This window comes from Candidatus Blochmanniella pennsylvanica str. BPEN (assembly GCF_000011745.1).
In the GTDB taxonomy this organism is placed as follows: Bacteria; Pseudomonadota; Gammaproteobacteria; order Enterobacterales; family Enterobacteriaceae; genus Blochmanniella; species Blochmanniella pennsylvanica.
In genome coordinates, this window is sequence record NC_007292.1 from 403,699 (window position 1) to 634,384 (window position 230,686).

Annotated in this window: 173 protein-coding genes, 13 tRNA genes and 5 pseudogenes (2 of these 191 running past the window's edge); 99 read left to right on the forward strand and 92 right to left on the reverse strand. The window is 29.4% G+C overall.

From position 1 onward, the window contains the following. The 10 genes from BPEN_RS01675 to ybgF form a co-directional block, all read left to right on the forward strand. Window positions 1–2,001 carry the 3' portion of a 2-oxoglutarate dehydrogenase E1 component gene (locus tag BPEN_RS01675; protein WP_011282875.1) on the forward strand. Its footprint begins 861 nt before the window's first position, so only the last 2,001 of its 2,862 coding nucleotides appear in the window; its start codon lies beyond the left edge, outside the window; its stop codon occupies window positions 1,999–2,001. 20 nt (window positions 2,002–2,021) lie between these two features. Beyond that, the gene (gene odhB / locus BPEN_RS01680) at window positions 2,022–3,266 is read left to right on the forward strand and encodes a 2-oxoglutarate dehydrogenase complex dihydrolipoyllysine-residue succinyltransferase (RefSeq protein ID WP_011282876.1); all 1,245 of its coding nucleotides are present in this window, start codon (window positions 2,022–2,024) and stop codon (window positions 3,264–3,266) included. Window positions 3,267–3,382: 116 nt separating this feature from the next. Then, on the forward strand, window positions 3,383–4,558 hold the full coding sequence (gene sucC, locus BPEN_RS01685) for an ADP-forming succinate--CoA ligase subunit beta (protein ID WP_011282877.1): 1,176 nt from the start codon (window positions 3,383–3,385) through the stop codon (window positions 4,556–4,558). Next, window positions 4,542–5,423 (forward strand): succinate--CoA ligase subunit alpha, encoded by an 882-nt coding sequence (gene sucD / locus BPEN_RS01690; protein WP_011282878.1) that lies wholly within the window; start codon window positions 4,542–4,544, stop codon window positions 5,421–5,423. The genes sucC and sucD overlap by 17 nt, the downstream gene beginning before the upstream one ends. Window positions 5,424–5,800: 377 nt before the next feature. Further along, window positions 5,801–6,550: a protein TolQ gene (tolQ, locus tag BPEN_RS01695; protein WP_011282879.1), complete on the forward strand. Its 750-nt coding sequence runs from the start codon at window positions 5,801–5,803 to the stop codon at window positions 6,548–6,550. Then, complete coding sequence (locus tag BPEN_RS01700; protein ID WP_011282880.1) at window positions 6,519–6,944, forward strand: biopolymer transporter ExbD; 426 nt, start codon at window positions 6,519–6,521, stop codon at window positions 6,942–6,944. Before tolQ ends, BPEN_RS01700 begins: the two co-directional genes overlap by 32 nt. Before the next feature lie 84 nt (window positions 6,945–7,028). Next, window positions 7,029–8,174 (forward strand): cell envelope integrity protein TolA, encoded by a 1,146-nt coding sequence (gene tolA / locus BPEN_RS01705; protein ID WP_238374049.1) that lies wholly within the window; start codon window positions 7,029–7,031, stop codon window positions 8,172–8,174. Window positions 8,175–8,317: 143 nt separating this feature from the next. Next, window positions 8,318–9,613: a Tol-Pal system beta propeller repeat protein TolB gene (gene tolB / locus BPEN_RS01710; protein WP_041567563.1), complete on the forward strand. Its 1,296-nt coding sequence runs from the start codon at window positions 8,318–8,320 to the stop codon at window positions 9,611–9,613. 59 nt (window positions 9,614–9,672) lie between these two features. Then, window positions 9,673–10,200 carry a peptidoglycan-associated lipoprotein Pal gene (gene pal, locus BPEN_RS01715; protein WP_011282883.1) on the forward strand — a complete coding sequence of 176 codons (528 nt, stop codon included), beginning with the start codon at window positions 9,673–9,675 and terminating at the stop codon, window positions 10,198–10,200. Between the two features lie 7 nt (window positions 10,201–10,207). Next, window positions 10,208–10,993, forward strand: a complete 786-nt coding sequence (ybgF, locus tag BPEN_RS01720; protein ID WP_011282884.1) for a tol-pal system protein YbgF — start codon at window positions 10,208–10,210, stop codon at window positions 10,991–10,993. Between the two features lie 1,054 nt (window positions 10,994–12,047). On the opposite strand, the gene pgl is transcribed toward ybgF, so the two are convergent. Continuing rightward, window positions 12,048–13,061: a 6-phosphogluconolactonase gene (gene pgl / locus BPEN_RS01725; protein ID WP_011282885.1), complete on the reverse strand. Its 1,014-nt coding sequence runs from the start codon at window positions 13,059–13,061 to the stop codon at window positions 12,048–12,050. 287 nt (window positions 13,062–13,348) lie between these two features. On the opposite strand from pgl, the gene gpmA reads away from it, so the two are divergent. Further along, the gene (gpmA, locus tag BPEN_RS01730; protein WP_011282886.1) at window positions 13,349–14,047 is read left to right on the forward strand and encodes a 2,3-diphosphoglycerate-dependent phosphoglycerate mutase; all 699 of its coding nucleotides are present in this window, start codon (window positions 13,349–13,351) and stop codon (window positions 14,045–14,047) included. Between the two features lie 188 nt (window positions 14,048–14,235). Further along, window positions 14,236–14,946 carry a Bax inhibitor-1/YccA family protein gene (locus tag BPEN_RS01735; RefSeq protein WP_011282887.1) on the forward strand — a complete coding sequence of 237 codons (711 nt, stop codon included), beginning with the start codon at window positions 14,236–14,238 and terminating at the stop codon, window positions 14,944–14,946. Window positions 14,947–15,055: 109 nt separating this feature from the next. Here BPEN_RS01735 and ychF read toward each other — a convergent pair whose 3' ends face one another. The 5 genes from ychF to lolB all read right to left on the reverse strand — a co-directional run bounded on the left by ychF (window position 15,056) and on the right by lolB (window position 19,589). Then, complete coding sequence (gene ychF / locus BPEN_RS01740) at window positions 15,056–16,132, reverse strand: redox-regulated ATPase YchF (RefSeq protein WP_011282888.1); 1,077 nt, start codon at window positions 16,130–16,132, stop codon at window positions 15,056–15,058. 93 nt (window positions 16,133–16,225) lie between these two features. Continuing rightward, window positions 16,226–16,819, reverse strand: coding sequence for an aminoacyl-tRNA hydrolase (pth, locus tag BPEN_RS01745; RefSeq protein WP_011282889.1), 594 nt, complete (start codon window positions 16,817–16,819; stop codon window positions 16,226–16,228). A gap of 244 nt (window positions 16,820–17,063) precedes the next feature. Continuing rightward, a complete protein-coding gene (locus BPEN_RS01750) occupies window positions 17,064–18,014 on the reverse strand; it encodes a ribose-phosphate pyrophosphokinase (protein ID WP_187145667.1) in 951 nt (316 codons plus the stop codon). Between the two features lie 73 nt (window positions 18,015–18,087). Further along, a complete protein-coding gene (gene ispE / locus BPEN_RS01755; RefSeq protein ID WP_011282891.1) occupies window positions 18,088–18,975 on the reverse strand; it encodes a 4-(cytidine 5'-diphospho)-2-C-methyl-D-erythritol kinase in 888 nt (295 codons plus the stop codon). Continuing rightward, complete coding sequence (gene lolB, locus BPEN_RS01760) at window positions 18,972–19,589, reverse strand: lipoprotein insertase outer membrane protein LolB (protein WP_011282892.1); 618 nt, start codon at window positions 19,587–19,589, stop codon at window positions 18,972–18,974. Before lolB ends, ispE begins: the two co-directional genes overlap by 4 nt. A 679-nt stretch (window positions 19,590–20,268) precedes the next feature. On the opposite strand from lolB, the gene prfA reads away from it, so the two are divergent. From prfA to BPEN_RS01840, 16 genes are all read left to right on the forward strand, one after another. Continuing rightward, the gene (prfA, locus tag BPEN_RS01765) at window positions 20,269–21,351 is read left to right on the forward strand and encodes a peptide chain release factor 1 (RefSeq protein ID WP_011282893.1); all 1,083 of its coding nucleotides are present in this window, start codon (window positions 20,269–20,271) and stop codon (window positions 21,349–21,351) included. Continuing rightward, window positions 21,351–22,187 (forward strand): peptide chain release factor N(5)-glutamine methyltransferase, encoded by an 837-nt coding sequence (gene prmC, locus BPEN_RS01770; protein ID WP_011282894.1) that lies wholly within the window; start codon window positions 21,351–21,353, stop codon window positions 22,185–22,187. Before prfA ends, prmC begins: the two co-directional genes overlap by 1 nt. 326 nt (window positions 22,188–22,513) lie before the next feature. Then, a complete protein-coding gene (kdsA, locus tag BPEN_RS01775; RefSeq protein WP_011282895.1) occupies window positions 22,514–23,347 on the forward strand; it encodes a 3-deoxy-8-phosphooctulonate synthase in 834 nt (277 codons plus the stop codon). Window positions 23,348–25,533: 2,186 nt separating this feature from the next. Then, entirely contained in the window at window positions 25,534–26,760 is a 1,227-nt protein-coding gene (gene thrS / locus BPEN_RS01780) for a threonine--tRNA ligase (RefSeq protein ID WP_011282896.1), read from the forward strand. Between the two features lie 6 nt (window positions 26,761–26,766). Continuing rightward, window positions 26,767–27,306 carry a translation initiation factor IF-3 gene (infC, locus tag BPEN_RS03290; protein ID WP_011282897.1) on the forward strand — a complete coding sequence of 180 codons (540 nt, stop codon included), beginning with the start codon at window positions 26,767–26,769 and terminating at the stop codon, window positions 27,304–27,306. A gap of 62 nt (window positions 27,307–27,368) precedes the next feature. Beyond that, window positions 27,369–27,566 carry a 50S ribosomal protein L35 gene (rpmI, locus tag BPEN_RS01790; protein ID WP_011282898.1) on the forward strand — a complete coding sequence of 66 codons (198 nt, stop codon included), beginning with the start codon at window positions 27,369–27,371 and terminating at the stop codon, window positions 27,564–27,566. A 73-nt stretch (window positions 27,567–27,639) separates the two neighbouring features. Then, entirely contained in the window at window positions 27,640–28,002 is a 363-nt protein-coding gene (rplT, locus tag BPEN_RS01795; protein ID WP_011282899.1) for a 50S ribosomal protein L20, read from the forward strand. A gap of 184 nt (window positions 28,003–28,186) precedes the next feature. Then, window positions 28,187–29,182 (forward strand): phenylalanine--tRNA ligase subunit alpha, encoded by a 996-nt coding sequence (gene pheS, locus BPEN_RS01800; RefSeq protein ID WP_011282900.1) that lies wholly within the window; start codon window positions 28,187–28,189, stop codon window positions 29,180–29,182. A gap of 13 nt (window positions 29,183–29,195) precedes the next feature. Further along, on the forward strand, window positions 29,196–31,589 hold the full coding sequence (pheT, locus tag BPEN_RS01805) for a phenylalanine--tRNA ligase subunit beta (RefSeq protein WP_011282901.1): 2,394 nt from the start codon (window positions 29,196–29,198) through the stop codon (window positions 31,587–31,589). A gap of 585 nt (window positions 31,590–32,174) precedes the next feature. Further along, a complete protein-coding gene (locus BPEN_RS01810; RefSeq protein ID WP_011282902.1) occupies window positions 32,175–33,194 on the forward strand; it encodes a lipoate--protein ligase in 1,020 nt (339 codons plus the stop codon). A gap of 483 nt (window positions 33,195–33,677) precedes the next feature. Next, window positions 33,678–34,058, forward strand: a complete 381-nt coding sequence (sufA, locus tag BPEN_RS01815) for a Fe-S cluster assembly scaffold SufA (RefSeq protein WP_011282903.1) — start codon at window positions 33,678–33,680, stop codon at window positions 34,056–34,058. 14 nt (window positions 34,059–34,072) lie between these two features. Beyond that, complete coding sequence (sufB, locus tag BPEN_RS01820; protein ID WP_011282904.1) at window positions 34,073–35,569, forward strand: Fe-S cluster assembly protein SufB; 1,497 nt, start codon at window positions 34,073–34,075, stop codon at window positions 35,567–35,569. A gap of 56 nt (window positions 35,570–35,625) precedes the next feature. After that, entirely contained in the window at window positions 35,626–36,366 is a 741-nt protein-coding gene (gene sufC, locus BPEN_RS01825; protein ID WP_011282905.1) for a Fe-S cluster assembly ATPase SufC, read from the forward strand. Then, window positions 36,347–37,636 carry a Fe-S cluster assembly protein SufD gene (gene sufD / locus BPEN_RS01830; RefSeq protein WP_011282906.1) on the forward strand — a complete coding sequence of 430 codons (1,290 nt, stop codon included), beginning with the start codon at window positions 36,347–36,349 and terminating at the stop codon, window positions 37,634–37,636. The genes sufC and sufD overlap by 20 nt, the downstream gene beginning before the upstream one ends. Beyond that, a complete protein-coding gene (locus BPEN_RS01835; protein WP_011282907.1) occupies window positions 37,633–38,859 on the forward strand; it encodes a SufS family cysteine desulfurase in 1,227 nt (408 codons plus the stop codon). Before sufD ends, BPEN_RS01835 begins: the two co-directional genes overlap by 4 nt. An 18-nt stretch (window positions 38,860–38,877) precedes the next feature. Next, complete coding sequence (locus BPEN_RS01840; RefSeq protein WP_011282908.1) at window positions 38,878–39,306, forward strand: SufE family protein; 429 nt, start codon at window positions 38,878–38,880, stop codon at window positions 39,304–39,306. Between the two features lie 118 nt (window positions 39,307–39,424). Here BPEN_RS01840 and BPEN_RS01845 read toward each other — a convergent pair whose 3' ends face one another. Together BPEN_RS01845 and BPEN_RS01850 are read right to left on the reverse strand one after the other, a co-directional pair. Then, the gene (locus tag BPEN_RS01845) at window positions 39,425–39,661 is read right to left on the reverse strand and encodes an LPP leucine zipper domain-containing protein (RefSeq protein ID WP_011282909.1); all 237 of its coding nucleotides are present in this window, start codon (window positions 39,659–39,661) and stop codon (window positions 39,425–39,427) included. Window positions 39,662–39,925: 264 nt separating this feature from the next. After that, window positions 39,926–39,999 (reverse strand) — tRNA-Val (locus BPEN_RS01850). A gap of 302 nt (window positions 40,000–40,301) precedes the next feature. On the opposite strand from BPEN_RS01850, the gene BPEN_RS01855 reads away from it, so the two are divergent. Both BPEN_RS01855 and grxD read left to right on the forward strand, forming a co-directional pair. Next, window positions 40,302–40,925, forward strand: a complete 624-nt coding sequence (locus BPEN_RS01855; RefSeq protein ID WP_011282910.1) for a riboflavin synthase — start codon at window positions 40,302–40,304, stop codon at window positions 40,923–40,925. Between the two features lie 164 nt (window positions 40,926–41,089). Then, on the forward strand, window positions 41,090–41,422 hold the full coding sequence (grxD, locus tag BPEN_RS01860) for a Grx4 family monothiol glutaredoxin (RefSeq protein ID WP_011282911.1): 333 nt from the start codon (window positions 41,090–41,092) through the stop codon (window positions 41,420–41,422). Window positions 41,423–41,594: 172 nt separating this feature from the next. Here grxD and rnt read toward each other — a convergent pair whose 3' ends face one another. Further along, complete coding sequence (gene rnt, locus BPEN_RS01865; RefSeq protein ID WP_011282912.1) at window positions 41,595–42,248, reverse strand: ribonuclease T; 654 nt, start codon at window positions 42,246–42,248, stop codon at window positions 41,595–41,597. A 773-nt stretch (window positions 42,249–43,021) separates the two neighbouring features. Here rnt and slyA point away from each other — a divergent pair. From slyA to tyrS, 3 genes are all read left to right on the forward strand, one after another. Continuing rightward, complete coding sequence (gene slyA / locus BPEN_RS01870; RefSeq protein ID WP_011282913.1) at window positions 43,022–43,456, forward strand: transcriptional regulator SlyA; 435 nt, start codon at window positions 43,022–43,024, stop codon at window positions 43,454–43,456. 325 nt (window positions 43,457–43,781) lie between these two features. Continuing rightward, window positions 43,782–44,432: a pyridoxamine 5'-phosphate oxidase gene (gene pdxH, locus BPEN_RS01875; RefSeq protein ID WP_011282914.1), complete on the forward strand. Its 651-nt coding sequence runs from the start codon at window positions 43,782–43,784 to the stop codon at window positions 44,430–44,432. Window positions 44,433–44,561: 129 nt separating this feature from the next. Then, complete coding sequence (gene tyrS / locus BPEN_RS01880) at window positions 44,562–45,845, forward strand: tyrosine--tRNA ligase (protein WP_011282915.1); 1,284 nt, start codon at window positions 44,562–44,564, stop codon at window positions 45,843–45,845. A gap of 120 nt (window positions 45,846–45,965) precedes the next feature. On the opposite strand, the gene nth is transcribed toward tyrS, so the two are convergent. Together nth and fumC are read right to left on the reverse strand one after the other, a co-directional pair. Next, window positions 45,966–46,607, reverse strand: a complete 642-nt coding sequence (nth, locus tag BPEN_RS01885; protein ID WP_011282916.1) for an endonuclease III — start codon at window positions 46,605–46,607, stop codon at window positions 45,966–45,968. A 96-nt stretch (window positions 46,608–46,703) separates the two neighbouring features. After that, window positions 46,704–48,104 (reverse strand): class II fumarate hydratase, encoded by a 1,401-nt coding sequence (gene fumC, locus BPEN_RS01890; protein ID WP_011282917.1) that lies wholly within the window; start codon window positions 48,102–48,104, stop codon window positions 46,704–46,706. Between the two features lie 242 nt (window positions 48,105–48,346). Here fumC and BPEN_RS01895 point away from each other — a divergent pair, with 242 nt between their 5' ends. Then, the gene (locus BPEN_RS01895; protein ID WP_011282918.1) at window positions 48,347–50,356 is read left to right on the forward strand and encodes an inverse autotransporter beta domain-containing protein; all 2,010 of its coding nucleotides are present in this window, start codon (window positions 48,347–48,349) and stop codon (window positions 50,354–50,356) included. A gap of 119 nt (window positions 50,357–50,475) precedes the next feature. Here BPEN_RS01895 and BPEN_RS01900 read toward each other — a convergent pair whose 3' ends face one another. From BPEN_RS01900 to BPEN_RS03410, 13 genes and pseudogenes are all read right to left on the reverse strand, one after another. Next, window positions 50,476–51,123 carry a UbiX family flavin prenyltransferase gene (locus BPEN_RS01900; RefSeq protein WP_238374051.1) on the reverse strand — a complete coding sequence of 216 codons (648 nt, stop codon included), beginning with the start codon at window positions 51,121–51,123 and terminating at the stop codon, window positions 50,476–50,478. 296 nt (window positions 51,124–51,419) lie between these two features. After that, complete coding sequence (gene kdsB, locus BPEN_RS01905) at window positions 51,420–52,208, reverse strand: 3-deoxy-manno-octulosonate cytidylyltransferase (protein ID WP_011282920.1); 789 nt, start codon at window positions 52,206–52,208, stop codon at window positions 51,420–51,422. An 11-nt stretch (window positions 52,209–52,219) separates the two neighbouring features. After that, entirely contained in the window at window positions 52,220–52,387 is a 168-nt protein-coding gene (locus tag BPEN_RS03295) for a Trm112 family protein (RefSeq protein WP_011282921.1), read from the reverse strand. Window positions 52,388–52,597: 210 nt separating this feature from the next. Further along, entirely contained in the window at window positions 52,598–53,611 is a 1,014-nt protein-coding gene (lpxK, locus tag BPEN_RS01910) for a tetraacyldisaccharide 4'-kinase (protein ID WP_011282922.1), read from the reverse strand. Then, window positions 53,611–55,365, reverse strand: a complete 1,755-nt coding sequence (gene msbA / locus BPEN_RS01915) for a lipid A ABC transporter ATP-binding protein/permease MsbA (protein WP_011282923.1) — start codon at window positions 55,363–55,365, stop codon at window positions 53,611–53,613. The genes lpxK and msbA overlap by 1 nt, the downstream gene beginning before the upstream one ends. Window positions 55,366–56,069: 704 nt before the next feature. Then, on the reverse strand, window positions 56,070–57,764 hold the full coding sequence (gene rpsA, locus BPEN_RS01920; RefSeq protein WP_011282924.1) for a 30S ribosomal protein S1: 1,695 nt from the start codon (window positions 57,762–57,764) through the stop codon (window positions 56,070–56,072). A gap of 74 nt (window positions 57,765–57,838) precedes the next feature. After that, the gene (cmk, locus tag BPEN_RS01925; RefSeq protein ID WP_011282925.1) at window positions 57,839–58,558 is read right to left on the reverse strand and encodes a (d)CMP kinase; all 720 of its coding nucleotides are present in this window, start codon (window positions 58,556–58,558) and stop codon (window positions 57,839–57,841) included. 128 nt (window positions 58,559–58,686) lie between these two features. Next, window positions 58,687–59,985 carry a 3-phosphoshikimate 1-carboxyvinyltransferase gene (aroA, locus tag BPEN_RS01930; protein WP_011282926.1) on the reverse strand — a complete coding sequence of 433 codons (1,299 nt, stop codon included), beginning with the start codon at window positions 59,983–59,985 and terminating at the stop codon, window positions 58,687–58,689. A gap of 131 nt (window positions 59,986–60,116) precedes the next feature. Beyond that, window positions 60,117–61,205 (reverse strand): 3-phosphoserine/phosphohydroxythreonine transaminase, encoded by a 1,089-nt coding sequence (gene serC / locus BPEN_RS01935; RefSeq protein ID WP_011282927.1) that lies wholly within the window; start codon window positions 61,203–61,205, stop codon window positions 60,117–60,119. Between the two features lie 337 nt (window positions 61,206–61,542). After that, window positions 61,543–62,829: a serine--tRNA ligase gene (gene serS, locus BPEN_RS01940; protein WP_011282928.1), complete on the reverse strand. Its 1,287-nt coding sequence runs from the start codon at window positions 62,827–62,829 to the stop codon at window positions 61,543–61,545. Between the two features lie 784 nt (window positions 62,830–63,613). Next, window positions 63,614–64,231: an outer membrane lipoprotein chaperone LolA gene (lolA, locus tag BPEN_RS01945; protein WP_011282929.1), complete on the reverse strand. Its 618-nt coding sequence runs from the start codon at window positions 64,229–64,231 to the stop codon at window positions 63,614–63,616. 138 nt (window positions 64,232–64,369) lie between these two features. Continuing rightward, window positions 64,370–66,244 (reverse strand): annotated as a pseudogene (locus tag BPEN_RS03390) (DNA translocase FtsK); the annotation flags it as partial. A gap of 27 nt (window positions 66,245–66,271) precedes the next feature. Next, window positions 66,272–66,730, reverse strand: a pseudogene (locus tag BPEN_RS03410) (DNA translocase FtsK 4TM domain-containing protein); the annotation flags it as partial. A gap of 635 nt (window positions 66,731–67,365) precedes the next feature. On the opposite strand from BPEN_RS03410, the gene trxB reads away from it, so the two are divergent. Further along, window positions 67,366–68,322 carry a thioredoxin-disulfide reductase gene (gene trxB, locus BPEN_RS01955; RefSeq protein WP_011282931.1) on the forward strand — a complete coding sequence of 319 codons (957 nt, stop codon included), beginning with the start codon at window positions 67,366–67,368 and terminating at the stop codon, window positions 68,320–68,322. Window positions 68,323–68,812: 490 nt separating this feature from the next. Then, window positions 68,813–69,031: a translation initiation factor IF-1 gene (gene infA, locus BPEN_RS01960; RefSeq protein ID WP_011282932.1), complete on the forward strand. Its 219-nt coding sequence runs from the start codon at window positions 68,813–68,815 to the stop codon at window positions 69,029–69,031. A gap of 155 nt (window positions 69,032–69,186) precedes the next feature. Here the strand turns inward: infA and BPEN_RS01965 are convergent, their stop codons facing one another. Beyond that, the gene (locus BPEN_RS01965; RefSeq protein ID WP_238374052.1) at window positions 69,187–71,262 is read right to left on the reverse strand and encodes a TonB-dependent copper receptor; all 2,076 of its coding nucleotides are present in this window, start codon (window positions 71,260–71,262) and stop codon (window positions 69,187–69,189) included. 651 nt (window positions 71,263–71,913) lie between these two features. Here BPEN_RS01965 and BPEN_RS01970 point away from each other — a divergent pair. After that, window positions 71,914–72,552: a winged helix-turn-helix domain-containing protein gene (locus BPEN_RS01970; RefSeq protein WP_011282934.1), complete on the forward strand. Its 639-nt coding sequence runs from the start codon at window positions 71,914–71,916 to the stop codon at window positions 72,550–72,552. A gap of 924 nt (window positions 72,553–73,476) precedes the next feature. On the opposite strand, the gene BPEN_RS01975 is transcribed toward BPEN_RS01970, so the two are convergent. Both BPEN_RS01975 and mntR read right to left on the reverse strand, forming a co-directional pair. Further along, window positions 73,477–74,121, reverse strand: a complete 645-nt coding sequence (locus BPEN_RS01975; RefSeq protein WP_011282935.1) for a transglycosylase SLT domain-containing protein — start codon at window positions 74,119–74,121, stop codon at window positions 73,477–73,479. Between the two features lie 460 nt (window positions 74,122–74,581). Continuing rightward, window positions 74,582–75,043: a manganese-binding transcriptional regulator MntR gene (gene mntR, locus BPEN_RS01980; protein WP_011282936.1), complete on the reverse strand. Its 462-nt coding sequence runs from the start codon at window positions 75,041–75,043 to the stop codon at window positions 74,582–74,584. A 724-nt stretch (window positions 75,044–75,767) separates the two neighbouring features. Between mntR and mnmA the strand changes: the two genes are divergently transcribed. Next, window positions 75,768–76,871, forward strand: a complete 1,104-nt coding sequence (mnmA, locus tag BPEN_RS01985; protein ID WP_011282937.1) for a tRNA 2-thiouridine(34) synthase MnmA — start codon at window positions 75,768–75,770, stop codon at window positions 76,869–76,871. 419 nt (window positions 76,872–77,290) lie between these two features. Beyond that, the gene (gene purB / locus BPEN_RS01990) at window positions 77,291–78,670 is read left to right on the forward strand and encodes an adenylosuccinate lyase (RefSeq protein WP_041567565.1); all 1,380 of its coding nucleotides are present in this window, start codon (window positions 77,291–77,293) and stop codon (window positions 78,668–78,670) included. A 232-nt stretch (window positions 78,671–78,902) separates the two neighbouring features. Here the strand turns inward: purB and lolE are convergent, their stop codons facing one another. The 16 genes from lolE to rluC form a co-directional block, all read right to left on the reverse strand. Next, a complete protein-coding gene (lolE, locus tag BPEN_RS01995; RefSeq protein ID WP_238374053.1) occupies window positions 78,903–80,135 on the reverse strand; it encodes a lipoprotein-releasing ABC transporter permease subunit LolE in 1,233 nt (410 codons plus the stop codon). A gap of 13 nt (window positions 80,136–80,148) precedes the next feature. Further along, entirely contained in the window at window positions 80,149–80,850 is a 702-nt protein-coding gene (gene lolD / locus BPEN_RS02000) for a lipoprotein-releasing ABC transporter ATP-binding protein LolD (protein WP_011282940.1), read from the reverse strand. Further along, on the reverse strand, window positions 80,843–82,048 hold the full coding sequence (gene lolC, locus BPEN_RS02005) for a lipoprotein-releasing ABC transporter permease subunit LolC (RefSeq protein WP_011282941.1): 1,206 nt from the start codon (window positions 82,046–82,048) through the stop codon (window positions 80,843–80,845). Before lolC ends, lolD begins: the two co-directional genes overlap by 8 nt. 242 nt (window positions 82,049–82,290) lie before the next feature. Next, the gene (locus BPEN_RS02010) at window positions 82,291–82,788 is read right to left on the reverse strand and encodes a penicillin-binding protein activator LpoB (protein WP_238374054.1); all 498 of its coding nucleotides are present in this window, start codon (window positions 82,786–82,788) and stop codon (window positions 82,291–82,293) included. Between the two features lie 228 nt (window positions 82,789–83,016). Next, window positions 83,017–83,367, reverse strand: coding sequence for an HIT domain-containing protein (locus tag BPEN_RS02015; protein ID WP_011282943.1), 351 nt, complete (start codon window positions 83,365–83,367; stop codon window positions 83,017–83,019). Window positions 83,368–83,640: 273 nt separating this feature from the next. Further along, window positions 83,641–84,426, reverse strand: coding sequence for a YchF/TatD family DNA exonuclease (locus BPEN_RS02020; RefSeq protein ID WP_011282944.1), 786 nt, complete (start codon window positions 84,424–84,426; stop codon window positions 83,641–83,643). A 16-nt stretch (window positions 84,427–84,442) separates the two neighbouring features. Then, window positions 84,443–85,444 (reverse strand): DNA polymerase III subunit delta' C-terminal domain-containing protein, encoded by a 1,002-nt coding sequence (locus BPEN_RS02025; protein WP_011282945.1) that lies wholly within the window; start codon window positions 85,442–85,444, stop codon window positions 84,443–84,445. A gap of 6 nt (window positions 85,445–85,450) precedes the next feature. Continuing rightward, window positions 85,451–86,089: a dTMP kinase gene (gene tmk / locus BPEN_RS02030; RefSeq protein WP_011282946.1), complete on the reverse strand. Its 639-nt coding sequence runs from the start codon at window positions 86,087–86,089 to the stop codon at window positions 85,451–85,453. A gap of 371 nt (window positions 86,090–86,460) precedes the next feature. Continuing rightward, complete coding sequence (gene pabC / locus BPEN_RS02035) at window positions 86,461–87,282, reverse strand: aminodeoxychorismate lyase (protein WP_011282947.1); 822 nt, start codon at window positions 87,280–87,282, stop codon at window positions 86,461–86,463. 619 nt (window positions 87,283–87,901) lie between these two features. Continuing rightward, entirely contained in the window at window positions 87,902–88,153 is a 252-nt protein-coding gene (acpP, locus tag BPEN_RS02040) for an acyl carrier protein (RefSeq protein WP_011282948.1), read from the reverse strand. 128 nt (window positions 88,154–88,281) lie between these two features. After that, complete coding sequence (gene fabG / locus BPEN_RS02045; RefSeq protein WP_011282949.1) at window positions 88,282–89,016, reverse strand: 3-oxoacyl-ACP reductase FabG; 735 nt, start codon at window positions 89,014–89,016, stop codon at window positions 88,282–88,284. A 29-nt stretch (window positions 89,017–89,045) separates the two neighbouring features. Then, window positions 89,046–89,987, reverse strand: coding sequence for an ACP S-malonyltransferase (gene fabD, locus BPEN_RS02050; protein ID WP_011282950.1), 942 nt, complete (start codon window positions 89,985–89,987; stop codon window positions 89,046–89,048). A 23-nt stretch (window positions 89,988–90,010) separates the two neighbouring features. Continuing rightward, window positions 90,011–90,964: a beta-ketoacyl-ACP synthase III gene (locus BPEN_RS02055; RefSeq protein WP_011282951.1), complete on the reverse strand. Its 954-nt coding sequence runs from the start codon at window positions 90,962–90,964 to the stop codon at window positions 90,011–90,013. 5 nt (window positions 90,965–90,969) lie between these two features. Further along, window positions 90,970–91,977: a phosphate acyltransferase PlsX gene (plsX, locus tag BPEN_RS02060; protein ID WP_238374076.1), complete on the reverse strand. Its 1,008-nt coding sequence runs from the start codon at window positions 91,975–91,977 to the stop codon at window positions 90,970–90,972. A 51-nt stretch (window positions 91,978–92,028) separates the two neighbouring features. Then, entirely contained in the window at window positions 92,029–92,199 is a 171-nt protein-coding gene (gene rpmF / locus BPEN_RS02065) for a 50S ribosomal protein L32 (protein WP_011282953.1), read from the reverse strand. Window positions 92,200–93,095: 896 nt separating this feature from the next. After that, the gene (gene rluC, locus BPEN_RS02070) at window positions 93,096–94,112 is read right to left on the reverse strand and encodes a 23S rRNA pseudouridine(955/2504/2580) synthase RluC (RefSeq protein ID WP_011282954.1); all 1,017 of its coding nucleotides are present in this window, start codon (window positions 94,110–94,112) and stop codon (window positions 93,096–93,098) included. Window positions 94,113–94,628: 516 nt separating this feature from the next. On the opposite strand from rluC, the gene rne reads away from it, so the two are divergent. The 3 genes and pseudogenes from rne to BPEN_RS03415 all read left to right on the forward strand — a co-directional run bounded on the left by rne (window position 94,629) and on the right by BPEN_RS03415 (window position 99,881). Then, window positions 94,629–97,229 carry a ribonuclease E gene (rne, locus tag BPEN_RS02075; RefSeq protein WP_011282955.1) on the forward strand — a complete coding sequence of 867 codons (2,601 nt, stop codon included), beginning with the start codon at window positions 94,629–94,631 and terminating at the stop codon, window positions 97,227–97,229. A gap of 405 nt (window positions 97,230–97,634) precedes the next feature. After that, window positions 97,635–98,558 carry an LpxL/LpxP family Kdo(2)-lipid IV(A) lauroyl/palmitoleoyl acyltransferase gene (gene lpxL, locus BPEN_RS02080; RefSeq protein ID WP_011282956.1) on the forward strand — a complete coding sequence of 308 codons (924 nt, stop codon included), beginning with the start codon at window positions 97,635–97,637 and terminating at the stop codon, window positions 98,556–98,558. Between the two features lie 374 nt (window positions 98,559–98,932). Continuing rightward, window positions 98,933–99,881: pseudogene (locus tag BPEN_RS03415) on the forward strand (L,D-transpeptidase family protein). Window positions 99,882–100,022: 141 nt separating this feature from the next. On the opposite strand, the gene BPEN_RS02090 reads toward BPEN_RS03415, so the two are convergent. The 3 genes from BPEN_RS02090 to pgsA all read right to left on the reverse strand — a co-directional run bounded on the left by BPEN_RS02090 (window position 100,023) and on the right by pgsA (window position 101,168). Continuing rightward, window positions 100,023–100,104 (reverse strand) — tRNA-Leu (locus BPEN_RS02090). Window positions 100,105–100,118: 14 nt separating this feature from the next. Beyond that, window positions 100,119–100,189 (reverse strand) — tRNA-Cys (locus tag BPEN_RS02095). A gap of 427 nt (window positions 100,190–100,616) precedes the next feature. Continuing rightward, window positions 100,617–101,168, reverse strand: a complete 552-nt coding sequence (gene pgsA, locus BPEN_RS02100; protein WP_011282958.1) for a CDP-diacylglycerol--glycerol-3-phosphate 3-phosphatidyltransferase — start codon at window positions 101,166–101,168, stop codon at window positions 100,617–100,619. Window positions 101,169–101,655: 487 nt separating this feature from the next. On the opposite strand from pgsA, the gene BPEN_RS02105 reads away from it, so the two are divergent. Then, window positions 101,656–101,729, forward strand: a tRNA-Lys gene (locus BPEN_RS02105). Between the two features lie 295 nt (window positions 101,730–102,024). Here BPEN_RS02105 and BPEN_RS02110 read toward each other — a convergent pair. Continuing rightward, a tRNA-Ser gene (locus tag BPEN_RS02110) sits at window positions 102,025–102,108 on the reverse strand. 337 nt (window positions 102,109–102,445) lie between these two features. On the opposite strand from BPEN_RS02110, the gene BPEN_RS02115 reads away from it, so the two are divergent. The 5 genes from BPEN_RS02115 to BPEN_RS02135 all read left to right on the forward strand — a co-directional run bounded on the left by BPEN_RS02115 (window position 102,446) and on the right by BPEN_RS02135 (window position 107,835). Continuing rightward, window positions 102,446–102,775, forward strand: a complete 330-nt coding sequence (locus BPEN_RS02115; protein ID WP_011282959.1) for a TusE/DsrC/DsvC family sulfur relay protein — start codon at window positions 102,446–102,448, stop codon at window positions 102,773–102,775. A 207-nt stretch (window positions 102,776–102,982) separates the two neighbouring features. Then, a complete protein-coding gene (gene hspQ, locus BPEN_RS02120; RefSeq protein ID WP_011282960.1) occupies window positions 102,983–103,300 on the forward strand; it encodes a heat shock protein HspQ in 318 nt (105 codons plus the stop codon). Window positions 103,301–104,134: 834 nt separating this feature from the next. After that, entirely contained in the window at window positions 104,135–104,653 is a 519-nt protein-coding gene (fabA, locus tag BPEN_RS02125) for a bifunctional 3-hydroxydecanoyl-ACP dehydratase/trans-2-decenoyl-ACP isomerase (RefSeq protein ID WP_011282961.1), read from the forward strand. Window positions 104,654–104,998: 345 nt separating this feature from the next. Then, window positions 104,999–106,411 (forward strand): asparagine--tRNA ligase, encoded by a 1,413-nt coding sequence (gene asnS / locus BPEN_RS02130; protein WP_011282962.1) that lies wholly within the window; start codon window positions 104,999–105,001, stop codon window positions 106,409–106,411. Window positions 106,412–106,629: 218 nt separating this feature from the next. Continuing rightward, window positions 106,630–107,835, forward strand: a complete 1,206-nt coding sequence (locus BPEN_RS02135) for an amino acid aminotransferase (protein ID WP_011282963.1) — start codon at window positions 106,630–106,632, stop codon at window positions 107,833–107,835. Window positions 107,836–108,002: 167 nt separating this feature from the next. Here the strand turns inward: BPEN_RS02135 and BPEN_RS02140 are convergent, their stop codons facing one another. Together BPEN_RS02140 and BPEN_RS02145 are read right to left on the reverse strand one after the other, a co-directional pair. Further along, complete coding sequence (locus BPEN_RS02140) at window positions 108,003–108,656, reverse strand: MBL fold metallo-hydrolase (RefSeq protein ID WP_011282964.1); 654 nt, start codon at window positions 108,654–108,656, stop codon at window positions 108,003–108,005. Between the two features lie 255 nt (window positions 108,657–108,911). Continuing rightward, a complete protein-coding gene (locus tag BPEN_RS02145) occupies window positions 108,912–109,700 on the reverse strand; it encodes an enoyl-ACP reductase FabI (RefSeq protein ID WP_011282965.1) in 789 nt (262 codons plus the stop codon). Window positions 109,701–111,503: 1,803 nt separating this feature from the next. Between BPEN_RS02145 and ribA the strand changes: the two genes are divergently transcribed. From ribA to BPEN_RS02185, 8 genes are all read left to right on the forward strand, one after another. Next, on the forward strand, window positions 111,504–112,103 hold the full coding sequence (gene ribA / locus BPEN_RS02150) for a GTP cyclohydrolase II (protein ID WP_011282966.1): 600 nt from the start codon (window positions 111,504–111,506) through the stop codon (window positions 112,101–112,103). A 3,039-nt stretch (window positions 112,104–115,142) separates the two neighbouring features. After that, window positions 115,143–116,705 carry an anthranilate synthase component 1 gene (locus BPEN_RS02155; protein WP_011282967.1) on the forward strand — a complete coding sequence of 521 codons (1,563 nt, stop codon included), beginning with the start codon at window positions 115,143–115,145 and terminating at the stop codon, window positions 116,703–116,705. Between the two features lie 2 nt (window positions 116,706–116,707). Beyond that, window positions 116,708–117,304, forward strand: a complete 597-nt coding sequence (locus BPEN_RS02160; RefSeq protein ID WP_011282968.1) for a glutamine amidotransferase-related protein — start codon at window positions 116,708–116,710, stop codon at window positions 117,302–117,304. A 1-nt stretch (window position 117,305) separates the two neighbouring features. Continuing rightward, window positions 117,306–118,331, forward strand: coding sequence for an anthranilate phosphoribosyltransferase (gene trpD / locus BPEN_RS02165; RefSeq protein WP_011282969.1), 1,026 nt, complete (start codon window positions 117,306–117,308; stop codon window positions 118,329–118,331). Then, window positions 118,309–119,682, forward strand: a complete 1,374-nt coding sequence (trpCF, locus tag BPEN_RS02170) for a bifunctional indole-3-glycerol-phosphate synthase TrpC/phosphoribosylanthranilate isomerase TrpF (RefSeq protein ID WP_011282970.1) — start codon at window positions 118,309–118,311, stop codon at window positions 119,680–119,682. Before trpD ends, trpCF begins: the two co-directional genes overlap by 23 nt. Before the next feature lie 42 nt (window positions 119,683–119,724). After that, on the forward strand, window positions 119,725–120,915 hold the full coding sequence (gene trpB / locus BPEN_RS02175) for a tryptophan synthase subunit beta (RefSeq protein WP_011282971.1): 1,191 nt from the start codon (window positions 119,725–119,727) through the stop codon (window positions 120,913–120,915). 2 nt (window positions 120,916–120,917) lie between these two features. Next, entirely contained in the window at window positions 120,918–121,748 is an 831-nt protein-coding gene (gene trpA, locus BPEN_RS02180) for a tryptophan synthase subunit alpha (protein ID WP_011282972.1), read from the forward strand. 454 nt (window positions 121,749–122,202) lie between these two features. Continuing rightward, window positions 122,203–122,940, forward strand: a complete 738-nt coding sequence (locus BPEN_RS02185) for a YciC family protein (RefSeq protein ID WP_011282973.1) — start codon at window positions 122,203–122,205, stop codon at window positions 122,938–122,940. 165 nt (window positions 122,941–123,105) lie between these two features. On the opposite strand, the gene BPEN_RS03265 is transcribed toward BPEN_RS02185, so the two are convergent. Continuing rightward, window positions 123,106–123,711: a TonB family protein gene (locus tag BPEN_RS03265; RefSeq protein ID WP_238374057.1), complete on the reverse strand. Its 606-nt coding sequence runs from the start codon at window positions 123,709–123,711 to the stop codon at window positions 123,106–123,108. A gap of 635 nt (window positions 123,712–124,346) precedes the next feature. Here BPEN_RS03265 and cls point away from each other — a divergent pair. Further along, window positions 124,347–125,816: a cardiolipin synthase gene (gene cls / locus BPEN_RS02195; protein WP_011282975.1), complete on the forward strand. Its 1,470-nt coding sequence runs from the start codon at window positions 124,347–124,349 to the stop codon at window positions 125,814–125,816. A 445-nt stretch (window positions 125,817–126,261) separates the two neighbouring features. Here cls and BPEN_RS02200 read toward each other — a convergent pair whose 3' ends face one another. Beyond that, window positions 126,262–126,879: a thymidine kinase gene (locus BPEN_RS02200; RefSeq protein ID WP_011282976.1), complete on the reverse strand. Its 618-nt coding sequence runs from the start codon at window positions 126,877–126,879 to the stop codon at window positions 126,262–126,264. Between the two features lie 627 nt (window positions 126,880–127,506). Here BPEN_RS02200 and hns point away from each other — a divergent pair. The 8 genes from hns (at window position 127,507) to minE (ending at window position 137,676) form a co-directional block, all read left to right on the forward strand. After that, entirely contained in the window at window positions 127,507–127,917 is a 411-nt protein-coding gene (gene hns, locus BPEN_RS02205; protein ID WP_011282977.1) for a histone-like nucleoid-structuring protein H-NS, read from the forward strand. Window positions 127,918–129,875: 1,958 nt separating this feature from the next. After that, a complete protein-coding gene (xthA, locus tag BPEN_RS02210; protein ID WP_011282978.1) occupies window positions 129,876–130,682 on the forward strand; it encodes an exodeoxyribonuclease III in 807 nt (268 codons plus the stop codon). A 213-nt stretch (window positions 130,683–130,895) separates the two neighbouring features. Continuing rightward, window positions 130,896–132,764, forward strand: coding sequence for a signal peptide peptidase SppA (sppA, locus tag BPEN_RS02215; protein WP_049749223.1), 1,869 nt, complete (start codon window positions 130,896–130,898; stop codon window positions 132,762–132,764). Window positions 132,765–133,141: 377 nt separating this feature from the next. Beyond that, the gene (gene gap / locus BPEN_RS02220; RefSeq protein ID WP_011282980.1) at window positions 133,142–134,140 is read left to right on the forward strand and encodes a type I glyceraldehyde-3-phosphate dehydrogenase; all 999 of its coding nucleotides are present in this window, start codon (window positions 133,142–133,144) and stop codon (window positions 134,138–134,140) included. 518 nt (window positions 134,141–134,658) lie between these two features. Next, a complete protein-coding gene (gene dsbB / locus BPEN_RS02225) occupies window positions 134,659–135,183 on the forward strand; it encodes a disulfide bond formation protein DsbB (protein WP_011282981.1) in 525 nt (174 codons plus the stop codon). Window positions 135,184–135,886: 703 nt separating this feature from the next. Then, window positions 135,887–136,567, forward strand: coding sequence for a septum site-determining protein MinC (gene minC, locus BPEN_RS02230; RefSeq protein WP_011282982.1), 681 nt, complete (start codon window positions 135,887–135,889; stop codon window positions 136,565–136,567). A 25-nt stretch (window positions 136,568–136,592) separates the two neighbouring features. Further along, window positions 136,593–137,405 (forward strand): septum site-determining protein MinD, encoded by an 813-nt coding sequence (minD, locus tag BPEN_RS02235; RefSeq protein ID WP_011282983.1) that lies wholly within the window; start codon window positions 136,593–136,595, stop codon window positions 137,403–137,405. 7 nt (window positions 137,406–137,412) lie between these two features. Beyond that, on the forward strand, window positions 137,413–137,676 hold the full coding sequence (gene minE, locus BPEN_RS02240; protein ID WP_011282984.1) for a cell division topological specificity factor MinE: 264 nt from the start codon (window positions 137,413–137,415) through the stop codon (window positions 137,674–137,676). A 354-nt stretch (window positions 137,677–138,030) separates the two neighbouring features. Here minE and tsaB read toward each other — a convergent pair whose 3' ends face one another. Next, window positions 138,031–138,750 (reverse strand): tRNA (adenosine(37)-N6)-threonylcarbamoyltransferase complex dimerization subunit type 1 TsaB, encoded by a 720-nt coding sequence (gene tsaB / locus BPEN_RS02245; RefSeq protein ID WP_011282985.1) that lies wholly within the window; start codon window positions 138,748–138,750, stop codon window positions 138,031–138,033. Between the two features lie 366 nt (window positions 138,751–139,116). On the opposite strand from tsaB, the gene pabB reads away from it, so the two are divergent. Beyond that, a complete protein-coding gene (gene pabB / locus BPEN_RS02250; RefSeq protein WP_011282986.1) occupies window positions 139,117–140,505 on the forward strand; it encodes an aminodeoxychorismate synthase component I in 1,389 nt (462 codons plus the stop codon). A 64-nt stretch (window positions 140,506–140,569) separates the two neighbouring features. Here the strand turns inward: pabB and BPEN_RS02255 are convergent, their stop codons facing one another. Next, window positions 140,570–142,126 carry a TerC family protein gene (locus BPEN_RS02255; RefSeq protein ID WP_011282987.1) on the reverse strand — a complete coding sequence of 519 codons (1,557 nt, stop codon included), beginning with the start codon at window positions 142,124–142,126 and terminating at the stop codon, window positions 140,570–140,572. Window positions 142,127–142,660: 534 nt separating this feature from the next. Between BPEN_RS02255 and manX the strand changes: the two genes are divergently transcribed. The 3 genes from manX to BPEN_RS02270 all read left to right on the forward strand — a co-directional run bounded on the left by manX (window position 142,661) and on the right by BPEN_RS02270 (window position 145,422). Beyond that, window positions 142,661–143,644, forward strand: a complete 984-nt coding sequence (manX, locus tag BPEN_RS02260; protein WP_011282988.1) for a PTS mannose transporter subunit IIAB — start codon at window positions 142,661–142,663, stop codon at window positions 143,642–143,644. Window positions 143,645–143,719: 75 nt separating this feature from the next. Beyond that, on the forward strand, window positions 143,720–144,529 hold the full coding sequence (locus BPEN_RS02265; protein WP_011282989.1) for a PTS mannose/fructose/sorbose transporter subunit IIC: 810 nt from the start codon (window positions 143,720–143,722) through the stop codon (window positions 144,527–144,529). A 26-nt stretch (window positions 144,530–144,555) separates the two neighbouring features. Continuing rightward, window positions 144,556–145,422 carry a PTS mannose transporter subunit IID gene (locus tag BPEN_RS02270; RefSeq protein ID WP_011282990.1) on the forward strand — a complete coding sequence of 289 codons (867 nt, stop codon included), beginning with the start codon at window positions 144,556–144,558 and terminating at the stop codon, window positions 145,420–145,422. A gap of 331 nt (window positions 145,423–145,753) precedes the next feature. Here the strand turns inward: BPEN_RS02270 and cspE are convergent, their stop codons facing one another. The 3 genes from cspE to zwf form a co-directional block, all read right to left on the reverse strand. Next, window positions 145,754–145,963, reverse strand: coding sequence for a transcription antiterminator/RNA stability regulator CspE (cspE, locus tag BPEN_RS02275; protein WP_011282991.1), 210 nt, complete (start codon window positions 145,961–145,963; stop codon window positions 145,754–145,756). 608 nt (window positions 145,964–146,571) lie between these two features. Then, a complete protein-coding gene (htpX, locus tag BPEN_RS02280; RefSeq protein ID WP_011282992.1) occupies window positions 146,572–147,507 on the reverse strand; it encodes a protease HtpX in 936 nt (311 codons plus the stop codon). Between the two features lie 231 nt (window positions 147,508–147,738). Continuing rightward, window positions 147,739–149,223: a glucose-6-phosphate dehydrogenase gene (zwf, locus tag BPEN_RS02285; protein WP_011282993.1), complete on the reverse strand. Its 1,485-nt coding sequence runs from the start codon at window positions 149,221–149,223 to the stop codon at window positions 147,739–147,741. A gap of 665 nt (window positions 149,224–149,888) precedes the next feature. On the opposite strand from zwf, the gene pyk reads away from it, so the two are divergent. Then, window positions 149,889–151,337, forward strand: a complete 1,449-nt coding sequence (pyk, locus tag BPEN_RS02290; RefSeq protein ID WP_011282994.1) for a pyruvate kinase — start codon at window positions 149,889–149,891, stop codon at window positions 151,335–151,337. A 168-nt stretch (window positions 151,338–151,505) separates the two neighbouring features. On the opposite strand, the gene mepM is transcribed toward pyk, so the two are convergent. After that, complete coding sequence (gene mepM, locus BPEN_RS02295; protein WP_011282995.1) at window positions 151,506–152,864, reverse strand: murein DD-endopeptidase MepM; 1,359 nt, start codon at window positions 152,862–152,864, stop codon at window positions 151,506–151,508. A gap of 290 nt (window positions 152,865–153,154) precedes the next feature. Then, window positions 153,155–154,897: an aspartate--tRNA ligase gene (gene aspS / locus BPEN_RS02300; RefSeq protein WP_238374058.1), complete on the reverse strand. Its 1,743-nt coding sequence runs from the start codon at window positions 154,895–154,897 to the stop codon at window positions 153,155–153,157. A 613-nt stretch (window positions 154,898–155,510) separates the two neighbouring features. Between aspS and argS the strand changes: the two genes are divergently transcribed. After that, entirely contained in the window at window positions 155,511–157,256 is a 1,746-nt protein-coding gene (gene argS / locus BPEN_RS02305; protein ID WP_011282997.1) for an arginine--tRNA ligase, read from the forward strand. Between the two features lie 23 nt (window positions 157,257–157,279). On the opposite strand, the gene murJ is transcribed toward argS, so the two are convergent. Then, a complete protein-coding gene (gene murJ, locus BPEN_RS02310; protein ID WP_011282998.1) occupies window positions 157,280–158,827 on the reverse strand; it encodes a murein biosynthesis integral membrane protein MurJ in 1,548 nt (515 codons plus the stop codon). Window positions 158,828–159,441: 614 nt separating this feature from the next. On the opposite strand from murJ, the gene mdtH reads away from it, so the two are divergent. Both mdtH and BPEN_RS02320 read left to right on the forward strand, forming a co-directional pair. Then, complete coding sequence (mdtH, locus tag BPEN_RS02315; protein ID WP_011282999.1) at window positions 159,442–160,665, forward strand: multidrug efflux MFS transporter MdtH; 1,224 nt, start codon at window positions 159,442–159,444, stop codon at window positions 160,663–160,665. Between the two features lie 207 nt (window positions 160,666–160,872). Further along, window positions 160,873–160,964, forward strand: a tRNA-Ser gene (locus BPEN_RS02320). Window positions 160,965–161,414: 450 nt separating this feature from the next. On the opposite strand, the gene BPEN_RS02325 is transcribed toward BPEN_RS02320, so the two are convergent. Next, window positions 161,415–161,504: transfer RNA gene (locus BPEN_RS02325), tRNA-Ser, on the reverse strand. A gap of 281 nt (window positions 161,505–161,785) precedes the next feature. On the opposite strand from BPEN_RS02325, the gene BPEN_RS02330 reads away from it, so the two are divergent. Continuing rightward, window positions 161,786–161,861: transfer RNA gene (locus tag BPEN_RS02330), tRNA-Asn, on the forward strand. A 78-nt stretch (window positions 161,862–161,939) separates the two neighbouring features. On the opposite strand, the gene gutQ is transcribed toward BPEN_RS02330, so the two are convergent. Both gutQ and tmaR read right to left on the reverse strand, forming a co-directional pair. Beyond that, window positions 161,940–162,917 (reverse strand): arabinose-5-phosphate isomerase GutQ, encoded by a 978-nt coding sequence (gutQ, locus tag BPEN_RS02335; RefSeq protein WP_011283000.1) that lies wholly within the window; start codon window positions 162,915–162,917, stop codon window positions 161,940–161,942. A 493-nt stretch (window positions 162,918–163,410) separates the two neighbouring features. Beyond that, entirely contained in the window at window positions 163,411–163,734 is a 324-nt protein-coding gene (gene tmaR, locus BPEN_RS02345) for a PTS system regulator TmaR (protein ID WP_011283001.1), read from the reverse strand. A 270-nt stretch (window positions 163,735–164,004) separates the two neighbouring features. Between tmaR and sbcB the strand changes: the two genes are divergently transcribed. The 9 genes and pseudogenes from sbcB (at window position 164,005) to hisIE (ending at window position 173,126) form a co-directional block, all read left to right on the forward strand. Next, complete coding sequence (gene sbcB, locus BPEN_RS02350; RefSeq protein WP_011283002.1) at window positions 164,005–165,507, forward strand: exodeoxyribonuclease I; 1,503 nt, start codon at window positions 164,005–164,007, stop codon at window positions 165,505–165,507. Between the two features lie 519 nt (window positions 165,508–166,026). Continuing rightward, the gene (gene hisG, locus BPEN_RS02355) at window positions 166,027–166,926 is read left to right on the forward strand and encodes an ATP phosphoribosyltransferase (RefSeq protein WP_011283003.1); all 900 of its coding nucleotides are present in this window, start codon (window positions 166,027–166,029) and stop codon (window positions 166,924–166,926) included. Window positions 166,927–166,930: 4 nt separating this feature from the next. Beyond that, entirely contained in the window at window positions 166,931–168,262 is a 1,332-nt protein-coding gene (hisD, locus tag BPEN_RS02360; RefSeq protein ID WP_011283004.1) for a histidinol dehydrogenase, read from the forward strand. Then, window positions 168,240–169,316, forward strand: a complete 1,077-nt coding sequence (gene hisC / locus BPEN_RS02365) for a histidinol-phosphate transaminase (protein WP_011283005.1) — start codon at window positions 168,240–168,242, stop codon at window positions 169,314–169,316. The genes hisD and hisC overlap by 23 nt, the downstream gene beginning before the upstream one ends. A gap of 16 nt (window positions 169,317–169,332) precedes the next feature. Then, complete coding sequence (gene hisB, locus BPEN_RS02370; RefSeq protein WP_011283006.1) at window positions 169,333–170,403, forward strand: bifunctional histidinol-phosphatase/imidazoleglycerol-phosphate dehydratase HisB; 1,071 nt, start codon at window positions 169,333–169,335, stop codon at window positions 170,401–170,403. Next, window positions 170,400–170,989 (forward strand): annotated as a pseudogene (gene hisH, locus BPEN_RS02375) (imidazole glycerol phosphate synthase subunit HisH). Before hisB ends, hisH begins: the two are co-directional and overlap by 4 nt. A gap of 3 nt (window positions 170,990–170,992) precedes the next feature. Beyond that, window positions 170,993–171,733, forward strand: coding sequence for a 1-(5-phosphoribosyl)-5-[(5-phosphoribosylamino)methylideneamino]imidazole-4-carboxamide isomerase (gene hisA / locus BPEN_RS02380; RefSeq protein ID WP_011283008.1), 741 nt, complete (start codon window positions 170,993–170,995; stop codon window positions 171,731–171,733). After that, window positions 171,715–172,491, forward strand: coding sequence for an imidazole glycerol phosphate synthase subunit HisF (hisF, locus tag BPEN_RS02385; protein WP_011283009.1), 777 nt, complete (start codon window positions 171,715–171,717; stop codon window positions 172,489–172,491). The genes hisA and hisF overlap by 19 nt, the downstream gene beginning before the upstream one ends. Then, window positions 172,485–173,126: a bifunctional phosphoribosyl-AMP cyclohydrolase/phosphoribosyl-ATP diphosphatase HisIE gene (gene hisIE / locus BPEN_RS02390; RefSeq protein WP_011283010.1), complete on the forward strand. Its 642-nt coding sequence runs from the start codon at window positions 172,485–172,487 to the stop codon at window positions 173,124–173,126. Before hisF ends, hisIE begins: the two co-directional genes overlap by 7 nt. Before the next feature lie 253 nt (window positions 173,127–173,379). On the opposite strand, the gene gndA is transcribed toward hisIE, so the two are convergent. After that, complete coding sequence (gene gndA / locus BPEN_RS02395) at window positions 173,380–174,789, reverse strand: NADP-dependent phosphogluconate dehydrogenase (RefSeq protein ID WP_011283011.1); 1,410 nt, start codon at window positions 174,787–174,789, stop codon at window positions 173,380–173,382. Window positions 174,790–175,340: 551 nt separating this feature from the next. On the opposite strand from gndA, the pseudogene metG reads away from it, so the two are divergent. Then, a pseudogene (gene metG / locus BPEN_RS02400) lies at window positions 175,341–176,975 on the forward strand (methionine--tRNA ligase); the annotation flags it as partial. A 983-nt stretch (window positions 176,976–177,958) separates the two neighbouring features. Here the strand turns inward: metG and folE are convergent. After that, window positions 177,959–178,624, reverse strand: a complete 666-nt coding sequence (folE, locus tag BPEN_RS02405; protein ID WP_011283013.1) for a GTP cyclohydrolase I FolE — start codon at window positions 178,622–178,624, stop codon at window positions 177,959–177,961. A 904-nt stretch (window positions 178,625–179,528) separates the two neighbouring features. On the opposite strand from folE, the gene rplY reads away from it, so the two are divergent. Together rplY and BPEN_RS02415 are read left to right on the forward strand one after the other, a co-directional pair. Beyond that, on the forward strand, window positions 179,529–179,822 hold the full coding sequence (gene rplY, locus BPEN_RS02410; protein WP_011283014.1) for a 50S ribosomal protein L25: 294 nt from the start codon (window positions 179,529–179,531) through the stop codon (window positions 179,820–179,822). Window positions 179,823–180,143: 321 nt separating this feature from the next. Then, window positions 180,144–180,217 (forward strand) — tRNA-Pro (locus BPEN_RS02415). Here BPEN_RS02415 and BPEN_RS03300 read toward each other — a convergent pair. The 3 genes from BPEN_RS03300 to gyrA all read right to left on the reverse strand — a co-directional run bounded on the left by BPEN_RS03300 (window position 180,199) and on the right by gyrA (window position 185,750). After that, window positions 180,199–181,305, reverse strand: a complete 1,107-nt coding sequence (locus tag BPEN_RS03300) for a D-alanine--D-alanine ligase family protein (RefSeq protein WP_011283015.1) — start codon at window positions 181,303–181,305, stop codon at window positions 180,199–180,201. The two genes, BPEN_RS02415 and BPEN_RS03300, sit on opposite strands and share 19 nt — an antisense overlap. A gap of 88 nt (window positions 181,306–181,393) precedes the next feature. Beyond that, the gene (locus BPEN_RS02420; protein ID WP_011283016.1) at window positions 181,394–182,515 is read right to left on the reverse strand and encodes a porin OmpC; all 1,122 of its coding nucleotides are present in this window, start codon (window positions 182,513–182,515) and stop codon (window positions 181,394–181,396) included. A 703-nt stretch (window positions 182,516–183,218) separates the two neighbouring features. After that, entirely contained in the window at window positions 183,219–185,750 is a 2,532-nt protein-coding gene (gene gyrA / locus BPEN_RS02425; protein ID WP_011283017.1) for a DNA gyrase subunit A, read from the reverse strand. Between the two features lie 256 nt (window positions 185,751–186,006). Here gyrA and ubiG point away from each other — a divergent pair, with 256 nt between their 5' ends. The 4 genes from ubiG to yfaE all read left to right on the forward strand — a co-directional run bounded on the left by ubiG (window position 186,007) and on the right by yfaE (window position 190,850). Beyond that, window positions 186,007–186,732 (forward strand): bifunctional 2-polyprenyl-6-hydroxyphenol methylase/3-demethylubiquinol 3-O-methyltransferase UbiG, encoded by a 726-nt coding sequence (gene ubiG / locus BPEN_RS02430; RefSeq protein ID WP_420021772.1) that lies wholly within the window; start codon window positions 186,007–186,009, stop codon window positions 186,730–186,732. Between the two features lie 383 nt (window positions 186,733–187,115). Beyond that, window positions 187,116–189,398, forward strand: a complete 2,283-nt coding sequence (nrdA, locus tag BPEN_RS02440; protein WP_011283019.1) for a class 1a ribonucleoside-diphosphate reductase subunit alpha — start codon at window positions 187,116–187,118, stop codon at window positions 189,396–189,398. Window positions 189,399–189,454: 56 nt separating this feature from the next. After that, window positions 189,455–190,585: a class Ia ribonucleoside-diphosphate reductase subunit beta gene (nrdB, locus tag BPEN_RS02445; protein WP_011283020.1), complete on the forward strand. Its 1,131-nt coding sequence runs from the start codon at window positions 189,455–189,457 to the stop codon at window positions 190,583–190,585. Beyond that, complete coding sequence (yfaE, locus tag BPEN_RS02450) at window positions 190,560–190,850, forward strand: class I ribonucleotide reductase maintenance protein YfaE (protein ID WP_011283021.1); 291 nt, start codon at window positions 190,560–190,562, stop codon at window positions 190,848–190,850. Before nrdB ends, yfaE begins: the two co-directional genes overlap by 26 nt. A 99-nt stretch (window positions 190,851–190,949) precedes the next feature. Here the strand turns inward: yfaE and nuoN are convergent, their stop codons facing one another. From nuoN to fabB, 18 genes are all read right to left on the reverse strand, one after another. Then, window positions 190,950–192,443 (reverse strand): NADH-quinone oxidoreductase subunit NuoN, encoded by a 1,494-nt coding sequence (gene nuoN, locus BPEN_RS02455; protein ID WP_011283022.1) that lies wholly within the window; start codon window positions 192,441–192,443, stop codon window positions 190,950–190,952. A 33-nt stretch (window positions 192,444–192,476) separates the two neighbouring features. Beyond that, entirely contained in the window at window positions 192,477–194,018 is a 1,542-nt protein-coding gene (gene nuoM, locus BPEN_RS02460) for an NADH-quinone oxidoreductase subunit M (protein WP_011283023.1), read from the reverse strand. A gap of 83 nt (window positions 194,019–194,101) precedes the next feature. Further along, window positions 194,102–195,988: an NADH-quinone oxidoreductase subunit L gene (gene nuoL, locus BPEN_RS02465; RefSeq protein WP_011283024.1), complete on the reverse strand. Its 1,887-nt coding sequence runs from the start codon at window positions 195,986–195,988 to the stop codon at window positions 194,102–194,104. After that, the gene (gene nuoK / locus BPEN_RS02470) at window positions 195,985–196,287 is read right to left on the reverse strand and encodes an NADH-quinone oxidoreductase subunit NuoK (RefSeq protein ID WP_011283025.1); all 303 of its coding nucleotides are present in this window, start codon (window positions 196,285–196,287) and stop codon (window positions 195,985–195,987) included. The genes nuoL and nuoK overlap by 4 nt, the downstream gene beginning before the upstream one ends. Further along, complete coding sequence (gene nuoJ / locus BPEN_RS02475; protein ID WP_011283026.1) at window positions 196,284–196,835, reverse strand: NADH-quinone oxidoreductase subunit J; 552 nt, start codon at window positions 196,833–196,835, stop codon at window positions 196,284–196,286. Before nuoJ ends, nuoK begins: the two co-directional genes overlap by 4 nt. 33 nt (window positions 196,836–196,868) lie before the next feature. Next, window positions 196,869–197,411: an NADH-quinone oxidoreductase subunit NuoI gene (gene nuoI / locus BPEN_RS02480; protein ID WP_015344732.1), complete on the reverse strand. Its 543-nt coding sequence runs from the start codon at window positions 197,409–197,411 to the stop codon at window positions 196,869–196,871. Window positions 197,412–197,438: 27 nt separating this feature from the next. Beyond that, window positions 197,439–198,410 (reverse strand): NADH-quinone oxidoreductase subunit NuoH, encoded by a 972-nt coding sequence (gene nuoH / locus BPEN_RS02485; protein WP_011283028.1) that lies wholly within the window; start codon window positions 198,408–198,410, stop codon window positions 197,439–197,441. Further along, entirely contained in the window at window positions 198,410–201,169 is a 2,760-nt protein-coding gene (nuoG, locus tag BPEN_RS02490; protein ID WP_011283029.1) for an NADH-quinone oxidoreductase subunit NuoG, read from the reverse strand. Before nuoG ends, nuoH begins: the two co-directional genes overlap by 1 nt. A gap of 116 nt (window positions 201,170–201,285) precedes the next feature. Then, the gene (nuoF, locus tag BPEN_RS02495; protein ID WP_011283030.1) at window positions 201,286–202,617 is read right to left on the reverse strand and encodes an NADH-quinone oxidoreductase subunit NuoF; all 1,332 of its coding nucleotides are present in this window, start codon (window positions 202,615–202,617) and stop codon (window positions 201,286–201,288) included. Beyond that, window positions 202,614–203,135, reverse strand: a complete 522-nt coding sequence (gene nuoE, locus BPEN_RS02500; protein WP_011283031.1) for an NADH-quinone oxidoreductase subunit NuoE — start codon at window positions 203,133–203,135, stop codon at window positions 202,614–202,616. Before nuoE ends, nuoF begins: the two co-directional genes overlap by 4 nt. A 13-nt stretch (window positions 203,136–203,148) precedes the next feature. Continuing rightward, window positions 203,149–204,939: an NADH-quinone oxidoreductase subunit C/D gene (nuoC, locus tag BPEN_RS02505; RefSeq protein WP_011283032.1), complete on the reverse strand. Its 1,791-nt coding sequence runs from the start codon at window positions 204,937–204,939 to the stop codon at window positions 203,149–203,151. Window positions 204,940–204,976: 37 nt separating this feature from the next. Then, complete coding sequence (locus BPEN_RS02510) at window positions 204,977–205,687, reverse strand: NuoB/complex I 20 kDa subunit family protein (protein ID WP_011283033.1); 711 nt, start codon at window positions 205,685–205,687, stop codon at window positions 204,977–204,979. Window positions 205,688–205,692: 5 nt separating this feature from the next. Beyond that, window positions 205,693–206,067, reverse strand: coding sequence for an NADH-quinone oxidoreductase subunit A (gene ndhC / locus BPEN_RS02515; protein WP_320408525.1), 375 nt, complete (start codon window positions 206,065–206,067; stop codon window positions 205,693–205,695). 730 nt (window positions 206,068–206,797) lie between these two features. Next, entirely contained in the window at window positions 206,798–208,072 is a 1,275-nt protein-coding gene (gene folC, locus BPEN_RS02520) for a bifunctional tetrahydrofolate synthase/dihydrofolate synthase (RefSeq protein WP_011283035.1), read from the reverse strand. 66 nt (window positions 208,073–208,138) lie between these two features. Beyond that, on the reverse strand, window positions 208,139–209,023 hold the full coding sequence (gene accD, locus BPEN_RS02525; protein ID WP_011283036.1) for an acetyl-CoA carboxylase, carboxyltransferase subunit beta: 885 nt from the start codon (window positions 209,021–209,023) through the stop codon (window positions 208,139–208,141). A 350-nt stretch (window positions 209,024–209,373) separates the two neighbouring features. Further along, the gene (gene truA, locus BPEN_RS02530) at window positions 209,374–210,159 is read right to left on the reverse strand and encodes a tRNA pseudouridine(38-40) synthase TruA (protein WP_011283037.1); all 786 of its coding nucleotides are present in this window, start codon (window positions 210,157–210,159) and stop codon (window positions 209,374–209,376) included. 516 nt (window positions 210,160–210,675) lie between these two features. Further along, window positions 210,676–211,800, reverse strand: coding sequence for a 4-phosphoerythronate dehydrogenase (locus tag BPEN_RS02535; RefSeq protein ID WP_011283038.1), 1,125 nt, complete (start codon window positions 211,798–211,800; stop codon window positions 210,676–210,678). A 222-nt stretch (window positions 211,801–212,022) separates the two neighbouring features. Further along, window positions 212,023–213,237, reverse strand: coding sequence for a beta-ketoacyl-ACP synthase I (gene fabB / locus BPEN_RS02540; RefSeq protein WP_011283039.1), 1,215 nt, complete (start codon window positions 213,235–213,237; stop codon window positions 212,023–212,025). A gap of 804 nt (window positions 213,238–214,041) precedes the next feature. Here fabB and prmB point away from each other — a divergent pair. The 3 genes from prmB to BPEN_RS02555 all read left to right on the forward strand — a co-directional run bounded on the left by prmB (window position 214,042) and on the right by BPEN_RS02555 (window position 216,425). Further along, window positions 214,042–214,956 carry a 50S ribosomal protein L3 N(5)-glutamine methyltransferase gene (gene prmB / locus BPEN_RS02545; RefSeq protein WP_011283040.1) on the forward strand — a complete coding sequence of 305 codons (915 nt, stop codon included), beginning with the start codon at window positions 214,042–214,044 and terminating at the stop codon, window positions 214,954–214,956. 24 nt (window positions 214,957–214,980) lie between these two features. Then, complete coding sequence (gene aroC / locus BPEN_RS02550; protein ID WP_011283041.1) at window positions 214,981–216,045, forward strand: chorismate synthase; 1,065 nt, start codon at window positions 214,981–214,983, stop codon at window positions 216,043–216,045. Between the two features lie 308 nt (window positions 216,046–216,353). Then, window positions 216,354–216,425: transfer RNA gene (locus BPEN_RS02555), tRNA-Arg, on the forward strand. A 419-nt stretch (window positions 216,426–216,844) separates the two neighbouring features. Here BPEN_RS02555 and BPEN_RS02560 read toward each other — a convergent pair. Continuing rightward, window positions 216,845–218,080 (reverse strand): Nramp family divalent metal transporter, encoded by a 1,236-nt coding sequence (locus BPEN_RS02560; protein WP_011283042.1) that lies wholly within the window; start codon window positions 218,078–218,080, stop codon window positions 216,845–216,847. A 335-nt stretch (window positions 218,081–218,415) separates the two neighbouring features. Between BPEN_RS02560 and BPEN_RS02565 the strand changes: the two genes are divergently transcribed. Next, the gene (locus BPEN_RS02565; RefSeq protein WP_011283043.1) at window positions 218,416–219,606 is read left to right on the forward strand and encodes a NupC/NupG family nucleoside CNT transporter; all 1,191 of its coding nucleotides are present in this window, start codon (window positions 218,416–218,418) and stop codon (window positions 219,604–219,606) included. A gap of 207 nt (window positions 219,607–219,813) precedes the next feature. Here BPEN_RS02565 and BPEN_RS02570 read toward each other — a convergent pair. Next, window positions 219,814–219,886: transfer RNA gene (locus tag BPEN_RS02570), tRNA-Ala, on the reverse strand. Window positions 219,887–220,066: 180 nt separating this feature from the next. After that, on the reverse strand, window positions 220,067–221,473 hold the full coding sequence (gene gltX, locus BPEN_RS02575) for a glutamate--tRNA ligase (RefSeq protein ID WP_011283044.1): 1,407 nt from the start codon (window positions 221,471–221,473) through the stop codon (window positions 220,067–220,069). 163 nt (window positions 221,474–221,636) lie between these two features. Between gltX and BPEN_RS02580 the strand changes: the two genes are divergently transcribed. Further along, window positions 221,637–221,710, forward strand: a tRNA-Val gene (locus BPEN_RS02580). 24 nt (window positions 221,711–221,734) lie between these two features. After that, window positions 221,735–221,807 (forward strand) — tRNA-Lys (locus tag BPEN_RS02585). A gap of 278 nt (window positions 221,808–222,085) precedes the next feature. Here the strand turns inward: BPEN_RS02585 and ligA are convergent. Further along, entirely contained in the window at window positions 222,086–223,873 is a 1,788-nt protein-coding gene (gene ligA / locus BPEN_RS02590) for an NAD-dependent DNA ligase LigA (protein ID WP_011283045.1), read from the reverse strand. Between the two features lie 362 nt (window positions 223,874–224,235). Here ligA and cysK point away from each other — a divergent pair, with 362 nt between their 5' ends. The 3 genes from cysK (at window position 224,236) to ptsI (ending at window position 227,625) form a co-directional block, all read left to right on the forward strand. After that, the gene (gene cysK, locus BPEN_RS02595; protein WP_011283046.1) at window positions 224,236–225,183 is read left to right on the forward strand and encodes a cysteine synthase A; all 948 of its coding nucleotides are present in this window, start codon (window positions 224,236–224,238) and stop codon (window positions 225,181–225,183) included. 385 nt (window positions 225,184–225,568) lie between these two features. After that, complete coding sequence (locus BPEN_RS02600) at window positions 225,569–225,826, forward strand: HPr family phosphocarrier protein (RefSeq protein WP_011283047.1); 258 nt, start codon at window positions 225,569–225,571, stop codon at window positions 225,824–225,826. Between the two features lie 65 nt (window positions 225,827–225,891). Beyond that, window positions 225,892–227,625, forward strand: a complete 1,734-nt coding sequence (gene ptsI, locus BPEN_RS02605) for a phosphoenolpyruvate-protein phosphotransferase PtsI (RefSeq protein WP_011283048.1) — start codon at window positions 225,892–225,894, stop codon at window positions 227,623–227,625. Between the two features lie 448 nt (window positions 227,626–228,073). On the opposite strand, the gene cysA is transcribed toward ptsI, so the two are convergent. The 3 genes in view from cysA to cysT are tightly spaced (at most 21 nt apart) and all read right to left on the reverse strand, a layout consistent with a single transcriptional unit that may run on beyond the window. Further along, the gene (cysA, locus tag BPEN_RS02610) at window positions 228,074–229,141 is read right to left on the reverse strand and encodes a sulfate/thiosulfate ABC transporter ATP-binding protein CysA (RefSeq protein WP_011283049.1); all 1,068 of its coding nucleotides are present in this window, start codon (window positions 229,139–229,141) and stop codon (window positions 228,074–228,076) included. Window positions 229,142–229,162: 21 nt separating this feature from the next. Further along, window positions 229,163–230,023 carry a sulfate ABC transporter permease gene (locus BPEN_RS02615; RefSeq protein WP_011283050.1) on the reverse strand — a complete coding sequence of 287 codons (861 nt, stop codon included), beginning with the start codon at window positions 230,021–230,023 and terminating at the stop codon, window positions 229,163–229,165. Further along, on the reverse strand, window positions 230,023–230,686 hold the 3' portion of the coding sequence (gene cysT / locus BPEN_RS02620) for a sulfate/thiosulfate ABC transporter permease CysT (protein ID WP_011283051.1). The gene runs 170 nt beyond the window's last position; the window shows 664 of its 834 coding nt (coding positions 171–834); the start codon falls outside the window, past its right edge; the stop codon is at window positions 230,023–230,025. The genes BPEN_RS02615 and cysT overlap by 1 nt, the downstream gene beginning before the upstream one ends.

Genomic DNA, 230,686 nt, shown 5'->3' on the forward strand with positions numbered 1-230,686 from the left:
TTTTCTAATAAACACCGTACTCCTTGCGGTAGTGGCGATGTAAAATATCATCAAGGATTTTATTCGGATATTACAGTGAATGGAGAGATCATACATTTATCTCTACTGTGTAATCCTTCTCATTTAGAAATTGTTAGCCCAGTAGTCATGGGATGCACACGAGCGCGGATTGATCAGTTGCTTAAAGAATCGATTCATCATGATGAAAAAAAATGTAATATCGTGCTCCCAATTACAATTCATGGGGACGCAGCAATCAGCGCTCAAGGCATCGTTCAAGAAACTTTTAACATGTCTAAAACTCGTGCTTATGATGTAGGCGGCACGGTACATATTATTATTAATAATCAAGTGGGATTTACAACATCAAATATCCACGACATTCGTTCTACTCAACATTGTACAGATATCGCAAAAATGATACAAGCCCCTATATTCCATGTTAACGCAGATAATGTAGATGCAGTCGTTTATGTTACTCGCGCCGCATTAAATTTTCGCAGTGTGTTTAAACGTGATGTAATAATTGATCTAGTATGTTACCGCAGGCATGGACACAATGAAGCTGACGAACCAAGTGTTACTCAACCTCTGATGTATAAAAAAATTCGTAATCATCCAACATTACTTAATATTTATTCTGATTTTTTAAATAAAACTGGAATTATAAATACAAATGAAATTTCTCAAATGATTAATACATATCGTGAAACATTGGAAAAAAAATGTTGTGTTCTGAATAAATGGAAACCGATACATATTCGCGCTTCTTTACATACAAATAGCTTACATAAAAATAAAAACGTTCTACATTCTAACAAAATAAACATCCAATACTTAAAAAATTTAGCCTATCGTATCAGTGATATTCCATCAAGTATCGCTATGCACTCTAGAGTAAAAAACATTTATCATGAAAGAATAGAGATGGCTTTAGGTAATAGACTGTTTGATTGGGGAGCGGCAGAAATGCTAGCGTACGCTACTTTATTAGATCAAGGAATTTCTATTCGTTTATCTGGAGAAGACGCTGCTCGAGGAACTTTTTTTCATAGACATGCTGTAATACATGATCAAAATAATGGTACGAAATATATCCCTTTAATGCACCTTATTAATACAAAAGAAAATAAAAAAGGATCTCTTTTTATCTGGGATTCAGTGTTATCCGAAGAAGCAGCTTTAGCATTTGAATATGGCTACGCCAGTTTGGCAAATAATATGCTAATTATTTGGGAAGCACAATTTGGAGATTTTTCTAATGGAGCGCAAATTGTTATCGATCAATTCATTAGTTCCAGTGAGCAAAAATGGGGCCAATTATGCGGTTTAGTAATGCTTTTACCTCATGGATATGAAGGACAAGGACCGGAACATTCTTCTTCTCGTATGGAACGATATTTACAATTGTGTGCTGAACATAACATACACGTTTGTGTGCCTTCCACCCCAGACCAAATGTACCATATATTACGTCAACAAGCAACATGTGATATGAATTGTAAAAAACCACTAATTATTATATCACCAAAGTCTCTATTAAGACATCCCGTAGTAACTACTTCATTAGAAAATTTAGCATACGGATCATTTAAAACGGTCTTGAATGAAATAGACGATAATATCGTTTCAAATAAAATCAAACGTGTGATAATATGCTCTGGAAAGGTATATTATGATTTATTAATTCAACGACGTAAAAACGAACAATATAACATAGCTATTATTCGCATTGAACAACTATATCCTTTCCCTTATACAAATATACAGGTTATTTTAGCTTCTTATTCGAATGTACAGGATTTTACTTGGTGTCAAGAAGAACCTAAAAATCAAGGAGCTTGGTATTACATACAACATTGTTTTCATAACATAATATCTAAAAATGTTACGTTAAATTATATAGGACGTCCTGATGCTGCTGCACCTGCAGTAGGATATTTTTCAGTGCATCAACAACAACAAAAAAAATTAATTGACGATGCATTAAATCTAAATTAATTTTTTAAAAAGGATAGAAAATGAGTAGTATTGACATTGTGGTTCCGAATTTACCAGAATCGGTTGCAGACGCTACTGTTGCTGTTTGGCATAAAAAATCAGGAGATACAGTTAAACAAGATGATATTTTACTGGAAATAGAAACAGACAAAATTATGTTAGAAATTCCCGCTCCAAACACAGGAATTTTAGAATCAATTTCAGAACAAGAGGGATCAACAGTAGTATCCGGCCAAATTTTAGGCCGTCTAAATATTGATCATATCGTTTCCCAAAAAGATACAAAAAAAATATTTCAAGATCAAAAATCTATTACATCAGTAGCATCTCAAGAACATATTCTTACCCGAGATAACAAAAATCATAACATTTTAACTCCATCTATTCGCAAATTAATGACAGAGCATAATTTACAGCTAACAAATATTCAAGGCAGTGGAATAAAAGGACGTCTAACTCGTCAAGATATAGAGTCACATATTCATTCCGAAAAAAAATTACATTATACTAATCAACAAAATAATGAAAATGTAGCGCATCATCACATACAAAATACAAAAAACGATCGCAAAGAAACACGTATTGTAATGAATCGATTACGAAAAAAAATCTCAGAACGCCTATTAGCTGTTACTAAAACTACAGCTATGTTAACTACTTTTAATGAAGTAAACATGCAACCCATCATAAAACTGCGAAAAAAATATGGAGAATTATTTGAAAAACGTTATGGAATTACATTAGGAATCATGTCTTTTTATGTAAAAGCAGTTTTAGAAGGATTGAGACATTTTCCTGAAATTAATGCATCTATTGATGGAGAAGAAATTGTATATTATCATTATTTTGATATAAGTATTGCAGTATCTACAGTACGTGGTTTAATTACTCCAGTGTTACGAGATATCGATACATTAAGCATGTCTGACATAGAAAAAAATATAAAATCTTTGGCTGAAAAAGGAAGAGACGGTAAACTAACAATTGAAGAATTAAGCGGAGGTAATTTTACCATTACTAACGGTGGAGTTTTTGGGTCATTAATGTCTACTCCTATCATTAATCCTCCACAAAGCGCAATTCTTGGTATGCATGCAATAAAGGACCGACCCATAGCTCAAGATGGGCAGATAGTAATATTACCTATGATGTATTTAGCATTATCATATGATCATAGATTAATAGATGGAAAAGATTCGGTAAGATTTCTAGTATATATCAAAGAGTTGTTAGAAGACCCAACACGCTTGTTTTTAGAAATATAATAACACAATATATATAAATATTTTTTATATTCTTATATTTTTAATAAATTAATACATTATATTAACTAAATTATTATCTTAATCTTAAGCAATCACAATACGTACGATCACATATTATGAACTTATATGAATATCAAGCAAAAAAATTAATGGAAAAATACAATTTACCTGTTTTGAAAGGTTTTGTATGTGCTACTATAAATGATATAGAGCATTGTATTGTATCAAATAGCATAGGTTATGGCCCATGGGTAGTAAAATGTCAAGTGCGAGCAGGAGGGCGCGGGAAATCAGGAGGAGTATGTCTTGTACATTCCACGAAAAATATATTATCTTTTGCTAATAAATGGCTTGGTAATAGATTGATAACATATCAAACTACCGATACCGGGGAATTAGTGACTTCTATTTTAATAGAACCAGCTGTAAAAATTATTCAAGAATTTTATTTAAGCATATCAATTGATAGAGATGAATCCCAAATAATATGTATGGCTTCTACGCAAGGTGGTATGAACATTGAAATTACAGAACAAAAAACACCTAATTTTATTCACAAAATTGTCATAAATCCTTCAGTAGGAATATATCCGTATCAAGGACGGATATTAGCATGTAAATTAGGCTTATCTGGAGCCAAAATAAATCAATTTTCCAGAATTATTGTTAGCATAACACGTATGTTGCTGGAACATGACCTAACGTTAATTGAAATTAATCCATTAGCTATTACTGATGATGATTATTTTTATTGTTTAGATGCCAAAATGATTGTAGATCGTAATGCTATATTTAGACAATCAGAATTGTTAAATATATGCGCTATAAATAAACCAATCGATATGCTGAATTTTATCAATTACATTCCCTTGGAGGGAAATATTGGCTGTATGGTCAATGGTGCTGGGTTAGCAATGGCTACTATGGATGTAATTAAATCATTAGGAGGGATTCCTGCTAATTTTTTAGACATCGGGGGAGGTGCTAATAAAGAATGCATAATATCAGCTTTTAATATGATTTTAAAAAATGCTAAAGTGCAAGCGATACTTGTAAATATTTTTGGGGGAATTGTATGCTGTGATTTAGTCGCTGAGTGTATCATAACTGCATTGGCCAGATATACCACAAAACATATTCCTATTGTGGCTCGGTTAGAAGGAAATAATTCTACATTAGGTTCTAATCGATTAATTAATAGCAAACTTAATATTATTGTTACCGATAATTTAATTTATGCAATTCAACAAAGTGTAACTGCGGTGAACTTAAAAAATGTCAATTTTAGTTAACAAAGATACAAAAATAATTTGTCAAGGATTTACTGGTAAACACGCCAGTTTTCATTCTCAACAAGCATTAAATTATGGTACTAAAATAGTAGGCGGAGTTACCCCTGGAAAAGGAGGAAGTATCCATCTTGGATTGCCAATATTTAACACTGTTGGTGAGGCAATAAATAACACCAGTGCGACGACTTCTATTATTTATGTACCCGCTCCTTTCTGTAAGGACGCAATTTTAGAATCAATTCATGCCGGTATTAAATTAATTGTTTGTATTACCGAAGGAATTCCAATATTGGATATGTTATTAATAAAACAACAATTAAAAAAACATAACACATGTATGATTGGACCAAATTGTCCAGGAATCATTACTCCAGGCCAGTGTAAACTTGGAATTATGCCAAGTGATATCCATAACCCAGGTTGCGTAGGAATTATATCCAGATCAGGTACCTTAACATATGAAGTAGTAAAACAAACAACTGACCTTGGATTGGGTCAGTCCACATGCGTCGGCATTGGAGGTGACCCGATACTTGGTTCTGATTTTATTGATATATTATCATTATTTGAACAAGATCCTCAAACATCATTAATGGTAATGATTGGTGAAATAGGAGGTAGATCTGAAGAAAAAGCAGCAAAATATATTAATAAATATATTAAGAAACCAGTGATTGCATATATTGCTGGAACTACCGCTCCTAAAGGGAAACGTATGGGGCACGCAGGTGCTATTATTTCTGGCATTGGCAGTACTGCTCATGAAAAATACGAGATTTTATCGCAATCAGGAGTACATATCGTAAATAATTTTATTAACATTGGCCAATTTATTAAATCTATTGATAAACAACAATACACATAATATATGTAAATAACATATACGCATATGCCATGTACATTACTAATAATATTAGTAGCTATATTACCTATATTATGGTAATAGTAAGTGAGACATGATTAATATTGTTTTTATTATATCCAAAATGGATAATGTAATCGCTTCTTACTTTTATCTTATTTCACTTTTTAGATAAAATTAAGTAATATTTTATTATAATATATTTTTTAAAAACTACATGTTATTAAAAGATTATTTTGTAAGAACTACCTTTTATAACTGTTATGTGTGTACGATTATGTTATCTTAGGAATTGAATTACTTTCGTAATAATAAAGATTATCTATGATAACAACACATTGTTATGCCCTTTATACAATATTTAATTTGAATTAATTAGTATGAATATTTTTGACTTATTTTTGGAAACTAATATTTTAGTACAAATTAGCATATTCATATTAATTGGATTTTCTGTTTTATCTTGGAGTATTATCTTCCATCGTATCTTCGTACTAAGTTCAGCACAGAGAAAATTAAAAGTATTTGAAAACGAATTTTGGTCTGGAATAGATTTATCTAGTTTATATCAAAAAGCTGCAGCTCATCGTAATAAATTAAATGGAGCTGAACAAATTTTTTATGTAGGTTTTAAGGAATTTTCTAAGTTATATCAAACAAAACATTGTTCACCTGAAACAATGATGTCTAGAACACTGGATAGTATGCATACTGCAATAAATACAGAATTAAAATCGTTAGAAGATTATATTCCATTAATAGGTACAATCGGATCCATTAGTCCATATCTTGGCTTATTTGGAACCGTATTGGGGATTATACACGTTTTTATAGAATTAGGTAAAACAACGGCGACTAACAATGTCGCCACTCAGATGATTCATATGCAAATTGTTGCACCAGGTATTGCTGAATCATTAATTTCTACAGCAATTGGTTTGTTTGTAGCGATTCCAGCGGTTATAGCATTTAATTACTTAACTACACAAATAAACAATATGGATCAAGATTATCACAACTTTATAGAAGAATTTATTACGATTCTATATCATCAAATTTTTTTTAATATTGATTCTGCGCTAAACAAGGAAAATCAATATGAAGAGAAAGCGTATCAGAAACACGATTAAGTCTGATATTAATATCATACCGTTTTTAGATATATTATTAGTTCTTTTAATGATCTTTATGTTGATACCATCTAAATGGATACAAAGCTTTGAAGTAAATTTGCCAAATAGCCCAGTAACACCAAACATTATCAACAATGAAAAACTTATAATTACTATTGAAATTTTAGGAATGGGATTCTATAATCTCATTATTAATACTAAACATGTAGAGAAAGTGCGTTTAGACCAAATTTCATCAGAAATAAGTCATCAAACACACATCGCTCCTAATATAACGTGCTTGATCGCTGCTTCAAAAACTGTAGAATACGACGAAATAATTAAAGTATTGAATTTGTTAAATAAGATCGGTATAAATTCAATTGGAATGATAACAAATCCTTCCGTTTGAATACGGAACGATATTCTTACACAACTTGGATGATAATTATTAAATTTGTTTAATAGATATTACAAAAAATTTAGATCTGCTGTTATGATATCAATCATTGTACATGTGATCGTCTCTTTATTGCTATATAAACATATAATAAAAAAACAACAACAATACACTGCTAAAATAGCTAATAACAAAAATTCAATTAATACCTTCATTCACAACTCTAACCCGAAAAAAGAAAAAAACAACAACATAAAAGATCAATCAAATCGATTCAAAATAACAGAAGCACAGCCTCCATTGGCAGGACCAACAGCGCCCAACACCCCTAAAAAGAAAAGTCAAGATCAATCAAATCGATTCAAAATAACAGAAGCACAGCCTCCATTGGCAGGACCAACAGCGCCCAACACCCCTAAAAAGAAAAGTCAAGATCAATCAAATCGATTCAAAATAACAGAAGCACAGCCTCCATTGGCAGGACCAACAGCGCCCAACACCCCTAAAAAGAAAAGTCAAGATCAATCAAATCGATTCAAAATAACAGAAGCACAGCCTCCATTGGCAGGACCAACAGCGCCCAACACCCCTAAAAAGAAAAGTCAAGATCAATCAAATCGATTCAAAATAACAGAAGCACAGCCTCCATTGGCAGGACCAACAGCGCCCAACACCCCTAAAAAGAAAAGTCAAGATCAATCAAATCGATTCAAAATAACAGAAGCACAGCCTCCATTGGCAGGACCAACAGCGCCCAACACCCCTAAAAAGAAAAGTCAGAATACTATAGAAAAAAATATACTAATACATGATAAATTAAATTATCAATCCCATGACTCTAACGAACTCAATAATTTACTGAATACATTAATTAACAAAAAAAAATCTATAGAAAATAACAAAAAATCTAAATTAGACTTGACAACAAAAAAAAATGATAATGAAAATAATATTTCAAACGAAATGATTAAAAGTAATGAAATTAATATATATAAGCGTATGATCAGCGAATCAATACAACAAAAATTTTATAACTTTTCGTATTATGTTGGTAAACAATGCAATCTACGCATCAAATTAGCACCTGACGGCACGTTATTATCAGTAACCGCTATATCTGGAGATTACGATTTATGCCAAGCAGCAATTATCGCCGCCAAATTAGCAAAAATTCCTAAACCACCAAATTCAGATATTTACGAAATATTTAAAAACACAATATTAAATTTTTCTCCTCAATAAACAAAATATTTACACATTTATAAAATAATAATAATATATTGGTCCATTAAATAATCTATTTTCATTATAAAATTTTCATGTATTTAATAATTAAAAAAACTCATAAACTACCACACTGGTTGCAAAAAGTATCTTTATCAATAATGTTAATTATATTTTTATGGAAACCTGCGTTACTTGCAGATATGCATATCGAAATTACATGTGGAGTAAATGCTGCGCACCCCATTGCTGTAATACCTTTTACATGTGTTAGTAATCAGTATAACAAATCAATATCAATTGAAGATATAGCATCAATAATAGCCGCGGACTTACGCAATAGCAGCAAATTCAATACTATTCCCGTAGAATATTTACCACATAAACCCACTAAAGTATCCGATGTTATCCCAACTTTTTGGGAGAAACTGGGTATTAATATTATTGTATTAGGAACAGTACATATAAACTACGATGAAAGTTACATTATCTCATATCATTTAATAGATACTTCCAGCAACCCTGCATTAATAATATCAGAAAATCAATATTCAGTAGAAAAAAAATGGCTACGCTATGTAGCCCATGCTATAAGCAATGAAATTTTTGAAAAGTTAACCGGTATAAAAGGTGCATTTTGTACACGTATTGCTTATGTTTTGCGCATTCATAATGATCACTATCCCTATGAGTTATATATTTCTGATTACGATGGTCATAATCAAATTTCAATTTGCCGCTCGACAGAACCATTAATGTCTCCGGCTTGGTCTCCAGATGGAAAAAAAATTGCTTATGTTACCTTTGCCTCCGGCCATTCAGAACTTGTTATTCAAGCATTAAACACTGGGTTAGTTAATAATATTGTTAGTTTCCCGGGCCATAATGGCGCCCCTTCTTTTTCTCCCGACTGCAAAAAACTAGCTTTTTCTTTATCCAAAACAGGTAGTTTAAATTTATATATTATGGATTTAGAATCTGGAGAAATTACACAATTAACTAAAAATAGGAACAATAATACCGAACCTAGTTGGTTTCCGGATAATCAAAATATAGCCTATACTTCAGACCAAGGAGGCAGTCCACAAATATATAAAATTAATGTTAAAACTACTGAAATTCAAAGATTATCTTGGCTACATACTAGTAATCAAAATCCAAATGTTAGTTCAGATGGGACATTTATAATAATGGTTAATAGACATCAAGGAAAACAAAATATTGCTAAATTAAATTTATTAACTGGACAAGAAGAAATATTAACAGATACACTGTTAGCTGATTCTCCTAGTATAGCGCCCAACAATACTATGGTATTATACAGTAATATTAATAAGGATTTAACAACAAAATCCAATTTAGAATTAATCTCTATTGATGGTCATTTTAAAGCTCATATACAAGGAGATCAAGGAGATATAAGATTTCCAACTTGGTCTCCATTACATTTAGAATAAGATAATAACTATTTTCATTACGATTAACAATTTAAAAATAATGAACAATGGATATATAAATGAAACCAAACAATTTTTTTAAACAACTAATATCCGCGATAAGTGTGAGCATAGTAATAACTGCATGTTCTTCGTTATCTCAGTACGATACTGTTACTCCTAATCAAAAAAAAGTTGAATTAAATCATTTTAATCATACTAATATAAAAAATAGTAGAGTAATCGATGAACAAATACAATTAAAAACACAAGAATTAAAATCCAATAATGTTATTTATTTTCCTTTAGACCAATATGATATTCCTTCTAATTTTTTTTACTCATTAAACATCCATGCCAATTTTTTATATAATAATCCATTACAACATATTAAAATTGAAGGCCATGCTGATGAACGTGGTACTCCAGAATACAATATTGCATTGGGTGAACGTCGAGCTAACTCTGTAAAATCATACCTCCAAAGTAAAGGTGTATTATCTGAACAAATGTTAACTATATCTTATGGTAAAGAAAAACCAGCTGTATTAGGACAAAACGAAGAAGCTTACTCTAAAAATAGACGCGTTGTATTAATATATAAATAATATTCATATGCTTAAGTATATACTATTTCTATGTAAATTAAATATAATCATCATAATGATGATATATTTTAATATTACAAATAATAATATTGTATATGCTAAAGATGTAAATCATAAGATAGATACCAATCAACGTATTAATCAATTACATCAGATATATGACGCACATAGTCAATGCTTAATTCAAATGCAACAGCAATTAGCTGAAAATCAACGAGATATTGATATCTTGCGTGGACATATTCAAGATATGCAACATCATATATCAGAAATTATAAATAACCAATCAGCATCACCTCAACATACTAATAATATTTCAAATAAACGTAACATACACTATTCTAACAATATTCCTGATAAATTATCTAGTCACTCAAACATTCAAAGACCAAAAAAAACAAATAATGCAATGATAATAGATGTAGATACTGCGTATAAACAAGCAGTATCATTAGTATTAGAAAAAAAACAATATAATCAAGCAATAGAAGCTTTCCAGAATTTCATAAGAAACCATCCAGAATCAATTTACCAATCAAATTCGCATTATTGGCTAGGACAGCTTTACTACAACAAAGGCAACAAACATGACGCTGCTCGGCATTTTGCATTAGTCGTAAAGAATTATCCTAAATCATTAAAAGCATCAGATGCATTATTAAAAATCGGTATTATCATGCAAGAAACAGAACAAAAAGACAAAGCCAAAACAATATATAAAAAAGTAGGCAAATTATATCCTAACAGCAATGCAGCAAAACAAGCTCAAAAACGTCTAATACACCTATCATAATAATGAATTATTGTTCAAAATAAATCTTTTATCTTTCATACATTAAAGAATACAAAACAAATAAAATTTACTAGAATTTTTAATTCTAGTAAACATAAAGTTTTTCTTCCAAAATAACAAAAACAACAACCTTATACACTGCAATCCCAATTATTTATCAAGTTGCAGCGATTCAATCTACCATTATAATTATAATGGTGTTATTTTATTTATTATTGATGAATATTCTTATTGTATTCTATACAAAATGAAATATCTGGAGATAAAAGATATTTTTAATAGAAACAATACAATCTAAATATAATTCTATGTATGTAGATATCACAATTTAATATATATATTATCACATATACAATTAATCAAACTAATTCATTATATTAAATGTCATATTTAATATTTAAAAAAAATCAACTAATTTATGTACTAAACAAAACATATACTCATATGATATATGAGTACACTCATTTTACTCACAAAAAAATCAACAAAAATGTTTAGAATAAGTAAATGTTCTTTTGTTTAAAAAATATTTAATATATCTAAAATGTTTCTAAAATCTGTAGATTTAATTACTCAAGATGAATATTCATGACACTTACATAATGCAAAAATAATCACAAACAATCATAACAAATTTAAAAACAAAGATCCTATCTTTCGCATTATTCGCCTCCAGAGTTCCCTATTATACAATTTACTTAAAAAGTAAATTATAAATTTTGAAGATTATCAGTTAAAAAATCTGATAGAACAAACATAGTAAAATAACAAAATAAAACAAAAGTTTTTGTGTTTTTATTACACTTATAATAAGACAAAATCCAATATCTTATCATTGTATAATGATAAACCTTGTTTTATACTTTACCAATAACATACTTAAACGGTAGTTTTATCCGATTATGGCTTCTATATTCTTAACACGAATATATAAAATACAAATATATTCACATAAATTTACTATTAATTTATAAGTACATAAAAAATCATACTTATAAAAAATTATGCTTTACATGACCATCATCGTGTAAGAATGAATGATTTTGTTGTATACTCATTTGCAATTCAACGTAATAATACTAACCCACATAGGACCCTTTCCTGATGAATAACGAGACAACATAGTTAATGTTCCATTATCTGAATCAATCTTATATAAAGAGATACAATTTGATTTTTGACCTGCGACCACTAAAAATTTTCCCTGATAATCAATTGCAAAACCACGCGGCTGTTCTTCAGTGAGTTGATAACCAACAAATTTTAATTTTTTTGTCTTTTTAGAGATCTCCAAACAACTAATAATATTAATAGATCTATCAGTACAATATAACCAACGCCCATTAGGAGTGATATGTATATCAGCTGCCCAACATCGGTTAATGCTGATATTTTTAGGAATTATACTTACTGTTTGAACGATACTTGGAATTTTTTGAAAATTATTATATTTTATAACATCAACAGTACTCGTTAATTCATTAATGACATATGCGTAACAATCGAAATCACAGAAAATCATATGACGCGGACCAGAACCAACATTAATTTTAATAATAGATGGATCGTATGATGTCAACATTCCAAACGAATTTATGTTAAATAACCTAATAGCATTTTCCTTCAAACAAGGAACCCAAAGTAATTTTTTGAATTTATCTATATTTGCGGAATGACACCCTAACAGGCCTTCTATAATTTGTATAGGGCTATCAAGAAGCATTCCTGACATACTTATAGGAATCACACTCACCGTGTTATTTCTATAAGATGTGCAATACAAAAACGCACCCTTTTTGTCGCTAATCAAATGAGTGGGGCTACTGAAGATCCCAATTGTCCCATGATCCGCTAACAAACCTATCTGATCGATACGATAAGTAGTAATTCCAAAATTGGGACGTATTCCAACATACAAAAATCGCTTATTAGGATGCACAGCCATAGGTTGTGCCTGTCCGTGAGTATATATCACCTGTATTAATTCTAGTAGCCCATAAATACTATCTAATTTCCAAACGTGAATTTGCTGACTTTCCGGGCTCGCTACATAAATAATTTGTATCATATATTTATTCGTTTTATAACAATGTAATTAAATATAAATAAAAAATCATACTGTATGTGACCGTATTTCAGTATGGGACTACAAACCTATTTTAATTTTTTGTTTAATTCATAAAAATTATCACTTTTAAACTGCATTAGAGTACGAAATATTATTCGTATATGCACGTATTAAAAATTTAAGTTTATTTCGATATTACGCATCATACAATTAAAATAGCCAATCTAAAACAAGCAGTATATAATCACTTCACATGTTCGTAAACAAAAAAAATAAGAGAACAAATTATGCATATAACTAAATTAGTTTTAATAAGACACGGAGAAAGTCAATGGAACAAAGAAAATAGATTCACTGGATGGGTTGATGTAGACTTATCAGAAAAAGGACGTTCTGAAGCGCAATGCGCTGGTAGAATATTAAAAAAAAATGGATTTTTTTTTAATTATGGATATACTTCAGTATTAAAACGAGCAATTCATACTTTATGGATCATATTAGATCAATTAGATCAAGCATGGCTACCAATAGAAAAATCTTGGCGACTCAATGAACGTCATTATGGGGCACTGCAAGGATTAAATAAAGATGAAGCCATAAAAGAATATGGATACAAAACAATTCAAAAATGGCGTCGTAGTTTCAATGTTATTCCTCCAAATATTTGTGGTGGAAATAATCAGTTTATTGCAACAAATGACAATCGTTATGCTAACATCAGTACTGATGAATTACCTAGTAGTGAAAGTTTAGAACTAACCTTAAAAAGAGTAATCCCTTATTGGAACCAATCCATAATACCTCATATCAAAAAAGGTCAAACAATTATTATCGTTGCCCATGGAAATTCTATACGCGCTATAATAAAGTTTCTCAATCACTTAAATGAATCAGAAATATTTCAAATTAATGTGCCAACAGGTGTTCCGCTAATATATGAATTTGACAAAAAAGCAAATACTGTTCAACATTATTATTTAAAATAATTATTTAAATAATAATTTATTTTCAGTTATTACTTTTGATAAAGTAATATATACGATTATTTAATATTCATTTGAACTTCACATTCATTTTTAAAATGATGTTATGAAACATTTTGTTGATCACATGATTTGCTTGCGATATAATGCACATAAATTTTTTATTTCAATCATTTTTGAAGGTGATAAGTATGGATCAATTTCCCCGTTTTCAAAATACAGCGTCAGAACAGGTCAATAACGCAATACAGCCATATATCTTGCAAGTATTTGGGTGGATGTCTTGCGGGTTATTGTTGACAGCCTTTGTTGCTTGGTACGCTTCTCGAACTCCGGCAATACTTCAATTATTATTTTCCAATCAAATAATATTTTTTAGCCTGATTATTGGTCAACTAGCATTAGTATTTGTTCTTTCTGGTATGGTAACACGATTAAGTGGTTCTTTAGCAACTACCTTATTTATGTTATATTCAATGTTAACAGGTTTAACCTTATCCAGTGTATTTATACTGTATACTACGTCATCCATATCTAGCGCGTTTGTCGTGACGTCAGGTATGTTCGGAGCAATGACATTATATGGGTATACTACTAAACGAGATTTAAGCAGTTTTGGTAATTTATTATTTATGGCGCTAATTGGTATAGTACTAGCCTCAATGGTTAATTTATGGTTAAAAAATACAGCTTTAATGTGGCTCATTACATATATTGGCGTTATTATATTCGTCGGGTTAACTGCGTATGATACTCAAAAACTCAAATCTATAGGAGCATCTTTATCTATAGACAATCAAGATCAATTTCGTAAATACTCGATTATAGGAGCATTAACTTTATATTTAGATTTCATTAACTTATTTTTAATGATAGTTCGTATCTTTGGAAATCGCCGTTAATAATAATAGCCGCATATAACAACAATAGCCCGGTCTATTGTTTCTATAGAAACAATAGACCGGGCTATTGTTGTTAACTACCCCAAAAATTTTTAAGATAATAAATACACTAAATTTGAAATAAAAACTTCAATATATCCCCATCCTTTACACAATAATCTTTACCTGCATAACATATCTTACCAGCTTTCTTTGCACCTAATTCCCCACGATAAAAAATAAAATCATCGAACTTAATAATTTGAACACGAATAAAACCCTTTTTAAAATCACTATGTACTTTTTTAGCTGCTTCTAATGCAGTCATCCCGACTACATATATCCAAGCACGTGTCATATGTGAATTAATAGTAAAAAAAGTACGTAAATTTAACACAGAAAAAATAACACTAACTATATCACACAATATATCTTTTTGCTGTTTCATAGCTGTTTTAAAACGATCATCTCTATTTTTTGATGAAGATAACATTGCACAACATGAGATCAATGGTATACTATTATTAAATGCAAATGCGTGCAATTTATTTAAATAAGTATTATTCGTAACAGATTTTTCATCAATATTAGCAAAATAAATAATTGGTTTGTTAGTTAAAAAATTAAATTTTTCAATATTCGTTCTTTCTATATTAGAAAAATGTACCTTCCTTAAAAGAACTCCATCATATAAATAATCCAAACATTTTTTCAATACGAATAGCTGTTGTTCAATATTTTCGTTAATAAGTTTATGTTTTTTTTGTAAAGAACAAATACTTTTTTCGCACTGAGAAATATCAAATAATATAAGTTCGGTATTAACAATGTCCGCATCTCTACAGGGATCTATATTATTAAAAACATGAACAGTTTGATTATCATCAAAACAACGTACCACATGACACAATACTTTTGTTGTTTGAATATGATTTAAAATTTTGCTACCTAGACCAATACCTTGAGCAGCCCCTTTTATTAAACCGGCAATATCTACAAATTTAATCTTACCATGTACTGTTTCACGTGACGCAACAATACCTGCTAATTGATATACACGCGGATCAGGTATCCGAACCACAGATATATTGGGATGAATAGTACAAAAAGGGAAGTTAGATATTTTAACAGGTGCATTAGTCAATACGCTAAATACAGTAGATTTACCCACATTCGGTAATCCGATAATACCACAATCAATTTGCATAAATTTTTTTAACAATCAAAAAATAAATATTAAAATCCATTGTTGCAACCAATATTTTTATAATTAAAATTAAACATTTTTAAATCAACATTTCTATAAAAAATCAGGATTATAGGAATGTAGTTGATTCATAACTTCAATAAATTTTTTATTAACTATACTTTCAGTATGTAGTATTGCTTCATTAATTACACGGTTAATCTTATATTTCTCATAAATAGTTGGTTTATTTAACACAAAACCAATGACTTTACTTTTGTTACCAGGATGACCTATCCCAATACGTAAACGATAAAAATCATATTTATTATGAAGTTTAACGATAACATCCTTGACGCCACGATGACTATTATTAATGTTTTTACCTAATTTAATACGCATTACGCCAGGCGGTAGATCAAGATCATCATGTGCAATCAATATTTCCTGTGGACATAATTGATAAAAATCAACACATTTAGATATTGAAAGTCCATTATTGTTCATATTCGAATCTGGTATTAATAAATGCACAATATTAGTTGCTAATTTTAACCTCCCAACATATCCACATAATATAGTATTTTTACTTAGTATTACTTTATATCTTGTTGCTAAAGATTTAACATATCTGGCACCAAAATTATGTCTGGTATTAAAATAACTCGTTTCAGAATTTCCTAATCCAGCAATAAGCTTAATAGTCATTATTATATACACCACTACACAATTTTATAAATTTAAAATTTAATTAATCCCAATATTTATGTTATAAAAATATATTTTTACTTGAACACATATACATATATTAAAAATCGTTTGATATTTTCATGATATATATTTTAGTATAATACTAGATCTTCTATCATTAAAATGATAATAAAACAATTAACATGAAGAAAAATACAATATTTACATAAATTAATATTTTTATATATACAACATAATCTTATTAATGATCAAACATAGCAGAAATTGATTCCTCATTGCTAATACGCCGAATTGTTTCAGCAAGCATACCAGATAAGGTTAACACACGTACGTTAGATAAAGATTTTATTTTTGGTTTTAATGGAATAGTGTCACAAACAATAATTTCATCTATCATAGAATTTTGAATATTCTCATAAGCATCTCCAGAAAAAATTGGGTGGGTAGTGTACGCAAATACACGGCGCGCTCCTCTTTCTTTCAAAACATCTGCGGCTTTACACAATGTTCCCCCCGTATCAATCATGTCATCTACCAATATACAATCACGATTACATATATCCCCAATAATATGCATAACTTGAGAAATATTAGCGCGAGACCTTCGTTTGTCTATAATTGCCATATCAGTATCGTTAAGTAATTTTGCAATAGCACGAGCACGTACTACCCCTCCAATATCTGGGGATACTATAATAGGATTATTAAAATTCTGTTGCGTCATATCTTCCAATAAGATTGGACTCCCGAAAACATTATCTACTGGCACATCAAAAAATCCTTGTATTTGTTCAGCATGTAAATCTACCGTTAAAATTCGATCCACTCCCACACTAGATAAAAAATTTGCTACAACTCTAGAAGTAATAGGTACTCTAGCAGATCGCACTCTTCGATCTTGACGAGCGTATCCAAAATAAGGAATTACAGCGGTAATTCTAGCGGCTGACGCGCGTTTTAATGCATCAACCATAACAATTAATTCCATTAAATTATCATTTGTTGGAGCACAAGTCGATTGAATAATAAACACATCTCCACCGCGCACGTTTTCATTAATTTGAACACTTACTTCTCCATCACTAAAACGACCAACAGAAGCTTTACCGAGATTAATGTATAATCTATTAGCAATACGCTGGGCTAATTCTGGAATAGCATTTCCAGTAAACAGTTTCATATTTAGAAGCATCTCTTAATTTTATATTTGCTAATACTATTAAGTATTTATATAATTAATAATGACGATGATAGTAAGACATTTATTAAGATAAAAAAATTATACTACTATATGCGGTACATTTTAATAATTTTTGATGCAATGGAGATAGATTTATTCCGCGTGTTATAATACTGCTGACCCATGATGGCAAGTAACTTTGAACTTGATAAGCAAGTTGTTCAGTCTTAAATTCAGCAAAAATACAAGACCCTGTTCCTGTTAGTCGTGCTAATGCGAATTGCGACAAACACGCAAAAAAAATTTTTATTTCAGGAGATATTTTTTTTATAATTTCTTCGAAATCATTATGAAATGAAACAGACAATAACTCTCTCATCGAACGAAATGGAGAATAACAATGATTCTCTAATTCATACATTTGAAAACCCCAGAAAGTACTAATTCGAACCGGTGGAATGAGAATGAGGTACCATTTTTTAGGAACAAAAACCGGTATTAATATATTTCCAATACCTTCAGCAAATGCTGAACGTCCATACAGAAAAAATGGCACATCAGCTCCTAGCATCAAACCTAAATGCATTAAAACGTGTTTGTTCAAATAACATCGCCATTGTTGATTAAGTACCATCAATACAGTTGCCGCATTAGAAGAAGCGCCTCCTAAACCAGATCCGATAGGCAATATTTTATCAAGAAAAATATCTGCACCGAATACCGGCTTTTTATTTGGCCAACAATAATATTGCAATAATTTTGCCGCTCGTATAATTAAATTATCACGACATACCAAATCATTCATAATAGTAAATAATCTAATTCTACCATTATTTGTTACAAATATTTTGATCGTATCGCCATACTCAATCAACTGAAACAATGTCTGTAAGTAATGGTAACCGTCTGCACGACATCCAGTTACGTATAAAAATAAATTAAGTTTTCCTGGAGAGGGCCATTGATAATTCATCGTACATTCCAATTATTAATTATTAGCTTAATATGATGTTGATCATAATGCGCATCCAAGACTTTAGGCAAAATTGGTATACTATTAGTATAGTAATGACGATAATATATAGATATATTTTTATTGCCATAGCAACAATTTACATGAGATAAGCAGCCTATAGCATTCAGATTATATTCTGCATTACTACCAGGTAATCCAAGTATCCATTGTTGTAATTGTTTTAAAAAATAGTTGAAATCCACAATCCATTTTTGTATTTCATTTTTAAAATCATTATTTTGATAAATTATACCATTTAAAATACAAACAACTCCATTTTCTACAGATATAGAAATTATAGTTAATCCTAAAATATTAAATAATTTCATGCAATAATTATTATCATTATTATGAATCCAAATAAACCTAAAATGCATCTTCTTTTGGTGATTAACTGAATAAATAATAGTACCTTGTGTTTGATAATAAAATATCCGGGATATTGATTTCTTATGATTATTCCACATATATACCAATTTATCTTCATACAAACCAAAATTATGATGATAAACGCAGGAAACACAGATCAACATCACTATACCAAACACTCTAAAACACCTATGTTGACACATTTAAATATTAAAATTTAAAAAACTATCTTCTAAAAAATAAATTTTATTTATTTTATTCATATTAAAATTCACATCTTAAATGTAATCATCTATCTGCTAATCAAAAGAAATAATGTTTTGAATTATCTAAATATTTATTAAATTTGTTATTTAATATTTTTAAACAAAAACACATAATTGTTTCTATTTAATTCTTTGAATCCCAATACTTTAATTTTCACTATTCATTCATATATTCATATATATATATTACTTTTATTAAATAAATAATCATAATAATTAGGTATCATTTAAATTAATAAAAAATTTAAACACTGTTTTGATAATCTTAATTATATACACAAATACAATACTTAATGACTGTTAAAAATCTATTTAATAATAAATATTCATTACTCACGAGGTATATATGTTTTAAAAAATAAAAATTAAATTATTTTATAAATAAAAAATATATGATACCATTCTGGTATGTTGATACTTTAATATTATTTGTAAAAAGACGTGTATAATTCTATTAATATTCACGTGTAAATGTGGTTTAAATATAATTAATGGTATATAAAAAAGATCAATAATATCTTCATATATACAATATATATTTAAATTATATTGATAATTATTGATGTTATCCATTTTTATCTAAACAAAAATCCACCTCTCCTTAAGATAAAGATATATGAATTCTATCATTGTCAATAAACTAATAGCTTTACAGGAACGTTTTAATGTATTAGAAAAATTACTCAGTAAACCCAATGCTATTGATGACAAAAAACATTTTTGTACATTAGCTAAGGAACACGCTCGACTATCTGAAATAGTTGTTTGTTTTGAACGTTGGTTGGATATAAAACAAGAAATAATTAATACAAAAAAATTGCTTGAAGATGTAGATATGCATGATATTGCTCAAGATGAGCTAAAAACATTCTATTTAAATCGGAATAATATTGAAAAAAACTTAAAAATACTACTATTACCCACTGATTCTAATGATAAGCTAGGTTGTTTTATTGAACTACGGGCTGGCACTGGAGGAAAAGAAGCAGCAATTTTTACGGGAGAATTATTTCGAATGTATGTTCGTTATTCAGAGGTTCGTCGATGGAAAATGGAAATTATCAATGCTACTTATGGAGAATGCGGTGGTTATAAAGAAATTATTGCTAAAATTCCTTATAGAGGTGCATATAGTCTCTTAAAATTCGAATCTGGAGGACACCGCGTTCAAAGAATACCGCATACTGAATCTCAAGGTCGCATTCATACTTCCACTTGCACAATCGCTGTAATTCCAGAGATACCAGATATCGAATTGCCTAGTATTGATCCTCATGATTTAAGAATCGATACCTTTCGGTCATCAGGTGCAGGAGGACAACATGTAAATACTACCGATTCAGCAATCCGTATTACCCATGTACCAAGTGGATTGGTTGTGGAATGCCAAGACGAACGCTCACAACATAAAAATAAAGCCAAAGCATTATCAGTACTTGGTTCGCGATTACATGCTATCGAAATGAAACGTCGACAACAAGAAGTATCTTGCACCCGACGTAACTTACTAGGTACTGGGGATCGATCTGATCGAATTCGTACATATAATTTTCAACAAGGCCGAATTACTGATCATCGTATTTCTTTTACATCATATAAATTAAATGAAATAATGAACGGAGAATTAGATCTCTTGATACAACCCATCATTCATCAACATCAATCCGATCAACTTAATAAATTATTAGAATTAGAATAATGACATGGGATCAATGGTTACATTGGGCCAATTTAAAACTAAAAAAATCCATCAGCCCAAAAAGAGATGCAGAGATTATTTTAGGTCAGGTTACCAAAAAATCTCGCGCTCAATTGTTAGCATTTGGAGAATCATTATTAGAATATGACACTATTATCCAGTTAAAATCTTTAATCTATCGAAGAAAAAAAGGAGAGCCTATAGCTTATCTCGTTGGTTCAAAGGAATTTTGGTCCTTAGATCTTAAAGTTTCGCCAGGTACATTCATTCCTAGACCAGATACTGAATGCTTAGTAAAGCATGTATTCGATTTATTAAAGGTATCTCATTTAAATGTTTTAGACTTAGGGACCGGAGTAGGTACTATAGCTTTAGCTCTTGCATCAGAACGACCAAACTGGAATATTACAGGAATAGACTGTCAAAAAAAAGCATTATTTCTTGCTCATAAAAATAAGCTGTTACTTAATTTTAAAAATGTAAAATTTATATATGGAGATTGGTTTAAATATCTAAGAAATAAAAAATTTAATCTCATTGTTAGCAATCCACCATATATCGATAAAAATGATTCATGTTTACAATTCAGAGATATGATTTTTGAACCTAAAAATGCATTAGTATCAAAACAAAAAGGTTTAGAAGATTTAACAGTAATTTGCAAATATTCCACTCAACATTTGCGTCAGAATGGATGGCTGGTGTTGGAACATGGATGGAATCAAGGAAATTATATGCGCGCGTTATTTTTTAAATTTGGATTTACTCATATCCATACAATACGTGATTATCATCATTATGAACGCGTAACATACGGAAAATGGAAATCCCATTAAAATATTATATTAATAAACGCAAATAAATAGTACAATATTTAATTGACAGAATAATGTAAGTTAAATAAATAAATTAAAAACCAATAAACATTACAACTTGAATGACCGTAAAAACAAGATATTTATATAAATCATATTTTTTTGTTGTATAAGTATTAAATTTAACTAATATTTAATATTATAATGGATTTACTTGATTAAATTATAGGTAATTAATGATCATTACGTAACTGATACACTATGGTTGTCTTTAATAAATATTAAAGCTATTACTAATAAATTTACAGTTTTATAATATTAAAATTAAAAATATTGGATGTATATGCATGCAACAATTAATAGTCAATATCTCTGACATAAAAGTATCCAACAATTTACCGTTCGTATTATTTGGAGGAATGAATGTTTTGGAGTCACGAGACATAACCATGAAAGTTTGCGAACATTATGCAAAAATAACTCATAAACTCAATATACCTCATATATTCAAAGCATCTTTCGACAAAGCAAATCGTTCATCAATTGACTCATATCGTGGACCAGGATTAGAAGAAGGGTTGCGTTTATTTCAAGAATTACAGGAAATATTTGGAGTTAAACTTATGACTGATGTACATGAAATTTACCAAGTAAAAACTGTATCGGAAGTAGTAGACGTACTACAGATTCCTGCGTTTTTAGCTCGTCAAACTGATTTAATTGCATCCATTGCGCAGACTGGTATGCCAATTAATATAAAAAAACCACAATATATGAGTCCTACACAAATCATACATATTGTTAAGAAATGTCGCTCATTTAGCAATAAAAACATTATTTTATGTGAACGAGGCACTGTATTTGGTTATGATAACTTGGTAGTGGATATGCTAGGATTCAACGTAATGAATCACGTTTCCAAAGGTTGTCCAATAATAGTAGATGTCACGCATGCTTTGCAAAAACGTAATCCATTAAGTCCTATTTCTGGAGGAAGAAACAGACAAATTTATGATATGGCTAGAGCCAGCACAGCAGTAGGCATAGCCGGATTATTTCTTGAGGCGCACCCTAATCCTCATCGTGCTAAATGTGATGGATCTTCTGCATTACCTTTAAATCAATTAGAAAATTTTTTAACACAAATAAAATCTATTGATGAACTAGTCAAATCTTTTTAAAATCTTACACTAGACTAAAATTTTAAATTAATAATAAAAAATTTTCTGATTGAAAATCATTTTTTTAAAAAACCTGAATTTTTTATATTTCATATAAATATCTTGAATTCATTTTATTTTTCATGCAATTAGGAATGTTTACAACTTTTAAAATCACTATAATCATGATGATATCTGTTTAAAAAATTTTTACTTAAAATATAAATATATAAATTCAATAACACAATATATACTAATTATAGTAAAAAAATATCATAAATTCAGTATAGATAAATCAAACATTTAATATTTTAACAATTAAGTTTTACTGAGCTCAGTATCAATAACAAATAAGAATATGATCCGAAATAACTTATAATATAATATTAACTCAAAAATCATAAAAAAATGATACTTATTGATTTTCTAAACTTTGTTGGATATCCATCATTTTTATTATCATTTATAAATTTTATTATTATTATATAGATTTTAAATTTTTATTAATATTCATCAATATTATTACATTAATGACAAATGTTGACAGATTATATCTGTATCAAGTATAATAACGACTTGTTATGATTAGTGTGTTTTTTACAAAAACCCATATCAATAATGTTGCAAATATTATATCATTGAATACATCAAGAATTATAATGATGAAATATGATTATTTAAACAAAAATACAACGCGATACAGTATATTAAAGACTATAACAATGGTGCCTTGTGTCTTTATATAGTAAATAAAAAATAGATATATATATATTAGTTGTCTATAAACATTTTTTAAAAAATTCTGGGGTGTTTTATTTTAAATAGACTTAAATTAAATTATATTTATTATATTTTTTAATACATATTAATAAAAAATTTTAATACAGAATTAACTTGATTTTAAGGATTAAATGTATTGAAAAATTAATTAATAAATTATTATTTATTTTAAAAAATCATAATCTTCATAAAATCAAGATAAAAAGACTTATCAATTTATTACAAACATAATGATTAAACCAAAAGATGACAGGCACTACTAATCATAAGTTCCGCATTTGGTAAAACACAAAAAAAGAATCAACTTCTAAAAATGAACCTCCGTACACTTCTTATAAAATATATATTTATTAATTAAAAATTAATATTGTTATTAACAGTTTAAAAAAACATCAGTTAAATTCAACATAGTTTTTAGTATTTTATGTTCTTCACGCACAATAATATTATGATAGAATGAAATAAGCGTTACTACGTGAAGAAAACATTTCATGTGTATCCAATAAATTTAAAATCTTTACAAGTACTTTATTATTTTCTTCAAAATAAATTATTATCCCTATAATGTAATTTATAGGGATAATAATTGAATATATAAATGATATATTTAATATTTCTACATAATGGATATAGCATCCAATGAAAATTAAAAATAAACTTAAAGCATTCAATCCTATTATAACAAATGACTATATGAAATATTTATAGTATGAATGAATCATAAATTTTTTTTGTAACTTTACGAAACGAAAAATCAATATAATTATATTGTATCTCTTTTATGAGTTTATCGAGATACGTATTTAAATTTGCGTAAAAAAACATTTATTTAAGCAGACAATGGTTAAGTTTATTGATATTGTCGAATTAATACATCATAATTTAAACATTAGGTTTATGTTTATTATACAGACTATGATGTAAGATGACATGTAATTGCTTTCTTGCGCATATTTATTAGAACACGCAGTGAAAAAATTAGTCTGTTATAATGCAGACCAAATAGTATTCAGTCCAATAACAAACATAGGATTTTATTATGACATAGATCTCTCTATTATTGTCTTGTTCAAGATAACCTAGTAATTATAGGAAACACAGCTAATGATTGTTAATAAAAATACAAATATTATAACCAACGTTATCTGCAGGAAAACTAAATAAACTTTATCTATCATTTGCTGAAAATATATAAAATATCAATTATAAATGAAAAAATATTTACCCTATTGAACATACCAGGTTATATTATCATGAAAAATATATAAATATATATCATGGACTACATACTCAACATTAATTTTATCATAATTTTAAATTATCTAAAATTTCTAAGTTTTACTGGATTAAAAACAGTAAAATTAAAAATTGCACATACTTGTAGTCTCTACAGAACAAAAAATAAATAATGTATAACTCACAAAAATATGTCACAAGTACCTAAAAAAAATGATCATCGCAACCTTGCGAAACAACTACACTTATACCATACACAAAAAGATGCTCCCGGTATGGTATTTTGGCATCAAAATGGATGGATTTTATTACAAGAATTAAAAAAAATTATAAGAACGCAACTTAAAGAATATAAATATCAAGAAGTGAAAAGTCCTACCATGATTAATCATACATTATGGAAAAAAACAGGCCATTGGGATAATTATCATGAACATATATTTACTACTTCTTCAGAAAGTCATGAATATTGTATTAAACCGATGAATTGCCCAGGACATATTCAAATTTTTAATCAAGGTATTAAGTCTTATAAAGATTTGCCTTATCGTATAGCTGAATTTGGAAATTGTCATAGAAACGAACCATCTGGGTCTTTACATGGACTCATGAGAACACGCGAATTTACCCAAGATGATGGTCATATTTTTTGTACAAAAACACAAATATTCGACGAATTAAACCACTGTATCAAAATGATGTATGATATATATAATACATTCGGTTTTAAAACGATTTTGGTAAAATTATCTACTCGTCCTGCAAAGCGAATTGGTACAGATTCGATATGGGATACGGCAGAACAACATTTATCTACTGTACTTCAGCATAATAATATCTCATTTCAATATCAACCTAATGATGGTGCATTTTATGGTCCTAAAATAGAATTTGCTTTACTTGATTCTTTAGATAGAACTTGGCAATGTGGTACAATACAATTGGATTTTTCTTTACCAAATCTATTAAACGCACGGTATATTGATCGTCATAATAGTCGCGTAGTCCCCGTAATGATTCACAGAGCAATTCTTGGTTCCATGGAACGATTTATTGGTTTAATAACAGAAGAATACGCAGGATTTTTCCCGACGTGGTTAGCCCCGACACAGGTTGTGCTCATGAATGTCACTGATCAACAATCTGAATATGTTTCTGTTATAGAAAAAAAGCTAATAAATAAAAAAATAAGAACGAAAGTAGACTTGAGAAATGAGAAAATAGGATTTAAAATTCGTTATTATACCTTGCAACGCATACCTTATATGTTGATTTGCGGAAATAAAGAAATGAATCAAAATACAGTAGCTATACGTACATATCGAGGTCAAACATTAAAAAACTGTAATATTGATATATTTATAAAAAAATTACTTTGTGAAATTAACAGTTACAGTCTTTATCAAATGGAGGAATAACATATTATTAAATTCGCAAAAAAAATACAATCAATACGACTAAATCGTATTAACAGAGAAATTAGTGCTGTAAAAGTCCGACTAACCGGAGTAGACGGAAAACAAATTGGTGTAGTCAGTTTACATGAAGCGCTGAAGCAATCCGAAGACATCGGTCTTGATTTAGTTGAAGTTAGCCCTAATTCCGATCCACCTGTGTGTAGAATTATGAACTACGGTAAATTTTTATACGAAAAGAACAAATCTACAAAAGAACAAAAGAAAAAACAAAAGGTGATTCACGTCAAAGAAATAAAATTTAGACCAAGTACTGATGAAGGAGATTATCAAGTCAAATTGCGTAATTTAATTAAATTCCTTAATGAAGGAGATAAAGTCAAAATCACCTTACGTTTTAGAGGAGGGGAATTGGTGCACCACCAACTTGGAGCAAAAATATTATACCGAATACGTCACGAATTGCATGAATTAACAACAGTAGAATTTTTTTCTAATAAAATTGAAGGGCGCCAAATGACTATGATTTTAGCGCCAAAAAAGAAATAATAATTCACATTATCTATACATCAGCGTCAACGCATATAATGAAAAATTATAGGGGTTAATTTATGCCTAAAATTAAAACACTTCAAGCAGCTAGTAAACGATTTAAAATAACAGCTTTAGGGAAATATAAGTATAAACATGCCAATATGCGACATATTTTAACAAAGAAATCTACAAAACATAAACGTCATTTACGTCAAAAATCTATACTTCCTAAAATTTATTTAACTACAATTATGAAGTATTTACCATATATATAGATTAATGCTGTTTTAATGATTAGGGCAAACTTCAATATATGCCATCGCTTACATTATTAGGAGAGCAGTACATATGACACGCGTAAAAAATAGTGTAGTAGCCCGTGCTCGCCATAAAAAAATTTTAAAACAAGCAGCAGGTTACTATGGCGCAAGATCACGTACTTATCGTGTTGCCTATCAATCAGTTATAAAATCTGGACAATATTCGTATCGCGATCGTCGTCAGAAGAAACGTTTATTTCGTCGATTGTGGATTAACCGCATCAACGCCGCATCGCGTAAATATGGTATGTCTTATAATCATTTAATAAATGGATTACAAAAATGTAATGTGTGTATTAACAGAAAAATGCTTGCTGATATAGCTATTTTTGATAGAGAGACTTTCTCTGCTTTAATCGATAAAGCAAAGATTAATTGTGAACATACATAAATCTACTCAATCAAAAATACATGTTCATGAAATATTAAACTCATAATGATAATACAAAAAACTCGTATTAATAATATTTAATAATTAACACAGTTAGTCAAATTGACATATCATACAATTATTAATTATATATATTAAATTAATCAAGACAGCACTATATGAATATAGTGACACGAGGATATTTATGTCATTAGATCCGGTAAAAAAATTAGTTATACTAGCAAAATCAAATATAATGCAATCTAATAATATGGATGCATTGGAAGCAATACGTATTAAATTTTTAGGTAAAAAAGGATACCTAAACCAACATATTAAAAATCTTAATGATACCTCATTAGATATTAAACCTAAATTAGGAGCAGCTATTAATCAAGCTAAAGAAGACATATACACATTACTTATTGAACGAAAAAATATTTTACAATCAAAAAATATAAAAAATACCCTGATCACTGATACATTAGATGTTACTTTACCAGGACGGTTATCAGATATAGGGACACATCATCCAATAACAAGCACTATAAAACGCATGAAGATTTTTTTTAACACTTTAGGTTTCTCCGTAATACATGGTCCAGAAATTGAAGATGATTATTTTAATTTCGACGCCTTAAACATTCCCAAGTATCATCCTTCCAGAGATGAACATGATACCTTTTGGTTTGACGAAAAACGCCTACTTCGTACGCACACTTCCGGCGTTCAAATACGTGCTATGATTAATAAAACTCCCCCAATTCGTATCATTTCTTTTGGACGAGTATATCGCAAAGATTACGATCAACATCATACACCTATGTTTCATCAAATGGAAGGATTAATAGTAGATTCTAATGTTAACTTCAGTTATCTAAAAAAAATATTATATGATTTTTTGTATAATTTTTTTGAAACAGATATTATTTTGCGTTTTAGACCGTCTTATTTTCCATTTACAGAACCATCGGCAGAAATAGATGTAATGAAAAAACAAGAAACTGGAAATTGGTTAGAACTTTTAGGATGCGGTATGGTACATCCCAAAATATTACATCATGTTGATATTGATACAGAAAAATTTTCAGGATTTGCCTTTGGAATAGGAATAGAACGATTAACAATGCTACAATACAATATTGACGATATACGAGTTTTTTTCAAAAATGATTTACAATTTCTTGATCAATTTAAATAATATAAGGATTTAAATGAAATTTAGTGAAATGTGGATACGCGAATGGATAAATCCACCTATTAGTAGCATTGAATTAGCTGATCAATTAACCATGGCTGGATTTAAAGTTAATGAATTAAAACCTGTTACTAATATTTTCTATGGAGTAGTTATTGGTGAAATTGTAGAATGCAAAATGCATCCTAATTTACATAATGTATGGATAACAAAAGTCAATAACGGGGATAATAAATTATTAAATATTGTTTGTAATGCTCCTAATTGTCGTAAAAATATTCGAGTAGCTGTTGCTCAAATAGGAGCAATGCTACCAGATGGACGTAAAATCAAATTAAAAACGATACAAGGTAAACAATCAGAAGGAATATTATGTACTTTTTCAGCATTAGGAATCACTAGTCACACGGTAGGTATAATTGAATTACCTATAAATGCGCCTATTGGAGAAAATTTTTATAACTATTTACGTCTTAATGATAATATTATTGAAATCAACATTACTCCTAATAGAGGAGATTGTCTTAGTGTAATCGGAATTTCTAGAGAAATAGCAGCTATAAATCATTTAAAATTAAAAAAAATAAAAATAGAATCAATTATTCCGACAATTAATGATATTATTCCCATTTCTATTGAAGTTCCGGATACATGCCCGCAGTTCTTTGGAAGAATTTTAAAAAACATTCATATTACTTCCCCCACTCCCTTATGGATAGCAGAGAAATTACGTCGCTGCGGAATCTGTTCAGTTAACATAGTTATAGATATTGTTAACTATGTATTATTAGAACTGGGGCATCCAATTCATGTTTTTGATTATAAAAAAATTGACGGTAACATAATACGTATACGTTTTTCCAAAATCGGAGAAATTCTAACATTATCTGATAATAACAGTTTAAAACTATTGCCAAATACAATAGTCATCTCTGATTGTAAAAAACCATTATCAATTGCTGGAACAATCACTCCAAATAAATATTCTATTTGTTCCGAAACTCGTCATATAATATTACAATCTGCTTTTTTTACTCCGTCTGTTATCGCGAGTCAATCCACATTATATCATATGCATGATCTTTATTCCTTTCATTATGCGCGAGGAGTAGATCCAAGTATATCTAAATTAGCTTTAGATCGTGTCACCTCGTTATTAATAAGAAGCTGCGGTGGTTATCCTGGTCCAATAATAAACATGACTAACAAAAGTATGTTGCCAAAACCTACCAATATTATATTACATCGAACTAAATTAGACAAAATTATTGGATTTCATATCTTAGATTCAGAAATAACACATATTTTAAAACGGCTTGGTTTTCAAACAGAATTTTCAGACAACATCTGGAAAATACTCCCTCCAACTTGGCGTTTTGATATCTCTATAGAAGAAAATTTAATAGCAGAAATAACACGTATTCATGGATATAACAATATCCCTTGTGTTTCTCTTTGCACAAACTTCATAACAGATCGATCCCACGCATCAACCATACCGTTATCAAGAATAAAAAATTTATTAATAGATCGTGGTTATCAAGAAATAATGACATATAGTTTCGTAAATTATAATATTCAAAAATTATTACACCCACAAAAAATACCATTAATTTTAAAAAATCCAATTACTTCAGAAATGTCTACTATGAGGTTGTCTTTATGGTCTGGATTAATCAAAACAGTAATATATAATCAAAATAGACAACAAAAACAAATGAAATTATTTGAAAGCGGTATATGTTTTATTCCACAAAAAAATGCTGAAAATCAAGTAAATCAAGATTTGATGATAGCTGGTATACGATCCGGACTCAGATTTAATGAACACTGGGATCTGACAAAAGTATGTCCAGTAGATTTTTACGATATAAAAGGAGATGTAGAAGCGTTGTTAAACATAACTAATAAGTTACATTGTATTAGATTTAAAAAATATACACATCCCGCATTACATTCCGGTCAAAGCGCAGCAATTTATTTGAAAAATATATGTATTGGATATATTGGAATGATTCATCCTACTATACAAATGAAATTAAATTTACGTTCACAGGTACTAGTCTTCGAATTATCGTGGAATATGATTTCTCAATTTACATTACCTAAAATTACTACCATTTCTAAATTTCCTAAAAATTTCCGTGATATTTCTATAATAGTACCAAATAAAGTGGCTTCAGAATCGGTTATTATTGAATGTAAAAAAATTGCTAACGAAGATCAATTAATTGACATCAAGTTATCTGATGTTTACACAGGTCAAAACATTGCAAAAGGTTTTAAAAGTTTTACCATTAGATTATTTTTTCAAAGTAAAACCCATACTTTAAAAGAAGAAGAAATTTCTGATATTGTTAACAAATGTTCGATAATTTTGAAAAAACGTTTCCACGGAACTTTGCGATGATGATACTCGTATTGTTATTATCATTATTTTTTTAAACCCTATTTCATATTATTCTAAAAAGAATGGTCAATAAATAAGTTGTAAATAAATAATCATCTATATATGCATGCTCTTTAATTCTTGTAATTGCTTAATCTTTCAAAAATAAAAACTCATATACCCACATAGTAAGCATACATATGAAGAATAAACACCATATATAATTATATAACAATTAATTATTTAAAAAATAAAAAATGCCCGCATCTTTTTTTTAAAATTCATTGAATAAAATCTCAAACTTATCTAAAGATTAAAATGTTTAAAGATTGTACATATATATAATTTCTCTATCACAATGAGAAATGAAAATATATTATTGCAATAATATATAAAATAATAAAGAAAATTATATTCATTGCCATTAATGAAGCTATTTGTACTAATTATATATAATTTTAAATTAAAAAATATATAAAAATTTGCTTCCAATACTAATATTTTTAATAAAAAATAATTAAAAAATGATTATTATTAATGATAATATAATTATATTTTACATATAAGATTTACCTTTCGATATTAAATATCGAAAAAGGAGGAACTATGTGTTCTTTGCGGTTATTATTATCTGACTCTTACGATCCCTGGTTTAATTTGTCACTTGAAGAATATATTTATAAAAATATACCTAAAAAGCAATCTATACTGTTTTTGTGGAGAAATCAAAATACAGTAGTTATAGGACGTGCTCAAAATGCATGGAAAGAATGTAATACTCGCCGTATGGAACGAGATGGAATTAAATTAGCTAGAAGAAATAGCGGAGGCGGCGCTGTGTTTCATGATTTAGGCAACACTTGTTTTACTTTTATTTCTACTCAAGAGCATTATGATAAAAGCATATCCTCTAATATAGTTTTGAATGGATTGAGTTATATTGGGATTAAGGCTATCATTTCTGGACGAAATGACATTGTCATACGTACAGAAAATGGAGAACATCGTAAAATTAGCGGATCTGCATATCGTGAAACATCTGGACGTAAATTTCATCACGGCACATTACTTTTACACGTTGACATTGATAAACTTGATTATTATCTTAATCCAGATTTTAAAAAACTAGAGACTAAAGGGATTACCTCTATTCGATCAAGAGTTGCTAATTTAAATGAATTAAAACCTGGTATTAATCACCAAGAAGTATGTCTAGGATTAACAGAAGCATTTTTCCAACATTATGGAATGAAAGTAAAACCAGAAATATTATCTACAGATAATTTCTGCAAAATTCCAGAATTTTTTAAACAATTCAACAAACAAAGTGACTGGAACTGGAATTTTGGCAGCGCTCCTGCATTTACGCATCAATTGGATACCCGTTTTGATTGGGGCAGTGTAACGTTACATTGCGACATAGAACGTGGAATCATTCATCGTAGCCACATTTTCACTGACAGTTTAGACCCGAGTCCTTTAGAAATATTAGCAAAAAAATTAGTAGGTATCCCTTATAACAATAAAAGTATCCTATGTTGCTGTAAAGAATGGATGCAAAGCTGGCCTCAATACAAAAAAGAATTATCAGAGGTTTCTCATTGGTTAATCAAAACAATATCCTAATTCACTGTTAGCTTTTACTGGGCCCTAATTTTTATTAATTTTTGAGATTTTTAACATAATTACATACATGTAAATTATGCATATTGATTACAACTAGATTCATATGAAATATTTTCGATTAATTTAAAAAAACAAATCAATGATATGTGCTTTTATAATACACTATATTGATAGGAATCTCTAAATGAGTTACATTTTACCATTTAAAAAAGGCAAATCAATTTTAGAAGAATACTATAAAAAACTGTCTTTAATGCACTATTATTAAAATAGATACTACACTAAATTTTAATAAGCATTATATATGCATGCGAATTTATAAAAATTAATATATGATGATAAACTATAACTTCTAACATAATTAGATATGTAGGATCATATCCTGGCGTACACATTTTATACTTTTATAAATATTTATACAATCAAAACAATTGAGCATTTACTATGATAAAATGTTTCATAACAAATTTAAAGGAATTTATCATGAAAAATGATATCACAAAAAATATACACTACATATCTACAAAACATGTTTCTTGGAATGGTCTAACACTAACTGATGCGGCAGCGCAACAAATTCTTCACTTAAAAAATAAAGACCCTAATATATTAGGATTAAAAGTAACCATAAAAAAATCAGGATGTGCAGGATTTACATATCTCATGGATAAAGTTATATCACTAGATGATAATATCCTAATGTATGAACACAACGGCGCTAAATTATTCGTGCCATTGTATGCCATGCCATTTATCGATGGAACCGAATTAGATTATGTGCGAGAAGGATTAAATCATATGTTTAAATTTAATAATCCTCAGGCTCAACATTCCTGTGGATGCGGTGAAAGTTTTAGCATTTAAAAACAGGTATTATTATGATACGCAATAACTCTAACATATATGATGTTAATAGAAATTTATCTAAAAATAATGATTCGTATTATAAGGAAGGTTTTTTTACTAAATTAAATAATGAAGAGCTCAAAAAAGGTATTAATAAAGATATAATATATGCTATTTCACAAAAAAGATTAGAACCAAAATGGATGCTAGAATTTAGGCTTGCAGGTTATAATGCTTGGTGTAATATGAAAGAACCGCATTGGTTAAAAGGAAATTATCAAAAACTCAACTATAATTCCTATAGCTATTTTTCTGCTCCAGCATGTGCAACTACACAAAAAACCCACAAAGTGCAAAAAAATACAAATACTCTCTTAAATAAATCAAAATACTTAACCACAGAAGTAGAACAAACCTTTAACAAATTAGGCATCCCAGTTCATGAAAAAGGAAACGTAGCGGTTGATGCAATATTTGATTCAGTTTCTGTATCTACTACATTCCGTAATACCTTACTAAAAAAAGGTATCATTTTTTGTTCATTTCACGATGCTATTCAAGATTACCCAGATTTGGTACGCCAATATTTAGGAACTGTAGTATCTTTTAAAGATAATTTTTTTGCCGCACTTAATGCTGCAGTTGTATCTGATGGTACATTTGTATACATTCCTAAAAATGTACGCTGTCCTATGGAATTATCAACTTACTTTCGTATGAATTCTAAAAAAACCGGACAATTTGAACGTACTATTTTAATTGCAGATACAGGTAGTTATGTGAGCTATATTGAAGGATGTTCAGCTCCAATGCACAATAATTATCAACTTCACGCAGCAGTCGTAGAAGTTATCGTACTAAAAGATGCTCAAGTAAAATATTCAACGGTACAAAATTGGTTTTCTGGTAATCAAAACTCTCAAGGTGGCATTTTAAACTTCGTTACTAAGCGAGCGCTATGTTCTGGAGAAAATGCTAAAATGTCGTGGACTCAATCTGAATCTGGATCTGCTATCACTTGGAAATATCCTAGTGTAATTTTAAAAGGAAAAAACTCTATTGGAGAATTTTTTTCAGTAGCTGTTACCAACGGTACACAACAAGCAGATACTGGAACAAAAATGATTCATATAGGAGAAAATACACGTTCAACCATTATTTCAAAAGGCATTGCTCTTGGAAACAGCCAAAATACTTATCGAGGATTAGTTAAAATTATGAAAACTGCTTCAAATTCACGCAATTTTACACAGTGTGATTCTATGTTGATAGGTAAAAAATGTAGTTCTCATACCTTTCCTGTCATTGAATCACATAATAATCATTCACAGTTAGAACATGAAGCTACAACTTCACGTATCAGCGATAATCAACTGTTTTATTGTCGGCAACGCGGAATTAATGAAGATGATGCTATTTCTATGATTGTAAATGGATTTTGCAAGGATATATTTTCTAAATTACCTTTAGAATTTTCTGTAGAAGCACAAAAATTACTAGAAATTACTTTAGAGCACAGCGTTGGATAAAATTTATAATATAAGTACTTGCAATAATCATAGCATTCAAAACAGGAGAAGTCATGATGCTATTAGTAAAAAATTTGAATGTCAGCGTAAAAAATATATCTATTCTGAAAAAACTAAATTTGGAAATTAATCCCGGTGAAATACACATCATCATGGGACCTAACGGATCGGGAAAAAGTACATTATCCGCTACATTATCTGGTCAACAAAATTATACTGTTACTAATGGAGAAATATTATTTAAAAATAAAAATTTATTACTCCTGAAGCCAGAAGAACGTGCAGGGGAAGGTATTTTTGTAGCATTTCAGCATCCGGTAGATATTCCAGGAATCAGTAATCAATCATTTTTACACCACGCTGTTAATGCTGTACGTAAATATAGACACCAACCTCTTATGGATCGGTTTCATTTTATCCAACTCGTTCAAAAAAATATGGCGTTATTAAAAATGCCTAATGACCTTTTGAATCGATCAGTAAACGTTGGATTTTCTGGAGGAGAAAAAAAACGTAATGATATTCTTCAAATGATGATGTTAGAACCATTACTATGTATTCTTGATGAAACAGATTCTGGTTTAGATATTGATGCAATAAAAATTGTTTATAATGGTCTTAATATATTAAATGATAAAATACGTTCATTTGTGATTATCACGCATTATCAAAGAATTTTAGAGTATATTAAACCGAATTATGTTCATGTGCTACATAAAGGTCATATTGTAAAATCTGGTGATATCTCTTTAGTCAAACAGCTTGAGGAAAAAGGCTATGGTTGGTTGTCTGGATAACAAAAATCGAGTATTAAACGAATGGTACGGATTATTTAAACAAAAAAATAATATTAATCCAAATTTAGCACACAAATATTGGGAACGTATTAAAATACTTGGATTACCAAATATTAAAAAAGATAGCTGGAAATATACTGCATTTGAAGAGTTTTTAACATATAATTTTGAATTTTCTAAAAATTTTGAATTAAATACTCCGCAACATGAAAAATTAAGTTTTCCAATAGATGCTTATCGCTTAACATTTATTAACGGTCTATTTTCACCTGAATTAAGTGATAAAAATATCGATCCATGGATCCTCAAAATCAATCGTGACCCCAATCGTCATAATATGACTAATCCCATTCAACCAGACATGTTTTTATATTTAACTGAATGCTTAAGTGATGCAACAATACACATAAATTTACCTACGAAAAAAATCACAAAAAAACCATTATATTTACTATATATTAATGAAGGATCTGACATAAAAAATAAATTAGTTACATCTCATTATCATCACCATCTTCAAATCGGGAACGACTCTAACACATGCGTCATAGAACATTTTATTAGTATAAATAAAAACGGACATTTCAGTGGCGCGCGTATGTCTATGACAACAGGAAACCGATCTAAATTAGACCATGTCAAATTAATATTTGAAAACAATGCAAGTTATCATATAGCACATAATGATATTAATGTAGGACAATCTTCAAATGTAAACAGTAGTATCTTTGTTATTCTTGGTCCTAAATTTATATCCCATCGAACCAGCGCTCAAATCAATCACTCAGGATCATCTTTATCATTAAATAGTTTACTTTTTCTATCAGAACAAGATATCGGAAACATATGTACTTATTTAGAACACAATAATCGAGAATACGCTTCAAGCAGGCAATTACATAAAATAATAGCATGTAATTACAGCGCCGGTGTGTTCAATGGGCTAATAAAAGTAAATCCAGATTCTATAAAAACTGATGGAATAATGATAAACAATAATTTGTTGTTGAACCAAGATGCAACTATTCATAGTATACCTAAACTTGAAATTTACTCAGACGATGTAAAATGTAGTCATGGAGCAACAATAGGCCACATTGATACTAATCAGCTATTTTATCTAAGTACACGTGGTATTCCAAAAAAAGATGCTTTAAAAATGCTTATTTATGCTTTTGCTATTGAAATTATAGGATCAATTGAAAATACTATACTACAGGATCTTGTATTAAAAAGATTTAATAAAGCTTTAGCAAGGATCATAATATGATAATCTATCCTATAGAAAAAATTAGATCAGATTTTCCTATATTAAACCGAATGATAAATAAATACCCTCTTACTTATCTTGATAGCGCCGCATCTGCTCAAAAACCTAATATTGTCATAGACTCACAAACTCATTACTATCGCAATGAATACGCTGCCGTGCATCGAGGTATTCACACGTTAAGTACTGAATCAACTAATCAAATGGAAACAGTACGCTTACGTATTGCTAATTTTATCAATGCATCTAAAGAAGAAATTGTTTTTGTCAAAAGTACTACTGAAGCTATTAACCTAATTGCTAATAGTTGGGGACACAACTTTATAAATTATGGGGATAATATTATTATTAGCGAAATGGAACACCACGCCAATATTGTTCCATGGCAAGTATTATCAAAACATAAAAAAATTGTATTACATTACATACCATTAACTCCTAACGGTACATTAGATATATCCAGATTATCCAAACTTATAAATCATCGTACTCGACTCTTATCTATATCACATATCTCTAATGTTTTAGGAACAATTAATCCATTAACAGAAATAATCAGTATAGCACGAAAAAAAAGTGATACTCTTATTTTAATAGATGGCGCACAAGGAATCGTCCATCAATTAGTAGACGTACAAAAATTAGATTGTGATTTTTATGTATTTTCTGGGCATAAAATATACGGACCTTCTGGTACTGGCATTATGTATGGAAAAAAAGAATTACTTCAAAAAATGCCCCCATGGATAGTAGGAGGCGGAATAGTAAGAAATGTAAGTTTAATTCAAGATGCAACATTTATAGATTCTCCTTGGAAATTTGAGTCAGGATCTCCTAATATTAGTGGTATCATAGGATTAGGTAATGCTATTGAATACATCAATACAATAGGTATCGACAAAATTTACAATTACGAAGATCAATTAATGCGTTACGCTGTAGATACATTAAAAAAAATTCCAAATATAGTATTATACGGACCAAGTACACGAGTTGGTATTATTGCTTTTAATTTGGGGATACATCATTCATATGATATTGGAATGTTGTTAAACCAATATGGCGTTGCTATACGCACAGGACATCATTGCGCAATACCTATTATGAACTATTTTAAAGTACCAGGTATGTGTCGTGCATCTTTAGCTATGTATACAAACAAGGAAGATATTGATCGTTTAGCACATGGACTAATTAAAGTGGAACATTTACTGAACCAATGAACAATTACTCTAATAACGATGATAAATTTTCCAACAAAAAACCAATTATTACAAAATTTCTTAAGTTGTATTAATTGGGAAGAAAAATATATATATATAATTGATCTTGGAAAGTTATTACCTGCATTTCCAGAAAATATGCGCACACAAGAATATTTAATTTCTGGGTGTCAAAGCCAAACATGGATTGCTTTAACTACCTCTGCAAGACCTCATGATAAGCCGATCAAATTACACGGATACAGCGATTCTTCTATCGTTAAAGGAATTATCACAATAATATTCAGTTTATATCAAGGATTAAGTTTACAAGAAGTCGCCAACGTTGATGTTAAACCCTTTCTAATAAATCAATTAGAATTAAGACAAAACCTAAGCCTGTCCCGATCCCAAGGAATACACTTGATACTAGATTCTATACAAACTCAAGCTAAATTCGCTCTTTAAACTATAGCCATCCTAGATTAAATCTAATTATATTTATCTAATTATAATGAGATTGTACATCATTTTTTTATTTTTAAAGAATTCTTAAACATATATACTTTTTCCACATCTTTTCCCATTACTTATGATAAGAAGTAATTTGATTGTCAATGCGTTGATTAGCTCGCGCTGCTTCATTTTTTGTTTTCTCTATTTCAGGGCGCAAAACATCTATGTCGCTACTTATTTGATCAATTCTTTCGTTTAAGTCATGCACTTCAGAAGATAATTCTTTTATTTTATTTGTGCTCGCACAATTAGCCAATACAAAAGAACTTAAAATAATTGCAGAACATATTAATCGATTACGATTCATCTTTAATACTCTCCCATATTAAACATACTTTAATAATTTAACTTATATAAAAATATAATTAGCAAATAATTATTTATTAGTTTTTAACAAACACTCTATTGTCGTATAATATTGATTGCGTTGAATTGATCATCTGATCGTTAAAAAATAAAATCAATTTGATCCAATAAAATATTCAGTAACAATCTTTTTATTGAATTTCTTGCTCTACATATAAAAAAGATTGTACTATCTTCTTAATTCAATATGGTTGTCAATAACTAATGCGTTCTAATGGACTTGAACCATCGACCTCTACCATGTCAAGGTAGTGCTCTAACCGACTGAGCTAAGAACGCACAACAATACAATTTTAATAATCCATCATCAAATAGACTGACTGTATTACTAATTTACATTATCTATTTCTTACCGTCCTACAACTTAACCGCAATGTTTTATTAAAAACCACACTTATATGTGGTAAAATACATGTAATTTTATCATACGTCAAATGTTTTAAGAATATCTTATATTACGAAAGTACATTTTTATCACATAGATTTAAAATCATTTCAAAGTGATGTTTAACAAAAAAGAGATACATGCTATAATAGCATTATATATAATTTAAAATGATATTAAATAGTATTTGAAAAATATGTTTTCAGGTATTATACAAGCTGTTGTTCCAATACATGCAATTTATGAAGTAACCAATTTTAAAACATATACAGTTATATTACCCACATATCTACTCTCAAATTTAAAAATTGGTTGCTCTATATCAAATAATGGATGCTGTTTGACTGTTATTGCCATGAAATATAATTTGGTTAGTTTTAATGTAATACATGAAACACTAAAACTAACTAATATAGGTATGTTAAAATTAGGAGATTTAACCAATATAGAAAGATCGATCGGTTATCATTCTGAAATTGGTGGGCATTTAATGAGCGGACATATTGACTGCACTGGAAAAATTATAAAAATAATTACTTCAAAAAACAACAAAATAATATGGTTTAGTATAAAAAAAAAATATCTTAAAAAATATATTTTACAGCAAGGATCAATTGGCGTAGATGGAGTAAGTCTTACAGTAAGTAAAATAGTCAATAATTACATACGTATTTGTTTAACTCCATACACTGCAATACAAACAACGCTTGGTGGAAAAAAAATAGGCAATATAGTAAATATTGAAGTTGACATTATTATAAAATCTGCTATAAACAGCTTTGAAAGGACATGGTCTATTATTAATTTGCAAAAAAAATAATTAATGTTTATCGACATACGGATTTTATAAACACAAAATAATTATGAGAAATTAAGAAGGATTTACGTTAAATCGTTAAATGCCCCATCTACATTAATAAAAATAATATTTACATAATTAAGCTTCATTAAAAGTATAATTTTAACTTTCAATACAAATAAAACATGAACAATGCAATAGAAAAAATTAAAAATCAAATAAAAGAAAATCCTATCGTTTTATATATGAAAGGCACTCCTAGCGCTCCTAAGTGTGGCTTTTCATCAAAAGCCGCACAAATATTATCTACTTATACTCAATCATTTTTTTACATTGACGTATTGATTCATGTAGATGTTAGAAACGCTCTGCCAATATTTTCTAATTGGCCTACTTTTCCTCAATTATGGATAGAAGGCAAATTAATAGGTGGGTCTGATATCATACTCAACATGAGTCACAGCGGTACACTAAAAACTCTAATTGATCAGGTAAAACTAAGACATAATTTAAATTGAATATTTTAACTCTCTTTTAAAGAGAGTTAAACCTTGTGTGTCTGTATAGTAGCTACTATACAGACACACAAAACCTAGATAAGTGTAATATGAAAACATATTTTTATTCAAATTTATAACTCTTCTTTATAACACAAGAAAGCCGTAACTAAATATCGAACATTTAACGGCATTAAGACTCGATACAACAAGGAGTTAATGGCCAACCGCCAAGTCTTTTCCATTTATTTACCAGTTCACAAAATAACATTGCGGTGCGCTCAGTGTCATATAATGCGGAATGCGCTTTGTTTTTATCAAAAAAAACACCCGCACATGCACACGCTTTAGCTAATACAGTTTGCCCAAATACTAATCCACTTAAAGTAGCTGTATCGAACATAACAAAAGGGTGAAATGGATTTTTTTCCATAAAACTTACACGTTCTACTGCTGCCATTAAAAAACTGTGATCAAAAAAAGCATTGTGTGCTACGATAATAGCACGACTACATCCTTGAGTTTTGATGCCTTGGCGCACCATTTCGAAAATTTCATGTAATGCTTCTTGTTCCGTCACTGCCGCTCTTAAAGGACTATTTAAATCAATTCCATTAAACGCCAATGATTCTGGCTGAATAATAGCTCCAGGAAATGATTTAATATGAAAATTAAGAGAACCATCTACACACAACCAACCATATTCGTCCATTTTAAATGTAGCAACAGCAATTTCTAATAAAGCATTAATATTAGCGTCAAGACCTGCTGTCTCTACATCAACTACAACTGGATAAAACCCACGAAATCTTGCTCGAAGAGTACTGTGATCGTCCTTACAAATCATATTTATTATGAGATATATCACATTATATAAACAGTTAATACTACCATAAATTCTAATTATATTTTTATATTTATCGTGTAAAAATGATTGTTTGAACACTTTATGCAAAGTAGCAAATAACTATTTTGTTAAAACAACACATTTTTTATCTAAAATAAAATTTTGTATGAATGTATCTTAAATTAAAATATTCATTAATTTTTAAGATAATCACGTATGTTGATGCTCATTATTTAATCATTACAAGATATTAAAATTTACAGAAAAAACTATAATTTATTTATATAATAACAGATGCTTAATAAAGATATACATAACTCAGAAAAAATAATGAATAACACCAAGTTGATTTATAAAAACACACTTCTTTTAGTAATTTAATTGTTCGCAATCGAACCTCAAAGGCTTGTATTGTAACATAAATAACTAAACAAACAATTTTTTTAAATAATTATTATATTATAATCATAATTTTTATTTATTTTATATAAGTAAATTCCATTCAATAAATTATTTTTAATACTTGTATTAAAAATAATTTACACCCAACAATAAATGTATGTTATACTTTAATGAATTAAATTATACATAATAACGTATCTAATTGATAAACTACGATAACGTTTGTTGTACAATAAATTTATTAAATCATATTAGAGTCATATTATGGATATGATTATCGCTATAATCACACGTGTGTATATTATTATCCAATTGTCTAAAACAAATAAAATTCTAAAGTAGAGTAGACTCAATTATAAGGAAGGAAAAAATTGGAATCACCATTAGGATCAGATTTAGCACGCCTCGTAAGAATATGGCGTGCTTTAATTGATCATCGTTTAAAACCTTTAAAACTTACACAAACACATTGGATTACATTGCATAATATTTGTCAATTACCTCCGGAACAATCTCAAATACAATTAGCAAAAGCCATAGGAATAGAACAACCATCTCTAGTACGAACACTCGATCAACTTGAAGAAAAATCATTAATTATAAGACATACTTGTCTGAATGATCGACGAGCTAAACGAATTAAATTAACTGATAACGCTAGACCTGTTATTAATGAAGTAAATCGTGTCATTTCTATCACTAGAAATGAAATTTTTAACGGAATTAGTAATGAGGAAACAATTTTTCTAAATAAAATTATTTCTAAATTAGAAAAAAACATTATAAATTTACATAATAAGAATTAGAAAATATCATATAATTAAAGCATATATACCTGTTAATAACATTAAATAAATTTTATATCTTATTTTCCAGATATCGTACAAACATCTGAGGATGTGTATCGTATAGTATACTGAAATATATCATTATTCGTCAATTAAATAAATAATGACTCTTTTTTAACTTACATAAATATGTGCTTGAATATTTATCAATCAATTAAACTTTATCGTAAGAGTTTTAAAACCAAAACTACTATTATATCTCTTGTAGTACTTCTTGTTTATTTTAGATACAAACAAAAATGTGTTATTATACTTTATAACAATCAACATAATACCATCTATTATGCTAATAGACAAAACTAACATTTCTAACATCAGACGAGAATATATATCTGGCCAATTGCGTCATACAGATTTAACTAATCAGCCTATTCAGTTATTTTCAGTATGGTTGCATCAGGCGTATTTTTCAAAAATACCTGATCCTACTGCAATGTGTTTAGCTACAGTAGATCACACTGGTCAACCCTATCAACGTGTGGTGTTATTAAAGAATTTTACTAATAAAGAAATGATATTCTATACTAATCTTAGTAGCCGTAAGGCTATGCATTTAGCCAATAACCCAAAAGTTAGTTTATGTTTTCTTTGGAATGTTATAGATAGGCAAGTAATAATAACAGGCAGTGTAGATAAACTTCCAGAAAAAGAAGTATTAAAATATTTTTATACACGCCCAAAAAATAATCAAATTAGTACATGGGTATCTAATCAATCTAAAGTTATTTCCTCTAAAGATTTACTAGAAAATAAATTTTTAGAATTTAAAAAAAATCATCTCCATAAAAAAGTACCATTTCCCGAATTTTGGGGCGGATATAAAATTAATATAAATAGCATGGAGTTCTGGCAAGGCGGAACACATCGATTACATGATCGATTCATATATCAACGATATAAACATACATGGCGTATTTACCGTTTATCTCCATAATTACAATTACAATTTAATTTCGGTGAATTTTATGATATATAAAAAATATAACTAAACTTAATAAAGTAGTATTGACTTTTATAAAAGTCATATAAATACTCTTGATCGCTGTACTAAAACTATATTTGTATGAATAATAAAAATATTGATATAATACAACTTTTATACGAACGTGATTTAATAGCACAAATTACAAACCAAGAAGCATTAATTAAAATATTAAAATCAAAATCCATTACTTTATATTGCGGATTTGATCCGACATCTGACAGCTTACATATAGGACACTTAGTTCCACTGTTATGCTTAAGACAATTCCAAATATTTGGACATCGTCCTATAATTTTGCTAGGAGGGGGTACTGGATTGATTGGAGACCCAAGTTTTAAAGATTCCGAACGAAAACTCAATTTAATTGAAACAGTACAAAAATGGATAGAAAAAATCAAATACCAAGTATCTTTATTCGTAGATTTTTCTCATAGTCAATATTCGCAAGCCTGTATCGTTAACAATTACGATTGGCTATCTTCTATATCACTCTTAACATTTTTAAGAGATATTGGTAAATTTTTTTCTGTAAATAAAATGATAAATAAGGATGCTATAAAAAAACGGTTACAAAAAAATAATTATGGAATTTCTTATACTGAATTTTCCTATAATTTATTACAAAGTTATGATTTTACCTATTTACATAAAAATTATAACGCAATACTGCAAATCGGTGGTTCTGATCAATGGGGCAATATTATATCAGGTATTGATCTGATACATCGCATATATAAAAGAACTACTTACGGGCTCACTATGCCTTTACTGACCAAATCTGATAACACTAAATTTGGAAAAACAGAAAAACATACTATATGGTTAGATGCAAAAAAAACCAGCCCTTATACATTCTATCAATATTGGATCAATACTTCTGATGAAGAAGTATATCGTTTTCTTAAATTTTTTACCAACATCGATGTAGATGCGATCAATACCTTAAAAAAAGAAGATAAAATGAAGAATACAAAACCACAAGCTCAAATTATATTAGCAGAGGAAATTACTCGATTAGTTCATGGAAAATCAGGATTAAAAACAGCTCAAAAAATTACCAGAAATCTTTTTACAGGACAAATACATAAACTTACCTTAGATGATTTCGAACAGCTATTTCAAGATGGCATACCGACCGTACCACTGAAAGCAGGTATTACATTACAACAAGCGTTGGTAGAATCTAAATTAGTAGTGTCTCGTGCACAAGCACGAGAATTAATTTCATCTAATAGCATCACTGTAAACTCAAAAAAACAATTGAAAACAGAATATATTTTTTGTGCCACCGACAGATTATACAATCGATTTACACTATTAAGACGCGGAAAAAAACACCACTGCTTAATCACATGGGAATGATCTAGTTTAGATAATATATTGTTTTATGTATATAACTATTTATATTGTTTGAAAATATAAATACAATTTCCCGCAATACCTTACTACGCCATGCGTAGTATTTTATTTATGTAACTTCTACTATAATATAAATCGTTTTTTTTCCTTAAATTCACACAAATCTTTAATCACACAAACACGACAATTTGGTTGTCTAGCTCGACAAACATGCCTACCATGTAATACTAACCACTGATGACAGTTTCTTTGAAATTCTTTTGGTACTACCGACAATAATTTCTTTTCTACAGACAAAACAGTATTTCCTAACGCAAAACGACTACGATTACAAAATCTAAATACGTGTGTATCTACTGCAATTGTAGGCCAATCGAAAACTACATTTAAAATAATATTAGCAGTTTTACGTCCAACTCCAGGTAAAGATTCCAAACCAACACGATTTGACGGTAATATACCGTTATATTTGTCTATCAACAAACGACAAGTTTCAATAATATTTTTAGATTTAATATTTGATAAACCAATAGATTTAATATAATTTTTAACCCCATCTACGCCCAAACGTAACATATCTTGGGGTGTATTAACTACTTTAAACAAACTCGTTGTTACTTTATTAACTTGTACATCACTTGTTTGAGCCGACAATAATACTGCAATCAACAACTCAAATTCTGACCGATAAACTAGTTCAATAACTGGACGAATATTATTATCCCGTAATTTGCATAAAATCTGATAACGTTTAACGCGATTCATTAATAACACTTAATTATTTCATAACGTTTTATTAAAAATACTTATAATACTTTTACTATTATTCAATCTACTTATATTATTCAGTTTTAGCAATAATTAAAATACTTCTGAAGAATTAATCATATTTTCTGGGCAAACCCACAAATCAAATTGTTGCTCATCAACATAACCCAATTGTAACGCAGCTTCCTTTAAACTTAACCCTTCCGAATGCGCCTTCTTAGCAATTTCTGCTGATTTATCATATCCAATATACGGACTCAACGCAGTAACCAACATAAGTGATCTATTAAGTAATTCTTTAATTCGTTCATGATTCGGTTGAATCCCTACAATACAGTATTTATGAAAACTTTCTATACCATCTGACAGTAAACGTACCGATTGTAAGAAATTATATATAATCAATGGCCTATATACATTTAATTCAAAATGTCCAGATGCACCTCCAATATTTATACTAACATCATTTCCCATAATTTGAGAACACAACATAGTCATAGCTTCACATTGCGTTGGGTTAACTTTTCCAGGCATAATCGAGCTACCTGGTTCATTTTCAGGAATACTTAATTCGCCTATACCACATCTAGGGCCAGAAGATAATAAACGTACATCATTAGCAATTTTCATCATAGAAACGGCTAAACCCTTCAAGGAACCATGACTGTGCACCAATGCATCACATGTCGATAACGACTCAAACTTATTTGGTGCACTAACAAAATTATGTTTAGTAAGGAATGATAATACGTCAACAACACGTCCGGCGTATTCTGGATGAGTGTTTAGACCTGTCCCTACTGCTGTTCCACCTAACGCTAATTCATATAAATGAGGTATAGTAACTTCTATATGATCTATGTTATGTTCTAGCATAGATACCCAAGCAGAAATCTCTTGCCCCAAAGTCAATGGAGTAGCATCTTGAAGATGAGTACGACCAATTTTAATAATGTTATTAAATTTAACAGATTTATCAAATAAAGTTTTTTTTAACATCTTAACTTTAGGTATTAATTGCTCATTTAAAGTAACTACCGCTGCAACATGCATTGCGCTAGAGAAAACATCGTTGGAACTTTGACTTTTATTGACATGATCATTTGGATGAATAAATTTCTCGTTCGCATTGTGTTCACTGCTTAATAATTTATTAGCTCGATTAGCTAAAACTTCATTCATATTCATATTGCTTTGAGTTCCAGATCCAGTTTGCCAAACTGATATTGGAAATTCGTCCTTATGTATTCCAGATAGTACTTCACCTGCTGATTGAATAATTGCTTGAGCCCGTTCACAATCTATCAGTTTCAAATCATAATTTACTTGTGCTGCCGCCAGCTTGATTTGGGCCAATGCTTTAATTAACGAAAAAGGAATTTTTTCATTAGAAATATTAAAATATTTTAATGCGCGTTGTGTTTGCGCTCCCCATAATCGATCGGTCGGTACTAAAATTGCACCCATAGTATCCTTTTCAACACGCATTGCCATAATAATACCACCTTACTTAATTATAAAATATTAATTGATTTTATTAATTACATTAATATGATCATTTGTTTGTATCATATATACAAAATCAATGATATCATTTTAAAATTGAATTTCTATTCAAAAAATTAATTATTTAATTTATAATTTTGTATATGTTAATTACTTATATATAATAATAAAACAAAAATATAAATATACTGTATATGCACAATATACGATACGTTAATTAAAATTAAAACATGCCGACATTTATTATATTAGGAATAATATTTCAAATATTTACATATAACAAAATTGCTTGGTGTAACACCCTCACAGAGGGTATTAAATCCAACGTTAGTAATAATATATTTCAAGATGATTTATATCAAAAAGAGATGAAATTACACACTCACGACCATATACATCATACTCTTAATTTTTATCCCTATACAACGAATAAACTACGTGTCCATGCATATAATTATCGACCTCCCTTTTCTTCTACTTACAAATCTAAAATGCAATTGCAAAACGATTCAATCGATATGTTTCATTCGTTTTACACGCAACGTAACAAACACAAAAAAAACTTATCCTTTATGCAATTAGGGATACACAATCTTTTATCAGAACAAATTTTTAATTTTGGAGGAGGAAAAAGACATCTAACTAACGACAAATACGCTATTGGATATAATACTTTTTATCATTGTCCTATTTCTAAACAAAGCAGTCAACCATACTCAATTAATGTTGGGGTAGAATATTGGTTACATAATACATTATTCATGTTAAATAATTATTATAATCTAGATAACATCTTTAACCCTGAAACATCATTACAAAAATGTAACATACATTATCCAAGAAGTGGTCACCAATTATATATACAAACTAAATTTCCACGCTTTTTCGAATTTACCGGAAAAATAAAATTGGAACAATTTATTTATGAAAAAAAATATAAAAAAATTTTCAATAAAAAAAATAGTGACTATTATTTATCGTTAGATCTGAATTATCAACCCATTCCTATGCTAGGTTTTAGCATAAATAATATTTTCGTAAATAAGCAATACAATAGTACAATTTGTCGAGTATTAATAGCTTACCAATTTGGTACTCCTATTATAGAACAAATTCATTATACTAATAACGAAAATAAATCAATACTAAATAACCTTGATACTATAATACAACCGTTTATACCTACGATAATTCCTCATCACGATTATATTTCCATTAACGATCATAATCATCTTCCATCCTTACAGCGTACTCAAAAAATAACAGGTTATCCTGGAGAAATTAAAATAATTAAAATCAATGATAATAATAATAAATATGTACGATGGGATTTGGAGTCATTAGAAAATCACGGAGGTAATATTGTTGCAATAACAAATAATACTTATGCGCTCTATTTCCCTAACTATCCTATTATACAAGAAAACAATATTGTTGTTGCATACATTACTAATAACACAACACAATCCCATCAAGAACAAAAAAAACAAAATATACATATTGTAGTAAAAGATTTTGTACAAAAAAAATTATTGAATACGAATACACAAAAAAAATATGCATCCATTGTTAACATGAATAATGATTCTGGAATTAACGTTACAGAAAATACGGCTGAACATACATTAATTCACCATGACTATGATCAGCGTAGTAGCATAAAGAGTAATAATACATCGATCTCAAATATCTTCTTTGCCCAGCAGTCACAGAATGATGTATGTAACACTACTACAACAGAAAACGATCAGAATACTATAACAGAAGATAATCGCATATTTTTAGCTCCTCCTCCTCCTCCCATTCCTTTTCCTTTTTTAGAAAAAGATTCATCAGGATTTATAGCATCATCAACACTGAACGATACATCGCTATTGAACCAATCTGTATCTCATGAGGATCAACAAACTCATTCTGAAAAAAATGCAGATAGTGAAGGAATGCATGATTCTTTTTTTAAATCTTCTAAAATTGAATTCAATCAAAGTGATGACTTATCGTATCGCTTATTTGCGCATAGGAAGTCTAAGTTTGCTTCAGTGGGTACTACAGAACATATAAATAAACTTGAAAATACCATAAGAGAACGAAAAAAAACTAAACACCTCAGTGATATGGAACAAATATTTGTCAAACTAAATCTTGCGCAATCTTCTTCATCCATTAGCGAAGAAGATTGCGCAACAGACGATAGTAGCGATAGTTTTAATTCCACAAATAAAGAAGTGCGCTATCATTAGATATATTTTTAATTTAAATTATTAAATTAATTATCTTTTAAAATTTAAAAGAATAAATACTCATTTAGTAACGTATTAAAATATCTATCAATATAAAAATTAAATAGTTAGCAATAATTTCAATTTAGTTTCATGATATTATCATGAGTTCGATCCCGTATTCCTAACCAAGTAGGAGAAATATCGGTATCAATTCCAAATAAACTTAGAGCTCTTGCCACAGTATAACAAATAACGTCATCTATAGTTTTTGGGTGTGTATAATACGCAGGAACAGGCGGCATAATTACTGCTCCAAATTCTGTTAATTTAACCATTGTACGTAAATGCCCAAGATGCAATGGAGTTTCTCTGATCATTAACACTAGCCTACGTCTTTCTTTCAACATTACATCTGCAACACGACTAATCAATGATGATGTCATTCCTGAACTAATTTCTGACATAGTTCTAATGGAACATGGAGCAATTAACATACCTAAAGTTGGATATGATCCACTAGCAACTGATGCTCCAATGTCCTGAGGAAAATGTACAACATCCGCTAATTCATATACAGATTGTTTGCTCATCTTTAATTCTTGCTGTAATGTAATCAAAGCATTTCTAGTAACGATAAGATGAGATTCTATATTCATAGAACATTTTTTTAAAATAGTTAATGCACGGATTCCATAAATTCCACCAGATGCCCCTGATATTCCTACTACTAGACGTAATTGTTGTTGCTCCATAATTATTTTTACACTCCAACTCCACGTTAACATAAACAAATACACTTATGATTTTTAATAATTATCACTATATAACATTAAAAAATAATTTTTAATATGCTATGATGAATTAAAAATATTATACATACATTAAAAATTTTAATACTCACATTATAAGAAGACACAATAATATCATGATTAACATAGTAATCAAAAAAATCCTTAAATTACATATTTAGTAATATATATTTAATATAAATCGCTTAAAATTCTTCTATGTATTTATTTTTAATGATAATTAAATTCATTCGTATTGTAATTAATAAGAAAGTTTATCCACATTGCCATAATCAGTTATGTACAGTAGCATATTTATTTTTTTTAAATACAGTATTAACACGGCTTAATGACTCTGGAGTATCCACACTAATATTAAATACATCATCAATTACAGAAACATGTATTGCCTCTCCATGCCATAGTACTCGAAGCTGTTCAAGGTGTTCAATCTGTTCCAGTGGACTTTTAGTCCATGCAATATAACGACGCAAGAACTTAACTCGATATGCATAAATACCAATATGACGTAATAATGTCTTAGAGAATTTACTATCTAGATGATTTACAAAATCTCCTGTATTCCATGGAATCATAGAACGAGAAAAATAAAGAGCATTGCTATTCATATTTATAACAACTTTGACTACATTATCATCGCGTGCTTCTTTGAAAGAACTCAATGGTGTTGCTAACGTAGCCATAGAAATAGTACTACTCATTGAACACAAAATACTTGCTACTTGACGAATCATAGTAGAAGAAAGCAAGGGTTCATCGCCTTGCAGATGTACGATAATTTGATCATCTGAAAATTTATAATTGATAGCTACTTCTGCAAGACGTTCAGTACCTGACTGATGAGTAGATCGTGTTAAACATACCTCACTTTCGGATTGCTCTGATTCAATGACTCTCGCTATACAAGAACTATCTGTAGCAATGATTACTTTATTAGCTCCAGAATCTAAAGCATTTTCCATAACACGAACAATCATAGGTTTACCATTAATATCTGCTAAAGCTTTCCCTGGAAAACGCGTCGAAAAAAATCGAACAGGTATAATTACTACAAAATTCATATTTTTACCTACTATAATATAAAATTACGAGCGTCTCTTTTTAAGAGAACCGGGATTCCTTTTCTTATTGGGAAAGCCAAATTATCAACATTACAAATTAACTCTTTTTTTTCTAAATCGAAAGATAATTTCGAATGACACACAGGACACACAATAATCTTCAATAACTGATATTTCATCATAATATTACTAAATTGATTAAATGTTTAACTTATACATATTGTATATAACAAAACTATTATATATATTCTATAGTTTATAATAATAATTTTATCATTTAAATAATTTATTTTTTTTATATATGACAATGTCATATATAAAAACCACACTTAAAATATTATTTTCTAATCTTTCTCCTAAATGGTTATCATATTGTTGTGAAAATATAATTACTGTACATTGTATCTTGAACCCTTATAATATCTGATCTTATTTTCTACCATGCTCAATAAATTATGCGTATCTATCTTATTGATTTTTACTTCTGTATGCACGTACCACCAATTATCGTGAGCAAAATCTATACATTTAACTGCATCTTTTTCGGTCATTAGTAATATCTCATCTTTTTTAGTAAGAGATGTTAACATTTTTTCAGAATACACGTGATGATCAGAAAATGAAATTGATCTGATCGGAATGATCCCATAACTTCGTAAAGTATCAAAAAATTGTGTAGGATACCCAATCCCTGCTATAGCTACAACATTATTTAAAAAATAAAGAGGTTTACGCTCTCCCGTCAATATATTGACTACAGCGATAGGAAATAACTGCATTAATACTTCTCCAGATTGTATTCCTACTTCTGATCCATTTGCAATAATCGCTTGTACTGTATGAAGTCTATTAATGCGTTCGCGCATGGGACCTGCTGGTAACCAACAACCATTTCCAAATCGAAGCACACTATTAACTATTACCCATTCTATATCCCTAAAAAGTGCATAATGTTGTAATCCATCATCACTTATTATGATGTCCAATTCTTGTTTTCTCAATAATGCAGCAACTGCATCAGCACGTTTTGGAGAAACAGCGACCGATACTCCAGTTCGTTTCCAAATTAACATAGGCTCATCACCACATTCCTCACTATGGCTATTCATATTAATAATTATTGGATAATTATTCGATTTACCTTTATATCCTCTTGAAATTACCCCAACCTTCCAACCACGACGTTTCAAGTGCTCTACTAACCATAATACCATCGGAGTTTTCCCGTTGCCTCCAATTGTTAAATTACCAATAATTATTATTGGTACCGAAAATCGATATACTTTTCGCCATCCATACTGATAACTAATACGATTCAGTGTACTGATTACACCGTATAACCAAGAAAATGGCAATAAAAATAAATAAAAAAACGATGATTTAAACCAAATACGATCAAACATTAAGAAGAAAATTGCAATTTATATAATTGAGCATAAATCCCTTGGCGACGTATCAAAACCTTATGCACACCACGTTCCATAATATAACCATTTTCAATTACCAATATTTCATCCGCATTTTCAACGGTAGATAAACGATGAGCTATAATCAAGGATGTTCTATTTTTTTTTAATGTATCAAGAGATTTGTGAATAATGTGCTCTGAGGCAGAATCTAAAGCAGAAGTAGCTTCATCGAAAATTAAAATAGGACAATCCCGTAACAAAGCACGTGCAATTGCAATACGTTGCCGTTGGCCACTAGATAATAATATCCCATTTTCTCCTATAATAGTATCTAATCCGTTTTTCATTTGAGAAATAAAATCCATAGCACATGCCATACGCGCTGCAGTTTCAATAGATTCTCTAGAATAAAAATTTCTGCGAGCGTACGCAATATTGTTTGCGATAGTATCATTAAATAAATGAACGTTTTGGGATACCATAGCTATTTGATTACGCAACGAAGCAAGTTTATAATCATTTAAATTAAAACCATCAAGCAATATACGTCCTTTATCTATATCATAAAAACGAGTTAATAAATTTACGATAGTAGATTTTCCAGAACCAGATCGACCTACCAAAGCAACAGTTTTTCCTGATTCAATAGAAAAATTGATTTTATAAAGCGATGGTGTATTTTTTTCAGGATAAAAAAAAGTAACATCATCAAAAATAATATGTCCCTGTACCCGTGTGATATCGAGTATGCCTTGATCTTTTTCTGTTTCTAAATCTAATATGGAAAATAAAGTTTGACAAGCTGCCATTCCACGTTGAAATTGAGCGCTGACATTAGTCAAAGACTTTAATGGTTTCATCAAAACTATCATAGATGAAAAAATAACAGTAATAGTTCCAGCAGTAAGCATTTCCATAACACTTGGAATGCTAGCAGCGTACAACACAAATGCTAATGCTAATGATGCGACACATTGAATCAATGGATCAAAAATAGATGAAGTTTGCACCATCTTCATACTTTGTTGTCTCATACGATTACTGACGCAGTTAAATCTATCTTTTTCTGTGTGTTGCCCTCCAAATATTAATACTTCTTTGTGTCCTTGCAGCATTTGTTCGGCGCTGCTGGTTAATTGGCCCATGGCGCTCTGCATCTTCTTACTGATTGTTCTAAATCTATGAGAAACAAGCTTAATAGTGATGGATACTATTGGTGCAATTAACACTAAAATTAATGATAATTGCCAACTATAATAAAACATCATTATACATAAACCAATAATAGATGCTCCTTCTCGAATAACAGTAACCAAAGCTCCAGAAGAAGAAGAAGCAACTTGATCGGAATCATAAGTAATTCTAGATACTAATGTACCAGTAGATTGTTTTACAAAAAATGAAACCGGCATATTCATAATATGTTTAAACAATGCACGCCTCATTTGCATTACTACTTTTCCGGATACCCATGATATGCAATAAGTAGATGCAAAACCACTAAAACCGCGAATACCCATTAATCCTACTAAAGCCAACGGCATCCACACAAATACATCTCTATTAGCTTTTCCAAATCCATCATCAAGTAAAGGTTTTAATAAAGCTAACATTAAAGCATCACTTGTTGCATTCAAAATCAGAGTAATAGAAGCAACAACTAATCCTACTCTAAAAGGAAAAATTATTGGCCAGAGACGACGAAAAGTTTGCCAAGTAGAAGAATGATTTTTATTGTACTGCAACATTTATGTCCCTGCAGTCATAATTTATTTCGTACGAAACATACGAATACATCGCAATCAACATATTAGAAATATCAAATACTTCAAATATACTAAGGTTCGTGAAAAATCTTACAACATAAATACGCATAAAAATACAAACTACTATATCTATTATATATAAATATTATTTTTGAATAATATACAAACGTATTCCTAATCTTTTGTATATCTAATAGTCTATGTGATTAAATGTGATTTTAACGATGAAAAAGAATTTAATGCTCATTCATATATATTAACTATTTTATTGTAAAACCTTACTATCAACATCAATGATACGACAACATTAAATTAAGAGAACTTGAATAAATAAACAAAATTTGCTTGTACATATTATTCTATTTTTAATATTAAATCAAATTTTTATCGCTTTCACTAATCAACAACAACTAGGACAACTTATTTCAAAATAAAATAAGTACACAACATTAAAATTTAATTCTTTTTATCTACTCAAATAGTAACCTCATTATATCTAATATATAATCCTCAATTATAACCACGACTAATTTAACTACCCCACAACTATATTAAAATTCTATATATATAGATATCATATATAAATATTAAAATATTTATTCACTTTTTTATTTCTTTTTACCTATAACTGACCCAGTTTAACATATTAATAGATTATATATAAAAATTATTTAATAAAAAAATAATTACTCATTCTTAGTTGCCGCTTTAAATGCTTCAACCATGACACTAGAAAAATTCTTATCTTTCTCTTTGATATGATTGTCAATAATGTTGACTTCTGATTTTTGAATTGAATCACATATATTACATGCAGATAAATTGATGATTCTATTTTTACGATCTACCCCATCTAGTGTTGCTAATATATCATTGCCTATGTGTAATGACATATATGTTTTTTTATGAGTAGATTTATTATTTGATACGGCAGGAATAGATAAATAACCAATTACCATATTCTCATCCAATGTGACAGTAACCCCCCCCTTTTCATCTATAGAAAGAATCTTTCCAGATACTATACTTCCTTTTTTATGAGCAGATAAATACACATTTAAAGGATCCTCTGTTAACTGTTTTATACCTAAAGAAATACGTTCGCGTTCTGCATCTACTTGAAGGACTACAGCAATTATTTCGTCACCCTTTTTGTACTTATTTACAGCCTCTTCATTAGATAAATACCAAGAAATATCAGAAAGATGCACCAAACCGTCAATTCCTCCTTCTAATCCTATAAAAATACCAAAATCGGTAATCGATTTTATCCTGCCCATAACCCGATCACCTCGATTATACATATCTGAAAACTTCTGCCATGGATTAATTTTACATTGTTTTAATCCTAAAGAAATTCTTCGTCGTTCTTTGTCAATATCTAATACCATTACTTCAACAGATTCTCCTACCGCCACTACTTTAGAAGGATGAATATTTTTATTAGTCCAATCCATCTCGGATACATGTACTAATCCTTCTACTCCATCTTCAATTTCAATAAAACATCCATAATCAGTTAAATTAGTTACTTGTCCTATCAATTTACTTCCTTCCTTGTGGCGTTGAACAATAGCCGCCCATGGATCTTCTCCTAATTGCTTTAGACCCAAAGATACGCGAATACGCTCTCGGTCGAATCTTAATACTTTAACAATAATTTCATCTCCAACATTTACTATATCACTAGGATGTTTGACGCGTTTCCATGCCATGTCAGTAATGTGTAACAGCCCATCTACGCCTCCTAAGTCAATAAAAGCGCCATAATCAGTTAAATTTTTAACTACCCCTCTAATTTCTATTCCTTCATGTAATTGATTTAACAATTGATCACGTTCAACACTATTTTCAGATTCAATCACTGCGCGACGCGACACTACAACATTGTTGCGTTTATGATCTAATTTAATTACTTTAAATTCAAATGCTTGCCCTTCTAAAAATGAAGTGTCACGTATTGGTTTAACATCTACCAAAGAACCAGGTAAAAAAGCGCGTACGCCATTTAGTTCAACAGTAAATCCTCCTTTTACTTTTCCGTTAATAATACCTGTAACAGTGGTCATATTTTGGTGTGCCTGTTCTAATGATACCCAAGATTCGTAACGTTTTGCTTTTTCACGAGACAAAACAGTCTCCCCAAACCCATCTTCTACCGCATCTAATGTAACATCAACATAATCACCCATTGAAATCTCTAATTCTCCCTGAGCATTATAAAATTGCTCAATAGGAATAGCAGATTCTGATTTTAATCCTGCGTCGACCAACACAATATCTTTAAAAATAGCAACAACAACTCCACGAACAATGGATCCAGGACAAGTTTCTACTTTTTTTAAAGATTCTTCAAATAGCTGAGCAAACGATTCTGTCATTTTTATAATCTTCAATTTTCAATTAACGTCCACCACACTCCATGTTTGATGGAGTTATAACAAATATATCATAACTATCCTTGATTATGCGTAGTATTATATAGTACTCTCGATGAGAATACTAGACTCTCTCTAATATACATAAGTACTTTCGATTTTACTTCTTCAGCAGATAAATGAGTAGAATCTAATATTAATGAATCAATTGCAGGAGTTAACGGTGCTGATTGTCGGTTATAATCACGCACATCTCGTTCTCTTATTTGTGAGAATAAAAACTTAAAATTAACACCAAAGTTTTTTTTCTGCAACTGATGTAATCTACGGCGCTCTCTTTCCTCAAAAGAAGCATAAAGAAAAATTTTCAATTCCGCATTAGGAAATACTACTGTTCCCATATCCCGCCCATCAGCAACAAGTCCCGGACATTGACAAAACGTACGTTGATATGTCAACAAATTTTTACGTACCTTCGAAAAAACAGCAATTTTAGATGCATAATTTCCTATAGTTTCCGTATAAATATCCTTTTTAATTTCTTTACCATTGAAGGATACAAAAAAATTATTTTTTCTATTTATAAAACTTATCTGTATCTCTTCCGCAAGTACTGCTACTTTTTCTTCACGATTAATATCAATTTTATTTTCTAAAGCTGCTAATGCTAACACTCGATAAATCACTCCTGAATCCAATAAATTCCATCCAAGAATTTTTGCTAATCTCCTAGATAAAGTCCCTTTCCCTACTCCACTTGGGCCATCAATAGTAATAACTGGAAATATATTGTTCACAATTATCCCCTTGTAGCGCAAAAAATTCACTATATAATGATTATTTTTAATATCTTAATAAAATTTAATGATCATGATTTCATATGTACAATTTAGATTATATATGAATATCACACTGTATAGAATACTTATTGCAATACACTAATACTAGATAATTGTGTAAAAAAATCTGGAAAAGTTTTATCGGTACACTTAGGATTATTAATTATAATAGAAACATCCGATAATGCCACCAAAGAAAAACACATCGCTATGCGATGATCATCGTAAGTATTAATGTAAGCTGATTCTATTTTAAATGGAGGAGTAATTTGTAAATAATCATAACCTTCCACAATCTCCGCCCCTATTTTACGTAACTCGGTAGCCATTGCCGCTAGTCGATCGCTTTCTTTAACTCTCCAATTGTAAATATTACGTAATATTGTAGGGCCATTAATAGAAAATAATGCAGTAATAGCAAGAGTCATTGCTGCATCTGGAATATTATTAACATCTAAATCAACAGCATTCAGATCAGCTCCACGAGTACACTCTATATAATTATCACCCCACGCAATCTTTGCTCCCATACTTTCTAATATATTCGCAAAATAAATATCTCCTTGTTTACTATTACGACCGACTCCTATAACTCGAACAGTACCCCCTCGAATAGCTGATGCTGCTAAAAAATAAGAAGCACTCGAGGCATCTCCTTCCACTAAATAATCTCCAGGTGATTGATATGCCATATTTCCTTTACAATAAAAAACACGATAATTATCATGTTGTATGTTGATTCCAAAAATTTTCATAAGAGACAAAGTTATATCAATATATGGTCTGGATACTAATGCTCCGTCCACTTTAATGAGAGTATCTCGATACGCTAATGGCGTCATCATGAGCACAGATGACAAAAATTGACTAGAAATACTCCCTTTAATAAAAATTTCGCCTCCATAATACCCTCCATACAATCGTATGGGAGGGTAACCATTACGTTCCATATACTCAATACGCGCACCTCCTTGTCTTAAGGCATCTACTAAATGTGCAATCGGTCTATCTTTCATACGAGGATGACCTGTGAGCACGATATTTTGAGTCTGTACAGACAATGCCGCAATAAGAGGTCTCATAACAGTCCCGGCATTTCCCAAAGACAAAATTAGTTGATTGTTATTTTTTGATTGAATCGGGCCACCAATACCATTAATTTCGCAAGTTTTTCTATTATTTGAAAGACAATATGATACTCCTAGATTACGTAAAGCATCCAACATACAACGCACATCATCACTATCCAACAAATTAGTTAACTGAGTAGTACCTGTAGCTTGAGCTGCTAATAACAATGCTCGATTTGATATACTCTTAGAACCAGGAAGATGGATGGTTCCCTGTATTTTTTTTATAGGAGCTAATTTGATAAAATCATTCACTTTTCACCAACTTTTTATATAAAAATATTTGATTTTTGAAATTAATAGCCCATAATATACCATTTACAATAAAAATATGTGATTGTATTTAACTATTTAACATATGAACATATGTAATCGATTGAATATAATTAGCGATATTTTTCAGAAAATAATTTCATAAATCTAATTAATTTTTTTACACCTTCTAATGTCATGGCATTATATAAAGATGCGCGCATACCCCCCACTACTTTATGTCCTTTCAAACCATGCAATCCGAAAGATATTGATTCTTTTAAAAAAAGATCATTTAATTTACTGTTTTTTAAAAAAAAGGGGATGTTCATGTATGAACGATTAGATAGACTAATATTGTTATAATAGAAATTACTAGAATCAATAGCGTCATATAAAAGAGCTGATTTTTCTTGATTACGTTTATTAATTTCCTTTAAGCCTCCTTGTTTTTTCAACCATTTAAAAATTAAACTAGCAACGTACCAGGACATAGTGACAGGCGTATTAAACATTGAGAAATTATCAGCTAAAATTTTATAATTTAAAATAGACGGGACTACTAGACAAGGTTCTTTCAATAAATCTTTTCTGATAATTATCACAGTCAAACCAGATATGCCAATGTTTTTTTGAGCCGTAGCATAAATTATACCAAAACGGTTTATATTCAGTGGGCCCGAAAATAAAGTTGAAGAACAATCCGCTACCACTATTTTATCAGAAAAATTTGGAGTTTCATATACAGCGATTCCATCAATAGTTTCATTAGGACAATAATGAATATACAGACTATTTTCAGAAACATCCCATTTAGATATAGGTTGAATATTATGTAGTCCATTTTTTTCGCCGACCACATTAATTATACGTGGATCACAATATTTTTTTGCTTCTATTGCTGCGTTGTATGCCCAATACCCAGTTATTATATAATCAACTCTTTCTGAAGATGTTTTTAATAAATTCATAGGAATCGCAGAAAATTGTGCACGCGCTCCACCATGACAAAATAAAACTTCATAATTTTCTGTAATATCAAGAAGATCACGCATGTCTTGTTTCGCTTCTTGCATTAATTGCAAAAATTCTTTACTACGATGACTTATCTCTATGACGGAGACGCCCATATTATTCCAACTATATAATTCTTCTTTAACTTGCCTTAAAACTTGTTTCGGCAACATTGCTGGACCCGCGCTAAAATTGAATACTTCATTCATATAATGATCGATCATAAATAATTAAATTAATTAAAACAGTATCCTTCATAATGAACTATTATTGAAAACAACAATTAAAAATATAAAATCATTTTAAGTAACATACTGTATTGAAATTTTCATTTAATATAACAAAATGAAAACTATTATTTTAGCATAAGCAACATTGTTAAGTGCAATAAACAAAACAAAATTTTTTATCAAAATAATGAATTTTCTTATTATTATCTTTAATTCAATGATCTAGTTACTCATAATAAATATACAATACATTTATTTATTTAATAAAATAAATAACAATTAATTAAATCCAAAACCTATATTTAAAGATTAACATTCAATTAATATGTGTTATATCACTCATATAAGGAGATAGTACCGAAGGAATCGCCACACGTCCATCTTCTAATTGATAATTTTCAAGCACCGCTGCCAATGCTCGACCTATTGCTACTCCGGAAGCATTTAAAGTATGCAATAATCTCGCTTTTCTATTCATTCTTCCTTTATATCGCGCTCTTATACGACGCGCCTGAAAATCTCCAACATTTGAACAAGAAGAAACCTCGCAATAAGCATTATATGCTGGAAGCCATACTTCCAAATCATATGTTTTGCAAGAAGAAAATCCAATATTTCCTGTGCATAATAATATTTTCCTATATGGTAATTTAAGTAGTTGCAATACTTGTTCCGCGTGACTAGTTATTTCTTCTAAGATCTGCATGGATTTATCTGGATGTACTACTTGAACCATTTCAACTTTATCAAATTGATGCATCCTAATTAATCCACGAGTATGATGACCATATGATCCTGCTTCATAACGGAAACATGGAGTATGAGCAACCATCTTAATAGGTAATTCTTCTTCATCAAGAATTACATCACGAACTAAATTTATTAAAGGTACTTCAGCGGTAGGTATTAATGCGTATGGATTAGTTCCAGATTGTAAGTGTTGAATATGAAACAAGTCTTCATAAAATTTTGGTAATTGACCTGCACCATATAAAGAGTCTTGATTTACTAAATATGGTAAATAATACTCTTCATATCCATGACGTTTAACATGCAAATCTATCATAAATTGAGACAAAGCGCGATGCAAATGCGCTATTTGTCCTTTCATTACGATAAAACGTGATCCAGTTAATTTTGTTGCATTAGAAAAATCTAAACCATTAGTTAATGCGCCCAACGCTACATGATCCCGTATTGGAAAATTATATTGACCCGGCTTACCCCAACGCATAATTTCTAAATTATCTTGATCTCTAAATCCATAAGGCACTTGATCATCTGGAATATTCGGCAAAGATAACTCAAATTGTTTAATCCTGTTTTTTAATTCTTTATTTTCAAGTTTAAGAGAAGTTAATTTTTTTCCTAAAACATATGCTTCTTGACATAAAAACTCTACATTTTCTCCACGAGACTTAGCTACTCCTATAATTTTAGCCTTAGCTTTACGTTCAGTCTGTAAACTTTCAGTTTTCTTTTGTAAAATTTTCCGCAAACTCTCTTGCTGACGAAATTTATTAATATTTAGTATAAACTTTCTGCGAGCAAGCTTTTTAGCAACTAAATCAAGATTACTGCGCAATAAATTGGGATCAATCATATCTAACCTATACTATTCTATTCGTTTTATCATATGCTAGTTATTACTAATAATATATTTTTTTACAACTACAACAAATTTACACTATTATAACAAATTCATACCATATTATTATTTATTACAATCCACAATATCATATAATTTCACTATACCAAATGTAAAATCTCACGATTTATTATTTTAATGATATTTCAAGTGCATATATGCGCTTTTCTAGCCTATCTAATTTGACTCTTGCAAAATATCTAAAAACAATTGGTGTTTGTACACAAAATACACTTGTATACTATACATACAGTAGCGCTACTTTATAGTATTTTCGATTCTTTTTTAAAAACAATACCTCCCTCATATATAAACACACCTATATAATATATAGGTGATCACGTGAAAACAATTCTAATGAATTTACTGCATCTTTATTAAAGAACAAAGATATATGTCACATATATATGACTGTTAAAATCATATATATATTCTCATAATAACACTCCCATTATTTTTCAATGATACAAAATACGCACTCTGTTAATATTTCGTGAAAACTAATATAGAACCAATACAATAATAATCAAATACGTTTTATTATTATGGAATGTCTAGACTATAACATTTTCTAAATTTCTTTTATTATATAGATATCACGATACACGTCAAACTCCTTACAACATATCAATAAAAATTAACTGAACAGTGTCTTATATGATTTTTGATATATATCTCACATAAAAAACAATTTTTCTTATTTATTTAACAGAAATTTAAATTAATTATCTAATAGATATTATTTTCTTTGATCATCTAGTTCAATGTCCTTAGAAGGAGCGAAATAAAACTTACTTATATCAATGTCATTATTATTTTGATCTAATAAACAATAATCTACACGTTGTCCTTTTTCTTCGAAAATACTAAATTTCTCGATTGTACCCTGATCAGTAATTTTAATTCTACATTCTTTTAAAGTAAAATTGTTACTTATTGGTATTAAATGAAAAAAATCCCCTTTTTGAGATACAGTATATTCATTCCATTCATATATATTGTTACTAGAAAACAACATAAAAAAAATATTATCAGAAAAGTTTTGCAACCGATACGCGGTAACTTGTTTGATAGAAGGAATATAAAACCAAAGTGTTTTCCCATCAGATATTAAAAAATTTTCTTCAGGAGATATCATGTGCCAATTAAATAAATTAGGACGTTTTATCCATAATTCTCCATGATATTCTAACACCACATTGTTATCAGAGTTAACAACTTTCTGAATAAAATGTACATAAAAATTATTTATTTTTTTAAGGCGATTTTGTAAAACAAAAAAAGATTTATCATCAGCTACTACTGTAATAGCTATAATAACGTTTAAAAAAACAGCATATATTGTCTGTTTCATCATTCTGAATTCATTATCTCCTCCATTATCGTTATATATTTGTTTAAATAAACAACAACATTATATATCTGTATATATATTCCTATATGAGATACAATAATGCTGATTATTCAGAAAGGATCATGAACTAATCGTTTGATTTTTCCAAAAATTAACTACTGCATCTATTTCTTGATCTTCTATGAAGGCTCCATGTACCCGAGTAGCCATGGAAGAGTGAGGCCCTAAATATAACATATCGCCCATACCTAATAAGGATTCTGCTCCGGATTGATCAAGAATAGTACGAGAATCTATTTTACTTGATACAGTAAAAGCTATACGGGCTGGAATATTTGCTTTAATTACTCCAGTAATTACATCCACTGACGGTCTTTGGGTTGCTAATATTACATGAATCCCAGCAGCGCGAGCCTTTTGTGTTAAACGAATAACTAATTCTTCCACTTTTTTTGTTGTAGTCATCATCAAATCTGAAAATTCATCTACAATAATTACAATATAAGGTAATTTGTCTAATGTATTAGAACAAGATGCAGTATTATTATTCACGTATTTACTGATAATATTGTTTGTTACATATTCTTTAGAATAAAATTGCGTTATATGGCTGTTATAATTTTCTAAATTCCGGACACTGAGCATAGCCATCAGTTTATAACGACGCTCCATTTCTTTTACACACCATTGTAATACTTCATAAACTTCTTGTGTATTGGTAATAATTTGTTTTAAAAGGTGAGGAATACCTGAATATATTGATAATTCTAAAATTTTAGGATCAATCATAATAAAACGCACTTCTTCTGGCGTAGCCTTATATAAAAGACTAATAATCATAGCATTAATGCCAACAGATTTACCTGATCCAGTAGTGCCAGCAACTAATAAATGAGGCAGAGATTTAAGATCTACAATTAACGGCTGTCCAGCTGTATCCTGTCCCAGAACCAACGCTAATGGAGTGTTGATATTCCTAAACTGATCTGAACCAATAATATCTCCTAGATATACTGTTCTGCGCTGTTTATTAGGAATTTCTAATCCAACATATGGAGTACCCGGAATTACATCTATCACTTTAACAGAATTTGTGTATAAAATACGAGCTAAATCGCGTGATAAATTAGAAATTCTTGACGATTTTATACCCGGTGATAAATTCAACTCAAATCTAGTAATTACCGGACCAGGAACAATATTAGCCACATTTGCTATAATATGATATTCTAGTAACTTCGATTCTAGCACTTGAGAAATTCTTTTTAATTCCAAGAAATCTGTCGTTGTTTTTTCTGAAGAAGATGTAGTCAATAAGTCAATATCTGGGAAAGTAGCAACGCGATTATCATAATATAAAGTAGGATGCCCTATAGGAACTTTTTTACATTTAAACAAGGGTACATATTTTTTTATATTTTTTTTAACAAAAATGGGAATTTTTTGATCAATATTATTTCTATCAGTACGTATTACATTTAAATCTTGTATCAAGGATACATTATTTTTTTGTTCTCTTTTGTCAACACAATGTATATTGTTATTGCTACTACAAATTGTTTTGTCAAATTTATTAATTTTTACAAAACAATTTTTTCCTTTAGAAACAACATCAGTCACATATTTTTTTTGATAATAATTGTAACCTGCCTTGCTCATCCGTAATTTAGAACAAAATAAAAAGCGCTCAATAAAATTGGGGCCCCGACTAAATATCTTTATTGCTGAAATGCATTTCATTTTAAAAAAATTATTTTTTAAAATAGGATTAAATTGCTTAGTAGATCTGCTAATATTTTTAGATACATCAGGGATGATTTGTATGTTTAATAAATCATTTTTAAAATTTTTAAAAAAATTAGGATCCTGTGTAGAAAAAACCAATGGATACATGAGTCGTTTAGTACACGATTTTTGATGAATAAATTGATATCGATATTTTTTTTTACAAAAAAATAATGCGCTTAAATAACGTAAATAATTAAATAATTGATTCTTAATAGTTTTGAAAATCATCCAAAAAAATTTATTAAAAAACACTATAATATCAATAATTCCAATTAAAAAAAATAAAATTATACTGACATGATGAGTCATTTTTTCATAAGATGAAATAATATCATACGATATGCTTCCTACTATGCCACCAGAAGAAAAATAAAAAAAATTATCGATTGTTATATGAGCTAATCCACAACACGCGAATAATAATATCAATATACCTATTAATTTAAATATAAAAATAAAAACAGTAATACGCATACCCTGCACACAAATCTTCCAAAGATAAAAGAACAGAAATAACGGAATTATATAAACTGGAATACCAAAAATAAAAAATAAGAAATCAGAAATTTTCGCTCCTAACATACCTCCAACATTATGAATAGATCCATCCCAAATAGTCTGTAGCCAGCCAGGATCTGCAGGATTAAAACTAATTAAAGAGATAATTAAATATAATAAAGTTATACTTACACCAATCAATATAACATTAATCACTGAAGATATCTCTTGCTTAAATATTGATAATCATTTTTTATGTAATAATCGTTTTATTTATATCAAGTATTGCATTTATATTTGAATAATAATAATACTGTTAATTCATATAAATAATTACACACAATATCATTGTGTCATAGATTCAATATACATGCTATGTATATACTCTAATTTATAAAAATTATAAACAAATAATGTTTTAAATATATTACTTCAACACATATATCTTTAACAAAAATCAAAATCCTAATAAAATTAAAAAATACTTTTAATTTTGTATAAAACGCTTGATGCATATCACAAACATATCTCGCGAATACATACAATTTTTTGTATGAGTTAGTATTAATTACAGTAATTTTATTATATAATAACAAATTTGTAGTTTTGACTGAGATCCTTATTTTCAACTACATAGGAATTATGTATCCAATCCAACATTGATATCGTTAAAAATATATTTCTATGCATAGAAATAACATATAAAAATATAATTTATAAGAATAATCTAAACTAAGTAATAATTTATTTTAAATTACAATATTGCATCTGTTTTCTATTAATATTACATACCAAAAAATATAATGCTTACTACAATATACTTAATCAGCATATAAGGAGATACAATTATTATGATGATAAAAAAATATTGCAAACTACTCATATTAGGAGCAGGACCCGCCGGATATACCGCAGCTATTTATGCTGCACGAGCTAATTTAAATCCTGTATTAGTCACTGGATTAGAAATAGGAGGTCAATTAAATACTACTACAGATATAGAGAATTGGCCTGGAGATCCAAAAAATCTTACTGGACCTACATTAATGAATCGTATGAATACGCACGCTGTTTCTTTACACACAGAAATTATCTCTGATCACATATTTAAAGTAAATTTTAAACAATACCCTTTTTGTTTATATGGTAATACACATGAATATACATGTCACGCTTTAATCATAAGTACAGGAGGATATGCTCGCAGTCTTGGTATACCTTCTGAAGAAAAATATAAAGGAAAGGGAGTATCTTCGTGTGCTACTTGTGATGGATTTTTTTTTAATAAACAAATTGTTGCAGTTATTGGAGGCGGTAATACAGCGATAGAAGAAAGTTTATATTTATCTAATATTGCTTCTAAGGTTCATTTGATTCACCGTCGTTCTACATTTAGCGCAGAAAAAATATTAATTAATAGACTTATGAATAAAGTACACAGCGGTAATGTTGTTTTGCATACTAATCATATCGTTAAAGAAATATTAGGTAATGGTACAGATGTTACCGGTTTATGTATGACAGACCTAAAACAACACAAGGAACACATAATAAATCTTCAAGGTATATTTATTGCCATTGGATATAATCCAAACACTTCTATATTTAATGATCAACTTGTATTAAACAATGGATACATTTGTGTGCATTCCGGTATGAATGGCAACGCAACTGCCACCTCTATTCCAGGTATATTTGCAGCAGGAGACGTTATGGATCACAGCTATCGTCAAGCAATTACTGCAGCTGGATCAGGTTGTATGGCTGCAATAGACGCTGAACGTTATTTATCTACTATTATGTATTAATACAACAAAAAATAAAACAAAATTCAAATAAAACTATCTATTAATTTTTAAATAAAATATATAATTATTCGTACTTACAAAATCTAAAAATAAAAATTAATATTTAACAAGTAAAAACTAATGTTTAATGCTATTCAGCATGTTAGCAACAACGTTGAATAAACATATGAAGTTAACTACACAAAATATATAGTGAACATACTACAATCTGAATACATAAAATACAAAACAAAAATAGGATTTGTCCCGAAGTAGTAGTATATATGTCTAAAGTAAATAAAAAAGTAACCAAATTCTAACAATATAGATCCCATTATAGTCCATTATTATAGTTATAATTTAGTGATTGTATTCAACAAAAAATAAACTTTTATAATAAATTTATTAAAATTGGGAATTTTAAATTATCATACGAATCAAATCAACACTTGATTAGCTTCTAATCTTGTGAGAGAATTCCGAATCGTTTATTTAATTTTTAGAGATCATAATGACAAAAGAAGATAGTTTCGAAATGCACGGTACAGTATTGGATACCTTGCCTAATACGATGTTTCGTGTAAAATTAGAAAACGGACACGTCATTGTAGCACATATTTCTGGAAAAATAAGAAAAAACTACATTAGAATATTAACGGGAGACAAAGTCACTGTTGAACTGACACCATATGATTTAAGTAAAGGAAGGATTATTTTCCGTAGCCGATAACAATAAAAATCTAATTTAAACTTTTATATATATGCACCGTTAAATCCACTGTGAACACAAGTCTATCTATTAAGTTTATTTCAAGAAATCATGGTAAATTCATGCATACTCGTTGCATCAATCACATTAATATAAATAAAGATTTTTTATCTTTTTTATAACTCCATACCTAATTTAATCCACCAGGTACGTCCTGGTTCATAAATCAGAGTACCAGAAGGATATCCAAGCCGTTTATGAACACATGAATTCAGATATTCTCTATAACTATGATTTAGCAAATTATCTACACCAATGCTAAATTTATAAAATTGAGAACTTTTCCATGCAAAATTCATAGATAATATTCCAAATCCTGAAGTATTACAATTTACATCTGTATGAGGCAACATATTTCTAGAAACAAAAGACCCTGGTGACATCAACGAATCATTAATAGATTGCGCCAATGCCAATCTCCACTTAGCAGTTATACTATAACTTCCTCGTATCCATTGACATGTAATCTTACCCTCCAATGGAGGAGTTCTAAATAAAGTGCAACCATCATCAATATTCATGCCCCAAACCCATGAGATATTAGTCGCAGTGTGCCAATGCTCATTAAATTGATAATTTAATCCTACTTCAGTTCCGCATATTTTAGCATGAATGTTCTCCGCGTAACTAATAGCATCTTGTATAGCATCATCGTTGCGATAATCGCATACAATAAAATCTTTAACATATCCAGCATAAGATGATATCCATCCATTTATTTGTAGATGTTGAAAAGACGCTCCGATATCTACCTGAACAGTTTTTTCAGGTTTTAATTTTAAAATATCATCTATATTAATATTTTCACCGAATTTAGTATAAAATAACTCCCAATAATCAGGCAAACGAAAACTTGTTCCTACACCAATATAATATGACAACAACGGATTGATATTATTCTCGTAGCGTATAAAACCAGCGGGATATACTATACCATGTCGTTTATATTTAGAAGAATTATTAAAATTAATCACACTGTATTCCAGTCGTGTCCCTCCAGTAAATCTTCTGTTTGACAATGAATCAAAGATCAATTCGGTAAATATGCCAGTGTCTCGAGAAACAATATCCGTTTTCCAATTAGAATTAGATTTCATATGTTCTCTATGTGTATTAATTTGAACATCTGCTCCACTATGACATTTGATATTGTCCCACTGAGATACAGTAATACCTCGTGCACCCCATATTAATCGATCAACATTATTATTAATATTACCACTAAACCCACAACATTTTTCAGTAGATAGTTCTGTATTATGAGACACAGTATCAGCCATAATATGGTTTACATAATTATGCCAAGCTTGTAATTCAATTTTATCTAATGTTTTGCTGATATCTAAAGTTTCTATTTTCATTCCATAACTTTCTCTAGCAAAACATAATCCATCCATAGATCGAGCAGCATAATTTGCAGTACCATTTCCCTGTCCTAGGCTGACTTCTAAATATGTATCTGCACTCAAATTAAATGACAAAATCGCATCAGCGTTCCATTTATACCACGCAGAATGTACCTGGTCTTTATTGCCATCATGATAATCGTCTGAACGAGAAACATTGCCTATTAATCTAATATAGCCATATTTACTCCCCATAATACTATCTATATTTTTATCTATTTTATTATTTGCACCGATTGTTACATTGCTACGTAATTGAATTTTTGATTTATCAAATTGAGGATGATATCGTTCAAATTGCAACGTACCTGCAGATGTTACAGGACCCCATAGTACTGTTTGAGGGCCTTTAATGATATTTAAAATATCAAAAGTCTCTGGAAAAATATAAGCACTAACAGGATCCATATGAGAAAAACAAGCACCAAGTATTTCTCCATTATCCATTAAAATACGTATTCGAGATCCAAACATTCCCCTAAACACTGGTTCGTTATTCACTCCTCCATTACGAATAGCAGAAAATCCAGTAATACCTTTTAAATAATCAGAAACATCAATTACATACAACGACTGCAAAGATTTTGCAGGAGAATCACTAAAAATCAATGGGGAATTTTTTGGCGAAATAACAGTTATGACGTCATCATGCATTTTTCCTTGGAATAATATAGGTAGTGTTTGTATGTCACTAAATATTGATTTCGAAATATCTTTGGGTCTACTACTAACAGATACATCATTTGAATTAGCTTGAGAATTATTAACAGTAAATATGATTAACATAAAACATATTAAAAATGATATCATATGAATTAATATTTCATTATTATAAAAAAATTTATCATGTACCATATGTATACTCATAACTGTTACATTCTTTTCAAGATACTAATATCATTATTACAATATATATTAAAAACTTAATTTCTTCTAATATAAAATCAGATAAATAGATAATATTAACAATCTCGATTAAAACCAAACGTTTCTGACTAAAAACCTAATCTTGAAATTATTTACAAATATCATAATACTTAAAAAAAATTGTAATCTATATAACATTGAATTTACAATATTATTACTAACACTGAAAAAGTCAAAGGAGTTGCTATTCTATATCTTCACCTGAATTTTAGTTAACACGTCTTATTTGATTTATCAAAAGAATCAACTTATCAAAACGATATCGATTTGATCAGTACACCTACTAATATGCTAGATTTTTACAAAATGTTGTTATACTATCAAAAAATAAATTGTAAACGCCATAATCTAAATAACACAGATTATAATCATGTTAATGTATTTTTATAATGAAATACTTCTTATAGCATCTATATATATTTTAATTAAAAAAATATATTATCTGAACCTTATGTAAAAAGCTAACGTAAATGTTAATTTACCCATGTACAGTTCATATAGAGTAATTAAATGAAATATGTCATTCAATCGACTATAATATTTGACACTACAGAATATACTCTGACATTATTAACTGATTCCAACACATCAGTAAAATTATCTAATTCTGCCGGACGAGTATTAGAAGAGCTTATTAAACGACACAATATTGATATTTGTGCACCAGTCACTCGAGAGCACTTGTTTTCAATCGTTTGGAGAGCTTATGGACTGGAACCATCTAACGGCAACTTAAATCAACAAATTAGTTTAATACGAAAAACTTTAACGTCTTTTGGATTAGATTCCTCGTCCATTATAACTATTCCTAAACGAGGGCTAAAGCTAAACAATCAATTGATTGTAGAAAAAATACACGAAGATCAACCATGCGTATCTTCCCTTCTACATAAAACCACAGATCAAAACAATAATTTACTATCATCTTCTATCTTACTAAATATCAAAGCTCATATAAAATATATGATTACTCTGACGATAATGGCCGTAATATTACTCAGCATTGGTTTTGTGTTTTTATACACTAAAAAAGATCATATTAAACTATATTGTTGCAAAGAAATAAACTCATGTAATATTTGCGCTTTCCATTCAGAATTAGGATTTGAATGTAATGACTGCATTATGCAGTGCACCGAAATTACATAGCACCATCAAATAAATAATAATGTAATTCATATTATCTTGCCTTTTAACTCTAAAATTTTAATTGTTATACAACATGCACGTAATAACAGTGTGTGCTTTCAATAAATTACATGGATTGTACACGTTATTCACTAATAATTACTAAAAACATATAAAAAATAAAATGCATTCATTTATATATTCTTCCAATCAAAAAGCACTTCTTCGATTAAGCACCCATTTATAAATTTGTTAAATAAACCAATTAAATTCAACGCACTTCCCTTTTGTTAAAATTCAACAATCATTATAGTTGATGTCTATCAACTATTTATTAAAAAATAATATTATTTTTTTCTAAAGCATTATCGTATTGTCTGTAATTCTTATATTTTTACTAAAAATAACCACATTATAAAATAAATAGCATAAAAATTAAAAAATTATTAAGAGAGCTCCCCAGAATAGAGAGCTCTCTAACAAAATATAAATCAATCATACATATCTAAATCATTAAAATAAATTGACATTTGTATCTACTCAACAATAATGAAATGTATATCACTGTATATAAATACATACGTTATCTATCAAATAGATAGACACAAGTTATTCTATTATTCTATGCGTGAAATAAAGTTTTTTTAATTAAATAATGAGAACAAGAAAACATTATTATATTTTTAATATCGTTATAGCTAATTTAACTGAGTCAGAACAACTGTTTATTATCATTCAAAAGTTATCAATATCCTGTATTGATTTATTTCAATAACAACCGAAACTAAATATACCATTTACTTATTTAAAGTACATAAAATGAACCTGCTATAAACAAATTATACTAATAATATGTTCCACCAAATCACAATAGCTATAACGTATACCTCATAAAATTTATCAAAAATAAAATATTTTTATAAAAATAAAAAACTATTATTACAACTAATTTTGTGTAACATAAACAGAATTAACTTTAAATAAATAGCGTTGCGCTTGCTTAGATGGATGATGAGATTGTATATGTTGGTAAAATTGTTCCGGATTAAGTTTGTTTATTTTTTCAAGGGCGTAATTACGGTCAATAGAAAATGTTTTCAACAACGCACTTAAACCATTCACGTAAGCAACAATTATGGCGTATCGTCTAGTTTTTACATCAATAATTCCCTCTAATTGTTTTTGCAATATAGACAAATAAGCAGTACCAAGATCAATATTAACAGCAGCATTTTTTAATTCATGAATACTAGGTTCTCCTCTCCATCCTTTCAAACGATAAGCATCTCTTCCTGCAGTATCCGCTTTAAGCTGCATTAATCCAACAGCATTAGATTTACTAATTACAGTAGGATTATAATTAGATTCTACTTGAATAATGGCTTTCACTAAAGATGCATCTACTCCATAATTCATAGCACAATAATGAATGTAATCATTATACATAGACGGTGTAATTCGTTTAGAAAAATAAATTATCTTGTACTTTGAATTAGTATATAATGTCCATGTAGTATTTTTTTCAATATTTTTTTGAGCACAAGTTGTTAGTAACAAAATTACAACTAAATGTATTATGTATATCTTCATAATTTCATGATTTTTATGATCAAAATATGTATTTCTTCATAAAATTATTATATAAAAGTGATGCTCTCATACTTTAAAAAAGTAATTTTTCCACAATTTTAATAATTAAAATATATAAGAACATTTATTTATACATATATGCAGACATAGACACACGAATAATGATTCATGTTATATTTGTTACCGAGCGAATAATTATACTTAAAGTTTATACTAAAAATATTAAAAAATTGACTGTTCTGTATAGAACAGAACATTTATTTCTTTAACAAATAAGGATAACATAGGTTTTATACGTTTTTTACTAAAATTAAATAGTAATTACTTAAATGAATTTAAACAAAAAATTATTAAAATAAAAACTCAAAATTAAATATTTATAATTATAATACACAACATTAAAACTTACTTTTTACCATCTATGTATTACATACATAGATAAAATCACGTACATAGATAATTATTTATTGAAGCGCTTAGAGAATTGAATAAATGCCAACAATGTTTCATTGCTAACATGATGCTCGATACCTTCTGCATCTCTTTGAGCAATTTTTTTATTGATGCCTAAATCTATTAAAAAAGTTTTTACAATTTTGTGTCGTATATGATTTTCATAAGCCAATTGCCTTCCTTGTTTTGTCAACGACACCCCACAATAACGTTTATGCTTAATTAATGAAGAGGCTATCAACTTTTTTAACATTTTTGCTACTGTTGGTTGCGTTACTCCAAGTCTTAATGCTAAATCTACTTGACGTGCTTCCCCGCGTTCTTGAATTAAATCTGCAATTAATTCAATATAATCATCAATAAGCTCACGTCGATGTGCTGCTCTAACCTGGATAAATCCTTGTAAATTATTTGTTTTTTTTTTAAAACACGCTAAATTACTGGACAACACTTCTTCATTTTTAGTCATAATAAAATCTCATGTTACATTATAAATAATAATACTTTTTTGTCGATTTGCATAAGTAGATATTGTATTTATTAAATAATAAGCGTTATATACTTGTCTACAAGTGTGAATATAAAGTTCACAATCTACATGCTATACTTCATATTAGTAAATACGATATATCAAATAATTTATGTATGTTAAATAAAAATAATAAACACTACATATACATATATAACATAGAAACAAATTAAATATTTGACTATCGCGCTGATCTCTTAAATAGAAAGAACAATTATCTAAATATTAGATAATTTTTTTAATATATCTTTTAATAATTAATTACATAAAAAATCATCTTGATCTATCGTAATTTATCCATACATACTAATATGTAATAATAGTAATCAACGTATGTTTGATAGAATAAATAATTAATTGACAAAATATTTAGCAAAATATGATATTTATATATCAAATTGCCTTAAGTGATGATAATATTATTTGATACACTATATCATTATATTTATAGATCAAATAAATATCTTTTAATTCCATTCTTCATATGAGTTATAAATATTTAATTTTTTTAAAATGTATATTGTGGAAATTAAAAAATAAATCGTATAAATTATTTTATATACTATTATTATCCGCATACATTTATGTAAATAAATACTTAAAATACAAAACTTCTATATTAGATACTATATGAATCATTTTATATTTTATTTTATTATAAATAATGTCATTTAATCACATAAAAAAAGTAATTGTTGGAATGTCTGGTGGTGTAGATTCTTCTGTATCTGCATGGTTGCTACAACAACAAGGATATAAAGTAGAAGGATTATTTATGAAAAATTGGGAAGATGACGACAGCACAGAACAGTGCGCATCAGCATCTGACTTATCGGATACTCATTCTGTTTGCGATAATTTGGGCATATATCTACATACCATAAATTTTTCTAAAGAATATTGGGAAAATGTATTTCAAGTATTTTTGCAAGAATATAGCGTGGGTCGAACTCCCAATCCTGATATACTTTGTAACAAAGAAATTAAATTTAAGTATTTTTTAGAATTTGCATTGCAAGATCTAGACGCGGATCTTATTGCAACCGGACATTATGTACGCCGTGTTGATATGAATAAAAAAACTTATCTGATACGTGGTGTAGACCGAAATAAAGATCAAAGTTATTTTTTGTATACACTAAGCTATAAACAACTTAAACAATGTTTATTCCCTGTAGGAACATTAAATAAATTCCAAGTTAGAAATATTGCTAAAAAATTAAACTTAATTACAGCAAACAAAAAAGACTCAACTGGTATCTGTTTTATTGGTAAACGTAAATTTAAAGACTTTATTAGTAAATATATACCAATACGACCAGGAGTTATAATCGATATAAATGGAAATACAATCGGCGCCCACCAAGGAGTATCATTTTATACCTTAGGGCAAAGAAAAGGCCTAAAAATAGGTGGAGTGAAACAAGGAAATGGACAACCATGGTACGTAATAGATAAAGATACATCAAATAATACATTAATTGCAGCGCAAGGACGTAATCATCCGCGTCTCATGTCTATCGCGTTCATTACTGAACAAACCCAATGGGTAAAACGAGACGCACTTACATCCCCTTTACATTGCACAGTTAAAACCAGATATAGACATCCCGATATTCAATGTCAAATATATCCTCTTTTAAACAACAATCTTAAAGTTATTTTAAAAATTCCGGTTTTAGCAATTACACCAGGACAATCAGCAGTATTTTATTTAAAAGAACGTTGTTTGGGGGGAGGGATTATTACAAAAATATACCATTGTTAGATTCTTAAACATTAAGAAATTGTCTTAACAATTATCAAAAATATCAATTGTTAAAATCAAATATAACTAATAGTTATTGCATATAATTTACATTTCCATTATAAATAAATAAATGTTATAGTTTCATGAGCTTAGTTAGAATCAAAATCACCTAAATAAATATCAATAAATCAATTATATGAATATTCTACAAAATCATGTCTATCATTGTGATGAATTATCATTGATTATCATCATCCTATATGTTTTTAAACATTAACGCTAATATCATATAATCACCTATATTTATGAAATAAAACTTTCTTAAAAAAATATAAAAATATTCAATAAGATACACATATTTTATCTTGGATAAACTTGTAATTTTTAAATATCATATAAAATATGAGCATCTAGTTAATTATGAAGAGGAAAAAGTGATAACATTATCGCCCTTAACTGTAATATCTCCTATTGATGGCCGTTACTACAAACAAACTGATTCTTTACGTAATATTTTTAGTGAATTTAGTTTTCTGAAATTTCGTGTACAAATAGAGATTTATTGGTTGAAAAAACTAGCTAACACAATTGCTATTACGGAAATACCACCTTTTACACAAATCGAATCTGATTTTTTAAATAAACTGACAATCAACTTTAATATTAAAGACGCAGAACGTATTAAAGAAATAGAAAAAATTACCAATCATGATCTCAAAGCAATAGAATATTTTTTAAAAGAAAAAATAAACATATTACCTAATTTAAAAAAAATCAGTGAATTTATTCATTTTGCTTGTACTTCAGACGATATTAACAATCTTGCGTATGGATTGATGCTGACTAACACTAAAAAAACTGTTTTTTTGCCCATTTGGAAACAAATTATTAATGAAATAAAAAAAATGAGTATTAATTATAAAGATATTCCTGTGTTATCTAGAACCCATGGACAACCCGCTACCCCTTCTACTATCGGAAAGGAAATGGCTAATATTGCATACCGTTTGATACGTCAATATCATCAATTAAAATCAATTAAGATTTTAGGTAAAATGAATGGTGCCGTAGGAAACTATAATGCTCACGTAATAGCATATCCAGAAATAAATTGGCGCAAATTCAGTGAAGAGTTTGTTATATCTTTAGGCATGAAATGGAACCCTTATACAACACAAATAGAACCACACGATTATATTGCCGAACTATCCGACTGCATTGCACGATTTAATACCATATTAATAAATTTTAATAGAGATATATGGGGATATATTGCTCTTAATTATTTTAAACAAAATCATAGCAATACTACAATCGGATCTTCTACTATGCCATATAAAGTAAATCCTATAAACTTTGAAAATTCTGAAGGAAATTTAGGGTTAGCAAACGCCATGTTTAACCATTTTTCCGCTAAACTTCCAATATCGCGTTGGCAACGTGATTTAAGCGATTCTACTGTTTTAAGAAATCTAGGTATGGCCATGGGATATGCCTTAATTGCCTACCATAGCATATTAAAAGGTATAAAAACACTGACAGTTAATAAAGAACATGTATTAACCGAGTTAAATAAAAACTGGATAGTGTTAAGCGAAGCTATTCAAACAGTAATGCGACGACACAATATTCATGAATCTTATGAATGCACAAAACAATTCATCAATAATACAGAAATTAATCCTGAAAAAATAAAAATTTTTATTGAATCACTGCCATTACCAGCAACAGAAAAAATACGATTACAAAAAATCACACCACTTGATTACATAGGATTGGCGGCAGTCATGGCAAATGATATCACTGATATAATATAATAATAAAACTATAAATAAATTTCTATAAAGCACATGAAATGGACCGAACGATTCACGTTATATTGTATTTATAATACATAACAATCACATTCATTTTGAAACTATAACATAGTATATCATCTCATTATATTTGTATTAATTTGATATTTTATTAAAAAATCCGATTATGTGATTTAACCAATTTATCTACTCAAAGCACCATTATAATACTCTAATAAAAATCATAATCATGCTATTTTAAGATTTTAGATAAATTAACCTGCCTTATTTTTGACGCTGCATACCAACTAGTTAATGAACCTAGTAATAATGTTGTGCTTAATACCAACAATATGTCCCATTCGTTTAGCTTAACGGGTAAAAAATTAATAAAATAAGTTCCTTCTGATAAAATTTTACTTTCCAATAAATCATTACATATCGTAATTAAACTCGTTAAATTAAAAGCTATAAAAATACCCAGTCCAGTTCCTATAATACTAGAAATTATATAAATAATTAACCCATACCAAAAAAATATATATTGAATTAAAATATTTTTAGCCCCCAATGCACGAATTATCGCAATATCATAATTTTTGTCTTTTATGGATAAAATCAATGCAGCAACTACATTAAAACAAGAAATACCTATAATTAATATCATTGATAAATATATAATTATGCGAACCATTTGAATATCTTGATAAATATACCCATAAGTATCCATCCAACTTCGCGCAAAAACCTGATGATTAAACATTCTTTGAATTTTATATAGTGTTTTATTAACAGAAAAAATATTGTTAACCTTAATAGCTATTCCTGAAACATCTGACGTTTCATCATAATAATGTTGCGCGTCTGATAAAGACATTATAGCAATATTGCAGTCTAATTGACTATTTAAATTTAATATTCCAGCTACTTGTAAACGAATTTTTTTGGATGACAATAATTTATTGTTCGAACGAAAATCATGAGCAGTCAAAACGGTAATCCAATCACCCACTTTAATTCCTAAATCTTCTGATATGCCTTTCCCTAAAATAATTTTTTCTACATTTTCGCAAAAATATTTCCAAGAATCTTTTTCTATAAAATTCATTAATGCGTTTTCATTTATTTTTTCCTTTAAATCTACACTTCTGACATAAACTACATGCCATTTATTATTATATTCAACAACGCCATAAAAATTAATATAAGGATTCACATAACTAATATCTGGTATTTTACGAATACACTCTAAAACTGTTTGCCAATTAATGAATGGCGCTCTTATTGGTTCAATTTCTCCATGCGGAATAACTGATAAAATACGATTACTTAATTCATATTTAAAACCATTCATTGTGCTTAATGCAATTATAGATATAGATATGCCTATAGTAATACCAATAACAGAAATCAAAGACATTAAGGACATTAAAATATTACTACTCGAACCTCGATGAAATTTTAATGCAATTTTCAAAGACAACATCATTTATAAACAATTACCTAAACGAATCATTCTGACTCAATTTTATTTTACCATTAGATATCATTAATATTTTATGGCATTTTTTAGCAAAATCTAAATCATGCGTTGCTATTAAAAAAGTTGTGCCATAATATGTATTTAACTTTTTTAATAATTGAAAAATACTATCTGAATTCTTTTGATCTAAATTACCAGTTGGTTCATCAGCTAATATTAAAGATGGATTATTTACTATAGCCCGAGCTACAGTAACTCGTTGACTTTCTCCTCCAGATAATTCGTGCGGAAAAGAATTAATATGATTTTTTAATCCAACTAACTCTAATACACATTGCGCTCTACTTTTTGCTTGATTAAACGCAATACCTCCAATCAACAAAGGCATTGCTACATTCTCTAAAACATCAAAATCTGACAATAAATGATGAAATTGATAAACAAACCCTAACCGTTTATTGCGTATCACAGAACGTTCATTGTCAGTTAACTTATGTAGCGCATGACCCTCAAAAAATATCTCTCCTTCAGTTGGCTTATCTAATCCTCCAAGCAAATGCAACAATGTACTTTTACCAGATCCAGATGCGCCTACCACAGCAATCATTTCGTTAGATTGTATACTTAGAGTAATGCAATTCAACACTTTAATTAAGAAATTAGCACGTTGATAATATTTTGTTAACTGAATACATTGCAACAATGGAATATTAGCCATAACGTAAAATTTTTGCAGGATGAAAGGAAGCTGCTCGCCACGATGGGTAGAATGTAGCCAATAAAATCATAATAAACGTCATGAATATGATACTTAATATTTGAGAATATTTTATTTCTATAGGTAAAAATATAGTATCTGGAAATATTTTTAAAAATAATAATATTTTATTTAACTTATGAGATAACAATACTCCCAATATCGTTCCCAATATAATACCAAAAAAACCATTAGTAACTCCTTGAACCATAAAAAGTAAAATAATCTGTCGGCGAGTGAAACCATATGTTTTGAGTATTGCAATTTCTATTTGTTTTTCCAATATTAATAATACTAAAAAAGAAACAATGTTAAAACCTGCTGCTATTATAATTAAACCTAACAACAAAGACATTATATTTTTTTCTATTTTCATCGCTTGAAATAAAGACCCTTTGTATTCTCTCCAATCCTTCCAAATCCAATCTGTATGTAATCGCAATTGTTGAGTATAGTTGCTGAGCAAAAATGGTTCATGTAACCATAAACGCCACCCAGTAACGCATTGTAATGGATAATGCATTAACGCAGCAGCATCTGATTGATGAACCAATACTTGATAAGAATCAACTTCACTGTTAGTAATAAAAATATCTAATACCGTAAACAATCGTTGGCTGGGGATATAGCCAATAGGAGTGATCTGCATAACAGAAGGAATAATCAAACGAATTTGATCATTTATATGTGCTTCAAGTTTTTTTGCTAATTCTGAACCAAGAATTATATAATATTTTCCTAAAACCAATTGATTTTCATGTTTATTTACCAAATAATCACACAACGGTTCAAAACAATCTGGATTGATCCCTAACATTACTCCAAACGAAATTTTATTGGAACTTTGTAATATTACATCGGATATGACCAATGGTTCCTCGTGTGTTATATTATGTAGTTGATCTAATACTAAATTTGGTTTATCTCTAACATGTACGTATCCTTTGGAGGTAGTGAGTAACGCATGAGGTATGAAATTAAGAAGATTTTGTTTTAACTCACGCTCAAAACCGTTCATGACTGATAACACAGTTATCGTAGACATCACACCTATCATAATAGCAAAACTAGAAAACCAATAAATATATCGACCAAATTGATCTATCGATTTTCCTGAAATATAACGTAGCGCAATAAACAATATAGTTGATCGATGCATCAATATTTGTTTAAGTTACCTCATAAATATAAAAAAATAATACACAATCATATATTTTATATTATATGAAATATATAATTATATGCACATATGCATACGAATACAAAATTTATTGAAATAATAAATATAATTATTTTAATTAAATCTTAATAACTGAATTATTTCTCAATATGATATTTATCAGTCTCTTAAAAGAGTTGTTAAATTACCAACATCTCAATATTATTAGAACTGTTTATACCCTATACAGAACTATTAACAACACGTAAAATCTCACCGGTTTTAACGGATATTAATTGCAATTCTAAACTTGGTTTAGATGCATCTCCATAAGCAATGCCATACAAAATATAATTCGCTTTTAAATAATTTGCAATTTTCATAGAAAAACTATAAGAATTTCTATTATCTTCTGGCAACATACCTAATTCCCTATACACAGAATACAGCACTCCCATATCGATAACATTATATTTTCTGGTATTCTCTACAATATAATTAATCAAAATATTCGTAATTTTGCTGGCCTGCAAAATACCATCAGTTTTATTCTTTACCATATTTACTAATAATACGCTATCACGTTCAATATTATCAAAAAAAAATACACTCTGCAGCATTCTTAATAAAACCGGTTGCCAATTAATTAAATTAATTTTTTGTGGTATTAATAAAGTAGGTTCTGTCGTCAAAATAGGCACATTATTGCCACACCAACCAATATGATCTAAAAAAATCATACTAAGAAATAGATACACTATTTTTTTATTTACAATCATAATATATACAATTCTATTGTCGACAATAAAATTTAATATTACTTTTTTTAAATTTTTTATTTAATTATATGCATTTGATATAAAAAGCACCACACTTCATTATCTATGTATCCTGTATATATATATGCACACTATTTTATTGAAATAAACACACAATTAATTTAAAAATTCATTTTTAATTAAACTATGTTACTTCTGTAACAAAGGACCCAAAGGCTTTCCGCCCAATAAATGCATATGAAGATGATAAATTTCTTGGCCAGAATGATCATTACAATTAACTATTAAACGATAACCTGAAGAATGTATATTCTTTTGTTCAGCAATTTTTGCGGCTACTATAAATAATCTACCTAATATTATTTCATCATGAGTTTTAGCATGATTAACGGTAGGAATCAAAATATTAGGAACAATTAATACATGAACAGGCGCCTGAGGCTTTAAATCATAAAATGCAGTAACTAACTCATCCTGATATAATATATCGGTTTTGACTTTTTTGTGAATAATATTCATAAAAATATTGTCTTTTTTCATAACTTATTCTATTCCTAAAAATCATATGAATTCTACAATAATTTTTTTTAAATACATCAAACAACATTATACTCTTAAAATAACAAATACAGATACTACATTATTTAAAAATACTATCCCTTATATTTTGTTCTATAATTACTACATAAATGAATCTCACATTAACTGAAGCATAATCCAGCACCAGTATAATTACCATGCTCTAAAAATTAATAATAATACGAACAATAATTTACTTATACATACAAATTAATACATAATATTATTATAATTTTATTCCAAATGAAACAAGGTACGAAAATTAGATGTAGTGATAACCGCTAATTCATCTATATTTATATTTTTTATAGACGCTACATATTTGGCAATTTCATATATGTAAGCAGGTTGATTCTCTTGTCCTCTATAAGGAACTGGGGTGAGGTAAGGAGAATCAGTTTCTAACAAAATACGGTCGGAAGGTATATATTTAATTACTTCTTGCATCATATAAGATTTAGTAAATGTTATCATTCCAGAAAAAGATATATAAAAATTAAGATCTAACAATAATCTTGCAGTATCTATATCTTCACTAAAACAATGCAATATACCACCGCACTCCTCCGCTTCTTCTGATCGTAAAAGCGTGACAGTATCCTTGCAAGAATCGCGACTATGTACAATAATTGGCTTTTTTGCTGCTTTAGCAACACGAATATGTTCTCTAAATGCTTTTTTTTGCTTTTTTTTACTATCTGATTCTAATCGATGATAATAATCTAATCCAGTTTCACCGATAGCTACTACATTCCTTTTAGAAGACAAAACATACAATTTTTCGCTGTCAAAATTATTAATATTATATACATATGTAGGATGCACTCCACAAGAAAACAGAACATCACTTCTATATCCAATTAATTTTACCATATCTTCATAATCTGACATAGTAAGGCTGACCGACAAGACTAATTGAACCCCCTTTTGTTTAGCTTTGTTCAACACATCTGAAACATTTTTGTGAACATCTTGATAATTCAGTTGATTTAAATGACAATGGGAATCCACCAAAAACATAACATTATACACTCCATTAATGCAAACAAGATTCAACAATATCTTGTTGCCAATTTAATAATCGATAAGTCAATAATAATTCGCGATCAATATTAGTAAATTCTTGAAAATAACGTAACAGCACCAACCATTGTTGTAACTGACGACTTAAAGATACAATACCCCAATGAACTGTAATAACAGTAATCAAGTCTACTTGATCTAAATTTATTAAAAATCTTTTTTTTATCCCTTGCTTCCATTTTAATGCATCTACAAGTACAGTTATAAACCAATACAAATATATATCATTCTTACAAATATTTAAAAATGGCACAAGTTTTAAAAAATCCCCGTTTGCAATGACATAATTTATACATTTGCACAATTCTAATCGTTGTTTCCATAAACCTAATTTAAACATATCTTCAGCTTCTATAGGAGATCCATCACACAAACGTAATGCACACTGCGCCAACAAAATATCATTTATCTCTTCTCTATTTTTCATTAACCACTGTAATCCAATCGATTCTTTAGGAGATATAATAGGCCATCGCATACACCGACTCAACAACGTTAATGATATTCTCATATAATCTCGAGTTTTAAAAAAAAAATAAGTATTTGTTGGTGGTTCATCAAGTGTTTTTAACAATACATTAACAGCCTGATCCGTTAAACATTCCACATATTCTATATATATAATTTTTACTTTACTTTGGTATGCATATTTGTGTAGAGAATTAATACAAGCACGGATAGTATCAACACCTATAGTTTGAGTATTATTTTCAGGACTTATTTCGTAATAATCTGGATGATGTCCTACGTTCATTAATCTACAATCATAACAAATATTGCAACATTGATTTGCGTCAGGATGAGAACAAATTAACCAACGTGCAATAGCATAAATTAAAGTATTTTCACCATTGTTTCGTTTACTATTTAAAAGTAAAGCATGATGTCCTCTATCTTGTCGATAAGCATTTAATATTTGATTATAAGTACTATCTAGCCAAGGATACCATCTCATTATAGATTATTCCTGCGGACGCAAGAACCACCAATCTAAATGTCTATAAATAGACATGGAAACTTCTTCTAAACTCTGAGTAGCATCAATCGTGATAATATTTTTTCTTTCAGAAGCTAATTTTTTGTAACAAGAACGTACACGATCAAAAAAACTTAGAGGCTCCTGTTCAATACGATCTAATTTCTGTCTATGATTTATACGAGATATGCTTAATTCTGGAGAAATATCAAGATAAAATGTCAAATCTGGAGATAAGGTATTTGTGATCTTATTTGATAAAGCATGTAACAATAATATATCAATTCCTCTTCCTCCTCCTTGATACGCCTGAGAAGACAAATCAAATCTATCCCCAATTACCCAATAACCTTTAGATAAAGCTGGTTTAATAACATTTTCTATTAATTGTAATCGCGCAGCATATATCATTAATAATTCTGATATACTATTAATAGGTTCATTCATAGGGCCACCATATTTAATCAATACACGTAAAAAATCCGAAACCGGCGTCCCTCCGGGTTCATGAGTGGTCAAAATATCGGTTACACCATATTGATTTAAGTATTTACTTACTCTATGAGTGATAGTAGTTTTTCCAGCACCATCTAACCCTTCAATCGTAATAAACCTATTGTCCATTGAATCCTGATATACGGTTGTGTAATCGTTTTATTTAATTATTTATTACAATCTATAAAATTTTACATATTTATGAAAATAAACAATAATTAAAATATATAATCTTATATATGCTCTAATCGTATCTTTTCAAATATATAACCATAAAATCCCAAAACAATAAAATCTAATAAATCCTACAAAGATTTCCAATCATGATTTATATCGTACAGATGCAAATATCATTTTTTACGCTACATAGCAACATCTTAAATAACAATTATGATTGCAATCATTAGTTACTTTTAAATAAATCAATACAATACATAATTATAACTAACAGAGAGCATAAATATTTTATATATATTATGTTAAACAACACTGTAAATATTTTAAATTTTATTATGTATAATATGAAAACGTAGCAAATGAAATAATGTCCTATCCGAATACACAAAATCATCAATTGAATTAACTGACGCTAACGGTAATAAAGCATTTGTAATAAAAACTTCATTTGCATTTTTTAAATGTTCAGGTCCAACCGTCACTTCTCGTATACAGTACCCTAATTTTGGTAATAATTTTAATACCAGTTGACGCATAATTCCATTAACACCAGAATAATATAAAGACGGAGTAAATACCTGATATTTATATCTCCAAAAAATGTTGGCACTACAACATTCTACCACGTTTCCATCAGTGTCTAAAACTAATGCTTCATCAGTTTCGCTTTTGCTTACCCAAATGGCAATCATAACTTGTTCTAATCTATTAAGATGCTTTATTCCTGCCAAGCAAGCATTACGTGCTAACCGAACAATACTCGTTCTTAAACGAATCCCAGAATGAATCCAGCGCGTGTAATATTTTGGCAATCGACTAACATGAATTATACGTAATGGTTCAATATCATTACTGCATCGATATCCATATAGTCTGTGGCTATTACTCCTACTTATTATTACTTTAATCACACTATATATATCACTATATGCAGCTGCTTGCTGCATTTCTTTATACAGAAGATTAAAATTAAAATTTTTAAATATTAACCTTTTCGCTGAAATAACCAATCTATCCATATGCCAATCTAAAAAATCAATTTTTCCATTCTGTACTTTAGCAGTCGTAAAAAATCCATCTCCAAAATGCAAAGCACGATTATTTAATGATATTGTTCTTTTTGAAATTCCATTCACCCAATACATTTTAATCTCAATCAGTCAGTGTTTAATTATGTTAATAATTATTTAATATAATTAATACTAAAACAATTTTTAATGATCATATGTAATAAAAGAATTTATATGCATTGCACGTTATTCATATTAAAATAAACGTAATCACACATTAATACATACAATATCAATACGCATACAATTAATATCTATCTCGCCCTATGTCTTCTATGTGCACAAATTTTGTTCTAACCTGAATACCATATAGCTCTTATGATATCTTCAATTTTATAGTAAAAAACGATTTATATTAATATTCATAATATTTATTCTCTATAGAACTAAATTCTTTGAAACTACTATCTTTTAATGTTCATACACTATCATTACTATTTTTCATACTATAATTCGATTTATTCATAAGAAATAATTCGTAAATTTATTAATTAATAATGTACGCTTATAGTTAAGCAGTGTATTAAATTATTAAACTAGATAAAAATAATACTCGCACATTTAATCAAATGTATATATACATAACAAGAACTACCTCCAATAGAATTCAATTCATATTATGATTATGAATATAATGCGCTAAAAATCATTTATATATTACTCAATACAACAAGATAAAGATATCAGTTTATAATTAATTACTCTTATTTTGTTGATGACTATTACTAATAAAATCTATTGCCGCCTGAACAGTTGTAATTTTCTCAGCTTCTTCGTCTGGAATTTCAGTATCAAACTCTTCCTCTAACGCCATAACCAACTCAACAGTATCAAGAGAATCAGCTCCAAGATCCTCGACAAATGAAGCATGATTTACTACTTCCTCTTGTTTAACCCCTAATTGTTCAGAAATAATTGTTTTTACTTTTTCTTCTATAGTACTCATATTTTTATTTTCCTATCAACGTGCGTTTATATAATAGTATCCAAACATATAAAACACACACTGCAAACGCTGAATAAAATACATTTTATTTTCTTATATTTTTATTAAAATAAATCACATAGAATAAATTAACCCATATACATTCCTCCATTAACATGTATCGTTTGTCCAGTAATATAGTTTGAATGATCAGAGGCAAAAAATATTACCGCATAAGCCACATCTTTTGGATCTCCAAAACGATTAACTGGTATTTGTAATAAAATATCATTTTTTTGTTTATCAGTTAATTTTTTAACCATATCTGTACAAATAAATCCTGGTGTCACCAGATTAACCGTAATACCTCTCGAAGCAACTTCACGAGCTAAAGACTTTGTGAACCCAATCAATCCTGATTTAGCAGCCGAATAATTTGATTGCCCGGGATTACCCACAACACCAACTACAGAACCAATATTAATAACTCTACCATAATGTTTTTTTATCATCGATTTTATTACCGCTTTGGACATACGGTACACAGCAGTTAAATTTACGTCAATAACAGATTGCCATACATCATCTTTCATGTATAACAAAATATTATCTTGGACGATACCAGCGTTGTTCACTAATATATCAACGCTATCAAATTCTTGGCGCATTTTTTCAAAAAAAAGATTGATAGAACATTTATCTGCAACATTTAATTGCATCCCTTTTCCTTTATTTCCTAAATACCTATTGATGTCTTTGACGCCTAATTCACTAGTTGCAGTTCCTATTACAGTAGCTCCATATATTGCAAACATTTCGATAATAGCACGACCAATACCGCGACGAGCACCAGTTACTAAAACAATTTTTCCATTAAAATTCATCCTACATGTACTCCTCTTATACAAATATATTAACTCTTATTCATTCTAATTGCTTCTGATAAAGAAACAGGATCATTTACTGATAAACTAAACACATCACTAACAGTACTACGTATCAGTCCAGTTAATATTTTTCCAGGTCCCATTTCTAAAAATCTCTTAATTTTTTGATGAATGCAATATTGCACGATTTCATGCCAACGCACCGGAGTATATAATTGCCGTATTAATGCATTACGAATATCTTTAGATTCCCACTTAACACACGCATCAACATTATTTACTACTGGTATACTAGGAGTAGTGATGACGATTTTTTCTAATTCTTTTCTGAATTTTACAACTGCTGGTTTCATTAATGAGCAATGTGATGGAACACTAATCGGCAGCATAAGTATATGTTTTGCGCCTGCATTTTTACAACACAAATTGACACGATTTACTGCTTCTTTATGTCCGGAAATAACCACGTGTCCAGGCCCATTAAAACTAGCAGGAGAAACAATTTGATCTTGTTGTGCTGCTTTGTTACATAATTCAAAAACAACGTCATTACTTAGCCCGATAATTACAGACATAGCTCCACGTCCATACGGTACTACTTCTTGCATTAACATACCACGTATCATTACTAATTTAACTGCAGAATACAAATCCATACCTTCCGCACATACTAAAGCAGAATACTCTCCTAAGCTATGACCAGCCATTATCTTTGGTGTACAACCTCCCTGCTGTTTCCATATTCTCCAAACAGCTACTGAAGCTGTTAAAATAGCCGGCTGCGCTCGATAAGTTTTATTTAATTCTGTAACAGGTCCACGCTGTACCAATTTCCATATATCATAACCTAGAACTTCCGATACTTCAGAAAAAGTCTCTTTTACTAGCGGATAATGTTCCGCAAGAGTTCTTAGCATCCCTACTTTTTGAGCTGCCTGTCCTGGAAATACCACAGCTAATGTATTCATAATAATTAATATTCCTTTCGTAATTAAAATCGTAACAACGCTGAACCCCAGGTAAATCCAGCCCCAAACGCTTCTAATAATACTAGTTGACCTGACTTAATACGACCATCACGTACAGCTTCATCTAGCGCTAAAGGAACAGAAGCTGCAGATGTATTCCCATGTCTGTCAAGCGTAATTACTACTTTTCTCATATCCATATCTAATCGTTTAGCAGTAGCAGAAATAATTCTTAAATTAGCCTGATGAGGGACTAACCAATCTAATTCATCTCGATGTAAATTATTAACATTCAAAGTCTCATCGATAACGCGTGCTAAAACAGAAACAGCTATTTTAAATACTTTGTTGCCAGACATGGTTAAATAATTAGATATAGCAGGACTCTTTCTATTACAATTAGGAAGAGTCAATAAATCCCCATGATCTCCATCTGCATGTAAGTGAATAGAAATAATACCCGGTGTTTTCGAGCGACCAAGTACTACTGCACCTGCTCCATCCCCAAATAAAATCAATGTTCCACGGTCTCTAGGATTTAGAGCATGACTTAAAGTATCTGACCCTACAACCAAAGCATAATCTACGCTTCCATTTTTAACATATTGATCCGCTACACCTAGTGCATAAACAAATCCAGAACAAGCTGCTGATAAGTCGAAGGCAATAGTATCTCGTATATGTAGGTCACGTTGAATTTGACATGCTGAACTAGGAAATGCATGACTGGAAGATGTAGTTGCAACAATAATAATCCCTACTTTATCAGAGTGCACACAAGACATATCTAAAGCTCTTTTAGCAGCAAAATAACCCATTTTGGCAACAGTTTCATCAGAAGTAGAAATACGCCGTTCTTGAATACCAGTACGGGCAACAATCCATTCATGCGATGTATCTACCATTTTTTCTAAAACAATATTAGATCTAATGTTTTTAGGTAAGTAACTCCCTGTTCCAAGAATTCTAGTAAACATGTATATTAATGATTATTTTTAGATAACACTGTACTTAATTGATGAGAAATTTTTTCTGGAACCTCCCGTTCCACGGAATGCATTGCTTGTGTAATAGCGGCAATAAATGCGTGTTGATTAGCTGCTCCATGACTTTTTATTACCGTACTACGTAAACCTACCAAGTGAGCACCATTATACCAATCAGGATTAAATTGATTAAATTGCTTAAACAGATACTTTCTGATCCAAGAATTAATAATTTGCATAAACCAGTTCAACTTATTTTTTTTCTCTGAAGATTGTAACGTTGATAAAATAACTCTTATAACTCCTTCCATAGTCTTTAAAGTAATATTGCCAATAAATCCATCACAAACCAAAACATCTGTTTTCCCCATTAATAAATCATTCGCCTCAACATAACCAACATAATGAATTGATGAAATAGTATGTAATATCCTAGAAGCGTGACGAATATTATCTAATCCTTTAGTTTCTTCCGATCCGATATTTAATAATGCTACTCTTGGATTACTTACTCCTAAAATTTGCTTTGATAATACTGAACCCATAATGGCAAACTGTACCAGCATTGCGCCATCACATGAAATATTCGCACCTAAATCTAAAATGACAGTTTTTCCTTGCTTTTGGTGCGGCAGCAACGTTGTTAGAGCAGGGCGTTCAATACCGTGTACAGACTTGAGCACTAACTTAGATAAACCCATGAGAGCCCCTGTATTTCCCGCGCTAACACAAGCGTGAGCGCGACCTGACTTGATAAGCTCTAAAGCTACGCGCATCGAAGTATCTTTGCTCACTCTGATAGCCTGAGAAGGCCTCGCATCTCCGCTTATTACCGATCTTGCCGGAATAACAGTTAATCTATCAAGGCCTATAGATTTTGATGTTGCTAATATAGGTAAAATCGCATCAGGATTTCCAACAAGTAACAATCTAAGTTTTGGATATAAAGATAACGCTTGTAAAGAAGCAGGCACCGTTACCACAGGACCAAAATCGCCACCCATTGCATCTAATGCAATAACCAAATTTTGTAGCTGTATATCGTTTTTCAAAAATTATTTCTCAATCATTTTCCGCCCACGATAAAATCCATCAAAAGTAACACAATGACGGCGATGTGTTTCTCCAGATGTCCGATCTACTGATATAGTAACCGAGCGCAGCGCATGATGAGAACGACGCATTCCTCTTTTAGAACGAGTAGATTTATTTTGTTGTACGGCCATGCTATACTCTCCTTTTGATGTATTTCAATATTATTTTTCATTAAAAAACCGATCTAATCTTAATGAAATTGACTAATAATTAAAATATTCACTTATTTAATCACACATACATGTAGTTTTTTTAAGATAGAAACATTGTTCATTTTCAATATAAAAATAATTATTTAGCAGAAAATATATTATGATTAATTATCTATCGTTCCGCAAATATAATTTCTTATTTATTCAACCTACTTTTTGACATTATCACAAAACATGCTTCTAACTGTTTAAGAAAATAGTGACCACATACAATCACTACATTTACACACATAATTATATATGAACTGTATAAAAAATAAGTTGATATAAAATATGCCAATATATCATAATGCTTTATTTTTACAGTTTCATTTTATGAACTTACTGCTTTTTAAAATAAAAAATATCATTTAAGAGATATTAACAATAGATCTTTTAACATCGATCACTAATACATTAATCCAACTAATAAAATTTCATGATATATTTCAACAAAATTCCATTCACTTAAATATATACAATCCTTAATTTATGATATTATATAGCTCGTCCTAAATATTACATTCTTACTCATCATCAACATTACTAAATATACATGCACTTCATAACTCATCAAAACAATTGATTAATTTTTTACTCTTTAAGATAAGGTTTCTAAATATTTGTAACTAAAATTAACCACATAGTTCATAATTAAATTTGCGGTTACTTCAAAAATTCATTGTTTCGTAAAATATTTTTATTAAAAATAAGTAATTAAATCAATGTTTAACTTACTTATATTTTTTATTAAAAAAATAAATAGGCACAATTATTTTAAAATAAAATTACGCATATCATCCTTCTAATAAAAAGTTAACAACAATAAATTTTAATTATTTTAAATTATCTATATTTTTACTAATATTTTCCAATAAACAATCATAATTTTTTATAGATAAATTTCTTAAAAAAAATAAGCAATTATGAAATGATTGACCTAATGGCGCATGTATATGGAATTTTTTTTTTGTTTTTGGATGTATAAAACGCAATATAGAAGCATGTAAGAATAATCGATTAAATCCAAATCGTTTAAATCGAGTATTAGATTGATAATCGCCATACCGGTTATCCCCTACAATAGGATGACTCGCGTATTGAGTATGTACTCTAATCTGATGTGTGCGTCCAGTAATAGGTTTAATTGCCAGAAAGGTCGCTACATTATCAAAATATTCTTTAATTTGAAAATGAGTTGTAGAAAATTTTCCATTTTCCGAGTCTATGTAAACAACTCTGCTACTGTTAAGTAAAGTGTTTTTTTTAAACAATGGCACGGATACTATTTGTAGATTTACATTCCATCTTCCATGTACTAAAGCTAAATATTCCTTTTTCATATTTTGTAAACGTAACTGTTCATGTAAATATACTAAAGCAGTACGTCTTTTAGCCACTAATAACACACCAGAAGTTTCTCGATCTAAACGATGAACTAACTCTAAAAACTGTGCTTTAGGACGTAATGCTCGTAATCCTTCAATAACACCAAATTTAAGCCCACTTCCTCCATGTGCAGCAACGCCAGTAGGCTTGTTCAGTGCTAATAAATAATCATCTTCATAAATTATAATATTCTGTAAAAATGCAACTTCTTCCATATATTTCATATTAAATCTATTGATTTTTATTCCTCTTATTGGAGGAATTCTTAATAAATCTCCTATTTGCAACTTATACTGAAATTTAATTCTTTTTTTGTTAATACGTATTGCACCAGTTCGTATAATTTTATAAATCATAGATTTAGGTGCTACTTTTAAATAAGTATATAAAAAGTTATCAATTCTTTGACCAGAAGAATTTGAAGAAATTCTAATAAAATGTACATTTATATCATGTTCTTTCATAAGAACCCATGGCAATTACATAATTGTTTTAATATAATAATAAAGATAATGAAAAGATCATAATTTTAGCAAGCTAATATAAGTTTGCATGATAAATACTGTAAAATTGATATATTTAATATTCGCAATTGATAATTTTAAATTAAAACATTTAATTTCACACATATACTATTTTTATAGTGTTATTTTTTCATCTAATATCAAGTACAATTATTAGTTCATTTGGTTACAATAAGATTACTTATAGCTGATATATTCTAAAAAATAACAACAATAATAAATATCATTCGCAATAACGTTATGTACTATACAATAGTCTATCGATAACTAATATTATGATTTGCATAAATATATGGTTATTAACAATTCCATGAACCTTCTAGGCAAAAAATAATTATACATTTAAGTTGTAAATGCAAATCTATTAAACATCAAACTATAAAAACACTGAAAATAATTAGATATTTAAATCAAAATATCTACATTTCAATATATCAACATTGAGCAAAAATTATAATGAAAAGAATGTTAATTAACGCTACTCAACAAGAAGAATTACGGGTAGCATTAGTAGATGGGCAACGATTATATGATCTAGATATTGAAACAGTAGGTCATGAACAAAAGAAATCAAATATTTATAAAGGAAAAATTATCCGAATTGAACCTAGTTTAGAAGCAGTATTTGTAGATTATGGAGTCGAACGACACGGATTTCTTCCTATAAAAGAAATCTCACACGAATATTTTCTTTCTTCGCCATCTTCCTATAATAAGTTCAATATTAAGGAAATTTTATGTGAAGGACAAGAACTAATTGTACAAATAGATAAAGAAGAAAGAGGAAATAAAGGCGCTGCATTAACTACTTTTATCAGTCTAGCAGGTAGCTATTTAGTGCTCATGCCAAATAATCCCAAATCCAGTGGAATCTCAAGACGAATTGAGGGAAACGATCGTATCGGATTAAAAGAAATTCTATCTACTTTAGAATTACCTGAAGGAATGAGTTTAATTATTCGTACCGCTGGGCTGGGAAAATCTATCGAGGCATTAGAATGGGATTTAACTTCTCGTTTGCAACATTGGAAAACCATCAAAAATACCGCAGCAAAGCACTTGGCTCCTTTTTTAATTCATCAGGATAGTAATGTTATTGTACGTGCATTTCGAGATTATTTACGCCCAGATATAGGAGAAATTTTAATTGATAATCCCAAAATTATGCATTTAGCTAAAGAACATATAACTTCTTTAGGTCGCCCAGATTTCACTAAAAAAATAAAATTTTATAATGGCGATATTCCTTTATTTAGTCACTACCAGATAGAATCTCAAATAGAATCAGCGTTTCAACGAGAAGTAAGATTACCATCTGGAGGCTCCATTGTTATAGACACTACCGAAGCTCTAACAGCAATCGATATTAATTCCGCACGCTCTACTAAAGGAACAGACATTGAAGATACAGCTTTTCATACCAATTTAGAAGCAACTGATGAAATAGCGCGTCAGTTACGTCTTCGTGATGTGGGTGGATTAATTGTTATAGATTTCATAGACATGACTCCAATTCGGCATCAACGAGAAATTGAAAATAGCTTAAAAATAGCGGTGCATCAGGATCGCGCCCGCATTCAGATAGGACATATTTCTAAATTTGGTCTATTAGAGCTATCTAGACAAAGATTAAGTACGTCGCTTGGAGAATCAAGTCATCATATTTGCCCACGTTGCAGCGGAACAGGCAGCATTCGTGACAATGAATCTCTTTCTCTATCAATTTTACGTTTAATTGAAGAAGAAGCACTAAAGGATAATACTTATGAAGTACATGCTATCGTTCCTGTAGCTATCGCCTCATATTTACTCAATGAAAAACGAAAAGCCATTAGCGATATAGAACAACGACAAAAAGGAGTACGTGCCATTATAGTACCTTATGAACAAATGAAAACTCCAAATTACGAAATACGACGTATACGTAAAGGAGAAACATACAATAAACCAAGCTATTTGTTAGCAACAAATCAAGACTATGAAATAACCCAATCATCAGGAGAAATGATTTCTTCAAATTATACTTATACTACAGAAAAACTACAGTCAACAGCACGCACCTCATCAAATTTAGTACCTGATTATAATAAAATTTTTTATTATGCAAATCTCAAATTACAATTTAAATCAAAAAGAGAAATATCATGGTTTGATAAAATTAAAAATCGTTGCCATAAAATACTCAGTTTATGTATCACAAGTTATAATAATTTAAAACAAATATTGTCAAAAATAATCACCAAAAACATTCATTGGATATACACTAAAATTATATATCAACACAAACCATCTCAGAACGTAAATCATTTTTTCAAGTCATATCCGAATTTTTATTCTAAATATAATAGCAATAATAATAAAAAAAATTATACCCATAATACAAAAAACAAAACTAATTTAAATAATCATAAAAAAATAACAGATTTTTTTAATAAAAATAATAGTAACAATACTAAGTCTCTATCGAAATTTAATGACAATATTTACAAGTCCATACCTACTCCCTACTACATTAATCCAACACAGTCTATTGAAAAAATAACGAAAAAACCACCTATACAGAAATATAAAAAAAGATATACGCACAACGTTAAACATCAGCACTTAAATAAGGCACATCACTCAGAATATTGGATATGGCGAAAACTTTACCAATCTGAACACACCTTGCATATGAAAGTAAATAAAGAACCAGTAGTACCTATAAATATCAATTCCTACAGAACATATAATGCAGCAGATTCCCGCATTTTTGACAAAAAAACCACCATTGCTGAAGTAAACTCCAATACTATTGATAATTCTACAAATATTCATACCTCTGATTTGACATCAAACACTCTATATATTCCAAAAAGTACCAATACTATCATCCATTATCCACATCTTAACCATAATAGCATTGCTAAACAGCACAACAACATATCTCAACAAGACAACAATAACCATACACAACTAATTCGGCGTATACGTCGATCTTCTCGTCATTTTCGTATAAATTTTAAATATCGGTTACAACAACGTCGAGAAAAAATTACCTCAAAGAAAATGCAGTAAAATATTACTCAATAAATGTAACATAGCACTAAAATAACTCTCGAAAGTTCGTTACATACACATACCGTTCATATATCCAAATATAATTCAAAATAAAAACTAGTTCTTCGTTTTTTAATAAAATGAATTTATAATTATATTTTGCTTTTTAAGATTTACAATCTCTAAAGAAATAACTAATTCAAATAAATACATTTTCTAGATGCATGCGCATATATACTTAATTTTAAAAAATTTTATTCGCTGCAAAATTACATAAACAATTTAATATGTGCTACACTCAAATATGTCTGCATGCAATTTTATGAAAACAGATTTCTAAAAATATAGATGATCGTAACAATTAATATTGCAAATATACGCTAATATATTTTTATTATGCCGTTTATATGATGTCAACTACATATGAGAAAACTTCCGGTTTTTAATTACTCTTTCTTAAGCCCACGATTTTGGTTAATCTGGATAGGTATAGGAACATTATATATTTTAGTATTGCTTCCTTATCCTGTCATACATTATCTTGGTACTAGAATTGGTCGTATTACAAAATATTTTATGACAAACCGCATGCGCATTATTCGTAGAAACTTAGAACTCTGTTTTCCTAATTTACCAAGTCAAGAACAAAAAAATTTGTTCAACAAAAATTGTGAATCGATAGGTATGGGGGTTTTTGAAACTGGCATGGCTTGGTTTTGGTCAGAACATAGAATTAAACGCTGGTTTAAAATTAATGGACTAGACAATATAACCAAAGCACGAAAAAAAAATCAAGGCATATTACTAATTGGGATGCATTTTTTTACTTTAGAATTAGGTGCACGAATTTTAGGTATGCTAAATCCAGGCATTGGTGTCTACCGTCCTAATAATAATCCATTATTAAACTGGTTACAAACCAAGGGACGATTAAGATCGAATAAAACCATGTTGGACCGTACTAATATTAAAGGCATGATCAAAGCTTTGCAACACGGTGAAATTGTCTGGTATGCACCAGATCATGATTATGGATATAAAAACAGTGTATTTACCCCCTTATTCGCAGTGTCAAATGCAGCGAGTACTATCGGTACTTATATACTCACAAAAATAACCAAACCTGCAATTGTTCCTTTTGTGGCACGCAGATTACCTAATCTTCTCGGATATGAACTACTAATTTTGCCAAATCAACAAGATGAAATACCTTTAGACACAAATATCAACATGATCAAACACATTAATAAAGTAATCGAACAAGTAATTTTACTAGCCCCTGACCAATATATGTGGTTGCATCGTCGATTTAAAACCCGTCCTCCTGGAGAATCTCCTTTATATTAATTAAACAAAAAATCAAACAACTTATTACAGGCCGATAAAATTACTCATATTATATAAATTATTATTGGTATACATGCAGATACTAAAAATATGCGTAATTTATCCATCTCATTTCATAATTAAATATTATTTAAATCACATTATATAACAAAATATTTCTATTTAACTAAATAATCATTTTTTTGAAATTAATAAAAATTATATTATTATATACCGCTGCAATTTCATGCAATTTTTGATACAATGAGAGGTTACATGGATTGATTATAAATTACAATTAAACGTTCCTAAAAATTTTTTCAATAATTTCTACAACGCTATTAATCATAATATATAAATAACAAAACACATATTTTTAAACAATGTAAATAAATATGAATACAACAATATATTTTTATAATATAATATTTTTTATTATTGGTTTACATCAGTATTTAGCTACTGCTACTGTTTATACATTACCTGATCACAATAACAGACTAATAGGCGAAAATATTGAAATTATCACACCTAAAAACAATACATATTCTCTTGAATATTTTTCTGCACAATTTCAAGTAGGAATGAGTAACATGTTAGAAGCTAATCCTGACGTCGATGTATATCTTCCAGATTCAGAAAAAAAATTAATAATTCCACATCAATTAATTTTACCAAATACGCCTCATTCAGGCATTGTTATTAACAACGCTGAAATGCGGTTATACTATTATCCTGAAAAAAAAAATACTGTAATTGTGTTACCGATAGCTATCGGGACCATTAAAAATGCAACACCATCACATTGGATAACCTCAATAACACATAAAAAAAAATCCAATTTGGATCCCTACCAAAAGTATGCGTGATGAATACATTAAACATGGAGAAATCCTACCTACCATATTTCCGGCTGGCTCTAGTAATCCTATGGGGCTGTATGCTTTATACTTAGAAAAAAATTACGCAATCCACGGCACCAATAGGAATTTCGGAATCGGCCTTAGAATAACTCGAGGCTGCATAAGATTACGCCCTGAAGATATTGAATACTTATTCAACATTGTCCCCGTCGGTACTAAAGTACAATTTATAAATGAACCTGTGAAAAGTACTGTTGAAAAAAATGGTATGCGGTATTTAGAGATTCATAATCCGTTATCTTGTAACAAAGACAAAAAAAGATCAGAAGCATCGATAATAGCGCATTTAGAACAACAAATACGATCTATATTAATAAACGATTCCAACGTAGATTATGAAATAATTAACAAAGCATTAAAAGATCGTTCCGGTATACCGATAAACATTACACGTAAACTTACCAACAATGAAAACAAATAATTATTATAAATAACTATCCATATTAAACATAATGGCATTGCACTTCAAACACATACTAGCAATTATCAAATCAATTTATTTTTGAATAAAAACCATTTTTTTATTTAAAAAATTTTTATCACACATAGTACTACAGCAAACTACCCGGGACGAGATTTGAACTCGTACAGTCAAAGCCGAGGGATTTTAAGTCCCTTGTGTCTACCAATTCCACCACCCGGGCTGTTCAGAATAAAAAGACGCGTCTCGGAATTGAACCGAGATATACGGATTTGCAATCCGATGCATGACCACTCTGCCAACGCGCCTCACAAACAATATTAACCAGACATACAACAAAATACAAACCCTATCAACATAACCACATTTTAATCTCATATATTCTTCAGTAACAATTTAAATTGTTACTGATCAACTTAACAATAACAGACCTATAGCAATTTCAAACCATCCTTTTATTTAAAAAAGATATAATCTTTTACATGATATAGATTCGATTATCAACATGATCTTCATCGTATTGGCATCAATGATCAAATTCAAATTGTATTTTTATCTTTAAATAAGTGTACGTTTTCTATATAAGTAATATACATACGTAATGCTTGAATATAATGTAAGTTTACATAAATAACCCTATATATATTAATATAGATAGCGGTCAATGCCATTCCAATTTTTCAAATAAATACAATTACATGCTCACCTTAAAATTATAATCTATATAAATAAAAATCAATAATTAAACAAGTCATAACGCACAATATATAAATAAAGGCACATAGACCAAAATGTCAACAACACTGAAACATACAACGCAACAATGCCTATAATTACTATCCATTCATCAGAGCTCCATAGTAATGCAGTTAAAGCCAACATTTGTACAAATGTTTTGATTTTGCTAATCCATAAAACCCCAATTCCGTTACGACTACCAATTGCAGCTACCCATTCACGCAATGCTAATATAATCACTTCACGAATAATTATAATGGACGCTGGTAATGTGACCCACCACGTATGAAAATGCTCAGCTATTAAAACAAGTGCCGCAACTATCATAACTTTATCTGCTACTGGATCTAAAAATTTACCAAAGCTAGTAGTTTGTTTCCAACGCCGAGCCAAAAACCCATCAAACCAATCTGTAACAGCCGCAACAAAAAACATAATAGTACATATCATCGGCGCCCACCTTACAGGTAAATAAAACATTACCGTAAAAAACGGCACCATGACAACACGTAATAAAGTAAGATACGTAGGTATATTAATAATATCCATAATAACAAAAAACAATTAATTTAACAAAATTAAAATGTTAGCTCTTAAAAGAGCTATAACTTTATAAATACATACTCCATCCTTTATATTTATAAAGAATTTTACATAATAACATTATTCGTTATCAATATAACTGATACACTGAATTAGATAAAGAACTACTCATTTAACCTATAACCAATATTCTTATAACATACAATTGAAATGTAGTATCCATTTATTTAATAAACTACATCGTTGCAGCCTTACATCATAAAATATTTATAAAATACATAATCATCAATTTTCTCTATTATTATGTGATATAATAGAATATTAAGACCACAGTTTTCTACTGCTGTAGATACAATACCTGTGAGCTACTGTAATTAATTAAGCTGTCTTTAACCCATTAAATAACCAATTACACATAATAATATATAAAGAATAAATAATCAAAATTCAATTTAGTTACTAACATAGTATCATATATTTTAAAAATATAATTGGGTCGTTAGCTCAATATGGCAGAGCAGTTGACTCTTAATCAATTGGTTGTAGGTTCAAATCCTACACGACCCAATCAATGAGACACTGCAATATCTGCTAACATTTTCAGTAAGTTAGAAAAACCTTTTAATGTTTTCAACATAAATATATATCTACGAAATAACTAAAATATTAGAACAAAAACTTTAATAATTACTTCTGAATGCATGCTCTTAAAATAGTACAAATGAAAAACCACATATTAATCATCAAAATAACTACTTTTAAAGAAGTATATTTACTTATACAAATTCTTAAAAAATAACAAAAATATTGGTTCTATCACATTCCATTAGTACAAAAAAATAATCATTATACTTTAAATCTCCGGAGGAGTAGAGATTCGAACTCTAGAATGTTTTACATTACCGATTTTCAAGACCGGCGCCTTAAACCACTCGGCCACTCCTCCATAAAATTTGAAACAATACAATTATTTTATCATTTTTTTTTATACATACAATAAATACATTATACTTCTACGTATAGCAAAAAAATTAAATGGTTTAAATTATTAATTTAATACTGAAATCAATACTGAATTATAAAAAATAATTCCTATAAACAAAAAGACCATATTTAACAACATTATTATTAACCTATATCAAGTATAAATTATATTACTATGAATATATATACTCATAATTAATACAATTTTGATTATATCTAAATTTAAACACTATTTAAGTCTCCGCGCATTATTATTGAATATTAATAATAAATTTATTAAGTAATTAAGGAATAACTCTATGAAATATAATAAAATTAATGCTAATATTGACACACAAGGATATTTAATTCACCTTGAAGATTGGAATGAAGAAATTGCAATTAATATTGCTAAATTAGAAGGCATTACACTAAATACAATACATTGGGAAATTATATATTTTGTACGAAAATTTTATATGGAATTTAATTCGCTACCAAAAATTCGAATACTAATCAATGCTATAGCGCTTAAACATGGTAAAGAAAAAGGAAATAGCCGATACCTTGCTCGTTTATTTCGGCAAGGATCTGCAGTTCAAAAAATTGCAAAAATTTCTGGCCTTCCTAAACCTGTTAAATGCTTATAATACAATAAGCACAATTTTAATTTATAATAAATTGTTTTATTAAATATTTTTGACATTAAAATAGAGGGCTGTTAAATTTATTTAACATAAAAAATAAATTGTTTATTTATATTAAATCTACTTAATAATAATTTACCCTTGATTTTATCATCTTATCCCATATCTATCCTATTATTTCCGGTAGATGATATTTAATAGGGGAGGGTTATGATAGCTAGCAAATTTGGAATAGGACAACAAGTACGACATAAACTATTAGGATATTTAGGAGTAATAATAGATATAGATCCAGAATATTCTCTTGAAAAACCTACATTAGATGAAATTACAAAAAATGACACCCTACGTAAATCTCCCTGGTATCATGTTGTTATGGAAGATGAAGAAGGAAAACCCATGCATACCTACTTAGCAGAAGTACAACTAGGGTATGAGAACATACTAACACATCCAGAACAAACAACTTTAGATGAGCTTTCTGAATCTATTCGTTTGCAACTACAAACACCAAGATTAAGAAATTAATCTTCATATCCAAGAAACTTTTTATGTATATATGAAAAAATTATCAAAAATATTATATTTCCTATACAAAATAGGATTATATTAAACACTTTTTTCAAATGGTTATATTTATAATATAATATAGCCATTTGAATTCAAAAATATCTTAAATATTAAACATATCTATTATTTGATATCAAATTCAAATAATAATTTAATCGTAATAATTAATTTCTAATCATACCTATATACAACATAACTCTTCTCTTCATAGCCTATAAGAGATTCACACTCGAACATATCAATTGATGCTTAAAGCATTAAATTACCACATATTAATTATAATAATAAATATTAATTGATATATCTTGTCAGAATTTAGATTCACATTCTATCTAATATAGAACTATATTTTTAATAAAACATAATATATATATTAATTATCTTTAATAAAAATATATTTTTCAAGAAATACATATTTATAAAATCACACACCATTAAATCATGTTTGATATCAAAAATAATCATTATTATATTAAAGTAATATATATTAAATATAATTACGCGCACTTGAATAGATTCATATATATTTAATAAACAATAATATTTTCAGACTAAAATAAATATAATAGAATAATTCAGAAAATGAACATACAATTTCAAATCTTATTAAAATATAATGACTTAAACTTTTTATCAAAAAAAATTTAATCATTTGATAAAATCACTAAATATATAGTGTAATAAATATTATTCATCATATACATATACACACGCGGAATATAATCAGATTTAACAATTTGATATTTTATATTGTACGAAATGAGCAAATATATTCATAAGATGAGATGTACTATGCTTAATAAACGTGAATACTATACAAAAGAAGATTTATTAGCTTCCAGCAGGGGTGAATTATTTGGAAAAAACGGACCTACACTACCCGCTCCTAACATGCTGATGATGGATCGAGTAATAAAAATGACTAAAAATGGAGGAAATTATAATAAAGGATTTATAGAAGCAGAATTAGATATTCAATCAGATATGTGGTTTTTTAATTGTCATTTTATAAAAGATCCGGTTATGCCGGGATGTTTAGGATTGGATGCTATGTGGCAATTAGTAGGATTTTACCTCGGTTGGCTCGGAGGAGAAGGTAAAGGACGCGCTTTAGGAGTAAAAGAGGTTAAATTTACTGGCCAAATCTTACCTACATCTAAAAAAGTTACTTATTTTATTCATTTTCGAAGAATCATCAACAGAAAACTAATTATGGGAATGGCTGATGGTGAAGTATCATGTGATGGAAAAATAATTTATACTGCAACTGATTTAAAAGTTGGATTATTTAAGAATTCTACAGTATTCTAAAATATTTAGATATAAAATATAAAAATATTTTTACGTATTAATGTACCTCTATTAACTAACTCCATCAAAATTTAACTTATTTCATATAAAAGACGCAACTATTATATATTACAACAACTAACAATATATATTATTATTATAATAATAAGCATATCTCTGATTAATAATTTATTAAGTTGTAACAATTATCTATATCTGATTACGAGTGTACTCAAAGAAATAAAAAATTGTGAGCTATATATACTATATACTATTTCAAATACAATTATCAGTATATGATGTTTAATATTTACAATATAACTAAAAATTAAAATATTATTAGTCTAAAAATCAGGAGACTATAAAATGAATGTAGTATCAGTAGTAGATATACTAAGCGGTCATGTATCAAAAAATACTGAAATTACTATACAAGGTTGGATTCGAACCCGACGAGATTCTAAAGCTAAAATCTCCTTCCTAGATTTATACGATGGTTCATGTATCAACTCGTTACAAATAATTGCGTATGATAAGTTACATAACTATAAAAATGAGATATTGCGTTTAACTAGCGGTTGCTCAGTTATAATTGTGGGAATAATAGTTAAATCCATTGGTATAAAACAACATGTTGAAGTAATTGCAAAAAACATTAAAATATTAGGATGGATAGAAGATCCTAGTACTTACCCAATAACTGCCAAAAAACATACTATGGAATATCTGCGTGAAGTTTCTCATCTGAGACCACGTACTAATACAATTGGTGCTGTTGCTCGCATCAGAGACACATTATCACAAGCTATTCATAACTTTTTGCATAAACAAGGATTTATATGGATTCCTACTCCTATAATTACTGCATGTGACACTGAAGGAAGTAGCAAAATGTTCTGCGTATCTACCTCAGAAACTCAAAAAATTTTAAATAATCCAAACGAAAAATTACATCATACTCACGACACCACCTATGACTTTTTCAGTAAAAAAGCTTTTTTAACAGTATCAGGTCAATTAAATGCAGAAGCTTATGCTTGTGCGCTATCAAAAGTATATACTTTTGGTCCAACTTTTAGAGCAGAATATTCCAATACTAATCGACATTTAGCTGAATTTTGGATGATAGAACCAGAAGCTGCATTTATGACCTTAGATGATATTATTATTTTAGCAGAATCTTTACTTAAAAACATCATCAGAATACTCCTTGAAAAACGTTCCGACGATATAAAATACTTAGTTGATAAAATAAACAAAAATATTATTACTATCCTGGAAAATTTCTCTGAGATTAAATTCAATCATATAGAATATACTGAAGCAATAAAATTACTAGAAATATGCAACAGAAAATTTAATAATCCAATCCACTGGGGAACAGATTTGTTCTCTGAACATGAAAAATATCTGTCGGAAGAATATTTTAAATCCCCAGTAATAATAAAAAACTTTCCAAAAAACATCAAAGCTTTCTACATGCGTTTAAACGATGATAATAAAACTGTGGCATCTATGGATATTTTAGTTCCCGGGATTGGTGAAATAATTGGAGGTTCTCAGAGAGAAGAAAGATTATCAAAATTAGATCAAAGATTACAAGAAAACTGTTTAACACAAGAAAATTATTGGTGGTATCGTGATCTACGACGCTACGGAACAGTGCCTCATTCAGGGTTCGGATTAGGTTTTGAAAGATTAATGATATATGTAACAGGAATAAAAAATATTAGAGATGTCATTCCATTTCCCAGAACCTCAAAAAACATTAATTTTTGACAAAATCTATAGGCATAGACATAAATACATAAACAAAATAAATCTAATTATATAATGCTTAAAAATAATTCATATATACATATATTATATGCATGATTATATATTTACATTCTTATATTATTAAAATTGAAAATTTCAATATAAATAATTGGAAAAACATAATAGTTTTTGATATAAATAAAATATTCTGCATATTATAATAAATACGGATGCATGTTATGTTTAAATCTATTAAAATGGCACCTGATGATCCAATTCTTGGTTTATCAGAAATTTATGATGCTGATGAACGAAAAAATAAAATTAATCTAGGAATAGGAGTATATATCGATAAACTGAAAAATACTCCTGTTTTAACTAGCGTCAAACAAGCTGAGGAATGGTTATTAAAACATGAAATCAGTAAAAATTATCTTAGCATAGAGGGTTTACATTCCTTTAATACTGCAACTCAATATTTATTATTTGGAACAGATGATAATTCTATCATTTCAAAAAAACGTATGCGAACTGTTCAAGCTCCTGGAGGGACTGGTGCGTTACGTATTGCAGCTGAATTTATAGTAAAAAATACTAATTCTAAACGCATATGGATTAGTTCTCCTACTTGGATTAATCATAGAAATATTTTCCTTGCTGCAGGATTAAAAGTATATACTTATCCTTATTATAATAGTGTAACTAATTCACTAAATTTTAATGAACTATATTCAAGTTTGAAAGACGTTAATCCTAATGATGTCGTATTATTCCATTGTTGCTGTCATAATCCTACAGGAATTGACCCTAACGCTGAACAATGGGATATACTATCGGAATTATCAGCTAAAAAACAATGGCTACCTTTATTTGATCTAGCTTATCAAGGATTTTCGCGTGGTTTACAAGAAGATCTTGAAGGTTTATATATTTTCTGTAAAAAAAATTCAGAGTTGATAGTATGTAATTCTTATTCAAAAAACTTCGGTTTATATAATGAACGGATAGGGGCGTGCACTGTAATCACTAATAATAATAAAGATGCTGAACACGCATTAAGTCAATTACGCGTTATTATTCGCGGCAATTATTCTAATCCACCAGCTCATGGAGCATCCGTTGTATCTTTGATATTAAATAACAAAACTTTGCGATCTACATGGGAAACAGAACTCAAAAACATGCGAGAAAGCATCAATCATATGAGAAAATTATTTGCAGACACTTTGCAAACTAATGACAAAAATAGAGATTTCAGTTTTATTGAGCGACAATGTGGTATGTTTTCTTTTATGGGTTTAAATGAAAATCAAGTGATAAGATTAAGAAATCAATTTGGTATTTACCTAGTAGGAGCGGGTAGAATTAATTTATCTGGGTTATCAGACGACAACATCAATTATGTCAGCAATTCTATAATTAAAACTTTACATACAACAGCATAACCATCTTATCACCAAGATGGTTGGTGGATATTTAATGCATTTATTTTAATTAAAATAAATGCATTAAATATTTATAAAACACAAACAATAAATCGACGTACACGCATCGGCCTTTTTTAGATTTAAAGAATTTCTCTCATTGAAGAGAATCATAAATTTTTACTATTCTATGATATAGCATGTGTTATGTAAATATTATTTAAACGCTCATAACCCAACGTAGAGCTGCTACCATGTCCCGGTAAAAAAAGAATATCATCTCCCAATGGAAACAATTTAGTCTTAATAGAATTTATTAAGACTGCAATATTCCCTCCGGGCAAATCCGTGCGACCAATACTTCTTTTAAATAATACATCTCCCATCACCATAAATTTTCGTATTTTATTCCAAAATACTATGTGTCCCGGAGAATGTCCTGGACAATGTAATATATCAAAAACTTCACGACCCACTTGTACTGTATCACCATCTTCTAGCCAAACATCTGGGATGACCGCAGTAGTACTATTGTTAGGAAGATCTATATCTAATATTCTGCATTGAACAGACAAATTATCTAATAACGATTGATCAGCTTTATTTGGGCCTATTATTGGAATTTTATAATATTCTCGTAACTCCATAGCGCTACCAACATGATCAAAGTGACCATGAGTCAATAAAATTTTATTTACCTTTACTCCTAATTTATCTATTTCTGACCGTAATTTATCACTTTCTCCTCCAGGATCTACTAAAACTGCTTCATGCGTTACTTCGCACCAAATTATTGAACAATTTTGATGAAAAGGAGTAACTGGTATAATATTATATTGCATATCCATTCCATTATCGTGTACATCTATTTCTAAAAACTAATAATTATTCTAATATTATTCTTACAACACGAATCTAACCATCACAAATCATATTTATAACACAATCACATTGTAAAAATTAAATATTAAATTCTACAATAAAAAATAAATTATAAAGAAATCACATATTCACTATAACCAAAAATTTTTAAAAACACGAACGATCTCAAACATTCAAATATAATAACTATATCCCGCATTACTAATTTATATTAATCATTCTACATCATCTATATTAGATGCGATATTAAATCCTCCATCAACATAAATTATTTCACCAGTAATACCAGATGATAAATCAGAACATAAAAATACAGCAACATTTCCAATTTCGTCAATAGAAATATTACGACGCATCGGTGATTGCCTTTGATAACACAACAACATCTTTTTAAAATTCTTAATACCAGAGGACGCCAAAGTGCGAACAGGCCCGCAAGAAATCGCATTAACGCGAATACCTTTTTTTGGTCCCATGGTATTGGCCATATAACGAGTATTCGCTTCCAATGAAGCCTTAGCTAATCCCATTACATTATAATAAGGAGTAGCACGCATAGCACCTAAATAAGTCAATGTAACTAAGGATGCGCTATTGTTAAGCATTTTTTCGCATGCTTTAGCTATTCCTACAAAGCTATAAGAACTAATAACATGAGATAATGTAAACCCTTCACGAGTAACAGTATCTACATAATCACCTTTCAATTGATCAGTAGGAGCAAACGCTATCGCATGTATAAAACCATCGAAAGTCGACCACTTTTTTCTCAACTCAACAAATAATTTATCTATATAAGAATCTTCGGATACATCACACGGTAATACAATATTAGAATCAAAATTTTTAGACAGATTTTGTACTCTCAATTTTAATTTATCGGTATGGTAAGTAAAAGCTAATTCAGCGCCTTCTCTATGTAAGGCCTGAGCTATACCGTAAGCTATAGATTTATTGTTAGCTACACCGGTAACTAAAATTCGCTTATTACTAAGCAATGCCATGTTTGTATCTCCAAAATATAAGGTTTTTTATAACCAATATTTAAAAAATATAATCAATACATCAATCATTTAAAATTAATTGTAACAAATATTATTGCATTTTTATAAACTTGTCTATTATTACAGCAACATCGTTTTCAATCTTAATTGAAAGTTACTATTAAAAAATTCATAAAATATTATTACTACTGTCATAATAATCATATCTACAAACTGTATGTTTCATTACCATTGAAATCTACATTTGCCATATCGCAAACATCAATATAAATTTCAACCATAATAAACTATTCTCGTGTCATGCCCCAACTCTATTTTGCGATAATTAATTAATGATCATTAATTAAAATATTCTAATATATTTTAATTAAAAACATACACCATCTGCTTCTATGCAACCACCACAACTATCAAAAAATTTATTAAAAAATTATATTTGTAAACAATCTATCAAATCATTATTACTCATCATTCATCTTAAAAATTTTTAAATACTCTGTTTTATATCTGTCGCGATATATTTACCAAAATTTTATTAATTATATTGTTATAAAGTCTTAAATTAAATTTAACTTACTTATTAGTATATCTCAAAAATATTAATTTTGAGATAAATCCAGATCTGTCTAATCACTTTAGACACTCTAAATTATAAAATATAGATATATGTAAAAAATAATTGTTACATTTATAATTACATAATCACTATTAATTGTGAATAATATTCATAATCATTGTTATCTTAAGACGCAATTTAAATCTGAGTATATATCAAATGGATCATGCACGGATTCTTTTTTCATTTCTATATAAAATTAGAATAAATTATCTAAAAAAATCAATCACATTTTAATACTTCTATTATTCGTTTCTATTATTTAACATGAGTTAATATCACATATCAATTTTTTTATTTTTACCTAAAAACAGAATTTATCATTCTATTAGTTTATACTTTTATATTTTTATAGTTTATATGTTAATGTAAAAAATAGAAAATAAAATCTTATACAATTAGGATTGTATTAGTTCCTTAAACCTATTACGTTCATAACAAACAATATAAAAATTTTACTAAAATCATTTTATTTATTTATATTAATAATATATACGCTCAAACCTGCAATACCATCATCTTTTAACAATAAATATCCAATAAGATCTCTGCATACAGATATTAACTAATTTTATTAACTGTTATACTAATTTCATATCGAAAAAATTACAAACATATAATATTTTCTCTATCCGCAATCATTTATTCTTTTTTATAATAGGTACAATTAAATATCAAAGTATTTATTTTCTCTGTAATTACAAACATATATGAAAATAAATACCAATTACGTATATCATTCCTATTTGTTTTAAAAAATTTTAATCAAATTAATAATCTGCAATAGATATTCATAAATGTTATTAAATACATTATACTAATATAACTTAAAAATTCAAAAAGATATCAATATTTAAAATTGTAGATACAAGTTGTAATTGTCTGATTTAATATCATCTTTTCATATAGTTTTTAATAAAACTCACTAAAAAGAACAAAACTAACAAATATTATTTGTAATATAAATAACACATATAATATATGTTATTAAAAAATTAAACAATTATATGTATAGCAATGATATTCAATATCGAAATTATTAATTAACAAAGTTATCGCACTATAACAAACATAATACAGATATTTGTATATATAACATATTTTGTACTTCAATACTATTATTGAGAAACTATCAATGCTTTAATAAAAATAAACATTCTTGATGACATCTTGAGAGAGGCAATAACATGCGACTTAGGCGGGTGACAGAAGCAAGATTACCAACACTTTGGGGAAATTTTTTAATAGTAGGATTTGAAGAAAATTTCACTGGCCATAATCATATTGCATTAATATATGGAAATATCACTGGATCAGATCCAGTATTAACACGAATACATTCTGAATGTTTAACAGGAGATGCTTTATTTAGTTCACGTTGTGATTGTGGATTTCAATTAAAAACCGCATTACATTGCATTACAGAAGAAAAACGCGGTATTCTAATTTATCATCGGCAAGAAGGACGTAATATCGGATTATTGAATAAAATTCGTGCTTATGCATTGCAAGATAACGGAGCTGATACAGTAGAGGCAAACCAATGTTTAGGTTTTGCTCCCGACGAAAGAGACTTTACTATTTGCGCAGATATTTTAAAATTACTGCGCGTAAAAAAAATACGTATTTTAACTAATAACCCAAAAAAAGTAGAAATCTTAAATAAATCATGTATTAATATTACAGAAAGAGTTCCGTTAATTGTAGGAAGAAACCCAGAAAACTCTAGATATTTAGATACCAAAGCATCTAAATTAGGACATTTATTTTATAGTTATCATAAATAAAAATTATAAACGTGATAACGAAAAAAACAAAAATGTTTTTATGTAACAAATTTATTAGTTACTTCTGTATATACAAAATAATAATACGCGCATGCTCTGTTTACTTGAGCAAATCTTCTTTTCTTCAATCAAGAAAATTATAATTTTAAATATCAGTATTTAATTTAAATTATATATACAAAATTAAATCCATTTAATTCACATAATAAAATCTATCCAAACTTTTTTATAAGTTGTATCTTTAAAAAATCATTTTTTATTTATTCTTTTATAGAAAAAACCCCGACTTTAATTATAAGTCTATTCTAAATAAAAATAACTAAAAAATAATAATCTATTGATAAACAATATTTAAATTTAATTAATTTTAATATACACTAATTTATCATAAATTACACATACTTTCAAAGTATGAAAAATATCTACAAACATAATATCTTTCTTTTATTCAAAAAACTATTACCTTTCAAATTCGTTAAATAATACATACACCACAATTAAAGTCTTATTTATTGCATTAAATACAACCCCTTTATTAACATATTAATTCATTCCAATTTAACTATACCAAATTTAAAAAATCATATACTCCTGTGTATAAAAAAATGTTATCCTTTTATTCAGAACTTATTCGTATCATATGCGTAATCTATATATATTCTAATTATGACTCCCTATTATCTAAAATAAATTACATACCCGAATATCCATCCATATTCAAACATTTATTTTAATTTCAAATACCCAACAAAAATATATTCAAAAAAATAATTCTTGATCCAAATAATCGATCATCTACAAACAAAAGCAACTTTAAATTATTATTATAATAAGCAATCAATTCTATCCTACTCCACACATAAATTCTTTAATAATATTACCATTACATAAATTTTCCAATTTTTTCTCTATAGAACACAACTAATATTTAGTTGTTAACTAACCTTAATTAAAACCACTTCACATATCTCCGATGTGTATATACAATAAAATTGATGCTATACAACTCTGAAATTTCAAATAATTTACTTACTACTAATATTTTCTGTTTTAAAATACATAAAACCACAATTTAAAAAAATAACTCTATCAATATAAATTCATTAACAAACAACTATTGCTATAATAACATAGTTACTAGCATTTTTTGTTTCACAATTAATAATAAAACATATCAAAATATAAGTTAAAATATTTCATTCATATATAAAAATAATAATTCTAGACTTAATTTAAAGTTTATTATATAATATTATTTTGGAGTATCATCTATCATCAATTTATTTTAAAACTCCTCTAAAAATAATACATTCAACTATATAGCCACGTTGACTATATAACAATAATTATTGTAATGAATATTACATATTAAATTCGGTTAATAAAAATATATCTAATCACTAATGTCACATACATATAAATTCATATACCCACAGATGTATATATGCATACTAATTCAATACTGCAATTCCCATTGCAAAAAATTTATACATTAGTATAATATACTATCAACAAACAATATTAGTATTTATATTATAATATAAATACTAATTTAATAACATTTTATCCATAAAAAATTATTAAACTTAATTATTTTTTATTATTATATCTAGTTTTTTATTCATATCATTCCAATGCACATAAATCATTATTTGATCCATAATTCATTAGAATCTTGTCAATTAAAATTTCTATAGACACTAAAAATTAAAAATAATTTATTTATATGTAATATTAAATATATATATGATATCATTACGACTAAATACATTTAAACCAACTTACTGACATGCATACTTATACTTAACCTATCATGAATTAAATGAGATGTAACCAACAAACGATAATGGTTTCTATAACAATATTTATTTTGAATAATTTAAATAAAAATCCTTGTAAGTTTCCATTAATCACTGTTTTATAAACTCAATTAAAAATGAATTCATACCATTAATATAAATAAACTATATCTTGCACATATCTTGATATATTTAAAATAATCCTTTTCCAAATACTGTAAAAATTTTTATTTTTAATAAAAAGTAGCTTACTAGTTATTAAATTAATTAATTACATTCGCGTAAATAAAAACATAATGAACATAACTGTTTCATCTTCTTTAAGATAAACAAAGTTTCTCAATAAGCTGTCTTTATATGTACATTATATACACATATATTAATAACATAAATAGTTAACTATTTATGTTATTAAACACAATCTTAATCTTTATATCATTAATTAAAATAATAAAAAATTCATATACATCCCATGTAATAAACCTTCATAGCTATTAATCAAAACATTTATATAAATATTTTTATTAATTATTTTTACACCATTAAATAGCATAAAATTATACAAATATATTATCCTAATGTTAGCCTAAAATTACCATTAAATTAACACAGCAAACCAAATGTAACAACTAAATAATTTCATGTCCCAACATGACAAGAAAAGTCACATATCTAAAAAATATATTCATAATATATTTCACGTGCGTATAAACATATGTTTTTAATAGTATTATTTAAGTACATTTATTAAGTTATATTATAGCTGCTTATACAATAACATCTGTCCAAATAAAACCACCAAGACCTATAAAAACTAATAAAATATATATATTAATTATAATTTAGTATGATTTTATATTTTTCACAATAATTATACTTTAAATAAAAAATCATACATTTGATATTTATAGAAATAATAGACAGATTATTCATTAATAAGCTGTCTATTAAAAAATAGATATAAATTAGTGCATTTAATTAAAAAATGTTTTTTACTATCCTTCAATTACTGCTATTTGACATTTTAAAAAAAAAATAGTATTACTAATATCATTAGCATTCGTGCATCTATAAAATATATATAATCACATCGCAATAAAAATGAGTATTCTCTCATTGAAATCATTTCTAGTAATTAAGCAATTATTTAGAATATTACTATGATTGAAAATATTGCAATTAGATCCTTAAATATAAATGAGGTTTTTGATAAATAAATCACTGGGAAATTTAAAAAATAATGAAATATCAAAAAAATCAGATGAAATGTCTAAATATTCAAGTGCGCTATCATTCTAATCCAGCAGCCGTTTTTAATCAATTATGTAATAAACGTAATTCGACATTATTATTAGAATCAGCAGAAATTAATAAAAAACACAACATAGAAAGTATGATGATTGTTGATAGCGCATTGCGTATTACCGCTTATGGATCAACTGTTACTGTACAAGCTTTAACTAAAAATGGTGCAAGTTTACTTCCATTACTAGTACAAACATTACCCACAAAAATACAAATTCATAAAACTTCTAACAGCATCAAATTTATGTTTCCTACAACACAGACCATGACTGACGAAGATACACGTCTACGATCGATTTCAATATTTGATTGTCTACGCTCATTGTTAAAAATAATACAACCTCTTCATGATACCCCCAAAGCTACATTTTTAGGAGGTTTATTTTCCTACGATTTAATATCTTGTTTTGAATATTTTCCTCGGTTAATCAATACTTATACATGCCCAGACTACTGTTTCTATTTAGCCGAAACATTATTAGTATTTGATCATCAACAATATACTGCTTCGTTACAAATTACCTTGTTTAGTCCAAATATCTTAGAAAAAGATCGATTACAAACTAGGATGAATCAATTAAAAACCCAAATTAACCAAACACCGCAATCTATTCCTTATAAAAAAATACATAATATGACATTACGCTGTGATCCAAATGACGAAAAATACAAACGAGTTATACGTAAAATACAAAGATCTATACGTCAAGGAGAAATATTACAAGCTGTCCCTTCACGACGATTTTTCCTTCCCTGTCCTTCACCATTAGCAGCATACCATGTATTAAAAACTAATAATCCTAGTCCCTACATGTTTTTTATGCAAGACATAGCATTTACACTTTTCGGAGCTTCTCCTGAAAGTTCTTTAAAATACAATGCAGATACTCGACAAATTGAAATTTACCCCATCGCTGGTACACGAGCTAGAACTTATCGTACTGACGGATCATTGGATACAGATGCAGATAACCGTATAGAATTAGAAATGCGCTTAAATCATAAAGAATTATCAGAACATCTCATGTTAGTAGACTTAGCAAGAAATGATTTAGCACGTGTCTGTAAAACGGGTAGCCGTTATGTCGCTGATTTATTAAAAGTAGATAGATACTCTTTTGTTATGCATTTAGTGTCTAGAGTGGTGGGAGAATTGCGTCATGATCTTGATATACTACATGCCTATCGTGCATGTATGAATATGGGCACATTAACTGGAGCTCCAAAAATTAGAGCCATGGAACTGATTTATGAAGTAGAAGGTACACGTCGTAACACTTACGGAGGCGCTATTGGATACCTAACTGGTGCTGGAAATTTAGACACATGTATCATCATTCGATCAGCCTACGTCACAAATCAAATAGCTACAATACAAGCAGGAGCCGGTGTGGTAATAGATTCCATACCTCAATCAGAAGCTGATGAAAGCCGTAGCAAAGCGCGCGCTGTTTTACATGCCATTTCTACAGCACATGGTTCTAAGGAGTTATTTTAACAATGGTTAATGTAATATTACTAGATAACATTGACTCATTTACGTATAATTTAGTAGATCAGTTACGCAATCACGGCCATCAAGTACTAATATATACTAATCAACTACCTGCATCGATCATTATTGATACCATATCGAATATGGTAAACCCAATTTTAATGTTATCGCCAGGTCCTGGATCCCCTAGTAAAGCTGGATGCATGACAAAATTGATAGCACAATTACATAGAAAAATTCCAATCATTGGGATCTGTCTGGGATATCAAGCCATTGTAGAATTTTATGGAGGGAACATATCGCGATCAAAAGAAATTTTTCATGGAAAATCTTCTTTGATACATCACGACAATTCAGCTATGTTTTCTAATATACCAAACCCTTTTTTAGTAGGACGATACCATTCATTAATAGGTAGTTCTATACCAAATAATTTAAAAATTAATGCTTATTACAATAAACACACAGCAATGGCAGTACGTAATGACTCTGATCGGATTTGCGGGTTTCAATTTCATCCCGAATCTATCTTAACTGCTCATGGAACACGACTTATTCAGCAAACTATCGCATGGGCAATATGCTTAGACAAGGAACAATAACATGCAAAAAATCTTAGACACCTTATATCAAGGTAAAAATATTAACCAAAAACAAAGTGAAGCATTATTACATTCCATAATAAAAGAAAAATTATCCGCAATACAAATTGCATCGGCACTTATTAGTATGAAAATACGTGGAGAGACCTTTGAAGAAATTATAGGTGCTGTGAATATATTATTAACTCACGCTAAACCTTTTCCTCGTCCAAATAGCTTGTTTGCAGACATTACAGGCACCGGAGGAGACAATAGTAATACTATCAATATTTCTACAACCAGCGCTATTGTAGCTGCAACTTGCGGCGCAAAAATTATTAAACATGGCAACCGTAGTATATCTAGTCTAACGGGATCAATGGACTTACTAAAACAACATTGTTTAATACTCAACAGTCCGCAACAAGCACGTAAAAATTTTGATGAATTGGGTATATGCTTTTTATATGCCCCGCAATACTATACAGTGCTACATCGCATTATGCCCATACGTAAGCAATTAAAAATTCCTACATTATTTAATATAGTAGGTCCATTGATTAATCCATCCAAACCACCATTAACACTTATTGGTGTATACAAAAAAGAATTATTATCGCCTATAATCCGAATATTACAATTACTTAAATATAATCACGCTATAGTAGTACATTGCGGGGGAATTGATGAAGTGGGATTACACTCCCCTACTCATATAGCGGAACTACACAATAGCATCATAAATAATTATATTTTGACAGCATCAGATTTTGGGCTGGACTCTTATCCAATAGAAATATTACGTTGTTATTCGAGAAAACAAGCCCGCGAATACATGATCAATATATTAAAAGGAAGAGGAAAACCTGCGCATTCAGCTGTAATAGCAGCCAATGTAGCATTATTATTAAAATTATTTGGGTATACCGATCTACGCGCTAATGCACAACTAGCTTTAGAAAAAATACATTATGGCATACCTTACACTCTTTTGAGTTCTTTATCAGAAACTAAGATACAAAACCATGCAACACACAATACTCGATAAAATTTTATCATATAAAAAAATGTGGATAGCTGATCAAAAAAAACAACATTCATTACATTTTTTAAAAAGTAAAATACAAGCAAGCAATCGTGATTTTTATAGCGCTGTGTCTCGCAATAAATATCAAAAAACAATATTTATATTAGAATGTAAGAAAGCGTCTCCTTCTAAAGGTATTATTTGTAATGATTTTGATCCTATCAAAATAGCACAGACTTATAAAAATTACTCCTCAGTGATATCAGTATTAACTGATAATAAATACTTTCATGGGAATTTTAATATTTTACACCAAGTGAGCAACATCGTAAAACAACCAATATTATGTAAAGATTTCTTTATTTCAGAATGGCAAATTTATTTTGCGCGCTTACATAAAGCTGATGCTATTTTACTAATGCTATCAATTCTAGATGATGCATCCTATCAAAAATTGGTCAAAATAGCTCATACATTATGTATGGGGGTACTAACAGAAATCGCAAACGAAGATGAATTAAAGCGCGCTAAATATTTAGGAGCTAAAGTTATCGGTATAAATAATCGTAATCTGAATGATTTGTCCGTTGATTTAAATCGCACTATTACTCTAAGTAAAGATATACCTAATACAATCACTGTAATCAGCGAGTCTGGTATTAGCAATTATTGTCATATAAGAAAACTTAGACGATATGTTAATGGATTTTTAATAGGTACAATATTAATGTCTCAACCAAAGCTTAATGCAGCCATTAAAAAATTAATTTTAGGAGAAAATAAAATATGTGGACTAACTCGAGTGAGAGACGCTGATATTGCATACAAATCAGGCGCAATATATGGAGGGCTAATTTTTGTTCCCACTTCACCTCGCTACATAAATATCACAATTGCGCAACGTATTGTTTCTTGTGTAAAATATTTAAGTTATGTTGGTGTATTTTGTAATGCTCCAATTTCTTATATTGTTACCATAGTTAACATATTAGGACTAGCAGCAGTTCAACTTCATGGCGTAGAAGATCAAGATTATATTAATATTTTACGGACACGATTACCCATAACATGTCATATATGGAAAAGTATTAATATGAATCACAGACCATTGTCGAAATGTAATATACTGAACGTAGACCGCTATTTAGCAGACAGTGGAGGGGGTAGTGGAAAAACTTTTGATTGGTCACTGCTTTCTAGCATGCAATTAGATAAAGTAATTTTAGCCGGAGGATTGACAATAAACAATTGTAATAAAGCGGCGGGCATAGGTTGTTTAGGTTTAGATTTTAATTCTGGAGTTGAAATTAAACCAGGTATTAAAAATCACCAGAAACTCATCAAAGTCTTCCAAATAATCAGGTCTTATTAAAGGAATATATATTTCAAATAATTAAAAAATAAAATAATCAATATGATAAAATTAAAATCCTATTTTGGAGAATTTGGAGGTATGTATGTACCGCAAATTCTAATACCAGCCCTAACTCAATTAGAAGAAGCATTTATATCAGCTCAAGATGATGCTATTTTCCAAAAAGAACTCAAATATCTTTTAAACAACTATGCCGGTCGTCCTACTCCTTTGACATTATGTAGAAATTTAACAAAAGGAACTCGCGCTAAACTGTATTTAAAACGTGAAGACTTATTGCATGGAGGATCTCATAAAACCAACCAAGTATTAGGACAAGCTTTATTAGCAAAACGTATGTCTAAAACAGAAATAATCGCTGAAACTGGTGCCGGACAACATGGAGTGGCTGTCTCCATTGCAGCCTCTCTTTTAGGATTAAAATGTCGTATTTATATGGGATCTAAAGATATAAAACGTCAAAAACTCAACGTTTTGAGAATGCAATTAATGGGCACACAAGTTATTCCAGTACATCGTGGATCTGAAACTTTAAAAGATGCTTGTAACGAAGCCATGCGCGAATGGTCGAAAACTTATGAATACACCCATTACATGCTTGGTACAGCTGCTGGACCTCATCCTTTTCCCACAATCGTTAGAGAATTTCAACGTATTATTGGAAAAGAAACATACAAACAAATACAAAAATATGAGCAATGCTTACCAGATGCAATTATTGCTTGCGTAGGAGGAGGATCTAATGCTATTGGCATATTTTCTGATTTTGTTGACATACCATCAGTGCAGTTATTAGGTGTAGAAGCTGGAGGATTAGGTATAAATACTGAATATCATGGTGCCGCTCTACAACATGGAAGTATAGGAATTTATTTTGGTATGAAAACTTCAATCTTACAATCTTCGGAAGGACAAGTAAAAAACTCTTATTCTGTTTCCGCTGGTCTCGATTTTCCGTCTGTCGGTCCAGAGCATGTTTATCTAAAAAATACTGGCCGGGTACAGTATGTATCTATTAATGATATAGAAGCCATAACAGCTTTTAAGAAATTATCTATTCATGAAGGAATTATTCCAGCTCTAGAATCCGCTCATGCTTTAGCTCATGCACTAAAAATAATTCAGAAACAACCAGATAAAGCACAAATTTTAGTAGTTAATTTGTCTGGACGTGGAGATAAAGACATTTCTACCGTTCATAATGCATTACAAAAAGAAAGAGATAAATAACAATGAATCGTTACAAAAAATTATTTACACATTTAAAGAAAAAAAAAATAGGCGCATTTGTTCCTTTTATTGCTGTAGGATATCCCGATCCTATTTCTTTTATGCATATCATCGATACATTAGTGTCTTCAGGTTCCGATGCACTAGAATTAGGAATACCATTTTCTGATCCTATATCAGATGGACCTATAATACAAAAAAGTATGGAACGTGCTTTCAAATCAGGTATAAATTTTTCACGTTGTGTGACAATACTACACAATATTCGCAACAAATATCCAAATTTGCCCATCGGATTACTAATTTATGCAAATTTAGTCTTTAAAAATGGAATAGATAATTTCTATTCATGTTGCTCAAAACTAGATATAGATTCTATATTAATTCCTGATCTCCCTGTAGAAGAAAGTCTACCGTTTTATAATGCTGCTATACAACATAAAATAGCCCACATCTTCATTTGTCCACCTAATGCTACCGAAGAATTAATCCATAATATTACTACTCTCGGACATGGATACATCTATTTATTATCCCGACCCGGAGTAACTGGCATTGATATTAATGCAAAAAAAATTTATAATGCTGTATTACATAGTATAATTATGTGTATCCAAAAACAAAAAAAAAAATTACCTATACTACAAGGTTTTGGAATACACACACCGCTTCAAGCTCAAGAATCGTTATTGTTAGGAACTTCTGGGATCATTACCGGTTCTAAAATTGCAAGCATTATAGAAGAAAATATATCTAACACAAAACTAGCATTTAAGAAAATAGAAAAATTAGTACGTCTTATGAAGACATCCATGAGTTCTAATACTCATTAGAATTAATAATAATAGGTATTTTTCTATTCTTATTTTTAATAAAAAACCGAACGATTATATATTATAATCATCAAAATTAGCACGCACATCCTTACAAAAAGCCACAAAATACATTATATTAAATTTAATATTACTTTGATATACAAAATTATTATAATAATACTTATTAAGATCCGTATGCAGACGCCTTAAACTTATAAACATATCTACACGTACAATAGATCGACAATACGTTAAAGAAAAAATTTTTAGTTTATTATATATAAACTATATATTATCGAAAAATTTCCAAATACAAGTATTCCCTAAACAATATGTTGAATATAATTATTTATAGAATCATATTATATTTAAATTGAAATTAAATAATTTGATCATATTTCCCGAATTCAATTTTGAAGAAATATGACCTCTCTACTTTCAAAAAATATTTTTTGGAAAAATTATAAAAATTATGATGATCAGAATATCTCAAGACGTATTATGTTTTATTCGTAATTATTACATTAATATTACAACATTAATATTAGCTACAACATTAATTCAAGCTAGCTTAGATTATATTTTATTACCAAAAAAAGAAGATTTCATATTTATGAATAACTTTATTAATGAGAGCTTACAGAACATGATCAAAGAATTATCGTCAGATCAACAGTATATTTTATTAAAATTATCTGCTGCTAATAGTATTTCTAAGCTTCTAAGTAATACTTTTTTATGCGGAAATATACTAACCATGTTACATGTTTTATCCACTACCGATAAAAATAATCAATCTTTCAATATAATAAATATTATTCAGTTAGCAATACCATTATTTCCAAAATTATTACTATTAATTTTTTACACTACATTGTGCATGCAACTGGGTTTAATGATAGCAATTGTTCCGGGTATTCTATTAGCCATTATAATCAGCCTAACTCCGGTTATGATTATCACTAATAATATACCTATTATGGAAGCCATACGCCTTAGTATAAAAGTAAGCTGTCGTAATATTCATTTAACTACACCACCAATATTATTATGGTTTCTAATAAAAACTATACTTATATTGATATTAATCCATTATTTCCATTCTTGGGTCTTCGTTGTTAAGATTTTAATAAATACCGCGAACAATATATTATCTGTAATTATTTTAATTTATTTATATCGCTTATATATGATTATCAGAACAGTATGAAATTATTAATTTTTTAAAAAAATTTTATTTATATTTATATTAAAAATAACTAATATAAAACAAAAACCTGTATATATTGCAGCCCAAAATAATAAATTATTCAATTGGTTAAAAGCATTATTTTCATATAAACCTGCGCAATCAATTTATTAACATAACCATATGTTAATAATCACTAAAAATTTTTACAGAATTTAAACAAAATTTGAAAGTAATAATCAATTTTTTTTCTGGTTTATTGCTCTCATATACCCAACGACGCATAGCTGATCTAATACTTTCTTCGAATATACCAGGAGGAACCGCTGATAATATACATATGTTATCAACTTTACCTCTAGCATTCACATCATATTGTACAATAACTTTGCCTTCTACATTTAATATTTTCGCTCTATTAGGATATTCAGGATATACGCGATTAATTGCGCAAGAAGATATATACGGTCGATCATGATGTTTTTTAGGCAAATGCACAGAATGTGTTGTAGATTCTCCAATATTAACATCGTTTTTCTCAACCAAAGGCAAATTTTTATCAGCATTGAATTTATATTTAGAACTATCTAAATTTTTTTTTTCTGAACGAATTATAGATCTTGAATTTTTCTGCTTATGATATGTTTTAAGTGTTTTTGGCAATTGTTTTTTTTCTAACGATTCATGAAAAAATTGACTAGTTTGCAGTAATGACAATGTCATTATATTAGATCTTTGCTCGCAAACAGACTGATTAACAGAATGATAACAATGATGTAATAATACATGCATTATAAATGCATGTATTACACATGATAAAAAACAACAAAAATAAATTGACATATGCAGTTTGCACCAAATCCGGCGGAGCGGATCTATAACCAAATCTTTTATTTTTTTTAAAAAAAATCTCATATTTCATTATAATTTTAAATATTTTATGTCTTTATACTAGGAATTATTTTAAATCACTTTCCTTAATATTTTAAATACATGAATATATACGACAATAAATAGTTATGCATCAATTCTAATTATCTAAAATTAAATAATTCAACTAAACACATGCATCATTTTTGCGTTCATTGCTTATACTATTTGAGTATTAATAATCGATTATATATATTGCATCGCATAATAATTATTAATTATATACATAAAATTACAAATTAATTTATTTCCTCAAAATATAATAAGTGTTTGCAAATATCATATACTATATATAATGCATAAATATAATAATGAAATTGATATTATTAAATAATTATTAATATTAATTAATATATTTTATCAATCAATATCTGATCATTATATATATCTACACCTTTTATATGATTATAAAATTTGTCATAAAATAAATATTCAATAATAATCTATAGTCTTTGTTTAAAATATCTCATAAATATCTCAATAGGATTTATGTAATCATGATTGCGATTCATGCCATATTTAATTGTATTTTCTTATGCAGTTATTGGTTATTAATCGTACTAGTTACATTTCGAGTTTTAATAAAACGCCGAGCAGTACCATCGTCTATGGCATGGTTATTAGTAATTTATGTTTTGCCTTTAATAGGTATCATTACATATCTATTATTTGGAGAATCTAACCTTGGTAAACAACGATCTAATAGAAGTAAGATAGCATGGTCATCTACTATGCGTCGTATACGAATACTAAAAACCTACAAACATATATTTTCCACTGAACACAGCGTAATCGCTTCTTCATTGTTTAAGCTTTGCGAACATCGTCAAGGAATAGGCGCTCTAAAAGGTAATCAAATACAGTTATTAAAAAAAACTGACGATACCATTATATCTTTAATTAAAGATATTGAATTGGCTCAACACAGCATTGATATGGTATTTTATATTTGGGAGTCTGGGGGACTAGTAGATCATGTTATAAAAAAATTAATTATAGCAGCTAAACGAGGCATCCGATGTCGCATAATATTAGATTCAGCCGGATGCGCCAATTTTTTCAGTAGTTCATGTCCTAATATAATGCGTCAAGCTGGGGTGAATATTGTAGAAGCACTACATGTCAATTTGTTACGCGTCTTCTTACGTCGTATGGATTTGCGACAACACAGAAAAATGATATTAATTGATGACCATATTGCTTATACTGGCAGTATGAATATGGTAGATCCACAATTGTTTAAAAAAAACATAGGAATTGGGCAATGGGTCGACATTATGGTGCGTATAGACGGGCCTGCAGCTTCAGCAATGAGCATAATATTTTCTTCTGATTGGGAAATTGAAACAGGACAACACGTATTGTTCCCATTGTTATTCAACACTCACATAGTAGCAGCTCATAAACTAATATCAACAGGACATACTATTCAAATTATTCCCTCTGGACCAGGATGCCCGGAGGGAATAATTCATCAAGCATTACTAATATCATTATATGAAGCACGTAAAAAGCTTATTATTACTACTCCATATTTGGTGCCTAGTGATGATTTATTACATGCCATTTGTACAGCAGCACAACGGGGAGTAGAAGTACATATTATTATTCCTCAAAACAACGACTCTGTATTAGTAAACTGGGCTAGTAGAGCATTTTTTAGCGAATTATTAAAAGCCGGAGTTTTAATACATCAATTCCAAAATGGATTACTACACGTAAAAAGTGTATTAATCGATCAACAATTAAGTCTAATAGGAACCGTAAACCTGGACATACGCAGTTTATGGCTAAACTTTGAAATCACATTAGTCATTGATAGTAAAGATTTTAGTAACGAGCTAGAAAAAACACAGGAGAATTATATTGCACACTCTAAAACAATTGATCCCCAAAAATGGGCTAACCGTCCTTATTGGGAACGCATTGTTGAACGTTTATTTTATTTCTTAAGTCCTCTGTTATAAGGATTTTTTAACTTTTAATTTCAACAACATAATTCAAAATAAATATAACAAATCCCATACCACATCCATTAAATAGGGTGTTATTAATTTGAATTAAAATATTCATAAAATCCCTTTATCACAATTAAACATATACTCACTTATCAATTTAATTTGCATACAAGTAAAATTCTATATACGTTTAAAACAATAAATATATTCTGTATTTAATTAACCTAACACCTGGCGCCAAGTACATGATGAAATTACATAGTATTTCATCATCATTACATATAACTGTATATTGTGATATATAAAATATGAATCAATCCATATTGATTAATAAAAATGAATCCAAAATACAAGTAATATCCATATCAGTTTATAACTTGAATATAAAATTTATTGTGCATAAAAATATATCTTATTTAAAAGAAAGTAACATATGCATAACTTCAATAAACTATTATCTATTTTTATATACACGTTTTGTTAAAGATAATGGTGACTCTAATTGTTCTACAAAATGTTTGCGGCACACTGAAACATAACGATTATTACCACCAACCAATATTTGATTTCCATCTCGAATTATTAAACCTTGATCATCAATTCTAAGAACTCTATTAGCCTTTCGTCCACAATAACAAATAGTTTTTAATTCGATTAATTTATCTGCCCATGCTAATAACCATAGACTACCTGAAAATAAATCAGCTCTAAAATCAGTACGTAATCCATAACATAATACTGGAATATTTAACACATCGACTATTTTGCTTAAATCAATCACTTGATTACGGTTGAGAAAATGACACTCATCCACTAACACACAATGTATTATATCCTTTTGATGTATAGTTACTACTTGATCAAAAAAATTAGTTTTAATGTTAAATACTCTAGCAGAAGCATATAATCCAATACGAGATTTAATTTGTTTATATCTATTATCTCTAGAATTCATGTCAGCAGTATATAACACAGTGCGCATTCCTCTTTCTTGATAATTATAAGAAGACTGTAATAATGCGGTAGTTTTTCCAGCATTCATTGCGGAATAATAAAAATATAATTGTGCCATACAATTAACACCCTATTCGACTCACAGTATTTTACTATTAGCAACATAAATATAATTTAAATTATAGATAATATTAGGTTTAAAAATTATTTAATCCATAAACTTATAAAAAACATTTATTTTTATATACTAAATTAATGTGCGATGAAATAATTTTTTTATTTTATCCAAGATAAACACTTTTACAATACCATATATGTTTTTAACACTACTTTGTATTTTATATTCAAAATAACGATTCAGGTAAATAAAACAATCTGTACTTAACATACAATCCATATATTTACAAAATAATTTAAATTAATAAAAAGATATTATTTATATTTAAAAATTTTATAAGTAAATAAATAATTTTAATTTGAATGGATAATACTTAAACATTAAATAATATTAAATATTATTATAAATAATACATAAATCATTTAATTAAAATTAATTAAATATTTTTAATAAAAAAACATAAATCATACTCACTGATACTTATAACACTATATATATTTAATTACCAATTAACACAAAATATAATAAGATTATTTATAAATTAAACACCCTAGGTCTTGCAGAAAATAAATTAGCGCTCTATCCTTATACTAGACTTATTATTTATCACATTTTGAGATTAATTTAATGAACGACACACTAAAAATTCTTAATAATATACGCACTTTACGAGCGCAAGCTAGAGCATGCACCCTTGATACCTTAGAAGAAATGTTAGAAAAATTAGAAGTAGTTGTTAATGAACGCCGAGAAGAAAATAATCAAGCTCAAGCTGAAATAGAAAAACATTCTCGAAAATTACAACAATATCGTGATATGCTCATAGCTGATGGGATAGATCCTAATGAACTATTACAAAATATAACTTCTAATACTAAGCCTATTCATAAAAATAAACGTGCAGCTCGCCCAGCAAAGTATCAATACATTAACAAATATGGTGAGATTAAAACTTGGACCGGACAAGGACGTACTCCCTCAATTATCAAAAAAGCTATCGATGAAAAAAAGAAAAAATTAGAAGATTTTTTACTATAATTAATGATAAATAATACTTATTTATTTCATCTCAAACAAAGAAATTCTTGGTAATATTTTCAAGCTCTTTGTCTGGAATCATCATATGCAGAATTTAATATGTACTATACTGTTCACAACCATTCAAATTTAATATTATTTAATTCATAATATCGCATATAACAATCACAATGACTTTTTATAAAATACAAATATATTTAACTAAATTAATAAATCTATTGTATATTTACTGTTTTTATCGAAACGCTAATTGCCCAATTCCTACCCTGTTTAGAGGAAATAAACAAATTTTCATTAATTTTAATAACATCTATCGCTAATATAAATTTGTTATTACCCAAACAAATTGTCACTATATTACATTATAGTAATATTTTTTATACATATAAATAAATTCTATTTAATCCCATCTCAAAATAGCTCTGTGTATTTTACACATATGCCTACAACATTAATTATAACCAATAATCTATACTTACTAGTATAGTATATTCCTTAAAAATATAAATCTTAAAAAATAAAAATAACTATATTGACATCAACTGTAGAATTGAAAAATTTTTCATTAACATAAATATCACAATTATTAAATATAGTCACTTGTATAGATGTCCATTATTATTTCCTTCATAACCCTGATCTAAAATATTAGATGAAAATATCATATACAATTTACTAAAAATTGATTCTTAATTAAAAACGCAATACCTATAAATATATACCAAATAAATACATATACTTACGATCTATACTGTTTTTTTAGAATTATTAAAATAGTTAAAAATAAAAACCCCAACATAACATCATAATATAATTTAATTTAATACAATAATATTATTTTTGTACTAATAAATATATTTTATATGCTTAATAAAAATTAATGATATAATAAATATTAGAAATATCCTAGCATCATGTATATTAGGATGATCACTATACTTGTTAATATATTTTAATAAAAATTCAAATGCAAAAATCATTGTACTCACTAACATTCAATGATATCATTCAACATATTTTCTAAAACTTTTGTGATTATAAATTTTAACAATATGTCCTATTGACATATAAAAAAGATACAATGCACTTGGCGATGGCACTAAAAGACTCGACATAAAACATATTAAAAATTATTTAATAATCATAGGATTGCTTTGCAATTATGCAGCACATCAATTTTCAATTGTTTCAACATAATTTCACATTACTGAAAAATAAATTTATACAAAAATCATTAGTATCAAATAATATTTAAAATATATCTATATTATTAGATACAACAACCCTCCTAATAATAAGATCAAAATAGGCTTTTGGAACAAGCTATAAATCTATTTTTTATACACATTATTTCAAATACGCATTTAAATTACTTTTTAATTATTCTGCAGCAACTTTATAAAGAAGTTGATAAAAACCAATGTTAAATCAACATGATTTTAATTGAAATGACCAACCATTATATACAAACATTCTATTAAATAAAATTAAAACAAAACTACAGATTACTAAAGCTCATTTTATGAGCTATTACAATAATAGCTGTAATTTTCAATTATTAGTTAAATTAATTAATCGTTCAATAATAAATATATAATAAAATTAGAACCATAATAATTAATTATAATATATTTAATAATCTTCTTATACTCACAAACATACCCATACCTAAATAATTTATTAAAAACACAACAAATGTTTTGAACTTATTAATTCATTGTATTATATAGAAACATGCATATATAATAGCCTGCAGTTTTGTAGCTCTACTACTATATTTAAAGAATTTAATATACTAAACCGATTAATAATTAAATAATTGTAACAAATGGTATTTATTTTCATATACTATGATACACATAAAAAGTATAATTATTAATTGTTGTTAATTATTTTTATTTTACTAAATCAGTAACGCCTATATTTTATAATCGAAAATAAATACGGATCGCCATCATATGAAATTTGTTTCTTTTAACATCAATGGATTACGTGCTCGTATGCATCAATTAAACGCAATTATCTTTCAATTGAAACCTGATGTCATTGGGTTACAAGAAACTAGAGTACATGATGATTTTTTCCCTGTAAAAGAAATACTGCAACATGGTTATCACGTATATTATTACGGTCAAAAAAAATATCATGGGGTTGCATTGTTTCTACGTCAAACTCCTTTAACCGTTACTCGCGGACTAACTGATGATGACAATTTATCTCAAAAACGAATAATTATGGCTGATATTATGACACCAATAGGAACATTAACTATTATTAACGGTTATTTTCCCCAAGGAGAAAATAAAAATCATCCAGAAAAATTTATGTACAAAAAAAATTTTTATAAAAGTTTCCAAAACTACGTAGAACATACCTATCATAGTCATTCATTGTTACTAATTATGGGCGACATGAACATTAGTCCTACAGATTTTGATATTGGTATTGGTGAAAAAAATAAAAAACGTTGGATCGCATCAGGTCGATGTTCTTTCTTACCAGAGGAAAGAACATGGATCAATCGTTTGATGAGCTGGGGTTTGGTAGATATATACCGCAATATGCACCCTCAAAATGATGAACGTTATTCCTGGTTCAGTTATAGATCCCACGGCTTTTACAAAAATAATGGTTTACGTATTGATTTGATATTGGCAACACGTCCTCTAGCCAATCGTTGCAAAAATAGTGATATAAGCTATGATATTCGTAGAATGCAACGACCGTCCGATCATGCTCCGGTATGGGTAGATTTTGATATTTAATATATACTTACATCACACGGAAATCATTTTATATAAACCTTAACTACTAATATGACATGATATCACTGAAAATTTTTAATTTTTATATATGTAAAAATTAATAAAATCATAAAAATTTCATAATTTTCATTTAATTTATACGTATTTTGTGATACCTAATTTGATTTAAATGTGAAAATATAAAGTTAATGTGGATATTGTATAATGTTTTTAATGATAAAGTCGTTCATCCAGAATATATGGAAGATCATTTATAAAATACTTAGATATAGCATACGTACACTGCATCTTATACGAACAGTAATAATAAATATATTTTTCATCATTTTCATTGTAATTAGTGTGGGAGTATATTTAAATTTACGTGATTCTTCTGCCTCGTTATCAAAGTGCTCTGCATTAATTCTAGATCTTTCTGGCATTATTGTAGATAAACCAGTGACATACAGTAAATTTCAAAAATTCAGTCAACATTTATTAAATACAAATAAACCAAATGCTAAAGAAAACTCACTATTTGATATTATTAATATATTACGTCAAGCCAAAAATGATCCACATATAACTGGATTGATATTATCATTAAAAAACTTTTGTGGAAGCAATCAAACATCATTAGAATATATTGGTAAAGCATTACGTGAATTCAAAGAATCTGGTAAACCAATTTATGCTATTTCTGATTATTACAATCAATCACAGTATTTGCTCGCTAGTTATGCCAATAAAATCTATCTCACACCACATGGATTTGTAGATTTACGAGGAATTTCTACCAGCAAATTATATTATAAATCTCTATTAAATAATTTAAAAATTAATACTCATATTTTTAGAGTAGGTAGATATAAATCTGCTGTTGAACCATTTATTCAAGATCAAATGTCTGATCATGTGCGACATGAAGAAACAAAATTGGTAAATCGTTTATGGGATCAATATTTACAAATAATATCTATTAATCGTAACACAACAACACGATCAATTTTTCCGGGAATCAACAATATATTAAATGAATTGCATCGAATGCAAGGCGATACTGCAGCTTATGCGCTGAAAAATAAATGGATCGATGAAATCGCATCCCATTTTGTTATAGAAAATACGATGAAAGAAATATTTGGATCTAATAAACAAGGCACTTCGTTTAATGCAATTAGCATGTATGATTATAATCTTATAGCTCCTGCAAAAAAAGATAACCAAATAGCAATAATATGTATTAATGGCCCTATCGTGGATGGACCTGATATACCAGGTTCAATTGGTGGTGATACTATAGCGCATAAAATCCGCAGCGCTCGATTTGATCCTAAAATAAAAGCAATAGTACTTCGTGTCAATAGTCCCGGTGGAAGCGTAAATGCTTCTGAATTAATTAGATTAGAATTAATAGCTGTCAGAGATTCTGGTAAACCAGTAGTGGTTTCTATGGGTGGCATAGCAGCATCTGGCGGATATTGGATATCAACGCCAGCCAATGTTATTATTGCAAGTAACAGTACTATTACGGGTTCTATCGGTATATTTGGTATTATTAATACATTTGAAAAATCTCTTGACACCATCGGTATTCATAGTGACGGAGTAAATACATCCCCTATATCAAATATTTCAATAACTACCCCGTTACCTACTGAATATATAAATATGATGCAACTTTATGTAAATACCAGCTATCATTATTTTATTAACACTGTGGCTGAATCTCGCTGTAAAACTACAGAAGATATCCATAAAATTGCTCAAGGCCATGTATGGCTTGGCTATGATGCAATAAAAAATGGATTAATTGACAATATAGGAGATTTAGATGACGCAATAAATAAAGCTATTGAACTAGCTCACTTAAAAGAATATCAACTGAATTGGTACGAAAATAAAATAAATTGGATAGATGTTTTAATACAACAAGCTAATAAAGTTATTCATACTATAATTATAAATTTATTAAATCATTACGTTTCATTAATTAATTTTGATAACAATATAAAAATAAATAACTCTAATATCCTCCAATTTTCGTGGAATGATCCAAAAAATTGCTATGCTCTTGATTTAAATTATTCAGAACAATTATAAGATATAATAAAAATTTTATTTACATACTTATAGCATTGAAAAATGATGATTTAATCACAAAACATCACATTAATAAATTCATTTAATTTAAGTACCTATAAAAGAGGAATCTAAAAATATATTTATATTATTAGATCATAATAAATTATAAAATACACGTAACTATCAAAAATTAAATATATTACATATTAGTGATATGATATTATATCACTAATATGTAATATATAAAATATCAAAAACATCAAACACGCACATTACTTTTAATTTATTACAATAATTCTTATTGAGAATTCGATATATAAAACAATATTCCATGCCTTCATTTAAAATTTACAACATAACATATAATCACAACTAAAACAGGAGCATATAATAATATGGCTATTAAAATAGGTATTAATGGGTTTGGTAGAATTGGTCGCGTTATTTTTAGAACTGTACAAGACAGAAAAGACGCAGATGTTGTCGCCATTAATGATTTACTCGACATTGAACATATCGCATATATGTTGAAATATGATTCAACTCATGGACGATTTAAAGGAACAATTAATGTACATGGTGACCATCTAATCATTAATGATAAAGTTGTGCACTACACTTCAGAAAAAGATCCAAAAAACTTATATTGGGGAAATTTTGATATTGATGTTGTTACTGAATCTACAGGAATGTTTTTAACTGAAGAAAAAGCTCACGGACATATCTTCTCTGGAGCCCGTAAAGTAGTATTAACAGCTCCATCAAAAGATGATACACCAATGTTTGTTATGGGAGTTAATAACCATCTCTACAAGGGAGAAAAAATAATATCTAATGCATCTTGCACTACTAATTGTTTAGCTCCATTAGCTAAAGTTATTAACGACAATTTTGGCATCATTGAAGGTATAATGACTACTGTTCATGCTACCACCGCTACTCAAAAAACTGTTGATGCCCCAATACATAATGATTGGAGAAGTGGACGTGGTGCCTACCAAAATATAATTCCATCTTCTACTGGAGCGACACGAGCATTAGGAAAAGTTATTAAAGAGCTAGACGGTAAATTAACTGGAATATCATTCCGAGTCCCTATTCCAAATGTTTCTGTTGTTGACTTTACCGTCCGTTTAGAAAAATCCGCTTCTTATAAAAATATTTGCGATGTTATTAAAAACGCCGCTTACGGAAATTTAAAAGGAATTATAGGATATACTGATGAAAAAGTGGTATCTAGCGATTTTAACGGAGAAAAATTAATCTCTATTTTCGACGCACAAGCAAGCATCTTATTAAATAATCATTTCGCTAAACTAATATCTTGGTATGATAATGAAACAGGCTACTCTGATAAAGTAATCGATTTAAGTGTATATATTACAAAACATTAAATAATATCATCCAATAAATACTTCAACCTATTACATAGGTAATCTCATTAATGATTAGAATCAAATAAAAACAGTTTAATGACTTTCAAATAAGAGATGTTATCTCTGCAACATCCTCAAATAACATCTCTTATCAATTGGATATTTGAAATATAAATAAGGATCAATAAAATAGGAGAACTATAAAAATAGTATTAATTCATATTATGAATATGAAATACAATATTATCATTTACAACGTATATGAATCTAAACTATCCAATTGACCTGCATTGGAAAAATTATAAATATTAATATTTCAATGCTATTGACCACAAATAAATATAAATTAAATTGTTATACTTGTTTCATTGTTTCTAATTTGATAATCTTAGTAAGATTTAAACGTATACGTAATTGCACAGATATCATATATAACAATTTAATATACAACAGATTTGTTGATATCAAATTTTTTATTTTTTCAAAAAATATTAAAATACATCAATTTGAATTGTTTTAATTTTAGGTAATTATTTATGTTGAATTTTTTAAATATTTGCTCTAAAACTAGAAAAAGCTGGGTTTTGTTAATATTTACTGTTGTTATTTTAGAATTAATAGCCTTATATTTACAACACATTGTTTTAATAAAACCTTGCGTATTATGTGTTTACCAAAGATGCGCTTTGTGTGGTATAGGGATTGCTGGATTGATTGGAACAATTGCTCCATTTACTCCTTTAAGATTTTTTTCTATTCCGATTTGGATATACAGCGCTTGGAAAGGATTGTTGCTAGCTAAAGAATATACTGATATTCAATTACATCCATCCCCATTTTTCATGTGTGATTTGTTTGTCCAATTTCCTCATTGGTTACCTTTAAATAAGTGGTGGCCTAGTATGTTTGATGCTGATGGTGATTGCGCTGAATACAAATGGTACTTTTTATCATTAGAAATATCTCAATGGATGCTTATAATTTTTGCTAACTACTTAATAATAGCGATACTCGTATCGCTATCACAAATTATTGATCTCAAAAAATGGAATAATAAATAGAATATAAATAAAATTAATACCAATTTTTTATATTTAAGCACATATATATACTTATTTATACATAAAACACAAACATTATATATTATCATCGATATTTATTGCAGTTACCTACTACCCTAATTGCGTGCGTACTGAAAAATCAACATGAAATATACTGAGTAATCCTATCATATATTTGTTCAAAAAAATATTGTTGAACAAAACCAACTCAAATGTATATTGCACTACATAATACATACCTTCTGAAATAATATTATTATTAGTATTTCTTATTGTTTTAAAACTTTTATAAAGTATATATACTTTATTAATATCTAAAATTTTAAAAAGTAAAAATTATATTACCAATATACTATTATAATATAGTAACCTTAATCTCACGTTAAAAAAATATAACTGTCCTGATAATTTATAAAAAATAAACAATCATTAACATCGTACAATTTTAAATATGTCGTATTTACTACATCGATGAAATACATTATACTACAGCAGTTATTGAACTATGTATGGTCATTAATTAATTTTTATTGACAAGTCATCGTTTCACATATTCTACTATAGGCATAATAGTATTTTATACTTTAAAATAAAAATTAATATATATAAATCATAAAACGAATAATAAATAAACATACGTTCGTACAAATAATCGTGTTGCATATAAGTATATGCATATATATCTAAATTGTGAAAGATCAATGTGTCTATAAGCATAAAAGGGAGTAATTTTACATTATTGGTAATGCATGTCTATAGTACATGCATAGGGGTGATTCGTCGATCATTAGAAGAAAAAATAAAAAAAGCTCCCTTTTTTTTATTAAAAAACACTCCAGTTGTTATAGACGTTGGTAATCTTAATTATTGCAATAATTGGGATGCTCTATGTCGAACAATATCCGATGCTGGATTATTTATAGTTGGAGTATGTTGTTGTCATGATAACAAATTAAAAGAAACAATTATTCGTAGTGGAATACCTATTCTTACTCAAGGAACCTCTGTCAAATATAAATATTTTGCAGAATGCTTACAAAAAAACATCCCAATAATCTCTAAAACACAATTAATCAATACACCAATACGTTCTGGACAAAAAATATACGCTCGCAACAGAGATTTAATTATTATTGCAAATGTTAGCGCTGGAGCTGAAATTATTGCCGACGGAAATATCCATATTTATGGTACGATGAGAGGAAGGGTATTAGCCGGCGCCTCTGGTAGTAAAGAATCCCAAATTTTTTGTACTCATTTATCTCCTGAACTAGTATCTATTGGAGGACGTTATTGGCTAAGCGATCAAATTCCAAAAGAATTTTCAGGTAAACCAGTAAGACTTAGTTTAAAAGACGATATGCTTATCATTCAAAATTTATAATGTATCCTGCAATAAGGATTTGTTTATGACACGAATAATAGTTATTACTTCAGGAAAAGGAGGAGTAGGTAAAACAACATCAAGCGCAGCTCTCGCTACTGGACTGGCGCGTAAAGGTAAAAAAACCGCTGTCATTGATTTCGATATCGGATTGCGTAATCTTGATTTAGTTATGGGATGCGAACGTAGAGTAGTATATGATTTTATTAATGTCATCCAAGGTGAAGCCACTTTACATCAAGCATTAATTAAAGATAAACACACTGATTATTTATATATTCTACCTGCTTCACAAACACGTGATAAAAATTCTCTAACTCGGGTTGGAGTAGAAGAAATATTAAATAATCTTAATAAAATGAACTTTGAATTTATAATATGTGATTCTCCTGCAGGTATTGATAGCGGAGCTTTAACAGCTCTATATTTTGCAGACGAAGCCATTGTTACTACCAATCCAGAAATTTCATCAGTACATGACTCAGATCGCATACTGGGTATTTTAGCATCTAAGTCTAAACGTTCCGAAAATGGTATAGACACAATCAAAGAACACCTATTACTAACTCGATATAATCCTAGCCGCGTTCGACGAGGAGATATGCTTAGTTTAGAAGATGTAATAGAGATATTAAGAATTCCTGTACTAGGTGTTATACCAGAAGATAAATCAGTATTAAAAGCATCTAATCAAGGTGAACCAATCATTTTGGATTCAAAATCTCATGCAGGACAAGCCTATTCAGATACAGTAGATCGTTTGTTAGGTAATCCATGTCCTTTACGCTTTATTGAAGAAAAAAAACTCAATTTTTTTAAACGATTTTTCAAGAGATAATACTATTATGGTATTAGTAAATTTCTTTTTTTTTAGAAAAAAAACACCGGCCGACATCGCTAAAAAAAGACTACAAGAAATTGTTTCTGACCATAACATTAGAAATAATTTTGCTCCATATTTTTTACCTCAATTAAAAAAAGATTTAGTCCAAACAATAAGTAAATATATACATAATCCACGCATACTTTCAATCCAATTAGAAAAAAAAGACAACAATACATCTATTTTAAAATGTAAGATAATTTTTTTTAATGAAGAAACACAATAAATCGTACAATTAATACCAATCTTCAATTAAAAAATTCATCAATACTACTAATAAACAATCTTCTCTCAGTATAAAAAGATATTACATTAATATATAAAAAAATAAAATTATAACAACTTTGTTATATCTCCTTATTTTACTAATCAATATCCAATAAAAAAATTTTTATTACAAAAATCCAAATTACAGTAAAAAATAAAAAATACAACCATACCTTAATGTTACGAAACAATTCTATACATAATCATATTACAATTCCAAAATATAATAAATATATGTTTACTTACGTAAAAATTATTAAAATGTACAGGCAGCATCTAACATTATTAGATCATTAATAGCCATTATTAAAAACTAAATATCATTTTTCTTTACAACTACTACGTTACGTAAATAAACAGGTTGTGCCTGATTTGGATTAATAAATATTTTGTTTCTCCAATTACATATGCCTAAAGGCAACATGTCCTGTGCTTCAGGCGACATAACACTCTTCTTTAAGCTAATCACCCCAGGCACTCTTATGCATTTCAATACTAGATAGTTATTCCAACCTGTTCCTACAAGCGCCAAGTTACTCTGTAGCTTCTGGGAACCAGAATATATTAATTTTTTTGCAATTATCTCCGGCTTCGTAATAGACTCATTATCACTACGTATCCAATAACTATCGTCGCTCATTCGATAATAACGAGCCCAATACAACTCACCCATACGCGCATCAATAGTAGATATAACTTGTTTAACAGAAAAAATACGCCAAGCCCCCTGCGCTAGTACTTCCAAAGAAGATACCTCTACTAATGGTAAATCTGCTCCTAATGCTAAGCCTTGTGCGACGCTTATCCCAATACGTATCCCAGCAAAACTACCCGGTCCTCTATTAAATACAATACAATCCAAGGATTGTAAGGTAACACCTACTTCTATTAATAATTGATTAATCATAGGCAATATATTTTCTGAATGACTCCTTGGAGCTATAATTTTATGATCATATATGCTATGATTAATCATTATGGCAACAGAACACAATTCAGTGGTAGTATCAAAAGCCAAAATTTGAGTAGACATATCATGTAAATAAAAATGAAATTGTATAAAAAGAAAATTATAACTGCATTACATAATATATGTAATACTTATAGTAAAGTGTAAAATTTACTAAACCAACTAAAATCATTAAAACTAAAAAATTATATTAATATTTTAATCATTCAATGATATGATGATCAAGCATTTTAACACAACAATATAGATGTACTGATCATTTAATTTTTTAAAGTATTCTAAAATCCAATACATATACAATCATTAAATCTGATACATGCAACAACATAAATTTTAAATATTCTTCATTTTTAAAAAAAAATAACAATAAAATGTTATATGCATAATCAATATATATGCTTACAATCATAAAGGAAAAATCTGTTTTAAATGGGCATGCATCTTATAGAATTACCCTATCACCCTTATACTGTACTGAATCTTTTTGATCCTTTATCTAATACCCCATGGTCTATGTTATTGTATTCTGGTCATAATAATAAACACCCAGATAGTCGTTTTGATATATTAGTTACTCATCCAACTCTTACATTAACAACGCACAACAATATCACTACAATTTCTTATGATAAAAATCATCAAATTGATAATACAGACCCATTTATCTTACTAAAAAAATATATTCATATCATGAATATGAAACCAGAAAATAACTGTCAATTACCATTTCAAGGTGGATTTTTAGGTGTATTTGGATATGATCTCGCAAGATATATTGAATCAATGCCAAAATTAGCAGAACAAGACCTTTCGTTCCCAGATATGGCAATAGGTTTGTATCGCTGGGCGATCATTGCGGATCATAAACTTTGTAAAAATTATCTTGTTACTCACGACGATCCTAATCAAATATTGACCTGGGTATATACACAACAACATATATATAACAATCATGTTTCTAATACATCATTCAATCTCATACAACCATGGAAAAGTAACATTAGTCGATCTGAATATAAGCAAAAATTCCATACTATCCAAAAACATATAATTTCAGGAAATTGCTATCAAGTATGTCTTTCTCAACGTTTCTCTGCTCCATATATAGGAGATGAATGGATAGCATTTCGTTATCTGTTACATTATAATCACGCACCTTTTTCAGCTTTTGTTCGACTACCAAACAAATTAAGTATACTCAGTTTATCTCCAGAACGCTTTCTAAGGTTACATAATACAAAAATTAAAACTCAACCTATTAAAGGTACGTTACCTAGATTAAAAAACGCACAAGATGATTATCACCAAATTATTAAATTATCTAAATCTACAAAAAATCAATCAGAAAATTTAATGATTGTCGATTTATTAAGAAATGATATTGGAAAAGTAGCTGTTCCGGGCAGTATTCATGTATCTAAATTATTTGATATTCGATCATTTCCAGGAGTACATCATATGATCAGTACCATTACAGGAGAACTTTCTAATAATTTTTCTGCTTGTGACTTATTACGTGCATGTTTTCCAGGAGGATCTATAATTGGAGCCCCAAAAATTCAAGTTATGCAATTAATTGAACAACTTGAACCACAACGCCGGAACGTTTGGTCTGGAAGTATTGGATACTTAAGTTGTTGTGGCAATATGGATACCAATATTGCTATCAGAACAATATTAGCTGAAAGACAATATCTATTTTGTTCAGTAGGAAGCGGTATTATTTTTGACAGCGATGAAGAAACAGAATATCAAGAAATGCAATACAAAATCTCTACTTTATTGCTACCACTACTAAAAAAATTTTATTTAAAATAACTGCTTTAAATCAACAATTCATAGTATCACACATACATATGTGTATATGTAACAATACTATTTATTAATGCGTATCATTAAAAAATAAAAGGCATTCTATTTCTACTAATTCAATACGATACTCTATCATTTTTCGAATTATAAAACGCCATCTATTAATTGTTAACACATCGCCCTCTTTTGGTATACGATCGCAACGGGATAATAACAGGCCAGCTAAAGAAGCTACATGATCACAAACATGCACCAAATCATGAGCCTGCAACGCCTGTTGCAATGCATGCAAATCCATACTACCTTTTGCTAACCAACCTGTCCCATTATTAATTATCTCAATTTCTGGTGTTTCATCTTCATCAGGAAATTCACCAGCTATGGCTTCTAATACATCCAAAGGGGTTATTAATCCTTGAATAATACCAAATTCATTAGATACAACAACCATACTTCCTTTTGCACGCCGCAATTCTTTTAATAAATTTAAGACATCCAAAGTTTCTGGAACTACAATGGGCAAATTTTCTGAAGCATGTGTTTCTAATTGCTCTCCATTAGCAATAGCCGCCATTAAATCTTTAGCACGAACAATGCCTATTAATTGATCCAATTCACCGTTACATACTGGAAACATATTATGAGGAGTATTCATTAACGTAGAATATAACTCTTGCACGGGTTTTTGAGAATCTAACCACGAAATTTCATTTCGAGGAGTCATTATGCTTCGTAAGGTACGTGAAGCTAACGATAATACTCCAGTAATCATATGGCGCTCCTCTTCAGCAAAATGTGTTTTTGATAAAAGAAGTGAAGAATTTTTCTCTGTATCAAAATCCCATTGAGCTGTATTACCACCCATTAACCTCATAATCGCCTCTGCTGTGCGTTCACGCATTGATTTAGTTGATTGACCCTTCATGGAATTACAGTGAGCAATTTGATTAAATAATTCAATTAATACCGAAAATCCAATAGCAACATATAAATAACCTTTTGGTATATAAAATCCAATTCCCTCTGCAATTAAACTCAAACCAATAATTAATAAAAAACTTAAACACAAAACTACTACAGTCTGATGACTATTAATGAAATTAGTTAATAAACGAGATGATAGCGACATTATTAGTACTGCTATAACAACTGCTATTATCATTATTGTCAAATTCTCTACTGTACCAACAGCCGTTATTACTGCATCGAGAGAAAAAATAGCATCAAAAACTACAATTTGTATCACTACTACCCAAAAACTAGCATATCCACGACTAGTGTGATTATGTACTTTATGTTCTAATTGTTGATGTAATTCAGTAGTTGCTTTAAACAAAAGAAACATGCCACCAAATAATAAAATTAAATCTCTACCAGAAAATGAAAAAGTAGCAATTTTGCACAATGGTTTTGTAAGAGTAACAAACCATGAAATCAAAGATAATAATGCGATACGCATTATTAATGCTAACGTTAACCCAATAATACATGCACGTTCACGTTGTTTTTTTGGAAGTTTATCTGTTAAAATAGCAATAAAAACCAAATTATCGACGCCAAGTACAATTTCTAAAATTATTAACGTTAAGAATCCTATCCACATTGATATGTCTGTTAAAAATTCCATGATAATCTCCATTGAACATTAGATAACAAATCGTCTCATGGCATATTTATATTAAACATATTAAAATATCTGATTACATAATGAAGTTGTCAGCAATAAATTAAACACGATCAAAATACAAGTTTGTACAAAGGAGGGCATTGATAAAAATTAAAAATATGTTATGTATAATCATAAATTATGTGGATATCACTTACATAATAAGATCATTATTATGGAATAATATAAAACATCTCTTCAAATTATTGAAAATAAATGCTTTAACATTAAAGATAATGTATCATTATGACAAAAAAGACAGTATAATATACTCGTTGATTTTTTGCAGTACATCAAGTTTATTTTGATTCTGTATTGTCCGTTGACTGAAACAAAAATCAGAAAATAATCTAAACTATTATAGTGATACAATTTTTACTTTTACATATCAAAGCAATGTTAACCTATATAGGATAACATTAAAAACAATTCCTTGTTATTTTAAGAATTAAAATAACAAGGAATTGCTAAAAACATACAAAAGAGGAAAAAGTAGTGACTATTGCTATTATATTAGGAGCTCATGGTTCTGTATCTAAAAAATTGATTGAAACCACTGAAATGATCATAGGAAAACAACAAAATGTTGCATGGGTTGATCTATTACCCGAAGAAAATACTAAAATATTAATTGAAAAATATCATGCACATCTATCAAATCTTAATAAAAGCGCAGGGGTATTATTTTTGGTGGACACCTGGGGAGGCAGCCCGTTTAATGCCGCTCATAGCATCGTGTTAAATAAAGAAAAATACGATATCGTTACAGGAATGAATATCCCTATGTTAATAGAAGTTTTCATGGCACGCGACAATATCCATTCCTTTCAAGAGCTAATACAAATAGCATTAAAATCTGGTCATGAAAGTATAAAATCAGTAAATTACTCCCTAACTCACACCCATTTATACAATGAAAAAGACATTACTAAACACGCCACCGTACCTAAACCTAATAAACTATCAGATAAAAATAACAAAAACCATATGATCATTTGCTTAGCACGTATTGACGATAGATTGATTCATGGACAGGTAGTAACTCGTTGGGCTAAAGAATACAATATTAAACGCATCATAGTAGTAAACGACGAAGTATCTAAAGATATGATCCGAAAAACTTTACTTACTCAAGTAACTCCCCCCGGAATAACTGCTCATGTTCTAGATATCAATAAAACTATACGTGTATACAATAATCCTAAATATGCCGGAGATAAAGTGATAATGTTATTCACTAATCCTACAGATGTTTTACGTCTTTTTGAGGGCGGCATTCCTATCAATTCAGTAAATATTGGAGGAATGGCTTTTTATAAAGATAAAAAACAAATAAATAATGCTATATCAGTAAATAACACAGATATTGAAGCTTTTAAAAAACTCGATCAATATGGCATTGAATTAGAAGTACGTAAAGTGCCATCAGATCCATCATTAAAAATGATGCAATTAATAAAAAAAATAAATAATTCTTAATTAATTAGATGTACAATTTTATTTAATAAATTCATGTAAACGCTATATTTTATTTTCATATATTTAGGAAATGAAATGGAAATTAACACACTTCAAATTATTTTATTGTTCATTACATCTTGTGTTATCGGAATGGGCTCAATACTTGACGAATTTCAATGCCATAGACCGTTAATAGCATGCACGCTAACCGGATTAATTTTAGGAGATATAAAAACTGGAATCATTATTGGAGGCACGCTAGAAATGATAGCACTAGGATGGATGAATATAGGAGCTGCTGTAGCACCCGATACTGCTTTAGCTTCAATTATCTCTACTATTTTAGTCATTATGGGGCAACAACCTATCGGAGCAGGAATCGCTTTAGCAATTCCATTAGCCGCTACCGGACAAGTATTAACCATTATTGTGCGCACTATTACTGTAGCATTTCAACACGCCGCTGACAAAGCAGCTGAACACTGTAATATGAAAATTTTAAGTTGGATTCATATTACAGCTCTTATGTTGCAAGCTATGCGGGTTTCAATTCCAGCAACTATTGTTGGAGTTTCCGTTGGAACTGAAACAGTGCACTCTATGCTCCATGCTATTCCAGAAGTGATAACTAATGGTTTAAATATTGCTGGAGGTATTATTGTTGTAGTTGGTTATGCTATGGTTATAAATATGATGCGCACCGGATATTTAATGCCGTTTTTTTATTTAGGATTTGTTATTACAGCCTTTACCGATTTCAATTTAGTCGCATTGGGTATCATTGGTATAATTCTGGCCATCCTGTACATTCAATTGTCTCCACGTTATAATCAAGTTAAAAATCAAAATCTTTCTAAACAAACTGTTCAATCCGCAAGTAATCTTGATGACGAACTAGATTAATAAGACTAGATTAATAGGTAATCATAATGATTAATAATCCTCAAAAAATCCATACTAAAACAAAAACAATAAAATTAAAGAAAAATGATATACGTGCGGTTTTTATTCGTTCTAATATTTTTCAAGGATCTTGGAATTTTGAACGTATGCAAGCATTAGGATTTTGTTTTTCTATGATTCCAGTAATCCGACGTTTATACCCAAAAAATAGCAAAGATCAAAAAGAAGCAATTAAACGACATTTAGAATTTTTTAATACGCACCCATATGTCGCTGCGCCTATATTAGGAGTCACTATGGCCATGGAAGAACAAAAAGCTAATGGTGCTACTACTATAGATAATGCTTCTATCAATGGTTTAAAAGTTGGGCTAATGGGACCTTTAGCTGGAGTTGGTGATCCGATATTTTGGGGAACTGCTAGACCAGTATTTGCTGCCCTAGGAGCAGGAATTGCTATAGGTGGGAATTTGCTAGGTCCGTGTCTATTTTTTATTTTGTTCAACACGGCTAGACTAGCTACTCGTTATTATGGTATTACGTATGGTTACAAAAAAGGAATCAGCGTTGTTAATGATATGAAAGGAGGGGTTTTACAAAAATTGACAGAAGGTTCTTCAATTTTAGGTTTATTTGTTATGGGAGCATTAGTTAACAAATGGACACATGTAAACATACCGTGCGTTCTTTCTACAATTACTGATAATGATGGAAATACAATAGTAACAACTGTACAAAATATTTTAGATCAGCTCATGCCTGGATTCGTTCCTTTATTATTAACGTTTGCTTGTATGTGGTTACTGAATAAGAAAGTAAATGCACTATGGATTATCATAGGATTTTTTGGGATCGGAATTGTTGGATACTGGTCAAGATTATTAAGTCTTTAACAAGAAATTTAGAGCTACAAAAAAAATAAGAGAACCTTTTTTAATATTAATTAATACTTTTACTTCTTAGGTTCTCTTATTTTTTGTAGCTCTAACACACTATCACAGCAGTAACCATCATCCATTTTTTAAGATCTTTACCAAAATTACTAAATTAACACATTAGTACCGCATCTTATCTTCTATACCCTACCTACACACATTTTAAACTTTAAAAAAGTACTATGTATTTCACATCAACAGTAAATTTGTACTATGATACTCGCTGTTTGTTTTCAAAATACCCTTATTTTATATTTTATATAAATACACATATATTAACCATCATATATCATAAAGCCGTCACGTTTACAGCAGATGGGCCTTTGTGTCCATCTTGAATTTCAAATTCTACGCTTTGACCTTCAGACAAAGTCTTAAATCCATTTCCTTGAATGGCAGAAAAATGTACAAATACATCTTTGCTCCCATCTGACGGTGTAATAAAACCAAAACCTTTAGATTCATTAAACCATTTTACTTGACCTTTAATTTTTGCCATCTTACGTATTTCCTTTAGAGTGTTTACATTTGCCGTAACAGCGATTAAAAGACAAACCAGAGTTATTATTCTCGTGAAACATTCAAATAAGAGGAAATTATATTATTCATACATAACACTTCTTTACTGAAGTTATCAAAATACTACTTATATACGGAAGCATATCTCGGTTTACCTGACATTCGATCACTGAATCTTACGTTTCAGTGATCCTACTAATAATATATAAAAATCTTTCATTCACATTTTCACTATCATCATTGACAAAAATAATGCAAAAAAAACATACTAAAAATAACGATGCAATTCAGCGCACTCACTATATAAACCAATTTATTCAATTAATAATAATGTCTAAAAGATTTTACACATAAATAAAGAACTACTCTACATTACTATTTCTACCATATAAAACCCAAAAACAAAACAAATTTTTTCGTTATTTTAGAACATAACTAAATTAAAATAAAAATTTCTATAAAAACATTGCACTCACACTAAATGCTACGGGTAAGATAGCATTTATTTTTTACTTTGTAAATCATATGACACATAACCCTGTACATAAACTCATAAAAACAATCATTTTCATCTTTAATCAAAATTATTTATTTAAAAAAATAAGACGACTTATTTAAATAAGTACCATGTTGTAACGCTTCTATCCGTTTATCTAAAGATGGATGAGATGCGAACAAATCACTTAATATACTTTTTTTTACACTATTAATATACAAAGTAGTAATATGATTAGATGTGTTAAGTGTATAACTATGTTTTAATTCTTGTAAGGCAGCAATAACATTTCTGCATCCTACTAATTTAGCAGCACCAGCATCCGCATAAAATTCACGATAACGAGAAAACCAAAACACGATGATACTAGCAAACATGCCGAACACAACTTCTAAAATTATTGACACAATAATATACACCATAGAATTGTTTATATCACAATGATTACTACTGCGAACATCAAACTGCTCATCATTTTGGTCATTTATAAAAGAAGTCCAATAAAAGACCATCGCGGCAAGACTACGTGATACAAAAATCACAAAAGTATTAATTATACCTTGAATAAGAGTCATAGTAATCATATCGCCAGAAGCGATATGATTCATTTCATGAGCAACAACAGCCTCAATTGACTCTGTATTCATATTTTTTAAAAGACCAGTACTAACGGCTATTAATGCCGAATTTCTTCTTGCTCCCGTAGCAAAAGCATTCATATCTATAGAATCGTAAATTGCCAACTGTGGTGCAACAATATTTAATTTCTTAGCCTGAACATTTATTATTTTCAATAATAAATGCTCTACATCATTAGATGCTTGACTAATGATCAATCCATTAACTGCAGATAAAGCTATAGATTTAGATAATAATAAGGAAATAAACGCTCCTCCGAAACCAAATATTCCAGCCATTTTCATTAATTCAAATGTAGTAGAGGACCAACATCCCAGTAAGCTCAATATACTACCAAATAATATCATTACTGATAAATTAGTAATTAAAAACAATATAATGCGCATCATAAAAACCATCTTCCTCTTTACTAAAGATACCTAAATATTTAAATAATATCTAGATATAGATAATTTCAATTTTTAAAGAATCTTTTATATACAATAAAAACACTTCTACATGAAAGTTTTAAACAATTAAAAACATCCAATTGTTACAAATATCTTTTTTAAAAATAAAAAATTTTAAACTTCTATTAATTAGAATAGACACATTAATGATCACTATAATATATAAAATCATTACGTATAAAATTTATATTCATTCCAAAAACGACCATCTTTAGCAATCATTGTCACAGAATCTGTAGGCCCCCAAGTACCAGCTTGATAAAGCTTGGGAGCGTTATTTTCCAATTCCCAAGCTTGCACAATAGAATCAACCCATTTCCAAGCACCTTCTATTTCATCACAACGAACGAATAATGCTTGAATACCACGCATAGTCTCTAACAATAATCGTTCATATGCATCAATTACATGTTCTGGACAAAAATCTTTATAAAAACTTAAATTTAATTTGGTAGTACGTAATCGATGTTTATGGCCTAATCCGGGTACTTTATTCAAAATTTGAACATCTATCCCTTCATCTGGCTGTAATCGAATAGTCAACTTATTGTTAGGTAAGTCTTTATACGAATCAGAAAATAAATTAATTATTGGTTTTTTAAAAAAAATTACAATTTCAGAACATTTAATCGGTAACCTTTTCCCAGTACGTAGATAAAATGGCACACCAGTCCAACGCCAATCATCTATGTTGACACAAATAGATACAAATGTTTCAGTATTGCTGCTTTTATTAGCCCCTTCTTCTTCTAAATAACCAGGTACTGGTTTCCCTTGAATAAAACCAGACGTATATTGTCCACGCACCGTAACATCATGTACATTATTACAATTAATTTTCCTCAACGAATGAAGCACTTTAACTTTTTCATCTCGAATACAGTCAGCGCTTAAATTAGTTGGGGGTGACATAGCTATGATGGTCAAAATCTGTAATAAATGACTTTGTATCATATCACGCATTTGCCCTACCGAATCAAAATATTTCCAACGACCTTCAATACCTACTTCTTCCGCCACAGTAATCTGCACATGATCAATAGTATTATTATCCCAATTTGAAGAAAATAAATAGTTCGCAAAACGTAATGCCAATAAGTTCAAAACTGTTTCTTTTCCTAAATAATGATCAATGCGATAAATTTGCTTTTCCTCAAAATATTCTGATATCTGCGCATTAATAATACGAGCAGAAGTTAAATTAGTACCCAACGGTTTTTCTATGACTACACGATTTGATTTTTTATTTAATCCAATAGTACTTAACCCTTTACATATAACACCAAACGTGTCAGGAGGCATAGCAAGATAATTTACTGTCTCTATATCTATGCTCTTTAGCTTATCTAACAACAAAACAAATCGTTCAGTTTGATATACATCCAAATTACAAAAATCAAGTCGTGCTCTAAACACATTCCATAGCGATTCATCAATGGGGTCTGGCATAAATGTTTTTAAAGCAACATATACGACTTCGATATACATAATAAGACTCCATTCTGCACGACCTACTCCTATAATACGTGTGTCAGGATGAATAGCGCCTATTTTTTCTAATTGATATAATGATGGAAACAATTTTCTGCGTGCCAAATCACCTTTTGCTCCAAAAATAATTAAATTACATGCTCGAGTGATAGATGTTGATCTCATATTTATTCTCTGATATGTCAGATGAATATAAATCTTTAATATTCATCATATATAGGTAGGTTATATAACAAGTATAAACTTGTTATATTTAATCAAAATACAATAATAAGTAGCTTAGTTAAATTTAGGTTTATAAACGTAATAACCTGTAAAAAATTAAGCATCATTTATAATATTGATATTAATTGTCTTTATATTTTCGCAATTTTTTTAAAAAATTTTTACATTTTTTAAGATATATCATCAAACGACATATCCAAAAAATTAATATTCCTAAATATTAATAAAATATATAATAGTACATATTTTATAATAACTGAATTAACGTATCACAAGTTTGTTCATAATTAAATAATTTATTTTATATTAAAAAATCCTATCTACTACAATTGCAATTATCTATGTTTTTATTTAATCGATAGATTATCATTAATATTTATAATATTAGATGTTATTGCATGAATGTTGCTAATATTTCCAAAAAATTTAATTAATTATTTTATAAATATCGAGAACAAATATTCTATATTTAATAGATATACTATCATATAGTATATTAAAATTTAATATAAAATAAACATAAATTATAATACATTAATAACATAATTAATGATCGCCACACTTTAATATTGGTTATTTAAATTTAAGTTGCATAAGGAACTATTATGTCCCAACAATTGAGAAGAACTAAAATTATCGCTACTTTAGGCCCTGCTACAGATAAAGGTAACAATCTTGAAAAAATAATTATCTCAGGAGCAAATATCGTACGACTAAATTTTTCTCATGGAAAAACACAAGAACATTTTGTCCGAGCAGAAAAAGTACGCGAAATCGCTTCCAAACTAAGTACATATATTGCTATTCTTGGTGATTTACAAGGCCCTAAAATCCGTATCTCAACTTTTCAGGGAAACGAAATACATTTAAAATCTGGAGATAACTTTTTAATTGATACCATGATGACAAACAATAATAAAAGTAATCACAAATGCGTAGGTGTTGATTACGAAGAACTCGCACAAGACGTATACCCAGAAGATTTACTTCTATTAGATGATGGGAGAATTCAATTAAAAGTTATAACAATCCATAATACTAAAATATATACTAAAGTAATTATTGGAGGTACATTATACAACAATAAAGGCTTAAACAAATTAGGAGGAGGGCTTTCAGCGAAAGTCTTAACAAACAAGGACAAAATTGATATTATCACCGCGGCTCAAATTGGAGTTGACTACCTAGCAATATCATTTCCTCGTAGCAGTATAGATTTAAATTGTGCACGAAAATTAATTGCCGATGCTGGTAGTCATGCAAAAATTATTTCTAAAATAGAACGCGCAGAAGTAGTTGCATCCGACGAAACAATAGATGACATCATTCATGCATCAGACGCAGTTATGGTAGCCCGAGGAGATTTAGGAGTAGAAATTGGAGAACCAGAACTAGTGGGTGTACAAAAAAAAATAATACAAAGAGCACGCGCTCTTAATCGCGCAGTCATTACTGCAACTCAAATGATGGAATCTATGGTTCATAATTCTATGCCTACTCGCGCAGAAGTAATGGACGTAGCCAATGCAGTATTGGATGGTACTGACGCGGTTATGTTATCCGCTGAAACTGCTACAGGTCAATATCCATCTGAAACTGTAGCAGCTATGGCTAATGTATGTTTGGGTGCCGAAAAAATTTCAAACATCAATTTTTTATCAGACATCAATCAAAAAAAAAAAATTGATGATATCGAAGAAGCTATCGCTATATCGGCAATGTACACTGCCAATCATCTAGCAGGAGTAAGTGCAATTATCGTTTTGACTGAATTTGAGAGTACTACGTTATTAATGTCTCGTATCAATTCAAAATTACCTATTTTTGCGCTATCCCAACACAAACACACCTTAAATATAGTTACTCTTTACAAAGGAGTTATTCCTATTTATTTTAATAGAACAGGGAATAACGTGATAGATGCCAAATATGCTAGTAATTTATTACGTGACAAAGGACTTCTTCTATCTGGTGAATTAGTAGTTGTGATACAAAATGATATATACAATAAATGTGATGTAATTAATATTAGTCACATTTTACAAGTAGAATAATTATCATGGATTGAAATATTTTTTCCAATTAAATGAAAATTCATAATATCGTTACACATATAATATGTAATATTACTTAAAAAACCCCGCATGCATGTGCATAAACTATCTTAAAAAAGAAACTAAATAAAAACCATATTGCTTAAAAAATTATAAAATTAAATACATCTAATCAAAACATAAGTGAGGAAGCATTTCTTTTACTTGATTTAAATATATCGTACGTTCATGTCCTAATAACTTCTCAAAATTTAATAATGTAGTAGTTAATGGGTTTACGGGACGATGATTGATCCATATTTCAAAATGTAAATGAGGCCCTGTCGATCGACCCGTATTTCCAGATAGCGCTATGTTGTCACCTAATTTCACTCTTTGTCCAGGTTTAACTAATAACTTTTTTAAATGCATATATCGAGTTGTACAATGACAATTGTGCCTAATTGCCACATAATTACCAGCAATTTTACTATATGCGCTGACGATAACTTCTCCATCTCCTACAGATACAACAGGGGTACCTATTGGAACGGCGAAATCAACTCCAGCATGGGGGGATACTTGACCAGTCACAGGATTCAATCTATTTAAATTAAAATTAGAAGACACACGAAATGGTTTTAATGTAGGAAATCGTATAAAATTACCCCCTAATCTTACAGCTTCACGATCATACAATTTACCGTTATTTGCGCGAAACACATAGTAGTCTTTACCAGCAGTACACAATCTCGCTCCAAGTAATTTACTTTTAATACTATGATCATCATTCATCATTATTGATATTAATACAGAAAATCTATCTCCCTGATGTAGTTTGTGAAAATCTAATTGATATTGTAATGCATTGGTTATATCCATAATACAATTTTCCTCTATACCTAAAGAACGAGCGCTATCAATAAATGTTCCACTTAATTTACCTATAAATAAAATTGAAGGAGATAACCCATCATTTAATTGATTTGAAAATCTAATAATTCCTTCTGTAAAACTAGTATTCATGCGATTGTAGACACGAATTTCCTGCGGAAAAATATCCCACACTAAACATTGTAATTTTTTTTTTGTAATTATTATCCAAGAAAGTATTTGCCCCGTTTTTATCTGTCTTAATACTGGATACTGTTGTAGTAAAAGAGTAATTTCAGAAGCATCGATACCATTGTTACTATATTTTATTAAAATTTTACTCAATATCTCATTCTGAGATACTGTATAGTTATACATGTTTATGTCTCTTAATGATTCATTAAAACACCAGTGTTTCTTCAAAATATTAGAATGAACCATCACATTATTGAAAAATTTTCCATTTTTCATAATTTCAAATTGATGAAACTCATGGTTCTTAATAAGAAGTGCTTTGCTAGAATTTTTTTTATTTTTATTCAACATACATGAAGTAAAAACTTCACAAACCATTACAATCACAATCATTAACAGAAACACAAATACCATTACAAAATAATGTTTATACATATAACGATATAATAACTTAATAGAACTAACAATAATACTACGCACTAATTAATAGCCTATATTACGATCTCCAACAAAAAGAGAGTCATTTTGACCAAAATTAAAAGAAATTATTACAGAAAATAATAAAAATGACTTTAATTTTAACGCTGTCTCTCAATAAAAAAATCACATTACTTATGTACCATGTGATAAATAATTACATATAGTAATATCTATTGATTACTTTTATGTTTTAAAATATCTACAATAACCTCCTTAAATATTTTTCTAATACCAAACAAATCTACCCACATAAATACTACAATATTAACACTTCTGCTTGATAACATAAATTAATCAGGCGCATTTGCCATTATATCTACTGATGCCGTAGTTTTAGGAAACGCAATCACCTCCCGAATGTTCTTAGAACCAGTTAGTAACATAGCTATCCGATCCAATCCAAATGCTAAACCAGCATGTGGAGGCGCTCCATATTTTAATGCATCCATGAAATACCCAAATTTTTTTTTCTGATCGTTTTGAGTAATACCTAAAATGTTAAATACCGCTTGTTGCATATCAAATGAATGGATACGCGCTGATCCACTACCAATCTCACAACCATTAATCACCATATCATAAGCTTCTGAAATTACTAATAACGGATCTTTCTTTAACATTTGAACATCACAATTTTTTGGAGAAGTAAACATATGGTGCATAGATGTATATTCTCCATGACAGTTCTTTTTAAACATCGGGAAATCTATTATCCATAGCGGAGCCCAAGAATCTTTCTTAATTAAACAAAGATCATTACCTAATTTTAATCTTAAAGCACTTAACATTTTTGTGATAAATTGGTTTTTATTATCATTAAACCCAACAAACAAAATATCATTACTTTTAATATTAGTTTTATTTAAAATAATATCTAAAGTTAAGTTATCTATAAAATTAGTGACTGATCCTTGAATCTCTTTTTTAGTAATATCATTGTCACTAAATTGAACCTTAACCCACAGTAATTCCTTCAAACCACATTGTTTAGAATAATAAATATACTCATCGATCTGTTTTTGTGTCAGTTGTCTACCATTAGGCACCTTCATAGCTATTGCCTGTACACCAATATTATTTGCTCTAATAAATGACAACCTATTTTGTGTTGAATTAAATAAATATGATACATCAAACATTTCTATTGGATTTCTCAAATCTGGAGCATCAGATCCAAAACGCTGCATTACTTCAGAATATGTAAACTGCGAAAATACTCCCAATTCTACGTTTAAAATTTCACGCCAAATGATACGAATAAAAATTTCCATAAGTTCTCGTATTTTTTGTGTTGTCATAAAAGAAGTTTCAATATCTATTTGCGTAAACTCTGGCTGACGATCTGCACGTAAATCTTCATCCCGAAAACATTTAGTAATTTGATAATATCTATCAAAACCAGAAACCATTAATAATTGTTTAAATATTTGAGGTGATTGAGGTAAAGCATAATTTTTACCCGCATGTAATCTACTAGGAACAATATAATCACGAGAACCTTCTGGAGTAACTTTTGTTAACATCGGTGTTTCGATATTTAAAAATCCTTCTAATTCCATAAAACGATGCACAATTGACATAATACGCGATCGAGTTTTTATTCGATCAAACATAATAGAACGTCTTAAGTCAAGATAACGATATTTTAGTCTATTTTCTTCAATATTATTTTTACTAATATCCAATGGTAATGGATCAGAAATATTAAGAATAGAAAATTTTTTCGCTACTACTTCAACAGCACCGGTAGATATATTACTATTAATTTGATTTTTAGGGCGGGCGCGCACCATACCTATTAACTGTATACAAAATTCTTGTTTCAATTTAGCAGCAGATATACACACTTCTTTGTTTTGATATACATCAAAACAAACCTGTATACATCCCTCTCTATCACGTAAATCAATAAAAATTAACCCACCAAAATTACGATATTTATTAATCCAACCGCATAATGTAACTTCTAAACCTACATGGGACAAATTCAATTGACCACAATATGCAGTACGCATACGAATACCTCTAATCATGAATATCGAATTGAATAATATCTATTTTACAGAAAATTACATATCAATTAAGCACATGCATATTATAACTTACAAAATACATACGCTTTTTTCAACAATTCATAAAAATAAAACTATTTCCAACATGATGTGAATAATTTGATAAAAACATTATAGAACCTTTTTCTACACTATACTTAAATTTGTTTAAATTAACCGTAAATTAAATTTACCTTATATTTATTTAAATAAAATTACAACACTTAATTATTTAAAATAAATAATACACAACAAAACCATATACAAGGATACATATGTATCCTTGTATATGGTTTTTATTTATGATATTTTTATTACAAATAGAATTAAATCTTCAATTATATGTGAAATAAAATATATTTTATTTCACATATAATTGTGACTATTTATTTTTCAAAAAAATCACATCAGAACATTATATAATTATCAATAATGATTCAACAATCTCAGTGTTATAAGCACTAACATGAATATATCGAACAAATGAAAAAATAACTTTACAGATATTTATACAATTACAAAATATAGTTTTACTATATATCAAAAATCAAATTATATTACTAATATAGAAATAATATATGTTTAAAACACTTATATGAATATTCAAAAATTTTTACTAAAAAAAATTCATAGAGCTTTACTTGCAATTACAAATGAATCATTTTTTCATCTGATACAAGTACAACAATCAACAAAAAGAAAATTTGGAAACTATCAAATTAATGGATTAATAGCTATCTCTAAGAAATTAAATATACCTATAGAAGAATTCGCTAAAAAATTCATACAGTTTATTAATTTAAATGATGTTGCTCATACAATAAAAATTGAAAAACCAGGATTTATTAATATATTTTTAAACACAAAATGGATATCCAATCAAATTAATAATATTTTTTCCGCATCTCATTTAGGTATTACTCCAGCTACACCAAAAACTATTGTTATTGACTATTCTGGGCCAAATGTTGCAAAAGAAATGCATGTTGGGCATTTACGTTCAACTGTTATCGGAGATAGTATCGCACGTGTCTTATCTTTTTTAGGACATAATGTCATTCGAGCCAACCACATAGGGGATTGGGGCACACAATTCGGTATGCTAATCGCCTATATAGAAAAAAATGCACAAACTAGATTTTTATTAAATAAAACTATACAATTATCTACGCTAGAACATTTTTACCGAGAAGCTAAAAAAAAATATGATATTGATCCTGATTTTGCTGAATTGTCCCGAAATTATGTTCTAAAATTACAAAAAGGCGATAAACATTATCGTCAAATATGGAAATATCTAGTAGATATTTCCATATTGAACAATCAGGACATATACGTACGATTGAATATTAACTTAAAAAAAAGCGACATTATAGGAGAAAGTTTTTATAATGATATGCTGCCTGATATTGTGTCAGATTTAAAAAATAAAGGCTTAGCCGTCACAAGTAATGGAGCTACTGTGGTATTTCTCGAAAATTATCATAACAAACTCGGTACTCCTTTTGGAGTCATTATTCAAAAAAAAGACGGAGCTTATTTGTATAGCACTACTGATATTGCGTGTATAAAATATCGTTGCAAGGTACTACATGCCGATAGAATTATTTACTATATTGATTCTCGACAAAAACAACATTTAATACAAGCATGGGAAATTGCTGATAAAGCAGGTTATATAGAAAAATCAGTCTTATTAGAACACCATATGTGTGGTATGCTGCTTGGAAAAGACGGTAAACCATTTAAAACGCGAGCTGGCAATGCGTTGAAATTAAAAACATTATTAGATGAAGCTTTAGAACGCGCCCGTTGTTTAATATTAAGCAAAAACCCTAATTTAAAATATACTGAAATTAATAAACTAGCACATATTATTAGTATCGGAGCGATTAAATATTCTGAGCTATCAAAAAATCGTATTACAGATTACATATTTGATTGGAATAACATGTTAAACTTCGAAGGAAATACAGCTCCTTATGTACAGTATGCATGTACCAGAATTTTTGCTATTTTTAAGAGATCTAAACAACCTAATTTTCAGTTAAAAAAAAACGATATTCAATTAGAAACTGAAGAAGAAATATTGTTAGCAATTTGTTTACTTCAATTTGAAGAAATGATTGTTGCGGTATCAAATCAAGGTGCTCCTCACATACTATGTTCTTATTTATATAAATTATCCGTATTATTTTCCTCCTTTTACGAAAACTGTCCCATTATCAAAGCACATAATACACATATAAAATATAGTAGATTAAAATTAGCATTAATTACTATGCGTACTTTGAAAACAGGATTAAATTTGTTAGGAATTAAAACGGTAAGATATATGTAAAAATTAATATATCTTTTATTACATTAATATAAATCTTTACTCAAAAAAATAAAATCTTTTAAACGCATCCCTACACACCATAACATTATACCATAACTACTGCTAACTAATATCAAAGCCCCTATCATTCTAATTAATCTATACAAGATATTTCCTTGATCCCAACTAGATACATACATTAATAATCCCAAACATACTATACACATTACAAAAAGAGCAATCATTAATTGACAACAAAAACATAACCATCCAGATTGCAATTGAAATAAATATTTTTTTTTAAATTTCCAATATAACAACCCCGCATTTAGCCATGCACCCAAACTGATAGAAAAAGAAAAAACAATATGCTTTAATGTATTAATGCATACTAAATTTATAAATTGAGTAAAAAAAAGAACAATAACAACTATATACGCTGGAGTTTTAATATCACGGAGCGCATAAAAACCAGATGTTAATACTTTGGTAAAAATTAATCCAGGCAAACCTATTGCATACGCAATTACAGAATACTGTGTCATTAACACATCAAATTCTAAAAATTTCCCATACTTAAACAATGTTATTACTAACGGTTCAGACAAAACACCTAAAATAAGAGCACTAGGTAAACTTAATATAAAACATAATCTTATACCCCAATTCATTAAATAAAAATAATCTCCATAATTTTTCTTAGAAATAAAACGAGATAAATATGGCACTAAAATAGTGCTTAATGTCACACCAAAAACTCCAATAGGTAATTCCATTAACCTATCAGCATAATACATCCAAGAAACAGAACCATCTCTTAAAAAAGACGCAAAAACAGTATTAATAATTAATGATACTTGACTACTTGAGACCGCAATCACAGCAGGCACCATGGATCGACATATTCTATATACCCTATTATCATAAAGTTGCATTTTTGGGATAACTAACATATTAATTTTTTTTAAAAATAACAAACAATAAACACACTGTAATATCCCCCCTACAATAACTGACCAAGCCAATCCAATAATAGGAACATGAAAACATGAATATCCCATAAATAACATATAACTTATCATGCTAATATTTAAAAAAATAGGAGTAAACGCTGGAACCAAAAAAAAATTACAAGCATTCAAAATCGCCCCCATTAATGATGTCAATGACACTAATAAAATATAAGGAAGCATCACTCGAAACATCTCAATAGTCATAATAAATTTTTCTGAAGAACTATTAAAACCTGGAGCAATAACCATAATAACCCAAGGTGCTATCAGTAAACCAATGAATACTACAACAGTTACGGTGAATATTAACAAGGCAGATACTCTAGAAATAAATACTCGTATTTCTTCTTTACTTTCTCGAGATTGATATTCTGATAATATAGGGAGAAAAACTTGATAGAATGCTCCTTCAGCAAAAATACGTCTTAATAAATTAGGCAATTTAAAAGCAATAAAGAATGCATCTGTCATAATACTAACTCCAAACATTCGAGCTACGATAGTATCTCTAATAAAACCTAAAATACGAGATAAAATAGTTATAAAACTTATCGCGGTCAAAGACTTTAACAGATTCATCATATTCAAAATATTTAGCATTCAGTATTAACACAACAACACAAAAACACTATTTTTTTTTATAACTTAAACGATTGCTCCAGTTTTATGTACAATTTTAAAATTATTTCCACGAAAGAACATTTAAAAATGTTTTAAAAATCATATATTTAAAATACTAATACAATTCACATATAATTACAATTATTACATATCTCTGATATAGTATATGCATGCTAATACATATAAAACACAGTACTCATGAAAAAGAACCAATAAAAAGAATCATATTTCTTATTTCATATATTTCAAAAGATGATCATTTAAAATGCTCCTTTAATTTTTCCAAAAAATTAGTTATATATAAATAAATATGTCGCATATATGCATAATTTTTTTATATCTTCAATAAATATTGTTACACCTATTTTTTAAAATTTTATGCCTAAAATAACATATACAAAAAATAAAATGTAAACAATATCAATATTGATTGATGTAAATATCTTACAAGAAATAGAAGATACATATTAATTTTCATTACACTTAAAAATTAAAAAATTATAATTATTTTAAAATAATTTTCGTGCATACAGTAAATAATAATGTGTACGAAAATACATAAACGGTGACTCATGTACACAATATCTAAAGCTAGAAGATTGGGTAAATGTTTTTTAATTATAGATAACATGTTTGTAGTTATAGGGTTTTATGTTGTTTTTCCATTGATTTCAATATATTTTGTCGAACAACTAGGATGGGGCGCTTTCTTAGTAGGATTTGCTTTAGGATTAAGACAATTTATTCAACAAGGACTAGGCATTTTTAGTGGCGCTTTTGCTGACAAATTAGGAGCTAAGCCTATGATTGTATCCGGGTTATTCATTCGTACTTTGGGATTTATTATAATGAGTGTTGCAAACACCCCCTTACTACTATGTCTTTCATGTATGTTATCAGCATTAGGTGGCACGTTATTTGATCCTCCACGTACCGCACTAGTAATTAAATTAGTGCGTCCATGGGAATTAGGGCGGTTTTATTCTGTATTAATGCTAGAAGACAGTATGTGCGCCATCATCGGAATCGTGCTAGGTACATGGTTATTGCAATATAACTTTAAATTAGTATGTTTTACCGGAGCAATATTGTTTTTTATTGCCGGAGTGTTTAATGCCTGGCGGTTACCTGCATATAAAATTTCTAGTTCCCATGCTTCATTATTAGAAGGAATAAAAAAGGTACTTAATAATCAACGATTTGTAATTTATGTCTTCACTCTAACTGGTTATTATATTTTATCAGCTCAAGTAATGTTAATGTTACCCATTCGCATTCATGAAGTATCCGGTCAATTATCATATATCAAATGGATGTATATCATAGAAGCAATTTTATCTTTATTATTAATCATGCCTATAACTTGGTGGAGCGAGAAATATTTCAAACTAGAAACACGCTTGATGGTAGGATTAATAACTATGATAATTAGTTTATTTCCTATTGGATTAGTAAAAAACTTACATACTTTATTAATTTTAATTAGCTTATTCTATATAGGATCTATTATTGCCGAACCTGCAAGAGAAACTTTGGGAGCACTACTAACGGACTATAAAGCACGTAGTAGTTACATAGGTTTTAGTAAATTAAGTCTAGCTTTAGGAGGTACTGTAGGATATAGTGGTAGTGGATGGTTGTATGATATTGGAAAAGAACAAAATTTTACGCAATTACCTTGGATCATTTTAAGTATAATAGGACTGATTACGTTATTAGGACTATATTGTCAATTCAAATATTATTCTTTTCAATCTTTACTTAATAATAGTCATAATAAGAAACGTAAACTGTGATTAATAATACAACAACAATACGAATGCACCACTACCTACTAATTACTGGACCTTACGATGGATACAAATACAAATATTTTTTCATACCTAAACAAAAACATATGTACACAATGAACATCACTCAATTAATAAATAATTTGATTAATCATATTTAACTTCAATCAAACACAGCAAATTTTATAATTATTTTTTATTATTCTTTAATATGGTGAGGTGTCCGAGTGGCTTAAGGAGCATGCCTGGAAAGCATGTATACATATAATTTTGTATCAAGGGTTCAAATCCCTTCCTCACCGCCATAATCATATACATTCACATTATGATCTTATCTTCAGTATTTTTTAAGATGCCATTACTATATTGTCATATTTTTAAAATATAAAATCGATTATTAAATTATACTTATTAGTGCATCACTTCATTTACTTATGTGGGATTCCTATATATGAATACATAGGAATCCCACATAAGTAAATGAAAACCTTTAGATATCATCTCAAAAACATCACAATATAAATCATTATATGTGTTAAAATACAATGACAACAATCATATATACGCTAACTAACACCAACAATCATGTGATGCTTATAAATATCATCATTAATTATTCAATAATCCCAATGACACAAACAATTATACTCAAAAACACTCAATCCTTAACAAATACGATTTGTTCATATGGTTACTATAAGTACGACATTTAAAATGTCACACAATACAACACATTTTATACTCTCAAAAAATGACGGAGAGAAAGGGATTCGAACCCTTGAAAGATATTATTTCTTTAAAACGGTTTTCGAAACCGCTCCGTTCAACCACTCCGGCATCTCTCCCTATTTAAAAAATTCTCTAAAATATCACATATCCTTTAATATAGTATAATAATCTTTAAAATACTGTTATATATATCATAACCGTACAAATCCATTGTTGTGTCTATATGGAAAAGAAGGGATCAACACACAATCTGTATATCATAGGATATAAATTACATATATTTTGATACAAAAACACTATTTTCATACGTAATAATACCTTCTTGACTACTTTGATCATCATGAAGTACTTGTATTTTTTTTAATATTCCTATAAAATGTTACGGTTATGTGTTGGTTCCTCTGTAGTTCAGTTGGTAGAACAGCGGACTGTTAATCCGTATGTCACTGGTTCGAGCCCAGTCAGAGGAGCCAAATGACAAAATTAAGGGAATGTTTTTGCTTAATTTAATATTATTTAAATTTATCTGTAGTTTAAATAAAATTAAATAATTACTCTATCCCAGCTTGATGCAAATCATGCATGTTAATTGATCCAACTAATATTCCTAATTTGTCCACTACTGGCGCTGCGGTAATTTTCCTCTGATGCAAAGCTTTTAATGCTACACTTGCGCGCCATTCTTTCAGCATACAATATCCAGGCTTAGTCATAGCAATATCAACAGGATCATTGAGTGATTTACCTTGCACTATCCAACGCCTTAAATCTCCATCAGTAAATACTCCTGCAACACGATTGTGATTATCACATACAGCAGTTAATCCAAGACCAGTACGACTTAATTCAAACATAGCATCCATTACTGTAACTTTCCAAAAAACTTTCGAAATATTCTCTCCAGTACGCATCAAATGATGTACGCAATTTAACAATTGTGCTCCTAATCTACCTCCTGGATGAGATCGAGCAAATTGTTCTAAACTAAAACCCCTATGTCTCATAAGCGCCATTGTTAACGCATCACCCATCATTAAAGTATTAACTGTGCTTGAAGTAGGAGAAAGCTCCATAGGGCAAGCTTCTCTTTGTATTTTTATATTAAGAACACATGTAGCTCCTTTAGCTAAAGGAGAACTAATATCTCCAGTAAATGCAATCACCGGAATACCGCTATCTGCTAACAACGGCATCAAAGTGATTATTTCACAAGCACGACCTGAATAAGAAATAAACATTACTACATCTTGTGTTCCAATCATACCTAAATCACCGTGCAAAGCTTCTGCAGGATGAACAAAAAAAGCCGGAGTACCCGTACTAGCTAAAGAAGCAGCAATTTTTTTTCCAATATGACCGGATTTACCTATTCCAGAAACAGCAACCTTTCCCGTGCAATCTAACAACATACGACAAGCAAACACAATGCTTTCATCCAACCTGTCTAACATTCTTTGAGCTTCGTTAATTTCGATCTCTAAAGTTTCTTTAGCATATTCCAATAACAATGCATCATTAATTATTACCATAATTATCAAAATGATAAATGTAAAATCTATAACATCATAAACAACTCATATTTAATATAATTTACATCCTTCTTATACCTTCTTATAACATTGGAATATGTATATCTGCGGGGTATAATACAAATAACAAACATTCTAAAATAGATTTGATCTTAATTAACACAAACCCAACCAGAAACACAGAATAACATTCTGTATCAAAATAATTAATATTTACAAATAATTTAATCAACGTAAATATATCACAAAAATGTAATTTAAAATTAACAATCACCATATTATATTTTTATTAAATTACAATAATATTATAAATATGATATTTCATATTCCATTATCATAAATAAGAAACAATAATTCTTTTGTTTTTATAAACTCATTACCTCTGATACTTTATTTAGAAAATGAAGTATCTTACTTATTTATGTATTTAAATATTACACACATTTTCTATATAATGAAAATAAATATTTTTAAAAACCAAGAATCATCAAATCTAATCAATTGTAGATTCTTTAAAATTTTTTAATTTTTTTGACAACTCACGACGCTCTTTTGATAACTCTGCATTTTTTATAATATATTCGTCTACTCGATCTTCATAATCATTACGCATATTAGCAATAATAACTTGTATCCCTTCTATAGAAGTTTCAGACTTAATGTAATCACTTAAATCACCCAGCAATAACACTCTCTTTTGGTTATCACGAATTTTTTTTTCATTATCAACAATTTCTCGTTGCAGTTTATTTTTACGACGGAATATACGCACAAATTCTAATACATCATAAAATGATTGATTAACATCATCTCTCATAATCATATCCTATTTATATTTACTGCAAACATCCTTATACTAAAACTTCACATCCCTAATTAAATCAAACTAAAGATTAATGTAACAAATATTATCAGTATCATGTAATGTCATTACATATTGTAAACATTTATGATTAGACTATTAGTAATAATAATAAATTAAAACACCTATATATAATACATACATATATACAATTAAATCTAATTAAATTATTATAATTTTAATAAATAATTTGATGATTATTCAATCAAAACAACTCACATCATTATGCTAACACATATTAATGTATCACAACCTAGTTTTTTTATTTATGATTATGAAACTTTTGGCATCAATCCAGCACTAGATAGACCAGCGCAATTTGCCGGAATTCGTACGAATAACACATTAAAACCTATAGAAAAAGAAAAAATCTTCTTTTGTCGCTTATCAAATGATTATCTCCCCGATCCGCAATCCGTCCTCATTACTGGAATCGCTCCTCAAGATACCTTGCGTCATGGATTGATTGAATCTGAGTTCGCTCGTCGTATTCATCAACTATTTTGTATCCCTAAAACTTGTATTCTTGGATACAATAATATTCATTTTGACGATGAATTCAGTAGAAACATTTTTTATAGAAATTTTCATGACCCTTACTTATGGGCTTATCAGCGAGGAAATTCCCGATGGGACTTATTACACGTACTACGTGCCTGTTATTCACTATGTCCAAATGGCATTACATGGCCATTGAACATTCAAAATAAACCCAGCTTTCGTCTAAAAGATTTAACACAAGCAAATGCTATAAAACATCTCAGCGCACATGACGCTATGTCGGATGTCTACGCTACTTTAGAATTAACAAAATTAATAAAAGAAGCTCAGCCACAATTATTTCAATTTCTATTTGATCATCGTACCAAATATCAATTGCAAAAAATAATCGATCTAGATACCATGAATCCTTTGATATTTATCATGAACAAAATAAATAATAAATATAAAAATTTTATAACTTATATAGCTCCAATTTCTCGACATCCCATCAATCCTAACATTTTAATAGCATGCGATTTAAATGGTAATATAGATAATTTAGTTAATTTAAATATCAATACGATATATCAAAAATTGTACTCTAATCACATAACGATATATGATATTTTAAAAAAAATACCACTACGATTTATTCGATTAAATGCGTGCCCTATATTAATACCAATAAACTTTTTTGAAAAAAACAATATTAACACTACTTACACCATGCAGCTCTCTACCAATTATCGATACTGTTTAAAAAATTTAAATTTTATTAGAATGCATGAAAATAGCGTCTATCTACGTAATAAAATAAATACACTATATACCATTATAGGATCTTACATCAATCAAAAAAATATATATAATAATCTTCATGTAGACAGTCAATTATATCATAGACTCTTCAATAATTCTGATCGTAAAATAATTGAAAGCATCCGTAGAACTCATTCAAAAGAGTTGAAAAATTTATGCACTGACCACGTTGATACTCGTTTAAAACCACTCTTATTTTACTATAGAGCCCGAAATTTTCCTAATACTTTAAATTACCAAGAACAAAAAAAATGGTTGAACTATAAAAAAAATAAATTATTTAATACAGATCAATCAAAATCTTATAACGATAAACTAAATCAACTTCTGTCAATCTATAAATATAATGATCAAAAAATTACACTTCTACATTCATTACAAAAATATTATCAATATCTTTATGAAGTTCATTTTAATTTTTATTAAAAATTAGTTTTTAATTTTTTCATATATACATAATTCGGTATACTTTAATCTAAACTAGAATATATGAAAAAATTTGCAAAAAAAAATCACATAATTTACACTAACAATATACACTATATTACATTTATATCATGCGAACATACGCAATATATAATTACATATTCGGATTATTACATGATTACTTCTCAACTATGCAAGCTAATACTTGCAAAATAATTTTTAATTTAATTAAAACATTAATTATATACATATATAAATAAAATAACTTTTATAACATTCAACTCTATACAAATTTAATTATATTCGTTAATATATTAAGGTAATGAAAAATTTTCAATAGGAAGACTGTACTTCATATGTTAATTTATCATCATTACCCTGACTAAATCCTTCAAACACATTTAATAATAGAAATCTTTTTTAATATTTTGTTTATTAAAAATATCAAAGGTACTTCTGTTGCAAGAATTTTAAAAAAGTATTTAGTAATGGAAAATTGTTGACATAAGGTAAAATATCATGCTGGATAGATCGAGGTTACGAATAGCAATACAAAAATCAGGAAGATTGAGCAAAGAATCCCAACAACTTCTTGAACAATGTGGAATTAAAATTAATTTACAACAACAACGTCTATTAGCGTTTGCAGAAAACATGGCTATCGATATAATGCGAGTGCGTGATGATGATATTCCTGGTTTAGTTATGGACGGTATAGTAGATTTAGGTATTATCGGAGAAAATGTATTAGAAGAAGCCTTATTAACGAGACGATCGCAAGGAGATAATCCTTGTTACATTATGTTACTCCGATTAGATTTTGGAGATTGTCGGTTATCTATGGCCTTACCCATAGATGAACCATGGAATGGTCCAAAATCCTTACAAGGGAAACGAATTGCCACTTCATACCCACATCTTCTGAAACAATATTTAGATAAATTAGGTATTCATTTTAAATCTTGTTTACTAAATGGCTCAGTAGAAGTAGCACCACGTGCTGGATTAGCAGATGCAATTTGTGATCTAGTGTCTACCGGAGCTACCTTAGAAGCTAATGGATTACATGAAGTAGAAGTAATCTATCGATCTAAAGCATGTCTTATTCAACGATCTGGAGAATTATCCAACATAAAACAATCACTGATAAACAAATTAATAATTCGTATTCAAGGAGTAATCCAAGCCAGGGGATCTAAATACATCATGTTGCATGCCCCTGCTGAACAACTAGAGGAAATTATTAATTTACTACCTGGAGCAGAAAGTCCAACAGTATTGCCATTAGCAGGCAATCAACATCGTGTGGCAATATACATGGTAAGTAATGAAACATTATTTTGGGAAACAATGGAAAATTTAAAAAATCTTGGAGCTAGTTCTATTTTAGTATTACCAATAGAAAAAATGATGGAATAATATTATGATTTCTCATGAACATCCTATATCTATTTATTGGAATGATTGTTCCAAATCTGAACAAAAAAAACTGCTGACCCGTCCAATAAATAACAAATTAAACGATATTTATATAAATGTTAAAAATATACTTACAAAAGTTTATAACGAAGGCGATCGTGCTTTATTTAAATTTAATTTTGATTTTGACAACGTCCAAACTACACAATTGCAAATCCCAACTGAAATTATCATGAATTCGGGACGTAACTTGTCTAATGAAATAAAACAAGCAATACATACCGCCATGACCAATATAACACGGTTTCATCAAGCACAATGTTATTCAGAGATAATCGTGGAAACTCTTCCAGGCGTATATTGCCAACAAATTATTCGCCCATTAAATATTGTTGGACTATATGTACCAGGAGGAACTGCACCGCTGTTGTCAACAGTTATGATGTTAGGTGTCCCAGCTCGTATTGCAAAATGTAAACGTGTAATATTATGTTCACCCCCACCAATTCCGGACGTAATTATATATACCGCACAACTTTGCGGTATCGACGAAATTTATCAAATAGGAGGTAGTCAATCTATAGCCGCTATGGGATTTGGCACTGAGTCTATTCCGAAAGTAGATAAGATATTTGGACCAGGTAATATATGGGTTACAGAAGCAAAACGACAAATTAATCTTGCTCCAAATGGAGCTGCTATTGATATGCTAGCTGGACCTTCCGAAATATTAATTATTGCAGATAATACGGCTAATCCTATTTTTATCGCAGCAGACCTTTTGTCACAATCAGAGCACGGACCTGATTCGCACGCAATACTTATAACGCCCTACTCGTGCATTGCAGAAAAAACAAAAAAAGAGCTACATAAACAATTAAAAATATTACCACGAAATGATATCGTTCGTAACGTATTATTGAATAGTCGCATGATTATTACTAATAATTTAATGGAATGTTTTTCTATAAGCAATAGCTATGCTCCAGAGCATTTGATTATTCAAATTGAAAATGCATCAGATTATTTACATTACATCACGAATGCCGGATCAATATTCCTTGGAAATTGGTCTCCGGAAACTGCTGGAGATTATGCAAGCGGGCCTAATCACGTTTTACCTACATACGGGCGCGCAGTTGCCACATCTGGTCTAGGAGTTATAGATTTTCAAAAAAGAATGTCGGTACAACAATTAACCCAAAATGGATTATTGCAGCTATCATCAACCATTACAACATTAACACAAATCGAACAATTAAAAGCTCATGAATATGCCATAACACATCGTATAAACTATATCAAGGAACAAAATGAACATTCGTTACTTGGCTAGGAATAATATATTAACTCTTAAACCTTATCAATCTGCTAGAAAATGCACACATTCAGGTAACATATGGCTGAACGCTAATGAATTTCCAATCGCTCCCGACTATCAATTTCGTTATAAAAAAATTCATAGATATCCTACTTGTCAACCACAAGAAGTGATCAACAATTATGCTTATTATGCCGGGGTTCGATCTGATCAAATTTTAGTGTCGAGAGGAGCCGATGAAAGTATTGAATTATTAATGAAAGTTTTTTGTAACCCTGGAAAAGACGTTATTATATTTTGCCCTCCGACATACGGTATGTATAAAACCACTGCAGAAATTTTAGGAATTAATTATCGGATTATACCTAAAAAGGAAAACTGGCAACTTGATTTAGCATCCATTAAATCACAATTAAACAATGTTAAATTAATTTATATTTGTAATCCAAACAACCCTACCGGTAACATTATTCATTTAAATAGTTTAAAAAAGTTATTAAAAATTATTCAAAACCGAGCGTTATTAGTAACTGATGAAGCATATATTGATTTTTGCCCGGACGCAAGCCTAGTACGTTGGCTACCAATGTATCCTCATCTGGTTATATTAAGAACTTTATCTAAAGCTTTCGCGTTAGCAGGATTACGCTGTGGTTTCACTTTAGCTAATCCAGAAATTATTAAATTATTAGAAAAAGTGATCGCACCATACCCATTGTCTACTCCAGTAATTGATATCGCAGAACAAGCTTTAACCCCTATAAGCATACAATACACCCAGAATAGAATAGCTACAGTCAATACAAACCGAAACATATTAATTACAGGCTTAAAAAAATGTTCTTGTGTTCAACAAGTATTTAATAGTCACGCTAATTATGTATTGGTTAAATTCAATCCAAAATATCAGGTTTTTAAGACATTATTGCATCAAGGTATAGTTTTAAGAGATCAAAGCAATCAACCAGGATTAGTTAATTGCTTGCGTATCACTGTCGGCACATATAATGAATGCAAACACGTAGTTTCTGTTTTAAAAAAATTACATGTTGCATCTTTATCTATATAGATAAATAGGAGCGCTCATGAATCATAAAGTTTTATTTATAGATCGTGATGGAACCTTAATTAATGAACCAAAAGACAATTTTCAAATTGATTCTTTAGACAAATTCTCATTGGAACCATATGTGATTCCTGCTCTTATAGCGTTAAAAAATATAGGTTTTGAATTTGTTATAGTTACTAATCAAAATGGATTAGGAAGTGCTTCATTTCCTAAAGAAAAATTTGATAAGCCACATCGTCTAATGATTCAAATATTTCAATCTCAAGGTATTAAATTCAATCAAATACTAATTTGCCCTCATCTTCCAGAAGAAGAATGTAGTTGTCGTAAACCAAAAACTGCATTAGTAAATTCTTGGCTAATCGATAACAAATTAAATAAATTTAATAGTTATGTTATCGGAGATCGAAATACTGATATGATTTTAGCAACTAATATGGATATTCAAGGAATACAATATAATCGTACTAATTTTGGTTGGAAAAAAATTAAAAACTATTTAACGCAACGTCACAGATCAGCACATATTCATCGCATCACTGAAGAAACTAATGTAGACATCACGATATGGTTAGATCAAAATAATAAAAGTTACATTAATACTGGGATTAATTTTTTTAATCATATGTTACAGCAAATAGCTGTGCATTCTGGATTATGCATGAATATTACGGCAAAAGGCGATTTACATGTAGACGATCATCATACTGTAGAAGATACAGCTTTAACATTAGGAAAAGCTTTAAACACTGCATTGGGCAACAAATGTGGCATCGGAAGATTTGGATTTACCTTGCCTATGGATGAAAGTATTGCGCAATGTGTATTAGATCTTTCTGGACGAACATACTTTCACTATGAAGCTAACTATACTTTTCAAAAAATAGGAGATCTTAGTACTGAAATGATAGAACATTTTTTTCGTTCATTATCTTCAAAAATGGGTTGTACTTTACATTTACAAGCAACTGGCAAGAATGATCATCATAAAGCAGAAAGTTTATTTAAATCTTTCGGGCGATCGTTACGTCAAGCCATTTACATAGACAATAACAATATACCAAGCTCTAAAGGAACATTGCTATGAATATAGTTATCATAGACACCAACTGCTCTAATTTATTATCTGTAAAAACCATGCTACATAGATTAGGACACAACCCAATAATAAGTGACAGAGCTGATGTTATATCTCAGGCGGACAAACTGTTTTTACCAGGAGTAGGCACTGCTTCATCCGCGATGAAACAATTAAAAAAAAAAATCTAATTACATTGATACAAAATTGTACTAAACCAATATTGGGTATTTGCTTAGGAATGCAGTTATTTGGATCTATAAGTTCTGAAAATAATGGTGTAAACACTTTAAATATTATTCATACACCTGTCAAACGTATGCAATACCACGGTTTTCCCTTGCCACATATGGGATGGAATACTATTACTATTCCAAAAAAACATTTTTTATTTTATGGCATAAAAGAAAATGATTATTTTTATTTTGCACATAGTTATTGCATAAAAGTATGTTCTGTAACAATTTCTCAAACAAATTACGGACAATTATTTAGTTCGGTTATAAAATATAAAAATTTTTTTGGTGTACAATTTCATCCAGAAAAATCAGGAATGCCCGGTCAACAATTAGTAAAAAATTTTTTGGAGATATAATTTGTGATTATTCCTGCGCTAGATATTATTAACGGAAATATAGTTAGACTATATCAAGGATCTTATTGCATGCAAACTAATTACGGCGAACCTATATCATTATTAAAGGAATACATACGACAAGGAGCAAAAATGATACATCTAGTTGATCTAGATGGAGCAAAAAATCCATTAAAAAGACAAAGTTTATTAATTAGTCAACTAATAAAAGAAGCCAATCCTTTATCTAAGATACAAATAGGAGGAGGTATACGTAACGCTTCAGATGTAGAAATTCTGTTAGAATCAGGAGCAACACGTATAGTATTAGGTTCTATAGCAGTTACACAACCAAAGATAGTAAAAAAATGGTTTGAATATTTTGATCCAAATACTTTAGTTTTAGCGGTAGATATACACGTTTATTCTGAAGAAAATCGAAAAGTTGCTATTTACGGTTGGCAAAAAGAAACTGATTTGCAATTAGAACAAATAATAGAAGAATATTATACTGTAGGCTTAAAACATGTTATTTGCACAGATATCTCCAAAGATGGAACTTTGTTAGGTAGCAATATATCTTTATATCGATCAATATGTCATGCTTGGCCACGAATAGCATTTCAATCGTCTGGAGGTGTTAATAAATTATCAGAAATATCTAAATTACGTTCTTCTGGAGTGGCAGGAATCATTATTGGTCGTGCTTTTTTAGAAAATACATTTACTATCAATGAGGCTATATCATGTTGGCAAAACGAATAATTCCTTGTCTTGATGTAGGTAATAACAAAGTAATTAAAGGAATACAATTTAAAGATCATAAAATTGTAGGAGATATCTTAGAATTAGCAAATAGATATGCAAAATCAGGAGCCGATGAATTAGTATTTTATGACATCACAGCATCACCTAATGATCAGGTAGTGAATAAGAGATGGATTTCTCAGATTGCTAAAGTAATAAACATACCATTCTGTGTGGCTGGGGGCATAAATACATTAAAACAAGCTAAACAAATTCTTGCATCTGGAGCAGATAAAATTTCAATTAATTCTCCTGCTTTAATTAACCCAATGCTAATCCAAGAACTAGCTGATCATTTAGGCACACAATGCGTTGTAGTTAGCATCGATACCTGGCATAATCCTCAAAAAAAGATTTACCAAGTAAAATGCTATACTGGGGACAGTACTCGTGCAAAAATCACAACATGGCAAACATTGGATTGGGTTAAAAAGGTACAAGAATATGGAGCTGGAGAAATAGTATTAAATATGATGAATCAAGACGGAATGAAAAATGGTTATGATTTAGATCAATTACGAAATATTAGAAAACATTGTCAAGTACCACTTATAGCTTCTGGAGGAGCTGGTACCTATCAACATTTCTTAGAAGCCTTTCGTGATGCCGACGTAGATGGGGCGTTAGCAGCTTCAGTATTTCATAATCAAATTATTGACATTCATAAATTGAAACAATTTTTAAATAAAGAAGGAATAAAAATTAGATTATGCTAATTAAAAATCAGCATCAGCAATTAAATTGGACTAAAAATCATGGTCTAATACCCGCTATCATACAACATGCTGAATCAGGAGAAGTATTAATGCTAGGGCATATGAATAAAGAATCAATAATAAAAACAGAACAAACTAAGCATATTACTTTTTTTTCACGCAGCAAAAACAGATTATGGACTAAAGGAGAAAAATCTGGAAATATATTAAAATTAATCAATTGGTATTCAGATTGTGATCAGGATGCGTTATTAATTTTTGCTTTGCCTCATGGACCTACTTGTCATAATAATACTAGCAGCTGCTTCCATCCTGGGATAGCAGAATTAAGTTTTCTTCATCAATTAGAAAATATTATATCCTCAAAAAAAAATATATCATCTTATCTCCCTAATACATCCTACACATCTCATTTGTATGCTAGTGGCGTCAAACGCATTGCTCAAAAAGTTGGTGAAGAAGGCCTGGAAACTGCCCTTGCAGCTATTTCCTGTTGTAATACAAAAGAACTCATTAATGAAGCATCAGATCTAATTTACCATTTATTAGTCCTATTACAACATAAATCATTAAATTTTAATGCAATCATCAAGGAATTAAAAATTCGCAATAATAATAACAAATTAAACCAATAAACAATAATATTGTACATATATAAATATGTATAATGAAACCAAACAATTACTAATGTCATTAGTAATGACATATATAATCAATATTAATATATTTATAGGAATACCAATTAATTTATTATACATATAACAAAAAACAATCCTAATGAATAAAAACTAATAAATTGCGATATCTCCAATATCCCACATATCATGGGATATTGGTTATTACTTAAATTATTCAATTATTATTGAAATAATATTCACCACCTTATATTTATTTTAACCAATCAGTGTGAAACGTACCTTTTTTATCAAAACACGTATAAGTATGTGCTCCGAAACAATCTCTTTGAGCTTGAATAAGATTTGCAGGTAACACATTACTGCGATAACTATCATAGTAAGATATAGCAGCAGATAATGTAGGCATGGGAATACCGTATTTAATGCCGCACACTACCACCTCTCTCAACATTTGTTGGTAATCATTCGCGATATTGACACAATACGGAGACAATAACAAATTAGTAATATCTGGAGTTTGAGAATAAATATCAATAATTTTTTGTAAAAATTTTGATCTAATTATACATCCCGCACGAAAAATCTGAGCAATTTGTTTGTAATTCAAATCCCAATGATACTTATCGGACGCAATTTTCAATTGATAAAAACCTTGTGCATATAAAATAATCTTGCTGAGATATAACGCTTTTCGCGCCTTTTCTACGTATAAACATTTGCTTTCAAAACAATTTTCTCTATTAGGTCCTAACAATATTTTTGATGCTTTAAGACGTTGTTGTTTAAGTACAGACATATAACGAGCAAACACTGATTCAGTAATCATACTTAATGGTATGCCTAAATCAATTGCATCTTGACTAGCCCATGCCCCAGTACCCTTATTTCTAGCCACATCTAATATAGAATCAAGAATGTAACCATGCTTGGCATCTTTTCTAACGAAGATGCGACTTGTTATTTCGATAAGATAACTATTTAATTCGCCTTGATTCCATTTATCAAAAATTTCTCCTAATGCTTCATGAGTTAAATGAAATATATTTTTTATAAAAAAATATATTTCAGCAATTATTTGCATATCTCCGTACTCTATGCCGTTATGTATCATCTTCACATAATGACCAGATCCATTTGGTCCTATATATGCAACACAAGTTTCATCATTAACACGAGCAGCAATTTTCTTAAAAACCGACTCAACCATTTTATATGCATCTATGTTCCCTCCAGGCATAATCGATGGCCCTTTTAAAGCCCCTTCTTCTCCCCCAGAAATACCAGTTCCAATAAAATTTATCCCTTTTTTTGATAACTCAAGATTACGACGCATAGTATCTTTATAAAATGAATTACCTCCGTCAATTAAAATATCTCCCGGATTCATATAAGGGGACAATATTTTTATAACATTATCGATATGCGTTCCTGATGTAATCATTAAAAATATAAAACGAGGTTTATTTAAAGATAGCGCGAACTCCTCTATTGAATAACATGGGATGATATTTTTTTTTGGATTATTAGTAACAACTGCATCGGTTTTATCCTTAGAACGATTATAAATCGTAACACAATAACCTTTACTTTCAATGTTTAATGCTAAATTTCGACCCATAACACCCATACCGATAATACCAATCTTTTTTTGTTTGAACATATCTGCTCCTCTGGGGTATAAGTATGTTATATATTTTAATAATAGTTAAATAATGACTAATTTGTATCTAGTTCATAATATGAACATATTATACATAAATACTTCAATATAAAAATAAAAAGTTTTAAACAATATTTAAATGTAAATACAAAACATACAGCAATAATCAGATTGAACAACGTTATAAAATCGTAATTAACAGAGCCAATTGTGAATATTTATTTTAAAAAATATCTTCAAGGCGGACCATATACATATATGTATTTTATACATCATAATAAAAATATTATTACACCGTACTAAATTAAATTTAAAATGCATAATAAATTATAAAATAGAATTTTTATTGAATATAAAACCACCATTACAACAATATTAAAACATTAATAAAAACTATTAAAAATAACCAAATACAATTTTAATTATCATAATATATATATACAATAAGTACTGTATATTCATGATGTAAATTATAAAAAACAATTACATTTTAACAATTACAGTATATGTCGTCATACGACATATTTAAATTTTAAATCCACAAAACTATTATGACTACAAAAAAAATGCTAGTTACTTGTGCCTTGCCTTACGCTAATGGTTCACTTCATATTGGACACATGTTAGAACATATACAAGCAGATATCTGGGTTCGTTATCAACGCATGCAAGGAAATTGCGTATACTTTATTTGCGCAGATGATGCGCATGGAACTGCCATTATGTTAAAATCACAACAACTTAATATAGCTCCAGAACAAATGATTGCCCAAATACGACAAGAACATCAACGAGATTGCTATAAATTCGGAATTAGCTATGATAACTACTATTCTACTCACAGTGACGAAACTCGTGAATTACTGCATGACATTTACTCTCGATTAAACACACGTGGATTCATCAAATCTAAATTTATTTCTCAATTATATGATTCTAAAAAAAATATGTTTTTACCGGATCGATTTGTTAAAGGCATATGTCCAAAATGCAAAAAAGATGATCAATATGGAGATAATTGTGCAGCATGTGGTACTATCTATACCTCTTTAGAGCTTATAAACCCCAAATCAGTTATTTCTGGAACGTCTCCGATAATACGCAAGTCTGAACATCTCTTTTTTGATTTACCAGCTTTTACTGATACATTGCGTACATGGATTCGATCAGGAAGCATACAAAAAGAAGTAGCTAACAAAGTAGAAGAATGGTTTAAATTAGGTTTAAAAAAATGGGATATTTCTAGAGACGCTCCTTATTTTGGATTTAAAATTCCTAATTCTTCAGAAAAATATTTTTATGTATGGATGGATGCCCCTGTCGGATATATGGGTACCTTTAAAAACCTATGCAAAAAAAACAAAAACATATCTTTTAACGACTTTTGGGGATCAAATTCCAAAACTGACTTATATCATTTCATAGGTAAAGATATTATTTACTTTCATTGTTTATTTTGGCCAGCTGTTTTGTCAGGTAGTCAATTTCGAAAACCAACTAATATATTTGTTCATGGGCATGTTACTTTAAATGGATCTAAAATATCAAAATCTAAAGGGACTTGCATCAACGTAAGTACTTACTTATCATGTTTAAACCCAGATTATTTAAGATATTATTATGCCACGAAGCTTTCATCTCATGCTAACGACATAGACTTGAATTTATCAGATTTTATTACTAGAGTAAATTCGGATATTATTAATAAAATATTAAATTTAGCATCTAGAAATTCTGGATTTATACATCAATATTATAATGGCCATTTGTCGAATACATTAACACATCCACTTATATATAATATGTTTATTGAATCCAGACATTATATAGGAAAATTATTTCAAAAAAGAGAATTTAACTACGCAATGCGTGAAATTATGAAATTAGCAGATGAAGCTAATCGTTACATAGATAAACATGCTCCGTGGCATATCGCAAAAAAAATAGACCGTAGACAAGAGGCATTATCTATTTATTCTATGGGTATTCAGTTGTTTCGTGTGCTGATGATCTATTTGAAACCTGTCTTACCTAAATTAGCTAATTATAGCGAATGTTTTCTCAACACTCGTCTTACATGGGGCAGTCTTTCTGCGCCTTTATCAAATCATCGAATTAATAAATTCAAAATAATTTTTTCTCGAATCCATCCCGATCAAATTGCATCTATGACAAATAAATCTCAATTACATGAGCGCCTTACGGATAATAATGTATGAAGAGCACAAATCACACTCTTTAACAATAAACATAATATAACGTTAAAACAACTAACTGTATCATTGCATACGCTACACAATGGAAACTGTACAGGAATTGTATTATCAAAAATTAAAGATATATATGATATATACTTTTGTTTAAAAAAATATTACTCGAAAAAACTTAACATACATACAAATGTAATGTTACATTCAATACATTAATGCAGATAAATAAAAATATTTCTTAATCTTGTGATTACACAAAATAATACAATTAATTCTTTTAAAATACTTTAAAATAAAACAAAATCATATTAACATATGTTATCTACAAAAAATAATTACTAATAAAATTAATAACAATAAACAAAATTAAATATTAAATAAATTTTTATTATAACCATTCCTTTTATTCATAAAACTATTACTTGATAGAATTTATTTTATTTATGTGCGCCATTCATATCAATATTCTTATATAATTTAAAAAATTTTGGCTTCTAAGTATACTCATTCATGTTTCCATTAAAAATGGCACCTCTAAAGACAACACTCCTCAACTACATTTGCAATAAACTAAACGAATCTAAAAACATAATATGGATATAGATATTAAATCCATATTATTAATTAACACAAATAAATTCAATTACACTGAAATTTTAATTTTCATAGTCTTTTTTGACACATTTAATCATAAAAAATAAATTTAAATCAATCTATTTAATAAAAAGCTATATACATGATTTTCTACTTAAATTTATATTCTGATATACAGTTACAGTTCTATATCAATAAAAATAAACCTTTAAAACGATTCTAATATCTATTCAAATAAACATAAAACATTCCATTTTCATTACAAATACTTAAACAAATATTATAAATCAGATTGCTATGTCTTTAAAAATTCATATTATATGATATATAATAACCTTATTAAATTTTAAATAAAAAAATATAAATCAATGGTTACAATACATAATTGCGTGCAGAAATTCTTCTCTAGTATTCGTATTAGATTCAAATAACCCCCCTAGCGCAGTAGTAGTTGTAGTGCTGCTAACATCATGAATACCCCTAGCTTTAACACAATAATGTACTGCATCAATAAATATTGCCACATTATCTGTATTAAGTAAGGTTTGCAACGCTAAAAAAATTTGTTTTGTTAATCGTTCCTGTAACTGCGGTCTTTTAGAAAAAAATTGAACTATTCTATTTATCTTTGACAAACCAATCACATTTTTTTCTGGAATATAAGAAATAGTCACTTTACCATTAAAAACAATGAAATGATGTTCACAAGTGCTGGTGATATTAATACCTCTCACTGTAATCATCTCATTTATTTGCATTGTATTTTGAATAATTGCAATTTTAGGAAAATTTGAATAATCCAATCCTGAGAAAATTTCTTCTATATACATCTTAGCTATACGTTTAGGAGTATTTAACAAACTATCATGTTCCAAATCGAGATTAAGAAGATGCACAATAGCTCTCATATGGTTTTCAATACGACGTTTACGTATTTTATGATTAATATTCAACTCAATTAATGGATTTTCTAATCCTCGAACTGATAAAGCATCACGTACTAATAGCGCTTCTTGTGTTAATATAGACATATAACTTTCTCTAAAAATACATTCAAGAAAAACTTTTCGCGTAATATTATATCGTACTAATCACCTTCGAAACATTTTAATTAAATCAAGTATACATTGATTAATATTAAAAATGCATATTTTATTATTACAAACCCGCAATCAAGTATATAAATTTTTTTAAATTACTTAGATCTTTTTATATAATTACATTTGTTATAGAAAAACACCTGAACATCACCAACACTTGCGTGTTGTAAAAAAATAAATACTATAATTTATGCAAGAGCATCAAGAATGTATTCCTCATTTTTATACATAAATATCTCTGTAAATCACCTTTATAATTTTGTAATCTACAAATAAATTATATATTCATTAATGTATTAAAAATACAAAAATCAAATTATATTTATTCGTTTATTTTTAATATATTTTTTCTATCGAAAATATTTTACAAACAATCAAAATTGTTAAAAAGTGATCAAATCATTGAGAGTATTTATTCTATTACATTTTTATGAATTTTATGATACCATAAATGCTTTAAAATAAAATTTGATATCAAATTCAATGAATATCACGAGCATAGGACTATAAAACCATCAGAATTTTTTATAATTTTCACAAATTGATATACTTAAGACAAATAAAATACATCAGACTAATATAATCAGATATACCTAATGAGGTATAAATGTTAAATTTTCAATTACTTTCATTGTTTAATATATTAAACGGTTGAAATGATTCACTTGAGAATTCATTACGGAAGACAAATACTAAAGAATATTTATTGGCATATAGTATTTAATTATATAAATGGTTATTCATCTTGTCTTATGTGATAAGAGAGTCATCGTTTTAAATTTATAGATATTATAATCAAATTATTAATAAAAATACTTAATATGGTACTACAATAATGTTAACAATCAAAGCTAATTTACGTATTTATCACAAAAAAGGCGCAACAAGACGATTACGTAAACAAAACAAATGTCCAGCTGTTATCTACAATAGAGGCCAAGAACCAAGCATACCCATTATATTGAATCAAAACGATATTTTACATCCTGAAGCTGTAATACAATTATACAAAAATAATGTTATTCTATTGTTTATAGAAAATCAACAACCTATTACAGTCAAAGTGCAAGAACTACAATATCATCCTTTCAAGTCCAAATTAATCCATATTGATTTTACACGTGTTTAATAACATAATTTATCTTATAAATAACACCTAATTAAAAAATACATCTTTAATTATAAATTAAGATTTGTTTTCTTTATATAATGAAATATTAAATGCACATTAACCATGTAATAAAATGTTTATTAACAACTAATGAAATTAAATTTAATAAATATTGAACATAAAATGATAAAATACCAATACATATAACATCAAATATATATATAAAAATATCTGAGTGATCACAAACAAAAACTAAAAATTATTTTCAGGATAAAAATATACAGTTGTGTATTCATAAAAAATAATATTTTTTACAAATTTTTTATAATAAACCTAAAACGGCATGTAGCGTAGTTTGGTAGCGCACCGTCATGGGGTGTCGGGGGTCAGAGGTTCAAATCCTCTCATGCCGAAAATATTTCAATACAGCACCATCTACATGATAAAAACAATTTTTTTTATCATGTAGATCTAGCGCTAATTCTACCAATTTCGTAATTAGCTCTTGCAAATTTAATCCACTTACCTCCCACAATTTAGGATACATACTATCGAAAGTAAATCCAGGTAACGTATTAACTTCATTAATAAAAATTTTATTATCCAAATTTAAAAAAACATCTACCCGCGCCATTCCAGAACAATTTAACACTTGAAATGCACGTAAAGCAATATGACGAATATCATCACTTATTGCATCATTAATTAACGCAGGTATCATAATCTGTGCTTTACGTTTCACATATTTATCATGATAAGTATAAAAATTATTATCTGATAATATAACTTCACCACACACACTAATTTTCGGATTATCGTTACCCAATACTGCGCATTCCAACTCTCTTCCAATAATAGCTGGTTCTATTAATATTTTATTACTAAAAGAGAAAGCTTTGATTAAAGCTAAGTTAAAATCTTTACATTTAGTAACTTTCGATACTCCTATCGATGACCCTTGATTTGATGGTTTCACAAACAAAGGTAGTCCAAAGATAGAAACAAAATAATCAAAATCTATATTATGTTGATCCTGAGCCAAAACAGTTCTAAATGGTACTACGGATAAACCCGCATCACGCAACAAACATTTAGACACGTCTTTATCCATCCCTACAGATGAACTCAAAACATTAGATCCAACAAATGGCAAATTCATCATACACAATAAACCTTGCAAAGCACCATCTTCTCCTAGTGTTCCATGAACTACAGGGAAAATAACATCAAATTTTAATAAAATATTTATATTTTTAGTATGAAATTTAAACGGATAAGGACAGTTTTGTAACAAAATGGAAATTTTTTCATCTTTATGATACGATAAATCATTAAAATCGATATCTTTCAAATGCCAACATCCTTTTTTATCTATCCATAAAATCATGGCCTCGAAACGAAATTTATCAATAAACTGTGCAATACACATAGCTGATTTCAATGAAATCTCGTGTTCTAAAGAACGACCCCCGCAAATAATACCAATGCATAATTTAGACATATTCCATTCCTTGATACATTAAAAAATACTAAAACAGGCGAATTAATATTTTAATTCGCCTGTTTTAGTATTTAATGTCGACCTATTCTTAAAATGCGTAAGCTACGCCCAACGCAATAACATTATCGGTACAAATCTGAGACGCACTGGTGAAACTATCCTTATGTAATAAATTAATTCTATAATCTATAGTAGTACAAATATTTTTATTAAAAACATAACTTGTTCCAACTGTAACACATTTTTTTAAGAAATTGCTGTAAGCATCATTTTCCGCATCATTAGCTTTTGAATACAAATAAGATACAGAAGGACGTAAACCAAAACCAAATTGATATTGGGCCACTAATTCAATATTCTTAGCTTTATTAACAAACCCATAAATATATTCTGGATTAAGATTATCACAAAAACTACCGAATGGAGTCATATTATAAGTCTCTCCATAAATTGCTGCTACATACATACCGTTTCCATCATATTTTATGCCCAAGGAGTATGCTTCAGCATTAGCATTACAACAAAGATTGCTATCTAAACCAGTTTGTTCAATGATACGTTTATTATTAGTGTAAGCCAGGGATGCAGCAAACCCATTGTCCAATGAATAAGATGCAGATACCCCGTATCCTTCTCCGTTAGCCGTTTTTAAAGTACGACCCGTTGCTTTGTTCACATCATTTTTACCTTGATATTGCAAGGCAAAATCCAGTCCATTCACGAAACCAAAAAAATTTTTATTACGATATGTAATCACATTCGAACTACGATTAGATAAAAAATTATCTACAAACAATATATCTCCTCCAAATCCTGGTGTTACATCTGTCCATGCTCCCACATCATACAATACTCCATAATTTCTTCCGTAATCAATGCTTCCTAAATTTCCAAATTTTATTCCTGCATATCCAAGCAACACCTTATCATTATTATTTACGATGCTTCCTTCAGTATTCTTTAAGGAAATTTCATGCTCCCACATACCAAAACCAACAATTTGATCATTAATATATGTTGTTCCAGAAAAACCATATCTTACAAACGAATTATCCCCATTTTTAGTATTATCTTTAGAAAAATAATGACCTCCAACAAGACTACCAAACATATCTAATATATTTCCATCTTTATTGTAAATTTCAGAAGCCACGGCAGTGCTTGCCATAACCATAGTTGCAACCAGGCTAGTAAAACACCGTAATTTCATATTAATACCTCACCATATAGTAAATAAAAAAAATACTATTTAACAATTTCAATAACATCCAGTAACTTTCTTCAAAAATAAATCAACAACTTTATATGCGCCAATCCATTCTTAGTTATTAACTATTACATAATAAACCGCCACTTTGCTCACATTCCCATTGTATCAACTATATCGGCATATTAATAAAATACAATTCTCCAGCAATTTAGCTTATATTTGAACAATAGACACAAAAAATATTACGTATAAACACATAAAAACCCACATGTTTCTCTCTATCTATATTATTTACTATCTAATACACAACGATTTCTTATTCAATGTACATATCTAACAATTCCTGTCATTGAATATCATATTACTTATGATCATAATGTTCAATATCAATAACAAAATGATCATATTATAATATAACATTGCATGTTTGTTACATTACCTCAACTTAAATAACCACTACTCCAATTAATTATTTCATAAATCATAGTAATTATTTTTTATTATTATATTAGAAATAATTACTGTATACCACATATATATTAACATAATAAATATTAAAAAATGAATAAACAACACAAAATACAATATTAATTGTTACAGATGTAAAAATCCCATATTATTGAATAAAATTTCACTATTAAACCCAACAATTAATAACGATAAATTCTCTTCAATACTGAGTCAAATAAAAAAATTTTAATTTCTATACCGATTCCACAACACACTGTAATCCAACGACGCATTCATTGCATGCTGTACGAATTAACATAACTCCTTGAGTATTACGTCTAATGATATTAACTTCAGAAACACGAGTGCGCACTAATCGACCTAAGTCAGTGATCATTACTATTTGATCAGATTGATTTACTTGCACAGCACCAATTACATTACCATTTCGCTCCGTAACCTTAATAGAAATCACACCTTGAGTCGCGCGAGACTTGATTGGATATTCTGATTGATTAGTACGTTTTCCAAAACCATTTCGAGTAACAGTAAGAATAGAACTCTTATCTTTTGGTATAATTAAAGATACTACGCGATCACCTTGTAATAAATGAATACCTTTCACGCCAATCGCCGAGCGACCTACACTGCGCACCTGCGTTTCTTTAAATCGTACAACTTTTCCGTAAGCAGTAAACAACATTACCTCATTACTACCATCGGTTACATCAGCTCCAATTAATTCGTCCCCATCATTAAGATTCAATGCAATAATACCAACATTACGTGGCCGACTAAACTCAGTAAGTGGCGTTTTTTTTACAACTCCACTACTAGTCGCCATAAATACTTGATGTCCTGTTGTATAATTTTGAATTGGTAAAATAGCAGTAATTCGTTCATTCACATCTAATGGTAACAAGTTAATAATTGGTTTACCTCGTGATCCACGACTAGCTGCAGGTAATCGATAAACTTTCATCCAATATATACGCCCATAATTAGAAAATAACAAAACCGTATCATGAGTATTAGCTATTAATAATCGCGTAATAAAATCTTCTTCCTTAATTCGTGTTGCTAATTTTCCTTTTCCTCCTCGTTTTTGCGCCTCATAATCTGTTAATGGTTGATATTTAACATAACCTTGATATGATAAAGTTACTACTACATCTTTTTGATTAATTAAATTTTCAACATTAATATTTTCAATATTGCTACTAATTTCAGTACGACGAGAATCGTTATACTCTTCTTGTATCATCAATAGTTCTTGACGAATTACCCTCATAAGGCATTTAGGATCTTTTAAGATAGAGATTAAATTTTTTATTTTTTCTAACAAACTGCTATATTCTTGCAATAATTTTTCATACTCCAAAGTAGTAAGTTTATGTAATTTTAAATCTAAAATAGCTTGTGCTTGATTCTTGGTAAGACAATATTGATTATTGTGAACAGCATTCTTGACTTCTGACCCCTCAGATTTCATCAAATTAATAGAAGTTCTCTGTTTCATATCAAAGACATTGCCTATATTCCACGATGAAGATATTAAAACAGAACTAGCTTCCACCGAACTATTAGATTGACGAATAAGTTTAATAACTGAATCAATATTAAATAATGCAATCGCTAACCCCTCTAAAATATGAATACGACTACGAGCTTTCTTTAATTCAAAAGTAACACGACGTATTACCACTGCGCGACGATGACATACAAAGGCAGATAAAATGTCTTTTAATGACATAATTTTTGGTTGGCCTTGATGTAACGCTACCATATTAATACCGAATGAAGTTTGTAACGAAGTTAAAGAATATAAATTATTTAAAATTACCTCACTAATAGCATCACGTTTAATTTCAACAACTATTCGCATACCATCCTTATCAGATTCATCACGCAAATTATATATTCCCTCAATGCGTTTTAATTTTGCTAATTCCGCGATCTTTTCTAACAATCGAGCCTTATTAACTTGATAAGGAATTTCATATATTACGATAGATTCACGACCACTTTTAACATCAGTTTCAATTTCCGACCGAGCGCGAATATAAATTTTACCTCGTCCGGTGCTATATGCTTCTTTCAAACCACCGCTATCATTAATAATAGCAGCAGTAGGAAAATCTGGGCCCGGAATATATTTCATTAATTCTTCAATAGTAATATCCTCATTATCTATAAACGCCAAACATCCATTAATTACCTCAGAAAGATTGTGAGGAGGGATATTAGTAGCCATTCCTACAGCAATACCAGAAGAACCATTAACCAAAAGATTTGGAATTCTAGCAGGTAATATTCCTGGGATACTTTCAGTGCCATCATAATTTAGTTCATAATCAACAGTTTCTTTGTCTAAATCTAACAATAATTCATTTGCTATTTTAGACATACGTACTTCAGTGTAACGCATAGCTGCCGCTGGATCACCATCTACTGAACCAAAATTACCCTGTCCATCTACTAAAGCATAGCGCATTAAAAAAGGTTGTGCCATGCGTACTATAGTTTCATATACTGCGGTATCCCCATGAGGATGATATTTTCCAATAACATCACCTACTACTCTAGCTGATTTTTTATAATTTCTATTCCAACAATTCCCAAGTACTTGCATGGCAAATAATATACGCCGATGCACGGGTTTTAATCCATCTCGAACATCTGGCAATGCGCGCCCAACGATCACTGACATGGCATAATCTAAATAAGAATGTGTTAATTCTTCTTCTATGTTAATTTGTGTGATTTCTTTAGCAAAATCATTCATGCATTTATATCCTCTATTTATTTTTTAATTTATATATATTAAAAATTATTTAAATAATCTATTAAACTGTAATATAAACTGTTTTAATAATATTTAAATTACTCTATAAAGATAAATACATTTATCATGTTACATATAAATCAGTTCATAACCATATTTCGATGAACTGATAGTTGTAAATAATTTATATACTAATATTCAAATCTATAGCGTTCCCATTTTCTTATTTTAAGAAAATCTTAACATAAAAGACATAATTATTGATGAGCTTACAGAAAAATCAAAAAATATGAATAAAAAAAAAATCGATGAATTCAAGACATCCACATCACAATGGTGGGGTCCTTTTAATGCATTTAAACCATTGCATCACATTAATTCGACACGCTTTAATTATATTATTGAGCATAGTCATGGACTATTTGGTAAAAAAATATTAGATATTGGCTGCGGTGGAGGTATTTTATCAGAAAGTATGGCAGAAGCAGGCGCAGAAGTTGTTGGGTTAGATATCAATGCTTCTGTTTTAGAAGTTGCAAAATCACATGCCTTACATCAAGGATTAAATATTCATTACATACAAGAAACAATAGAAAACCATGCCTTAAACCATGCTAATCATTACGATGTAGTAACCTGTATGGAAGTTTTAGAACATGTACCGTGTCCTTCATCAATCGTTCATGCTTGCTCTACTATGATTAAGATAGATGGATCAGTATTTTTTTCCACATTAAATCGTACATTTAAATCATGGCTGTTCGTTGTAATAGGCGCTGAATATATTTTTCGCATTATTCCAAAAGGCACTCATAATTTTAATAAATTTATTACCCCATCTGAATTACTAGAATGGATTGACTCTACCATTTTAGAAGAACAAAACATCACCGGATTATGCTATAATCCCCTCACGAATAAATGCGCCTTAATACGTAACCTCAATACAAATTATATCTTACATGCTAAACTAAAAAAATAATCGCTCTATATGATATAGAGCGATTACAAATTAATAAATAATAAGCGTTTACTATTGCAAGAACAATTTTTTTTAATATGATCAATATAATATTAAAGACATAATCCAATTGTTCAATTATATTAAAATAATAATACGGTACAGCATAATCACATGTATTTATAGGCACAATCAGTTATTATTGATATTTAGAATATTTATACCAAATAAGAATCATGCAATATTTTCCACCTGTATTACTATTTAATTAATTACTATTTTATACATAAAATTATGATGTCATTATTAATTCACCGAATTATCACGAGTCTGATCCATAATTTACTCATCACAAATTACTGTGGTCTAATATTATTATTATTTCACAACAGGTATACATTTATATGAACCAAACTCTACTAGTTACCAAACGAAACGGTCATCACGAACCTATTAATCTTGACAAAATTCACCGAGTTATTAATTGGGCCGCCAAAGGATTAGAGCAAGTCTCTGTTTCACAAGTAGAATTGCGTTCCCACATACAATTTTATAATGGAATAAAAACTTCCGATATTCAAGAAACAATCATAAAAGCAGCAGCAGACTTGATTTCTGAAGAAGAACCAGACTATCAATATTTAGCAGCACGTTTAGCAGTATTTCATTTACGTAAAAAAGCTTACGGTCAATTTGAACCACCAAAACTGTATAATCATGTGTTACGATTAATAAAAATTGGTAAATACGATCAACATTTGCTAGATGATTATAATGCGGAAGAGTTTAATCAAATGGATACATTTATTGATCATTGGCGGGACATGAATTTTTCATATGCTGCTGTAAAACAATTAGAAGGTAAATACTTAGTACAAAATAGGGTAACCGGAGAAATTTATGAAAGTGCTCAGTTTTTATATATATTAACTGCGGCCTGTTTATTTTCTAAATATCCCAAAAAAACTCGAATGCATTACATTCAACAATTTTATGATGCGATATCAACTTTTAAAATTTCTTTAGCAACACCTATTATGTCTGGAGTACGCACACCAACACGCCAATTTAGTTCCTGTGTATTAATCGAATGTGATGATAGTCTTGATTCTATCAATGCAACATCCAGTTCTATTGTAAAATATGTTGCGCAACGCGCTGGAATAGGTATTAACGCTGGACGTATTAGAGCATTAGGTAGTCCAATACGTAACGGAGAAGCGTTCCACACCGGATGTATCCCATTCTATAAACATTTTCAAACAGCAGTAAAATCATGCTCTCAAGGAGGCGTACGTGGAGGAGCGGCCACACTATTTTATCCTATTTGGCATTTAGAAATAGAAAATTTACTTGTTTTAAAAAATAATCGTGGAATCGATTCTAACCGAATACGTCATTTAGATTATGGTGTACAAATCAATAAATTAATGTACCAACGTCTTATTGAAGGAAAATATATTACACTATTTAGCCCATCTGATGTGCCAGGACTATATGAAGCTTTTTTTAATAATCAAAATGAATTCGAACACTTATATAACATATATGAAAATGATCATAATATTAGACATCGAAAAATTAAAGCAATAGAATTGTTTTCTTTAATGATGCAAGAGCGAGCTTCTACTGGAAGAATCTATATTCAACATACAGATCACTGTAATACTCATAGTGCTTTTGATAGTATTGCCGCTCCAGTTCGTCAATCCAATTTATGCTTGGAAATCACTTTACCAACCAAACCTTTAAATAACATTAATGACCATAATGGTGAAATTGCTTTATGTACACTATCTGCTTTCAATCTTGGTAACATTGAAAATCTTGATGACTTATCTGAACTCTCTATTTTAATAGTAAGAGCTCTCGACGCTTTATTAGATTATCAACATTATCCTATTCCTGCTGCACAACGTAGTGCTGTAAGAAGACGTTCTTTAGGCATTGGAGTAATTAATTATGCTTATTATCTTGCTAAACATGGGGTACGCTATTCAGATGGTAGTGCTAATAAACTAACACATCGTACTTTCGAAGCTATTCAATATCATTTATTAAGAGCGTCTAACAATTTGGCTCAAGAAAAAGGATCTTGCGAGTGGTTCAATGATACTTCATATTCAAAAGGAATCTTACCTATTGATACATATAAAACAGACCTGAATTCATTTATTAATGAACCATTACATTATAATTGGGAAGATTTGCGTGTAAAGATTAAAAAGTATGGATTACGAAATTCTACATTATCTGCATTAATGCCATCAGAAACTTCGTCACAAATTTCTAATGCTACTAATGGGATAGAACCTCCCAGAGGTTACATTAGCATAAAAACTTCAAAAAACGGAATTTTGCGTCAAGTAGTACCTGAATTTATTAAACTAAAATCTGATTATGAATTATTATGGCAAATACCGGATAATCGGGGATATCTACAATTAGTAGGGATTATGCAAAAATTCATTGACCAATCCATTTCAACTAATACTAATTACGATCCCTCTCGATTTCCAGAAAACAAAGTACCTATGAAACAGCTACTTTCAGATTTATTATACGCATACAGACTTGGTATTAAAACATTATATTATCATAACACCCGTGATGGAGCTCAAGATGTACAAAAAACACTGCCACATAACCAATCAAATATTTGTACAAGTGATGCTTGTACAATTTAGAAAAGTAACTACTATTTACTAAAACCTACATATTTATTTTTAAAAAAGGAATAAAAATGATTTATACAACTTTTTCTCAAAATAAAAATAATCAACTGCTCGAACCGATGTTTTTAGGACAACCAGTAAATATCGCTCGATTTGATCAACAAAAACATTCCATTTTCGAAAAATTAATTGAAAAACAACTTTCGTTCTTTTGGCGCCCAGAAGAAATAGATATTTCTAAAGACCGTATAGATTTTCAATCATTACCAGACCATGAAAAACACATTTTTATTAGCAATTTAAAATACCAAACTTTATTAGATTCTATTCAAGGACGCAGTCCCAATATTGCATTATTACCATTAATTTCTATACCAGAACTGGAAATTTGGGTAGAAACTTGGTCATTTTTTGAAACCATTCACTCCCGTTCCTACACCCATATTATTCGTAATATTGTTAATCACCCATCTTTGATATTTGATGATATTATCAGCAACAAAGAAATTTTAAAACGTGCTAAAGATATTTCGACGTACTATGATAATTTAATTGAATTAACCAGTTATTATCATATCTTAGGCCCCGGTATTCATCAAATCAATAATAACACTGTCGCAGTAAACTTACATGAACTTAAAAAGAAATTATATTTATGTTTGATTAGCGTTAACGTCCTAGAAGCTATTCGTTTTTATGTCAGCTTTGCCTGTTCTTTTGCATTTGCTGAACGAGAACTCATGGAAGGTAATGCAAAAATTATACGACTTATAGCACGTGACGAAGCTTTGCATTTAAACGCTACTCAACATATTTTAAACTTAATGCGCTCTGGATCAGATGATCCAGAAATGGCCGATATCAGTACAGAATGCCAACAAGAAAGTTATGCGCTGTTTTTAATGGCTGCAGAACAAGAAAAAAATTGGGCTAACTATTTATTTAAAGATGGCTCTATGATAGGTTTAAATAAAGATATACTTTGTCAATATATTGAATATATTACCAATATACGCATGCAAGCAATCGGGCTAAGAACACCCTTCAACATTAAATCTAACGTGATACCATGGATTAATTCTTGGTTATCATCAGATAATGTTCAAGTGGCGCCACAAGAAGTAGAAGCCAGTTCTTATCTAGTAGGCCAAATAGATCCTAATATTGACGAAAATGAATTTCATGACTTTCAATTGTAAAATATTTTTTCTTCAAAAAAAATATTTAAATATACAATTTGCGCATAACAACAGAATGTATCGTTCCTTATTAGAAGCATTGGAAATGCATCATATACCATCATTAAATTATCAATGTCGATCAGGTTACTGTGGAAGTTGCCGTGCCTTATTAATAAGAGGAAAAGTACAATATTACACAGAACCTTTAGGTTATATTCATTCTAATGAAATTTTGATATGCTGCTGTGTTCCTATAGAACATATTATATTAAAACTACTGTAACACGTGTTTTAAACGACATTATTATAAATTCACAAACTCATAAAATCATTCGTTAAATAATTTAAAATGTAAAATCCTCCGATTACATTTATATTTCAATTAAAGTACCGGTGGATATATTAGATGCATAAAATAAATCAAAGGCTTTGGATATAATCCTAAAAATAATATAGAAAAAGATACTATAATCACTATTATCTTATCAGGAGTAACACTCCAACTAGATAAAAAATCAGAGTTGATATTTAAACGATTTATAGGACTAAGATATAAATTTATTATAATTCTTAAATAATAAAATATACTAATAACACTACTCATTGCTATAAAAATAGTAAACCACCATAATTTACTGTCTATTCCCAAAACAAACAAATAAAATTTCCCAATGAAACCTAATGTCATAGGTATTCCCGCTAAAGACAATATAATAATCGTAAATAATACCGATAACATTGGCTGATGCCAAAAAAGACCACGATATACAAACAAAGAATCTACGTCTGTGTCCTCATGGGCATAAAAAAAAGATACTATATTGATAATACCAAATGCACCAATACTAGTCAGAACGTAACTTATAAGATAAATACCAATAGTTTCCAAAGCCATGGGGTGGTTGACCCGTAATATTGCAATAACACCAATTAAAACATAACCTGTATGTGCAATTGAAGAATAAGCTAAAACACGCTTAATATTATCTTGTTTAATAGCCATTAAATTGCCGAATAACGCTGAGCAACATGCAATACCTAATAAAAATATACAAAATACCGTATTATACTGATTAGGAAACACCATCAATAATCGTATCAATACAGATATTACAGCTATTTTACTGCTAGTTGTCAGATACAATGATATTGAAGATGGTGCTCCTTGATATACATCAGGAGTCCATAAATGAAAAGGAACTAATGACAATTTAAAACCGAACCCAACCATCATCATACCTAGTCCTATGGTTGACATAAATATAGATTGATTCGACGCAATAATATGTAAACGTAATAATTGACTAATACTAGTAAAAGACAAAAAACCAGTTGCAGCATATATCAATGCTATACCAAATAATATAAATGATGAAGATACTCCAGATAATATAATATATTTAATACTTGCCTCTAAAGAAAATTTGTTAAAAAAAGAATAACCTATCAGCCCAAATAACGGCAACGAAATCAGTTCCATTCCTAAAAATAATATTACTAAATGATTCGTAGTTGCTAGTAAAATACCGCCAATACTAGAAATAAGTAATAATAAATAAAACTCGTCACGATTATTACTCGGATAAATTAACAACCATTTATAAGCCAATACAGAACTTGATAAACCAGAAACTAACACCAATATTATGTATAATATAGAAAAATCATCAACACATATTAATTGCAAAAAGTTTCGATCTCTTTGATCCCATACTAATCCAACCGATATAATTGCTAAACTAAATCCGAATATTGTTAATGAAGTATGTAAAAATAAATTACGACGATATGCAATAGATAACATAACAATAACGGTTGTCATTCCAATAATTAGTATAGGCAGCAATAGAATTATGTGCGTCCAAGTTATTAGCATAACAAATCAAGATCCTATATCGTTATAATGTAATCACATTGAACAGTTATATTCTTTTAAAAAAAGACAAAGATTGTGCATTGTCATATATGAAACATTCAAAATATATTGCGGAAAAAAACCAATTAAAAAAATACATAATAACAATATTATAATAATATTCTTTTCCCGTAGTGTCATATTTCTTAATAACCCGCTCTTATTAACTCTGGGAACCAATATTGGACCATAATATATGCGTTGCATTAAAATAAGAGAATAAATTGATGATAATATTATTCCAAAACAAGCTATTATTGTAATTATAGGTGCTGATTGAAAATTACCGAACAAAATCGTCACTTCTCCTATAAAATTTCCAGTACCAGGCAATCCAAGTGTTGCTGCTGCGAAACATAAAGAAAAAGCAGGAATTAAATGCATGCGACTCCATAACCCTCCCATCAAACGCATATCTCGAGTATGTATTCGCTCATATAATTGACCGCAAATTATAAACATTCCAGAAACAGATAAACTATGAGAAATCATTTGTACCACAGCACCCTGATATGATAAGTGAGTACCACTATAAATTGCGATCAATACAAATCCCATATGAGATATACTGGTATATGCAATTAAACGCTTAACATCAGTTTGTGCGAATGCCATACAAGCTCCATAAAAAATATTTACCAAACCTAAACACATAGCAATTGGGGCAAAAGATTTTGAAGCACAAGGAAATAACGGTAAAACAAATCGGAAAAATCCATAAGCCGATGTTTTTAATAAAATTCCTGCTAAATCGACTGACCCAGAAGTAGGAGCGTGACTATGAACATCAGGTAACCAAACATGAAAAGGAACGATTGGCATTTTTACTGCAAAAGCAAAAAAAAACCCCAACATAATTAAATATTCCGCATTCACTGGCAACAACATATTCAATAAATCTTGATAGTTAAACGACCACACACCATGCATATCATGATGTATAGAAACAAGAGCAATAATAGAAATTAACATAAATAATCCGCTAAATTGAGTATAAACAAAAAATTTAATAGCAGTATTAATGCGACCGCTTCTATTAACCTCTTTGTGTCCCCATAAAGATATCAAAAAATACATCGGAATAAGCATTATTTCCCAGAAAAAAAAGAACAAAAACATATCAATTGATAAAAAAACACCAATAACTCCACCCAAAATCCACAATAAATTAAGATAAAAAAGACCGTGATAACGCTGAATCTCACACCAAGAACATAACACTGCCATGCATCCTAAAAATCCAGTTAATGTCACCATCAACAAAGAAAATCCATCCAATGCTAAATGAACGCTAATTCCAAATCTTGGGATCCAAGGATATATATATTCTAATTGCCATTTAGGAAACACATGTTCTGTTGGATGCGAATTTAATAAATCATGGCACTCGTACTGCCATAAAAAAAAAGTAGTAATGAATGTTATGCTCATTCCAGATAAAGCAATCCAACGCGGTACCCAACATCCAATACGTTCTGACTGCCAACATAACAGTCCAAAAATAAAAGGAATAAATATTAAGATAATTAATAACATATTATTTTTTGTTTTTCTCGCTAAAACACATACATTAAATATTTATATTTCCTTATATTGTATACCAATAATATTACACTGATTTACAGACGATCATAAATTAATATCATGATTAATATCATAATTGCCCCTATATTCATCGATACTATATACCAATTAAGCTTACCATTTTCACTACATATCAAACCATTCTTAAGCCAACATAATAACGATACGATAACATTCACGATTACATCAACTGGATCAGAATAAGATAATTTTTTTGTTATAAATAAATATGGCTTTATAAATATCAATTTGTAAAGCCAATCAAATCCCCATCCATAATAACATAACAATACTATGTATCGTTCTATTACTTCTGTTACACGAGGTCTAATAATCTCTCCTGTAATCCTGCTCGAAGAGTCCATCCAAAAAATTGACGCCAACCAAATACCGAACGTTACTAAAAGTCCCGATATTATTTCAAGATATATTTGCCCATAATTATACACCTCACTAACGTTAGTAATTATAGTATCTGTTAACAAAGGTAATTTGATCCACCCACCAATAAACGTCGATAACAATAACAATAAGATTAAAGGTAAATTTTGAGTGATTTTATTACATACACGTGGCTCTATTTTTTTCTCACCATGAAACACAACAAAAATCATTCGGAACGTATAAATAGGTGTTAAAAACATTCCTATTACTCCAGATAACAAGAAAAAATAATCATGATTAGCTAATGTTTTTAACATGATCATTTCTTTTGAATAAAATCCAGCAGTAATTATAGGTACTCCAGATAAAGATGCCCCACCTATTAAAAAACAAATGTAAATTAAAGGTATAAATTTATATAACCCTCCCATCTTAAAAATATTTTGTTCATATCTACAAGAGTAGATTAATGAACCTGCAGATAAAAACAACAACGCTTTAAAAAAAGCATGTGTTACTAAATGAAACATAGCTGCATCCCAATGTCGGCCTCCGAGTGCTAAAAACATATATCCTATTTGACTTATAGTAGAATATGCTAAAATTTTTTTAATATTGCTTTGAAATAACGCTGAACAACTAAATAAAATCACAGTTAATGAACCAATAATACCGGTCAAGTATAAAATACTTGGAGTCATTAAAAAAAAATTATTCATACGAATTATTAAATACACCCCAGAAGTAACCATAGTAGCTGCGTGAATCAATGCAGACACTGGGGTTGGACCAACCATAGCACTGGTTAACCAATTTTGTAAGGGTAACTGAGCTGATTTACCTATTGCTCCAATAAGTAACATAAAAGATATCCATGTGATATCATTAAAAATATGACATGATGAACATTTTAGTTCCAACGTTAGTAATTTACTAAAACTCAAGGTATGATATTGATCATAAATCATGAATAACGCACACACCAAACATATGTCCCCAGAACGAGTAATAATAAATGCTTTTAAAGCTGCTATTCCATTCTTAGCATCAGAATAGTAAAATCCAATTAATAAATAACTACACAGTCCTACGCCTTCCCATCCAAAATACATCAATAACAAATTATCTGAAAGCACTAAAAGCACCATATTTGCCATAAATAAATTAGTGTAAGCAAAAAAACGAGAATATCCTTCGCATCCACTCATATACCAAGTGGCATATAAATGAATGATAAACCCAACACCAATAATTACTGATAACATGATTAAGGATAACCCATCTAATCTAAGTGCTACAGTAATACATAAGGCATTAATAGTAAACCAGGTCCAAAGTTCCTGCACAAACACAAAATTAACATCATTACTAAAATTACAATAAAAATTAAATATGATGTATATAGTAACCAACGCTGATGCACTTATCGTGCCTACTCCTATTATAGAAGAAGTATTTTCTGACCATTTTCCTTGAGAAATAGCTAACGTAATGAATCCTAATAACGGGAAAAGTATAGTTAAAAAAAGTAAATTCATCCACGCATCTCACTAATATTATCAATATGCAATGTATGATAACGACGATATAATTGAAGTAATAATGCTAAAGAAACTGCAGATTCAGAAGCAGATAAAGTAATTACTAAAATATACATAATCTGACCATCTGATTGCCCTAAAAAAGATCCTACTATCACAAATGCTGAAGCAGCAGCGTTAATCATAATTTCTAGACCTAACAATATAAACAATAAATCACGTCTTACTATTATAGCTATTAAACCTAATATAAATAAAATTATAGATAAACTAAAAGCATGCGATAAAGGAATCATATTTTATATTTTTTTAATTGAGTAGAATCAATACAATCATCAGATAATGTATTATTTTGAGACAAATGAAACACAGAAATCAACGCACCTAATAATAAAAATGATGCTAGCTCTACCGTTAATATATATGGCCCAAATAATGCAACACCAACTTGTTTTGAGTCTATTATTGAGTTATTTACATTTATAAAATCATCTTTTAACACAAAGGATATGTACAATAAAACTGCAAACAAAATACCTACCAACAACGCAGAACCACAACATAATATGGGGTTTAAAAATCTACTTTCCTTTTGTATACCAAATATAATATTTTTCGTATTAAGCATCATTATCGCAAATACGAATAAAATCATGATAGCTCCTGCATAAACAATAATTTCCAAAGCAGCAGCAAAAGATGCTCCTAAAGAAAAAAAATTGCATGATATAGATAAAAATGAAACTATTAAGTATAATAAAGCACGCATTGGATTATAATGCAGTATTACACATATCGTAGACAATATTGCTGTGATTCCAGAAATATAAAATAGCGCCGTCATACCACACTCCTCTCATTAACCATCACTTCAAAATTAGGGCAATATGTTTTTAACATTTATAGGCTTTGATTCTTTTATCGCGTCCCCCTTTTTTTTATCTAATATTTCCTTACCAGAAAATTGATAAAAATCATACTCTAAATATTTTCCAGGACCCGATATTAATAAATCAGACTTTTCATACACTAAATCATGTCTTTTAAAATCACTCATTTCAAAATCTGGAGTTAATTGAATAGCTGCTGTTGGGCATGCCTCTTCACACATACCACAAAAAATACATCTAGAAAAATTGATTCTAAAAAATTTTGGATACCACCGACCATCTGTAGATTCTCCTTTTTTCAAAGAAATACACCCTACTGGACAAGCTACAGCGCATAAATTACAAGCTACACAACGTTCTCGACCTGAAGAGTCTCGAGTCAATACGATACGACCACGATATCTAGGTGATGGAATATACGGAACTTCAGGATACATCCGAGTTTCACGTTTACTAAATGCTTGCATTCCTATCATCCAAATACTACGTAATATAGAACCAATATCTATAAAAACCTTTTTTAACTTCATCATAATATATTTAACCTATATTAATAATTATAATAAAATAACAACAGCAGTACTTAATAAATTAAACAACGTCATTGGTAAACAAATTTTCCAACCTATCAACATAACTTGATCATAACGTGGACGTGGTAAGGCCGCACGTATCAATATAAACACTATCAACAATAAAAAAGTTTTAGTAATAAACAAAATCATAGGAGGAAACCAAGGTCCTTGCCACCCCCCAAAAAATAGTGTTACAATGAATGAAGCAATGACAATCATATTGATATATCCAGAAATAAAAAATAAACTAAATTTAATACCGGAATATTCAATATGATAACCATCTGCCAACTCTTGTTCTGATTCTGGTTGATCAAATGGATGTCTATGACACAAAGCCATGCCAGCTAAAAAAAAAGTAATAAATCCTACAAACTGAGGAATTACATTCCACAGATATAACTGATCTTCAACTATAATTTTTAAATTAAACGATCCAGATTTAGCAACTACACCCATTATAGATAAACCTAAAAACACCTCATAACTAAGAGTTTGCGCTGCAGCACGCACAGCTCCAATTAAAGCATATTTATTGTTACTTGCCCAACCCGCAAGCAACACTGAATAAACCGTCAATCCTGACATCATAAGAAAGAATAATATACCAATATTACAATCCCATATTATCCATGTAGGCGTAAAAGGAATAATCAATATACTCATTAATGATGAAATAAAAGCTATCACTGGGGCCAAAACAAATACAATACGATCAGAAAATGGAGGGATCCAATCCTCCTTGAACATAACTTTAATTAAATCAGCGCATAATTGTAATGAACCATGCCAACCTACTCTATTAGGACCATAACGATTTTGAAACAACGCCAATAATCTGCGTTCTAAAAAACTCATGTATGCACCACAAGCGACTACCACTAACAAAATAATTACCGCATGAAAAATTTCGGAAACACAATGTTTCGTAACAATTTCTGACGAACCAAACATCACAATAATACTCCTTGAACATCTTGTGCATACATACCAGATAAAAATAAAGGAATATCTGGAAAACCTAAAGGTAATCCAATATGGCCTGTAGGTAAATTACTACTAAATTTGATCGGTAAGCATAAAATTTGCTCAGCACATGTAAATTTAAGCAACATATTTTTTTGTATTTTTAGTTGCAACGCATCTAATTGATTGATCATTGCATAAGGATTTGGCATACAATCTTGAATACACTTGGATCGCTGAGAGGTTTCTTCACTGCCAAATAAATGCCAATAAGGTACTATCAACCACCGATCAATATTTTTCATAATTTTAAAAGATTGAGGAATCATATTAAACCAATTCAATGTCGCACCATTGTCAGAATGTAATACACGTATTCCCGGATTACCAGAATGCAAATTCCCACCTACTTTATCTTGAAATTTATTCCATGCTTGCGGAGAATTCCATCCCGGAGCCCATGCAAACGCCACTTGTTTATGAAAAGATTGAACATTATGATTACCTTCCATAGAAAAAGAAAACATCGTATCATCATCTTGTGATATACAGGGTTCGTGTACATCAACATTAGCATATATCGCTGTACGTCCACTATAACGATGCGGTGCACGAGCTAATTTTTGTCCATATATACGAAAAGATGCGTCCGGAGATGTCTGTTTAATTCCAATTAATTTTGGAAAATAATAAACAATAGCATCTATAATCTGATCAATATGCAAATTTTTTTTTCTAATATAATTTATATAGCAATCATGTATCAAATATAACCATCTCCAACTTTCTAAAATAACTGTATTTTTTTCATAACTTTGTGGCTTATATAAGCGAAAAAACCTTTGTGCACGCCCTTCGTAATTAATCACAGTACCATCGCTTTCAACAAAACTAGAAACTGGTAAAACTAAATTTGCCTTCTTTTGAATCAGAGTATATTGATGATCTAATACAATTAAATAATTAACCTTGTTTAAAGCAACATCAACTTGATTTGCCTGTGCATGACGATATAAATCACTTTCTAAGACAATTAAACCAACGGATGAAGTATTAGTACTACAAATATCTATAAGAGCAGCATCGAGACTTTTTTTACCTAACATTACCAAACCTATGCTATTTACTTCTCCTACGATAAAAGTAATTCCAACCTCACTCCCTCGATTTTTTAAAGCACGAGCAATATTTGCCGCTGCAGCAATTAACTCTTTACTACCTGCACTACTTCCTGAAATAATTAATGGCTTGTGCGCTTCCATTAATTTTTGTACAACTATATCTAATTTCTCATTCAGTTTAGAATCAAAATCTTTAACCTCGGGAGCAGTATGATCTAACACGTGAGCAATAGCAAAACCAAACCGTGCTTGATTCTGTACTGAATCATAATATGTTAATATAGCAACATCGTCTAATTTAGTCTTGTCAACCCCAGTTATCAATATATTATTTTTAATACCTTGAGCGTTATTTATAATAGCCGCTGATTGCCAATCAAAAATTCCTTGAGCCTCTGCGTCTTTACGAGCTTTCCCTTTAACTGCCTGACGTATCGACAGTGCTACTCGTGCTCCAGTTTGAGTTAAATCCTCTCCTAATATTAATACTGTATCATAACTTTCCACTTCATGTAACGACGGAACTTGAATACCACTATTACACAGTATTTCAATTATTAATAATAATCGCTCTTGTTCAAGATTATTAATCCCATTATAAAAATTATCTGGTCCTACCAATTTTAATAAAGAAAAATTGCTTTCCATACTGGCGCGAGAAGATCCAATACCAATTATCCTGTTACAATTATATTTTAATCCATTAGTAGCCTCTTGTATTGCTTGTCTTTCATTCAACACAACCCAATTATCACCTTGCTTATTTGATGGAACTTTAGGTCTATTATCAATATTAACGTAGTCACATCCAAATCGACCACGATCACACAAAAAATAACCATTAATATTGCCATTATAGCGATTTTCAACACGACACAACTTTCCGTAACGCTCACCTACAATAATATTACATCCAACGCTACATTGTTGACAGATACTCGGCGCAAAAATCATATCCCATTTACGGGTATAATTTTGTGTCTGTGTCTTATCAGTAAACACTCCAGTAGGGCATATCTCTATTAAATTTCCAGAAAACTCACTTCGTAACATACCATCCTGTACTCGTCCAAAATAAATGTTATCATGTACCCCGAATACCCCTAAATCATCACCGCCGGCGTAATCATTATAATAACGTATGCAACGATAACAAGTAATACACCTATTCATTTCATGCCCAATAAACGGTCCCAAATATTGATTATAATGTGTACGCTTATTAAACCTATAACGACGATATGTTTGTCCAACCATTGCTGTCATATCTTGAAGATGACAATTACCTCCTTCCTCGCATATTGGACAATCATGAGGATGATTAATCATTAACAACTCCAATATATTTTTTCTAAATTCTTCTACCTCATCATCAAAAATAATAATAGAACTACCATCTGATACTGGTGTCATGCAAGACATCACCAAATGACTTTTTGTATCTTTTATTGTGTTACTAAAATATTGTTGTTTTACTGCGCATTGCCTGCACGCTCCAACACTACCCAAAGCAGGATGCCAACAAAAATAAGGAATATCGAATCCAAGAGACAAACATGTTTCCAGTATATTTTTTGAATCTTCCACTGTATACTTTTTCCCTTCTATATAAATAGAAATCATCATTTTAATATACCAATTTTATATTTTTTGGTGCCTGAAAAAGTTTAAAAATCATCAATGTATATTATTTATGTTAATCATATAAATGATTATATTTATTTTTTTTGATAAAAAGTTTTTTAATTAATTTGCACACAAATAATACGATTCGGTTCCTGTTTATAAAATTCATGAATACCCAATTCAAATTCATTTTTAAAATATTTTAAAGCACTTTTCAAAGGTTCTATAGCTCCTGGGGCGTGAGCGCAAAAAGTCCTTCCAGGTCCGAGTACACAACACAATTTCTCTAATAATTCTATGTCTCCAGGTCTGCCGTCTTTATTTTCCAAAGAAATCAACAATTTTACTATCCACGGTAACCCATCTCTACAAGGAGTACACCAACCACAAGATTCTCTTGAAAAAAACTCTTCTAAATTACGCACTAAAGACACCATATTTACAGTATTATCTATCGCTATTGCCATACCAGTTCCAAATCTACTACCAGAAATAGCAATTTTATCAAAATCCATAGGTGTATCTAAATGATCTGTAGTTAAAAAATCTGTACTTACACCCCCAGGTTGCCATGCTTTTAAACTAAAACCAGGACACATGCCTCGAGAATAATCTTCTAAAATTTCTCTAGCAGTCGTACCAAAAGGTAGCTCCCAAACCCCTGGGTTTTTAACTCGACCAGAAAATCCCATTAATTTTGTACCTGAATCATTACTTTTTTTAGAAGAAATATTCCGATACCAAGTGGTCCCATGCTCAATAATTCCTGGAATATTGCATAACGTCTCAACATTATTGACACATGTAGGTTTTCCCCACAATCCTACATGACTTGGAAAAGGTGGTTTAGCACGCGGCACTGCTCGACGCCCTTCTAAAGCGTTAATCAACGCTGTTTCTTCTCCACAAATATATCTTCCAGCTCCTGTATGCAAGAATAACTCAAAATTAAACTCACTATTCAATATGTTTTTACCAATCAATCCAATTGATTTAATCTCGGCTATAGCACGAGTTAAATATTTCGCAACGATTATGTATTCATATCTCAAAAAAATATACGCTCGTGACGCTCCTAAAGCATAACTTGAAATTAATATACCTTCTAATAATAAATGAGGCAATCGTTCCATTAAAAATCGATCTTTATAAGTTCCTGGCTCCATTTCGTCTGCATTACACACTAAATAACGAGAGCAGACTGACTTACTTTGAGACATCATAGACCATTTTATTCCAGTAAAAAAACCCCCACCTCCACGACCTCTTAAACCTGAATTTCTAACTAATTCAATAATCTCTTCTGGAGACATTTGAGTAATTGCTTTATACGCAGCTCGATACCCATTTTTAGATTTATATTCATGCAACCATACTGGTTGTTTATCGTCACGCATTCTCCATGTAAGTGGATTATTTTCTGCACTAACATCATAAGTATTGCTCATAAATACTGTCCTAACAATTTTGTAATTGTTTCCGGAACTATATAAGGATAAATATCTTTGTCTATCATAATGACTGGAGCTTTGTCGCAAATACCTAAACAACAAGTAGGCAATAAGGTAAAGCGATTATCTGAAGTTGTGCTACCCACTGTAATATTCAACAGATATGTTAAAGTGTTTTTGATTTTTTCACACCCAACCAAGTAGCATACCGCGCTATCACAATACCTAATGATATGACGACCTACCGGTTGACGAAAAATTTGATTATAAAATGTTGCGACACCTTCTAGATCAGCGGCAGAAATACATAATATTTTAGCAATCAATATAATTGCTTCATCTGGTACCCACCCATGATTTTTTTGAATAATTTTTAACGCTTCAATAGAAACCGCGCGCATATCTTCATAATGTGTACATTCTTCTTGAATAGCATTACATTCTTCTTGACTTAATTGAAAAAAACCATTACTAGTTAAACTAGTGGACATATCATTAATTTTAATATTACTCATATTTCTCCATTTATTAACGATCTACATCAGACATAACAAAATCAATACTACCTAAATACACAATTAAATCAGATATTAAACTACCACGAATAACATGTGGAATCTGCTGTAGATGAGGAAAACTAGGAGTACGAATACGAGTACGATAACTCATAGTATTCCCATCACTAATTAAATAATAACTATTAATACCTTTTGTGGCTTCAATCATTTGAAAGGACTCATTAGCCGGAATAACAGGACCCCATGATACTTGCAGAAAATGAGTAATAAGAGTCTCTATATGTTGTAGGGCGTATTCTTTCATAGGAGGAGTTGCTAAAGGGTGATCTGATTTAAATGGGCCTATTGGCATGTTCTGCAAACATTGTTCCAAAATACGTACACTTTGATATATTTCTTCTACTTTTAACATTACTCGGCTGTAAGAATCGCTGATTCCATTTCCTATTGGTACATCGAAATCAAAATTTTCATATCCAGAATAAGGACGTGACTTACGTATATCAAATTCAATGCCGGTAGCACGCAATCCTGCTCCAGTTACTCCCCAATCTAATGCATCCTTGGCATTATATGCGCCAATGCCACACGCTCGTTTTTTAAATATACTGTTTTCTAATGTTGATTTAACATAAAAAGAAACGCGATGTGGAATCCAGTCAAGACATTTTCTCAATAAACACTCCCAACCTCTAGGCAAATCATGAGCAACCCCTCCAATACGAAACCATGCAGGATGCATACGAGATCCGGTAATTGATTCAATAACATCATAAATCTTCTGTCTGTCAGTGAACGCTAAAAAAACTGGAGACATAGCACCTACATCTTGTAAATAAGTACTAATATACAACAAATGGCTATTAATTCTAAATAATTCAGACAACATAATGCGGATCACTTTTACTCTATCCGGTACTGTAATTCCAGCAAGTTTTTCAACAGCTAAAATATAGGGCATTTCATTGACACAGCCCCCTAAATATTCAATGCGATCAGTATAAGGAATGTAACTATGCCAAGTTTGTCGTTCTCCCATTTTTTCAGCACCTCGATGATGATAACCAATATCTGGAACACAATCTATAATTTCTTCTCCATTTAATTGTAAAATAATACGAAATACTCCATGCACTGAAGGATGATTAGGTCCTAAATTAAGAAACATAAAATTTTCATGTTTACTATGTTTATGCATGCCCCATTCTTCGGGTTTAAATAATAATCCTTCCATTGCCAAATCTTCCTTTTGTTTCGTAAGAATAAAAGGATTAAATTCTGTAGCACGAGCTGGATATTCTTTGCGTAACGGATATCCATTCCAGTTTTTTGGCATAATTATACGCGTTAAATTAGGATGCTTATTAAAATGAATTCCAAACATTTCCCACGTTTCCCGTTCATACCAATTCGCATTTGCAAACACAGACACTACTGTGTCTATGTATAGAGATTGCTCTAGCAAAGGAACTTTTATTATTATATCATCATTACGTAATATGGAAATTAAATGATAAAACACTGTAAAATCTGATTCTGGCAATCCTTCGCGATGTATGCGCAACCTTTCATCTATGCCATGCAAATCATATAACATAATATACGGTTTTGATGTTGTTTTTAAAAATGTCAACACCGGGATTACCATCTCACGTTTAATCCAAATTATTAAAATTCCAGTATGAGTAGGTTGTAGCACAAAATCTACAGAACTGAATACGGAGAATAAATCATCTAATATCGGGTAAATATTTTTAACTAAAGAAACACCTGTAGAATCATTACACATAATATCTACCAACTAATGACAATTATCACAAAAATTCTTAAAATCTTGATTATGCCTCACCGTTTTGTTTTGAATATATATTAAGTTCATCATCTGGAGAAGATAAAACAGTTTCTGCTATGCGAGTATTACGTTTACGTTGACGCTCTGACTCCATATTTTTTCTATATATCCCTTGATCTCCCAACACCCAAGAAAGTGGACGTCGTTCTTCATTAATAGACTTTTTTAATAATAACAACCCCTGAATATACGCTTCAGGCCTAGGTGGGCATCCAGGGATATAGAGGTCCACAGGAAGAAATTTATCTACTCCTTGCACCACAGAATAAATATCATACATACCTCCAGAATTCGCGCAAGCCCCCATAGAGATCACCCACTTAGGCTCTAACATTTGATCATATAATCGTTGTATTACTGGCACCATTTTAAGAAACGGAGTGCCCGCTATAACCATAAAATCCGCTTGACGAGGAGAGGCGCGTAATACTTCTGAACCAAACCGTGCGACATCATGTATTGCAGTGAACGCGGTAGTCATTTCAACATAACAACAGGATAATCCAAAATTATAAGGCCATAAAGAATTGCCTCGCCCCCAATTAACAATTTTATGTAAAAAAGCACTTAATTTTCCAAAAAAAACATTCCGCTGAATATTCTTTTCTAACGGATCTGTCACAATCTTCTTTTCTTGAAGAGGATATTGCTCATCTTCACTATTATCTGTTCGAGCTGTCGTTAAAGTATATTTCATATCTGCTACCTTTTATTACTTTTTTTTAAATATCTCGAAGTATCAATATCAAAAAAATCTACACAATGGACATGTCGCGATGATTGTTCTATCCAATCAAACATACCAATTCGTATCAAATATATTAAACTTACTAATAAAATAAAAATAAAAATAAAGATCTCACTAAACCCTATCCAACCTACATCTCGTACAGATATAGCCCAAGCATACACATATATTCCTTCTACATCAAAAATTACAAAAAACATCGCAATTAAGTAAAATTTAACAGAGAATTGTATTCTAGCATTCCCTATAGATTTAATTCCCGATTCAAATGGCACATTTTTAGAACGTGAACTTGAACATCCTCCCAGAAAATATCCACAAGACAACATAAAAACACATAAAAATAAGATACCAACTATAAATGCTATTAAACCCCAATGATAAATATCACACAAATTATATACCTGCTTTTTTTATTATTAAACACTACATTTACATCAAATTATAATTTTAACTACTATAAAACATAAACATTCAAATTTTTACTATCACGTTTCATTAAAAATGCACTCATGCCGACGTACTTAATAATTTATTTCATGAATCTATAAAACTATTTACCATAGCCATTTTAATTTAGTACAAGTTAAAATTAAAAAATGATAAAAAACCCCACACATACTGCATTATACAACACAGTTGACAATATGATTCTGTATACTATATAGTAATCAGTGTGTTCTTGCACAGAATATATATTATATATAACATATATAATATATATTACAGCGATCATGAGTATAAAATCTAAATTAAATTAACTAAAATTCAGAATACTATTGATAATATTCTCTCAAAAATGCAATTTCCAAATAAATAATCACAAAATATAGAAAAAATTTATCTAAATTTATTTAATTAATTTGCGTTAAATTTTTTAACACATACAATTTTATACAACTAAAACATCTAACAACCTAAGATCCTTAGTTTTTAATTTTCTATTTTCTACTTATATTAATATTAAATAATTAATGTAAACTATTTAATAACAAAAATATCAAAGACCATCATATTCCTAACACTGATCAGAATATACACAAAAATATAAATTTATAACTACTTCATTATATTTCTCATAATTGGACTGACAGCATGAAAAGATCCAAATACTAAAATGCAATCATCAAATGATGCATCTAATACAGCTTGATTCCAAGCATCTAATATATTACTAAATATTTGAACATTACAATGCAACAAACAATCAGATAATTCTACAGAACTTGCAGAAAACGGGACATTTAAATCAGAACAATACCAGACGTCAACCAAATGACTTAAACAATATATGGTACCTTGAATATCCTTATTTTTTAACATTCCTATGACCATTCTCACTTTACCTGTCCTTCTTTTAAGAAGGACAGGTAATCGTTTAGTTAAATAATTAGCAGCATGAGGATTATGCCCTACATCTAATATTGCAATTGGTCTGCGAGTAACTATTTGAAAACGTCCTGGCAACGTAGCTACTTGCAACCCATAGCTTATTGCTGTTTTATCCACCAAAAAAGGTAACCAATATAATACACTTAACGCTGTAGCGGCATTTTCTATTGGAATTATAGGTAACGGTAAATCATATAATAATTTATACTCATTAGAGCACTCCCACCAAATCCACTTATTTCCATAAACACGAAAATTCCAGTCCCTCCCACGCGCAAACAACATTGCTCCACAATATTGTGCCATTTTGCGCGCAATCACTGGAAAACAACTTTCACCAATTACTGCTGGTTTGTTAAAACGAAAAATACCTGATTTTTCCTGTGCAATCATATCACGATTTATACCTAAAAAATCAGTATGATCTATTGCAAAATTAGTAATTACAGAAATATCAGGGTTGACAATATTTGTTGCATCTAATCTACCGCCTAATCCAACTTCAAGAATTACTACATCTAATTTAGCTCGCTTAAATATATACAAAGCAGACAAAGTAATAAATTCAAAATAAGTTAATGCAATATGATGACGCACGGACTCTATAACAGACAATGCTTCAATATGAATACTATCTGGAAGCTCTTTTCCACACACTCGAATCCGTTCATTATAAGAAAGTAGATGAGGAGAAGTATATAAACCAACCGTATTATTATTATTTAATAAAATAGTTTCTAATAAACAACATGTGGTGCCCTTACCATTTGTACCTCCAACTAGTATAACATACTCTGCAGGATGCATTAAACCAAGATTAATAGCTATTTTTCGTACCCTATCGAGATTTAAATCAATTAATACATGACTTAAAGATTCAATATAATTCAGCCATTTTCCCAGAGATGATCGCTCGGGGGGAGTATGAAAAATTTTATTCATATTTTACAACAATTTTAATTATTGTAGTATTTTTTCATGGATATAAATTAATAAAAATATAGATATCTATTCAACACAATGTCTATAATCAACTTTTGGTATTGGTTGTTGAGTTAACTTGGCTAATAACCCTGCTACTTTAAATCGCAAATCTGGTCTACGTATAATTAGATCAATCGACCCTTTTTCCAGCAAAAATTCACTACGTTGAAATCCCAACGGTAATTTTTCTCGAACTGTTTGCTCAATAATCCTAGGTCCAGCAAATCCTATAAGTGCTTTTGGCTCAGCAATATTCAGATCTCCTAACATGGCTAAGCTAGCAGATACTCCTCCCATAGTAGGATTAGTTAAAACAGAAATATATGGTAAACATCGTTCATGTAAATTAGCTAACGCGGCACTAGTTCTCGCCATTTGCATTAAAGACATAAGAGCTTCTTGCATACGAGCGCCACCACTTGCAGTAAAACAAACTAACGGACACTTAATTTTTAAGGCTTGATTTACTGCATGCACAAAACGAGCTCCCACTACAGAAGACATCGATCCGCCAATAAAAGCAAATTCAAAAGAAGCAGCAACAATCTTCATGCCATATAAAGTACCCTGCATAACTATCAATGCATCTTTTTCTTTTGTTATTTTTTGTGCTGAAATTAAACGATCTTTATATCTTTTTGAATCTCTAAACTTTAAAACATCTTTGGGTTCAAATTCACTTCCTAATTCAGATGTACTTCCTTTATCTAAAAAAGAAAATAAACGCACCCTCGCTGCAATTCTCATATGATGATCGCATTTAGGGCACACTTCTAAATTACGTTCTAACTCTTTTTTATATAACAATTGACCACAATTATCACACTTAGTCCATATTCCCTTGGGAATATCTATTTTTCGGGTAGGTATAATGGTGCTTTTATTAAAAATTCGTTCAATCCAACTCATTTTTAACCTTTAAATTCTTAACGAAATTAAGTATGCTTAACATATATTCAGATACTGTAAACATTAATAATTCCATGTTCACAAATTATTTATAAAAAATAAATCCATTATTAAAAATATAGCTTAATAAAACTACCGCCTCATTAATAGTAATACAGTATATCAAATATATACCATATATAATTATTTTCATATACATATTTTGAGAAATATATTAAAAATAATTTAATCGCATGAAGACATCTTATAAAAATGATTATAAACAAGTAATTCATTTCTCATTAGAACACAGATTCACAGAAAGAAATATGTGCAAATGTGATAATAATGTAATACAAAATGCAAAATATTTATGCGCACCACAGTTCTTCGATGAAAGAAGAAGGGATAGAAAAATCTGAAGGATATTTAACTTCCACCAAATATAGACCACTAGCTGGAGCTGTTACACCAGCTAGTGATCTATTACAATTTTCTAACAACTCTGCAATCCATTTTTCTGGTTGCTCCCCGCAACCAACTTTTACTAAACTACCTACAATATTTCGTACCATACGATACATAAAAGAGTTAGCTTTAATATCTATCACAATACATTGACCTTTACGTATTATACGTATATGATATAATTTTCTTCGTGCTGAATATGACTGACACCCTGCTGCACGAAACGAAGAGAAATCATTTTCTCCTAATAAATACTGAGCAGCATCACACATTTTATTGATATCTAAATATTTTTTATAATGCCAAGTTTTTCTAAATAACAAAGCAGATCGTATGCAATTATTATTAATAATATAACAATAACGACGAGAAATGGCGCTAAATCGAGCATGAAAGTCTTTATTTACTAACCTAGCCCAGCGCACGCAAATACTTGACGGCAAATAACGATTCATACCCAATGTCCAAGCTGATTTTGAGCGCCGAGAATAAGTTTCAAAATGAACAACTTGTCCCAAAGCGTGTACTCCAGAATCGGTTCTTCCCGCGCAAAATACCGTTACTGATTCAGATGTTATTTTTTTTATAGCATTTTCTATATAACTCTGGATACTAGGCGCATCTCTTTGTCTTTGCCAACCGCAGTACCAAGACCCATCGTATTCAATGCCTAAAGCTAATTTCTGCATTACACTACAACTTTTATTAAATATATTAATTATGATGAATCTATATGAGATTAATGCTGTTTACATGAGTTCCAATTAAATATAAAGATACATAACTGATATTTTATATTAAAAAAACAATACATACACACACAATACAAGTTAATTAACTTCAATGATAATGGAACCACAAAGCACAATGGTTCATAATCTATATCTGCAATATAAAAATATCTCAAAATCAGTACATAATAACTGTTAATAAAAAAATCAATAGACTACATTACATGGCATTCTGATTAACAAAAAACACAAACTCTTATCTACTATATATAAAAGTAGATATACCTCATTCATAATAAATCGCACGTAAAACACTGTTCAACACATACAAACAATAATCCTTAAAAATGCTTGTATACAAAAAACTCTTTACCATAAAAATACAGTTATAACCCACTCAATCACTCAATATGCACATTATAATACAAAAACTAGTAAACATGGACGCAATACAACACATATGCAAATATAATTTTACACACAACATACATTAAAACCCAACTTAGTTAATATTTCATTATTAGAATCTATGTATGTTTCTACGCGTAATGAAGACCACTCTCTACGAGCTAAATAGTGTTTACGTATCTTATCAAATCCTCCTGATTTAGCAGCAAATCGTCTTAATATAACGTCATCATATTGTATGTTATACACAAATTTAACTAATTTATGTAACAACGTTTCATCGATTTCTTTCTGAACTCTTAAATAATAAATCACAGGAGAATCTAACGCAGATAAATTAATTACATTAAAAATATTAAAAAAATTACAATATGCATTATATATTTGTAGAATGCTGCGTGTCTTGCTTTCAGTAGAGTATCCAGCAATATGAGGGGTCCCTATATCCGCATAAGATAGAAGAGGTAAAGATAATTCTGGCTCTGTTTCCCATACATCCAATATCACGTTTAATTTTTTACCGTTTTCTAAAACTTTTAGTAAGGCATTATTATCTATTACAGAACCTCGGCAAGTATTAATTAAAATACGATTAGAAGGCAACGCCTCTAACACATCAATATCAACCATATGCCATGTAGGATAATCTCCATAATAAATTAAAGGAGTGTGAAAAGTTAAAATATCTGCTTCAGCAACTAATGTTTCAAAAGACTTCCAAGGTTTACTTGAGTTTATTTTTTCTAATGGCGGATCGCACAACAAAGTATGTATACCGAAGTTACGTAATCTCTCATTCAACAAACTACCAATATGTCCTACTCCCACAATTCCAACAATTTTGTCACGCAAAAAGAATCTACCACGCTGTGCCAGCCAAAGTAGTGCTGAAAAAACATATTCTACTACTGCTACAGCATTGTTTCCTGGAGCATAAACAAAATTAATTCCATATTTTTTTAAATAATTTTGGTCAATATGATCAACTCCAGCGGTTGCAGTACCCACAAATTTTACAGAACTATCATCTAATAATAGTTTATTAACTTTTGTCACTGAACGTACTATCAAAATATCAATATCTCTTACATCTTTAGCAGAAATGCCACGCCCTTCACAAATTGTCACTGTGTTATGTAGACCAAATAATTTAAAAATATGTGGTATATTTTTATCAGCCAAAATTCTCAAATTAACACTCCAAACAAATTACTATATGTAAAGATTAAAATAATCATAATAACCACTCACCACGATTGCATGATTTCGTCATACCCGATCATACAAGTATAATATCGGTTTAAACCTCAATGCCCTGAATATACACATTTAAAACTATACATTGTATTTTATACGCATAAAATACAATGTATGACACTAAAACCTTATATAACCAAAATATTAACAAAACATTCAGGAATATTTACTCATAATTAATGTAGCATTTGTTCCCCCGAACCCAAAACTATTAGTCATGGCTGTTTTCAATTTACGATAAACAGGATTATTAATAATAATTCTCATATTTTTCATATATGGATCTAAATGATCAATATTAATACTCGGAGCGATAAAATTATGTTTTAACATTAATAAAGTAAAAATAGTTTCATGAACTCCAGCGGCTCCTAATGAATGCCCAGTCATTGACTTAGTAGAAGAAAAAGAAGGATGTTGATCACCAAAAATTTCACGGATAGCCCAAATTTCTTTAATATCACCTATTTGAGTTGATGTACCGTGCACATTAAGATAATCTATCGAACCGCCAACATTTCTTAATGCCATTTTCATACATCGAATTGCTCCTTCTCCAGAAGGAGCAACCATATCACATCCATCAGACGTAGCTCCATACCCAACAATTTCTGCATAAATATAAGCTCCACGACTTAAAGCATGCGTTAACTCTTCTATTACAACTATCCCTCCACCTCCCGCAATTACGAATCCATCTCTATTAATGTCATAAGGACGAGATGCTCTCTCTGGTGTCGTATTATACTTCGTAGATAATGCACCCATAGCATCAAATTCACAAGCCATTTCCCAACATAATTCCTCTCCGCCTCCAGCAAAAATAATAGATTGTTTTCCTGATTGAATTAATTCAACCGCATTTCCGATACAATGTGTAGATGTAGAACAAGCGGAACTGATAGAATAACTGACCCCGCGAATTTTAAAAGAAGTAGCCAAACATGCTGATACGCCTGAAGCCATAGATTTAGTTACCATATAAGGACCCACTCCTCTCAAACCACGCAAACGCATTCCATTAGATCCAGAAACTTGATTACGTGGAGATCCCCCTCCGGACCCGACAATCAATCCTGTTTGATCATTAGAAACCATACCTGTAGATAATCCAGAATCTATTATGGCCTGTTCCATAGATAAATAAGTATAAATAGATGCATCGCTCATAAAACGAGCAATCTTACGATCAATTAATCCAGATGTATTCAGTTTAATATTACCCCAAACATGACTGCGCATGCCAGATTCTTTTAATTCTTGAGAAAAAGTGACTCCAGATCTACCATTTTTTAAAGAAACCAAAACTTCATTCTGATTATTTCCAATACTTGATATAATCCCTAAACCAGTGATAACAGCGCGTTTCATTTTTTTTATATACCTCATGATAATAATGTTTTGCAATACCAAAATCGTACTAAACCTTAAACATATCTACTTAAAATGTTAAATCGTACGGTAAAAATTATTAACATAAGAAAGAACTCAATAATTCAAAAACCAAATCATTACTTATATAAATATTTTAAAAGAATATTCTACTGATCTTCAGGACATATCCCCTTAAATTGTAATTCAACATACAAAACTGTATTATTTTGCGATTTAATAATTATTTATACCGTTATAATATATGACAGTATCAAGCGCATACCAATATAATTATATATAATGTGATTTAATCATCAAAGTATACTGTTTCAAAATAAATAGCACTACATCTCATAGAACAAAAAAAATCGTAACACATTTATGAAAAATATAAACACAACAATTATAGCTCACTACAAACATATATTTATAATTGGTAGTGATTTAAAATTAAAATGTTGTATTAATTACAAAACATATTCAATGCAATTGAATTGCATATGCATAATTTAGTAAGTTTAATAAATTATAATCAACATATAACTACAACAAAGTACAAAATCATATATACAATATCTATATATACAGTCAATAAACACGAATACGTAATTATATGATAACCATACTCATGGTATACATTTATTCAACTATCTAATAACACCAATATCCTCATATGTACATGTCTGCGCATAAATTACAAAAATATAATACTTTAATTTTTAATTATAAAACAAATTACACTTTCAAATACAATAACTTTATAAGATCTATATATGAATATAATCACAGGAATTACAATCTATGAAAAACGCAACTAAGGAAACACTGACAGAAATTAATACTATATTAGACATATTACGCTGGAGTAGCAGTCAATTTAATGCTAACCCAATTTTTTATGGGCATGGTACTGATAATTTTTGGGACGAAACATTACATTTAATACTACCTAGTTTATATTTACCTATAAATATTCCAACCCAAATATACCAAGCTCATTTAACCTCAAGAGAGCGCTCTAAAATAATCAAGTTAGTTAACTATCGCATCAATAAACGCATACCAGTCCCTTACTTAACTTATCAAGCATGGTTTTGTGGTTTAAAGTTTTATGTAGATAAACGAGTGTTTATTCCTCGCTCTCCAATTGGAGAGCTAATTACATCATGTTTTAATGATCTATTACCCTATTACCCATATCGTATTCTTGATATAGGTACTGGCAGCGGATGTATCGCTGTTGCAATTGCTACAGTTTACCCAAAATCTGAAATAGATGCAGTAGATATTTCTATCGATGCATTAAAAGTAGCTGAACATAATATAAAACTATATAATTTAGAACATCGTGTTTTCCCTATTCATTCCGATTTATTTAGCAATTTGCCGCAATTAAAATACGATTTAATCATAACTAACCCTCCTTATGTAAAGAATTCGGATATATATAAATTACCGAAAGAATTTCATTATGAACCTGTGATATCATTATCTGCAGATAATGATGGATTAAAGATAATTCAAAAAATATTAATGAACGTTATACATCATTTAAATACAAATGGAACTTTAATATGCGAAGTAGGTAGCACTAAAATGGCATTAATAGAGCGTTATCCAAATATACCATTTCGTTGGTTGCGTCTTTCTAACGGAGGAGAAGGTGTATTTATGTTAACTTATAAGCAATTATTATCTTTTAACAACACTGAATAGTCAACAATTAAGGAAATTTTAATAATGGCTGGTAATAGTATTGGGCAATTTTTTAGAGTTACAACATTTGGAGAATCACATGGATCTGCATTAGGTGGTATTATTGATGGAGTACCCCCAAGTCTTCCTTTAACAGAAAAAGATCTACAATACGATCTAGATCGTAGACGTCCGGGTTCTTCTCGCTATACTAGTCAGCGATCAGAATTAGATACGGTAGAAATTTTATCTGGTGTCTTTAATGGAAAAACAACGGGCACTAGTATAGGATTACTCATTAAAAATACTGATCATCGGCCTCAAGATTACGAAAAAATAAAAAATCTATACCGACCTGGGCATGCTGATTATACTTATGAAAAAAAATACGGTTTTAGAGATTACCGAGGCGGAGGACGTTCTTCAGCACGTGAAACAGCAGTGCGTGTAGCAGCAGGAGCTGTTGCTAAAAAATATCTGTTTAATAAAAAAAATATAAAAATTCGTGGATTCTTAGCACAAATGGGCGATGTTCATTGTAATTTAAAAGATTGGCGACAAGTCAATAACAATCCATTCTTTTGCCCTGATCTTGAAAAATTAACTGCATTAGATACATTAATAAATAATTTACAAAAATCTGGAGACTCTATTGGCGCAAAAATAACAGTAATAGCAGAAAATATACCAATTGGTTTAGGTGAACCTGTATTCGATCGACTTGATGCTGATTTAGCTCATGCATTGATGAGTATTAATGCAGTAAAAGGAGTAGAAATTGGAGATGGATTTTCAGTTATTACTAAACGTGGTAGCGAACATCGAGACGAAATGACATTAGATGGATTTAACAGCAATAATTCAGGAGGAATATTAGGCGGAATTAGCAATGGTCAACCAATAATCATGCATATAGCCATTAAACCAACCTCAAGCATAACAGTACCAGGAAAAACCATTACACGTGAAAATGAAGAAACACAGGTCGTTACTATAGGACGACATGATCCTTGCATAGGAATTAGAGTAGTACCTATAGCAGAAGCTATGGTCGCCATTGTTGTAATAGATCATCTACTTAGACAACGCGCACAATGTGAAAAAATATAATAATAATCCAAACTAAATATAGGATTAAACTAAAAAAATAAATACATGTATGTATAACTAAAAACCACGATCAATATCTTTACAATTATCCATGCAAAATCAAATCATAAGTAGATATAATGTCATGTATATTAAATCAATAAAATTATTTTTTAACAAATTTTACATTTTAAAACAGTTCTATGCCATGCATATCTTTTTTATATATAAAGACATCTATCATTTTACAGTATCCAAAAAACGCCAAATAACATATATGGATTGATGTTTATTAGAATGTAATAACAATTTGAATATATGATCAACAAGTCTTCGTAGTTAAAAGGATATAACGAGCCTCTCCTAAAGGCTAATTACAGGTTCGATTCCTGTCGAAGACACACAGTAGTTATATAAGCATATATAACTCGACGTTAAATACACTTAAAATACATGTACAATACGGTACCGTGTAATAATCTTGTTTCTATTAAATTTAAAACTTTAAAATAGACATTTCCATGCCCTAACTGCCTATTAAATACAACAATACATAATAGTAAGTAGTAAGATATACTTATGTGATAAACACATAAATATAAACAATTATAAAAATTAAATAATTAATAATTATCTATTTTTTCTAAAATAGAGACAAAATAATTTATAAATAATGGTTACCTCTACATATAAATCTATAAAACATTTTATTTAATTAAATTAAAACAAATTTTAATAATAACGAAAACATACATAGTGAACCAAGACGCGATAAAACAGAAAATTTTTAAAGCAATCACCTATATTAATGTATTATTTATCAAATAATAATGCCAATTAATAAATATATATTCAAAATTATTACCACTATTGTTATTAACCAACCAATCAATTTAATCCATAAAGAATTCACTAATTCATTCATTAATTTAACATTTCCAGTAAATACTAACAACGGTATTAACGCAAGTGCAATTCCAAAACTAAGTAGTACTTGACTCATTATTAAAATACGTGTGGAATCAATTCCAAAAGAAATAACTATAAATGACGGCAGCATGGTAATAACACGGCGCAACAACAAAGGAATATGAAAACGAACAAATCCTTGCATGACCACTTGACCCGCCAAAGTACCTACTACTGTTGAAGATAATCCAGCTGCTGTTAAACTTAAACCGAAAACTATAGCAGCAGTATGATTTAACAAAGGAGACAATGTTAAATAAGCTTCATCTAAATTAGAAATGCCAGTATATCCACCATAATGAAACACTGCCGCTGCAGTAGCCATCATAGATAGATTTACAAAGCCAGCAATAGTCATTGCGATTGCGACATCCAATTTCGTAGAAGAATATCGCTCCGATCTACTTGCGGTCTTACTCTCATCCTGAGTAAGAGAAGAATGTAAATAAATAACATGTGGCATAATTGTAGCACCTAACACCCCTGCTGACAAAAAAACTGCTTCTCTATTTGGAAGTATTGGAAGTAACATGCTCATACCTAACATAATAAATTTAGGTTTCGAATAAAAAAGTTCAATAACATAAGCAATTGCAACAAAAAATAATAAACCTCCCACAACAAATTCTAATGGTTTTTTTCCGTATCTTTGTAAAGTTAAAATTAAAAAAGTAATCAAGCCCGTTAATAATGCACCTTGTAATAAAGGTATACCGAGCAATATTTTAAATCCAATAGCAGCTCCAATAAATTCTGCTAAGTCTGTAGCCATAGCAATAATTTCAGCTTGAATCCAATACATCCATACCACTGATCTTGGAAATTGATCTCGAATATGTTCTGCCAAATTTTTACCAGTAGCAATACCTAATTTTGCAGAAAGTAATTGAATTAGCATAGCCATTATATTTGCCCATACTACAACCCACAGTAACTGATAACCAAAAGTAGCTCCAGCTTGTATATTAGTTGCAAAATTTCCAGGATCGATATACCCAATAGCAGCTATAAAAGCAGGACCAAGCAACGCGAATTTGATTTTTCTTCTAGAACGATGTTCCGTTACTGAATCTTGCTCATTTAGCATACTGATAATCCTTATAGAATCATCTTATTCGAGCTTATTTTATATACATTAAATAAAGTAATTGTACTATAATGGGTATATAATTAGAGATCGAATTTGAAGATCTAATTTCACTATATATAGTTACGTTTTTGAATACAAATAAGTATAGCATAGGCTAACTTTTTAAATTATATTTTTTTTAAATCCATTAATTATCTTCTAACAACTATGATGCTATAACGTACAAATAGAGTTTTTAATGAATTACAAGATGTACAAATAAATTTATTGAATTTCTGTTTTATATAGAATAATACAAATAATTTCTGCGCAATATTGCTGGAGTAAAGATTGTGTCTCGCATTTTTCATTTTGTCTTAGGATTTACTACAATAGTAATTCTGTCACTGATTGTCAGTAGTAATCCAAAAAAAATTCGTGTACGCTTTATTTTTCAAGTATTAATAATAGAAATTTTATTTGGATATTTTATTTTACATTCCCAATTAGGATCAAATTCCATACGAAAATTATGTACTTTGTTCGATACACTATTAATTTTTGCATCAGAAGGAACAAACTTTATCTTTGGAGGAATGCACGCACAGGGATTAGCTACTTTTTTCTTAAACATACTTTGTCCAATAATTTTTATTTCCGCGCTAATTGGTATTTTAAAATATACTCATATATTAGTATTTTCTATTCGAATAATTGGAACTATTTTATCCAAAATTAATGGCATGGGAAAGTTAGAATCTTTTAATGCTGTTAGTTCATTGATCTTAGGGCAATCTGAAAATTTTATAGTATATAAAAATATTATAGGAAAAATACCTGCACCACGAATGTATACCATGGCGGCAACTGCCATGTCTACAGTGTCTCTTTCCATAATTGGTGCTTATATGACCATGCTAGCTCCAAAATATGTTGTAGCGGCATTAATATTAAATATGTTTAGTGCTTTTATCATATTATCATTACTGAATCCTTATGTAGTAGATAAAGAAAAAGATATAGACATCACCGATTTTTACATCAATAATCAAAATATTTTTGAAATTATAGGAGAATATATTTTAATTGGATTCAAAATAGCTGTTACTGTTGCTGCAATGTTGATAGGGTTTATCGCGCTCATTTCCGCTCTTAATTTCACATTTAAAATATTATTTAATACATCTTTACAAGAAATTTTAGGATATATTTTTTTTCCTTGCGCTTGGATTATGGGTATACCTACTGATGAAATACTACCAGTCAGCAGTATTATGGCAACTAAATTAATTTCTAATGAATTTATTGCAATTATAAACCTACAAAACATTTCTAGTGATTTATCGCCTCAAACTGTAGGAATAACATCAGTTTTCTTGGTTTCATTTTCTAATTTCTCATCTATTGGTATTATTGCAGGTGCTATTAAAGGACTTAATAAAACACAAGGTAATATGATTTCACAACATCTCGGATTTAAACTAATATATAGCTCCACGCTCATCAATATGCTATCTGCTTCAATAGTTGGTTTACTTATATGATGATTATTGCTAACTATTAAATGATAAATCAAGATATTTAATATTATTTAGAGATAAAAACTTCTAATAATCTAGATTGCATATAGCAAATAATTTTTTATTAATACAATCAAAATAAATCTCATAAAACAAAAAACAAAAACACGCATACATTAATATTATGTGATTTAAAAAAAAATATCATAATAATAATATAAAGAAAATAAATGGAGCTAAGCGGAATCGAACCGCCAACCTCTTGCATGCCATGCAAGCGCTCTCCCAGTTGAGCTACAGCCCCGTTATAAATATCCTCTGTTTCTCTGTTTTATATAAAAAATAATCCCGATGATATTTTTGCGCTTTTATTGAATAACAATAACTATTAAAACTCCATATTATAGCCGATATGACCTTAACATGATATAATTAAAAGTAAGTATATGCACAACAATTATTGTTTTTATATTCCCATCTAATACTATGTAGAAATATAGCGTATAGCCTGATCAATACGCTCTAATACACGAGACTGACCAATTGCATGTATGGTAATACTAAGCGTTGGTGAACAATTTGTTCCGGTTAATGCTACACGAAGCGGCATACCTATTTTATCTATGCTAGTATTAAATTCATTGACGGTTTCTATAATTATAGATTTAATAATCTCTGGTGTCCAATCAACTATATTACTGAATTTTTTTCTTAAAAATTTTAATGGTGTTATCGCAACAGGTTTTAAATAATCTTTAGCTACCTTATTATCGAATAAATCAAAATCTATATAAAAATATAGACAATTATTTACAATTTCTTTTAATGTACGTGAACGTCTTGCAAATAATTTTATTATATCAGTTAATTTTGGACCATTTTGTATATTGATTTTTTGCTGATGCATATGCCATGATAAATGTGAAGCTACGTAGTCTATTGGTAAATGATTAATATAATAATGATTCAACCAAAGTAATTTTTCAAGATTTAAAATACTAGGAGATTTACTAATTCTACTCAAATCAAAATATTTTATCATCTCTTCAATACTAAAAATTTCTTGATCTCCATGCGACCATCCTAACCTTACCAAATAATTAAGTATTGCTTCAGGGAGAAATCCATCATTACGATATTGCATAATACCCAATGTTCCACAGCGTTTTGATAATTTTTTTAAATTATTATCTAATATCATTGAGACATGAGCATACGTTGGTATCGGAGCTCGCAATGCTTTTAAAATATTAATCTGACGCGGAGTATTATTAATGTGTTCTTCACCTCGTATGATGTGAGTAATTTGCATATCCATATCGTCTATTACAACGCAAAAATTATACGTTGGAGAACCATCGGCTCTGCGGATAATTAGATCATCTAATTCTTTGTTATTAAATGTAATTGTACCTCTGATTTGATCATGAAATATTACTACGCCATCCTGAGGATTACAAAAACGTACCACATAAGAACTAATAGAAGAACTATATATATCCGTAGATTTAAAACGACAATAACCATCATATTTAGGTTTTTCTCCGTTTTTTATTTGATTTGATCGCAACGATTCTAATCTTTCTGATGAACAATAACACTTATAAGCCATATCATGTTGAATCATATAACTTATTATACTATTGTAACGACTAAACCTATTAGTTTGAAAATAAGGACCTTCATCCCAATCTAAACTAAGCCAACGCATCCCTGCAACAATCAGCTCAACTGTATCATCTATAGAACGTTGCAAATCAGAATCTTCTATACGTAATAAAAATTTACCACCTTGCTTTCGAGCAAACAACCAAGAATACAAAGCAGTGCGAATATTTCCAATATGTATGGAACCTGTAGGACTGGGTGCGAATCGAGTTTTAATATTCATAAAAATTAAGTACCTGACTGTAGATAATCATTAAATTTTCATTTAAGTCAATACAAAATGAAATTTTGTTTTCACATTAATAAAATACAATTAAAAAATCTCTATTTTTATAAAAACCCATTGACTCGTATCAATGAATCCATATAATTCAATTCAACAGAAAAGGTGATTAGCTCAGTTTGGCAGAGCATCTCCCTTACAAGGAGAGGGTCGGCGGTTCGATTCCGCCATCACCTATTTTATCGTTCTAAATTTTAATTGGGGTCGTTAGCTCAGAAGGTAGAGCAGTTGACTTTTAATCAATTGGTCGCAGGTTCGAATCCTGCACGACCCAAAAATTGTTTATTTTCTATCACACTAACAATTTTATTGATTACTATAAGTAATTAGCTTAATATCCACTACCTCTAAACCAAAGCTTCCGATTTTAAAATGAATACATTTATTTAAAATAGGATGTAAACAACAAAAACTCTCTTAAAAAACAGTTAACATGTATCCATTGTCCAATTTAAATTTGCATCCTTTTAATTGTTAATCATAGATATCGCTAATATACACAACTCTAATTTTGAGATACCTATAATTTTTTAATCTTTTAAATTCTTATTTTCATGTAATAACATATAACTGAATACCAATAGCCGGATCAATTAAATCTTGAACATTTTTTAAATTGTCTGGATTTCTGAAAAAATGATATATATTATTAGCTATAATTGGCCCTACATATTTCAAATTTGATAATGATTGCAAATCAGCAGCGGCCAAATTTTCTATAGTTTTATATACAATAGCTAAATTACTAGCTACTGTTTCACCTACACCATAAATACCTAGCGCATATATAAAACGAGCCAAAGTAATTTTTTTAGAATCCTCGATAGACCTTAATAAACGTTCAATATTTTCTAAACCAAAGCCCTCTAAACAAAGTAACTTATTTTTGTTTAAACGAAAAACATCAGATGAAGTAAATATTAAACCTTGATTAACTAATTGATCAATAATTTTATTTCCCATTCCATAAATGTTCATTGCTTTTTTAGAAACAAAATGCTCAAGCGTTGCCTTTCGTTGAGCAAGGCACGATAATCCGGCCGTACAGCGTAATATTGATTGATTACGCCATGTTTTAATACGAGACCCGCATACCGGACAAAATCGGGGTAATTCTATAGTTTTTACATGATCGGTACGTTCTGATAAAATTACTTCTACAATTTTAGGAATCACATCGCCAGATCTTTGTATACGAACTGTATCGCCAATCATTAATCCAAGTCTTTTAACTTCATTGATGTTATGCATGTTTACTTTTCTAATTGTAACATCAGAAATTACAATAGGCTCTAAATAAGCTATTGGAGTTATAATACCTGTTCGCCCAACTTGGAAAATTACGTTATCTACTTTAGCAGAACTTACTTCCGAAGGAAATTTATAGGCAAGAGCCCAATGAGGTGCTCTAGATCCACAACCTAATTTACTCTGATATGCGCAACTATTTACCTTAATAACTATTCCATCAATGTTAAATTCCAAATTAGATCGTATTGTCTTTATATAAGAATAATATTCTAATACTTTATTAACTCCACTAATTAAGCGGATATAATTATTAATCGGTAAACCCCAATTTTCGCATAATTGTAATCGTTCCCAATGACTATCTGGTAATTCCTTTTCTCCGCAATAATTACTAATGCCATAACAATAAAAACTTAATGGGCGTGTGGCTGTAACACTAGGATCTAACTGACGCAAGGAACCAGAAGCAGCATTTCGCGCATTAGAAAAAGGTTTGTTGCCTTGTTGTATCGTTATTTTGTTCAATTCTAAAAAACATAATTTAGATATAAATACTTCTCCTCTAATTTCTAATAAATATGGTAATTTACCATATTTATTAGAATCTATTTTTAAACACATAGGTACTGCGCGAATAGTGCTTATATTTTCAGTAACATCCTCTCCGATTTTACCATCACCTCGAGTTGCCGCATAAATTAATTTCCCTTCTTTATACAATAAACTCACTGCCACCCCATCTATTTTTAATTCACAACAATATGACATAACATGATTAGCATGTAGTTTAATTTTTATTCTTTTATCAAATGATAATAATTGAAACGATGCAACGATACTATTTAAAGATAGCATTGGCACCTTATGATGTATTTTTTTGAAATTATATTGAGACACACCTCCTATACGTTGAGTAGGAGAACTTTCTGCAATCAAATGTGGATAAATTTGTTCCAACTGATTTAATTTTTCTAACATCGCATCATACTTTTCATCGGATACTGCAGATTCATTTTTTGTATAGTATAAATATTCCCAATGACGTAATTTTTTTCTTAATTTTTGTATTTTTTGTTTAACAAATTTCATAATATAAATATCCCAATTATATGGGTTGCGATAATTAATTCACATTTAAAATCGTTATTTTTATTTACACGTGATTTAACATTTTATAATAAAAATATCTTCAAACATATAGTTGTTTAATGTGATCACTGTTTAAATATCAACAACACCAATTAATTGTTATGAATTATCTATATCAACAAGATGACAGAAATATTATTGAATATACGTCTATAATTAATGCATAATAGCTAATTTTATTCTAATATTTATGTCAGAATAAAAAATTTATATTTTTATTTGATCCAGACTATATATAAAAGATATTCTATACCCCAAACCCATCATTATAGTGATGCATAACACTTGAGGAATTATTAAATATGTATAAAATTTATCAAGATAATTCTTACACTATTGGTCATACTCCATTAGTCCGTCTTAATAATATTGGCAATGGTCATATTGCTGTTAAAATAGAATCTAGAAATCCTAGCTTTAGCGTTAAATGTCGTATTGGCGCTAATATGATTTGGGATGCAGAAAAAAGAAACTTATTAAAATTAGATACGAGACTTATAGAAGCAACGAGCGGTAATACTGGAATTGCTCTAGCTTACGTAGCGGCCGCGCGACATTATAAATTAACGTTAACCATGCCAGAAACCATGAGCGTTGAACGTCTTAAACTAATTAAAGCTCTAGGAGCCGAAATTATATTGACAGAAGGATGTGATGGAATGAAAGGAGCCATTGCTAAAGCAGAAGAAATTGTTGCTGCTGATCCTAAACATTATTTATTATTACAACAATTTAGCAATCCTGCAAATCCAGAAATTCATGAAAAAACCACAGGACCTGAAATTTGGAATGACTCGGACGGACAAATAGATGTATTTGTAGCTGGAGTTGGTACAGGAGGTACTATCACCGGAGTTGGACGATTTTTCAAACATACCAAAAAAAATAAAAAAATTATTATCGTGGCAGTAGAACCAGAAGAATCTCCAGTCATTACACAGACGTTATCAGGTCAAAACATAAAACCAGCACCACATAAAATCCAAGGTATTGGTGCTGGTTTTGTTCCAAAAAATCTCGACTTAACTTTAATTGATCATGTAGAAACAGTAACCATAGATGCAGCTGTTAGCTACGCTAAATATTTAATGGAAAAAGAAGGAATTTTAGCTGGAATTTCTTCAGGCGCCGCATTAGCGGCAGCGGTACAACTACAAAAAAACAAAGCCTATACTGATAAAAATATAGTAGTTATACTTCCATCGTCTGGTGAACGATATTTAAGTACTGTATTATTTTCAAAGTTATAAAAATAAATTTTTATTTTCTATTAACATTCAAAAAATAGAAAACATTCATGTACGATGTTTTCTATATTTATTTTTACATAAATAAAAACAATTTGTATATTTTATTTATTGCAGAATTTATAATAATATTGAATTAATTACATTATGTAAATAGAATACTATCTTTTTAAGACATTAAAAATCAGGAGATCCAATGAAAAAATATCTTTAATACATATTCTATTTTGAATGTGATATACATGAAAAAGAAACAAAAAATTAATAAATTATTTATACGTATAACAGTATTATACGCCTGTGTTTCATCAATAAAAATATTTAATTTTAGTAAATTTACATGAAAATAATATTTTTCATCATATTGTTAAATTAAATGGAGATAAAAATGTATCAACAAGAAACTATAATCACTGCTTCCAATGGTTTACATACTCGTCCAGCTACTCAATTTGTAAAAGCAGCAAAAAAATTTAATTCTGAAATTACAGTAATCTCTAACGGGAAAAAAGCAAGCGCTAAAAGTTTATTCAAACTACAAACACTAGGTTTAAGCAAAGGATCTATAATTGTTATTTCTGCCGATGGCACAGACGCAAAACAAGCAGTACAACATTTAATTGAGTTTATTACTGAACTCAAATAAATACAATATAATCAATTAATATTTGAATAATTACACTATTTATTAACTCTAATGAAGGTAGAATTATGATTTCAGGAATTTCAGTATCACCTGGCATCGCCTTCGGAAAAGCGTTGCTATTACAAGAAAAAAAAATCATTATCAATTTAGAAAAAATCAATATTGGTACTATTGAACAAGAAATCAATCGATTTCTTTCCGGGCGTTCCGAAACTTCCAAGCAATTGAAAGAAATTAAAAATAAAGTAAAAAAACAGTTAGACTCTAAAAAAGAAGCTATATTTGAAGGCCATATTATATTGCTAGAAGATGAAGAACTTGAGCAAGATATTATTACTCTTATTAAAGAAGAATTATTCAGCGCTGATGCCGCCGTGCATTCAGTAATTGAAACCCAAGCAAAAGCTTTAGAGCAACTAGAGGACGAGTATTTAAAAGAACGTGCTACTGATGTACGAGATATTGGAAATCGTTTATTAAAAAACATTCTAGGAATTCCAATTATCGACTTAAATTCTATTACCGAAGAAGTGATCATTATTGCAGTAGATCTTAGTCCATCAGAAACTGCACAATTAAATTTAAAAAAAGTTTTGGGATTTATTACTGATGCCGGCGGAAAAACTTCACACACCTCTATTATGGCCCGTTCTTTAGAACTACCAGCCATCGTAGGAACTGGTATAATTACAAAAAGAGTATCCAATGGAGATTGGATAATACTCGATGCCTTAAATAATAAAATTTACATCAATCCAACCCCAAACATCATCAAAAATATAAATACATTAAAAAAGAAATATATTTCTGAAAAATATGAGTTAACTAAATTAAAGAATCTCCCAGCTATTACTCTCGACGGACGTCAAGTACGAATATGCGCTAATATCGGTACGATACACGATATAGTTAGAGCTAAAGAAAACGGAGCTGAAGGAATAGGATTATATAGAACTGAATTTTTATTTATGAATCGTAATTCATTCCCCACAGAAGAAGAACAATTTAAAGCTTATAAAAATGCCGCTGAATCCATGATTAACGAATCTGTAGTCATACGTATTATGGATATTGGGGGTGATAAAAATTTACCTTACATGCACCTCCCAAACGAAGAAAATCCATTTCTTGGATGGCGCGCAATTCGCATTATGTTAGACAGAAAAGACATATTACATACTCAATTACGCGCTATCTTACGAGCTTCCTTTTTTGGTAAATTGCGCATAATGTATCCTATGATTATTTCAGTAGAAGAAGTAAAAACTTTAAATACAGAATTAAATTTTTTAAAAACACAATTACGTCAAGAAGGAAAAAAATTTGACGAAAATATTAAAGTAGGTGTCATGATCGAAACTCCTGCTTCTGCAATTATCGCTCATCATTTAGTTAAAGAAGTGGATTTTTTCAGTATTGGAACTAACGATTTAACTCAATATACACTTGCAGTAGATCGCGGCAACAAATTAATATCTCATCTATATAATCCCATATCTCCGTCTATTCTAATATTAATTAAAAAAGTAATCGAAGCTTCACATACTGTAGGGAAATGGACAGCTATGTGCGGAGAAATGGCAGGAGATGAACGTACTACTCTACTATTACTGGGAATGGGATTAGATGAATTTAGCATGAGCTCTATATCTATTCCACACATAAAAAACATAATCCGTAACGCATATTATCGCGATGCAAAAAAATTGGCACAAAAAGCATTGAACTATTCAACCACAGAATCATTAATGCATTTACTTACACATACACATGTGTCACATAATATACAAAAATTATAAAACTATTCTTTTTTTAAAACACCACTATGATAGTAAACATATAATTTAAGAATAAAAATTTTTTATAATTTTATAAATAAATCATCGTATAGTTTATTTGAAAAAATTAAACCTAATCCTATACCTACATTTTATACACAAATAAAATAACCAATATAACGTATAAATAAAAACAATCTATTTCATAAATAGAATCAGGAGTAATATACTATATACAAGAAATTTTTTAATTGGATATATATCTTCTTACAACATATTTTAAAATCTGATTACTCAGATAGCTAAGTACCACAAAATTCACAAACAAAAACCTAACTCTTATAACATGAAAATTATCAATGATCTACACACACTATCTACACAAAAACTATGCTCTAAATAAACCACACATTTAAAAAACAATATTTACTACTAATTAAATAAATTACAGAATCTCAAAAAACATTAATTACAACACTATTTCCCCTGAATATAATCGTGCATTACGTCCGCTTAAATAACAATATGCACCGCATTCTGGAACACCAAAAATATCTTTAATTCCTAAAATTATAGTCAATAAATCTTGATGCCATCCTAAAGGCTCTACACTTAATTGCCAATAATAACCATGCAAACTAACATGCACAATCTTAGCTGGTAATGGATAAAGCACATTATGCTCTTTGCTCATATCCATCTCCCACGGACGAAAAAATAATTCTACTTTTCCTTGTAACGCTGGAATATACGGTAAAGACCAATGATAAGACCCAATAAATAATTCCGATCCACACACTACTCCTTGTAAACAATTCACTTCACTTATAAACTCTAAAACAAAACGAGTAGCCGGCACACACCAAATATCCTTAGGTGTACCTATCTGCTCAATAATTCCTCGATTCATCACTACTATTCTATTAGCAACTTCCATAGCTTCTTCTTGATCATGTGTAACGAAAACACTAGTGAATTTAAATTCATTATGTAACTTACGAAGCCAACGACGCAATTCTTTTCTAACTTGTGTATCTAATGCACCAAATGGTTCATCTAACAGTAAAATTTCTGGTTCAATTGCTAAAGAACGAGCCAGAGCTACACGTTGCTTTTGACCCCCAGAAAGTTGAGTAGGATATCTATTTGCCAAACGTTCTAATTGAATCATGCTTAATAATTGCGTAACTTTTTTGCTAATTATATGAGAATTTGGGCGTTTATGACGTGGCAACATTCTTATTCCAAAAGAAATATTATCTGATACTGTCATATGACGAAACAAAGCATAATTTTGAAAAACAAAACCAACATGACGATCACGTGCACTAAGATGACTAACATCTTTACCTTTAAAACGCAAATAACCACTATTATAATGTTCTAGCCCAGCAATAATACGTAGTAATGTGGTTTTTCCAGAACCGGATGGCCCTAATAACGCTATTATTTCTCCAGATTCAATATGTAAAGAAACATTAGTCAAAATTTTATCATGACCAAAAAATTTCGTGATTCCATCTATCTCAATGCTCATTTCTTATCCTTGATCATAATATTAATTATTACGTTTTAAACGACTTTGTAAATAATGTTTAATAAACAACATAAGAATTGAAATACAAGCTAATAATGATGCCGCAACAAATGCGCCTACAGTATTGTAATCTTGATATAATAATTCTACATACAACGAAACAGTATATGTTTCACCCCGTATTAACCCTGATACTATAGATACTGCTCCAAATTCACCAATAGCACGAGAATTAGTAAGAATAGCCCCGTATAACAAAGCCCAACGAATATTTGGAAAAGTAACATAACGAAACATCATCCAACCAGATGCTCCAAGAAGTATCGCTGCCTCGTCTTCTTGTCTTCCCTGATTCACCATCATAGGAACAAGCTCATGTACCACAAAAGGACAAGTAACAAAAATAGTAACTAATACTAATCCTACCCATGTGAATATTATTTGTATATTATGCAAATCCAGCCAACTTGCTATTGCATTATTATTTGCATAAAGCAATAAATACAATAATCCAACAATTACCGGAGAAACAGCGATGGGTATATTTACTAATATATACAATAACTGTCTTCCATAAAATTTAAAACGAGTCACCAACCAAGCCATTAATACACCAAAAAATACATTAATAGGTACCGTAAATAACGCTATAATAACCGTCAAAAAAGTAGCATGTATCATATCTTGATTTATTAAATTTACTATTACTATTTTTAGACCTTCTGAAAAAGCAGATACAAAAATCACAATTAAAGGAACTAACAACAACATCATTGATATAAACATAGTGAAACCAATTAGAATCCATTGGTTCCATTTAATACTACTGTTGCAATCATTATTGCAATTTTTATTGACATAATTATTCAACATGCTGATCATTAAGATCCCTTAAACCTCCGGTTTATTCGTAATTGAAACATACTAGTAAAAAATAATAATAATAAAGAAATAATTAAAATTACAGAAGAAATAGCACTGGCAGCTGGATAATCAAATTCCTGTAAACGAATAAAGATAATTAAAGAAATAACTTCATTTTTCCAGGCAACATTTCCAGCTATAAAAATAACCGCACCAAATTCACCTAAACTTCGTATAAACGACAACGCTACGCCATACAACCAAGCTGGTGCCAATTCTGGAAAAATTACATTACAAAAAATTTGCCAATGATCAGCTCCAAGAGTTTCTGCTACTTCTTCGTATTCTACAGTAAACTCTTCTAGCACCGGTTGTACGGTTCGTACTACAAATGGAATACTTGTAAAAATCATAGCAATAGATATACCTATCCACGTATACGATACTGTGATGCCGAATCGAGATAACCAAGACCCATACCAACCTGACGTTGAAAACAATGTCGCCAAAGTTAATCCCGCCACCGCAGTAGGCAAAGCAAAAGGTAAATCTACTAACGCATCTAATAATTTCCGACCAGGAAATTGATATCTAGTTATTACCCATGATACTAACAGTCCAAATATAGCATTAAATAATGTTGCTGTCCCAGCAGCTAATAAGGTGATTTGATAAGAAACC

Bases quoted from the DNA above. Each gene is read 5' to 3' on its own strand.
- nrdA (WP_011283019.1), top strand. From the start codon at position 187,116: ATGAACCAAACTCTACTAGTTACCAAACGAAACGGTCATCACGAACCT.
- BPEN_RS02265 (WP_011282989.1), top strand. From the start codon at position 143,720: ATGGAAATTAACACACTTCAAATTATTTTATTGTTCATTACATCTTGT.
- BPEN_RS02185 (WP_011282973.1), top strand. From the start codon at position 122,203: ATGATGATCAGAATATCTCAAGACGTATTATGTTTTATTCGTAATTAT.
- rplT (WP_011282899.1), top strand. From the start codon at position 27,640: ATGACACGCGTAAAAAATAGTGTAGTAGCCCGTGCTCGCCATAAAAAA.
- zwf (WP_011282993.1), bottom strand. From the start codon at position 149,223: ATGAGATCAACATCTATCACTCGAGCATGTAATTTAATTATTTTTGGA.
- BPEN_RS02600 (WP_011283047.1), top strand. From the start codon at position 225,569: ATGTATCAACAAGAAACTATAATCACTGCTTCCAATGGTTTACATACT.
- sbcB (WP_011283002.1), top strand. From the start codon at position 164,005: ATGCTAACACATATTAATGTATCACAACCTAGTTTTTTTATTTATGAT.
- pheT (WP_011282901.1), top strand. From the start codon at position 29,196: ATGAAATTTAGTGAAATGTGGATACGCGAATGGATAAATCCACCTATT.
- hns (WP_011282977.1), top strand. From the start codon at position 127,507: ATGAACGACACACTAAAAATTCTTAATAATATACGCACTTTACGAGCG.
- BPEN_RS02160 (WP_011282968.1), top strand. From the start codon at position 116,708: ATGGTTAATGTAATATTACTAGATAACATTGACTCATTTACGTATAAT.
- BPEN_RS01735 (WP_011282887.1), top strand. From the start codon at position 14,236: ATGGATCAATTTCCCCGTTTTCAAAATACAGCGTCAGAACAGGTCAAT.
- tyrS (WP_011282915.1), top strand. From the start codon at position 44,562: ATGAATAATAAAAATATTGATATAATACAACTTTTATACGAACGTGAT.
- BPEN_RS01970 (WP_011282934.1), top strand. From the start codon at position 71,914: ATGAAATATGTCATTCAATCGACTATAATATTTGACACTACAGAATAT.
- msbA (WP_011282923.1), bottom strand. From the start codon at position 55,365: ATGTTGCAGTACAATAAAAATCATTCTTCTACTTGGCAAACTTTTCGT.
- nuoK (WP_011283025.1), bottom strand. From the start codon at position 196,287: ATGATTCCTTTATCGCATGCTTTTAGTTTATCTATAATTTTATTTATA.
- lolE (WP_238374053.1), bottom strand. From the start codon at position 80,135: ATGTTGTCTTTGAAAATTGCATTAAAATTTCATCGAGGTTCGAGTAGT.
- plsX (WP_238374076.1), bottom strand. From the start codon at position 91,977: ATGGGTGGCGATTTTGGTCCTGTGGTAACGGTGCCTGCTTCTTTACAA.
- hspQ (WP_011282960.1), top strand. From the start codon at position 102,983: ATGATAGCTAGCAAATTTGGAATAGGACAACAAGTACGACATAAACTA.
- fabD (WP_011282950.1), bottom strand. From the start codon at position 89,987: ATGAATACATTAGCTGTGGTATTTCCAGGACAGGCAGCTCAAAAAGTA.
- cspE (WP_011282991.1), bottom strand. From the start codon at position 145,963: ATGGCAAAAATTAAAGGTCAAGTAAAATGGTTTAATGAATCTAAAGGT.
- tmaR (WP_011283001.1), bottom strand. From the start codon at position 163,734: ATGAGAGATGATGTTAATCAATCATTTTATGATGTATTAGAATTTGTG.
- fabA (WP_011282961.1), top strand. From the start codon at position 104,135: ATGCTTAATAAACGTGAATACTATACAAAAGAAGATTTATTAGCTTCC.
- gltX (WP_011283044.1), bottom strand. From the start codon at position 221,473: ATGAATATTAAAACTCGATTCGCACCCAGTCCTACAGGTTCCATACAT.
- ndhC (WP_320408525.1), bottom strand. From the start codon at position 206,067: ATGTTGTCTTGTGGATATTTTCTGGGAGGATGTTCAAGTTCACGTTCT.
- minE (WP_011282984.1), top strand. From the start codon at position 137,413: ATGGTATTAGTAAATTTCTTTTTTTTTAGAAAAAAAACACCGGCCGAC.
- BPEN_RS02115 (WP_011282959.1), top strand. From the start codon at position 102,446: ATGAAATATAATAAAATTAATGCTAATATTGACACACAAGGATATTTA.
- sucC (WP_011282877.1), top strand. From the start codon at position 3,383: ATGAACTTATATGAATATCAAGCAAAAAAATTAATGGAAAAATACAAT.
- BPEN_RS02270 (WP_011282990.1), top strand. From the start codon at position 144,556: ATGATTAATAATCCTCAAAAAATCCATACTAAAACAAAAACAATAAAA.
- lolD (WP_011282940.1), bottom strand. From the start codon at position 80,850: ATGGCTAATATTCCATTGTTGCAATGTATTCAGTTAACAAAATATTAT.
- rnt (WP_011282912.1), bottom strand. From the start codon at position 42,248: ATGATTTGTAAGGACGATCACAGTACTCTTCGAGCAAGATTTCGTGGG.
- trxB (WP_011282931.1), top strand. From the start codon at position 67,366: ATGATGATAAAAAAATATTGCAAACTACTCATATTAGGAGCAGGACCC.
- BPEN_RS03295 (WP_011282921.1), bottom strand. From the start codon at position 52,387: ATGAAATATCAGTTATTGAAGATTATTGTGTGTCCTGTGTGTCATTCG.
- infA (WP_011282932.1), top strand. From the start codon at position 68,813: ATGACAAAAGAAGATAGTTTCGAAATGCACGGTACAGTATTGGATACC.
- kdsA (WP_011282895.1), top strand. From the start codon at position 22,514: ATGCAACAATTAATAGTCAATATCTCTGACATAAAAGTATCCAACAAT.
- BPEN_RS01845 (WP_011282909.1), bottom strand. From the start codon at position 39,661: ATGAATCGTAATCGATTAATATGTTCTGCAATTATTTTAAGTTCTTTT.
- murJ (WP_011282998.1), bottom strand. From the start codon at position 158,827: ATGAATCTGTTAAAGTCTTTGACCGCGATAAGTTTTATAACTATTTTA.
- nth (WP_011282916.1), bottom strand. From the start codon at position 46,607: ATGAATCGCGTTAAACGTTATCAGATTTTATGCAAATTACGGGATAAT.
- ybgF (WP_011282884.1), top strand. From the start codon at position 10,208: ATGCTTAAGTATATACTATTTCTATGTAAATTAAATATAATCATCATA.
- rpmF (WP_011282953.1), bottom strand. From the start codon at position 92,199: ATGGCCGTACAACAAAATAAATCTACTCGTTCTAAAAGAGGAATGCGT.
- BPEN_RS03300 (WP_011283015.1), bottom strand. From the start codon at position 181,305: ATGTCTAAATTATGCATTGGTATTATTTGCGGGGGTCGTTCTTTAGAA.
- tolB (WP_041567563.1), top strand. From the start codon at position 8,318: ATGTTAATTATATTTTTATGGAAACCTGCGTTACTTGCAGATATGCAT.
- BPEN_RS02135 (WP_011282963.1), top strand. From the start codon at position 106,630: ATGTTTAAATCTATTAAAATGGCACCTGATGATCCAATTCTTGGTTTA.
- BPEN_RS01895 (WP_011282918.1), top strand. From the start codon at position 48,347: ATGCCGACATTTATTATATTAGGAATAATATTTCAAATATTTACATAT.
- BPEN_RS01810 (WP_011282902.1), top strand. From the start codon at position 32,175: ATGTGTTCTTTGCGGTTATTATTATCTGACTCTTACGATCCCTGGTTT.
- BPEN_RS02560 (WP_011283042.1), bottom strand. From the start codon at position 218,080: ATGCTAAATGAGCAAGATTCAGTAACGGAACATCGTTCTAGAAGAAAA.
- gap (WP_011282980.1), top strand. From the start codon at position 133,142: ATGGCTATTAAAATAGGTATTAATGGGTTTGGTAGAATTGGTCGCGTT.
- kdsB (WP_011282920.1), bottom strand. From the start codon at position 52,208: ATGAATTTTGTAGTAATTATACCTGTTCGATTTTTTTCGACGCGTTTT.
- BPEN_RS02015 (WP_011282943.1), bottom strand. From the start codon at position 83,367: ATGAAAAAAGACAATATTTTTATGAATATTATTCACAAAAAAGTCAAA.
- BPEN_RS02020 (WP_011282944.1), bottom strand. From the start codon at position 84,426: ATGTTTTTGGTGGATTCCCATTGTCATTTAAATCAACTGAATTATCAA.
- rpmI (WP_011282898.1), top strand. From the start codon at position 27,369: ATGCCTAAAATTAAAACACTTCAAGCAGCTAGTAAACGATTTAAAATA.
- fabG (WP_011282949.1), bottom strand. From the start codon at position 89,016: ATGAATTTTAATGGAAAAATTGTTTTAGTAACTGGTGCTCGTCGCGGT.
- nuoH (WP_011283028.1), bottom strand. From the start codon at position 198,410: ATGTTTGGTTCGTCAGAAATTGTTACGAAACATTGTGTTTCCGAAATT.
- BPEN_RS02010 (WP_238374054.1), bottom strand. From the start codon at position 82,788: ATGATTTTTTTAGATCATATTGGTTGGTGTGGCAATAATGTGCCTATT.
- argS (WP_011282997.1), top strand. From the start codon at position 155,511: ATGAATATTCAAAAATTTTTACTAAAAAAAATTCATAGAGCTTTACTT.
- dsbB (WP_011282981.1), top strand. From the start codon at position 134,659: ATGTTGAATTTTTTAAATATTTGCTCTAAAACTAGAAAAAGCTGGGTT.
- pal (WP_011282883.1), top strand. From the start codon at position 9,673: ATGAAACCAAACAATTTTTTTAAACAACTAATATCCGCGATAAGTGTG.
- prmB (WP_011283040.1), top strand. From the start codon at position 214,042: ATGAAAAACGCAACTAAGGAAACACTGACAGAAATTAATACTATATTA.
- nuoF (WP_011283030.1), bottom strand. From the start codon at position 202,617: ATGAGCAATACTTATGATGTTAGTGCAGAAAATAATCCACTTACATGG.
- nuoL (WP_011283024.1), bottom strand. From the start codon at position 195,988: ATGAATTTACTTTTTTTAACTATACTTTTCCCGTTATTAGGATTCATT.
- prmC (WP_011282894.1), top strand. From the start codon at position 21,351: ATGACATGGGATCAATGGTTACATTGGGCCAATTTAAAACTAAAAAAA.
- trpB (WP_011282971.1), top strand. From the start codon at position 119,725: ATGATAAAATTAAAATCCTATTTTGGAGAATTTGGAGGTATGTATGTA.
- rpsA (WP_011282924.1), bottom strand. From the start codon at position 57,764: ATGACAGAATCGTTTGCTCAGCTATTTGAAGAATCTTTAAAAAAAGTA.
- ligA (WP_011283045.1), bottom strand. From the start codon at position 223,873: ATGAAATTTGTTAAACAAAAAATACAAAAATTAAGAAAAAAATTACGT.
- cysK (WP_011283046.1), top strand. From the start codon at position 224,236: ATGTATAAAATTTATCAAGATAATTCTTACACTATTGGTCATACTCCA.
- gndA (WP_011283011.1), bottom strand. From the start codon at position 174,789: ATGTTCAAACAAAAAAAGATTGGTATTATCGGTATGGGTGTTATGGGT.
- mnmA (WP_011282937.1), top strand. From the start codon at position 75,768: ATGTCATTTAATCACATAAAAAAAGTAATTGTTGGAATGTCTGGTGGT.
- sufA (WP_011282903.1), top strand. From the start codon at position 33,678: ATGAAAAATGATATCACAAAAAATATACACTACATATCTACAAAACAT.
- ptsI (WP_011283048.1), top strand. From the start codon at position 225,892: ATGATTTCAGGAATTTCAGTATCACCTGGCATCGCCTTCGGAAAAGCG.
- grxD (WP_011282911.1), top strand. From the start codon at position 41,090: ATGAACAATGCAATAGAAAAAATTAAAAATCAAATAAAAGAAAATCCT.
- serS (WP_011282928.1), bottom strand. From the start codon at position 62,829: ATGATTGATCCCAATTTATTGCGCAGTAATCTTGATTTAGTTGCTAAA.
- xthA (WP_011282978.1), top strand. From the start codon at position 129,876: ATGAAATTTGTTTCTTTTAACATCAATGGATTACGTGCTCGTATGCAT.
- nuoJ (WP_011283026.1), bottom strand. From the start codon at position 196,835: ATGACGGCGCTATTTTATATTTCTGGAATCACAGCAATATTGTCTACG.
- rluC (WP_011282954.1), bottom strand. From the start codon at position 94,112: ATGAAAGAACATGATATAAATGTACATTTTATTAGAATTTCTTCAAAT.
- BPEN_RS01700 (WP_011282880.1), top strand. From the start codon at position 6,519: ATGAAGAGAAAGCGTATCAGAAACACGATTAAGTCTGATATTAATATC.
- serC (WP_011282927.1), bottom strand. From the start codon at position 61,205: ATGAATGAAGTATTCAATTTTAGCGCGGGTCCAGCAATGTTGCCGAAA.
- accD (WP_011283036.1), bottom strand. From the start codon at position 209,023: ATGAGTTGGATTGAACGAATTTTTAATAAAAGCACCATTATACCTACC.
- nuoN (WP_011283022.1), bottom strand. From the start codon at position 192,443: ATGCTAATAACTTGGACGCACATAATTCTATTGCTGCCTATACTAATT.
- tolQ (WP_011282879.1), top strand. From the start codon at position 5,801: ATGAATATTTTTGACTTATTTTTGGAAACTAATATTTTAGTACAAATT.
- pgsA (WP_011282958.1), bottom strand. From the start codon at position 101,168: ATGGATATTATTAATATACCTACGTATCTTACTTTATTACGTGTTGTC.
- cysA (WP_011283049.1), bottom strand. From the start codon at position 229,141: ATGAGCATTGAGATAGATGGAATCACGAAATTTTTTGGTCATGATAAA.
- truA (WP_011283037.1), bottom strand. From the start codon at position 210,159: ATGCAGAAATTAGCTTTAGGCATTGAATACGATGGGTCTTGGTACTGC.
- ribA (WP_011282966.1), top strand. From the start codon at position 111,504: ATGCGACTTAGGCGGGTGACAGAAGCAAGATTACCAACACTTTGGGGA.
- tsaB (WP_011282985.1), bottom strand. From the start codon at position 138,750: ATGTCTACTCAAATTTTGGCTTTTGATACTACCACTGAATTGTGTTCT.
- yfaE (WP_011283021.1), top strand. From the start codon at position 190,560: ATGAATTTCATGACTTTCAATTGTAAAATATTTTTTCTTCAAAAAAAA.
- BPEN_RS01855 (WP_011282910.1), top strand. From the start codon at position 40,302: ATGTTTTCAGGTATTATACAAGCTGTTGTTCCAATACATGCAATTTAT.
- nuoE (WP_011283031.1), bottom strand. From the start codon at position 203,135: ATGAGTAATATTAAAATTAATGATATGTCCACTAGTTTAACTAGTAAT.
- lpxK (WP_011282922.1), bottom strand. From the start codon at position 53,611: ATGTTTGATCGTATTTGGTTTAAATCATCGTTTTTTTATTTATTTTTA.
- BPEN_RS01840 (WP_011282908.1), top strand. From the start codon at position 38,878: ATGATAAATTTTCCAACAAAAAACCAATTATTACAAAATTTCTTAAGT.
- BPEN_RS01965 (WP_238374052.1), bottom strand. From the start codon at position 71,262: ATGTTAATCATATTTACTGTTAATAATTCTCAAGCTAATTCAAATGAT.
- aroC (WP_011283041.1), top strand. From the start codon at position 214,981: ATGGCTGGTAATAGTATTGGGCAATTTTTTAGAGTTACAACATTTGGA.
- sucD (WP_011282878.1), top strand. From the start codon at position 4,542: ATGTCAATTTTAGTTAACAAAGATACAAAAATAATTTGTCAAGGATTT.
- rne (WP_011282955.1), top strand. From the start codon at position 94,629: ATGAAAAGAATGTTAATTAACGCTACTCAACAAGAAGAATTACGGGTA.
- nuoG (WP_011283029.1), bottom strand. From the start codon at position 201,169: ATGATGATTTCTATTTATATAGAAGGGAAAAAGTATACAGTGGAAGAT.
- mdtH (WP_011282999.1), top strand. From the start codon at position 159,442: ATGTACACAATATCTAAAGCTAGAAGATTGGGTAAATGTTTTTTAATT.
- BPEN_RS02145 (WP_011282965.1), bottom strand. From the start codon at position 109,700: ATGGCATTGCTTAGTAATAAGCGAATTTTAGTTACCGGTGTAGCTAAC.
- trpD (WP_011282969.1), top strand. From the start codon at position 117,306: ATGCAAAAAATCTTAGACACCTTATATCAAGGTAAAAATATTAACCAA.
- acpP (WP_011282948.1), bottom strand. From the start codon at position 88,153: ATGAGTACTATAGAAGAAAAAGTAAAAACAATTATTTCTGAACAATTA.
- ispE (WP_011282891.1), bottom strand. From the start codon at position 18,975: ATGAATTATCAATGGCCCTCTCCAGGAAAACTTAATTTATTTTTATAC.
- sufD (WP_011282906.1), top strand. From the start codon at position 36,347: ATGGTTGGTTGTCTGGATAACAAAAATCGAGTATTAAACGAATGGTAC.
- lpxL (WP_011282956.1), top strand. From the start codon at position 97,635: ATGAGAAAACTTCCGGTTTTTAATTACTCTTTCTTAAGCCCACGATTT.
- trpA (WP_011282972.1), top strand. From the start codon at position 120,918: ATGAATCGTTACAAAAAATTATTTACACATTTAAAGAAAAAAAAAATA.
- BPEN_RS02055 (WP_011282951.1), bottom strand. From the start codon at position 90,964: ATGTTTACTAGAATTCTTGGAACAGGGAGTTACTTACCTAAAAACATT.
- ychF (WP_011282888.1), bottom strand. From the start codon at position 16,132: ATGCAAATTGATTGTGGTATTATCGGATTACCGAATGTGGGTAAATCT.
- gyrA (WP_011283017.1), bottom strand. From the start codon at position 185,750: ATGAATGATTTTGCTAAAGAAATCACACAAATTAACATAGAAGAAGAA.
- asnS (WP_011282962.1), top strand. From the start codon at position 104,999: ATGAATGTAGTATCAGTAGTAGATATACTAAGCGGTCATGTATCAAAA.
- rplY (WP_011283014.1), top strand. From the start codon at position 179,529: ATGTTAACAATCAAAGCTAATTTACGTATTTATCACAAAAAAGGCGCA.
- nuoM (WP_011283023.1), bottom strand. From the start codon at position 194,018: ATGTTATTAATTATCTTAATATTTATTCCTTTTATTTTTGGACTGTTA.
- BPEN_RS02255 (WP_011282987.1), bottom strand. From the start codon at position 142,126: ATGGAATTTTTAACAGACATATCAATGTGGATAGGATTCTTAACGTTA.
- BPEN_RS02200 (WP_011282976.1), bottom strand. From the start codon at position 126,879: ATGGCACAATTATATTTTTATTATTCCGCAATGAATGCTGGAAAAACT.
- BPEN_RS01835 (WP_011282907.1), top strand. From the start codon at position 37,633: ATGATAATCTATCCTATAGAAAAAATTAGATCAGATTTTCCTATATTA.
- mntR (WP_011282936.1), bottom strand. From the start codon at position 75,043: ATGACTAAAAATGAAGAAGTGTTGTCCAGTAATTTAGCGTGTTTTAAA.
- nrdB (WP_011283020.1), top strand. From the start codon at position 189,455: ATGATTTATACAACTTTTTCTCAAAATAAAAATAATCAACTGCTCGAA.
- BPEN_RS01900 (WP_238374051.1), bottom strand. From the start codon at position 51,123: ATGTTAACGTGGAGTTGGAGTGTAAAAATAATTATGGAGCAACAACAA.
- fabB (WP_011283039.1), bottom strand. From the start codon at position 213,237: ATGAAACGCGCTGTTATCACTGGTTTAGGGATTATATCAAGTATTGGA.
- fumC (WP_011282917.1), bottom strand. From the start codon at position 48,104: ATGGCAATGCGTGTTGAAAAGGATACTATGGGTGCAATTTTAGTACCG.
- tmk (WP_011282946.1), bottom strand. From the start codon at position 86,089: ATGGACAATAGGTTTATTACGATTGAAGGGTTAGATGGTGCTGGAAAA.
- BPEN_RS02025 (WP_011282945.1), bottom strand. From the start codon at position 85,444: ATGAGATGGTATCCTTGGCTAGATAGTACTTATAATCAAATATTAAAT.
- BPEN_RS03265 (WP_238374057.1), bottom strand. From the start codon at position 123,711: ATGCATGTATTATTACATCATTGTTATCATTCTGTTAATCAGTCTGTT.
- hisF (WP_011283009.1), top strand. From the start codon at position 171,715: ATGTTGGCAAAACGAATAATTCCTTGTCTTGATGTAGGTAATAACAAA.
- lolA (WP_011282929.1), bottom strand. From the start codon at position 64,231: ATGATGAAACAGACAATATATGCTGTTTTTTTAAACGTTATTATAGCT.
- pabB (WP_011282986.1), top strand. From the start codon at position 139,117: ATGGGCATGCATCTTATAGAATTACCCTATCACCCTTATACTGTACTG.
- BPEN_RS02155 (WP_011282967.1), top strand. From the start codon at position 115,143: ATGAAATATCAAAAAAATCAGATGAAATGTCTAAATATTCAAGTGCGC.
- BPEN_RS02140 (WP_011282964.1), bottom strand. From the start codon at position 108,656: ATGCAATATAATATTATACCAGTTACTCCTTTTCATCAAAATTGTTCA.
- sufB (WP_011282904.1), top strand. From the start codon at position 34,073: ATGATACGCAATAACTCTAACATATATGATGTTAATAGAAATTTATCT.
- minD (WP_011282983.1), top strand. From the start codon at position 136,593: ATGACACGAATAATAGTTATTACTTCAGGAAAAGGAGGAGTAGGTAAA.
- thrS (WP_011282896.1), top strand. From the start codon at position 25,534: ATGTCACAAGTACCTAAAAAAAATGATCATCGCAACCTTGCGAAACAA.
- pyk (WP_011282994.1), top strand. From the start codon at position 149,889: ATGTCCCAACAATTGAGAAGAACTAAAATTATCGCTACTTTAGGCCCT.
- pth (WP_011282889.1), bottom strand. From the start codon at position 16,819: ATGACTATTAAGCTTATTGCTGGATTAGGAAATTCTGAAACGAGTTAT.
- pdxH (WP_011282914.1), top strand. From the start codon at position 43,782: ATGCTAATAGACAAAACTAACATTTCTAACATCAGACGAGAATATATA.
- aspS (WP_238374058.1), bottom strand. From the start codon at position 154,897: ATGATTAGAGGTATTCGTATGCGTACTGCATATTGTGGTCAATTGAAT.
- hisIE (WP_011283010.1), top strand. From the start codon at position 172,485: ATGCTAATTAAAAATCAGCATCAGCAATTAAATTGGACTAAAAATCAT.
- cls (WP_011282975.1), top strand. From the start codon at position 124,347: ATGATTGCGATTCATGCCATATTTAATTGTATTTTCTTATGCAGTTAT.
- hisD (WP_011283004.1), top strand. From the start codon at position 166,931: ATGATTTCTCATGAACATCCTATATCTATTTATTGGAATGATTGTTCC.
- prfA (WP_011282893.1), top strand. From the start codon at position 20,269: ATGAATTCTATCATTGTCAATAAACTAATAGCTTTACAGGAACGTTTT.
- nuoI (WP_015344732.1), bottom strand. From the start codon at position 197,411: ATGAAGTTAAAAAAGGTTTTTATAGATATTGGTTCTATATTACGTAGT.
- gutQ (WP_011283000.1), bottom strand. From the start codon at position 162,917: ATGGTAATAATTAATGATGCATTGTTATTGGAATATGCTAAAGAAACT.
- gpmA (WP_011282886.1), top strand. From the start codon at position 13,349: ATGCATATAACTAAATTAGTTTTAATAAGACACGGAGAAAGTCAATGG.
- BPEN_RS02510 (WP_011283033.1), bottom strand. From the start codon at position 205,687: ATGAAATATACTTTAACGACAGCTCGAACAGATAATAGTGAAGATGAG.
- pheS (WP_011282900.1), top strand. From the start codon at position 28,187: ATGTCATTAGATCCGGTAAAAAAATTAGTTATACTAGCAAAATCAAAT.
- pabC (WP_011282947.1), bottom strand. From the start codon at position 87,282: ATGTATTGGGTGAATGGAATTTCAAAAAGAACAATATCATTAAATAAT.
- odhB (WP_011282876.1), top strand. From the start codon at position 2,022: ATGAGTAGTATTGACATTGTGGTTCCGAATTTACCAGAATCGGTTGCA.
- lolB (WP_011282892.1), bottom strand. From the start codon at position 19,589: ATGTGTCAACATAGGTGTTTTAGAGTGTTTGGTATAGTGATGTTGATC.
- htpX (WP_011282992.1), bottom strand. From the start codon at position 147,507: ATGATGCGCATTATATTGTTTTTAATTACTAATTTATCAGTAATGATA.
- hisB (WP_011283006.1), top strand. From the start codon at position 169,333: ATGAATCATAAAGTTTTATTTATAGATCGTGATGGAACCTTAATTAAT.
- BPEN_RS01750 (WP_187145667.1), bottom strand. From the start codon at position 18,014: ATGCTTCTAAATATGAAACTGTTTACTGGAAATGCTATTCCAGAATTA.
- lolC (WP_011282941.1), bottom strand. From the start codon at position 82,048: ATGCATCGATCAACTATATTGTTTATTGCGCTACGTTATATTTCAGGA.
- sufC (WP_011282905.1), top strand. From the start codon at position 35,626: ATGCTATTAGTAAAAAATTTGAATGTCAGCGTAAAAAATATATCTATT.
- hisC (WP_011283005.1), top strand. From the start codon at position 168,240: ATGAACATTCGTTACTTGGCTAGGAATAATATATTAACTCTTAAACCT.
- folC (WP_011283035.1), bottom strand. From the start codon at position 208,072: ATGAATAAAATTTTTCATACTCCCCCCGAGCGATCATCTCTGGGAAAA.
- hisG (WP_011283003.1), top strand. From the start codon at position 166,027: ATGCTGGATAGATCGAGGTTACGAATAGCAATACAAAAATCAGGAAGA.
- BPEN_RS02615 (WP_011283050.1), bottom strand. From the start codon at position 230,023: ATGATCAGCATGTTGAATAATTATGTCAATAAAAATTGCAATAATGAT.
- tolA (WP_238374049.1), top strand. From the start codon at position 7,029: ATGATATCAATCATTGTACATGTGATCGTCTCTTTATTGCTATATAAA.
- folE (WP_011283013.1), bottom strand. From the start codon at position 178,624: ATGTCTATATTAACACAAGAAGCGCTATTAGTACGTGATGCTTTATCA.
- pgl (WP_011282885.1), bottom strand. From the start codon at position 13,061: ATGATACAAATTATTTATGTAGCGAGCCCGGAAAGTCAGCAAATTCAC.
- sppA (WP_049749223.1), top strand. From the start codon at position 130,896: ATGATAAAGTCGTTCATCCAGAATATATGGAAGATCATTTATAAAATA.
- BPEN_RS01975 (WP_011282935.1), bottom strand. From the start codon at position 74,121: ATGAAGATATACATAATACATTTAGTTGTAATTTTGTTACTAACAACT.
- trpCF (WP_011282970.1), top strand. From the start codon at position 118,309: ATGCAACACACAATACTCGATAAAATTTTATCATATAAAAAAATGTGG.
- BPEN_RS02420 (WP_011283016.1), bottom strand. From the start codon at position 182,515: ATGAAATTACGGTGTTTTACTAGCCTGGTTGCAACTATGGTTATGGCA.